Genomic DNA, 192,935 nt, shown 5'->3' with positions numbered 1-192,935 from the left:
AATCTCGTCCTGAAGTGCCTCCAACTGCTGAATATCATCTGTTATATCTATAAGTAAAGGTATCTGTCTTTCTCTGACAAATCCCTTGGAATTCTCTGCTTCTTCACCAGTATGAGTATCATCATTTACAAAAGCCTCGAATGCCTTCATAAGAGAGTCTGACATAGAAAGAAATCTCTCGTAGTGCACTCGGCATGCCTCAAAATACTCCTTTACTTTACTGGTATTCCATTCAATATTTCCCATATTTATAATCCCTACTATCTATAATAAATCGACCATAACTATAACATCAAAAAAAGAACCAGGTAAAGTGAAACCTGGCTCTTTTTGAAACATTCTACAATTATCGTGTTTTACGTTAAAACGTGTGTGTATTATTTGTAAAGTTGCACAATTACAATCTGATACTTATTCTACATGTTCTCAGGTATTGGTAAATTGAAATGCTCATATGCAACCTTTGTGGCCACTCGCCCCTTTGGAGTACGAATAATAAGACCATGCTGCAAAAGGTATGGCTCATAAACATCTTCGATTGTACCAGAATCTTCTCCAACAGTGGCTGCAAGATTATCCAAACCTACCGGACCACCATTAAAACGCTCTATGATAGCAAGCAAAATATTTCTATCATTATTATCAAGTCCTAAAGTATCTACCTCAAGTGAATCAAGAGTAGCTGAAGCTACCTCCTTTGTAATCTCTCCATCATAACGAACCTCAGCATAATCTCGTACACGCTTAAGATATCTATTAGCAAGACGAGGGGTTCCTCTTGAACGAAGGGCTATCTGATAAGCTCCCTCGTAATCAATAGGTGCATTAAGCTTAGTAGCAGATGCTGTAACGATTGTAGATAGCTCCTCCGGAGTGTAGTAATCCATATGTCCGATGATTCCAAAACGATCCCTGAGGGGTGCTGAAAGCAGACCTGGTCTGGTGGTAGCACCAATAAGAGTGAATCGCGGAAGCTTGGTATGGATTGAACGAGCGGTAGTGTCTTTACCCATAACAATATCTACAGCAAAATCCTCCATAGCTGAGTAAAGTGTCTCCTCTACTGGCTTTGAAAGACGATGAATCTCATCTATGAATAAGATATCTCCATCTTTAAGTGTCATGAGCACAGCAACAATTTCACCTGGAATGGTAATAGCTGGACCAGATGTCACCTTTATATTTGACCCCATCTCTCCTGCTACAATACCAGCAAGTGTAGTCTTTCCAAGACCTGGAGGGCCATATAAAAGCACATGATCCAAGGCATCACCACGATTCTTTGCTGCCTCAATATAAATTTTCATATTTTCCTTAACCTTAGTCTGCCCAATGTAGCCATCAAAAGACTTAGGTCTAAGGGCATTATCATTAACAAGATCTTCGTGACTTGCTATTGTTGATGTGATTTGTTTGTTTGATAACATTGTAAACTCCCTGAATTATAAGAATGACATCTGTTTTAAGGTGTCACCTAAAAGCTGCTCTGTAGTGGTAGATTCGGTGATTGTCATCTTATCAAGAGCACGAGCAGCATTACTTGCGGAATAACCAAGAGATACTAGCGCTTCAAGTACTTCTTCCTTAACAGAAATCGCAGGAGCTGCTTTCTTCTTGCCCGATAAATCTGAAGTAATCTTAGCTTCAAACGCACCAATTATATCAACCTTATCCTTAAGATCGATAATTGCACGCTCTGCAGTCTTTTTACCAATTCCAGGACATGCCGCAAAAGCCTTTGCATCTTCCCCTGCTACAGCAAACTGAATATCACTGACAGTCATGTTGCTAAGGATAGCAAGAGCTCCCTTAGGACCAATTCCACTAACTGAAAGAAGAAGCTCAAACATCTTAAGCTCCTCCTTATCATAAAATCCATATAAAGTAAGAGAATCTTCCTTTGGAATGAGCTTTGTATTAAGCTTTATTTCTGAGCCAATATTAGGTAGCTGTCTAATTGTACTCATAGAAGAGCTAATAGCATAGCCCACTCCATTGTTCTCTATTATTACAATATTCTCATCAATATCTGAAAGTGTGCCGCGAACGTAAGCAAACATACACTCTCCCCCTTGTTGTTTATTCTGAGATTTCTCCAATGAAGTAGAATCCCTTACAACAGTTTAACCTAACATTGACGATTTTTCCAATCATAGATTCATCTCCAGGGAAATGAACTGTTACATTGTTAGCAAGCTTACCTGAAACAAGTGAAGCGTCCTGCTCATTAACCTCTTCAACGAGAACCTCCTGAACAGTTCCTTCAAGAGACTGAACCTTATCATGTCCGTGCTTCTGTACGAGAGCAAGAAGTCTGTCGAAACGATCCTTTACAACATCCTCAGGTACCTGATTCTCCATAGCCGCTGCAGGTGTGCCTGTTCTCTTTGAGTAGATGAATGTAAATGCTGAATCATAATGAACCTTATCTACTACATCCATAGTATCAAGGAAATCTTCCTCTGTCTCACCAGGGAAACCAACGATGATATCAGTAGTAATAGCTACATCTGGAATACGAGCGCGAAGCTTCTCAACCAAACCAAGATAGTGCTCCTTTGTGTAGCGACGATTCATCTTCTTAAGAATTTCTGTGCTACCTGACTGAAGAGGAAGATGCATGTGATGACAAACCTTATCACATGTAGCCATAGCCTCGATTAATTCATCAGATAAATCCTTTGGATGAGGAGTCATGAAACGAATACGCTTCAATCCCTCGATATCATTTACCATGCGAAGCAGATCTGCGAAAGTAACCTTTTCCTCGAGACCTACACCGTAAGAGTTAACATTTTGTCCTAGAAGCATAACCTCTACAACGCCATCAGCTACAAGTCCCTTAATCTCCTCAACAATATCCTCAGGCTTTCTAGAACGCTCACGTCCACGAACATAAGGAACGATACAGTATGAGCAGAAGTTGTTGCAGCCAAAGCTAATATTTACACCAGACTTAAATGGGTATTTACGAGAAATTGGAAGGTTCTCTACGATTTTGTCTGTGTCCTTCCAGATATCAATAATCATGCCCTTTTTATTGAGAAGTGCTGTAGTAAATAACTCTGCAAACTTATAGAGATTGTGTGTACCAAAAATAAGATCTACGAACTTGTAATTAGCTTTAAGGTGCTCGATAACTGTAGGCTCCTGCATCATGCAACCGCAAAGACCAATCATCATATCCCTATTCTTTTTCTTATAACCGTGAAGGATACCAAGATGACCATAAACCTTATTATTAGCGTTCTCACGAACAGTACAGGTATTGTAGATAACAAAATCAGCATTCTCATCTTCTGTCTCCACGTAACCTATCTGCTTTAAAATACCAAGAAGCTTTTCAGAATCTCTGGCATTCATCTGGCAGCCAAAAGTAGTAACGCAGCAAGTAAGCTTACGGCCCTTTTCCTGCTCCTTCTTTGCTACAATCTTCTTTGCTTCCTCAATAAAATAATATTGACGCTCTGGCTCCTGATCTGGAGCATTGTTTAATAAATCTGTAATACTCATTTAAAAATCCTATCTTACTTTCTAATCTGACCATCACCATAGATGGTGTATTTATAACTTGTTAATGCTAAAAGTCCCATTGGACCTCTAGCGTGAAGCTTCTGAGTGCTTATTCCAATCTCAGCACCAAAGCCAAATTCGAATCCATCAGTAAATCTGGTGGAAGCATTTACATAAACACAGGCTGCGTCGATTCCACTTAAGAATTTTTCTGCATTTTCCTTATCATTTGTGATTATAGATTCAGAATGACCTGTATTATATTTATTGATATGGGCGATTGCCTCATCAACATTGGAAACTGTTTTTACAGAGATGATGTAATCTAAATACTCTGTAGCAAAATCCTTTTCTGTGGCTGCATCTGAGCCCTCCATGAAAGATCTGGATTTCTCATCAGCAAAAATCTGCACACCGTGTTCTCTAAGCTTAGAATTCAATGCTGGAAGAAGCGATGCCGCTATCTGTTCATTAATTACAAGAGACTCACACGCATTGCAAACTCCAATACGCTGTGTCTTGGCATTTTCGATAATGCTAATAGCCATATCAATATCTGCATCATAATCTACGTAAATATGGCAGTTGCCCGAACCTGTTTCAATAACTGGAACAGATGCATTTTCTACAACTGATTTGATAAGACCAGCTCCACCTCTTGGAATGAGCACATCAATGTAATCATTCATGCGCATCATCTGGTTAGTGGACTCTCTTGTAGTATCTTCTATAAGTGTAATGGCATCTACTGGAAGTCCATTTTCCTGTAAAGAAGCCTTTATTACCTTAACAATTGCGTTGTTTGATTCAAGTGCATCACTGCCTCCCTTAAGGATAACAGCATTTCCTGTCTTAAAGCAAAGTCCAAATACATCTGCTGTAACATTAGGTCTGGCCTCGTATATTACACCTACAACACCAATTGGAACAAGTCTCTTTTTAATCTTCAATCCATTAGGTCTGTCAAATTCCTCTGTAATCTTTCCGATTGGATCTTCAAGCTCTACAACTACTCTAAGTCCATCAGCCATACCCTTGATACGACCTTCATCAAGCTTTAAGCGATCCAAAAGTCCCTGATTAAGCCCTTTTTTCTCACCGTTTGCCATATCAATAGCGTTGGCCCTGATAATTTCAGCACTGTTTTTCTCCAGTGCATCTGCCGCTGCTAAAATAGCTTTGTTTTTAACCTCAGTGGAAAGTAGTGCAATCTCGTATTTGGCTTCTTTAGCCTTTGTTGCAAGTTCAATTAATGTCATAGCCTTTTCTCCTTAAGATGCGCCTGTCAGTAACTATAATATCCATTGGAACATCATGCTCCTCTGGGATTATTTCATTATTAATCTGAGAGTTGAAGCAAAGACCGATTTTAATTACATCACTATTCTGATGGAAAAATCTGTCATAATATCCTGCTCCATACCCCAGACGATTAAGGTTAGTATCAAAAACCAGTCCCGGTGTAAATACAACGGCATCACCATCATTATTATAAACCGGAAGATCATCATTAGGCTCCATAATATCATATGCACCCAGGTGAAAATCTGTAGAAAGATTAGAAACTCTTCTAAAAATCAATTGATGATTTTCTTTGTCAGATACTGGGAAATAAAGCTCTTTCCCTTTATCCAAAAGATGCTTATATAATAGAAGTACATCCACCTCTGAGCCAAATGGATAAAAGCATAAAAAAATATTAGCTCTTTCAAAATCAGATTCCAAAAGAGCTTTTAAACTAATAACGATTTGCTGAGATAGAAACTGCCTGTCCTGTAGCTCAATACTATCTCTCATCAATTTGTTTTGTTTTCTAAGATTAGCGTTATTTTGACTTCTTTCCATATTTTTCGCCAAGGTTCTCTACCTTGCCATTTTCATCTACAATGTCAATATTATCTAGCTGAGCACGGACATTTCCCTTGATAGCATCGATATATGCTCTTCTAAGCTTTGCCTGCTCTTCCTTTTCTGCGTCAGTAAGGCCTTCTGCCTTGCTCTTGTGATATAATTCGTTGATTCTTGCAATATCTTTCTCTGTAATCATTTTAATCCTCTAATAAATCTAAGACTCGGACATCATCACGCTTGTTTGCAACAAATAATGTGCCCTTATCCTTGTTTTCAAAAATACGGTGTATATTACCGATGTGTGCGCCATTTGTAATAACCATATCAGCGCCACTGTACGTAGCAATCTGTGCTGCGCGAAGCTTTGCAGTCATGCCACCGGTGCCAACATTAGATGTGCTTTCCTCTGAGGCCATATCCATTACAGCATCCAAATCCTCTACAATAGGAACAAACTCCGCATCTGGATTTGTATTAGGATTATCTGTATAAAGACCATCTATATCTGAAAGCAATACAAGAGCATCAGCCTTAACAAGAGCGGTAACAATAGCTGAAAGGGAATCGTTATCACCAAACTGAATCTCGTGTGTGGCAACTGTATCATTTTCATTTACAACAGGAATAACGCCAAGTGCAAAGAGCTGCTCGAAGGTGTTACGTGCATTTTCTCTGGACTCTGGGTCAGTCATAGTCTTCTTAGTCATAAGAATCTGACCAGCTCGTTGATTATACTCAGAAAAAAGCTTCTGATAAACCGACATCAAATAAGCCTGCCCGATAGAGGCACAAGCCTGCTTTGTAGCCAGGTCCTTAGGACGTTCCTTAAGGCCAATGGCATAACGACCAACTGCGATGGCACCAGATGAAACAAGACATACGTCCTTGCCCTGAGCTCGCAAATCACAAAGCTGTCGTACTAAACGCTCCAGCTTAGTGTAATCAATGTTACCTGTAGCATCATGTGTAATAGTAGATGAACCAACCTTAACTACAACACGCTTCTTCTTAGTAAAATCATGTCCGTACATAGCGCTTCTCCTATTTATATTCCCCGATATCATACCACTTACCACCGCGTTTAGGCAAGAGAAATCAGCGCCATTCTAGTATAACATGCTCCCGCAAGCCAAGTTTATTTTGGGCGCAAAAAACCCTTAGCTTAATTTGCTAAGGGTTTTACGATTTATAAAATTATATGTCTTGGGCAAACTTCTGCACATTTACCACAAGATGTGCATTTGCTCTGGTCGATGTGAGCAAAGAATCCATCTACTGTGATTGCACCGAATTCACAAGTCTTCTCGCACTTGTGACATCCAATACAACCAACCTTGCAGACAGCCATAACGTCCTTGCCCTTATCATTGTTGTGACAACGAACTGCATGACCAGCTTCGTAAGGGATAAGCTCAATAAGATGATTTGGACAAGTGTCAACACACTTACCACATGCCTTACAGGCTTCCTTATCTACTACTGCAACTCCATCTATTATGTGAATTGCATCAAATGGACAAGCCTTAACGCAGGAACCGAATCCCATACATCCATAAGAGCAAGCCTTAGGGCCGCCTCCTGGAACAAAAGCCATCGCCTTACAATCTTCTACACCAGTGTAATCATAAAGCTGAGCAGCGTGGTCACATGTACCGTGACACATTACAAAAGCAACCTTACGTCCACCTTCCTCTGCTTCGACACCCATGATTTCTGAAACGAGTGCAGCCACTGGAGCCCCACCGACAGGACATCCATTAACAGGTGCCTCTCCTTTGGCAATTGCAGCAGCAAGACCTGAACATCCAGCGTATCCACAACCACCACAGTTATTACCAGGAAGAACTGCAAGTACAGCCTCCTCCTTAGGATCAACTGCTACTTTAAATTTCTCAGAAGCGAAACAAAGGAAAAATCCAATAATACAACCGGTAGCGCCAACAATGACTGCTGCCAGTAAAATTCCCGCAATACTCATACGTCAGCCCTCCTTATATTACTCCTGAGAATCCAAGGAATGCCATTGCCATAAGTCCTGCTGTGACAAGAACTATAGCTGAGCCCTTGAAAGTCTCTGGAATATCGTTGTATTCAATTTTCTCACGAATACCAGCCATGATTACAATAGCAATTGTGAAACCAACTGCAACACCGAAACCATTGATAACTGATTCGAGAATATCATAGTTGTTAGTTACGTTATTAATTGCTGTACCAAGAACAGCGCAGTTTGTTGTAATCAAAGGAAGATATACACCAAGTGAATTGTAAAGTGATGGCACATTCTTCTTTAAAACCATCTCAACAAACTGAACAAGGGCTGCGATAACAAGAATGAATACAATTGTCTGCATGTATTCAAATCCTGTAGGTGCAAGGATAAATTTGTAAATAAGTGAAGCAACAAAAGATGCTATCGTAATTACGAATATTACCGCACCGCCCATACCAGCTGCTGTCTCTACTCTCTTGGAAACTCCAAGGAAAGGACATAAGCCAAGGAACTGAGAAAGAACAACGTTATTTACGATTGCAGAAGCAACCAATAAAAGAACTAATCCTGTAAAATAACTCATTACTTATCTTCCCCCTTTCCTTCAATATCATCAGCATAAGAAGAATCAGATCCAGATTTTTCTACATCCTCTACATTCTTAGCATTAGCTGTGTGCTTAACCTCCTGTGCAACCATCTGTGGCTTTGCAACATCCTTAGGATTTACTGGAGGAAGCTCTTCTACATGATGTACTAAAGACTTACCAGTACATGCACTTGAAAGTGAACATCCTGAACAATCTCCACCGAGACATCCCTGAACTGCTGGAAGTGGTTTCCCTTTAGCTTCCATGTTCCTTCTAATAATATTCATGATTGCTACAAGGAACCCAAGTACAAAGAATGCACCAGGTGCAAGTCCAAATAAAGTAATGTGATAATCATTCAATGCAGCAATGTTGTTACCAAAGAATGAACCATTACCTAAGATTTCACGAACCATACCAATAAGTGTAAGGCCAACCGTGAAACCAAGTCCCATTCCAATACCATCAAACATAGATGGAATAACTGGATTCTTAGATGCGTAGCTCTCTGCACGTCCTAAGATGATACAGTTAACTACGATAAGTGGAATGTATATTCCAAGTGACTCATATAATGATGGAGTAAAGCCTTCCATTAAGAACTGTACGATTGTAACGAATGATGCAACGACTACGATGAACGCTGGCATTCTTACTCTGTCTGGGATGAGATTTCTAAGAGCAGAAATCATCATATTAGATAGTACAAGTACAACTGTAGTAGAAAGACCCATACCAATACCATTGATAGCTGATGTGGTAACAGCAAGTGTCGGACACATACCAAGCATCAATACGAAGGTAGGATTTTCCTTCCAAAGGCCGTTATATAATCTTTCAAGATATTTATTCATTTGCTGCACCTCCTACTAAAGAATTAAAGTAGGTAACACCTGCATTTACGCCATTAGTAACAGCTTTTGATGTAATTGTAGCTGCAGAAATGGCATCAATTTCAGAGGATTTAGATGCACCATTTTTTGTAACTGTAAATATCTCTGCTTTTCTGTTTTCAAACTGAGATGAAAACGTTCCAGCGCCAGTATCTCTTGCCTTCATTCCAAGACCCGCTGTCTCTGAAATACTGGTAATAGAATAACCATTAATTACACTGTCATTGGTGATACCCATTGAAAATGTAATCTTTCCACCGTATCCGGCTGATGAAGTAACAGTGATAATATATCCAACCTGATTGCCATCAGCATCCCAGGCTGTAACGCAATTATCAATTGTGTCGTCAGTATAGCCAGCTTCCTGTACTAAAGCAGTAGCCTTTTCTGAATCGAATCCCTCTAAAGGCTCATATGCTTCCGCGGTAGAATAAACTGTCTGATAGGCTTTAACCAAGGCATCATCCTGTGCTTTTGCAATAGGTGCCTTTGTGATTTCGTATACCAAACCAAGGGCAAAACCTGCAACAACAGTAATACCCGTAAGAACCAAAGCGTCTTTAACTAATTTATTCATTAGCCTTCACCTCCTTTGGTTTTCTCTCACGTTCAATACCAAATGCTCTAGGAACAGTTACTCTTTCAATAAGAGGAACAAGAAGGTTGCTAAAGATAATTGCGAAGCTGACACCCTCTGCACTGTTTCCAAAAATTCTAAATAAACCTGTAAGAACGCCAAGGCATATTCCAAATATAATCTTTCCCATAGGTGTAATTGGTGATGTTACATAGTCTGTAGCCATGAAGAATGCACCAAGCATAAGTCCACCACCACAAAGGTGAGCAACGATATATGTAGTGTCAAATCCATGTCCACCAAATAAAACGATGAATACAACAAAGCTCAAAATATAAACACCAGGAATTGTTAAATCAATTACTCCTAAAAGAATAAGAATGATAGCTCCAATTAGAATGCAAAGAGCACTTGTCTCACCGATGGTACCGCCTGTACGACCAATAAGCATATCAAGTGTATTTACTAATTCGCCATTTTTAAGACAAGCAAGAGGTGTTGCACCTGCAACGCCATCATACTCGAAATGAGTCATTGTAGCTGCGAAAGAAATTACAAGGAATGCTCTTCCGCCAAGTGCTGGGTTCATGAAATTCTGTCCCAATCCACCAAAAAGCATCTTTACAACGACTATCGCAAATACGGAACCAATCACTGCCTGCCATACAGGAAGTGTGCTAGGTAAATTAAGTGCAAGCAAAAGACCTGTAACAGCAGCACTTAAATCTTTAATTGTGCTTTTCTTACCAACTGCCTTTTCAAATAAAAACTCTGAAAGTACACATGTTAGAATACAAACTACAACTAGTAATAATGCTCTAAGGCCAAAATTGAAAATACCAAAAATCGTTGTTGGCATAAGGGCAAGGATTACATAAAACATGATACGACTTGTATCGTCCTTGGCTCTAACATGTGGAGATGAAGAAACCTTTAATAAATTGCTCATGTTTTGCCTTTCCTTTCTACTTTTTTCTCTTATCTGCCAGAACCATCTTCTTCATGGTCTTTATTGCCTGAGCCAGAGGCTTGCGAGCAGGACATGCAAAGCTGCAGCTGCCGCACTCAATACACTCAAGTCCGTACCATTTTTCGAACTGTTCCTTATCGCCATGATCAGAAAACTTAGAAAGTCGAGAAGGAATAAGATTTTCAGGACATGCTTCTACACATCTGCCGCAGTTAATACAAGCAGTTGTCTCGTACTTAGAAACCTCATCCTCTGAAAGAGCAACCAGTGCACCTGATGTCTTTGTAGTAGGTACATTCACATCCATAAGTGCAAATCCCATCATAGGACCGCCAGAGATAAGCTTCTGTGGCTCTCTTACATATCCTTCTGCAGCTTCAAGTATTTCCTTGTAGCTTGTACCGATGCAAATACGGAAGTTACGTGGTTCCATAATTGCATCTCCTGTAATGGTGAAAATTCTGTCCATAACAGGCTTGCCCTCTACAACTGCTGTGTAGACAGCATTAATAGTGGCAACATTATCTACGATACAACCTGCATCAGCAGGAAGCTTCTTTGAATTAATTTCTCTACCCGTGCAGGCTTTGATGAGCTGACGCTCACCGCCCTGAGGATACTTTGTCATAAGTGGAACTACCTCGAGACGAGGTTCTTTTTCACAGAGCTTAGACAGAGATTCGATAACATCACTCTTATTATCTTCTATTCCAAGAAGTCCCTTTGCTTTTGGAAACAGCTGAAGAATAATCTTCATTCCAGTAATGAGTTTTTCAGGCTCTTCAACCATTGATCTGTAATCAGATGTAAGATAAGGCTCACACTCTGCACAGTTTGCAATGATGAACTCAATGTTTTCTGGATTGTTTGGTGAAAGCTTAACATGGGTAGGGAATCCGGCTCCACCCATACCAACAATTCCAGCTTCCTGAATCTTTTTAATGAGTTCCTCTTTTGAAAGCTTTGTATAGTCTTCACAACCTTCAAAGCCTTTCTCAATAAATTTCCCATCGCTTTCGATGACGATGGAGTTCACCATGTCTCCCGTAGGTACTCGCCTAGGCTCTATAGCTTTTATAGTGCCTGATACAGAAGAAAAAATAGGTGCAGAAACAAAACCTCCCGCATCAGCAATCTTCTGACCTCTAAGTACAGTATCACCTACAGAAACGCAGGCTACCGCTGGCGCACCAATGTGTTGTGACAATGGATAAACCATTTCCCCCTGTGGTAGTAAATCCTTTATAGGCTTTTCCTTTGAAAGTTCTTTGCCGTCGTAAGGATGAACACCACCTTTGAATGTCTTAAGGCCCATGTACTTTACCCCTCTTTTGAAAATTTGTTTCATAACACTTAAGTAAATTGTATCATTTTGATGGAAACAAAAGATAAATATTATCATTTATTTTGTATATTTTTAAGTACAAAAATGGTAAAGTAGTTGTGTTGTTTGTGCAAATCATAATAAAAAGGACACTTAACATGGAAATTATAGAATATAGCTATGACATAGATAATATCAGCTACTCTTTAGATAAATATTTTGATGAGAACACAGTATTTTTTGATATAGAATGTACTGGTCTTTCACCTAGGAAATCATTTATATATCTTATCGGATATGCGGTAAGACTGGGAAATAAAATCGCCATCACTCAGCTTTTAGCAAAAAATGAAGCTGAAGAGCTTGAAGTTCTTGAGGAATTTGAAAAAGTAATTTGTAAATACGATAATTTACTTGGCTTTAATTCCACCAGATTTGATGAAGCTTTTATTGTAGAAAGATGCAGAAAATATAAGTTTAATACTGCTATTAAAACAAAACATCACATCGATATGTATCTTACGACTACAAAGGCAAAATGTCTTTTAGATTTACCAAATTATAAGCAAAAAACTATCGAGGAATTCTTAGGGTTACACCGCGAAGATAAATATAATGGAGGCGAGCTAATCCCTGTATATCAGCACTATTCTCTTATGGGAGACAATGAATCAAAAGACCTTATTCTCCTTCATAATTATGAGGATATTAAGGGTATGATTTACATCTCTGATATTATGGCATATGCGGATTTACTTAATTCGGATATACGATATTTGAGTCATGAAACAGACGAAAATAAACTTAGATTTGAAATTGAATCATCAATAGATTTGCCTAATTCTATTAATAAAATTCGTGAATACGGAATGTATATTATAAAAGGAAATCGTATTTACGTTACTTTGAATTTATTCAACGGTTCTTTATATACTTTCCTGCCAGATTACAGAAATTACTACTATCTCATTAATGAAGACATGATAGTTCCAAAATCAATTGGTGAAAGTATAGATAAAAGCTGTCGCCGTCCAGCAAGCCGTCAGGATTGTAAAGTATCTGCTGAAGGCTCTTTCGTAGCTCTACCAAAGGGATTTGATGTTGGGAACACACGAGTATTCAAACCTGAGTACAACTCTAAGGAGGCATACGTATCCGTAACAGATATTAAAGAAGATATTTTTATCAAAATTACTAGATATATGTTAAAGCATTAAAAAGAGCTATGGTAGCTATCAATCTCTAAGTGTTGCTCAAGGAGAGCTTTCTTCAGCTCGACGGAGCAATATCTTAGGATTGAGAGCGTAACCATAGCTCGTTGTATATTTTTTTATACTTTCTCGTAATAGAAGGAATATCTTCTCTTATATCCCAGTTCTTTGTAGTCTATTACCTGTTCTGTAGATCCAATGAAAAGGATTCCACCTGTCCTAAGGGATTTGCAGAACTTGTCATATACTTCTGTCTTAGCTTCATCTGTAAAGTAGATTAATACGTTTCTACATACAATCATGTCGTAATTTGAAGGATAAGGATCTCTAAGAAGATTATGTTCCTTAAACTCTACACATCTTTTTACTTCATCACTAATCTGATAAGAGTTACCAACCTGTGTAAAGAATTTCTTCTTAAGATCAGCTGGTACATTGGCAATACTCTTTGCGCTATATAAACCAACCTTTGCAGTAGCGATAACCTGTTTATCCAAATCAGTAGCGAAAATCTTAATCTTATTAAGTGGAATATGCTGTGACAAACACATTACCAAAGAATATGGCTCATCACCTGTGGAACAAGCTGCACTCCAAATCTTAAGATTCTGACCAGATTTCTTCATAAGCTCGGGAATGAATTCCTTGCTCATAAGATCCCATTGTTCAGGATTTCTATAGAATTCAGATACATTAATTGTCAGGAAATTTACAAATTCGTCAAAGACTTCCTTATCATTTTTAAGAAGCATTACATATTCATGATACTCCTTACATTTATGCTTAGTAACAAGAGAATCAATTCGACGACGCATCTGTTTCTCTTTGTAAGAGCTAAGGTCAATCTTTGTAAGGTTGTGAACTTCCTGCTTGAATCCTTCGTAATTATCCATATTACACTCCTTAATAGTATAAAATTCTATCTAAAGATTAGATACCACCACTTTGAATAGATACATTATACTGATTATTTGTGTATTTATTGTTATATTTCTAAGAATAAACAAAAAATAAGACCTAGAAACTAATCTAGGTCTTATAACTAGTCATTTTATTCTTCTGAAGCTGCTACTTCCTCAACATTAACATCAGCAACCTCTGCCTCATCAGCATCAGCTGTCTCTGGCTCAAGAAGAGCCTTCATTGAAAGACTGATCTTCTTCTCGTCATCGTTGAACTCAACAACCTTTGCCTCGATATCCTGTCCGATAGTAAGTACATCAGAAGGCTTCTCAATACGCTCCTTAGAAATCTGAGAAACGTGAAGAAGTGCATCAATACCAGGAGCAAGCTCTACGAAAGCACCGAAGTCCTTCATACGAACAACTTTACCCTTAACAACAGAGCCTACAGCGTACTTATCTGCAGCACCATTCCATGGGTTCTCATTGTCAAACTTGCAAGAAAGAGCAATCTTTCCGTCCTTGATTTCCTTAACAAATACCTTAATTGTATCTCCAACATTAAGAGTCTTTGTAGGATTCTCAACACGACCCCAGCTCATCTCTGAGATGTGGAGAAGACCATCAGCACCACCTAAATCGATGAATGCACCAAAGTCCTTAACGTTCTTAACTGTTCCTTCAAATTCCTGACCAACAGCAATCTTTGACATAAGCTCTTCCTGAGCCTTTGCTCTATCAGCAACAAGAAGTGTCTTTCTGTTACCAATGATTCTACGACGCTTTGGATCAAATTCTGTAATAATAAAGCTGATTTCCTGACCCTGGTACTTTCCAAGATCCTTCTCGTAAACATCTGATACGAATGAAGCTGGGATAAATACTCTTGCTTCATCAACAACAACTGTAAGGCCACCCTTAAGAACCTTATCAACAGTAGCTGTAAGAACTTCACCGTTCTCGAATGCCTCTGCTAATCTCTCATTACCCTTTTCCTGAACAAGTCTCTTATAAGATAAGAGAACCTGGCCCTCGCCATCATTAACCTTTACAACAATAGCAGAAAGTGGGTCGCCAACCTTAACAACAGTAGTAAGATCTACGTTTGACTCGTTGGTGTACTCAGAACGTGTAATAATACCATCTGACTTGTAACCGATATTTAAAACGATTTCATCAGGCTTAACACTGATAACAGTACCGTCTACGACCTCTCCATTGTGTATAGTTTTAAATGATTCCTCTAGCATTTGTTCAAAACTCATTTCTGACATTTCTTTTGAACCTCCTCGATAATATTGTTTGGGGTGGATGCCCCTGCGGTAATACCTACACTTTCAATGGAACTAAGGCCAGAAAGCTGTAAATCATCAGCTGTCTGTATATAGTAAGTATCGTTGCATTTTGTTTTGCATATTTCATACAATTTCTGCGTGTTGGAAGAGTTCTTACTTCCAATGACTATCATAGCATCTACTTTGGAAGCGATTTCATCTGCTTCAACCTGTCGCTTATTAGTCGCATCGCATATTGTATTCAAAACAATAATATGATAACCTTTTTGCTTTATAATTTCAACTAATTCTTGAAATTTATTATGATTAAAGGTGGTTTGAGACACAATACAAATACCCGCGTGAGTATTAACTGAAAAATCCACAGCCGCCTTCTCGTCAGGAATAACTGTGTAATCATTGCCATTAATCCAACCTACTATACCCCTAACTTCTGGATGATCTGGGTTTCCAATAATAACGATATGCTCTCCTGCCTTTGAGTGTTCATCAACTGCTCGATGAATCTTTTTTACAAATGGACAAGTTGCATCAATGATTGTATGTCCCTTTGCCTTTAAATCTTCTTCGACTGCTCTTGTAACACCATGAGAACGAATAATTACTGTACCTGCTGGGTAGGATTCATTTGAATCCTCCTCCATTACCTTTACACCATGTGCCTCGAAGCCTTTAACAACTTCTTCATTATGAATGATTGGGCCATAGGTATATAAAGGTGCAGCTCCTTCGCTGATTTGTTTTTCTACAACATCTACTGCTCGCTGAACACCGAAACAGAAGCCTGCTGACTTGGCTAAAGTAACTTTCATATACACCTCATCAATTTATTTATTACATAAATTAATAATTGCTTCAACAACCTCATCGATAGTCATATCTGAACTATCTACAAGTGTTGCATCCTCAGCCTGCTTAAGTGGGCTGATTTCTCTATGTGAATCGCGGTAGTCACGCTCCTCAATATCCTTTGCAATCTGATCAAAGTCTGCATCCTGACCCTTTGCAACAAGCTCGTCATAACGTCTCTTTGCTCTGCACTCTACTGAAGCTGTAAGGAAAACCTTAACATCAGCATTTGGAAGAACTACTGTACCGATATCACGACCATCCATGATAACATCTGTAGTCTTAGCAAGCTCCTGCTGAAGAGCAACAAGCTTAGATCTAACTGGACCATATACAGAAGTAGCGCTGGCCATATTACCTACCTCTTCTGTACGAATTAGACCTGTAACATCCTCTCCGTTAAGGATTACATGCTGTGCGCCGTCTTCATATTTAATAGAAACATTAATATCATCAACTACTGAAGAAATCTTTGCCTCATCATCTTTTGATATGTTAGAGCGAAGGAAAAATAATGCCATAGCTCTATACATAGCTCCAGTATCTACATATACATATCCTAATTTCTTCGCAATAGCTTTTGCTATTGTAGATTTACCAGCACCAGCTGGTCCGTCGATTGCAACGTTCATTGCCATTTTCAAATATCCTCCAAAATCCTATATTGATAACCCGGCCAGGTAACCTGTAGACCAGGCAATTTGTAAATTGAAGCCCCCTGTAAAGGCATCCAAATCAAGAACCTCTCCAACAAAGGAAAGACCATTTATATTTTTACATTTTAAGGTAGATGGGTCAATATCTTTCACAGAAACTCCACCTTGTGTCACAATGGCTTCATTATAATCGCGAAGCCCTAAAATAGTGAAAGGAAACGCTTTTAACAAATCAAGAAGCTGTCCTCTCTCTTCTTTTGTGACTGAATTAATCTGACGGCTGTCATCAAAATCCATAATCTCTATAAAAACAGGAACCATTGAGCTAGGGAGCAAGCCTCTAAGAACTGAGCTTAAATGCTTGTTCATGTTTTCATTGAAATCTCTTAAAATTCGATTTTCAAGCTCTTCTCTAGAAAGAGCTGGTTTTAAATCAACAACTGCTCTTAGGCTTCCTTTTTTCTGAAGAGTCTTTCCTATTATAGAGCTAGCTGAAAGAACTAGCGGTCCACTAACACCAAAGTGAGTGAATAGCATCTCACCAAAGCTGTCATATAGCTTTTTTTTATCATCATAAATCGTAAGATTTACATTTTTGAGAGCAAGCCCCTGCATTGTAGGGATATACGCTTCTTTTGTATTAAGTGGAACAAGGGCTGGTCTTGTCTCTGTAACATTCAACCCTGCCTTCTTAGCCCATTTTAATCCGTCGCCTGTAGAACCAGTTGTTCTGTATGATAAGCCGCCAGTCGCAACAACAACATGGTCACAGGTCATTTTAGTGCCATCCTTTAAAATGACTCCTGACACATTACCATCCTCGATGATAATATCCTGTACCTCAGTATGGAGCTTTATTTTTACTCCATAGTCCTTAAGTGCCTTTTCCAAAGCCTTCGTAATATCCGATGCATGATCCGAAACCGGGAAAGCTCTGTTACCACGCTCTACTTTTGTAGGAGTACCATTCATTTCTATGAAATCAATCATTGACTCTGGTCCAAAGGTGTATAGGGAGCTATACAAAAACTTAGGATTACTAACTATATTTTTAAAGAAGTCTTCTATATCACAGGCGTTTGTAAAATTACATCTGCCTTTTCCAGTGATATAAATCTTCTTACCTAATTTTTCATTCTTTTCAAGAAGTGTGACTGTATGTCCACACATTCCCGCTGCGTATGACGCCATCATACCTGCTGCGCCACCGCCTATAACAATAACATTTGCCATTAAGATTCTCCTGGATAGAACATTTTAATAGAATCATCAACCATATCAATTTCATCATTCTCATAAAATTGATATTCATTCCAGACATTCTCGACCATATCAAGTGTTTCAGCCACCTGTGCCTGTCTGCGATTGCAAAGCTCTACAATCAGAGCATTTATAACTGAAAGCGGAGCAACTAATGAATCCACAACAGAATGCATATCGCTTTCAGCAATAAGATTGCAAGAGCTGTAAAGATTCATTGGTGAATGGATGGAATCTGTAATAGTAATTACATGGGCTTGTCTGTTATTTGCAAACTCAAGAGCCTTAAGAGTACGCATTGAATATCTAGGGAATGAAATACCTATTATACAATCCTCCTCGCCTATATGAATCATCTGCTCAAAGAGCTCAGATGCAGATGATGTCTGCAAGTTAACTACATTATCAAAGATAAGGTTTAAGTAGAATGATAAAAATGATGCAAGAGGAGCACATGTACGAATACCTACAACATAAATCCTTCTAGCTTTAAGCAATGTTTCGACAGCATTGTAAAAAGCAGCCTCATCCATGTTCTCCATTGTGTTTTTTATTTTTAAAGCATCTGAAGAAAGTACTTCTCTAAGGACACCGTTTTGTTCAATACCACCCTTGGTAATTTCCACCCTGTCACTGGTATTAAGCTTCGTTCTAACCATAGCCTCCAAAGCCTGCTGAAACTCAGGATATCCGCTATATCCAATAAAAGATGCAAATCTTACAACGGTAGATTCAGAGATTCCAATGATTTCTCCAAGCTTAGCCGCAGTAAGAAATACTGCCTTGTCGTAATTATCTATGATGTAATTTGCCAAAAGCTTTTGTCCTTTTGACATTCTTCCATATTTTTCATTAATTTTTGAAATTAAATCTGTTGTTGTAGCCATAAGATCCCTTTACTATTCATCACCCATTCGCAAAATCATGCTTACAGCATTTTACTTTTGCTCATGTGTGGTTCTCACTAAATACTTTATAATAAATAGACTCTTGCAAGCAAGTCATTTTATTATAAAGTATTTAGTTCTGAATAGTAAACAAAAAAAGAGTAATGCAAGAAATCTTGCATTACTCAAAATAGCTTTAATTAAACAGGATAAGCCTTATTTGCCTTGTCAGCCTTTGCAGGGTCAACCTGTGTCTGCTGAGCCTCACGATACTCGAAGAACTCTGTAGCAACCTTAGGGAAAAGAGCATATGTGAGGACATCCTCATCCTGCTGCTTCCACTGCTTGCATTCCTCCTCAAACTTAGCAAGACCTGGCTCAATCAAATCTGCTGGACGGCATGTGATTGCCTTATCCTTATCAGCACCAAGAGCCTTCTCAACAACCTCTGGGTTGAATGGCTTTACAGTCTGACCATACTTTCCAAGAAGAATATCCTTAGTCTGCTCTGTTACAACCTTGTATCTTTCACCCATAAGTACATTGAACACAGCCTGTGTACCTACAATCTGAGATGAAGGTGTAACAAGTGGTGGCTCACCAAGGTCCTTACGTACACGAGGTACTTCCTCAAGAACCTCACGAAGCTTATCTTCCTTACCCTGCTCCTTTAACTGGCTGATAAGGTTTGAAAGCATACCACCTGGTACCTGATAACGAAGTGTGTTGATGTTAACACCAAGTACCTTTGTAGAAAGAAGACCGCTCTCGATGCACTCTTCTCTGTATGGTCTGAAGTAATCAGCGATTTCAGAAAGAAGCTCCTGATCAAAGCCTGTATCGTATGGTGTGCCTTCGAAAGCAGCTGCCATAACTTCTGTAGCTGGCTGTGATGTTCCAAGAGCGAATGGAGACATAGCACAGTCGATGATATCTGCACCAGCCTCAACAGCCTTCATGTATGTCATTGAAGCTACACCTGATGTGTAGTGTGTATGCATTTCGATAGGAAGTGATGTAGACTCCTTTAATGCTGTAACAAGCTCATAAGCCTTAGCTGGAACAAGAAGACCAGCCATATCCTTGATACAGATTGAATCTGCGCCCATATCCTCGATACGCTTTGCAATATCCTTCCAGTAATCAAGTGTATATGCATCACCAAGTGTGTAAGAAAGAGCAACCTGAGCGTGTCCCTTCTCCTTGTTTGTTGCACTTACAGCTGTCTGAAGGTTTCTGATATCGTTGAGGCAGTCGAAAATACGAATGATATCAATACCATTTGCAATTGACTTCTGAACGAAGTACTCAACAACATCATCTGGATACTGGCTGTATCCTAAAATATTCTGGCCTCTGAAAAGCATCTGAAGCTTTGTGTTCTTGAAGCCATCACGAAGCTTTCTAAGTCGCTCCCATGGATCTTCCTTAAGGAAACGAAGTGAAGCATCGAATGTAGCACCACCCCAGCACTCTACTGCGTTGTAACCAACCTTATCCATCTTATCTACGATAGGAAGCATCATAGAGGTTGGCATACGAGTTGCAATAAGAGACTGATGTGCATCTCTAAGTATTGTCTCAGTTATTTTAACTGGCTTTGGACTAATATCTGCCATTTATTTTATCCTCCTAGTTTACTAATTGAAGAAGTGCAATATTACACACCAAATATTGCCATGAATACACCGGCTGCAACGGCAGTTCCGATAACACCAGCAACGTTTGGTCCCATAGCATGCATAAGAAGGAAGTTTGTAGGATCCTCTTCTGCACCGACCTTTTGTGAAACACGCGCTGCCATAGGAACAGCAGAAACACCAGCTGAACCGATAAGCGGATTGATCTTACCACCTGTAACATGGCAAAGAAGCTTTCCGAATAATACACCAGCTGCTGTACCAAATACGAAAGCAACAAGACCAAGAACAACGATCTTGATTGTAGCTGCATTTAAGAATGCCTCAGCAGATGTAGATGCACCTACTGATGTACCAAGAAGAATAACTACGATGTACATAAGGGCATTTGATGCAGTCTCTGTAAGCTGATTTACAACACCAGACTCCTTGAAAAGGTTACCAAGCATAAGCATACCAACAAGTGGAGCTGTTGTAGGTAAGATCAAACATACAATGATAGTAACAACGATTGGGAAGAGAATCTTCTCAAGCTTTGAAACTGGACGAAGCTGAGCCATCTTAATAGAACGCTCTTCCTTTGTTGTAAGCGCCTTCATAATAGGAGGCTGAATAATTGGAACCAATGACATATATGAATATGCAGCAACAGCAATAGGTCCCATAAGTGCTGATTGTCCTAATTTACCAGCAAGGAAAATAGATGTAGGTCCATCTGCACCACCGATGATTGATACTGCAGCAGCTGCCTGATCTGAGAATCCAAGAAGGATTGCAAGAAGGTAAGCTGTGAAAATACCAATCTGTGCAGCAGCACCAAGCCAGAAGCTGATTGGATTTGCAATAAGTGGACCGAAATCTGTCATAGCTCCAACACCCATGAAAATAAGTGATGGAAGAATTGAATACTCATCAAGAGTATAGAAATAATAAAGCAAGCCGCCTACTCCATTGGAGGTTTCCTCTGGAGATGCAATGATGTCAGGATAAATGTTTACCAACAACATACCAAAAGCGATTGGTAATAAAAGAAGTGGTTCGTATCCTTTTTTTATTGCAAGGTAAAGGAAAACACAGGCAACCGCTATCATGACAAAGTTACCCCAGGTCAGATTGAAAAATGCAGTCTGATGAGCCAGGTTTAACAATGTCTCTCCAACGTAACTCATGTGTAATCCTCCTATTAGTTCATAGTTGCAAGAAGTGCGCCTGCCTCAACCTGCTGACCTTCGTTGCAGTTGATTGATGCAACAGTACCATCCTGAGGTGCAACAACAGGTGTTTCCATCTTCATAACCTCAAGAACAACAACAGGGTCACCCTTCTTTACAGAAGCACCTGCAGCAGCTGCAATCTTAACAACCTTACCAGCAGCACCTGCCTCGATCTTAACACCACCAGCAGCACCTGTAGCAACTGGTGCTGGAGCAGCAGCCTTTGGAGCTGCAGCAGGAGTAACTGGAGATACGCCAGAGCCTCCCTTATCTTCTACAGTAACATCGTATACTGTTCCATTAACAGTGATTGTATAATTTTTCATGGATAATTCCTCCTAAGTCTAAAATCTTTTCTTGATGGAACGTACTACAAACGAATCTGTAGAAGCTCCTGTGCTAGCAGCGATTGCTGCAGCAATAACAGCAACAAGCTGTAAATCATCTGTCTCATTTTTAGCGGATGTAGCAACTGGTGTAGCTGCAGGAGCAGCAACAGCCTGTGGCTCTTCCTTCTTTTCCTTAGCTTTCTTCTCAAGCTTAGGAATAATCTCGAAGCACTTGATTACACCAGACATAACAATAAGCATACAGAACACAATAAGGATACCCATTACTGTGTTAAGTGCAGCCTTCTGCATTGTCTCACCTAATGTGTAAACTGGCTCGATATCAACTGCTGTAGGACCAGCATCAACATCATTTGCCTTGTAAACAAATGTTGTCTTTAAATCTCTAACTGTAAAATCAGTAATCATTGTGGCTGTAATTGTCTTACCAGACTTCTCAACCTCAACCTTACCAAAGTCAACAAAATCTCCTACCTTAACATCCTTAATATCTTTGTAGCTATTAAGAAGATCATCAAAGCCTACAAAGCTTGTAGATAAGAACTTAGGAAGACCAGCTTCTTTAACAGCATCGCTATACTGACCAAGACCATTAGCCATGAAATACTCAGTAGCCTGCTCGTATTCAGACTCATCTAAGCTAAGTGCGTAATTCATGTATAGCTTCGCAATAGTGTCGTAAGCTTCTGTATCGTATCCTCCGTAAGTGTTATCTTTCTTGCCACCACAGGCAACAAGACTAAGAGCAAGGATTAAGGTAGTGAAAACTACTAAAATTCTTTTTTTCATAAATTCACCTTCCTGCTCTTAAAAGAACATCTCAAATCCTGCAATAATGTATTTTCTAGCATCTGCTGTAGAAACGATTCTATCAATGTGACCATGTGCTGCAGCTGTAAGTGCACTATCCTGAAGCTGAGCATAATCCTTTTCAATAGCAGCTGCGTCTGTTCCATTTTCGCTTAAGATTCTAGCAGCCTTAGCAGCTTCCATAGCACCAACAGATGCTGTCTCGAAAGCGTATACTAAATCTGCACCAAGAGACTTAGAGTTCATAAGAACATAAGGCGAACCATAAGCCTGCTTAGTAATAAGATTAATCTTAGGAATGCTAGCATCAACAAATCTCTGTGTCATCTGAGCAAGAGCACGTGGTAAACGCTTCTCCTGACATACACAAGACTTGAATGCAGCTACATTAGTAATAGAAAGAACTGGGATTTCGTACATATCGCAAAGATCAACAAAATCAGCTGCTTTCTCGCAACCAGCTGCAGAAAGGAAAGCTTCTCCGTCAACTTCTCTATTACCTACTACACCAATTGTTACTCCATCAAGCTTCATAAGACCTGTAACCATTTCCTTTGCGAAACCAGCCTTAAGCTCGATAAATTCTCTGTTATCAGCAATCTCTGTAGCAACAGCTGCTGCGTCACCCACCTTAGACTCGAGACCTTCTGATGCTCTGTTAAGATCATCTGTAGCCTCTGTAATGTCGTTAGGAATCATAGAGATAACCTGTCTCATAGATGCAACAACCTCAGAAAGAGATCCGTGCATATCTACTGTACCAGCTTCTTCAAACTGGAATGCTGCTGAAGATGAATCGCATTCTTCTGCTCTGTTGCCTTTAATAGCATCTGGAGAGTTATAGAAAAGTGAAGCACCATCAACCATGAATGTGAAATCAGCAAGTGAAGGAAGAACTGAAAGTCCACCACCACAATTACCTGCTACACACATAAGCTGTGGAATAACACCCTTTACATCAGCTGCTCGCTCGATTACAGAACCAAGAGCTTCAAGAGCATCAAAAGACTCCTGAAGACGAACACCACCACAATCGATAAATCCGATGACAGGAGCACCAACTTTAAGTGCCATGTCATAAAGTGACAGAATCTTCTTAGCATGCATCTCACCAATTGTACCGCCCAAAACCTCGGCGTTCTGGCTGAAAACGAACACTAATGTGCCATCCACAAGACCATGACCAATAATAACTCCATCTGATGGTTCTTTCTTTGCATCAAGGTTAAAATCTGTGTTGCGTGACATTACTAATGACTGAAGCTCAACAAAGCTGTTGTCATCAAGCAATGCATTAATTCTAGCCTGAGCTTGACTTAAATCATTACCCATCTCATACCTCCATTTATATAAAATATTTCAAATTTCTCGCAAGTCTAATAATAGTGTATTTTAATTCTGTTTTCAACGTAAATGCGCTGAAAAATTGTCATAAAAAACCACCCAAAAATTTGGGTGGTTTTTTGTTTAAATTTACTTGATTTTTTAAATTATTTTATATCGTAACTTCAACGTTATTTGCTTCGTTTTCTGCCTCGATTTTAAACTCCTCAATCTGAGTCTGTGAAAGTTCTGGAAGTTCTTCGATAGAGCTTACACCAAATGAACGTAAAAACTCTTCTGTAGTGCCAAAAAGCATTGGTCTTCCTGGTGCATCAAGGCGTCCAAGCTCAGCACATAAGCCAAGTTCAACAAGCTTTGAAACAGCGAAATCACAGGAAACTCCTCTAATTTTTTCAATCTCAGATTTTGTAATAGGCTGCTTATATGCAATAATTGAAAGAGTCTCAAGAAGAACATCTGTCAATACGTATTTACGTGGCTGCTTTGCAATCCTGATGAGATATTCATAAATTTCTGGATTGGTACACATCTGGTATGCACCATCTATCTCAGTAATTGTGATGCCGCGATTGTTTGCTGCATAAGATTCTTTAAGTGAATTAATAGCTGCAACAACCTGTTTTTCTTCTATTTCAAGTGCCTTTGCAATCTTTGAAGCCTCAACTGTGCCTCCCATTGCAAATAAGATGCCCTCTACTATATTTTCAATCTCTTTTAATTCCATAATTATTTACTCCGTCGATATTAGGCTGCGATTCTGGATTCAATCAAAATATCAGTGAAGGTATCCTCCTGTGTGATATTAATCTGACCAGCCTTCATCATCTCTAAAATACAAAGGAATGTAACAATAACCTCTGTCTTTGAATGTGCTGCCTCAAGAAGATTTCTAAAACTGAATGTGTTATGAGCCTTAGCAAATGCGATAGTCCATTCCATCTTCTGCTCAAGGGAAACTTCTTCCTTTTTAATCTTTCCGAATGTGGAACGAATTGGATCCCTTCTATTATCCTGACGCTTAAGCACCTGCTGGAAAATATCATTAAGCTTATTTAATGTAAGGTCTGCCATAAGCTCTTCCAAATCAACTGGCTGCTGGTACTTTAAAACTTCCTCTGGAATGGTAGGCTCCTTGTAGAAAACAAGGCTAGCATCAAGCTGTCTGTCTCTAAGCTGATAAGAAATAGTCTTATACATCTTATATTCCAACAACTGCTGAACAAGCTCTGCACGTGGATCCTCAGGTTCCTCGCCCTCTTCTGTCTTCTCTTCCTGTGGTAATAACATACGGCTCTTGATATCAAGAAGTGTGGTAGCCATAAGAAGGAACTCAGACATGACATCCAGGTCGCTATTATCCATAGCACGAACATAATCCATATACTGATCAGTAATCTCAACAATAGGGATGTCGTAAATATCAACTTTGTTCTTATCAATCAAATGTAATAGTAAATCTAAAGGCCCTTCGAAAACCTGTAGTTTAACATTCATTTCCATACATTTTCTCCTAATAAAGGCAAAAAATAATCTCATGCCTATAACATGAGATTATTATAATAGACTATATAGTACAAGTCAATAAACGAAACCACAAGATTTAGTGTTTTCAGACTATTTTAGAGAGATTCGAGAGTTTTACGAATTTCGATGATGAAATCCCTTGAATTAAGGACTGTTGGGTTCTCAATAGATGTAATGAGAGCCAAATCCTTTGTCATCTTTCCCTCCTCAATTGTCTTGATGCAAGCCTTCTCAAGCTTGTCTGCGAAAGCTGAAAGCTCAGGAATATTATCAAGTTCTCCACGCTTTCTAAGAGCTCCAGTCCAGGCAAAGATTGTAGCTACTGAGTTTGTAGATGTCTCCTCACCCTTTAAGTGCTTGTAGTAGTGACGCTGAACAGTTCCGTGAGCAGCCTCGTACTCATAATATCCAGCAGGGCTAACAAGTACTGATGTCATCATGGCAAGTGAACCAAAAGCAGATGAAATCATATCTGACATAACATCACCATCATAATTCTTGCATGCCCAAATAAATCCACCCTCAGACTTCATAACACGAGCAACTGCATCATCGATAAGTGTATAGAAATATTCGATACCAGCCTTATCAAAAGCATCCTTGTATTCCTTATCAAATATTTCCTGGAATACATCCTTAAATGTATGGTCATACTTCTTAGAAATTGTATCCTTTGTAGCAAACCATAAATCCTGCTTAGTATCTAAAGCATATTTAAAACAGCTATGAGCAAAGCTTTCGATTGAATCGTTAAGATTGTGCTGTCCCTGAACCACACCTGGTCCATTAAATGTATGAACAAGAGCACGCTCTTCCTTACCATCCTCAGATGTGTAAACAAGCTCTACCTTACCAGCTGCTGGAATAACCATCTCAGTATTCTTGTAAACATCACCATAAGCATGACGAGCAATAGTAATAGGCTTCTTCCAAGATTTAACATTTGGCTCAATGCCCTTTACAACGATTGGCGCACGGAATACTGTACCATCAAGGATTGCACGGATAGTTCCATTAGGGCTCTTCCACATCTCCTTAAGATTGTACTCTGTCATACGAGCTGCGTTAGGAGTGATTGTGGCGCACTTTACAGCAACTCCATATTTCTTTGTAGCCTCTGCAGACTCTACTGTTACCTTGTCATCTGTCTCATTTCTGTGCTCAAGACCAAGGTCATAATACTCAGTCTTTAAATCGATGAAAGGAAGAAGAAGTTCATCCTTAATCATCTGCCAGAGGATGCGTGTCATCTCATCGCCGTCCATCTCTACGAGTGGGGTTGTCATTTGAATTTTGCTCATAACGTATTCTCCTTATCTTATAACTTTTATAGAATAAGCCTGCCGCAATGGCAGGCTTAAGTCTTATTTAACTACAAGGTTAACAATCTTGTTTGGAACATAGATTTCTTTAACGAGATTCTTGCCCTCGATTGCGCCAGCAACAGAAGCGTCAGCCTTTGCAATTGAAAGCGCCTCATCCTTCTCACAACCGTTAGGAATCTTGATAGTAGCCTTAAGCTTACCATTTACCTGAACAGCGATTTCGATTGTAGACTCAACAATCTTTGCTGGGTCAAACTCTGGCCAAGCTGAAAGTGATACATAACCCTCTCCGCCAAGCTCAGCATACATTTCCTCACAAAGATGTGGAGCAAATGGAGCTAAAATCTTAACGAGAAGTACAAGATTATCCTTTGTAATATGTCCCTCTGCAATGATATCGTTAAGAAGTCCCATCATAGCTGCAATAGCAGTGTTGTACTTCATAGCTTCGATATCCTCAGAAACCTTTTTAATTGTCTTATGGATACCTGTCTCGATTGATTCGCTGTTAGCCTCATCAGTAACGATATCTGTAAGACCTGCGAATCTCTCAAGGAATCTCTTACATCCACGAACAGATGCATCTGACCAAGGAGCAGCTGCGCCGTAATCACCCATGAATAATACGTAAGTACGAAGTGTGTCTGCACCGTAAGCATCTACAATATCAAGTGGATCAATAACGTTTCCACGAGACTTAGACATCTTCTGTCCGTCCTCGCCAAGAATCATACCCTGTGCACTTCTCTTCTTATATGGCTCTGGAGTATTAACTACACCAAGGTCATAAAGGAAGTGATGCCAGAAACGTGAATAAATCAAGTGGCGTGTAACGTGCTCCATACCACCGTTGTACCAGTCAACTGGCATCCAGTAGTTGAGCTTGTCCATTGCGGCAAACTCGTTATCATTATGTGGATCAATGTAACGAAGGAAGTACCAAGATGAACCAGCCCACTGTGGCATAGTATCTGTCTCACGCTTTGCAGCACCTCCACACTTAGGACATTTGCAGTTAACGAAGCTCTCAACTCTAGCAAGTGGTGACTCACCATCTGTACCTGGCTCAAACTTATCCATTACAGGAAGCTTAAGTGGAAGCTCCTCAAATGGAACTGCTACATCGCCACATGTTGGACAGTGAACGATTGGAATAGGCTCACCCCAGTAACGCTGTCTGTTAAATGCCCAATCCTTCATCTTGAACTGAACACCAGCCTTACCACAACCAAGCTTCTCTAATTCCTGAATCATTCTATCGATTGAGTCCTTTTTATTATTAAGACCGTTAAGGAACTCAGAATTAATCATGTTACCTTCGCCTGTGTAAGCTTCCTTAGTAACATCTCCACCCTCAATAACAGGGATAATATCAATACCGAACTTAGTAGCGAAGTCCCAGTCACGCTGATCATGTGCAGGAACAGCCATAATAGCACCTGTTCCATAACCCATCATTACGTAATCTGAAATAAATACAGGGATTTTCTTTCCTGTGATAGGGTTGATTGCATCAAAGCCTTCAACTCTAACGCCTGTCTTATCCTTTGAAACAAGCTGTGTACGCTCAAACTCAGACTTCTTCTGGCACTCAGCTCTGTAAGCCATAATAGCGTCCATGTTAGAAATCTTATCAGCATACTTATCAATATATGGATGCTCTGGAGCAATTACCATAAATGTAACACCGCAAAGTGTATCGGGACGAGTTGTGTAAATCTCAAGCTTATCTTCGATTCCATCAAGTGTGAAGTTTACGAAAGCACCCTTTGACTTACCAATCCAGTTAACCTGCTGCTGCTTGATATTCTCAGGGAAATCAAGTCCCTCAAGTCCCTCAAGGAGCTTATCAGCATACTCTGTAATGCGAAGATACCAAACATCCTTTTCCTTCTGGATTACGTCTGTGTCACAGATATCACACTTACCGCCCTGTGAATCCTCGTTTGAAAGAACCACCTTACAATGTGGGCAATAATTTACAAGAGTCTTATCTCTGAAAACAAGGCCCTTCTCGAACATCTTAAGGAAAATCCACTGAGTCCACTTATAGTAGTCCTCCTGAGTAGTGTCGATTGTACGACTGTAATCAAATGAGAAGCCTACACTCTTAAGCTGAGTAGTGAACTTTTTAATATTGTCATCTGTGATTTTTCTAGGATGTGTATTAGTTTTTACGGCATAATTTTCTGTAGGAAGACCAAATGCATCAAATCCGATAGGGAATAATACATTATAGCCCTGCATTCTACGCTTTCTTGAAACTACTTCAACAGAAGAATAAGCCTTGATATGTCCAACGTGCATTCCGGCACCAGATGGATATGGAAATTCTACAAGACCATAGAATTTAGGCTTATCTGAACCATCTACAGCTTTGAAAATTTCATCTTTTTCCCAAGCTGCTTGCCACTTTTTTTCAATTGCTTTGAAATTATGTTTCATTGTATTTATACCTCGCTCTATATCTAACTAAACAAAAATTATAATAAACCCATGATATTTTTGCAACGAATAACCTAGATTTAATTTATCTTCTAATTTAATTCAAGTGAATCTGACACATATATATGATATCCGTAGGAATTAGCCAGCTTAATTGCTTGTTTCTTTATATCCTCATCATTTGTATATTCAAGAGCATACCCATCCTTTCCATCATCCATAACAAGAACAAGATAAGAAAGGAAGTAATCTCTTTCATTCTCTTCGTTTACAGTAAATTTATCATTCTGCCAATCAATTGCTGTATATACGGTTTCTTGATTAACACCATCTAAAATAGCATCTAAGGAATCATATCGATTATAGTATTCAGTGACAAAATAATCTCCACCATTTATTAATACATAGGTATCCCTTCCATTTAGCTTTCTTAAAATTGCAGAAACACCATCAAAAATTTCATCAGTAGGATAATTATAATAAACATCACAATTATCAATAAAAAATCCATCTACCCCTTTATCTAACAGATCATCAGCCATTTCTAAAACGAAATCCTGCCATTTAGCTTGTGAAACATCAACCCACTGCTCATCATCCCAATTTTCATAAGCACCAAGGGTTATATCTTCATAGTCATTGTAGTAGTCTCTGAAGCTCTCAATAGAGCCTAAATTAAGATACGTATATACGATATGACCATCTTCCTTTAATTTGCCGATTTCTTTTGAAGTATAATACTGAGCATCAATTACAATAGTCTTAGGTAAATCTTTTTCTAACAAATCCTCTGGGTTCGCACCTATATACACCCCATATTCCTCAGATCTAATTTTTTCCCATATGTCATTATCATTGTAAATATGAATAAATAAACCTACAAAGACTATTCCCATAGCAAGTGCAAAAAATCTTCCTATTATTTTCATATGATAATAATCCTTCTATATTTTCGTTTAGGTAGTAGATTAATACTAATAAATCACATAGTCAACATTGACACCTGTAAGCTTATTTCCTTTAAAGTAAAAAACAGGCTGCCATTACTGACAGCCTGTAAATATATTTATGTAGTTATTCTTCGTCTACATCCTTAATCTTATTAGCGCGTCTCTCAACCTCCTTAGCCTGAACATCAGATGGAACCTGCTCGTAACGAGCCAACTCATAAGAGAATGTTCCATAACCACCAGTCATAGAACGAAGTGTTGTGTCATAGCCATAAAGCTCAGCCATAGGAACTTCTGCCATAACCTCAGTCTTTCCACCAGTTTCTGTAGGGTTCATACCAAGAACACGTCCACGTCTCTTGTTCAAATCACCCATTACATCACCAGTGTAGCTATCTGGAACTACAACCTTAAGTGTCTCGATAGGCTCAAGAAGAATTGGATTAGCCTTCATGATACCATCCTTGAATGCACCCTTAGCTGCAACCTTGAATGCCATTTCTGAAGAATCAACTGGATGATAGCTTCCATCATAAAGATTAGCATGTACACCAACTACAGGATAAGCTGCAAGAGGTCCTGCAAGTACTGCCTCTGATAAGCCCTTCTCAACAGCTGGGAAGTAGTTCTTAGGAACTGCACCACCAACTACAGACTCTGTAAAGTTGTAATGCTCCTCCATATTTCCAGAAGGCTCAAAGGTCATCTTAACATGGCCATACTGTCCGTGACCACCGGTCTGCTTCTTATACTTGTACTCAACATCAGCCTTTCCTCTGATTGTTTCCTTGAAAGCAATCTTTGGCTGGCTAAGCTCGATGTCTACTTTGTACTTCTCATTAAGCTTCTGAACAAGCATATCAATATGTCTGTCGCCGATACCATAGAGAAGTGACTGGTTATTCTCGCCATCATTAACAGCCTTGATTGTTAAGTCTTCAGCACAAAGCTTAGAAAGTGCCTGTGCAATTTTATCTTCATCTCCCTTGTTTTTAGCCTTATATCTCTTGTATGTATAAGGAACTGAAAGTGGTGTTCTGATGTAAAGGATTGGATTAGCCTTTGTAGAAAGGGAATCTGTTGTAGCAACCTTCTGAAGCTTAGAAAGTGCACAGATATCTCCAGCATGTACCTCGGGAACTTCCTCAGCCTTGCTTCCTGTTAAGATGTAAAGCTTACCAATCTTCTCCTCAGACTCTTTATGTTTGTTATAAAGCAAATCATCTGTCTTAAGAACACCTGAATTAACCTTGATAAGAGAATACTTACCAACGAATGGATCAACGATTGTCTTAAATACATAAGCACTCTTTGGCTTAGAGAAGTCATAGTTTGCTTCATATACTTCATTCGTATTTGCATTAATTCCTGTAATCTTGCAATCTGCTGGTGATGGAAGATACTTAACAACGTCGGTAAGCATTGTATACTGACCTCTGTTAGTAAGATTTGATCCCATCATGACAGGAACAATATCACCTGAAGCTACGTTTACACGAAGTGCCTGACGAATTTCATCCTCAGAGAACTCTTCGCCACCAAAATATCTATCCATGAATTCCTCTGATGTTTCAGCAACTGATTCCATCAAAGCTTCACGATATTTCTCCAAATATTCCTGACTGTAATCAGGTACATCACTATGCTCAACTGTACCATCAGCCTTCCAGCGCTTGCCCATCTGCTGAATGACATTTACATAGCCAACAAACTCTCCATTTTCTCTTATTGGAAGATGGAAAGGAGCAATCTTCTTTCCGTACAAACTCTGAAGCTCCTCAACGATTTCTCTATAGCTGGCATCATCTATATCCATGTCAGTTACAAATACCATTCTAGGAAGATTAAATTTGTCGCACATCTCCCAAGCTCTCTTTGTACCAACTTCAATTCCGCTTTTACCTGAAATAACAATAATAGCCGCATCTGCTGCTGAAACTGCCTCCTCAGCTTCTCCGACGAAATCAAAATAACCTGGTGTGTCTAGGAAATTAATCTTAGTATCGCCCCAAATGATTGGAACTAAAGAAGTGTAGATAGAAAATTTGTTTTTTGTCTCCAGTTTGTCGTAGTCACTAATGGTATTACCAGCCTCGATAGTGCCTGGCTTGCTGATCTGACCAGCTAGAAAAGCCATCGATTCGATGAGACTGGTTTTGCCCGCCCCGCTGTGACCAAGTAACACAACGTTTCTAATTTTGTCCGTAGTAAATACCTTCATGTGTCTTACCTCCCAATAAGTTATTCGACGCCTTAACCCCGCCGCGCCGTGATGTTATAAAACTTATATATATTATATTTAATATTCAGACTATTTACAACGGATAAATGTGATATTATATAAATATATTCTCGCTTTAAAGTATTAAAGCATCAAATATTTTGGGAGATAAAATTATGAAGACAAAAACCATAGGATTTGTAGGACTAGGATTAATTGGCGGTAGTATCGCAAAAGCGATATTAAACGTATATCCGAATACAAGAATATTAGCAACAGCTTCAAGAGAATCTACAATCGAAGCTGCCTTTGAAGAGCGCCTTATAGACAACAATGGACTTCTGAAGATTCACCAGTTTGGCCAGTGTGACATCATCTTTCTTTGCAGTCCTGTAAAGATTAATTGCGACTACCTGAAGATGCTTAAAGATGTTGTTAAACCAGACTGTATTATTACTGATGTAGGTTCTACAAAAGGAGATATTACTGCTGTTGCAAGAGAACTTGGTATGACTAATCAGTTTATCGGTGGTCATCCTATGACTGGTTCAGAGCTTACAGGACTTGAGCATTCAAATGCTCTTCTTCTTGAGAATGCATATTATATCCTTACAGCTGATTCTGAAATGAATCGAGAAACCTACGATGAATTTGCTTCATATATTGAAAGCTTAGGTGCTATTCCTATCATGCTTACACCTGAGGAACATGATGATGCCACAGCTGCTGTATCACATTTACCACACGTCATTGCAGCATCACTTGTTAATCTTGTTCAGGATACAGATGATGAGCGTTCTATTTGCAAGACTATTGCAGCAGGTGGATTCAAGGACATCACAAGAATAGCATCAGGTTCTCCTACTATGTGGCAGCATGTTTTCCTTAGCAATAGAGATGCTTTAATTAAACTTATAGATATCTACAAAGACGAGCTGGAGGACTTTAGAACAGCTATATTAAAATCCGATGCAGATGAAATTTTAAGACTTTGGACTAAGGCAAAGGATTACAGAGATTCCATTACTATTCCAGATAATGCTTTACTTCGTTTTTACGAATTATATTGCGACATTGATGATAAACCAGGTACACTTGTAGGAGTTCTTCAGCTGCTTGCTGATGCTGATATCAGTGTAAAGAATATTGATATCATCCATAACAGAGAGTTCGAGCCTGGTGTTCTTAGAATCGAATTCTATACAGATGAGGCCATGAAAAAAGCCCAGACTATTTTGGTACATAATAACTACTACGTAAGACAAAGGACAAACTAATATGCCAATTAATAAAGCAAAAAGTTTAAAAGGTGAAATTAAGGTTCCAGGAGATAAGTCAATCAGCCACCGTGGCGTTATGTTTGGTGCAATTTCCGAGGATATCACAGAATTAACAGGATTCCTGGATGGTGCTGACTGTCGCTCCACAATTGGCTGTTTCAAAGCCATGGGAATTGATATAACTCAAGAACATGACCACGTTGTGATTCATGGAAAAGGTCTCCACGGACTAAGTGAGCCACAGCAGGTTCTTGATGTAGGAAACAGTGGTACTACTACCCGACTTATATCAGGTATTCTTGCGGGGCAGCCATTTGTCAGCACATTAAATGGTGATGAATCCATTCAGAAGCGTCCAATGGGAAGAATCATTACACCTCTTACACAGATGGGTGCATATATCAGATCATTAAAGAATAATAACTGCGCCCCTCTTGAGGTAGGTGGCGTTCCACTTGCTCCACTTCGCTATGATTCACCTGTTGCCAGTGCTCAGGTAAAATCCTGCGTACTTCTTGCTGGACTTTATGCAGACGGAATCACTTCTGTCACAGAGCCAGTTGTATCACGTAATCATACAGAGCTTATGCTTTCAGGCTTTGGAGCTAATATCAAATCAGAAGGTCTAACTGCTACTGTTGTAGGCGGACCAAAGCTTGTAGGTCAAAAAATAGAAGTTCCAGGTGATATTTCATCAGCTGCATTCTTTATTGTTGCTGGTTTAATCTGTCCTAATGCAGATTTATTAATTAAAAACGTAAATACGAATCCAACCAGAGCAGGTATTATAAAAGTTGCTCAAGATATGGGTGGAAATATTGAGCTTCTCAATGAACGAGTTGTAAGTGGTGAACCAGTAGCTGATATCCATGTAACTACAAGTGAGCTCCACGGATGTGAGATTTCAGGGGATATTATTCCTACCCTCATAGATGAGCTTCCAGTAATTGCAGTAATGGCAGCCTGTGCATCAGGTACTACCGTAATTAAAGATGCGTCAGAATTAAAGGTAAAAGAAAGCGATAGAATCGCTACAGTTACAGAAAATCTTACTAATATGGGATGTGACATCACTCCTACTGAAGACGGAATGATTATTAGCGGTGGCATGCCATTAAAGGGAACACTTATTAAAACATATCTTGACCATCGAATCGCCATGGCCTTTGCAATAGCAGGACTTGTAGCTGATGGAGAAACAACTTTTGACAACGAAGATTGTTGTTGTATTTCATATCCAGATTTCTTTAAAACATTAAATAACCTCACTAACCAATAAAGTTAGTGAGGTACTTTTTTACCAATGAGTCTTATGCTCATCAATTATTTTATTCGTCTCAAGATTAATAAGATAAAAACCTTTAAGGCTTGCCTCCGCCTGTCCCAAAGAATTTCCATTTTCATCAAGAGGCTCTGCTTCAAGAACAATCTCTAAGCAATCATTTCCATTTTCATCTTTTTTCATGCCATTATCATAGAGGTTATATTCGTAATCTTCATCCCTATAAACAGTTCCTCTGACATTTCCTTTTGCAGTATAGCTTAAACTGATATTTGAATAATAATCCTCAATCATCCCCTGCTCCTTAAGATATCCCGCTAAAACAATCATCATATTCATGATATCTAAATCATCATAAGGCTCTGAGGATGCATCAATAGAATAAGAATCGTCAAAACTGTAATCATAGTCACCATAGTCTTCTGAGCTATAGTCATCATAATCATAGGAATCAATCAGTTCCTCATCAGCATCACTCCATCTAGGTTCATATCTTTCAAAACAGCTTACCAATTCACTCTTATAAATAAGACAGCCTAAAAGAGAGAATATACAAAACAATATAAAGAATGCTTTCTTATTTTGCTTGCCTTTTTTATGTATGGCAACAATAAGAGATACACCAAACGCATATATCAATGAAACTGATATGATAGAATCCAAAAGTGACAATCCAGTCAAAAACCTTTGAAAATATCTACCACAGGAAAGGTAATTTAAATCCATACCTAAGAAAAATACACCATAGGATAATAGTAAAGCAAAAACAATAATGACAAAGGGATTAGCTGCCTTTTGCTTGGCAAGTTTACTCTCATCAAAGTCTTGTTCCTCAGAATTAATCCATTCTTTTACAAGCTCTAAATCATCATTCTTAAAAGATGCCGGAATTAAATCTACAGCCTGTCTACATTTTTCCTTATCGCCCATCTTTGCATCAGCTACAGCCATTGATTTTAAGAAGAGAGCCTTATTAGCTGGCAATTTACAAAGGACATGTCTGTGATATAAATATAAGGCATAATCATGTACTTCACTAGCTTCTAATGATAATAGCTTCTTTTTTGTCATATTTGCATAAGCTGAAAGAAGCCCCGCATAAAGTATCAAAATCGATGCAAATAATGCAATATTAAAAGTACCATCAATATATACTCCCAAATAATCCTTTAGATAATAATATCCAAGGAACAAAAGCAATCCGAAGTATAATAAAGATATTTTATGAACCAAAAGCACTCTCTTGGCAATCTTCACTCCAACACTTTCTTCATCAAGTGATGTGACATCAAACTCGCCTTGTTTATAGCAATTCATTTATTTAGTGTCCTCTATTCGCTAAAATTTAGATTTCGAAAATCAACGACACCACCAAGATTCTTAGTACCATACGAGAATACGCCTATACGATATCCAACAAAAACATCTAATGTAAACTCCATATCAAGTGGTTCTCCGAACTCAATAAAGTCCTTGCCATCTACAGAATAATAGAAATAGGCCTTATCATCATTTTCGAAATCAAAAATTATTCTAATCCAAAAATGATTACAATTGAAGCCTTGAATTTCTGAAACATTTTGTTTTATCTCTACTTTTTCTTTATGAATTGAAACAATGTAAAATTCACCATCAGATTTTGTTAATCCTATAGTTCCATATTTTCCCATAAAGGCTGCAAGTCCAGCATAATCTCCATCCTTCATTAATGAGAAATCACCTTCTATCGTAAATACGGATTTAGGTGTGACAGTTCTCTCTGTCAGAGTGTTTCTTGCATCCATTATTGATGAAGCCATCTGCATATTTCTAAGGCGCAAATATCCAGGTCGATCTGTAAATGACCAGCCTTCTTTTATAGGATTGTGATTCCACTGGAACTGCAAAGGAAGGCAATTATCCTCATGTTCAAATGAATCACTAATAACTAAAGGCGCCGTAGCGACTTCAGTTATATCAATATCAAAAGCTGAAGGAGCCTTACCTTCTATACCAATAACTGGCCAGCCATTTTCCCATTTCATGGGAATTAAATATGGAATTCGTCCAACAGCTCCATGATCCTGAAAAAGCATTGAAAACCATTTTCCATCATCAGCTTCGATGAATGCTCCCTGGGCAATTCCTCTATTACAATATCCCATATCATCATCGAAAATGACTTTTCTTTCAAAAGATTCATTTAAGTTCTTCGAGCGATAACAAATCTGTCGTCTTCTAAAATTACCAAAGCCTTCTTTAGGCCATTCTATAAAGGTAAGATATATATATCCGTCTTTCACATAAGCCCTACAGCCCTCGCATCTAAGCATAATACCGTCATCAGAACTAGGAGTAGAAAATAATAATTTATTAAGTCCGTCTTTACGAATTCCTGTCAGATTATCATTAAGCTCAGTTATATGAATATCACCATTACCATAGACCAGATATATCTTATCATCAAAAAAAAGAAAACTCATATCATGATAAATACCATCAATATCAAATCTTTTCCAGTATGATTTTTCTATATCATCACTATGGAAGATATAAGTCTTTTTCATATCGTTACACACAAAGGCTGCGTAAAACTTACCTTTATGATACGCCAGTGAAGTAGCCCACTGGCAGGCGCCATAAGCATTCTTGCCATTCTTTAACTCGTATATATCATTATCTTCAATCTTTTCGAAAATATAGGAAACAATCTCCCAATTCTTTAAATCCTTAGAACGCAAAATTGGTGCTCCGGGTGTAAAAAACATTGTGGTACTTACCATGTAATAAACGTCATTTACCTTTATTACATCCACATCTGGCATATCCATTTTTAAAACTGGGTTTATAACTTTCAATATTATTTCTCCTATAAGCTCTTCTATCTAGTAAATTTCGAAATAAACTTCCAAGCCTCCTCAATGGAATGCTCGCGACATTCGTGAATCTGGCCACTAACACTGCCAAAGGCTGTTCTACATACACCATCTTCGCTATTGTAATAGTTTACAGTTAAAACACTTCCTCTGGAAGGATCTAAAATCTTTTCTACTCTGTCTCCTGGAACGCCATAAATAGAATCTTTCCAGTTGCCCTTATTGGCATAATCCACATCAAAATTAACTGTGAGCTTATTTACCTTCGCTGCGTATTTGATTCTATCAAGAGATGTTTCATCTTGGAATGGGAGCTCTGGAAGTACAGATTCCTCACCACCTGAATAAAACACTGGAACAGATATAGTCATATTCATACGTGGATCTCCAAGAGATAAACCAAAAGGATTATCCTTTATAGGGAATAATGCACTGGTAGGCGCAAGTCCAGCAAACACTTCTGGATACTCCTGGAACATATCCCAAGTTTTTGCACTTCCCATTGAGAATCCAGTAGCGTAAATTCTATGTTCATCAATATCGTATTTACGTTTTAAATCTTCAATAACTTCTATGGCCTCTGTTGGAGTTACATTCTGGTGATTTTCAATACCTACATAGAGGAAGTTAAACTTATGGCAAACCTCCCACCATCCTGAAACAAAAGTAAGATACATAGAAGAATCGCCGCCACCATGAAAGCCTACGACAAGTGGAACCGGGCCATTATCAAAAAGTCCCTTGTTGTAATAAACAAAATATCCAACCTTATGCGTTGGCACGTCTTTATACTTTGCTTTATGGTCAGGTGATGTTTTTACTTCTGTGTAATCTCTTTTTTCTACCATGTTAAGGGCATCAAAATCTGGCTCAAATTCAATCTGACCACACCACATTTTGAACTTTCTTACAAAGCTATAAAAATCAGCCTTATAATCGGCTTTTTCCTTAATAAGAAGATTCTCGCAGCCATCAAAGAACTTATTGATTTCATCAGGATTATCTACAGATAAAACAGCTATATCCGTTCGCTTCACATCAGGAACAACTGAGAGACCTTCCATAGAAATCATAGCTGGTGTAATCTCACCTGGTCCCCAAAGATATTCGCCATTGATTGTTTTTAATAAATGCTTTGCACAATAATCTGCCGACTGTCCAAAGCTATAGATATCAGCTCTAAAAATAGCGCCGCGAATAAAATACCCCTTAAATTCTTTATCAAAGAAATTAGTGTATTCAACAATACCATCTGAATATATAGGGTCTATTTTTGTCTCTGCTATAAGCTCCTGATAAAGAGACACATCTGCTCTGTCCCAGCCGCCTTCACAGGTTGGATAAACAAATAAAACAGTTGAATCGTTAGCAGAAGCAATCGATGCCAAGCCTGAAGTTTCTGCAAATTCTATTGCTTTTTCTTCTGTTAATCTTTCTTCTTCGAAAACTAAAAGTAATGGAGCTCTAAAGCCATAATTATGAACCTCGCCATCAATATCTGTCGTAGGCACATATGCTTTTAAATGAAAATTATTATATGTATGCTCCCAGAACTTACCACCGTTGTCCAACGTTTTTACAACTGGTCTTGTAAAAATTCCCATAAAAAATCCCCCTTACTAAAATAGATGTTGAATCTATTCTAGCATCCGGGGGATACTATAAACACCGATAAACTATTAATAATAGGGTGTCAAATCTTATTTCTTCTTAAGGCAGCACTGCTTATACTTCTTTCCAGAACCGCATGGACACGGATCATTACGTCCAACCTTCTTTTCTGTACGGATGATTGTGTGCATGTTCTTAGCTTCCTTTGTAAGGTTCTTAAGAGTATCTGCATCAAAAATCTTCTCCCACTGTGGAAGACCGTAAAGCCAATCAGCCTTAGCATCAATCATGTTCTTATAAAGCTTTTCCTTATCAAACTTAAGAGAAACTACTGTATCCTCTTCCATTGTATCGATAGGGTTTGGCTCTACAAGTGAATCGTTGATTCCATCAAGGAAACCAACCATTGGCATAACCTCAATCTTATATTTCTCAGCAAGCTCTTTAACTGTACCCTTAACCTCTGTGTCAGGATCGTCAAGAAGCTGCTCGTAAATGCCCTTCTCTAAAAGAAAATAATTCTGCCAGAATCTCTGTAAATCAGCCTGAGACTGGTTCTGATTGTAGGCAATCTTTTGCCACTGTTCAAGTAAACTCATTTTATATTCCTCTCCAATAAAAAATCAAAATATGTGGTAAAAACCACCTTTTTTATTCTAACATAAAAATAAACTATAAGGTAGATAAAAATCCACAAAAACGGGAAAACTCACACCATGCAAATTGCCTCCGGCAATGGTGTGAGTTGTGGCAAACAGGCAACTCCCTTAAAGGGAACCCTCCTGTTTGCTAATCGTAAATAACACGAACACACTTGATAGGTGTACGGTACATGTAATTTGAAATCTTGATTCCATCACGTTTGTTAGAAGCATGAACAATCTGTCCACCACCAATGTAAATAGCAACATGATTGATACGACTACCCTTGCCGTAGAAAATCAAATCACCAGGCTTTAAATCTGATGTGCTAATCTTTGTACCTTCATTAGCCTGCGCTCTTGATGAGTGGCTGAGATAAACACCGTACTGTCTCATAATCTGCATAGTGAAACCAGAACAGTCAACACCATTTGTAAGGGATGTACCACCCCAAACATAACGATTACCAACATACTGAAGTGCATTTTCACAAATTGCCATACGAACATCAGAAACGCCAGCACCATATCTTGCCTCAGTAAGTGTCATGGCAGTTCGAAGAGAAAGATCTACATCTACGTATTCTGCGCAAACATAACCCTCATCACCATCGACATCTACCTTAATCCACTCATCATCCTGAGTGTTATCAAGGATAGCTATTTCTTCGCCCTCAGCAAGCTGATAGATAATCTCTGATTCAGTGTTGCCTTCGGCACGAACTCTAAGGCCACCAGTCTTTGAAGTAGCAACATACTCTGCAAGCTCGATAGCCTTGTCCCAAGCCTCATCACCTGTAATAAGGTATTCAGAGCTTACATAACCCTCTACCTCGCCAGACTTAATGTGGCTCCATTCTCCATCAGTATCAAGAATCTCGCAGGCAGCCTCTGCTGGGAATTTACCAACAAGCTTAGCATCACCAGAAGCAGACTCTCTAATATTAAGATTTCCTTCTGATACATTACAGATACCGATGTTATCGTAGCCATAAATATCACCAAGTGATTTGGCTGTAGCGATAGCATTAGAATCACTAACTGAAAGCTTTTCTATTGCAGACAAATCAACAGCGGCAACAGAAACTGCACCTGCTACTGCTGAAGCATTGTCATTAGTGTTGTTTTTATCTATGTATGTACGTGTATCAACGCAATAATCAAACAAAATCGCTGTACAACATACTAGCGTGAATGCTGAAACAATACGTTTCTTCATAAATCCTCCAATAACAAAAACAAAAAATACGAAACTTTAGAAAGTATAGCAAGAATTAGAAAATTTGTCAATCAAACGTAACATTTTTGTAATATTCTACTTCTTGTTAAAGAAATTTTTAGCCTTTGTTTTATCAATGTTCATCTGATTTGTAAGCTCCTCAATAGAACCAAATTTCATTTCCGGTCTAAGGAAGCTTTGGAATGTAACTTTGACGAATTTTCCGTATAAATCACCGTTATAATCAAGAATGTGAGTCTCGATACCAACAATGTTCTTATCAGAAACAGATGGTTTGGTGCCGACATTTGTGACACCGTGATATATTCTTCCGTCAAAGTCGATTGTAGTAACGTATACACCGAACTTTGGAACCAGCTTAATCTTCTCTGGCATAATGTTGATTGTAGGAATACCGATTGTATGACCAAGATGAGCTCCGTGAACCACCTCTCCCCATACAAAATATTCGTATCCAAGCATTTCATTTACAGAGTCGATATGGCCTTCCTTTAGCTCTTCTCTGATGTAAGTACTACTGATATCTCTATTATTCTGTTTCATCTTTTCGATGACTTTATATTCGAATCCCAGCTCCTTTGAAAGCTCTGTAAGAAGCTGAACATTTCCAGCGCCCTTGTGGCCGAAAGTAAAATCAGGACCAGAAATAATATACTGCATATTAAGATTAGACACCAAAAACTCAATAAAGCTTCTGGCATCCGTCTGCATTAAGCGCTCATCAAAAGGACACTCGATAAGATAATCGAGGCCATTATTATCAAGCATAAACATACGCTCTTTATTTGTAATTAAACAAGGAGTCTGATCTTCCTGTAATAAAAAACGTGGTGAGTTTGTGAAAGTAATGAGGCAGGATTTAAGACCCTGGCTCTTTTTTGAGATAATATCAGAGGTCAAAAGATTATGACCTCTGTGAATACCATCGAATTTTCCAACAGTCACCGCTGTAGGCTCTGAAATTTTCGTGTCAAATAAAGAATGTAAATACTCCATAATTATTCCAAAAACATTTTCTCCAAAATAAACTGAGATTCCTCATAAACGTATATCCCAAGGAATCTATTGTCTGGTAAGAAGATACGATATCTCTCACCATCTTCAAAGTTACTAACTGCCTCTGCAAATACATTGGCAGCTGGTATCTTTCCGCCGTTAATAGCCTGCTTAAGCGCTTCCTCAGTTGGAATAACAAAAACAGTACCTAAGCCATCAAAAACTGAGGCTATTGGCAACATTATACCATCTAATTTGCCATTTTTAACTATTCTTTCAATTTCATCTAAAGTTTTTGCATCTGAAATATCAAACTGACTGACTCTGGTGCGCACAAGAGATTTCATCGCACAGCCACAGCCAAGCTTTTCACCTACATCATGACAAAGGGATCTGATATATGTTCCCTTGCTACAATGTATCCTGATTGAAACCTCAGGAAGCTTCATAGAAAGAATATCAATGCTAAAAATTGTAACGGGACGAGGCTTACGCTCTACCTCTTTTCCCTCTCTTGCCAGCTCATAGAGCTTTTTACCATTGATTTTTAAAGCCGAATACATAGGTGGAACCTGCATGATATCACCTACAAAAGCTGATAAAGCTTCCTGAACCTGAGCTTCTGTAACATCAACAGACTTTTTCTCAAGAATTCTTCCGCTCATATCGTAAGTGTCTGTCTCTACTCCAAGGAGCATCACGCATTCATAAACCTTATCCTTATCTGTGAGCATATCGCAAAGCTTTGTAGCTTTACCTATACAAACAGGAAGCACACCTGTCGCATCAGGATCAAGTGTGCCAGTATGACCTATTTTCTTTATTTTTAAAATGCCTCGAAGCTTAGCCACAACATCAAATGAAGTGAAACCAGCCTCTTTATAGACATTGATAATGCCACTATTCATTAGTTAATTCCTAACTCATCAAATTGTTTTTTAACCATATCAACTATCTCTTCGACAATCTTCCATGGCTCTTTTGTTGCAACTGAAAATCCTGCAGCCTTTTTATGGCCACCGCCACCGTAGGTACCAGTGATAACTGTAAGGTCTACATCTCCTGTAGCTCTTGTGCTGCCTTTATAATCGCCATCTTCAAGCTCATAAAGGAAAACAGCTACCTCTACACCAGTAGTATCTCTAAGCTGCTGAACAATACCTTCCAAATGCTTGCTCTGAGCACCATATTCTGCCATATCCTCTGCTGTAATAACTGCAGCGATAATCTTACCATCTTCGTAAGTCTTACAATTCAACAATGCTTTTCCAAGCATTCTGTTTTGAATCATAGTCTTGGCATAATATGTCTCCGTACAAATCTTAGGGTAATCAATGCCCTTTGTCATAAGGAAGCCTGCAGCATCCATGGTAGACTCTGTTGTGCAGGAATACTGAAATACACCTGTATCATGAATAATACCTGTATAAAGACATTCTGCAATATCTTTAGTGATTTTATCCTTACCAAACTGATTATAGACAAGCTCACAGGTAGAGCTGTCATCAGGGATAATATAACTAAATTCAGCAAACCCACCGTTTGTCATATGATGATCTATACAAACAGTGTGTGTTGCCTTGTCAAAGAATGGGAAAACATCCCCCAGTCTTGCACCATCACTACAATCAAGAGCGATAAATAAATCAAAATGCTTATCTTCTGGGACTGTATGAATGTCTTCTATCTTGTCAGCATTTTTAAAGAACTTAAAAATGTTTGGAATCGGATCAAGATAGACATGAACTTCTATCTGAGGATAGTAGGTGACAATGTAATTGTACATGGCCATAGTAGAGCCTACACAGTCTCCATCTGGTCTGATGTGGCCGCTGATACCTACCACCTTTGATTCAGATAAAAGTTCGTTAAAGTTGTCTATCATAGTATGTCTCCTTTTCCACCTCATCAGTCAGCAAAGCTGACAGCTTCCCTTCGCCAGGGTGGCAGATGATGCTTTTTAGCATCATCTCAGCCCCTCAAGGGGAAGCCTAATTACTCTTCTTCCTTAGCGTGAAGAGGTGCATTAACCTCATCAATAAGCTTGCTCATCTTTGCAGCGTAAGCGATTGACTGATCGCTTACAAATGTAATCTCAGGTGTGTTTCTAAGATTGATTCTGTGAGCAAGCTCACGGCGGATGAAGCCAGCAGAGCTCTTAAGACCTTCGATAGTCTTCTTAACTGCCTCATCATCCCCGAGAACTGAAATATAAGCCTTGCAAGTCTTTAAATCTGGGGCAACCTCCACAGATACCACCGATGTAACTGGTGATATACGTGGATCTTTTACCTCGAGACGAATAATATTGCTAAGCTCGCGCATAACTTCTTCGTTAATGCGTGTATTTTTAACTGAATTTTTTCTCATTATCTAGGTACCTCAACCATAATGTAGGCCTCGATGATATCCATCTCCTGAACATCATTGAAGTCTTCAATAACAAGACCACACTCGAAGTTTGTCTTAACTTCCTTAACGTCATCCTTGAATCTCTTAAGAGAACCAAGCTTTCCTTCGTGAATAAGATTTCCTTCACGTGTGACACGAACCATACAATCTCTCTGGAAGTAACCATCTGTCACGTATGAACCAGCGATGTTACCAACACCAGAAGCCTTGAAGATCTGACGTACCTCTGCATGACCGATAACCTTCTCCTCAAAGATTGGATCAAGCATACCCTTCATAGCAGACTCAACATCATTGATTGCATCGTAGATTACCTTGTAAAGACGAAGGTCTACACCTTCTCTATCAGCTGTCATCTTAGCCTGTGGATCAACACGAACGTTGAAACCGATGATGATAGCGTTTGAAGCAGATGCAAGAACTACATCGGACTCGTTGATTGTACCAACACCGCCGTGGATAGTCTTAACAACAACTTCCTCGTTAGAAAGCTTCTCAAGTGACTGCTTTACAGCCTCAACAGAACCCTGAACGTCAGCCTTAACGATGATATCAAGTTCCTTAAGGTTACCTGACTCAATCTCGCTGAAGAGTGCGTCAAGAGACATCTTAGACTTAGTCTGCTCAACGAGCTTGTTCTTGTGCTCTGCAACGAATGTATCAGCGAATGAGTGAGCTTCCTTCTCAGAATCAAATGACATTAATACTTCACCAGCGTTTGGAACCTCAGAAAGACCAAGAATCTCAACTGGAACTGAAGGACCAGCACTCTTAACACGAGCTCCTGTATCATCAAGCATAGCTCTAACCTTACCGTAGCAGCTACCGCAGGCAACAGGATCGCCAACGTGAAGTGTACCCTTCTGAACGAGAACTGTTGCTACAGCACCACGTCCCTTATCAAGCTGTGCCTCAATAACAAGACCACGAGCCTTACGATTTGGATTAGCCTTAAGCTCAAGTACTTCTGCTGTAAGAAGAATCATCTCAAGGAGGTTATCGATACCTTCTTTTGTATGAGCTGATACTGGACAGAATACTGTGCTTCCACCCCAATCCTCAGGAATGAGCTGGTACTCAGAAAGCTCCTGCTTAACTCTGTCGATGTTTGCATTTGGCTTATCAATCTTGTTGATAGCAACGATAATTTCGATACCAGCAGCCTTAGCATGGTTGATAGCTTCTACTGTCTGAGGCATAACACCATCATCAGCAGCAACTACAAGGATAGCGATATCTGTTGAGTTGGCACCACGCATACGCATTGCTGTGAAGGCCTCATGACCTGGAGTATCAAGGAATGTAATATCCTGATTGTTAATTGAAACTGTATAAGCACCGATGTGCTGTGTGATACCACCAGCCTCACGGTCTGTAACCTTTGTATCACGGATAGCATCAAGGAGTGATGTTTTACCGTGGTCAACGTGACCCATTACGCAGACAACAGGTGGACGAGATGGGAAGCTTGATGTATCTTCTTCATCTTCCTTAAGAAGCTCAGCGATTACATCTACCTTTTCTTCCTCTTCACAGATACAGTTGAACTCAAGAGCGATTTCAGAAGCCTCTTCGAAATCAACCTCCTGGTTAACAGTAACCATCTTACCCTTTAAGAAAAGAGTCTTAACTACTGCAGATGACTGAACCTTCATCTTGTCAGCAAGATCCTTGATTGTAATTCTATCTGGAATTGTGATTGTAAGTACTTCATCCATATTACGTTCTGGAGCCTTAGGAGCATTGTTCTTTTTCTTCTTTCCACCATTCTTCTCAAGATTGATGTAACGCTCCTGCTTCTTGCCGCCTAAGTTGTTATCTCTATCGTTATTTCCGTTCTTCTTTTTCTTGTCGTCACGACGTCCGCCCTTAGCATTTGAAGAAGGTGCCATATCTGGAGCAGCGTTCTGTGATGGACGAGAATTTCTGTCACCACGGTTATCTGGTCTAGCTGGTCTGTCACCTCTGTCGTTTCTATCATTTCTCTCTGGGCGCTTTCCAGCTGGTCTATCGCCTCTAGCTGGTCTGTCACCATTGTCTCTGTTTGGACGGTCCTGTCTATTGTTGTCACGTCTTTCATTTCTCTCTGGACGTTCGTTTCTATCCTGACGCTCTGGACGTTCCTTTCTTGCTGGACGCTCCTGTGTCTCCTCAGCTGAATTCTTCTTTGATACGAACTCTGTATCCTGAGATTGTGCACTTGCTCTCTGTGATGGACGAACACCATCTGCAAATGTACGTGGACGGATTGGTCCTCTTGGCTGAACTGGCTGTGCAGCTGCCTTCTTCTGTCCGTTGTTATCTCTGTTCTCATTTCTAGAAGAATCTGAGCCTGGGCGTCTTCTTCTATCATCACGATCACGAGTAACTACGAATACGTTCTTCTTTTTCTTAACAGGATTTCCATCCTTATCTACTGATGGACGTGGCTTCTTAACAGGATTTCCATCCTTGTCTACGGCGTGAGCCTGCTTTGGCGCAGCCTTCTTTTCGTCCTTTGGTGTAAACTTAGCTCTAACCTTAGCAGCCATATCATCTTCAATGCCGCTCTGAGCTTTTGCTTCTATACCATTAGCTTCGAGAAAAGCAATGACGTCCTTGCTTTCCTTACCAAGCTCCTTGGCTAATTCATGTACTTTAATTTTTGCCATCTAATATCCTCCTCATCTACTTCAGTATCTTATCTAGAATGCTTAAGGATAAATTTTCATCGCACACTACAATGGATGCCCGATATTCTTTACCAATTGCATGACCTAAAGATTCTTTGGTTCCATATTCTACGTATTTAACATCGTAGAACTCACAGGAATTTGAAAATGATTTCTTAGTATTGTCTGAAGCATCAGTAGCAACAATACATAGTTCTCCGACACCATCTTTGATGGCCTGCTCGCATGCGAATTCTCCACTAACAAGACGGCCAGCCTTCATGGCCATACTAATCATATTAAGACCTTTATCTACTGCCATTTTCCAACTCCATTTTTATGCTGTTAATTACCTCTTCAGAAACAGGTGTTTTAAATGCTCTGTTGAATGATTTTTTCTTTTCAGCAAGTGCAACACACTGGGGATTCTTACATACCCAGGCACCTCTGCCCTGAGCCTTTTGGCTCAAATCGAGCTGAACTTTGCCATCAACACGAACCACTCTAAAAAGCTGATCCTTTGGAATCATCTGTCCGCAGGCAACACATTTTCTAAGAGGTAACACTTTACCAGTCATTTACTCTTCCTCTGAAGACTCTTCTGACTCAGACTCCTCGTACTCCTCTTCGTACTCAGCATCCTCATCATACTCGCCATCCTCATCGTAGTACTCTTCATCATCATAGTACTCTTCATCATCATAATCCTCTTCGTAATCAAGGAAGTCACCAGCTTCTTTAGCCTGTGTCTCACTCTTGATATCGATTTTGAAGCCTGTAAGACGAGCTGCAAGACGAGCATTCTGACCTTCTTTACCGATAGCAAGTGAAAGCTGATAATCAGGAACAACTACACGAGCTGTCTTCTCATCTGCATCAGCGATAACTGCAACAACCTTTGCAGGTGAAAGCGCATTCTCGATGAGGTAAGCTGGGTTCTCATCCCACTCAACGATATCAATCTTCTCACCACGAAGCTCATTAACGATAGCATTTACACGCGCACCGTTCTGACCAACGCAAGCACCTACTGGATCAACATCCTCGTCGTTTGACCAAACAGCAATCTTTGTACGGCTGCCAGCCTCACGAGAGATTGACTTAATCTCAACGATACCATCTCTAACCTCTGAAACCTCTTCCTCGAAAAGCTTCTTAACAAGCTCTGGATGAGTACGAGAAACAAGGATACGTGGTCCCTTGTTAGATGTCTTAACCTCAACAATGTATACCTTAATGCGGTCCTGTGGCTTGTAGTACTCGCCCTTAACCTGCTCAGACTCTGAAAGGAATCCTTCAAGCTTACCAAGGTTAACGTGGATATTGTTTCCTGAGAAACGTGTAACAACACCAGTAACAACCTTGTGCTGAAGCTCATAGTACTCCTCATAAAGTACCTTGCGCTCTTCCTCACGAATCTTCTGTGTGATTGTATTCTTAGCTGCTGTAGCTGCGATACGACCAAAGTCCTTAGACTTAACTTCGATCTGGATGATATCACCAATCTGATGCTTTCCACTGATATCCTGAGCATCTGCAAGTGAAATCTCCTCAACTGGATCCATAACCTCATCAACTACTGTCTTAGCAAGATATACGTGATACTCGCCAGTAGCTCTATCGATTTCAACTGATGCATTATCAGCCTTTCCGTAATTGTTCTTACATGCAATGAGAAGCGAATTCTCGATTGTCTCGATTAAAACATCCATGCTGATGTTCTTCTCTTTTGCAAGATCTGTAAGAGCTTCCCAAAAATCATTTGTATTTGCTGCCATATTTCCTCCTATATTCACTAAAAATCTATTGATAATCTGACTTGTGCAACGTCTGCTCTATTGAATACTTCTGTGCCATCCTCAAACTCAATTGTAAGAGTATCCTTATCGAAGGCCTTAAGAGCTCCTGTAAATTCCTTAGCGCCGTTAACTGGCTTGTAGGTTTTAATATCTACATCAAGTCCTATAGCTTTTTCAAAATGCTTGTCTTTTTTAAGAATGCGGCCAAGACCTGGTGAGCTAACTTCGAAAATGTAGCCTTCATTACCGCCAATCTGTGGCTCTGCATCAAGTAACTCGTTCATGCGACGACTAACGTCTACGCAGTCATCAATTGTGATTCCACCTTCCTTATCGATGTAGGCTCTAAGATAATAATCTGCGCCCTCCTTAACGTATTCTACGTCGTAGAGCTCAAAGCCTAGTTCGTCAAGAATAGGAGTAATCAATTCTTCCGTACGTTTTTCGTAATCGGTGTGTTTTGACATAATGTCCTCCTTATTCAGTTGTAAGTGTTAAAAGAACATAAACAAAGAGAGAGCAAAATTGCTCTCTCTTAAGTCGCTCTCTTCAATAACAATGCTATTATATCAGAAAATCCAATATTTGCAAGCATTTTGGACATTTTTAATGATTAGTGGTGGAAAAGTCTAAGACCTGTAAATGACATAACCATATTATATTTATTACATGTCTCGATAACATTATCATCTCTTACAGACCCACCTGGCTGAGCAACATACTGAACACCTGACTTATGTGCACGCTCAATGTTGTCACCAAATGGGAAGAATGCATCACTACCTACAGAAACACCTGTAAGTTTATCCAGCCATGCGCGCTTCTCGGCTCTTGTAAACTCAGATGGGCGTGTCTTGAATGTCTTCTGCCATACATCATCACCGATAACATCCTCAAACTCATCACCAATGTAAAGGTCGATTGCATTATCTCTGTCGGCTCTCTTGATGCCATCAACAAAATCAAGATTAAGCACCTTTGGAGACTGACGGAGCCACCAGTTATCAGCCTTCTGACCTGCAAGTCTTGTACAGTGAATACGTGACTGCTGACCAGCACCGATTCCGATTGCCTGTCCATCCTTTACATAACATACTGAGTTTGACTGTGTATACTTAAGAGTAATCATAGCGATAGCTAAATCTATCTTTGCCTGTTCAGTAAGTTCCTTATTATCAGTAACAATATTAGAGAAGAAATCATCATTAATCACCAATTCGTTTCTGCCCTGCTCAAAAGTGATACCAAATACTTCCTTGCGTTCAAGCTGCTTTGGAACATAATTTGGATCAATCTTGATAACTGCATAGTTTCCGTTTTTCTTAGCCTTTAAGATTTCAAGTGCCTCTGGCTCATATCCTGGAGCGATAACACCATCAGAAACCTCTCTCTTAATAAGCTTTGCTGTTGCAACATCGCATACATCTGAAAGAGAAATGAAATCACCAAAAGATGACATTCTGTCAGCGCCTCTTGCTCTTGCGTATGCGTTTGCAAGTGGAGTGAACTCCATATCTAAATCATCACACCAATAGATTTTTCTTTCTACGTCTGAAAGAGGAAGTCCTACAGCAGCACCAGCTGGACTTACGTGCTTAAATGAAGTAGCAGCAGCAAGACCTGTTGCCTTCTTAAGCTCAGAAACAAGCTGCCAACCATTGAAAGCATCAAGGAAATTAATATAACCTGGCTTTCCGCTTAAAACTTCAATAGGAAGCTCTCCTTCTTCCATATAGATTCTGGAAGGCTTCTGGTTTGGGTTACAACCATACTTTAATTCCAATTCTTTCATAGCATTATTCTCCTATTTTCTAATATTCTTATTAATGATACGGGTTTCCTTTGCACCTGTTGCAATATCGATGTAACGTACGAAAAGAGAAACCTTATTATCAGCATTAAGGTTAGACCAAATCATATCGGTAAACTCATCGATATTTCCTGAAATTTCAATTGGTGTAGGCTCGCCTTCATATGAAGGAAGTGGATTTCCATCGCCCATATAAGTGTGAATAAAACGACCTGAGCCGGCCTTAGGATTAGAATAATCAAAGGTGTATCTATTACATGAATCAGAATCACCCATGTTAGATTTAAGAATTGACATCAAATAAGAAAACTGTCCGTCTTCGATATGAAGAAGACCCGAAATACGAGGTGTGAAATTAGGGCCATCTGGCTCAAATTCTCTTCTGCGAAGGGTCTGCTCAAATGTCTCGCCAGACTTCATATACTCATAGATGGTGTCAGTCTGATCTCCGTTTGTAACAATGGTGTCGCAACCAAGTACTCTAACTGGTGCATAGATAATGAGACTTGGGTCAGTAAGCTTTGAAGGGTCGAATGCCTCTGTGCGAATGCCTTCGCCTTCCTCAACAAATACTCTGTTTCTAGAATTCTCAGAACGTCCCATAATAAAATAGGCAGTGACAGCCTTGGTTCCATCTGACGATCTACCAATGACAATGCCTCTGCCTGGGTAACTGGTTTCTGATAATTCTCTTGCTAAAGATTTAACTACCATGGGTTCCTCCTTAAAATGCAATTTCCGCTCAAAATTATAACCGAACCCATGGCATATGTCTATGTTGTTTTATCAAATTTACTTATAATATCATCTGCAGACAATGAATAAGATCCACTACTTGTATATGACTTCTTACCAGTGATATCTGCAAGGGATGTGCTTGCGTATGAATTAGTCATAGACGCTTTTGTTGCTATCTGGTATGCGTAGCTCCCTGTACCGCTGAATAAGTCTTTGACATAGGTCATTGTAGCCTTATTCTTTAAGAAGTCTTCATCTACATTAAGATGATTTTTACTATCAATAGTAATACCAGCTTTACCTAAAGTAGATGCAGCTTTCTGTGATGTGGTAACCATGGCAGCCACCTGAGTAAGGACGCCCATACTCTCAGCTTCCTGTCCACTATCAACTAAATCATTGTAAGCTTTTGCAAAATTATTTATCGCATTATAGATTTTATCTCGGTCGTAATCCTTCGTAACATTGCCATCAGCATCTTCAGTCTCGACCTGCTCCCAGATTGAATTCTTTCCCTTAGCTAAAAGTGGGTCTGTAGCCTTGTTGAGGTTAGATGCATCATTTCTGATACCGCTGAGATCAGATATCTTCTCCTTTGACTTCGCGCTGGAATCAGATTTCAGGTTTCCTTCTGAATCGTATTTGGCATAGTACGACTTAACCAGCTTTGCATATGAACCTGATCTAATCTGTGCGAGATTATTTATAGATGCTTCCAAGCCACCAAAAACAGAGCTTGAGCTGTTCGAAGAACCGCCAAACAATGAATAAATAGATTCACTTCCAAAAGAATTAACAGTTAAAGACATAAACATCACTCCTTTGAATTAAAACCTGAACATCCTGTTCCCATCATGTCTATAGTTATCATTATAATACAATAATAATGTGTAAAAACTGTTAATTCTATAACCTCACTGGGATGTTATTGTCCCTTAAATACCTCTTAAGGTCCAAAATCTCCATTTCTTTATAATGAAATAATGATGCTGCAAGGGCAGCTTCTGCTCCACCTACAGTGAGCGCCTCTTTAAAATGCTCCATTGTTCCTGCACCACCAGATGCGATAACAGGAATATTTACTGCTGAAGAAATAGCTTTTGTAAGCTCAATGTCAAAGCCCGCTTTTGTTCCATCCTGATCCATGGAAGTAAGAAGAATCTCTCCAGCTCCTAATTTCTCCACCTTTGTAGCCCACTCAACTGCATCAATACCACAATCAAGACGGCCACCATGCTTATAAATATTAAATCCACTGCCATCTTCTCTTCTTTTTGCATCGATGGCAACAACAACACACTGGCTTCCAAATTTGTCGGCAGCATCAGCAACAAGCTGTGGATTGTCAATTGCAGCAGAATTGACTGCGATTTTGTCAGCACCCTCTCTGAGAAGAGCTTTGAAATCATCTACAGTACGGATACCACCACCTACTGTAAACGGAATGAAAACCTGTTCAGCAACACGGCGAACCATATCAACTACTGTGTTTCTATGATCCGATGAAGCTGTAATATCCAAAAACACAACTTCATCTGCACCAGCCTTATCGTAGGCTGCAGCGATTTCTACTGGATCTCCTGCATCTCGTAGATTTACGAAGTTAACACCTTTAACAACACGCCCATCTTTTACATCTAAACAAGGAATAATTCTCTTAGTAAACATTTTAACACCTCATCCGCCCCTGCGGGGCACCTTCCCTTCGCCAGGATGGCAGATAATGCTAAAGCATCATCTCAGCCCCTCAAGGGGAAGGCTATAATCTAGCAAAGTTTTTAAGTATCTGAAGTCCCACTGTTGATGACTTTTCTGGGTGGAACTGGCATGCAAAAATATTATCTTTTTCAACTGAAGCATGAATATGACAGCCGTAATCTGTTGTTGCTTTAACAATAGATGGGTCTGCTGCTTCAAGATAATATGAATGAACAAAATATACGAAGCTTCCCTCGTCTATTCCCTCAAAAAGCTTACCCTTATTAGGAAAATCCAAAGAATTCCAGCCGATATGAGGAACCTTCACTCCTGGTCCATCAGGAATTCTCTTAACTACGCCATCAAGAAGATGTAACCCTTCTACCCCTGGCGACTCCTCGCTTGATTCGAATAAAAGCTGAAGACCTAGACAAATGCCAATAAATGGCTTGCCACTTTTAACATAGTCCTTAATAGCCTTATCCAATTCATATTTTTTTAGATGCGACATGGCGTCAGCAAAAGAGCCGACTCCTGGTAATACCAGGCGGTCGGCCTTTTCAATCACTCTAAAATCCCTGGTGAGAATAGTCTCCTCACCAAGGATTCCAAATGCTTTTTCTACACTTTTAATATTTCCTGCATCGTAATCAAGTATTGCTATCATGTGTCCGGTAACCCTAGCTTTCTAAGCACTTTTCTAAGTTCGATTGTATAATAGTGTCGGTTCGGTTGCTTATAAATAGCCATGGCCTCGTCCACAGAAAGACCAAATTCCTGCTCCAGTTCGATAATAATACTATTACCGAAAGCATCATACTCATCTGCGATACCATATTCAACAGCATCATCCTTATATTTTTCGTATCTACCAATTCCCTTTAACAATGAGTCTAACGCGTAGTTATACATCTTGTAGTTCATAAAAGTAGTATACTCATTCTGGCACTGCTGTAAGTCTGCCAGAGTTCTGGACTGATTTCGAAGAAGCTCAACCTTTTCATCGGTTCTAAAATCATAACCATTCAGCTTCTCGTAAGCAGCGATATAATCACCCTGATCAAACAGCTCTCTCGCCTGAGCCATATGACGCTTCAAACCTGTGAAGGTCATTCCAACCAATACAACACCAATTATTGATATAGATAATACCAAAAATGTTGCAATAATGGAAATAGGAATTTTAGGAGAATTATCCGGTTCTTTTTCTTTCTTAGGCTTCTTAGGCTTTGGTTCCTTCTTTGGTTTGTCTTTCTTTGCTGCGTCTTTCTCTTTCTTGGCTGCCTCTTTTTCCTTTTTAGCAGCTTCCTTGGCAGCTTTCTTCTCTTCCTTTTCTCGTTTCTTCTTTTCCTTAGGATCCTCAGGTACACCGCCCTCAGGAATTATAGGATTACCTTCTTCATCATAGGTGATTTCAACTGTAGCCGCAGCAACTGCAGCTGCCTCAGCCTCGGCAATCTCATCTTCATCCGGCGCTCCAAAAATAATAAGGGCCAGTTTTTGTAAAAATGGATTAGGCTTCTTTTCGCCTTTTTCCTTTTTCTTCTTCTCTTTTTTCTTCTTTTTATCTTTCTTGCCACCGTCGCCTGCCGGTTGTTCAGAAGCAGCCTCCGCTGATTCATCTATATCTCCAGCTTCAGGTGCACCTTCCTCGTCACCGCTAAGTAGTGACTGTATATCCATAAGGTCTTCATCTTCGCCCTCAAGGATATTATCCAAATCCAAATCTCCTTCACCTGAGAGATCTGGCTCTTCGCCATCTCCATATTCTGCCTCATCCAAGGCATCCATATCATCTGGCATAAATTCCCTCAGAGATTCATCTAGAGGCTCCTCCTCGCCAGAGTCATCAATTGCATCATCAAGTGAGAAACCAAAGTCATCATCATCCGATTCATCTGATTCTTTGCCCGACTCATCAGCATCATCTGATTCTTCTATAAACTGAGATAAATCAATGTCGTCATCATCAGGAAGCTTTAATTCTTCACCATCATCATCTTCCTGAGTATCTTCAGAATCGGTCCCACTAGAAACATCTGTATCCTCTGTTAGCTCAGGGAACGCATCGAGTTTTTCTTCACCAGTCTCTTCTGGTGGCTCCTCACTTTCTAGAGCTTCATCAGCTTCCTCGAGCTTCTTTGCCTCGGTATTTACAACATCATCAATATCATTAATAAGTTTATCTACAACATCTTCGTTATCAAGACCACTTCCCGTATTTTCAAATAGCTGTTCCTCGTTGTCTATTTCCTGTTCAAACTCTGACAAGAATAAATCAACATCCTCTTGCTCTATCTCTTCTTCAAATTGGCGCAAAAAATCCTCCTCAGAAAGAATTTTCCTGAGGTAAGGATGTGAGCTTTTACCTTTTGTTTGCCGAACATCAATTCCTGTAGCTGTAAAGAAATCTTCATCAGGGGCCACCTGCTGTCTGTTCTCTACAAATTCCTGCTGTTTTCTCTCAGCGTTTTCCTTGACCTGTTCAGCATCAGTCTTAGCCTTGTTTATTGAATTTAATAGTCCATCTAAGTAGTCCTCAGCCTGAGACATCTTAAATCCTCCCAATATATTTAAAATAAGGGGTATGCTTGGCATACCCCTAAGATTTTAAATTCTAATGACTGTTACGAGCATCCTCGTACTTAGCAACCAGCTCATCTACTACAGCGATAAGCTTACCAATCTCTGGCTTTGTAAGCTGAGCGTCAGCGCCAAGGCTTTCACCCTTACGTCTAATTTCGTCATTAATCAGAGATGAGAAGATGATAAGTGGAATATTCTTCATTGTCTCATTCTCTTTAACCAGCTTACAGAGTCTGTGACCATCCATAAGAGGCATCTCAATATCAGTAATGATAAGATGAACATCCTGGAGTACTGTTCCTCTCTTGTGCATCTCAACAAGCTTATCCCAACCTTCCTGTCCATTCATATTAACATTAAGGTTAGTGTAACCGGCTTTCTTCAAGCACTCAACAATAAGCTTTGAAAGAAGTGGAGAGTCCTCGCAAAGAAGAATTGGAGATTTACTTCTGTCGCGAGTCTCATAATCATCCATTTCTGAAACCTTAAGACCAGTCTCTGGATTAATATCAGTAACAATCTTCTCGAAATCGAGAATAACTACTAATCTGTCATCAAGTTTAATAACACCAGTTGATACACCTGATTCGTCAGAAGAAATTGTAGCATCTGGTTTAATAATATCTTCCCAAGATACACGATGGATACCAAGTACTTCGTCTACATGGAACGCAGTATTTAAACTGTTAAAGTTTGTGATGATGAAAAGACCATCATTCTCTGCTTCATCCTGAATGTTAAGACACTTGCGAAGAGAAATAACAGAAATCATAATATCTCTTGGCATGAATATTCCTTCAATACAAGGATGTGCATTAGGAAGTGGCGTAACCTGCTGGTATAACAAAATTTCCCTAATCTTGGCAACGTTAATTCCATAGAAATTCTTGCCAACCTTGAACTCAAGGACTTCTAGTTCATTAGTACCTGATTCCAATAAAATATTAGTATCCATAAAATCTCCTCTCATTTAAATCAAAAAAATGATTTATAATGGTTTTACTTCTGCCCCTCTGGTTGAACCTTCGTTGGTTACAAATAACTCAACCGATGATATATTCTCAACCGCCGAATTGCTAAAGGAAAATACAATCACGAATGATTTCTTTTCTTTACCAGCCATCGTTCCTTTATAGGAAGATAAATCGTTCGGTAGCAAAGTAACTTGAGCCTTCGATTTTTCCCCACCGTTTAGGGATAAACTATAAGTTCTTCCGGAATACTCTTTAAAATCAATGGTCCCGTCTGTAGTATTCTCAGCATCAATATATAAAACCAAATACTTCTTTCCACTTGCTGGTTTCATATAGAAAGAAGAAGTTTTATAATCGCTTGAAACATCAAATTTCGAACAGGTAAAATCAACACCGGCTATATCCACCGCATTTGTAAAGGAATAGCCGCCTTCAACAGATGTATCCTCCTGAGTCTGTTCTTGAGCACCTTCTTCGCTCTGTGCTTCTACATTCTCTTCTGATTCGCTCTGTGGAGGAATCACCTCACCAGTTTCAGAATCAATTGTCTCACCTGTGTTCTCTTCCCCTACTGCCTCGTCATCAGTTTGGTCTTCTTCATCAGGTACATAATCCTCATCCAGCTCTCCCTTTTTCACGCGGGCATTTGCGATACCCACAACCTGATTTTCGTTAAATTTCGCAACCGCTTTCGAAGCATATAAGCTTATTATATCCTCTTCCTCACTGGTCAATTCATATAGCGGTTCTCCACAACCAGTGGCTAATAGAGAAAAACACAACACAGAAATTGCTAAAATAATTCTGTTAGTTTTCATGCCTTCTCCTAAAAAATACACTAATCATTAATGGTATATTAGCATTAAAATGTGTATTCTTCAATGTGAAAAATCAGAAAATTCTATGAATTTTCTTTGATTTTTGTGTCTTTTGCCAAAGATAACTCAAACCAAAATTCAACTCCATCTGGAACATTTTCTACGCCAAATTTTTCATGCAATAATTCCATGGTCGCCTTAACAACAGAAAGTCCGATTCCGCTGCCTCCGTACTCACGACTTCTGGCTTTATCTGCCTTGTAGAACTTCTCCCAAATATGCTTAATATCCCTTTTCCCGATATTATTTCCTGAATTGAATACAATAATGCGAACTTTTCCTCTTTTTACAAAATCGTAACGAACAGTAACGATGTTTTCATTGAGAACATAATGGATTGCATTGCTAACAAAATTAGTAACAACCTGCTCCACAAGGAATTCATCAGCGTGAACGTAACAATCCTGCTTATCAATAAATGTGAAACTTATATTCTGAGCCTCGAAATTGATACGGTTACTATCAATTACACTATCAATCATCTCAGTAACATTGAAATCAACCATATCCAGATTCATCTGACCTGCCTCCAGCTGGTTAAGAACAAGCATTTCTCTTACCAGTCTGTTCATCTTATTGGCCTCATCGATGATGATATCCAGATAAATCTGTCTGCTGACTTCATCATCCATAATGCCTTCCTGAAGACCTTCGGCATAACCCTGAATAAGAGCTATAGGAGTTTTCAACTCGTGAGAAACATTTGATACGAATTCTTTTCGCATGTTCTCGGTCTCTTCTTTCAACTCCAGGTCGTGTTTCAGGTTTTCGTTAGCGAGACGAAGCTGTTCAATAGCTCTCTTAAGAGTCGTAGACATTTCATTAACGTGCTCACCAAGATCATCCATCTCGTTATACATTTTCTGTGGATGATAAGTAACCTCAAAATCAAAGTTTGAGATTCTCTTTGTAATATTTATAAGCTCAAATAAAGGCTTTGTTAGTTTCGAAATAAAATATCTGCCTGCAATAACACTGACAATTGAATCAAGTATTACCATCATCAGGAAAAACTTATTGGTGATAGCTGCAGTCTGCTCCAACGCAGAAGCTGTAGCCTTGATGAAGACAATGTTGCCATCAGGCAACACTCCAATAAGCACAAGAAAAGTATCCTCAAACTCTGGGAATTTCTGTTTGAAGATTTTGTAGTTTTCTGTAGTTTTAATTAGTTCATTGTTGGCATCATTCGAAAGCAATGAATAATTAAGTTGATTTATCAATAAATCCGAATCAACTGAAGATGTTATATAAGATTGTCCATCAGCCCCTGTTATCACCACAGCTACATTAAATTGTTCAAATAATGCAAGATTAGCCGGGAGGTAATCACTGCCATATAGCTCTCCTGCCTCACATTTTTCAGTGAGAATCGAAAAGAGCTCCTTCATATCTTTTCTTTTCTCATAAATATAATAATCGCCTAAAAAGCAGGATGTTATGATGCTAACTAGTATCAATGAAACTAGTACTATAGCACCTAACAATCCTACAATTTGGCGATTAATTTTACTAGGCCTTTGCGTCAACTTCAAATTTATACCCCATGCCCCAAATAGTCTTGATGTAATTTCCCTTATCGTCTAACTTGCTACGAAGCTTTTTAACGTGAGTATCGATGGTTCTTGCGTCTCCGAAATAATCATAATCCCATACGTGATTAAGAATCTTTTCTCTAGAAAGCGCAATACCTTCATTATTGATGAAATAATAAAGGAGCTCAAATTCCTTAACCGATAACTCAACAGGGTTACCATCATTTGTAGCGACATGAGCATCTACATCTAACTGGATTCCGCCTGCCTCAACAACTTTCTTGCCAAGAGAATCATCTGTACTTCTACGAAGAACAGCATTAACTCTTGCCATAAGAATCTTTGGTGAAAATGGCTTATTAATGTATTCATCAGCACCAAGCTCGAAGTCATTAAGCACATCATTCTCCTCACCCTTAGCTGTGAGCATCAAAACAGGAATAGATGAGGTTTCTCTGATTTCTTTCAAAACAGCAAAACCGTCAACCTTAGGCATCATGACATCCAAAATGATAAGCGAAATTTCACTATCCATATAGAACATATCAAGAGCCTGTTCACCGTTTTCAGCTTCTACAACTTCGTAATCCTCTCTTACCAAATAGTCTCTGATAAGTTTTCTCATTCGGCTTTCATCATCAGCCACAAGAATTTTGTTTTTTGACATAACACCCAACCCCATCCTTGAATTATATTATTAGTTACCTTCTATGCCACTGACTGCAGACTCCCTGGCATCAAGCTCAGCTTCACGTTCGTTAAGCTCACGCTCACGTTCATCAAGCTGCTGTTTCCAAGAAGAGTACTCGTCAGTAATAGCCTCTTTGTAATTCAGTATAGTCGGACTGTTAATAGTTGAATTTACAAAAAACATGCCCAACACACAAATCAGTAAGGTAAAAACACATACAATCAAAAAGCTATTCACCAACCTTAACTTTTTGATTACCCCAGCATCATCTTCTGATATAGGCGTACTATTTTTATCGGCCTTTTCTTTTCTGAGTTTAGTGAGTTTTCTGGCTTTTTTCTCTTTTGGAGGCTTCTCCTCAGCTGACTTTACTTCAGCAGGCTGAGTAACACCTTTTGCTTCCTTTTCAACCGGTTTTGCGTCTGGAATCGCTTCGACTGGCTTTTTCTCAGGCTTAGGTGGCTCATCAACACTGTACACAGGAGGAATCTGGCTCTCCTCAAACACCCCTGTCGCAACCAGATTCTGCCTAAGCTGATTAAGAAATCCCAAACCTATCTGAGTAGAAAAAAGCTTCTGGTTAATAACCTTCTTGTATATCTTGAAAACTTCCTGCTCATCAGCAGTTTTCATCTGCCCAAGAATATACTCAACAGCCTTCAGCTCCTTAGCAGCTTTCTTAGCACTATTCTCATCGTTAAAGATATATCCACCAATGTTATACTTAGCCATATCTTTCTCTCACTATATGTATATAGTTATTTTAGCAATTTGTAACCAAAAAATCTATCTTAAATAATTAATTTTGTTCATTTATTCTGACAAGTCCTAAAATTGCTACAACAACTCCTACAAAAGTAACAAATGTAGCAAAATATAAAGTAGCCGAAACTCCAAGTATATTAATTATAATTCCACCTAAAATACTACCTATCAAACTGCTAATTGACATAGCAATTGTAACAAAGGCCTGACCCTTCACAGCATCCTTCTCCGGCATAATCTCATCTACGAAGTGAACTGATGCTGGAATGAAAAGGGCAAATGCCAATGACTGGAAAAGCATACTGAAGTAAAGCATTCCAATTGAAGAAGCAATTGCAGTAAAAAATATCTTAATAAAGTAAAATACTCCTGATGTAGCAAGTAATAGCTTTGAGCCAAATTTGTCTCGAAGTACTGAGAAGAATATCATAGCAGGAAGCTCCACAATAGCCTGAACTGCAAGAAGTCCTCCGTTAGTAGCCTCATTTCCTCCTACATTAACTGCAATCTGATAGAGGAAATTGTTTACTATGATATGGCCAAAGAACACACAAACTACGCCAATAAGATAAACAAAGAACATTTTATATTTGTTTACAAAAGCAGATATCCCCTTATAATCAAAGCTTTCACTCTTGTTTTCATCTAAAGGATCTACCTGCTTATCTGTGCTGATATCTGCTGCTTTTAACTCACTATAAATCCATGAAATACAACCAACAAACAAAACAGACACTATAAAACCAAGCATTGGAGCAGCTTTAGCGGATACAGTTTTCATGAAGAAACCTGCAAGCAAGCTCATGAGAAAGAAGAAAAATGAACCCGCAGCTCTTGCCACTCCATAATTCATATTTATACCCTGTCTTTGAATATGGAAATTCAACGCATTTAAAAATGGCTGAATAATAGTGGCAATCATTGCACCAATTAAAAATGTAAAACTTATTACGAATCCTTTTTCATTGCCTGTTATAGCAATAAGTAAATCAAGGATAATCAAACCACCTAAAATTATTAAAACATCTAAAACATTAAAACGTGTTGAGCTGTCGGTAGCTGTAGAAACCACCTGCTGAATAACTGCAGCAAATAAATAGGCAAAAGCAAAAAGTGCACCGATAGAAAATGTTGTATATCCGCGATTGGACAAATATGCACTACCCATGCTTACGGTGCAGCATACAATCATCCAATATGCGCCCTGCGCAAAGGTGTACAAGGTATTCAATCTAAATTCTCTGGACTTCTCAAACGTTTCTATCATTTATGTCACTCCTTTCAAGCCTTTATCTTTGTGCTGGAACTGGTTCCGCATAATTTATCAACGGATTTAATAATTTCCTGTATCTCAGGCAGATAATGCTCATGTCTGGTCATCAGCCTGTCAATTTCATCACGTTCTTCCTGAACGATTTTGCGATGGTCTTCCAACCTATCTCTAATCTTCTTTCTACGTACAACTAATCTATGTCTGCAATCTGACATATCCTGCTTATTAATCAAAGCATTAACCTGATTCAGCCAGATCTTATCATCAGCAAGACCTATGCTACCAAGAATCCTCTCGAGCTTGTCATTGTAGAATTCCAAATCGTCATTATTTTCAATATATCGCTGCTGGTCTCTAACTTTATCCTGATACTGCTCCCAAATATATTGAAGCTCAGCTGCTGTTTTGACATAGTATTTATCTTTTGAATACTCAATACTGTTGGTCACATTAACATATTTCATGCGCTCCACATTGAGCATACTGATAGCCTGATTAAGGTGGATTAATGACATACGGGATTCTCTAGTAATGGTGTTCTGACGTAAGAAAATCATGAATCCGCTAACTGCGCAAATAAATAATACAAGGTAAATCCATAAAGAAATATCTACTGTAGCAACGTTGTTCATAACATACAACAAAATTAATAATGTGGTAAATGAAGTAAGTACGGCGATAGCCATACGTCTAAAGATTTTCCCTTGAGCAAGGAGCTCTTCCCTTTCAATCTCCCATCTGCTCTTTTCACCCTCAAGGTAAGCAAGACTCTTTTTAAGCTTGGCCTGATAAATTTCATCAGAAGCAAACCTGTTAATTATCTCAGGCATATCATCCTCTTCATCAGCTATAACTGAAAACTGTTCATCAGAAATATTTCTTGTGATGTTTCGTGATTCAAGAATATTCTGCTCCAATTCGCATATACGTGTTGCAGTGGTACGCAAATCCTTTGCAATATCCTTAGGAAGATTTTCTATCGCTTTAATATCATTGAGATATCTGGTAACAATTCTGTATTCCATCTTCTGGCGTTCCATAGCTTTAGTGGATGCTATAATCTGCTCGCAAGAATCAAGAATATAGTGCTCGAGTTTCTTAGGGTCCTCCCAACTGTCAATATCATCAATTTGAGAATAGACTCTGTTGAAAGCGTCGTCGATTTTGGCTGCCCTAATTTCTTTTTTTGTTTTGCGTTTTGTAAAAAATCCCATAGTAAAATCTCCCCAATGAATTACTAATTATATTTTACAATACTTAATATACTCGTCTTTCCAATTGTTTACTACACTACTAACAGCATTAACTGTTCCTTCTCTCTTATAATCATCATTTATGAGCTCATTTATAGCATGATCGAACTCAAGAATATTTTCATTGGCTGTGGCTGTAGATACAGCGCTTAAAACCTGATCCACATCCTCCTTAGTAACCAAGTATTTGGTAACGTACTGGTCGAAAGATAATTTGTCCTTTGCACATCTGGCTGCATATAAAAGACAGTAAAGACTCTGCTTTTTCTGGTTGCGCTTGTATGCCTCATCGAAACACTGCATAGCCTCTTTGAAAAAGAATAATCTCGAAAATGCACATCCTAAATTATGATAAACGTCCCCTTCTACAACCTTAGGCATGTTCTTGGCTACGTCATCTGCTAAAAGTGTCTCGTACTCGTATATGGCATCCACCAGCTTGTCCTTCGCCATAAGTCTGTCTGCTCTAAGCTTCTTTCTCTCGGCCTCTGATTTGTTCTCGAAGGTGGCAATGATAGCTAAAATATCTTTTATCTCTTTGTTGGATGCATAGCCATTGGAACCAAGTATATGTCCCACAAAGATATGAAGAGGAGCGTTGTTCTGAACCAAGCCTTGAAGCTCAGATGCAAGCTTTGGTTCTTTGAGCTCTCGCCCCACCCAGTTGCAAAGCTCAGGACTCATCAGCTTCGAAGAAAGCAAATAAACGTTATTAAGAATATAATAACTTAGCTCCTCCAAAGAATAAACATTAAGAGCAGCCTCTTCGATATAATATGGCGTTGCCGATAACGCATTTTTACAATAGATTAATGTGCTCATATATACCTACTCAGTCGTAATTGTGTGTTCCCAGCTTTTACCTGATGCTGGTGATATTTCTCCAAATCCCAAATCCGTAATAATAATTGAAACTGCCACATCAGAAACAGGTCTCGCTTCAATGCGTAGACGTGTAGTTCTGTTTTCACGCTTTGGCATGTCAGTGAGCTCCAGAACTTCCGAGTGTGCTTCTCTTGAATCTGGACGCTGAATAAAAAATTCTATTTCAGGCTCACCATCAAGGATTACCTCACATTCACCTTTAACGTCATACCAGCTTTCTCCGGCATCAATTAAAGTGAAGAACTTCATAACATTGTTTTCTAAAATCTTGATGGAAAGATTTAGCTTTAGGTCATTGTCTCCAATGTAGATAAATGGCCAATCTCTTTTGCCGTCCTTTATGAAGCCCCCGTAGCAGGCGCCCTTAGAGTAGAGATTCTTTCCAAGGAAAACCTTTCTACCCTTACATAAATGAGAAAGGCTGACCTTCATCCATTCTCCATCAAAGCCGTCTCCCACAAGATATACTGAAGAAAACAGGGAGCTTCCAAAGGTATCAGTGATAACCTCATCAAAAAGCTCGTCTTTATTATCTGTAATCTCCCCGTGATTAGTAACGTTGAGATTGATTAGCTGCGGACGTGTGGTCTGATTGCGATGAAGTGTGCAGGACACCATATTAGTGCCGCTGTAATCAAATAATGCCACGTTATATAAAAACAGCTCTGGCTTCTGTGACAGTGCATAGTAATAGAAGCATTCACTTCTGTCTATAAGCATCACATGGTTTTGATCAATACCAAGCTTTGAAGCCACATGATTCATCAGCTCCATCACTTCAAGATTAATCTGCTCCACACAGATAACAAGCTTCTCCACCTCGTGCAAAGCGGCCATAGGCCCTGGAATGGAAAACAGCTTCTTGAAGAAAATAGTAAGCAAATCTCTGGCATTGTATGTATCAGAATCGATCACTATCTGCCCGTCACGTAAAGCAAGATTAAAAAGCTCCTCCACAAGAACAGCTTCTTTAAGCCTGCTCATTTTGATGGCTTCCTCACCGAAGAACCACTGGCCCATACCTATTCTCTTGGCAAGCACAGTTGGGATGGAATAGTTTTCCTCGCCAAGAATAGTGCTTATCGTAGCAGGCTCATCCATATTCGAATTGTAAATGCTAAGAACTGTATTCCTTGAACTAATATCAATTCCTACATATGTGCCTTCTGTAGTTCCCATAAAACTCCTTAAATAATAGAAAATAAATCTCTTGTAACGGTGTCAAGACCCTGATAAATCTTTACATCCTCAGCCAACTCGTAGACTTCGTTGTAAAGACTGTGTCGTGTTATACGATTCATCAGCGCATATCTGCCTTCGGTCTGTTCCAACTCGTTGCTTAATACAAATGTGTCTGTCTTAAGCGGTTCGTCCGAAACATCATCTCTGTAAATTTCGTATTTCAATTCATCGCCGTAGAACAGGATAAACTGCTTCACGTAAAGACCGTCATACATTTCAATCATATCTTCTTTGACAGCTGGTGCCCCGTTGACAGAATAAACAATATCAACCGCCTTACGTTTGTCTGTATTAAACTCGATGAAATACTTGTCATAAAGATGATATTTAATCTTAAGTCTTTCATCACACTTGGCAAAAAATCCAAAGTACTGATTTCTGAGAATAGCATCAGCCAAAAGAATATCCAGTATAGAATAATCTTCCTCATCCAAATCTGTACCAGTACATAAATATTTCAAAAGGGCAATTCTCATGCTTTCTGATACATTGAGCCCCTTCTTGAATCGGTTGTAAATGTAGGCAAAAATCTTCTCAGGAACCTCTGCTTGGTTAGCAAGATAATCGTGTGCTTCGTAATTTAAGAAGGCTTCCACAATCATCTTGTTATTTTTGCGGGATACGTAAGTATCAAACACATCTATAATCTTAGGACAAAGGAAATCTCTATAAAGAGCCTGTGTGATAATTCGCTCTCCGAATTCCACAACATCTTCGCCCTTTTCAAAAGCACTTTCGTAGATTGCCAGCATTAAATCTGTAGGACCTACGAAGAACTTTACAAGATAACGAATCATATCCGAATGAATATATCCCTGTGAAATAAGCCCTGCTGTAAACAGGATCAGGAAGTCATCGGATTTCTCCGGCTCTTTGTTAATCATAAACTGGCAAAGCTTTGTGGCTGGCGCCGGCTTAAGCAATGAGGAATTGGTGTGCTTTAACATATAAAAAGCTTCCTCGTATTTGCTTCTGACAATAAACACCTCCAGCACTGCTGCTATAACCTCAGCACTGAGAGACTTTAAATCAGCCTCCTGCATAAAGTGTTTCTCTAAGACAGCCTCGTTATTATTAAATCTAAGAATCTCAATAAGCTGAGGATATATCTTCTCAAGGTAATCGGCAGAAATCTGTTTTGATTCCATGATAAGCTCAGCTGCCTCAGCATCTGCAGATGAATAATCCTTTGTATTCTGGCTGTGAGAAAATCTCATCAACGCATATGGCAGATTAAGTGTAGACAGCTCCTTCAGCTTTTCTGTGAAGCCCTCGGTATTGATGATGTCCTCTGTAAAATAAGCATCATCATCAACAAACAGATATCCATTGTTATCCTCAAAGAGAACAACTCCAGTGCTGCCAATGTAATTAATGTAAGCCTTGTGGTCGGAAATGTTGGCGATGGTAGGTGCCTTAAATTCCTCCTGATACAGGAATACTCTTCTGATATCTGGATTAATAACCGCAAGCTTCTTCTTGAAGGAGAGCTCGGAAATAAGGCGAGCCATCTCTTTATCGAAAATACCAAGCTCCATAAGGCGCTGGTAACAAACTGCAAGATTGTCATCGAGACGACCAAGCTTTAACTGCTCAAGTGCAAATGATTCTATAGCACTCTCGTAGTGTTCGTATGTATCGTAATCCTCATCCTTGTGAAGGATAATGTTCGCGTAAAGCAATGCCTTTTTATCGTAGGACAGATTGCTATTGTATTTGAAGAACATGGTAAGAAGCTGTGGCAATTTATCAACTGAATAAGCTGGCAAAGCTTCCATGTATGCCTCGAAAATACCAGATACATGAAGATTAGCTTCGATGGCCATACCAAACCACTTCAGAAAATCACTCTCAATATACGGTGCTCTCAAAAGGTATGTAACAATAGCCAACAGGAGCTTCATATCAGGATAAACCTCGTAGCACTCTTCGAGGATTGGTAGAACCTTTGGATTGTAATTACGTTCTGTCTCCAAAAGATGAATCATCTGGATGGCCATGTCTTTAGTGATGGCTTTTTTCTTTTTGGCCCAATTTAACACCTTGATTGTAAGCTCATCAAAGGATGAAATAAGATATGGGTCCTGAAGGAAAATGTAGTAAGCCTCTATGTATAAAAGAGGTGTGTCCCATCCATTATCAACCCACTTGGAAATCTCTCTAAGCTTAGCTGTAGGATTCTTAATGTATTCTTTTCTGAGGAACAATAGAAACCAGAAAATATGAACATCGTCACGGTGCTCCCTAAAGATGCCCTCAATATTTTCTGTGAGGCGATCTACGTAATCCTCTTCACGCTCTATAAGTGTGCAGATGTAAAGTAGGAATGCCCACTCGCTGCTGCCCTTATCTTCTATGCTTCGTTTTAAATCCTGAATAATCCAAAGAGCTTCCTGCTTTTGATTATTGGTAACATATAAAAATGCTTTTATAAGAAGAATGAAATTGCTATTTCCAACTTCATCAGAAAGACTATTTATAATCTCCAGAGACTCGGCACACCACTGGCTGGTGGTAACTCGGCGAAGTCTGTAATCTTCGTATAAACGAAATGCCTTAAGAATCTTTTTATTGTGACTAAACTCTTCTGACTCTAATGTGATGCCTTCTTTGTCGGCTGTAGCAAGAATAGTAATCTCTTTATGGATGTCTCTGTAGTCGAAGGAAATTTTTGCATAATTGATTCCGGCATGCATCTTATCCTTGTGGATGTAGTAGCTCATGTTAAAAATTGAGCCAAGGAAAAAGTCGCCAGTAATGTGTTCCTTTTCAACTGAGACAAAATCAGCATCACAGGAAACTGTGATATCGATGAATCCCCATGTAGAACGGCTGATTTCTATTTCGCCTCTAATATTCTCATCAACCTCGTAATATGAATCCTGTCTCTCCTCCAAATCGAAGGTCATTTTAGCCTTATGGCCGCAGGAAACAAGAAATTCATCTACATTGACAGCTGAAATAGGTGCTGCTTTGAAGCCTCTGTAAAGAAGCTTAGTGCGCTTATCCTGATCTGAGATGAATTCAGCGAATCTGTCTGAGTAGAACAATGATACAGCTTCTGCAAAATGACTCTGTGCAAACTCTGCATACTCGTGAAGTGAATTAATCTGGCCAACGCTACATAGAAGTGGACGCTTAACATAGGTGATAGAAAAAGGCAGTTTCTTTTCCATGCCTACAGTGACAATGATAAAATTGCCCTTAAGACATTCTGAAGCCTTGTAATTGTAATCATCAACCAGATAATCAATGCGAACACTAACCCCGTCAAACCATGGATTAGAAATTTTCACGTAAGGATTATCACAGTAAACTACACCTCTAGCCTTAACGCCATTAGTGCTTTTGAAATATATACTGCCCGAAAAGGCATCATTAATAAAGCAGGTCTCTTCAATCTGCTCTGAATCAAACTCAATATTTGGTTTTAAGTCGTCGAATTTATCTTCGGAAATACGATAGATTCTTTTTCTCAAAACATTCTCCTCTTTTTCCTTGGGAGTAATACTAACCCAAGCATATTATTTATTAGTATAGCACAACATATAGTGTTTTCAAACGAATTCAACAACAAAAATATGGATAAAATATAGGCCTAGTGCTATTATATAAGGCAAGAAAATTTTACCCTTTAAGGAGGCTTTCCATGATAAAACATAAAGATCATTTTCACGGAAGTGATTTAGAAAAAATAGAGCAGATTTACGGCATAAAAAAAGAGGACATCATTAGCTTTTCTGCCAATGTTAATCCCCTGGGAATCTCTCCTAAACTTAAGGATGGAATTGCAGCAAATATCGACTGCATCACATCTTATCCAGACAGAGATTATGTAGAGCTTAGAAAATGCATCGCTGAATACTGCAACACTGAGACCGAGAACATCATCGTGGGAAATGGTTCCACAGAGCTTATCTCACTTTTTATTCAGATTGAAAAGCCTTCTAAGGCTTTGATTTTGGGTCCTACTTATTCAGAATATGAAAGAGAAATTGCTTTAGGTGGAGGAAAGAGCATCTACTATCCTCTTCGCGAAGAAAATGATTTTGTTTTAGATGTAGATCATTTCATCAGTAAGCTTACTGAAGATATCGATATGCTTGTTATCTGCAATCCTAACAATCCTACAGGAACAGCCATCAATAATCACGATATGCGAAAGATTCTTGATGCCTGCAAGGAATGCGATATCTTTGTAATGGTTGATGAGACTTACGTGGAGTTTGCTGAGAATATTAATGAGGTTTCTTCAGTAGTCCTTACACGCACTTATTCAAACATTGCAATCCTTAGAGGCACTTCAAAGTTCTTTGCTGCACCTGGTCTTCGTCTTGGTTATGCTATCTGTTCAAACACAGATTTGATGCAGACTATAAACCAGCGAAAAGACCCTTGGACCATTAATTCAATTGCAGTTGTTGCTGGAAAACTAATGTTTTCAGATAAAGAATATATCGAGAAGACACGTAATCTTATCGCTTCTGAAAGAAATCGTTTATACGATATTTTTGATAAGAGTTCTCGTTTCAAGGCATATTGGCCACATGGCAATTTCATGCTCCTTCGCATTTTGGAAGATGGCCTTACCAGCCAGGAGCTCTTCGACCGATGCATCAAAGAAGGACTCATGATTCGCGATTGTTCTACTTTCCCATATCTGGGTGAGAATTACATTCGCTTCTGCTTCATGAATCCTGAAGATAATGATAGACTTGCTGCTCTTCTTTTGAAGTAGATATTATTTGAGCCTGCGGTGCCGCAGGCTCTTTTTAATCATATGTAATCTTTATTTCCCATCAGAGAAACTTGTAAATGAGCCTCTCTCAACCTCAGGCTCGCCATACTTATCCTTAGCATCAGAAAATGCCTTAATCATAAATGCCATATTTCTAGCAAGATTTCTCATAGTCTGAAGCCCCTCAAGATCTTTCTTTACATCGTCAGCAGTAAATCCATGTACCTGATTCCAGTATGTACTAGTAGCAATAGGCATACCACTAATTGAAAAATACTTGTTTAACACATCGAATGTTGCAGTATTTCCACCACGGCGAGCACTTACAACAGCTGCTCCCACTTTCAAATGCTTTGAGAAAGAAGTGCTGTAGAACAATCTATCCATAAATGAAAGGATTGTACCGTTTGGTGAAGCATAATAAACAGGGCTGCCAACAACAATTCCATCAGCTTCCTCAAACTTTGGTGCAACTTCATTTACTAAATCATCAAAGACACACTTTCCAAGCTCCTGGCACTTTCCGCAAGCTATACAACCTCTGATATCCTTATTTCCTACATTAATAATTTCAGCATCTACGCCCTCAGCTTCAAAAACTTTTACCATTTCCTGTAATGCTGTAGCTGTGCATCCATTTGCCTTTGGGCTACCATTTAATAGAATCACCTTTGCCATGTCTAACTTTCTCCTTTTACATTATATAAAGAATTCATCTAGTCTTCTTATTGCGATTAGTTTAGCATTAGTGATTTACTTTTTAAAGTCACTAAAACTAAACATAGCATCATACCCCTTTCATTTATTGGATATGATGCTATCTTATGTCTGACCACTTTAAAAGCGTCAGTATTATGAACAGCTCCTTATATAATCACAGAACACTGTTTTTTAACTATTTGTTCATATTTTATGCCATGAGCATACGGAACATGTCAATTACCTGCTCCTTTGTAGCCTCACGTGGATTTCCTGGATAGCATGCATCATTAAGAGCATCTGTTGCAAGCTGGTCTAAATCCTCTTCCTTGATCTTATCAAGAGTCTTTGGAATACCTACATCCTCAGAAAGCTTCTTAACAGCTGCGATAGCTGCATCACGGTACTCATCCTGTGACATGTTATCAACACCTTCTACTCCCATAGCTCGAGCAACCTCGCGAAGTCTCTCCCCAGTATACTCGCGATTGAATTCCATAGAAATTGGAAGGAACATAGCACATGCTACGCCGTGTGGTGTGTCATAGTGTGCTGAAAGTGTGTGAGCCATTGCATGATCAATACCAAGACCAACATTTGAGAAGCCCATACCTGCAATGTATTGGCCAAGTGCCATACCCTCACGGCCTTCCTTTTTGTTTTCAACAGCATCGCGAAGATTCTTTGAAATAAGACGAATAGCCTCGAGATGGAACATATCTGTCATCTCCCAAGCTGCCTTTGTTGTATATCCTTCAATTGCATGTGTAAGAGCATCCATGCCTGTAGCCGCTGTAAGCCCCTTTGGCATTGATGACATCATCTCTGGGTCAACTACTGCAACGATTGGCATATCATTTGTATCTACACATACAAATTTTCTTTCCTTTTCAACGTCAGTAATAACGTAATTGATTGTAACCTCTGCTGCTGTACCTGCTGTTGTTGGAACTGCGATAATAGGTACGCATGGGTTCTTTGTAGGTGCAACACCTTCAAGTGAACGAACATCTGCAAACTCTGGATTTGTAATGATGATACCAATTGCCTTTGATGTATCCATTGATGATCCGCCACCGATAGCAACGATGCAATCTGCACCAGAAGCCTTAAATGCTTCAACACCATTCTTTACATTTTCGATTGTTGGATTTGGTTTGATATCTGAATATACACCGTAAGGAATACCTGCTTCATCAAGTAAATCTGTAACCTTAGCTGTAACTCCAAATTTAATAAGATCTGGATCTGAAGCAACAAATGCTTTCTTGAAGCCATGAGCCTTAATCTCATTTACTACTTCCTGAATTGCACCAGCACCATGATAAGATGTTGGATTTAAAGAAATTCTGTTAGCCATAACAATACACTCCTTTTTTGTAACAAACATTGTGTTAAAAAATAACACACCCTACAATTGATATTTTATCATCATAGAGTGTGTCAATATAAGTTACAGATATACGTATGTGTAACATTTTTATAAAAATCACAAATCGCTAAAACAAAGGCTTTCTAGGCCAATTCTATTTCTTTAAACAGCTTGTGTAACATATCTGGCATGGCATCAATCATCAAATCAGCCAGCTCTTCCTCCGACTCTTTCATGCCCTTCATAAGCCACTGAACGGTCATATAAATAGATGCTTGGCAATACATCTCAAGAAGCTTTCTCATATGCTTATCCAGATTCTCACCAGTCTTTTTTCTAATCAAATCACAATAGAACTCGTAAATCATAATGAAGTCATGATCCTTGAGATTGTTCTGGTCGTCCCCCTTAAAGCCTGCTGAAAAGAATAATCTCTCCTGCTTTATGTATGCAAACTTTTTAATAAGGCCTTCACGAATGGTTTCACCCTGGCCCATCTCCTTAAAAGACTGTTCTAGGAGCCTGTCAAAGTACCAATTTATCAGGTCGTATTTGTCGATAAAGTTGCGATAAAAGCTTTGTCTCGAAACTCCACATACATCAACTATCTGTTTGACTGTGATGTTTTCCACTGATGTATTTTTCATGCAGGTTTTCATAGATTCTGCCAGCTTGTATTTGATGTCTGATTTCATTTAAAATGCCCCAATGCAATATAGTAAAAAGATGAGCTAAATCACCTTTTCCACAACCATATTACCATCATTCGCAGTTATCGTGCACTCATTTTCTGTAATTCGAACGATTGCCTGCGCTCGGCCATAATAGGTAGTGTATTCTCCAGAAGTAAAATCCTCTTTCGTACATGGATTTGCACTTCCAAAACCTAGAAGCTCACCGCCTTCAACAGAAACCTCTATTTTTTCATCTGAATTCGATTCTACAATCCCTTCGTTATCCTGGATATTAATATTGATATAGGCAATATCACCTACTTCATATTTATCTTTTTCCGGACATATGCAAACCATACTTTCATCTGCAGATTTAAGGGAACTCCTTGAAAGCATATTTCCATTTATATCATAAGCTATAGCAGTCAACTCACCAGGCTGATACTTTGTTTTAAATATGGCTTTATAATCTTTTATTTTTTTTCGTCCTAATGATTTACCATTTAATAACAATTCAACCTGATATGCATCAGCAAACACTTCAACTTCTGCCTTGTTCCCTTCGCAGCCCTTCCATGACCAACTTTCTATGGCATTAGTTCCGCGCCATACTGATTTTGATACTCTTACTCCTGGATGATTTACGGGACGTACTCCAATTACAGGCTTATCTGTAATGTGCCAAACAACCTTCGCGTAACCTGCGCTGGCATCAGGATTTCCTAAAATATCAATAACACCTGCACCACCAAGCACCCATGGATATGGTCTATTAAAAGGCATACCTCCAGTATATGACCATGCACCAAGACCTGCTTCACCTATATAATCCCATGCAGTCCACATAAAATCGCCTATAAGATATGGATATTTCTTTACCATATCCCAGTTTTTTCCAATCTCATAAGGGAATGTTTCACTACCTACCACCACTCTGTCAGGATGTTTTTCGCCATCTAGCGGATAACGACCATTGGCATAGTTGTAGCCTGTTATATCAAGTGCATCCAAAATAGGTGAAGTAAGCTTATCAACCTTGTCAGAGTTTCCGGCCTTATTCATGCCAGGTCCAATAAAAGATGCCATCATATTGAAAAATAGGCTTGCGTTTTTTGCCTTACCGTCATCAGCTTCTGATGCACTTTGCTCCTTATCTACATTATCATATTGCCCCTTGCCATTGGCATACTGGCTCATAATCATTAAATTCATTCCGCCTGTAATAGCACGACTACTATCTATAGATTTGATAAATGAAACAATTTCTTTACCCTGCTCAACTCCTTCTGGTTTTCCTGGTTCCGACACCTCATTTCCAATGGAATACATTATGACTGATGGATGGTTATAGTCTCTTTCTACCATGGTTCTTACATCTGATTTCCAGCATTCTTTAAAATCCATTCCGTAGTCATACTTAGTCTTCCGAACATACCACATATCAAATGCTTCATCCATAACGTATATACCATAATAATCACATGCTTCAAGCATTGCTGTGGATGCCGGATTGTGAGAGCTTCTTATAGCATTAAAGCCCTGTTCTTTCAGAATGCAAACACGTCTCCATTCACTTTCAGGAAGGCTTGCTGCACCAATAATACCATTATCATGATGCACACAGCCGCCCCTAAGCAGAGTTTCCTTACCATTTACAAATAGGCCGTTGTTACTCCATGCGATTTTACGGATACCAAACTTTTCAGTTGTTTCATCTACTAAAGTCCCATTTTCATAAAGCATTACATGCGCTTCATACAATTCCGGTGTCTCATCTGACCAAAGCAAAGCATCATTTATCAAAACCTCAGAATCAGCACCTACCGTATTTGCGATAACATTACCATCCTTTATAATATCCACTTTTATATCACCGCAATTTGCAGCCACCTGAACTCTTACTTTGGCAGGATCAATATCCAGTGTAGTAACTTTCACGCCCTGAAAAGTGATATGTTTTCTATTACCAATCAATAAGTATACAGGTCTGTATATGCCGCCACCTGTATACCATCTAGAGTTTGGCAACTTTGAATTATCCACTGTAACCTGTAAAATGTTTTCCCTACCATATTCAAGTGCATTGTCTAAATCGAATGTAAACTGAGTATATCCATATCTATGGTCTCCCAGCTTCTTTCCATTAAGTCTCACTTCGCAATTACGATATACGCCCCCAAACAAAATCTCTACATGCTGATTTTTCCATTCATCTGGGGCAGCAAAGCGTTTTTCATACTCATATACATTTCCCACGAAATACCCATGTCCACTACCACCTGCAGAATCAGCTCTTCTCCCATCTAAAAGCTGCGCATCATGTGGTAAAGTAATGTTATTAATCTTCTTCTCTTTCGTCTCAAAATCCCAATTCGAGTTAAATTCTAACCTTTTCATTAAACCCTCCAAATACTTCAAGCGGTAGAGTTTTCCCCACCGCTATATATTTATTAAGCAATATTCTGCTCTTTTTCTATTTCTGGAAGCAACTCATCAACCTTATATACAATCATTAAAAGCGCAACAATTGCAAAAGTAATAATAGGTACACATCCCATTAAGAATTTAATCATAAAAATAGCTGAATCCGGTTGAGTACTCATTGTTCCATCATAGTTTCCTAGCTGTAAAAGCCAGCCAACCAAACCAAGTCCAAGAGCACCTCCGACTTTTCCAAGAAATCCCTTTACCGCGCCGATTGTTCCGTCCATTCGTTTACCACTAATATGAGCATTATAGGTTCCACAATCTAGCATCATTAAATCAGTTAAATATGTAATTGGTAATGCCGCAATACCACCTAAAATACCGCCTACTAACAGTATAGTAAAATTATGACCAAAGAAGAAATAAATTATTCCTGAAATAATGTATGCAATACATCCAAGCTGAACCATTCTTCCTTTAGAAATCTTCTTCATCAATGTTGGAAATACAATCAATAACGGTAACACAAAAACGGCCAGACCACTGAATATACTCAACTTCTTAACATCACCTACAATCCATTTAAAATAGTATGTGTTTATTCCCATTCCAGATACAAGCATATATCCAAAATACATAAATCCAACAATCCATACATAAGGATTACACTTTAATAGCTTTAATACATCTGAGAATCTTACCTCCTCAGTTTCAGAAGCATCCTTAACCTCTACTGTTTCTTTCACAAAGAAGAATCTCATCATTCCAATAACCCCTGATGGTAAGGCAATCAGAAGAATTATCTTGCTCCAACCTGCTGGTGTAGTAGCAATATTTGCCATTAAAATAGGGAAAATAATATTTATTAACAGTGAAGCAGCCATTATTACTATTCCACCAAAGCTAGCCAACTTAATTCGCTGTTGATTTGTTCCAAATGCCCTTATCATATATGGATTTTGAGATGCTGATAAAAGAGTGGTACAAACACTATTAATTAATATTCTGCAAACTAGTAACCATGCTGCTTTCACAAATAAAGTAGCTGTAGACGGAATTGAGAACATGAGAAAAGTAAGAATCCACTCTGCAAGAATAGCCCACTCATAAGGACGTCCTTTTCCCCAACGTGTATTGGTCTTATCTACTAAATAGCCGGCAAACAAATCCGTAATTGCATCAACTATACTGCTCATGGCAAGAAGTGTTCCTACCAATGCAGGTGGCATTCCTAGTGCATCAGAACAATAAACCGCTACGAAACTTACTACAATAAAATTAATTGCCCCTGAGGCTCCGCGGCTCTGCCACGCCCAAAACTTTCCAATTCCGATTTTGTCTGGATTTTCTTTTTTCATTTTCATCTTCTCCTTAATTATTCAACCATATTTGGTTTATGATTCTCAGAGCACATTTTTGTAATTCAGCTCTAGATATCACACCATTATTTAACCCTTCTAAAATAAGGTCTACATCCTCTTGTGAACCTGGCATTATTAAATCATTTCCTGCCTTAATACATAACGCCGAATCAGAAAATCCGTATTTATTATCCATGGCTGGATTCATATCTCCACCGCCAGTAGTGCCCCAATCTGTCATTACCAATCCATCAAATCCCCACTCATCTCTAAGAATTGATGTAAGCAAATCATATGAATTAGCTGTATGAATTCCATTAAGCAAGTTATATGATGTCATCACTGAAACTGGTTTTGCTTCTTTTATTGCTATTTCAAAACCTTTCAAATAGATTTCTCTTATTGTTTGTTCTGAAGCATGTGAATTATTGTGAGAGCGATTATCTTCCAAATTATTCATTGCAAAATGTTTAATACAGGTTCCACGTCCTTTATGTTTTTGAACACCACGAACATCTGCAGCTGCGCACATTCCTGATAGGAAAGGATCTTCTGAATAATATTCAAAGTTTCTTCCACATAATGGATTTCTTTGAATGTTCATTCCTGGTGCCAACCATACATCAACACTAAATTCCTCCATTTCCTCTCCAACAATATCTCCTGCTTCCTCAATCGCATCCACATCCCAGCTTTGTGCTAATGCTGTAGCAATTGGGATAGCGGTGCAATACTGATAGTAGTCAATGGCATCCTCAGGTCTTTGTGGCACAGGCATTCCAAGTAGTTGCTCAATTCCCCCCATTGCTGATTCTCCTAAGCTAGGAATTATATTCCCTTGGGAATCTGTAACAAATGACTTCGATAAACGTAATCCTGCTGGTCCATCTGCTAAAACCATATTTCTGATTCCATATTTTTCAATAAGTAGAGATGTAGTATCACCTGCTGCACCTGGACACGCAGTGGATGCTGCACCAATAACTGACTGTTGTCCAAAACCACCTCTAGCACTACCAACGCAAAGCGTTGCCAACTCCTCGTTAGACAGCTGTGCAACCAATCCTGTTTTTATCTCCGCCGGGTTATTTGAATATTCAACTATATCTGTTTTAATCTCAAGATTTGAAATATTGATTCTCTTAGCGCTTGAATACTCCTTGACCTGACTCTCATAACTGTAAAACTTTGATTTATCAGCAACCACTTCTTTGATATCGCAGTCTAAAGCTAACTTGTTTTGACATTTCTCAATTACGATATTTCTATCAAGCTCAAGAACAGCACAAATAGCAGTATTGCGAGAGTGAGTTCCAACTCTAAGTAAATACTCGCCTTTTTCTAACACCCAGCAGGCATTCTTCACATCATAAGATGCCAAATCCCTAATTCGAACTTTAATCGATAGTGTTTCTGACTCTTTAGGACGAAGCTCTTTGGTCTTTGCAAAGCCTGCTAAAATTTGATATGGCTTATTGCAGACACCTTGCGGTTGAGACACATAAGTTTGAATTATCTCCTGGCCAGCATATTTATCTCCAGTATTTGTAACCTTTACACATATCAACAACTGCTCGTCCTTTAGCGAAACATCTTGAACAGAAGAATCAAATTTCGTATAAGACAAGCCATATCCAAATGGGTATGCAGGCTTTATTCCAAAACTATCAAACCACCTATAGCCTACAAAAATGCCTTCTGTATAATATTCATCAGCAACATCACCATTTATGCGACCAAAAGTTTCAGCTGATGGATAATCTGAATAATTTTCAGCCCAAGTAGCTGTAAGCTTACCGGATGGTGTAACGTTTCCTACCAGTACATCTGCCAACACATTCCCGCTGATATTTCCTAACTGGCTCATCAATAAGATGGCTCCTATTTCAGACTTACTGCGTAGATATTTTGTATCAATAACACCACCGACGTTTAATACAACAATTACCTTTTCGAAGCTATCACATAATTTATCTAAGTTTTTTATCTCTACCTCACTAAGCTCATAATCCCCCGGCTTAACTCTTCTATCTGAGCCCTCTCCGGAAGTTCTTGCTATAACATAGATAGCAAGCTTTTTATCAAGTCCTTTAATATCTTCATCTGTAATACTAGGAACATCAGGATCACGATATGGATTTTCAAGTGCATACAGCACTCCCCCCTGTCCTTTTTCTTTAATAGCTTTCATGAAGGCTTCCATGTACTCATTCAAGGCCTGCGCACAAAGTTGGTCATATAAATCCAACCATTCAGAGGTTCCTATTTCGAATCCAGCTTCTTGTAATCCCTGCTCTATAGTGCACACTGTTCTAGAATTAACATCTCCCGAGCCTGTACCACCTTTTACTGTACGACGAACTCCACTTCCAAAGATAGCTAATGTTTTTTTATCTTTAGTAAGTGGCAATAGTCCTTCATTTTTTAAAAGCACCATTCCCTTTGCTGCAATTTTCTTTGCACGATCCATATTTCTTTTTTCTCGTGAGCTTATTTCATTGCTTCTTGAAGCATATATTTTTGGCATTAATACTCCCTCCACTTGCCTTATTCTGTTTTTGTAATATAATCATACACATGCATAACTGATACATAAATGACACATTTAACTATAAATAGGGTTATTTCTAACATATACGCATATTTATCTTGGAGTAGGGAAATGTATAATCTAACAAATGGAAAACTTATAGAGAATCTGGAAAATTATAATGACATGGTTTACCCTGAAATGAATTTTTTAAAAGGTAGCGTTCCTAAACAATACCGCTTATTGGAGCCATACAGACTCATTTTTAGCACTCAAAACTCTGATAAAGAAAACGGCTTCTTTTCCACTTGTTTTGTCTCCCCAAAAGAAACCCTTTATTCAGTACTAAGCAACGAAGAATTTTCATATTTTAAAACATCGTTAACGCTACATAATCATGATTTTTTTGAGATTATGTTTGTGTTAGATGGCTCTATTTACGTAAACGTAGAAAACGAAAGACATCTGTATACTAAAGGAAGCTGTTGTATTCTAAACAGAACCATTATGCACGCTGAAGAATATTCCTCAGATTATTCAATTGTGTTCTTGCAAATATCTCACCACCTTATGGAATCAATTTATAATGATATGCATTTAGATTTTTTCGATTGCGAGAAAAAACCAATATCTTCGGACATGGAAGACTTTTTAAAAACAAACCTATCTAATTCTAATAGGAAAAAGGATTATGTGGATTTTATTCCAGAAAAAAACTTAGATTACCTTGAAAGAACAATGCATATGAACTTCGACCGAATTACAAGAGAAACATTAGAGCCTTCACCAGGCTCTTCGGTAAAAATCAAAACCATGATGATTGAGCTAATTTATTTCCTCTTATCACCAGATAATTTCAGCACAACACCTCTTAAAATAGGGACCGATTCTGAATCCGCATTGTTCAACAATATTTTTCTGGCTATGACTGAATCTGATGGAAGAATCACAAGAAGTGAGCTTGCAGAAAAACTAAATTATTCTGGCTCATATTTGAATGAAATTTGTAAAAAGTTCTCTGGTTTATCATTATTTGATTATGGAATGACTTTTACAATGAAAAAAGCCTCAGAGCTCCTTACCACTACTAACTTAAATATAAGTGATATAGAAGCTCAACTAGGCTTTTCAAATCATACACATTTTTATAAAATCTTTAAAAATACTTACGGCGTTACACCTGCAGCATATAGAAAAACTAAACCTTAAATATCAGACATTAATATATTTCTAAATTCTTTTAGCCCAGCCACTTCACCTGCCGCCATCATCTGGGCACCGATGTTGCCAAGGGCTGTAGCCTCTGAAGGACCTGCAATTACAGTTTTTCCGGTGGTTTCAGCTGTGAGCTTATTCAAATATCCAGCCTTTGAACCGCCGCCAACTACGTTGATAATATTAAAATACTTGCCTGTAATCTTTTCTACCTCGTAGCAGGCCATCTTATAGCAGACAGCCAGTGACTGATAAATAACCTTTGCCAGCTCTCCTGGTGTTTCAGGAACCTTTTGTCCCTGATTTTTGCAGTAATCCTTTACTGCATCAATCATAGAAGCAGGTGCCAAGAAAACTTCAGCATTTGCATCCACTATAGAATCTATATCTGCCTGCTCGGCTAAATTGCAAAGCTCAGCAAAAGAATACTCCTGTCCTGCTGCAATCAGCTCATTTCTAACAGACTGAATCATCCAAAGTCCCATGATGTTTTTAAGGAAACGGAAGTGTCCTTCATAACCACCTTCGTTGGTGAAGTTGGCTTCCATTGCCTCTTTTGTGCAGATGGCCTTCATGTTCTCACTACCTAAAAGTGACCATGTACCTGATGAAATATAAAGTACATTGTCAGCTGTGTTTGGGACTGCAAATACAGCTGATGCTGTGTCATGAGTAGGTGGAAGCACAACCTTGCAGTCGAATCCCACTTCTGCCTTAACTGAATCAGAAAATGTGCCAATGCATGCTCCTGGCTGCTTAATCTCACCAAATAAACTCTTATTAAAACCAAACATCTCAATAAGCTCATAGTCCCACTCTTTTGTATCAGGATTAAGGAGCTGGGTTGTAGAACAATTGGTGTATTCATTGGATTTAACGCTTGTTAATAAATAATGCAAATAATCCGGCACCATCAAAAAGCTTTTTGCCCTATCCAAATAACCATCCTTTTTATCTGCCATAAGCTGATATATGGTATTGAAAATAGCCTTTTGAATTCCAGTGCGCTCATATAGCTTATCCTCAGGAATGATTTTATAAACCTCTTCATCCATTCCAGCTGTTCTGCTATCACGATATCCAAAACATGGGCGAACTACATTATCATTTTCATCTAAAAGAACATAGTCTACTGCCCAGGTGTCAATGCCCATTGAGGTCGGGATTTTTCCAATCCCCTTACATTTCTTTAAGCCAATAATTATCTGTCTAAAGAGCTCCTCAATGTCCCATCTCTTATGACCATCCACCTCAATCATTCCATTGGAAAATCGATGGATTTCCTCTAATACAACTTTGCCATCTTCAAGATGAGCAAGCATATGCCTTCCCGAAGATGCCCCAATATCTACCGCTAAATAGTAATTTACCATTATCTTTCTCCAATAATATCGCTCTTCTTTTCGTATAAGCATTCTTCATTAATCTGAACACCGAATGGTGCATTTAAAGCTCTAAACTCATCTGGCTGGATTGTCTGGCGCTTTTTGTTTGTCATAGAAAGAACCTTTACAAGAACCTCTGCAGCCTTTTCTACTGTGTGCATAAGACCGAATGCAATATCAAAATCAGTACCACATACAAACATTCCGTGATGAGCCCATACTGCTACATCCTTTGTTGCCATGATTTCAGATGTGGCAACTGCAATATCTCTTCCGCCTGGAACCATCCATGGTACTACGCCGATTCCCTTAGAGAATACGATTGGGCACTCTGTAGCCATCTCCCAGATTTCTCTTGTGAAGATTTCATCCTCAAGCGGAAGAACATATGTAAGAGCAATAACATTTGTTGGATGACAGTGATATACAACGCGAATCTCAGCATCTCTCTTCTTGCAAACCTCAAGGTTCATAAGGTGAGATGGAAGCTCTGATGTTGGTCTGCCACCATTTACGAATCCCCATACGATTCTGTATTTGCTACCAGTCTCATCCACTTCAATGATTCCGATAGAATCAGTTGGATCGATAATTACATTTCTGAAATACTTTCCAGAACCTGTTACAAGGAAATACTCTCCTGCTAAATCCTTAACTTCTGTTCCGATTTCTCTCCAATCTCCTGCTACAAACTCTTCCTTTACGCTGTCTACTTCCTCTGGCTTAATTCTATAAGAAAGGTTTCCGCCATTGCGCTCATGCCAGCCCTGCTCCCAGCCGTCATTTGCCATTCTCATAAAACCTTCTACAAACTTTGCTTCTAATACTTTCATTTCTATTTCTCCTTTATCTAACTACTACTTCAACTGGTACGTTAAATACCTTTGCAACTTTTTTGATTGTTTCAATATGGTGACCAACTGCTGCACCAAAATGATGTGTAGGGCCTGTCTCGCTCCATCTGGTTACAAACTCTGCAGCACTACAACTGAATCTTGTGCGCATCATTGTGTCACCGTTCTGAAGAATCTTTCCTTCCTCGTTAACACCCTCAGCAACAACAAATTTGAAATGGCCCTCGCCATCCTGTGTGATGCCAAGATAAGTGATAGGACCTGTAGGTGGATAAAACTGTGTAAGATATCCGCCGCCAGCCTTGCCATGGAACACATCCATCATCTTCATAGTAGGCTTTTTAGCCTGAGAGATGGCTGCATCACCAGATCCTGAATGTCCAATAAGAGTTACGTCATCGTTGAAATCGATGGTGTACATTTCAGCCAACTGACCTGTACCTGAGATTGTCTTCAAAATACTCATTGCCATAGCAACCTTCATATCACCTTCAACAGCACAAGCTGTTCCCTGCTTTATAAGCATAGAGAAGGCTGGGATAAGAAGGCTGTCCACCTTGCCAGCGATTCCCTTTGCAAATCCGTCATAGTGAGATGCTACGAGACCAAGCTGCTCGTCCTTAACCCACTGTTCAAAGGCAACAACATACTTTGCCATTTCCCATACTTTATCTACATCGCCACCACCAACAATGTCGAATGTATCTAAGATGTCCTCAGCCTTTGCTTTAATATTGGCCTCATCTGTAATGTCATCTGCAATAGCCCAAATCTTTTCCCAGTCAAACTGCTTTGTGTAAAGCCCCATTCTTCTGTAAAGATTTGACTCATCGATATATAAATCCATCATGCCTGGATATGGTCTGCCAATCTGGGCAATATTTGTATCTCTAAAACGACGTCGACAATTTGCTGCAAGACACCACTCATTTATTTCTCTTGCGACATTTTCATCTCCACCTTCTACAACACCTGTGATTACAGCGCTACGCTTTCCATAGCGATTAAGATCGGCCACCATTTCTCCAACTGCACCGCAGGCATAGGCTTCTCCAAGCCACTCTGCTGTACCAGCTGTATCGAAATCAAGTGCCTTAAGCTTCTGTACATTTACAAGGACTACAGGAACATCCAAATCCTTTACTGCTGGAAGCATGTTGTAACTTGTGGCATAGGTTAGAAGCTGCATAAATACTAAATCTACATCTGCTGCTCTAAACTTATCCCCTGCAGCCTGAGACTGCTCCTTTGTTGTAACAACACCGCCATCGATTATTTCTACAGTGTCCGGAATTGACTTTTTAAAATCCTCAAACTGCTTTTCAAATTCTGGTACCAACGATGGAAACTGTGGTAAATATGCGCCAAGGGCGATAGAAAACACACCCACTCTTGCTTTTGTTTCTACTAACATTTCACTCCTCCTAGAACTTTATTTGCTCTTTATTTAAGCCTATAATATAATGATTTTATTGATGTAACTAGAACAGCAGATTATATATTTTGGAACCTTATTTGACATTATGAGAAATGATATTTATGAACTTCTAAACCGAATAACAGACGAGGAGAAAATTATTCTTGAAGGGGATACCAGCATCAGGAAAGAGCTGTATACCTCTGAGGATGAATTTGTAATAGATTCGGGAAAGCTTTTGGCACAAGGCAAGCTAATCGATATTCGCCCTCACACTAGATTTGCATATTTCCCTACACACAGACACAACTATATAGAAATGGTTTGTATGCTAAAGGGCCATTTAACAACTCATTTTGTGGATGGTGAAACTTTAACTCTACATGAGGGTGATATATTACTTTTGAACAGACACGCAAGACATGATATAGAGCCATGTGGCAAAGATGATATTGCTATTAACTTTATTATCTTGCCTGAATTCTTTTCCCGCACTCAAATATTCTATGATAGAAATGATATATTGAGAGACTTTATCGTAGCCTCCCTTTCTGACAGAAAAAATTATAACGACTATCTACTGTACCATGCCGTTGGAATCCTTCCAGTAGAGAATCTAATTGAAAATCTGATTTGGACTCTCACATATCACAAAAATGATATGAACACTATCGCTATGTCCACAATGGATTTGCTTCTAATGAATCTTTGTACCCTCTCATCAGACACATTGACCGATATGAGCCGGGGTAGTAACTCAATCACAATTCAAGCCCTTGAATACATTGATACCCATTTTGACAATGGCACACTGGATGAACTGGCTCAGCTAACTGGCTATTCAACCGCCTACCTTAGCCGCCTACTAAAGCAAAATACTGGCTTGAATTTTAAGCAGCTTCTTCAGCAACGTCGCCTTCAGGAAGCTGCATACTTACTAGAAAACACTACTCTTACAACAGAAAAAATCATAAAAAAAATTGGCTACGAAAACTCTGCATATTTTTACAGAATCTTCGAAGCCAAATATGGTATGTCTCCTAAGGATTATCGACTTATACTAAATCGATAATTTCCTTAATTGAAGAATACCGGCAGCCTTAATGAAAACCTCTGGATTAGGCTTTGGTTGAACGATAGTCACTATTCTTCCAAGAACTTCTTTCAATTTCATTATTTTCTGATTACTGCCCTACTCTTTTCAAAAATCTTTTGTTTGAGATATATTTCCTACTGAATCGGGTGCAGAAATTCTTAAATCAGTCGTGATGTTTGACATGACTAACTTCCTATGGTAAATTTCTTTCACATTGTTAGTTGATTCTAACTTTAGATAGATAAGATATGGAGGATTATTTTTAATGAAAAAGCCATTACTAGCTTTATTGTTATCTACTTCGATTTTTGCATCATTTATTGGTTGCGGTTCTACATCACAGAAAGCAGAAACAGCTACTTCTGAGACAACAGCAGAAGCTGATACTCAGTTTCCACTTACTATTAAACACGCTTTTGGTGAAACAGTTATTGAAAGTAAGCCTGAACGAATTGTAAACCTTGGATGGGCTAATCAAGATACAACACTTGCACTTGGTGTAGTTCCAGTTGGTGTGTCTGCAGCAAATTATGGTCTTATGACTGAAAATAAACTTCATCCTTGGACTGATGATGCTTTCAAAAATTTAGGTGAAACTTCTCCAAATGTTTTCAATGATGAAACTGGTTGGGATTACGAAGCCATTGCTGTCTGTGAACCAGATGTTATCATTGCTTCTTACTCTGGATTCACCGAAGAGGAATATAATCTTCTTTCTGAAATCGCTCCTGTTGTTCCTTTCTTGGAAATTGCATGGAAGACAAACTGGCGTGAACAAACTATTACAAACGCTACTGCAATGGGACTTAAAGAAGATGGTGAAAAGCTTGTAGAACAGACTGATGCATTGATTGCAGAAAAGCTTGCTGAATACCCTGACCTTGAAGGAAAAACTGCTGGTTACTTCTGGATATCACAAGATGATATGAGTACATTTTATGCATATCTTCCAAATGACCCACGAGCTTCTTATCTTAATGATTTAGGCTTGGCTACTCCAGAAAGCATTCTTTCTTTAGCAGAGACTTCTGATGATTTCTCGGTAACTATTTCACGAGAAAAAACAGATATGTTAAATGACGTAGATATTATGGTTGTGTATGGTGATAAAGGACTTTTGGAAGCACTTCAGGCCGACCCACTTATGAGCCAGATTCCTGCTGTAAAAAATGGTGCAGTTGTATTAATTGATTCAACAACAGCCTTGGCAGTAGCAACAACTCCATCAATTCTCTCTATACCATATGCAGTTGATGATTATCTTAAAGTATTAAATGAGGCAGCACAAAAAATTGAAGCAAAATAATAAGATTAAAACAATAACTTTAATAGGAATATTATTACTGTTTATATCAGTTATCTTGTCAATAACCTACGGAGCAAAATCCGTAGGTTTATCTGATGTTATAGATGCATTACTTGGCAGAAATCTTGAAGACTACAATGTGAATGTAGTTCAGGCACGACTACCTCGCACACTCTTTGGAATTATAGCTGGTGCGTCTCTTAGCATTTCTGGTGTATTGATGCAATCTATTACTAGAAACCCAATAGCTGATCCAAGTATACTCGGGGTTAACACTGGTGCCTCCCTTTTTATAGTATTTGGAATATCATTTTTTAATATTCAATCCAAGCTATCATATATTGGACTTGCCTTTGTAGGGGCGCTCCTCACTTCCATATTTGTTTATCGTCTGGCAAGTCTTGGTTATAGTGGGGCCACGCCAATTAAGCTTGCTATTTCTGGGGCAGCTATTAGCACCGCTCTATCCAGTCTTATAAGCATAATTGTTATGCCAGATTCCAGTGTAATGACATCCTTCAGATTTTGGCAGATAGGCAGTATTGGCGGCACATCTACTGATGACATCTTATTGCTTCTCCCATTCACTGTTTTGGCTATCGTGGTGAGTTTTCTTCTAGCAGACAATCTGGACACAATGCTTCTTTCAGAAGAAACTGCAATAGCTCTAGGACTAAACATTGGTCGTACTAGAATTTTGGCAGCTCTTTGTGGCGTATTATTATGTGCTTGCACCACAGCACTAGCAGGACCAATTAGCTTTATCGGTCTTATGATTCCTCATCTTATCCGCTCTTCTATTGGATCCAGCCACAAACCACTTATTATTCTAAGTGGAATATATGGTGGTGCTATTCTTATTATCTCAGATGTGCTTGGACGAATCCTTGGCGCTCCAGGTGAATTGGAGTCTGGAATAATGACAGCACTTATTGGAGCTCCAGTATTTATTTACATTATTAGAAAGGCGAAGCTTCAGAGCTTATGATAAAAAACGAAATCATTTTTCACGGAATAAAAAAAAGACAGAAACACTACCATATTGCAATCTTTATAATGTTTGTTATCCTTGCAATACTTGTTTGTCTCAATGTTACAATTGGCGAGAAAAACTATACTCTTGCCGAAGTAGTAAGCATCATTTTAAATGGTGAAAACAACTATATCATAATGAAGCTTAGGTTACCTCGAACTATAGCAGGTATTTTTTGCGGAATTGCCTTTGCCATTGCAGGAAACACATTTCAGACCCTTCTTGGCAATCCACTGGCAAGCCCTGATATTATCGGAGTTTCCTCTGGATCAACAGTAGCTGCAGTTTTCTGTATTTTATTTTTGAATCTAAACAGAGGGATTGTCTCTATCATCTCCGTTGTTGCCGGATTACTTGCAGCGTTTACAATCTACAAGCTATCCTGTAAAAATGGATTTTCTAACAGCAGGCTTATTCTCACAGGTATTGGGGCCCAGGCATTCTTTACAGCCCTTATAAACTGGATGGTAATGCGAGCTGCAGAATATGATGTTCCAACAGCCATGAGATGGATGGCAGGCAATCTCAACGGAATCACAACAGATACACTACCTCTCCTTGTGATTGTGGTAATCCTTGCTTTTGCGATAATGATTTATTGTAATCAAAGTATCCGGTCTCTGGAATTAGGCGAACGATATGCCACAATCCTAGGAGTAAATGTTAGTGTAGTTAGAACACTCCTCATGTTTTGCTCTGTTGTGTTGATTGCATTTGCTACCTCAATCTCTGGTCCAATTGCTTCAATTGCTTTTTTATCTGGACCAATTGCGACCCGTATATGTTCAAACAACCAAACCAACTACACGTCCTCAGCATTAATTGGAGCAATTCTTGTAATAGCAGGAGACTTTATTGGACAAAATCTTCTTCCAACTAGATATCCAGTTGGAATTGTTACTGGACTTCTAGGAGCTCCATACCTTGTATATCTTCTAATCAGACAAAATAAAGGAGGCGTAATTTAGTGAAAGCCCATTCTCTTAAAGCTGAAAATTTAGTTGCCGGATATGGCGACGATATCATATTAAACTCTGTGAATATGAAAATTCCAGAAAATAAAATCAGTGTCATTCTCGGTTCAAATGGAAGTGGCAAGTCTACTATGCTTAAAACCTTCTGCAGACTTTTGGCTCCAAAATCCGGCTCGATTCTCCTAGACGACAAGTCTATCAATTGCATTAGAAGCAAGGACATTGCCAAGTCCATAGGATTACTTCCACAGGATTCTATAGCACCAGCCGGAATCTCTGTAGCTGAGCTTGTTGCCAGAGGACGCTTCCCTTACAGGAAATTTATGGCACCTCTTACAAAAGAAGATTACATCGCAATTGAGGAAGCTATGGAAGCAATGAATATATGTATGCTTGCAGACAAAAGTGTAGATGAATTATCAGGCGGGCAACGTCAACGTGTCTTTATTGCCCTAGCACTTGCCCAACAGACAGATATCCTGTTTTTAGACGAACCTACAACTTACCTAGACATTGCTTACCAAATAGAAATACTTGATCTTTTAAAGGATTTAAACAAAAAGAAAAAGACCACCATTGTGATGGTCTTGCATGATATAAATCTTTCCAGCAAATATGCTGATTATATTTTCGCCATGAAAAATGGTCATCTTATCAAAGAAGGCGAACCAGCTGATATTATTACCCCTGAAACTATCAGGGAAATCTATGGACTTGAAAGTGTTGTTGTGACAGACCCTGTCTCCAACAGTCCTATGATTATCCCTATAAGCTCTCACGATGAGATTTCTGGAGTTTCTTAAAGGCTCCTGGGGATAAACCACACCATTTTTTAAATGCATTATAGAAAGCAGTTTGGCTATGATAGCCGACTGCTTTTGATATTTCTTCAAAGGTATCCGAATCGTTTAAAATGAGCCATGCCGCTCTACTCATCCTAATATTATTTTGAAAATCCCAAATAGTCTGTTTGTAATAATCTAAAAAACCATACTTCAGCTTTTGCTCACTTATACCCACTTCCTGCGCCAACATGGGAATAGTTTTAAATTCATATGCCGAAGACATAATTATCTCATGAACCTGATTTATCTTGCGCAAATCTTCTGAATTAATCTTTATGTCTCTAGCCCCAGCTTTGATAGTGCGCAGGCTTTTATCCCCTTCTGCGCTGAAAAGCTTTCGTGATGGTGGACTAAGAAGTAGTTCTACAAGCTCCACAGCCGCTGCCTGGGCTATATGCTCTGTCATAATCCTATTTTGCATATACCCTTCCAGTTTGGACAAAACGGCAGTAATCTCTGGTATCAAGATTGTATATCTGGTATTAATTCTAAAAAAATTAAACTCGGAAATGCTCCTGCCAATAGAAGGTAAAAGACTATTCACCAAATAATCGTAGTTAATAGAAAATTCTATTCCTTTAAAATGTTGCTTTGCCCTCCATGCACCTATTCCTCTATCCATTTTTTCTAAGGACATAAATGACGATGGAATTGACTGAGCTATTATATCCCCATCTTTAACAGAATACGTCACTCCTGCATAAATAATTCCAAAATGCAAAAACTGAGTGTCATACTGATATTCAATAGAAAAATCATCCTCTATTAAATAGTCACCAATCCCGCATTGGATTGTATCAGGATTTCCATAGCTTACTATCGTTCCCAATGAATCGTTTTTATAGATTGTAAAGCCATCTTCCTCGTTCACATATTTAATCCTTGCGAGCTTATGAAACAACTTCTGATATTCAGTTGATGAATGTGCGATTTCACTTTTCATATAAATAATTTTACATCAAAACAAATGAACTTAAAATAAAGAATATTTAGTTGTTGATGTAATTTTAACAGCACCCATAATCATCATTTAGGATTATTTCAATATCACAACACTTCTAAAAACATCAGCTTGCTATATGAAAAATGTATAGTATATTTGACAAAATTCACACTTTGTATTATCCTCAATTCAAGTAATTATTAATTTAACTAGTTGGAGGATATGAAATGAATTTATTTATGATTATTTTATTCTTGGTAGTATTTTCAGTTTGCGCTCTATTCTCATTTGGCGCATGGAAGTATAATCAAGGTCATTATGATGAAAGACAGGAAATGCTTAGAGGAAAGGCTAACAAATACAGTTGTTCTGCGATGTTAATATTTCTTGGAGTCTATTTTTGTTATGACATACTCTTTGGGGATTATTTGATTAGACTTTCTGCTTCAATGCTTGCACTACTAACAATATGTCTTGGTGTGATTGTATTTACATCGTATAGTATTTGGAACGAAGCATATAATTACGTCAATACCAACCAGAAATCTTCTTTTTGTTTCGTTTTATTTGCTTTTTTATCATTATTAAACATAGGAACTTTTATCCTTGGTTTCAGTGATATGAATAGGTATGAAATTGTAGTCGACAAGATAATAGAGTTTAAACAGCCATTTTCACAGTTATTCGTTGGTATTACATTTGGTTCAATGGCATTAATATATTTTATAAAAGGAATTGTTAACAAGTTTCAGGAGGATTAAAGGTGAAAAATCTTAAGCTAAAATCAGCACGTGCCGCCAAGGATTTGTCTCAAGAAGAACTTGCCAGAAAATGTGATGTCTCCAGGCAGACAATTAGTGCCATTGAAAAAGGTGATTATAATCCTACTATCAAATTATGTATAGCTATTTGTAAAGCATTGGATAAAACTCTTGATGAGTTATTCTGGAATGAATAGAAACTAAATAAAGAGAAATTCACGGAATTATATAATCAAAACGAGCTGAACAATGGATATTTAACCACCATTCAGCTCGTAATTATCTTAGGGTATCACTAATAGTATTTCCATTAGCAACCTTTTCTTCCACTCTTGTGATCTTCTATTGAACAAGCATTAGCAGTGCCATATTCAATCAAGCCTGCATCGGCAGGATCAATTGAAACTCTACCATCCTCGAATACAAAAGCAGGGATACCTACATCGCCTATTTCTTTACAGTGATCAAAAACAGAATTGGTATCACGTAGTCTAGTGAACGCTCCCATATTTCTGATGTTCTCACCTATATTGATAAAGTCTAAGTCACCTTTTGTAATCCGCTGATACATCAAAAAACGTCCGTACCCCTGAGATGTAATCGTCATAAGCTGTTTCTGCATCTTTTCCATGAAATACTTTACAAAGCCCACACATATCGCAATCTGCAATACATGGAAATCTTTGCTTTATATAATCGCGCCGTTCTTGTTCTGTTGAATTTATAATATCTGGAGCTTCTTTCATAAATATACCTATTTTATCTGCCTATCCTGACGGTATATAGACATATAATCCTTATTAATATCACTAATTTCACGTTTTCCATCTATATAGTCCTGGTAAATATCCCAAGGACTACCTCCACCAAGCCAACAAGACGAACAGTTTTCACATCCGCCTCCACAATCAAGAGATGCTTTTATAATCTCTTCGCGCTCTTCTCGTGTTGTTTCTTTAAATATGAAAAGGATCTTTATTATACTTCTTTAATAGTTCAAATGCTTCGTCTCTTGTAATCATCGTAGTATCCCCCTACTTTTACTTTTTTTAAGGCATACTCTTTTAGTAGGTTAATCGCAAGGAGTCAATAGGATAAATGTATTTATACATTTTTAAAAACCTTCTTTAGCATACCGATTTAACAACTCATCTATTTTAAGATTAGTGCTTTCTATTCCTGAAATCTCAGTTTCCAATAGTCTAATCCATAAATCTAAATCCACGTATTTCTTTCTTGTTCTGGATTTTAGAGTATTATCAGCAACAACCATCTTTACCTGAGCTTTCTTTTGCTCAAGCAGCGGAATGATTACGTAGTAAAGCCTGTCATCTTTAAAGCTGAGATAACCAATAATCTCTCCACCTTTGTTTCTCAGATACAGTCTATGATTAGATATTCCTGCAGGATAAAGTGTGCTTCCCACCTTTGGGGTGTCGACATTGATATCCAGCTCCACCATTGCATCAATCTTATAAGCATCTACATCTAAAACACCAAGCTCTTTCAAAGTCAACGAACTATCTATAAACTGTCCTGTCAGCAAATAAGTGATATCTGCTAGATATTTTTGCTTTATAACATCCGGTACCTCAAAGAAAAGTGATGGTCTGGCATTATCTATAAGTTCCTTACTGGTTTCATACAAGCTCTTTAGAAATAAAGAAAACTCCTCGTCTTTTGACCAAATATATTTCCCTCTGGCAATCTCAATAGTCCCTATACTATTCCCATCGAAATCTTCAACCTCATGAAAAATAGGTCTAACACAATAAGCATTCTTATTCTCCTTGGCATTCCATGTCTTAGCCTTAGGCTTTCTTTTAGCCGTGGTTTTCTTCTTTTCCACACCACCAAAGCTTTTCATAATCAGCTCATAGGCTGTATTTATCTTTGCTGCTGCCTCACTGTCATCAGTGCCACTGCTGTCAGGATGATTTTCATGCATCAGCTTTCTATATTTCTTTTTTACTTCCTTTTCATCTTCCGTTCCATCCAATCCCAGGATTTTACGGGCCTGACTTTTATTCATTGATATTTAAAGCTCCATAGATTCGCTTAACGCTTTGTTCTCCTGTCGAGTCTGTTAATCGGTCCAATGTTTGTGTCGAGTATTGTTTCATTTTCCAAGGACAATTCTCTAACATTCCTACCATTTATCGGAACGGGGAAATTGAAGACTATATTCTTTACCCAGCAGCCATTAGCAGGCTTTTCCGGATAGATGTCTATCCTGTCAATGAACGCTCTCATGAATTCCTTCTGCTCAGCTTCGGTAAAGTCCTTATAGAGTTTATTGAACGCAAGCAGGAGATTGTAGACACTTGTTCCAGACAGATTTTCCTGCACGATACTGTCTATCTGCTTCTGTACTTCATCAATCTGGTTCTCTATATCCTCTATAATATCATACTGCTCATCATAACGGCTCTGCAGATCTGAAACTTTCCTGTCATAGTGCGGATCATCAACATCGAGGCAATCCATCTGCTTTGCCAGTCGATTCTTTGTGCCAACAGCCTGCTTAAGCTGCCCCCTGAGAACATCTTTCTCATTCTCAAGTTCCTCTGTATCCACAGCATTTCCAATCTTTTCCTTGATAGCACTCTTGAATTGATCATCCTTTACCATTGCTGATATGATGGATGCGACTAGATTATTCATTTCATTCTGCTCAATGTTCAGCCTGAAAGTACACTTGTGTCCTGTTGCACCAAGAGTATTCTTACAATAGTAATAATACCTAGTCTTGTTATCCTTGCTATGAGCCTTGGCTATATTTCCATAGAGGCTTTTGCCACAACACGGGCATTTCAATATACCTGATAGGATGTGAGCATGATCAATGTCATGAACCTTCTGCCGTACATATGCATTTTCCTTTCTCTTAGCCTGAGCAAGATTCCAGTCCTCTTCAGAAATAATGGCTTCGTGAGCACCCTCGTAGATAGGGAACTCTGACTGCTCCACCACATGCATCTCGTTACGTGTGCCTATCTTCTTCTCTGTCTTGCGTCTTCCATATGCAATTTTCCCCATATAAACCGGATTATCCAAAACATCCTTTACAAAACTGGATGAAAAGCCTGATATGGTGTTGTTCTGACGAAGTTTCTTCGTGTATCCATGACTGTTAAGATAGCTTGCCACACCATTGATACCGGAATTAGTGTGAATATAACGATCATAGATCAGCTTAATGATCTCCACCTCATCATCTGCTATCTCAAGCCCGCCTTCAACAAGCTTGTAGCCATAAGGGGCAAAACCTCCGTTCCATTTGCCTTCACGAGCCTTCTGCTCACGACCTGCCATTGTCTGAACTCTTATATTCTCACGCTCCATCTCAGCTACAGCAGCAAGGATTGATATAAGAAGCTTTCCGGCCTCCTTCGAGCTGTCGATGCTATCTTCTACACAGATAAGATTTACACCAAAGTCCTGCATAAGCTGCAATGAATTAAGAATATCCGCAGCATTTCTTCCAAATCTCGACAACTTGAAAACAAGGACGTATTTTACCCCGTCCTTGCAATCTTCGATATCATTAAGCATTCTCTGAAATTCATGCCTGCCCTTTATGTTCTTGCCGGAGAATCCTTCATCAGAATACTCGCCTGCAATTTCCATATCCTGGTATTCCGCATACTTTCTGATTTTCTCTTTCTGAGCTTCCAGAGAGTATCCATCAACCTGAATAGCGGTGGATACTCTTGTATATATGTAACACTTAGTTTTCTTAGTCTTTGTCATAAATTGTCATCTCCCTCCATTTTTCTGTTGACAACTGTAACAAACCTATTTAAGATAAGAATCAAGAAATGGGTTTTTCACCGGGTAGGGCTTCGGCCTGACAGGACTTGCTCGTTTCTTTTTTTATTTCCATAACATCATATAGATATTTCTTCCCACTGCCTGCATGTCTTATCAATAGTCTGGCGTGAAAAATATTGTATCCAGTGATTTCATCATCTTCACCATAGATTGGTAATCCAAAACGAGTATCATACCTATACCATCCATTCTTAGCATCACGGCCATGCTTTTTCTTCCTGTTTTCTTCGAACACCCCATTCGTAGCTATTTCAATCATTTCCGGTATTCCCTGTGCAGCATTTGCCTTAGCTTTAGCAACCGCACCTTTCAGCTTCTTGGTATAAACAGATCCGGCATATTCCCCTGGAAGAGTTGTCCCAATATATATGATTTCTCCATCCTCTGCTATTGAGTAAAACTCTCCCACATAATCTTTAAGATACTGTTCGACATCTTCCCAGTTCAGGCTTCGCTTACCCTTAAAGATAATGTCATTTATCATGACAATGCTGTTTCCATCTGCATCCTTAATTACAGATACATTTCTTGATTTGTTTCCTTTTTCCATATTGCTCCTCACTTCTTTTAACCCCCTCGAATTCGAGGGGGTTAGGATCATTCAGATTATAAACAGGTCGATTTCGACCTGTTTAAACATACTGATTCCAAGACAATTATTTCTTCTCATCATCCTTTTTCAGCAGTTTTTCCATCCTTATGTAATACTCCAAAAGCCTCACAACATAATCAGGTGCATGCCTCATATCACGCTCCCACTCAGTAACAGTCCTGTAAGGAATATTAAAATACTCGCAGAATTCCTTGCGGTTCATACCAGTACTTTCGCGTAGTTCTTTTATTTTTTTCGCTTTATCATCCATGAGATGCCCCTTTCTCAATTACACGTTGTGTATAAGTTTACCATAAATAATTCTTGTACACAACGTGTAATTCGTTGTTGTCAGGCAGCACTTACTACATAAGAATAGCCAAGTACAACATCACGATCATTTGTGAAAGAATCTGATTCTGCCCCATCCGTGCAGAACTCGTAATCTATCATATACAAGACAATGTTTTCCTTCTCCAACCTCTTAAGCAACCCTGGGCCGTACTTCACCATCAGTCTTGCAGTAACATCTACCCATCTCTCAAAAGCAATGTTATCTTCCCTGTTATCATAGTACTTTTTCATCATTCCTCCTTTCCCAGGCTGGCAAGTTCCAATACTGCACCTGCCATGCCTGTAAATAATATGATTTCTTCTGTGACACTACAGTGACATGCCCTTATCTTTATCCTTTTCCTTGACCTTTCTGGGCGTTCTTGCTGCAAGCTCCTTATCTGCCCTAAGATCAGCTACAAGAGATCTCCTCTTGTGCTCCATCTCAGGCATTACAGATGGCTCAATTTCTGAAAGCTCTGCATTTACTTCTTTGGTAGTCTTATTAAAAAGATCCTTATCAAATGATGCCTTTAGGCTATCCTTCAGTAGCTGCCTTGATTCATCCTCATATTCAGAATGCACTTTTGTTCTTTCCTCAGAAATCTGAGCAAACATATCTGAGCTGAGAGCGTGAATCTCATCCTTATATTTTTCAAGAGTATCTTCTTTGGACTTTTTGATTTCAGGTATCTGCCCACCAAGCTTATCTACTATGCCTTCAGCTTCCTTAATTGCCTTTCGAATGTCCGTGATCCTTGTACCCTCAGGCATGCCATATCTGGAAAGTGCGGCAGCCCTTTCACTTTTGAATTCCTCAATTTCTTCTGTGAGTACAGTCACATGACTTGTGTATTTGATAAACTTAACCTTCTGATATGGCTTAAGATTCTTGAGCATTGCATTGGTTTCCTTCCGGTCTTTGGCACGTGAGCTTATATTTGAGGTACAGTCTTCGTAGATAGTCTTTAGTTCTTTCAGTTCACCAAGCCTTTTCTCGGCTGCCTTTTTCTGTTTCGTCTTCAAGTGTAGCTGAAAAGTGTAAACGACAAGGCTTTTAAAGAACTTTTCAAGCTTTGAAGCAATTGCCGGGATATTGTCAGCTGCAGCTTTTGAGTATGCCTTTACTTCTTTCTGAAGTTTTCGAAGAAGGCTGTTATCTGCTTTTATCTGGCGGTTGATCTCACATCTGTCGGATACAAGGCCTTCTTTTTCCATGTTCCTCGCATAATAACCTTCGTGTATAGTCGGCTGTTCCTTGATGCCCCTTGCTGCATGGCTCTTGCAGCTAACCCGCTCGGCTATTCCGTATCTTTCCTGGTAACTGTTTATGGTCCCTTCCCATGACTCTCTCCAGGTCTGCAGCTGTTTGTCGCTATTCCATTCCTCGCATATAGGATTCTGTCTTCCATATTTGGAGCTCTTGGGATACTTGGATGTTCTCTTTGAGCCTTCAATGGTTGCAGCCTGAGCCGGAGTAAGATATATCTTCTTTTTCTTACCCGGGATACTGTAGAGATACTGCTTCTCCCATCCAAGATCCTTCGCAGCTCTAAATTCTTCAGCAGTAAAGCCTTTTTCAACTCCATCCTTATAACAGATGTATTCCTTCTGAGTCTTTGCCTGCCATGAGCCGTCATCGTTAAGAGGACGCATGGTCAGCATTATGTGAGCGTGCGGATTGTACTTATTCACATCATGAATGCTGAAATCTGCACACATCCCTTTTGATATACATTCTTCATTAAGATATTTCTCAAGCATCTCTACCCAGACCGCAGAATCCAGCTCCCTTGGAAGGGCTACGACAAGTTCTCTTGACAGTCGGCTGTCTCTTGTTTTCTCAACTTTTTCAACTGCATTCCACAGTTTTTCTCTGTCTGCCCATTCTGCAGGGGCCATTGGCGGTAACATGACTTCACTATGAACAAGTCCGGTTTTATTGCGGTAGTCATGTGTCACGCCGTCATAATCGTTATAAAGCTCGCTGCAGGATGCATAGGCCGATGATGCTACAGCAGAACGCCCAGCTCCGCGGCTTATCACTTTTGCTTCAAGATGAAAATAGTTCATTGTGTCAATCTCCTGATATAAATGAAAAAGCCAGGAAAGGAGTTCTTTCCTGGCCGTAAAGCTTTTGACCTCGTAGAGCGCACGCCACCACCTGCCGAAGGCAGGTGGTGAGTAAGTGCGCCCTTCTTTTCGAAGGGAAGCTTTTAGTTGGTTGTTATGCTCTTATGATGCAAGCTTAAAGAGTTCTGTAAGGTATTCCTCAAGCTCTTCCATTGTCATATGCTGGGATGCAGGAAACGCTTTTTCCAGTATCCTGCCCATATCAATATGGCGCTTTACCTTTGCTTTGTTCTCGCTTGCTCTGTCTCTGTTCTCAGCCTGTTCCATGCGGTGTCTTGCCTGAATGGCTGCTTTTTCTTCCGGTGTCATTACATTGTTTTCGTTATCACTCATGATTTTGGTCCTTTCTAAATTGTTGAAGCAGTACCGGTTTGATACCACTTTGCTGTTTTTTGTCATTAAAAAAGCACCAATACGCTCTGACTGGATTCGTAGCTTGGAAAGCTGGTGTGAAAATCCTATTATTTCAGTCAGTATTGGTACCAAAATGCTTTTGTATTGGTGTTTATGATTTTGTATTGCAATCATGATCATCCATCAAGATAATCCCACGGGATGTCTTCAGGATTTACTTCAATATCTGCCTCATCAGTCCCGCTGTTATCTGCGCTGTCCTCAGCAGCTATTCCTGCCGTACTTTTTGGAATGACCATCGTTCCATCCGGTGCTGCTGTGCATAAGGCAGCAACATAGCCAGATAAAAACAGCGGCAGAACATTCCCTAAGGTATGCTCCACCGCTTCCACGATCTTTTGTACAAATCTTTCTTCTTTTTCTCTGGTTTCCAGATAAGGATCATCCTTTGACTGATAGTATCTGTCAAAGAAATAATTGACGCTCGTAGCAACAGCATGGCTGTATGAGCGGAATTCTTCTTTATCCATTGTCTGCAGATACTCCCAGGCCTTTCTATCAGCAGCCTTATCAAGATTAAAGCGAAGACTTGTGCTCTTTACATTTTCGCTCATGCACATTCCTTCTTTCTGTTAAGACTAAGATATGCCAGCAGTTCATAACCCTTGGCCGTTGCGCAGATATCATCGATGATCGTCACCCTGGAAGTATCATAATTTCCAAAGTTCTTGATAATACATCCTCCACCACCTACGATATAGAGCCTCATAAGATCAGGGTTATACTCATGTTCTCTCAAGGCAGTGAATACCTTCGCCGCATATTCCCTGGCGGTATTTCTAATCACCTCAAGATATGCCTCCGAAATATCAGCTTCGTTTTTCCTTAAAACCTGCTGGATCACGCGCTCATCAATTGTGGTCTGGAATTCTTTAGATACAGCATCTCTTACAGCTATGACACACTGGTTTACTCCAAGTTTTTCGGTGAAACTCCGCTTTTCATCTGGCTTTTTTCCATTAAGGAAAATGAGATTCATGGTTCCGTTCCCAATATCAGCAAGAAGATTCAGTCCCAGGCTGTCATTAATCTTTCCTATAATAGCAGGGTATCCCTGGGGATATACAGAGCAGCCTGTGATATGGATTTTGTACAGCTCACTGTTCCATTTAAACTCAGCATACTCATTCTTAAGCATGTACTGTCTGAAGTCTTCCTTCTGCCTGTATATCCATGTAAGTGGCAGTCCTACAGCCAGATGCACTGTAGCTTCATGCACGTGCGCTGTATACAGTTCACGAGCTATTGCCATTAGTGTCAAAAGATAGTAGTCTTCATCAGATACCTTATTGTCAACAAATTCTTTATGGGTGTCACCGATGCGATAGTATACGCCTTTGTATTCCAGAATGTTTTCTGAAAATATCGGTTCAGTATCATATGCCGTGATACCAGTGGGAGTGCATGTTGATGCTGTTTTGATGTTTCCATAGCCATGGTCAATGCCGATGACTACAATTTCTCCATGCTCCTTCATTTCGCAGTTACCTCCTTTCCTTCAGTATTGCCGGACCATACGAAAAAAGAGACCAGGAAATCTGCATTCCCAATCTCTTTGCCGTAAGCTCCAAAATATTTAGTTGTAAATATACCGGTCATCTTTTGACCACCTTTCCGGATCAAGCAGATTTGGTATCAATGTGGAACTCTTTTGATACCACTCGATCCATTATAAGGATAAAACACATAGAATCGCTATGCATTGACCAACAATTGACCGACAATTGACTTTTTGGCATTTTTTCTGAAAACAAATTTATCCCAGCTTTTTATCACAAAGACTTCTTGCATTATCCAATAACGAAAACCTTGCTTCATCCGGCTTCGGAAAGTAAGTGCATAGTCTTTCGCATATCCTGCACAGGCATTCAGGATCATATTCGTATATTTCAGCATAAGCCTTTAGAACATTTCTAAACTGGTCTATTGCATCCCTTGTTTTCCCGGCAGATGCTAGGATGCTTCCAATGGTCTCTTCTATGTTTGCATAGTCTGTTGAGTATACGGAAATTTCTCTTGCTACGACTTTCCCTGCCTTTTTTAAGATGCTAAGCGCTGCATCTACATTGCCATATGCTGCCTGCAGCTGTGCAAACAGGCAGGTCTGTGGTATTGCGTCATGCATATACAGAAGATCAAACTCCTGCAATATTCTGATACCTTCTTCTATGTGCGGACGTGCATTATCAAGTTCGCCCCTCATAAAATAAAGTGTTCCAAGATTGGCATGTACATTTGAATACAGCAGCGCATTATCCGCAGTAACTTCCGTTATAAGAGATGCCGCTTCGTTCTCATATTTCAGGGCTTCTTCATTATCATCATCGTCCCTTGCCTGGGATGCTTTATAATCCAGTAGGAGAATCCTGTCCCTGACATCACCGATGCCTTCTTTTTCTATCATGCTTTCCATGAAAGAAAGCCAGAATGACATATCAACATAAGTGTTCGGTCTGTCAAAATATGCATATGCATCTTCCACAACCCTGAGTAGGAGCATGGGCTCATCGCAAGTAAGACTCAATATAGCCTTGTCGATCACCTCAGGAATAGCATCATAATAATCAGGTTCATCATTTCCATGAAGAGTGCAGTCATACTGGATATTTTCCAAAAAGTTTTTACAACCGCTTATGCTTGGCTTAAGCTCAGCTATAATGAGTTTCTGTATTATCCCATGGATACTTATCCGGTGACCTTCACCTTCATGGATCAGCCCTATTTCAATAAGCTCGGACACAGGATTAAGATTGGTAATTCCCATCCATCTTGCAAAATATTTCTTAGATGCCCCTTTTTCAGGCATGAGAGTCATACAACGCAGTATATCATGATATTCCGGTGCCAGTTTGTATAGGCCAAACAGTGTCCTGATATGATCTGCATAGGTGGCTTTTTCAGTCTCGCCGTCCTTGGACACCTTTATCTTATCAGATGATGACATATCCACCGGTGCAAAGAACAACCTCTCACTGAGTTCTTCAGGTGTCATTATCCCTTTCTGCAGCATCCTTGCAGCAAGTTCTATTGCAAAGGTATGATTTTGCACGTTAAATATGATACTCGAGATTGCATGCTCATGATCTGCAGCATCTTTATAAAGGTTCTGCATAAGTGCTTCCTGGGCACCAAGATCCAGCTCATCCAGATAGATGCTTTCTCTGCCACTTATAAGATTTCTTGTTGTTAAAAGAACATGGCATGAATATTTCATTACAACTGCCAGGATGGGATCGGGATCTGATTCGATATTAAAATTGTCAATGATGAGCAGGGTATCTTCCTTAAGAGTTCTGAGGAACCTGTTATGCTGCCTGAACAGCTCATCTTCTGTTGCATCAAAAGGATCATTAACAAATTCAAGTGATGCAATGTCTTTTTGAAGACTGCCTGAATAGAATATATAGATCTGATTTGTGTATTCTTTTCTGTAGGTCTTTGCATAAGCCTTCGCCGTCTCACTCTTGCCCATGCCTGCTATACCATGCAGGAAAACCTTCCCTGAACCAGTCAGGACATCCCTGATATTCTTGATCTCTGATTTCCTTCCGACAAAGTACTTACATGGTAAAGGCGGATTACTGCCTATAATATATGTGGAAACAGCAGGAGAAAGCTTCCCCTCTGCAATTGAAAGCATTGTATCATCCGTGTGTTTTACAAAATTCCGCTGAAGTGTGAAGTAAAGAGTTCTGCCGATGAGTCTTGCTATCCCTTCAGGATCAGAGCATGGAAACTGTTCTGTAATATGCGCCTTCATGGTTCCTGAGATCGTATCATCAAGCATAAGAAGATCGTATATCTTCTCTGCACACATGGCCGCATCATAAAATAACGGAACAACATTTTCTCTGATATCACTTATAAGAACATCTTCCATTTGACGTTCCTGATAATACCTGGATATCTTAGGTGTCAGAGCCTTCTGGCCGTTAAACCATTTACATACAAGAGCTATATCAAAGTCATAGCCTGAGTTCTCTTCATCGTTTATAAATGTTGCAAACACTTCATAAAGAAGATCCGTCTGGCTAAGTTCCCTTGAATCACTGATATACTCTTTTATTGTCTGCATTACAGAACTAAAATCACAAAGTCCCAAAAAACATACCTCACAAAAAAAGATTGGCATCAGAACATGTTTTGTACCATAAATTGCTGATATCTGATGCATCCAAAAGAGTATATCATTTATTCATTTCATTTTAAATCTGCATCTAACAAGATTTGTGAACTATTAGATGCAGAGAAATTCTGCTCGGTTAGGATACACAATAACTCAAGCATATTTAATCAGCCATATAATTATACTCGAGGCCATAGGTGCTATCGTTTTCTTCATTACTAAGGTAGTCATAGCCTTTTTCTGAAACAATCTTAAAACCACATTTCTCATGTGTTTTCAAAGATGCTATGTTTTTCTTACTTATGCAGACACATAACTTAAAACTTCCATCGTTCTTCATGTCTTCCAAAACATCATTGATAAGACGACATGCATACCCTTTCCGTCTGCTGTCTGGAGGTGTCTCAAGTGCTTCAAGATAAAACAATCCAGGCTTAATCATATTAGTTCTCAATGCGCAAAGCCATTTTCCATCTTCCTCATATATCCAATAAATGCTGTCATCAAGGTTATAAAAATCATTCTTTAAATAGTTGCAAAAGCCTGCCTCTACAAGTTTGACCGCTTTATTTTTATCCGTCTCGTCTGGGTAAAAGTATTCTGTATTCTCAAAATTACTTTCTGTATATATATCCATCAGTTTTCTTTCATCCAAATCACTATACTTCATTATTTTTCTAAGCATAACAACACCTTCACTCTTTCATAATCTTTATCATGCTATGAACCGTCTTCAAAGGCTAACATAAAGAACACTTTCTTTACCGGATGGTGTCTCCTTGATAATCTTGCCTTCCTCAAAAAAAGCAGCTCCGCCTCTGGCTATTTCGTGTTCGTCCCTATCAAGGCATACAGAATTGACATAAAGGACCTTATTTCCACAGTTTGCAGCTTGCTCTGCATACTCATACTTTACTGTCGTATTCCATTCATCAAAATTGAAATCTGTGTAAACTGGCCATATAACCATGTCTGCATCAAGTGCTTTCATATGTGACGCATATTCTTCATCCCAGAAATCTCCGCATAGCCCAATACTAATCTTAGTATTCAAATATTCAAATGTATGAAAACTGTCTCCCTCTTTGTAATGAGCATCTGCACAAGACTCTTTCCAACCTTCCGATACTCTTCGGAAAACATCAACAATGTCGCCATTTGCACCTATCGTCAGCTGACTACTGTAAAGGCTGTCTTTATCTTTTTCGACTAATCCAAAACAAATCGCTGTATGCTTCTCCTTTGCCAGCTTTCTTATGTCCTCAATAATTGGTGATTCTAATTCAATGGCAATGCTCTTGTCTTTTTCATAATTCCATGAGAGTGCATCAAAGCCCTGTAAGAATGTCTCTCCAAATACGATAATATCTGCCTTGTCATTACATTCGCTTATAATCTTACATATTTTTTCTTTGTTGTATTTTATGTCGCCATTTTTAAAACCAACAGCTGCTAAAACAATATTCATTTGTCCCTCCAAATCCTCCAATATATTGCGATAATTTACACTATCTGCAATCATCAGCGCCTATACCAGCTGCTTTTTAAGCATTATTATCTCTTCTGTCCTATATTCTTCCGTAAAGCCACATTCCTTAAAAAGCCTGACCGCAGTATTATCGATTGCAATATTATCATATATGCTATCCATACCATTGTCCTTAGCCTGTTCGCAAAGGAGCAGCAACCCTGCCTTTCCATATCCTCTTCCACGATACTTTGAAGCAATAATCACATCTGCCATACACATATTGTGTTTACTATCAATATGGTATGCCACCTCGCCGACAAACTCACCATCGGTATTCTTCAAGTAACGATAAAAGCATTTTCCATCATCATTTACAACCCAGTCATTATACCAGCCTTCCCACTTTTCTTTTGGAAATGGGATTGTGCCACCCCAGGCATGATTATATTCCATTGTGGCAGGATCAGCCATAAACTCCTCACGGAACTATAAGTCCTCAAGTTTTGGAATGTACAGGCTGACACATATATCGTTTACCTTTTTTATCTCAATTACACCGGAGCAATAGGATTTAGGATAGAATTCCGCCCCGGGAAATGCCTCTCTAAGTTCATCCAAAACAAAATAGATTTCATCCTCATCCCAGTCATCAGCGGCTTCTTCCCTGCACTTTTCCAATTCTGCCCTCGTTTCAAATGCAACATCACCAATAAGAAGCTTTCCCCCTTCATTAAGCCTGTCTGTTAGCGACTTGAAAAATGAAATCTTCTGCTCATCTGTCAGGTGGTGTAAGGAGTATGTTCCAATGATGTAATCATATTTTAAATCCACAAGTTCTTTAACTAAGCCTTTGGAAAAATCCCCCTGGTAAAGATGTGCCTTTTCCATCTTCTGCTGAGCAAGCTCTATCATTCTCTGAGAAAAGTCCTGTCCATAAACATCACATTCATTCTCATAGAGTTTTGTAGTAAGCGTCCCTGTTCCAAATCCAATATCAAGGACCTTAGCGTTTTTCTTTGCCATTACCTCCCGGAATATCATTCCCAGTACATCCTTATATCCTGCAAACGGATAACTATTTTCTTCATCTGAAAGGCCAACGGCTGCATCATAGCCATCTGCCCATAAATCAAATCCTTTATTATCTAACATACTGTCTCCTTATTCTTCATTCAAAAGGCACATCGAGATGCCTTATTTTTCTGCAATCACATATCCCTGCAGCTTAAGATTCTTTCCGGAATCTGTTACTGTTTCCTCAAGATCACACTCGATAATATCATAATCTGTCCCGAACCTACTTAGTAGCTTCATGCTACCTTCGTTTCGTATATCTGCCTCATAATAGAATTTTTTCTTGTCATATGTCCTTGCAGCATACTTAAGCAGTTTCTTTAAAGCAGCATACGCAAATCCTTTTCTTTGTTCATTCTCAATGATCCAGACTCCCAGTTCAGGACAATCACTTGTCATTCCATGCATTTCCACACTCCCGATGAATTTATCATCATCTGAGATTACAGAATAAAACAGGGTTTCTCCTTTCTCCATCTCATCCATAAACTCCTGCAGCATATCTTTGGAAGCCTCAATGTTTTCAAACGGCTCCGGCCACTGATATTTTGTTATTTCTTCATTAAATCCATTAAAGTAATCGTTAAGATATTTCATATCAAAAGGTTCAATATGCATTATTTCAATCCTTCCTCTGTTAGTATATAGGTCTTGGTACAGACCTCATCGATGTACTTTCTGTCGTGAGAGATACTTATCACTGCTCCGGGAAATGAAGCTATCATCTCCCTAATGACCGGTCCCGACAGTGGTGAAAAGTTTCTTGTTGGCTCATCAAGGATAAGAACATTAGCATCAGACATGCTCATCTTTAAAAGAAGCACCTTGGCTTTCTGACCACCTGACAGTTCTCTTATCGGATGGTCCATCTCATCAGGAGTATACTTAAGGGAGCCAAGATATGTTCTGATACGTGTTCGAATCACCTTATCCCCTGTATCATCGAGAAATTCAACCGGCGTGGCAGCAAGATCAAGCATATCCTCATAGTTCTGCGGCATATACTGTGCTCTTATGTCCTTTCTTGAAAGAAGCTCATCTGCCATTTTCTTAAGAAGTGTTGTTTTTCCAACTCCATTAGTACCCACAATGCAGATTTTCTCAGGACCTCTTACCCTTAAAAAGATATTTCGGGAAAGGATTTTGCTCCCATCAGGCGTTCTAAGTTCATCCTGAGAATACTCAATAACCGTCTTTCCAGCAGGCACTATTGCATCTTTATTACCAAGTTTAAAAAAGATTGCCTCCTCCTGCTCCGGCATTTCAGTCATGTTTTCATCCATTTTTTCAAAGCGCTTCCCCATAGCCTTAACGGTATGCATCTTATCCTTCAGGTTCTTTCCCGGCGCATCTCTGGCGCCTTTTGATATATACGTAAGCGCATGATCAACGCTGTCATAAACTCGCCTGAACTTTTCATCACGAATTTTCTTTTCCCTGCGATCATTAAGTGCCTGCTGCTCCTGACGCTGGAAGTTATCAGCCCTTCTTTTTATGTAGTTCTCGTAATTGTCTTTTACAATCGTATATCTTGACTTGCTTTTCCGCATTATCTGTTCCAAATGGATGATAACGTTGGCCGTATTCTCAATAAGTGTTTCATCATGTGAAATAAAGAGAACAATATGCTTCCAGTCCTTTATCAGCTTTTCCAAGAGTTCTAACGTACTTATATCAATATCGTTTGAAGGCTCGTCCAGCAAAAGAACTGTCGGCTCATCCATAAGAAGTCTCATAAGCTGCGCCTTTACCTTCTCACCACCGGACAGGCTCCCCATTATCTGGTCACTATAAAAGAACTCTGATGGAACCTGAAACTGACTAGCCATTTCGGATAGTTCCTTTGGTGTCTTATCAAAAAACAACGTTCCTTCTGAAAAAAACTCGTACAAGGTTTTGACTCTGTCGCATTCATTAAGTTCCTGAGGTAAATACCCCAAAGACTCCCCTCCTGTTATCCTTTCACCACTGCACTCTGTATATGCCTCTGCAAGATTTGGATCATATATCCACTTCATAAGCGTAGACTTTCCATTTCCCTCTTCTCCTATGATCACAGCTTTGTCCCCATCATTTAATACCATATTGAATTTATCCAGAATAATTCTCAGATCTTTGAGATGCGTTATAGTAAGGTCTTTTATCTGTAACATTTTTCCTCCTGCATACATTTCCATAAGCTGCGCATGAAAAAAGCCTATTCCGCATACGCAAAATAGACTCACACAAATAGACCTACTATAAGTATATAGAAATAAAATAGGCTAAGAATGTATGATAATCCAGTTTAAGCGTACACAAAATAGCTGCCTTGGCAGCATTGTCATTACTGACAGTGTTCACTCAAGCTAAATTATCTAATAATCATTCCTTCACCTATGCGATTAACGCTCTTTCTTTTTTATTGACAAAAACTATGCTATCACCAAAAGATTTTTGATGCAAGCCCAAAATGAATTTTTGCAGACAACTAAACTCTTTCTCGCAATAAAAAAAGAGGCATCCATTTTGTGAATGCCTCCTATTACTCATATCATATTAAAATGTTTCAGCGCCTCAGTAATAGCCTTCTCCTTTTCTGGTGTTGTTCCCGGCTGTCTGCTATCTTCGGACTTCGGCTTATTATAATTCTCCCTCTCAATAATGCCATTCTTTCTCTTTACCTGAGCTATATTAAGATTCGTAACATGTAAATCATATTTCTCCTGTACCCAATCTCTTATCTCATCGTAGGTAGCTCCGTCCTTGAAACCATCAGTATCCATACCCTCTAATGAGAACTCAACCTTAACCTTCTTACTGGGTATCTCGCCCTTGGAAAGCAAGACAACCGTCTCCTCTGTACTTGTATAAGGGTATTGTACTTCTTTTCAAAAAAGAAAGCACCAATCAATAATGGTTGATTCTTTTTGAAAAATCTACAATAGTACATGTCACAATTACAACAATAGTGAGGATTGCCATTATTTTGATATCTATATGTGCCTATATCTTATGTTGTATATGCAAATATGATATTACATATATATTTACGGCAATATAAACCAGATATTCAACATATGAAATGCTGTTTTATATTGCCGAATATGTTATAATTATTCCATAAAGATAATTAATGAACTTTCGGAGAAGCATATGATTTATATTGATGTTACAGAAGCCGCAAATAAATGGAATATATCAGAACGTAGTGTAAGAAATTATTGTAATGCTGGGAGAATCCCTGGAGCAGTAATACAAAATGGTTCGTGGGCTATCCCTTCAAATGCTGAAAAACCAGCGAGAAAGCAAAGAGCTGGAAAACTTCCTACGGATCTTCTTTCTCGTTTAAAAATAGAAAAGGACGCAGGAATCACGGGTGGAATATATCACAAAATTCAGATTGAATTAACATATAATTCCAACCATATAGAAGGAAGTCGCCTTACACACGATGAAACAAGATACATATACGAGACAAACACAATAGGCGTAGAGAAAGATACTATTAATGTCGATGATATTGTGGAAACAGTCAATCATTTCCGCTGTATAGATCTTGCTATTGAACAGGCAAATTATGCACTTAGCGAGAGCTTTATTAAGCAATTACATCTTGTTCTCAAATCAGGCACTTCTGACAGTAGAAAACCTTGGTTTGCTGTAGGCGATTACAAAAGACTCGCCAACGAGGTTGGAGGATTAGAAACTGTTTCTCCTGAAAATGTTCCAAATTCCATGAAAGAACTTATTAAGACATATAATAAAGACAAGATAAAATCCATAAATGACATAATCGAATTTCACTATCAGTTTGAAAAAATCCATCCATTTCAAGATGGAAATGGACGAATTGGACGACTTATCATGTTCAAAGAATGTCTTAGAAATGGAATCACTCCATTTATAATTGAAGATGATATAAAAGAATATTACTACAGAGGTCTAAAAGAATGGAATAATGAAAAAGGATATCTCACTGATACCATTCTCTCATGCCAAGATCGATTTAAGAAGTATATGGATTATTATGGTTTAAAATATAATGACTAAATAACTGCAGTTACAAAGGACAGGTATAATGTAAATCCCTGTCCTTTTTGGCACCACAAATTCCCTATCTTATAAAAACTCAGAGAAAATATGATTTTATGTGAGTAATGCAAAAAATCCCCTGCCATTTAGCAGGGGAAGCACTAGGTACTCATAGACCTTAGCTAAATAATATATAGCAAGGGATTTTTCTCAATGCGCAAGTCTTTTTTGTGAATTACTATATGATAAGCTCTAATAGCAATTCTTTGTAGCGCTGTGATTTGGTTTTAATGTCCTCCTCGGATACTCCGTAGTAAAGATAGGTATTCTTCATTATTTTTTTCCATTCGCGTATAAATCTTTTACTTCCACCTGCACCGCCACCAATATATTCGTGAGTGCGCTCTATAATGATATGCATTTCGTCGTTTTGTGATTTTCCGCGTCTTATATACTTATGAAAGTCAATATCATACACTTCTGAAGGAATGGATTCCGCTAACATGCGCTCTTGCTGTAGTTTTAATTCAAGATTCTTTATGATTGTCCCAACATCATCACTTGTTGACGATAGATAAGAACTATCCGCAGCTAACTCAGGCATGTCCTCAAGAAGAAAAGTTGTCCGCATCTGCTGATACTCTTCCATAAATTCAACACCTGATACATCTACTTCAGTAAAACCATATTTTGTTGAAAGTAACTCTTCAACTTCCTCTAAGCTATGAGTACCTGGAACTATACGTCTCGCCCAATATCTTCTTTTTAGATTGTTTATAGTTATCTGTATTCTTTGCGATATTGAAAGCTTATGAGAATTATTATAAAACACTATAGAAGTCGGGCCATCAGCTCCACCTATAAATTTATTTGAATCTGCTTCCATAATCATATTATTAATTTATAGAGCTTGTTCTCAATGAGCAAGCCCTTTTTGTTGCCAATTTCTAGCCGATAATCAATCCACACTCTAAACGAGGTTCTCTAGCGTATCATTTACAGGATTAAGCATCTTCTATTTTGGTCCAAAAAAATTTTGTGCTCCACGCATCCTTAATTCAGCGTCACAAGATTCCTTGTATCCTGTCTGTACATTTACATCAAAAGAATTGTCTGACGCACTGTCCGCTGGAGGAATCTTCCCATGAAATGTTCTTTCTGGAATTTTTCCTTCAACCTGTCTTTTGTAATCAATGTCTTGAATTATTTTAAGAACTGATTTGAAAATAATCGGCACTAAAACAATAGCCCCCAATACGATAAATAACGCAATAGCTGATGAATTCATAAGCAAAATTCCCCCTTCTCTTTTATTATAAAGTACCACAATAATAAATGATATGTCTATAAATTTAGGTGAGTTTCTCACTCTCAATATACTTCTTCAAAGTATTCCTTGAAATGCTATACTTCTTCATCAAATCCACCTGCTTAATCGAGCGGTCATGCAGGTACGCTTGAATATCTGCTTTGAGCTCAGGTGTCAGCTTGTCAAACTGCCCCTGCTTTCTTCCGCTGCGCTTATTACTTGCAGCGATACCGTCCTTGATTGCCTTAGAAATATATAAGCGCTGCTGCTCTGCTCTATCTAGCTCTACAATAAGAAGTAACTTTATTACGCCTTCCATAGCTGTTCATGTGACTAGATCCTGCACTTGGGCTACGTCCATCATCTGCTTGATGTACTCGCTGGACACAGTTGGATTATCAATGAACACAACATTGATACCCCGATTAAGCAATTCCATATATTTCTTATAGCCGTTCTCAGCTTCACGAGTGAATCTGGAAATGTCCTTAAAGACAACGGTATCATCTTTCTGCAAAATCTTATCCAGCTTCTGGAACTGAGGTCTCTCAGTAAAATTTTTTGCAGACTTCTCTTCTGTAAACTCAACCAGATATTCTATGCCATGCTCTTTTGCATAGCGACTCAGACTTTTAATCTGTCTGTTGAAGTTTTTGCTTCTCTTGATCTGTAGATATTCTCATATAGCTGTAATAATTTCCCATCTAGAACCTCCAAAACCATCAAATTAACTATTGTTAGTTTGCTCAAAGAAAAATAGTATCAGAATAACTATTATTAATGATTATTCTGATACTATTTTAAGAATGTGTTCATACAAACGTTAATTTGATACATATTAAATAATATGTGTTCAATTAATCAGCTATTGTCTCTACCCCAGTTTCCTGCATCTCGGGGAGCTCTTTTAAATAGAAATTGTCATTAATCGCAGCTACAGAATCCAAATAAAGTCTAACAGCATATCCTCTCTTCCTCGCATCCATAGCACTACGAGCCACACAACATCTGCCATCTACTCCAACCATATTGATGGTATCTACTTTCAAGCGTTCTATGAACTGCGCAAACTCTTCCGAGGAAAAAGCACTTGGCCATCTTTTGGCAAATACATACTCCGATACTACATCAAGGCCTTCAGCTAACACATACTTATCCTCATTCTCAATCTTGCCTACATTTCTCACATAGACTACAGGAATGTCCGCAGCCACAGCTTCTTGAATACGCATATTAACACGTTCAAGTAGATCTGACTCATAGCTATCCATGTACTTTTGCTGCATATCAATCACTAATAATATTTCCATTAGCAACCTTTTCTTCCGCTCTTGTGGTCTTCTATAGAGCAAGCATCAACTGTACCATACTCAATCAAGCCTGCATCGGCAGGATCAATTGAAACTCTACCATCCTCGAATACAAAAGCAGGGATACCTACATCGCCTATTTCTTTACAGTGATCAAAAACAGAATTGGTATCACGTAGTCTAGTGAATGCTCCCATATTTCTGATGTTCTCACCTATATTGATATATTCAAATTCTGACTCTCTACCCTTAATCTGCTCATGAATATAATCGCAATATGGACAAGTTGGCATTCCGTATATCTTAATCATAGGCTTTCCCCTCCATTTCCTATAATCTTCTTACCACAACCCGATTAAAAATAACCTCTCCTCTAGAAATTCTTTTTCAAATTGATTTCTGTAGGTATGATTGGCCAAAGTATTATAGCCATAGAAAGAATTGATGTCCTTTGGACCATGTTTCCACAAAAGCCATCCAAACAAAATCATAATACCTGGTATAAGCAATCCATTTTATTTATCTAAAAAGGAATCCAAGTGGATCTATATCAAAAAACATACAGGCAAAGACTAGCAACCAACAAATGGCAATGGTTCCAATAATCACTTTTATCAGTATGTCATTCCTAAGATGGTAAAACGGAATCTTTCCTAATCCTATAAGAAGAAACCAAGCACCAACTATGATGTGAATCCAAGGAAATAGATTAATAAATAAGTTTCCAGTACCTAGTGAGCCTATAAAAATAAAGGTACCAACAAACAATAGTAATGCACCTACTAATCGTAAGTAATAACCTTGTCTCCAACCTATATAAGCATGGTTCCATACACCTGGTCGATAGGAAAACCCTTTATCTATCAAATAATGCTCTATTATTGAAAAAAGCTTTTGCTCGTCGTGGTCAATAGTAGACCATTCTTTAACATCCACCTTTTTCCTCCACTTCAAATTTTCATTGGCAGTAACAGAATACACCCCTCTAGACTCTGCTGACATAGGTGGCTTGTACTCATCACAGTGGACTGTCATTTCCCCGCCATAAAATGTTCCGTCTGCACGGAGCTTATATTCTACAGAAAAGGGACGATATCTTTTTGAATTAGCACTTCCAGGAATCTCCTGAGTCTTCCATCTTCCAACAATAGTGTTTCCTTTAACCTCTATAACAAAAGGATATTCCTCTGCATTTAGATCTCTAAGAATGGCTTCTTTTAACTCATCACGTTCCATAACATTATTCACCTATTTCAAAATAGTCTTTTACATTAAAAGTCTCTCCAGTAGGCTCCTCCTCATCAGTAATACCTGAAACATATTCGGTTATGTATGTTTCTCCTGTGGCTGAATCTATGTAAAAACGAACTATCGCTGCCGTATAAGATCTAAATGCAACAACTATCTGCTTGTCAACACTAGACTCAACATTCCAGTAAACCTCATATTCTCCAGACTCTTCTAATTCTTTTACATCAGGATAATTCTCATAGCAGTAGTTTTTTATAGCATTTAAAGCCTCATCATCAGTAATTGAATCTGCACTGCTCTCATCATCTTTTGTTGAATCCGATTCTAAAATAATACTTGTAGGCTCATCTGCCCCACCAATTATCTCATCACTCTGCTTATTTCCACAGCCCACAAGCATACAAGCCAATAATAATGTAACTAACGTCTTTTTCATAAATAATCCCTTTGCTATATTTTTTCTTTCTAATATATCACAGAAGGGTATTTGATTATATTATTTACTTAGGATTCTTTATTTTATCCGGTACAATCCAGTAGTCGCAGATTGCCCCACCTATAACCAATGTATAATCTCTATGTAAAACTCCATGTTTTACTTCCGTCATCCTTGTAGTCATTTTCAAAATTACTTACCATTCAAACACAGCAAGTCGATTGATGATATTCTTACCGACGATAGCAAATATTTTTAAAAGGACTTTTTAAGTCTATAGTCGCAACAATCATCACCTTCTGCGACTGATTTAGTCCTCTTGTAATCAACTCCTCTAAATCCATTCATATATTCCTTATCCATGCAACAAATCATCTGAATAGCGTTTGGTGTGCCTAGTTCAAGAGCCTTATCATAGAGGGGGCAACTGACTACATCCATGAAACATTTGTCTTCAGTAACTAAAAGATTCTCTATTTCATATCCATCGCTCATTTTTGCAGCAATTCGGTCCATCTTTCTCCACATAAGCGTTGGAATGCCAGGCAAAGCAGTAAGCGTCCTAAAGATACCTTTTAGCATAAGTCCCATTTTTGTTCCAAAAGCTCTAGTAACAGTCAGTGCCTCTTCTGGATAAAAATGTTCAATTGAACGATACAATGCTACCGCAGGAAATACATATGATACAGTAGCCTTATCAGCCGATGGTTCTGCATCCTGTAGTTTGACAAATTCGGATTCAGCATTATTCCACATTTCTTTTGCCATGGCAGACCCATAGTTATCCTCTAATTCCTTATAGAAATTCCTGAAAATAAAAGATTTGTTCAAATTATTGCCCATTCCTCTAATTCCCCACTCTCTTCTAGTTTCATACTACCACCTCTCGTTAAATGCGTCTAACTTTATTTAAAAAATATAGAAGCTCTCACACTCGAAAGCTCCTAAATATAAGATAGCAACATTGCATGGCATTTTATTGGACGCCCTACTCCATTGATTTTAAAGGCAATTTTTTTATAAAAAAAGACTACTGTTTTTTTTCAGTAGTCTTTTCCATATTCATTATTCTATCCACACTATTTCATAGGTACAACAGCTAGAGTCTTGCCCAAGGCTGCCAACAACTTAATTATTGTTTCAAGCTGCGGATTGCTGGTTCCATTTTCGATTCTTGCTATAACAGGCTGCTTAACACCGCTTAGTTCTTCTAATTTACGCTGAGATATTCCTTGTTCCTTACGAGCTTTAATTAACTCACCCATAAGAGCAACCCTTAAATCACTTTCCGCAATTTCTTCAGGTGTGAACAATTCACTTCTTACTTCATTCCATGTTTTACTCATATCTGTTCATTCCTTTCCAAATAATCCGCCAGCTCTCGCTTTGCTTGCTCTATCTCGCGCTTTGGTGTCTTTTGTGTTTTCTTAGGAAACTGGTGTAATAAAATAAACTTGCCATTTTTTCGTACAATATTTATTCCTCTTCCTAATGATAACTTATTCGTTATCTAAGGTTATGATAACTTATAGATTATCAATTGTCAATTGGAATATTCGCAAATCGTTCGCAAATCACCTTTTATAATCCGCTGAGACTTCTAAAAATGTCCGTACTCCTATGATATAATCGTCATAAGCTGTTTCTGCGTCTTTTCCATGAAACACTTTGCAAAGCCCACACATATCGCAATCTGCAATACATGGAAATCTTTGCTTTATATAATCACGCCGTTCTTGTTCTGTTGATTTTATAATATCTGGAGCTTCTTTCATAAATATACCTATTTTATCTGCCTATCCTGACGGTATATAGACATATAATCCTTATTAATATCACTAATTTCCCGTTTACCATCTATATAGTCCTGATAAATATCCCACGGACTACCGCCACCAAGCCAACAAGAAGAACAGTTTTCACATCCGCCACCACAATCAAGAGATGCTTTTATAATCTCTTCGCGCTCTTCTCGTGTTGTATCTTTAATAAGGATTGATTTCATAGGCCTTTACCCCGCTAACATTTCCTCGTTAATTGTATCCTCACTAGCTGCCATTGCTTGCAAAGTTTTATCTAACAAATCGTTAAGCTCCCAGCCAAGCTGATTTGCGCCACGTTCTATAACCTCTCGTGAACATCCTGCAGCAAATCCCTTGCTTTTATATTTCTTCTTAAGAGATTTTAGTTCCATATCTTTAGTACTCTTAGATGGTCGCATCAGAGCTGCCGCCCAAATAAGTCCTGTCAACTCATCAGCTGCAAAGAGTACTTTTTCCATTTCTCTAATTGGTTCGACATCTATAGTTTCTCCGCAACCAACAGTAATACCGTATCCGTGTGAACATACTGCATGAATAATATCATCACTCACACCGCCCTCTTTTAATAATTCTGGAGCTTTTAAACAATGTTCATCTGGATACAATTCAAAATCTATATCATGTAAAAGTCCAACAATTCCCCAATATTCCTTTTCATCTGCATAACCAAGTTCATTTGCATACCATTTCATAACAGCTTCAACGGTTAATGCGTGTTGAATATGAAAAGAATCCTTGTTGTACTTTTTCAATAAGTCGAAGGCCTCTTCTCTTGAAATCATTTTTTCTATCCCCCTTCTCTTCTTTTCTAAAAGCATACTCTTTTAGTAGGTAAATGGCAATCTCTATATTACATAATACTGGAGGCAGTGTGCGTATTGATGGGAAGCAACCAGTGCACTTGATAATAAAAGTGAGCGATATATTCAGGAGAGCTTAGATAAGCTTGCAGCTAGGTGCAATTTAAGAGGTCGTTCACGTTGTACACTACACTGTGGCATAAAATACGCTCAAGTAAAACACAATTGTGCCAAATTTATATGCTATCATCAATATTGTCATTGTATATTTTAACCGATTTTTGCTTTTCTAAAAGTAGCAAAAACTATGTTGAATGGAGGTTTACGATGGGGATGAAGGAAAATACTACAGGATTTGCTAGTGGTGCTTCACCTAAAGCCATTAGCAAAAAATTGGCGATGCTTTTTGGTGTGTTACTGATATGCAGTACCCTTTTGGCAGAGTGTCTTATTCTAGGCTTTGGGTACAGAATGATGAAGAATTTGATTGACAGTTCGCTAAATAACGAAGTTGTAGCGGATGCAGGTCAGATTAACAAAGCATTAAACTCCATATTTTATTATTTGAATGGAATTGCAGATTCCACCGAAAAACTCCACTTTGAAGACAATGCTGAGATTATAGATTATTTGGCACAATCAGTAGGTAGATATGACCTTATTCCTACAGGAGCATATATTGGTACCAATACTGATGAATTTTTAGACCCATCTGGCTGGGTGCCTGGCGAAGATTATGTTGTAACAGAAAAGAAATGGTATCAGCAGGGTATTGGATATGATAATACATGGTTTTACTACTATGATTAACCATATTTTGATGCGGCAACGGGAGATTTGTGTGCTACCGTTATTCGCCATATTCATCTAAAGGATGGTAGAGAGGGTGTATTTGCAACTGATTTGATTTTGACTGCGTTACAGGAACAGTTAAATGAGGTAACTCTTTATAAAACGGGTGGCTGTATTATGGTTACAAGTGCAGGCCAAATCCTTTCTTATAAAGATACAAACCTTTGTGGTACAAATATCGCTGATAATTCATCAGACCCATTTTGGAAGGCAGTAGGAGAAAGTCTTGTTTCCGAAGATAATGTGGTTTCAACAGTAAAAACTGAGGGCGCAAGCTATTATATGGTTTCATCTACTGTAAGTGGTACCGACTGGAAGGTAATAGCATACGCAAAGAGAACAGAAGTATTGGCAGAACTTATCAAATTAGTTTATATACTTTCTGTTGCAACAATAGTAGTTGTAGTTTTGGTTGTAGCACTTGTATTAAGAGTTCTTTCTAATATGATTAAAAAGCCTGTTACAATGCTTACAGAAAATATTGAGAAAATCGCAAGTGGTGACTTCACAGTTGAAATATCATCTAGCGGAAATGATGAGATAGCATTTATGAATACTGCCATGGGCAAATTCATAAATGGTATGCGAGACAGTCTGAGTGAGATTAAATCTGTTTCAACAAAACTGATAGGAGATGCTCAAGACTCAAAGGATACTGCAGATAATCTGAAGTTGGCAGCAAATGAGCAGTCCGTTTCCATGAATCAGATTAGAAATAATATTGATGATATGGCAGAGGCAGTTAACGAAATAGCCGAAAATGCAACATTGCTAGCTCAAACAATTTCTGAGGTTACTACAGAAGAAGAGCAGATAGAAGATATCATGAACCAGTTGGTTAAAAAGGCTGATGTGGGACAAAATGATATGAAGTCAGTTGCTGAAGGAATGGATCATATCGTTTCATCTATGAAGGATATGTCTAATGCTGTTCAAAGTGTTGATGATGCTGCACAGCAAATCACACAGATAGTGGATATGATTAATTCTATTTCATCTCAGACTAATTTGCTATCTTTGAATGCTTCTATTGAAGCCGCCAGAGCGGGCGAGGCTGGAAAGGGATTTGCAGTTGTTGCAACCGAAATCGGAGCACTTGCCAACAATTCTGCCGAGGCAACTAATCAGATAGTAGATATTATCAAAGAAATGTCTGATAGAGTAAAAGACCTTTCAGAGAAATCAGAGACTAACTCACAGCTTATTGATGAAAGCTCAGGCTCTATTAATGCTGCAGCTGAAACCTTCCTTCAGATTACTACAGAGCTTAACAATGCTTCATCTACATTAGATGACATGGCTGAACAAATGAGAAAGGTAAATGATGTAGCTACAAATATGGCATCTGTATCAGAGCAGCAGTCTGCATCTACTCAAATGATTGCAGCAAATGTTGAAAAGGTAACAATGGCTTCTCAGGATGTAGCAGATTCCAGTGACCAAGTAGCAACAGCGGCAACAAATGTCTCTAATGCTGTAGATACTATCAATAGTAATCTTGTTAAATTTACGATTGAAGCATCTAACGAGATAAAAAAACAAATGTAAATCAATCTATAGTCGATATAACTATAAATTTACTGCCATTGTCAGGTTCACACTTCACTGTTATAGTGCTGTAGTGAGCCTGGACGATGGCTTTTGTTATTCTTGGGTGGCAAAGTAGTTATTGGTTGGCAACCATATCACAAAAATATTTATGAATATGTAGCGAGTCATTAAGCTCAGGATGAAATGCAGTTACCAGTTGATTTCCTTGTCTTGCTGCAACTATGTGACCATCAACTGTGGCAAGAGGTCTTGCTTTTTCCGAAACAGCTTTGATATAAGGCGCACGAATAAATGTCATAGGAACAGTACCAATTCCCTTAAAATCAGCCTCAGTGTAAAAGCTTCCAAGCTGTCTACCATAGGCATTTCTTTCAGCTACGATATCCATAGTCTGTAAGTAACTGCTGTCATCATTATTTATTTTATCTGCTAAAAGTAGCAATCCTGCGCAGGTACCAAATACAGGAAGTCCGTTTTCAATCATTTTCTTAAATGGCTCAAAAAGTCCTAGTTCCTTAAGAAGCTTTCCCTGTACGGTGCTTTCTCCACCTGGAATAATTAAGCCATCCTCAAACCTAGTAGACTTGATACAATTTGCCTTATCAGACACCGTTGCAGAACCTGTAAATTAGCATTCCTTTTTTAAGCAGTCTCGTTAATTTTGATAGAAACTTCTAGTTGAATAGTTGTGTGCGATATATTCTTATTTCTAATTTCTAATAACAATCTATACATGGCTTCGATGCCCAAAGAATATTTCTTAAGTTTTCTTAATACTTTACACTAAATCGCTTCTCATCATTATCAATCGTTATTTTCTGCTTTTTCAAATCATAGATATCTAGTCTGAAGCCAGCGATTTTAGAAATCTGTATATCTCCTCCTCTGTACCTTGGACTTCCACCGTTACCGCCCCATCGAATTCGTTTCTTACAAACCCAGTAAGTCGATATTGGTCCGCAATATAATTAGCCTTATATCTAAAGCCTACACCTTGCACACGACCAGAAAAGACCATGTGATATCTCACTAATTCTTTCATTATAATGTTCTTCCCTATTTACTGGCACTAAATAAATTTTATAATTTGTTCGGGTTTACAAAAAATCGTGTTCGGGTGTATTATCTATTTACAAAAAGCAAACATATTTTCGGAATGTATGTTCGCAATTTATAAAGGAGGTAAGACAACTGGATATGTCTAAGCATTTACTAATCCCCAAATGTTACATAGCTATAGATATGAAGTCGTTCTATGCATCTGTTGAATGTGTTGCCAGAGGTCTAGATCCTCTTAAAGCTAATCTTCTAGTCGCTGATGGAAGTAGAACCGACCAAACCATCTGCTTAGCAGTCTCTCCTGCCCTTAAAGCTATAGGGGTTCCAAGTAGACCTAGACTATTTGAGGCAAAACAGGCCATAGAGAAGTACGAGCGAATCCACCATACTAAGGTTCTTTATATTACTGCAGTCCCTCGTATGCTTGAATATGAAAAAGTATCAGCCAAGATTTACGGTATTTTTCTTAAATATGTAGCCCCAGAAGACATCCATGTTTACAGCATCGATGAGAGTTTCATCGATTGCACACCCTACTTGCATCTTTATGAAACTGCCGCTATAAAATCTGACCAGACTCCTGCTCACGTCATGGCTATGACAATGATTAGAGATGTACTCAAGCAAACTGGCATTACAGCCACAGTCGGAGTTGGAACTAATCTATATCTTGCAAAAGTAGCTATGGATATCGTAGCTAAAAAAGCCCCTGCCGATAAAGATGGCGTCCGCATAGCTGCTCTTACTGAAGATTCATATAAATCTTTATTATGGCCACATAGGCCTCTCACAGACTTTTGGCAAATAGGAAATGGTAAAGCTCGTCGCTTGGAACGAAATATGATGTACACCATGGGCGATGTTGCCGAACGCTCTCAAATAGATGAAGAATGGTTTTATAAATCCTTTGGCATCGATGCTGAGATATTAATAGATCATGCCTGGGGAATCGAACCTGTTACAATGCATGATATTAAAAACTACAAATCCGATAACCACTCTCTTTCCAATGGACAAGTATTGCCTAGACCATATAAGTACGAAGAGGCATGTATTGTCCTAAAAGAGATGATTGATATCCTATGTTGTGACATGTACAAGAAGAATCTGGTATCTTCAAAATTCACTTGGTGGGTAAGCTACGACTACAAAAGTCTTGAATACTGCCCTCACTACGATGGCCCACTTGCAATAGATTGGTATGGCAGACTCCATCCAGCACATTCTAATGGCACAGTAAACCTACGTAATGCGACAAACACTTCTAAGCTTGTAATTGAAGCAATCATGAATGATGTGATAAAGAAAACTGACCATAGAATACTATTTCGCAGACTTGGCATATGTGCTTGTAATGTCCAAAATGATGGCGGCTATTTTCAAATGGATCTATTCACTGACTATGAAGCGCTTAACAAAGAACAGCTCATTCATTCTGCACTTTTAGAGGTAAGGACTAGGTACGGAGCAAATGCAATATTAAAAGGCATTAATCTTCTAGAAGGTGCTACCACAAGAGAGCGAAATGTTCAAATCGGCGGACATAAAGCTTAATTTAATAACATTTATTTTATAAGATTGGATGAAATGATATGATTAATGATAGATACAAAAAAGTGTACGAAAGAGGCAAACCAAAGCACTCTCCTTTTGATGATTTTTCAATCAAACATCCGGCTATGGATTTATCCAGACGTGCCAAAATATTCAGCCCTTTCGATGCACTGAAAGGATTTAACGAAGAAATCGCAAGTACAGAGCAATCTTTTGAAGCCAACTACTCTGATTTAGAGCATGTACCTGCAGAGGAATATCCATAGGAGATTCACTATGTGTACTAGATATGCACTTGATATAACTCAACCTGAATTGAAAGAAATCATAGATATTGCAAAGAACTCACGTCTCACTACTAAATTTGTAGACACTCATGCAAGACCACTTGTCACTGATGGCGAAGTCCGCCCTACAGATATAGTCCCAGTAATCGCTCCTAATTCTAAAGGAGAAAAATGTGTATTCCCGATGCAATGGGGATTCACTGCAAGAGATAATAAAAGATCTTTATTTAATGCCAGACTTGAAACAGCCAGTGAAAAGCCAACATTTAAAGATGCCTGGCAATCACATAGATGTATAATTCCAGCATCCTACTACTTTGAATGGGAACACTTTAAAAGTCCTGACGGTAAGGTAAAAACTGGTGATAAATATGCCATTCAGCCAGCTGGTTGCACTGCCACCTGGCTCTGTGGCCTATATCGTATTGAAGAAGGTTATCCTGTATTTGTAATTCTTACAAAAGAACCTACCATAGAGCTTGGTAAAATTCATGACAGGATGCCTATGATGCTGCCAAAGGATAAAATTGAAGACTGGATTAATCCTTCCAAAAATCCCGAAGAATTGATACCATATGCCTTACTTGATATGGTTACAGAAAGGTTTTATTGATGTCTTATCCTTTAATAATTTTTTAATCTCATGTTTTTAAATCATATCTATGGCTATTTTTATAAAAATCAATCCAACCAGAACAGAAAATACTCCAAGTATCAAAATATCTAAAACCCCTAGTCTTTCACTAGTCCTGAGATGATGAGGCTTTTTCGGATCTATGTAAACTGATATTTCCTCACCACTTTTATATCTAATTGCTTTTAAGGATGATATCACATTCATTTGGTGTACATTATATTCGCGCCCAGCATACATATATGAAAAACTTATCAAATTATAAGATTTAGTAGATTCTACCTTTTCAACTTTTGCTGTAATCTTTTCTGTACACTTATGAAGAGAATACAAAAACCATGGTCCTATAAAGGTGACGATTACTCCTAGTATCAATATAAAAAAATTACCTACTCTCATTTCCAATTAGAATGCCCCCGTAATAGTTTTAATTTGTTCATCGGCTATTGCTTTACATTAAAGCTTCTGACACAATCTTTGAAGCTTCTTTGTATACTTCTAAGTTCTTGTATCCTTTAGTAAGAGCAACATCTAACCCCAATGCAGCTGACTTTAATTGATATTTTGTGCGCGCTCTCTCTTCTATTCTTGCTATTTCTTTCTCGCCTAAAAAAATACTGCATGGTGTAATAGGTCCAAATCCATAATCACAAATGCAGCTTACATATTCCTTGCACTTGGGACAAAGATATATAGCATTTCCAGCAATAGCACCAGAAAATTCACACCCACAATTTTTACAATGCAATTGTTCCATATCTATTTCTCCAATAAAAATATGAGGCGGACAAAAAGCCAGCCTCATCTCTAGTATTATTTACAAAGTTCAGCAACAATCATATTGATAGCTTTACCATCAGCCTTTCCCTTAAGAGCATGCATAACTTCTTTCATGATTGCGCCCTTATTCTTAGTTGCTATAACGTCAGCGAATTTCTCCTGAAGGAATGCTCGAATCTCATCATCGCTCATCATTGCAGGCGCATATTCTTTAATAACATCATATCTAAACTGGTACTCTTCCTTTAAATCTGTTCTCTCAGCTGGACATGTATCAAGCTGCTCCTTGGCTGTCTTTAAAGACTTAAGAATAACCTGATCTACCAAATCATCCGCAATGTTATCTCTGGTTCCAGCATCGATAGCAGCCTTCTTAACATCAGATACAAGTGAAGAAATAGCATCTTTTCTTGCCTTGTCTCTGGCTTTCATTGCCGCAACCATGTCTTTTTGTAATGTTTCAAATTGCATTTTTCCATATCCTCCTCTTATTGTAACCAAAGGTCTAAATCTACATTACCTTTGATTCCCTTAACTGAACCTTTTTCTGAATACTGCCAAAGCTGATATTCATATGGCCAGTAGAATTCTTTATTATATCCCGCAAACCACTTTGGATAATCTGTAAGCTGTGTCAAATCGATAAGCATAGCGCCCATCTCTGTGTTGTGATAAATCATTCCATCATATCCAGCCTTTTTAATTGCATCAAGGAAGGAAATGGTGAGATTTGTTCTATCTTCAACGGAAAGTGTATTTGTGCGGGCTTCGCTGTCGCTAACCTTCTCAACATCAAAAACGATAGGAAGCTGAAGCTCATAGCCTTCTAAAAGACTAAGTACAGTAGAAGCCTCTTCCAAAACCTCAGCCTGTGAAATAGCCTGTGAGAATACGTAAACACCTACATCGATACCAGCTGCCTGTGCACCTTCGATGTTCTCGATGCACTTCTCATCTACAACAAGCTTTCCTGTACCATAACCACGGTAAACAGCACGAATAAAAGCAAACTCTACGCCGTCATCCTTAACAGCCTGCCAATCAATATCACCCTGGTGCGAAGATACATCAATACCAAATCTAGAAGTAACATTGCCATCTTCTACATAGCTGTATCTACCGGTAGTCTCGTCTTCCACAAGATTATCGATGTTGAATGCACTCTTTGTAAGCTCCTCGTTGATAGGAACAAAGTTGTACTTCTGATTAGCCGCTACAACAATGTATTCCGGATAGAATGATTTTAAAACAGAAATTATCGTATTTCCGTTTTCGAGAGATTCACGTATTGAATCCAATACAGATATACGTCCCTCTTCCTTGGCTTCAACTACCATAGCCTCCACTTCTTCGCTGGAATAGGTCTGTCCCTCTTCCACCTGAATGCGGCCCTTAGTATCAATCACTATGTAAATAACACCCACCGCTATAAGTGTCACTATTATCGAAATAATAGATATTAAAAAATATCTGATTGCTTTTCTCATCTTATATTCTAAGTGTCATATCATCAAGCGAACCAATCTGCTTGCGATACCACACTATTCCCTTCCATTTTCCAAATTTGTAACCGATATCTTTGAAATGCCCAACCTCTTCAAAGCCAAGTGCTTTGTGTAAGGCTATGCTAGGTTCATTATCGTCAGTAATAACACCGTACATGAATTTGTAGCCCATTGCGGAGAGTCTTTCCTCAAGAGCTGTATATAATTTGCTGCCGATTCCCTGACGCTTTGGAGCGTCATTTGCAACATAGATAGTAGTCTCAACAGAGAACTTATAAGCATCATGATGTCTAACCTGGCCGCCATAAGCCATTCCCAGAATCTTTCCGGTCTCATCACAAGCCACAATATAAGGATACGCCTTCTTTGTATCGATAATACTCTGTCTGTATACCTCTATAGAAGGATTCTTCTCTGTAAAAGTAACCGATGTATTCTCAGCATAATAGCCATAAATATCATGAATGGCGCTGGCATCACTTTCCACAGCGTCACGAATTTCTATATCCATAGTCAATCTCCTCAAAGCTAGTATAGATAAAATGATAACAAAGCCCTATATTTATTTCAAATAAAATAGACATATTTTAGATTGTTTTATATTTAACTTTACAAATCCCGTTATTTCATCTATAACAATGACTTAGATTTTTATTTTGGACACAGGAGATTTATTCATGAAATACGAAGCAATACTTTTCGACTTAGATGGAACACTTTTATACACTCTTGAAGATTTAACCGACAGCATCAACTACATGCTGGATAAATACGGTTTTCCAACTCATTCAATAGATGACGTTCGCAGATTTGTAGGCAATGGACTTCGAAAGCTTGTTGAGCGAGCTCTCCCTGAGGGACCTGATTACAAACATTTCGAAGAATTTTTAAAGGAGTTCATCGAATACTACAACTGTCACAATCTAATCAAAACAAAACCATATGATGGTGTTATTGAGACCACTGAAAAGCTTGCTGCCCTTGGCATGAAAATGGCTATCGTAACCAATAAAGGTCAGACAGCCAGTGATTCTCTTATAGATGATTTTTTTGCTCCACACATCACTATCGTAATTGGTGATGATGGCATTCACAAAAGAAAGCCTGATCCAGAGCCAATCGAAATCGCATTACAGAAGCTTGGCATAGCCGATAAATCAAAGGTGCTATATATAGGCGATTCTGAAGTAGATGCAACAACAGCTGAAAATGCAGGGCTCGATTATATCCTTTGCACCTACGGCTTCCGCGATATGGATGTTCTTCAGCAGTTCCATCCAATAGCGTACGTAGATAGCTTTGATAAGATTCTTGGTATTATTTAGCGTAAGATTTATAAATATCTACATGATCATAGATACATCTCCATGAGGAACTTGAATGAGCGGTGCAGCATATATATTCTGTGCCGCTTTCTGATATCATGGAGCTTACTGCACAGCTTCCAGATTCATCTACATATCCTGTCTTGGCGCCTTCAATCTCGCCGCCAAATTCCTTATCCTCTATCCTTCGTAAGAACCAGTTAGAAATAGTGATTCCTTCTGGATTTACGTTTGTAGCTGTAGAATTATAAACCTTTGTAGTAAGAACTTCCTTACAAAGCTCATTATCAAGGGCCGCCATCATAATGACAGCAATGTCATATGGTGTGCTGTAGTGCTCTTTGCTATGGAATCCAACTGGATTTGTAAAATGTGTTGTTCCATTTATTCCAAGAGTTGCACACTCTTCATTCATCATTTTTACGAAGCTATCTATATCTCCTGCTACATAAATGGCAAGCTGAGCTGCAGCATCTCCACCTGAAGGTAAAATTGTTCCGTAGAATAAATCCCTAACTGTAACCTCTTCATCCTCCACAAAACCAGATGTGGAGCCGCCACCTGCATAAGAATAATCTATTGCCTCATGGCTCATAACAATCTTATCATCCAGTTTTTCTGCTGGAATATGATTAGCTGCCACAAGAACTGTCATAACCTTTGTCATGGATGCTGGAACAATCTTTTCTGTAGCATTTCTTGTTGCAACTATATTTTTTGTTTTATTATTGATAAGCACTGCGGATTCGCTGACAACATCTCCTCCGATCTGAACTGTTTCCTCGGTTTCTTTTGCAGAATAATTGCCTGATTTAGGTGCTTCTTCCTCTTCTATCTCCTGAGTTTCTTCTTCCTCTTTTTCTTCCTCTACAGCTTTTGCAGACACTTTCAGACCTGAAGTCTTTTCTTCCTGCACCTCAGCCTCAGCAACAGTCTTTTCCTCAGTTGCTACCTTAAGAGAACCATCTTCTTTACCTTTTATATGGGAAATTATAAGACAGGCTGTAACTAATATTGCTATAGCTATCAAGCCCATTTCAGAATAAACCTGGATTTTGCGAATCAATTTCTTGCGTCTGCGATATGCTCTGCGCTCATCATCAGACATATTTCTATTTCTAAAATTATTACTCATAACAATATACTCCATCTCCCCAATACCGATACAAAAAGTTTAGCAAACATACATGCCATAAACAATTCAGAACAAACATTTCGTGACTATTGTCCAAATAAAAAATCCAACTGAAGCAAATCGCTCCAATTGGATTTAAATTAGTGGACTAGACGGGAGTCGAACCCGTGTCCAAAAGCCAATTCCCGGCCCTTCTACGAGTGTAGTTTGTATTTTTACATTCCCTCCACATAACACCCACAAACAGGTTTTATGCTTTAGTAGCTTCATGATACGCCCGCCATCTCAAAGCTTTGATAACGTCGTTTCCTACAAAGTCGAAGTCTGGGTCCTAAAGTGTAGGTGCTCTAGGTCAGACTGCCGCAACTAGGCAGCGTATGCTAAATTATCGTTAGCGTTTAATTTTAAGTTTGGCCATTTAACCCATCGCCGTGGGACTCGCTTCTTCCGCTGCATGACCCCTGTCGAAACCATGACTAGCCCAAAAACTAAATAAATGACTATACAGGTTTCTGATATTAAAAGCATTCATTTCATTCTGCTTTTAACATCACTATGTCGAAACCATGACTAGCCCTTAAAGCATTACACATTATATAGTACTCTGTATACTTTAGCAAGAGGCAATCCTACAACATTATTGTAATCACCTTCAATTCCCTTAACCAACACTGCCCCCAGGCCCTGGATGCCGTAAGCACCAGCCTTATCTATAGGCTCTTTTGATGCAATATAGCTTCTGATAGCCTCTGGTGAGTTTTCATACATTGTTACTTCTGTACACTCAGAGAAAGTCTTAACCTCTCCACCTGCATCTACAATAGTAACACCTGTATAAACCTGATGTGCTCTTCCTGAAAGCTCTGTAAGCATTCTAAAGGCATCCTCTTCATCCTTTGGCTTACCAAGGATTTTGTCGTCAAAAGCAACAACTGTATCTGCAGCAAGGACTATCTCGCCCTTATGCTTTCCTGCTACTGCAAGAGCTTTCTGGCGGCTCAAATCCTCTACAACCTTTGCAGGAAATGTTTCTGAGGTAACCTCATCAATATCAGCTGGATCGACAATAAATTCTATTCCAGCCTGTGCTAATAATTCTTTTCTACGTGGTGAGTTCGATGCAAGTACAATTTTCATTATCCTAAATTCCTTATCTTAAAGTCTCTTTCTGCTTCGCGCTTCATATCCTTCTTCTGAATATCAGCTCTCTTGTCATAAAGTTTTTTACCTTTCGCCAAGGCAATCTTAACCTTTACAAGTCCGTTGTTAAGATAAACCTCCAACGGAACAATTGTGTAACCGCTTTCCTTTATCTTACTGAGAAGTCTGTTTATCTCAGACTTGTGAAGAAGAAGCTTTCTTGGTCGAAGTGGGTCTCTGTTGAAGATGTTCCCCTTTTCATAAGGATTAACATGCATCTGGTAAATGAACATCTCTCCGTTGTCGATTCTGACAAAAGCTTCTTTGATAGAGCACTGACCCATTCTCATGGATTTTACCTCAGTGCCGTGAAGCTCGATACCTGCTTCATATTCCTCTTCCATGAAGTACTCATGATAAGCCTTCTTATTATTAGCAATTAACTTTCTGCCTTCTTTATTCATGTTTAAAACCTCTGAAATTCTTCTAGTATAAAATCTATCGTACGGGCCTGCTCGTCCACACTGTCTAATACTACAGTGACTGGCTGACCAAGCTTAAAGATACGGCCTGTACACTCGCCCACAAGTGTGAGATTCTCTTCGATGAATTCATAGTGATCATCATAGAGCGTAGATACATGAACAAGTCCCTCCACCGTGTTCTCGAGCTCAACATACATTCCCCAACCTGTAATTGAAGAAATACTGCCTTGGAATGTCTGTCCAATGAATTCCTTCATGTATTGAACCATCTTAAGCTTATCTACCTCACGCTCACAATCCTCAGCTCGACGCTCAAGCTTACTAGTGTCGAGAGCCACCTGTGGAAGGATTGACTCGTAGTGAGAAATCTTACGCTCATTCATACGACCACGCAGGTGATCCTTAATGATTCTATGAATCTGCAAATCAGGATATCTTCGTATAGGCGAAGTAAAGTGACAATAATACTTAGCTGCAAGGCCGAAATGTCCCTTGCACTCTGTATCATATCTGGCTTGTTGCATACTGCGAAGCGTCATCTTTGTGATGACTGCCTCATCCTCATGACCCTTCAAAGAATCTAACATCTTCTGGATTTCCTTTGGATGAATGCTTTCCTTATTACCCTTAAGTGAATAACCGCAGGCTCCAAGGAACTTACCTAAAGATTGAATCTTCTCTGGTTCTGGTGCCCCGTGGACACGATATACAAATGGTGATTCCATAAGATTGAAATGCTCTGCAACTGTCTCATTAGCTGCAAGCATGAAATCCTCAATAAGCTTATGGGCATCATTTCTCTCGTATGGTGCAAGACCTATTACCTTTCCATTTTCATCAATAAGAATGTGAGTCTCTGGGAAATCAAAATCTATAGAACCTCTCTTTTTACGCTTAGCACGAAGAATCTTTGAAAGCTCTGCCATGTTATCAATCATCTCGGCCACATCAGCGTACTTTTCACGCTCCTCAGCGTCACCAGTCATTATGGCATAAACGCTTGTATATGTCATGCGGTGATTGCTGTGGATTACTGATTCGCAAATCTCATGATCTACAAGATTACCCTTCTTATCAAATGTCATGATACATGAAAGAGCAAGTCGGTCCTCGCCCTCGTTAAGTGAACACATGCCATTTGATAATGTGTGAGGAAGCATCGGAATAACTCGGTCTGCAAGATATACGGAAGTGCCTCGCTTCAGTGCCTCCACATCAAGTGCCGATGACTCCTGAACATAATTAGTAACGTCTGCAATATGAACGCCAAGGACATAATTGTCACCATCCATAACAAGTGAAACGCCATCATCAATATCTTTTGTATCCTCACCGTCAATAGTAACAACACACAAATCTCTTATGTCATTTCTTCCAGCCATATCAGCTTCAGAAACTGGCTTAGCTACAGTGGATGCCTGCTTGATAACCTTATCAGGGAACTCAGTTGTAATGCCAAATGCCTTTACGATTGAAAGGATATCTACTCCTGGATCATTCTTATGACCAAGAATCTCTGTAATATGCCCCTCTGGCTTGTGGTCATCATCGCCGTAATCATCAATGTGACATACCACCTTATGTCCGGAAACAGCACCCATGCTTTTTCCAGATGGAATAAAAATATCCCTAAGCATCTTCTGGCTATCTGCGACAACAAAGCCAAATGTACCGCTATCTTCGTAAGTACCTACAACATCAGAAAAACCGTGAGTAATGATCCTTATTACACGTGCCTCCTGGCGCTTACCTGACGCACCAAATGTAAGTACAGCAGCAACGATATCGTCCTGCATAGCAAAACCGGTATTATCTCTTCCAACGAAGTAATCTTCTTCCTGGCCTTCGACCTCTATGAAACCGAAACCATCCTTATGTGAAATAAATCTTCCAATGATATCTGGCTCGATATTATCATTTGATGGTCTGTTAGCACGCTTTGCCACCTGATTAAGGGACTGCTTCTTTGTTGCAGTCTCAGCTTTTGTAGCCTTCTTTGACCTATGATCCTTAGTCTTGATAAACTTAGGACGATTCTCAGGAATCTGATACTTACCACGCTTTGTAATCTCTACCTGACCATCATCAACTAAATCCTGTAAAACCTCTGCGAATTCAGCCCTTTTGTCCTTCTCAACATCTAAAAGAATCTCAAGGTCTTTCTTCTTCATCGGTATATATGCTGGACTTTTAAAAACGTCCATTAAAAAGTGTCTCTGCTTATCGAAATCTTTCATATTCCTCCTAAATAAAACTCTTATAAATACGAAAAGCCACCCATACGGGTGGCAATTAAAAACTTAATCCTAGAAGCTACCAATATTAAGAACAGCAGAAAGCACGAAGAAAAGGATTACACATACGCTTGTAAGCTTAACTAATAAGCCCTCGCGTGAACGTCCCTTATTACGGCTCCAGTATGAATCGAACTGCTGGCCTGATAAAGAACCAAGTCCGTTCTGCTTGCCCTCCTGGAAAAGAATGATAACTGTAAGTGCCACACAAATGACGATTAATAATATAATAAGAACATACTTTAATGCTTGCATAATTTCCTCCTAATAGAAAAAGTGTTACGCTTCACGCAACAAATGAAGTATATCACAGGAACCCTATTATTTTCAATAGTTAATACACACTTTTATAAAAAAAGACTCCCATTAAACCTCTGCGTCGAAATTCATTCCTGCAAGCAATCCGCCATCTGCATTTTTCCTGTTTTTCTGATATGGATTCTCCTCATTTGGATACTTAATTTGAGTATGTGTTGTTCCACCGGAAACATATGTCCTGCCACACTCTGGACATACGGCAGTATGAATGGATACAGTGGCATTAAGCACCTTTCCACCCTTCTCTTTTGCCTTATCATATGCATTACTAACGTGTTCAGCCTCGTGACCTCTTACCCTGGCAGCTGCTGCTCTTGGTGAAATATGCTGGGCAGACTTAAAAGAAACCTGCTCATCACTGCCATCCTGATATTTACGGCTGGCACAGGTCTCACATTCAATAACCCCCGCTCTTTTAGCTGCACGTTCAGAAGCATAATTCTTTGCTAAATCAGTACTTTTACCTTCGGCCTTTAATTCGTCTGCAACTTTTGAGGAACCATAATTAGATAAATCCATAGATGGGCTATTAACGTATGGATTTTGCCCAATAGAATTAATACCTAACATAAAAACCACCACCCAAAAAACTACATACTTTCGGCTAGTTTAAATATATCATTAAAATCGTAAATAACTATGAACAATCCCTGTTATTCTTTAATTTTCACCTCACTTATTTTATACTAAAGTATCGGAGGGACAGAATAATGATTATCTGCAGATATTTTCTATATTTCATTATATACAGTTTTCTGGGCTGGATATACGAGACATGCTACTGTACTATTCACGAAAAGACATGGGAAAATCGAGGATTTCTTTATGGTCCATGCATTCCACTATACGGAGTCGGTGCCACTCTGGCGCAGATACTTTTCATAGATTTACCTATCTATTGCACCTCGTGCGAACCATCATATCTCACAGTTTTTATAGGCTGTGCCGTTGGTTCATTTTTCCTAGAATATGGGACTTCATATGTTTTGGAAAAAAGATTCCACGCCAGATGGTGGGATTATTCGGATTTTCCATTAAATATTAACGGAAGAGTTTGCCTTATTTTCACACTTTGTTTTGGGTTTGCTGGAATCCTGGTTACACAAATCATAATTCCACCAATAGTTGAGCTTATAGCACTATTTCCTTCTTTTGTAATTGAGCTATTAGCCCTAATATTCATGTTTCTCTTTGGCATGGATATGGCACTTACAATATCAGCTCTTACAACATTTGCTAAGGATTTCGAAAGAATAAACGAGCAGATTAACAATCAGATGGCTGAAAGAGTCGCTGCACTACAGACTAACTTAGAAGAATCAAAAATTGCCAGAATTGAAAAAGCTGCAGTAAAGAAAGAAGCAGCTCTTATGAAAAAGGAATTAAATGCAGAAAAGCTTGCTGAAATAAAAGAACAGCTTTCTACTGAAGCTGTTAAGCAATGGGTATTAAATGCCACAGAGACTCAGCGTGGACAGTTTAGACATATTGCAAAATTCACACACCCTGTAGCCTCAACCAAGGCTTTGCTTGAGAAGGGTTCAGAATTCTTAAGACATAAAAAGAAAGAATAAAAAATAGGGATTTGGTCAAAAGCCAAATCCCTATTTTAAAATCATTTTAATTATTTCTCTGTAGTCTTAACAGCATCCTCAGGCTTCTCAACCTGTGCAATAGCGTTCTTTGTCATAGGGATGCGGCAGTTCTTGTTGCTTCCGAACTCTACGATAACTGTAGAATCATCAGGAATAGCAATAATAACACCATAAAAACCGCTTGTTGTAAGAATTGTATCTCCTACTGAAAGAGATGACATCATTGCAGTCTTTTCTTTCTGCTCCTTCTGCTGTGGGCGAATCATGAAGAAATACATGAATACGAAAAGTACTACTACCCAAATAATTAAGCTAATTGAACTATTCATTAAGTTATCCTCCTACTACGTGGCCGAACCACAAATCACTGAAATTAATTTTATCTAAATTTCTCAACTTAGGCAAGAAAAAAAGGCTAATTAATAAATATTTAAGATTAATCCTGTCCCTGAGCCATTGAATCTAATTTGCGCTTCTTATAAGCTGCAAACTCTCCAGCATCAAGTGCATCTCTAATCTCTTCCATCATTGTGTTATAGAAATAAAGATTATGTAATACACAAAGTCTCATTCCAAGCATTTCCTTTGCCTTAAGCAAGTGACGTACGTATGCTCTAGAGTATGAACGGCATGTAGGACATCCACAGCCTTCCTCAATTGGACGCATATCCTTCTCAAATTTCTGATTGAAAAGATTAAGCTTTCCATGGTTTGTATATACGTGACCGTGACGACCATTACGGCTAGGATATACACAGTCGAAGAAATCTACACCTCGATCAACTGCTTCCAAAATGTTTGCTGGTGTACCAACGCCCATCAGGTAAGTAGGCTTGTTCTGTGGAAGATAAGGAACTACATGATCCAAAACGTCATACATCTGTTCATGGCTCTCACCTACAGCAAGACCTCCTACTGCATATCCAGGTAAATCAAGCTCAGAAATAATCTTTGCATGTTCTATTCTGATATCATTGAAAACAGCACCCTGGTTAATACCGAAAAGAAGCTGTTCCTTATTGATTGTTTTTTCAAGGCTATTTAGACGAGCCATCTCTTCCTTACAGCGATAAAGCCATCTTGTAGTACGTGCTACAGAATCCTCTACGTATTTACGTTCTGCAAGTGCTGGTGGACATTCATCAAATGCCATGGCGATTGTAGATCCAAGATTTGACTGAATCTGCATAGACTCCTCTGGTCCCATAAAAATCTTGCGACCATCAATATGAGAATTAAAGGTAACGCCCTCTTCCTTAATCTTTCTGATACCAGCTAAAGAAAATACCTGAAATCCGCCTGAATCTGTAAGGATTGGTCTGTCCCAATTCATAAATTTATGAAGACCGCCAAGCTCCTTAATAAGCTTATCACCTGTTCTAACATGAAGATGATAAGTATTAGAAAGCTCAACCTGACATTTAATCTCACGTAAATCATCAGTAGAAACAGCCCCCTTAATGGCAGCAACTGTTCCAACATTCATAAATACAGGTGTCTCAATAACACCGTGTACTGTGTGAAAACGTCCCCTTTTTGCTCTTCCCTCTGTCTTTAATAACTCGTATTTCAATTCTTATAAAACTCCTTAATATACTCAACTCTGTCAGTCATATGACCAAGCAAAGCATCACAAACTGTAATCGCACACATAGCCTCCACAACAACTACTGCTCTAGGAACAATTATAGGATCGTGACGACCATGTATTTCTATATCAACCTCTTCTCCAGCCTCGTTAACTGTGTGCTGCATCTTTGAAATGGATGGAGTAGGCTTTATTGCAGCTCTGAGAATAATGTCATCACCATCAGAGATACCGCCTAAGATGCCACCACTATGGTTAGTAGCCTTTACTACCTTTTCACAGTTCATTTCAAACTCATCATTATTCAAGCTTCCTACATTTTTGGAAGCCTTAAAACCATCGCCGATTTCTACACCCTTAACAGCTCCGATAGAAACAACCGCCTGTGCAAGCTTTGCATCCAGCTTATCAAATACAGGATCACCTATTCCAGCAGGAACACCTGTAATTACACATTCAATAACACCACCTGCACTGTCGTTATTAAGCATACACGCAGCTAAATATTCAGCAGCATCATCTGCAGCCTTTGAATCTGGCATAGCAAGAGGATTCTGATCTCTGTAGCCTAATTCGAAATCAGATATAGTGATATCACCAATTGATTTCGTATATGCGAACACTTCAATGCCAAGTTCTCTTAAAAGCTTTGCACAAATTGCGCCAGCGGCTACACGTCCGATAGTCTCTCTACCTGAAGAGCGGCCACCTCCTCGGTAATCTCTAAATCCAAATTTCTCATGGAAGCCAAAATCAGCATGACCAGGTCTATAGGTAGTAGCTATATCGCCATAATCCTTTGAGTGCTGATCATTATTTCTAACCATAAGAGAAATTGGAGTGCCTGTAGTACGTCCTTCGAATACTCCCGAAAGAATCTCAACCTCATCGCCCTCTGCTCGGGCTGTAGTAAATTTTGACTGTCCTGGCTTTCTTCTGTCCAAATACATCTGAATATCTGCAGCACAAAGCTTAAGACCAGCTGGAAAACCATCTATAACAACCCCAAGAGCTGCCCCGTGGGATTCTCCCCAAGTAGTGATTGAAATTCTATTACCAAATGTTGAACCTGCCATAATGATGCCCTCCTAAAAAAGAAACCCTATATAGTAAAGAAAGGGGCTGACATTAACAGCCCCTGAACCACTCCTATTTAATCTTTACAATTACAATACTGTTTGGCTTAGCAATTTTGATTGGTGGATTCTGCATAAGAGAATGACCAGTCTTCTTATCAATTGTAAAGCTTCGGATTTCATTTGTATCATGGTTAAGTGATACAAAATACTTATCCTTTGGAAGAACTGCAAAGCTCTTTGGATAATCGCCGCTTATAAAATTGTGTGAGAAGTATTCAATCTTTCCAGATCTAACATTTCTCTCATACATACAAACAGCATTAAGGCCATCTACACTTGCGTATAAATATTTATCATCATCACCAAACTTAATATTAGTTCCTGTAGAGATTTCCTCATCAACACCTACAAGTAATGAAACTGTCTGGATGTTCTCGAAATCAGGACGATCTCCAATGATATGATAATCATAAACGAGAATCTCGTTTGACATCTCTGTAATAACATATGCATACTGTCCGTCGTGAGAGAACTTCATCTTAAGTGGAGCTGAACCCATTGGACATCTGATGATGTCTGCAAGGTGAAGCTTTCCAGCCTCGTAATCTACCTCGTAGATTTTAATCTGATGAAGACCATTCTCTACAACACAAAGATACTTCTCCTCTGGAGTAAGCTCAACGCATGTACAATGTGGATATAAAGGTCTGTCAGCAACTGACTTTCCAATACCCTGGTGGAAGATACCGTCAGCGATACCATTAATACTTCCATCTTCATTAAGCTTCATCATAGTAACTCGGCCATCGTGATAGCCAGCTACGAATAAATATCTATTCTGAGAATCAACGCAGAGATTGCAACCACGCATGCCTCCAACCCACTCCTGATTCATCTTCTCAAGATCACCGTTTTCAAGAATCTTGAAAGCTGCAACACCTTCATCAGCAATTGAATAAAGGAATTTGTTATCGTGAGAATTAATAATATCCGAAGGATTATTAATTGGAGCAACGCTCTGCTCAGTAAGTAGTCCTGTGTCAGGATTAACATCATAAACATAGATACCAACGCTTGTCTCGTGTGTATAGGTACCCACATAAGCAACATATTTTTCTGCCATTGTATTCTCCTTGTTTTAACTTATGCTTCTTCTTCTTTTCTTCTAAGAATGTCGAACTCTTCTGGTGTAGTGCTAAGCTTAATGAAAAGCTTCTGCTTTGGATGTGGACAACTCTCCATATCCTCACCATCTTCATTCTTTATTCCTAATACTTCTACCTCTACATTATCTCCGTTTGGCTTCATAATTTCAATAGTTTCGCCAACTGAAAATTTATTTCTCTGTTCAATCTCCACAAAGCCCTCGCTATTAGGAGCCCCGCAGATGCCAAGGTATGTATAGCCAATATTGTATGTATTATTGTCATAAATCTGAGATTCCTCAGATGGCTTTCCATAATAGAAGCCAGTTGTAAACTGACGATATGTACATGCAGAAATCTGCTCCTTGTACCAATCAAGGTTTGCCTCGTATTTCTCAGGCGACTCTTTGTAATCATCAATTGCCTTACGATATGTACGGGCAACTGTTGCTACATAAAGAGCAGTCTTCATGCGGCCTTCAATCTTAAAGCTGTCGATACCAGCGTCAATTAAGTCAGGAATATGTTCAATCATACATAAGTCCTTAGAATTGAAGATGTATGTCCCTCTCTCGTTCTCATATACAGGGAAATACTCTCCTGGACGCTGCTCTTCAACAACAGCATACTTCCATCTGCATGGATGTGTGCAAGCACCCTGATTCGCATCTCTACCTGTAAAATAATTTGAAAGAAGACATCTTCCTGAATAAGAAATGCACATTGCACCATGAATGAATGACTCTATCTCTAAATCGTCAGGGATGTTCGCTCTAATCTCTTTGATTTCCGCCAATGAAAGCTCTCTTGCAGAAACAACTCTTGATGCACCTAAATCATACCAGAACTTATATGTACCATAGTTTGTATTATTTGCCTGAGTACTTACATGACGCTCGATTTCAGGACAAATCTCTTTAGCCATCATAAAGATTGCAGGGTCTGCAATAATAAGAGCATCCGGACCAATTTCCTTCAGTTCCTTTAAATACTCTCTAACGCCCTCGAGGTCATTATTATGAGCTAAAATATTAACAGTAACGTGAACCTTTACACCGTGATCATGGGCAAACTTTACACCCTCAATCATATCTTCTTTAGAAAAATTCTTTGCCTTAGCTCTAAGACCAAAAACTTCTCCACCAATAAAAACTGCATCTGCTCCATAAATAACAGCAACCTTAAGTACCTCAAGACTGCTTGCAGGAACTAATAATTCTGTATTTCTCATTTCTTTCCTTTCACGCTGATACTAACGCCATCTCCCAGAGGAAGAATCGTAGTAGTAAAACCTTCATCGTGAGTCAGCTCGTAGAGATAATCTCTCATTCGCTTGTGAATAGTACGATTACGTCTTGTAATAGCGTACCTGGACTCAATTATATCCCCATCCTGTAATACATTATCAGTAACAATTAAACCATCATCAGCAATAAGCCTCTTTATTTCAGGCCAGAAATTAATGTACTGACCTTTTGCCGCATCCATGAAAATGAAATCGTATGGACCTTCAAGAGTAGGTAAGATTTCCATGGCATCTCCCTCTAAAAGAGTGATTTGCTTATCTCTGCCTGTTCTCTTGAAATTCGCATTTGCGATAGGAATGCGAGGCTCATAATTTTCGATGGTGGTAATAGTAACATCATCTCCTGCCGCTTCCGCAATTACATTTGCAGAAAAACCAACGGCAGCTCCAACTTCCAATATTCGTTTTGGTCTGTTCATCTTGACAAGAAGCTGAAGTAAATTAACTGTCTCCGGTCTTATTATTGGAACGAAGGATTCTATTGCTTCTTTTTGAATCTCCTTTAACACAGGGCTAAGCTCTGGATAAAGGCTATTCAAATAAGTGGTATATCTCTCATCAACTATCATTTTATACTTCCATGATGATTGGAATAATCATTGGACGTCTCTGAGTCTCATGCCATACGAAATCAGAAAGATTGTCTCTGATGTCTGACTTAATCTTGTTCCAATCTGTAATATTCTTTTCCTCAAGAACCTCCATTGTCTCTGTAAGGACTGCACGAGCGCTTTCCATAAGGTCCTCAGAATCTCTAACATAAACGAAACCGCGGGATACAATATCAGGACCAGCAAGAACTGTACCTGATGCGCTGTCTAATGTAAGCACAACGATGATGATTCCATCCTCAGCAAGCTTCTGTCTATCACGAAGTACGATGTTTCCAACATCACCTACGCCGATACCATCAACCATGATAGCTCCAGTGTGAACATGACCTGTAACCTTAGAGTAATTATCTCCAAGCTCAAGCACATCACCTGAACGGATAATCTTAATATGGTCGTGATCCCAGCCAAGTGACTCTGCGATACGAGCTTGAGCTGTAAGATGCTTGAACTCGCCATGAACAGGAATAGAAAACTGTGGACGTACAAGAGAGTAAATAAGCTTAATCTCTTCTGCGCAGGCATGACCTGAAACGTGAACATCCTGCATAACAATCTGTGCGCCACGCATTGTTAAATCGTTAATAACATTTGATACAGCCTTCTCATTTCCTGGAATTGGGTGAGATGAAAATACAATCATATCACCAAGCTTAATCTGCACCTTTTTGTGAGTACCATTTGCCATACGAGAAAGAGCTGCCATAGACTCACCCTGAGAACCTGTTGTAACAAGTACAATCTTCTCATCTGGGTATGCCTTAAGTGACTCGATATCGATAAGTGTATTGTCAGGAATGTGAAGATATCCAAGCTTCTGTGCTGTATCAATAGTGTTAACCATTGAACGGCCTTCCACACAAACCTTACGTCCATATTTATCAGCTGAATTAATAATCTGCTGAACACGGTCAACGTTTGACGCGAAGGTAGCGATGATAATTCTGCTGGTAGTATTATCAGCAAAGATAGAATCGATAGTCTTACCTACTGTCTTTTCTGACGCAGTAAAGCCTGGGCGCTCTGCATTTGTAGAATCACACATAAGAGCAAGTACGCCCTTCTTACCGATCTCGCCAAGACGCTGTAAGTCGATTGGATCACCGTAAACTGGTGTGTAATCAACCTTGAAATCGCCTGTATGTACAACGATACCTGCTGGCGAATAAATCGCAAGTGCAGCCGCATCCTGAATACTGTGATTTGTACGGATAAACTCTACTCTAAATTCACCTGCATTAATATGTGTGCCATACTTAACAACCTTACGCTTAACCTTAGTGAGCATCTTGTGCTCCTCAAGCTTATGCTCAATAAGACCATTAGTAAGCTTTGTAGAGTAAATAGGGCATACGTTAAGCTCCTTAAAGACATAAGGAATCGCCCCAATGTGGTCCTCGTGACCATGGGTAATAAAGAATCCCTTTAGCTTATCCTGATTGTCTTTCAGATATGATATATCTGGAATAACCAGATCCACGCCCAACATATCATCCTCAGGAAATGAAAGTCCGCAATCCACAACAATAATACTGTCTCCATACTCGAAAGCAGTAATATTCATGCCGATTTGCTCAAGACCGCCAAGTGGAATAATCTTCAGCCTTTCAGCTGTCTGTTCAGTTTTCTTCTTCAAAAAAATAACCTCCTATTTCAATTCAAAAATAATCTTTTATTACATTTCAATGTCAGCTTCGTCGCCAACTAATTCATCAAAAAGCTTAGCTACAGCATCAAACTCAACGTCGTCCTCGACAAACTCATAGACTACGTCATCGCCTTCTACTGAAACCTCTTTTAAAATTGTTGCGTCAGCATCTTCATTTTCATCTTCACTGTCACATACAAGAAGATATTTATTTCCAGATACCAATGTTTCCTCTAATACAAAAAACTCGATATCTTCTCCATCATCACCAGATAAAATGATTTTTTCCATTTTTAACTCCTATAATTATCCAAATAATCCTGTAATATTATAGCCGCAGCAATCTGATCGATAACCTTCTTTCGATCCTTCTTCGCTACGCCTGATTCCTCTAAAATCTCATCCGCATATACGGTAGTAAGTCGCTCATCAACAAGCTCAATTGGTATAGTAACTCTTTTTTCTAATAATTTTTTAAACTCAAGTGTGTCTTCACAACGAAAGCCCTCGCTATCGTCCATGTTGCGAGGATATCCTAAAACAATCTTTTCTACCTGATACTCTTCGCAGATTTCCTTGATTCTAACTAAGGTGTGTCGAAGCGCACTGGCTCTTTCACGGGTGATTGTCTCAAATTCCTGCGCAGTCAAAAGTAAAGGGTCACTAATAGCGACCCCAACTGTTTTCGTCCCATAATCAAGACCAAGAATCCTGCTCATTATTTACTCCAGCTTTCACTAGCTATATATTCCTTAAGAAGCTCCTCTACGAGCTCATCACGTTCTACTTTCATAATAAGGCTACGTGCATTATTGTGACTGGTAATATACGTAGGGTCTCCTGACATAATGTATCCTACTATCTGATTCACAGGATTATAACCCTTTTCCGAAAGGGCGCTATAAACCTGTTCGAGGACCTCTTTTACCCCTACAGGATTATCCTTTTGAACCTTAAAGTATTGTGTGTTACTTAACTCTGCCATATCTACCTCGTCTCTTAAAACCGTACCACAATAAAAACTAAATCAAGATAATTGTAATATACAAACCTTTAAATTTCAACAATCAAGTATTGCTTATCCTTTGATAAAACAGTACCCTTTGCCACTAAAATCTGATTTGTATAATCCTTAGAATCCTCTGCTAAAATGGCACATTTAATGTACTCGCGAGAGAATCCAATAAAGTATTCCTTGCCATCAATTACAGCCTTCTCTTCAAAAAGAATATCTAAATCTTTACCGATAAATGAAGTTCTGTAAGCCTCTGTTGTTTCGTTTCCAATAGAGATAAGCTTTGCACTTCTCTCCTTCTTTACTGCATTTGTAAGCTGGCCAGGCATAGTAGCCGCCTTAGTGCCTTTACGCTTTGAATACGCAAACACGTGAAGCTCGTAAAAGGCAATCTCTTTTACGTAATTCGCAGTAATATCAAATTCCTCTTCTGTTTCTCCAGGGAAACCTACGATTATGTCAGTTGTAATTGCTGGATTTTCGAAATACTTTCTAAGAATTTCTACTCCTCTAGTATACTCTTCAATTGTGTATTTTCTGTTCATTCGAACTAAAACAGTGTCACAACCTGACTGAAGAGAAAGGTGGAAATGAGGACACATTTTTGAAAGAGCGGAAACTCTCTTTGCAAAATCCTCTGTAACAATTTGTGGCTCAAGAGACCCAAGACGAATACGTTCCACACCATCAATCTTCTGAATAGCCTCAAGCAAATCTGCAAGATTGTAATCTGTGCCATTGCCATAAGAACTAAGGTGGATACCTGTGATAACAACTTCCTTATAGCCGTTTGCTGCAAGGCCTGTTACCTCTTCTACAACATCATCGATATCACGGCTTCTGATACGACCACGTGCAAATGGAATGATGCAGTAGCTACAGAACTGATTGCAACCATCCTGAACCTTAACAAAAGCTCTTGTGTGCTCAGAATCCTTTTCTATGTGCATGTTCTCGTAAGAAACATTGCCATCATTAATATCGATCCAATCCATGATAGGGCCATCATTGGAATCTAAATTTCCAAAGTAATCATGAATTCTATCAACTAATTCATTCTTTTTATTGTTACCAAGAATGATATCAGCACCAAGCTCATCTGCCACTTCGTTACCGAAGTTCTGAACGTAGCAACCTGCAGCAACTACGCATGCTGTAGGGTTGAGCTTTTTACATTTATGAATCATCTGACGAGATTTTCTGTCAGCTATATTAGTAACTGAGCATGTATTGATAACATACACATCAGCGATTTCGTCAAATTCTACTATTGTAAACCCGTCTTTCTTAAGAAGCTCTTCCATAGCTTCTGTCTCGTATGCGTTTACCTTACATCCAAGGTTGTGTAAAGCAGCTTTTTTCATTGTATAAAAAACCTTTCTGAATCTTGTAAAAATCTAAGAGTTTATTGACTTTTAGGTACCATTGCATTAGTATAAAAGCTGTATTCAAACATATTTTCACGGAGGAGGCACATAAGGAAATGAAAACAGTTCAAATTTCTCTTAATTCAATCGACAAGGTAAAGTCATTTGTTAATACTATTAGCCAGTTCGATTATGACTTTGATCTTGTTAGCGGACGTTATGTGATTGATGCTAAGTCTATCATGGGAATTTTCTCTCTTGATCTTTCTAAGCCAATCGATCTTACTGTTCACGCTGATGGCGATGCAGAAGATGTAATGTCTACATTAAAGGATTATATTGTTTAATCCTTTTTTACCTTAAAAAAGTAATTCTAAAGACCAGACTTATGTCTGGCCTTTTTTATTGCTTTATTTTACTTTGATAATCTCAACTGACTCGATAGCCTGTTTCATAAGCTCGTCAATCTTCTCGTCAAGATTGTGCTCATGCTTTTCAATAGCCTCAAGCTTTGGCTTTGTAACAGGATGCTTTGCCACGAAAATAGTACAGCAATCCTCGTATGGTAAGATTGAAGTCTCGTATGTATCAATCTTCTCAGAAATATCTACGATATCCTGCTTATCAAAAGCGATAAGTGGACGGTAAACTGGAAGTGAGCAAACTGCGTTTGTGCAGTTAAGTGACTGCATAGTCTGTGATGCTACCTGGCCGATAGACTCACCTGTAACAAGACCAAGACAGTCGTTCTCCTTAGCAAAATGCTCTGCTATTCTCATCATGTAACGACGCATGATAATAGTAAGCTCATCATGAGCACACTGCTGATAGATATAAAGCTGAATATCTGTAAAGTTTACAATATGTAAATCGATAGGACCTGAATACTTTGCAACAAGCTTTGCAAGGTCAACTACCTTCTGCTTTGCCTGCTCTGATGTGTAAGGTGGTGCATGGAAATATGTAGCTGAAAGTGTAACACCACGCTTAGAAATCATGTAACCTGCAACTGGTGAGTCAATACCACCAGAAAGAAGAAGCATAGCCTTTCCAGCTGTACCTACAGGCATACCGCATGGTCCAGGAATCTCTGTAGAGTAAATAGCGATATTCTCACGAACCTCTACATAAATAATCTTATCTGGGTTATGTACATCTACATGCATCTCAGGGAATGCATCAAGAAGACGTGCACCTACCTCTGCAGCGACCTCCATAGAAGTCATTGGGTACTGCTTGTTAGCACGACGTCCCATAACCTTGAAACTGAAATTCTTATCTTCAAACTCTTCATCAACATACTTAACAACAGCATCTGCAAGAGCATCGAAGCCCTCATCTGGAACAACTACTGTTGGACAGATTGCGCTGATACCGAATACGTGCTGAAGTGCCTTAACAGCTTCATCATAATCATAATCGCCCTCAACAGAGATGAAGATACGGCCACTCTGCTTCTTAACGATAAATTTGCCATCAACCTCGTAAAGTGATCTCTTAATCTGGCGTACAAGGGCATCCTCAAAGATGTAACGATTCTTTCCCTTAACACCAATTTCTGAATACTTAATTAAAAATGCTTGATATGTCATATTAACCTTTCTGTTATACCATCAACTATAACTGCATCATTGGAACTAATTCTGTAAGCGCTTTTATTGCAGTCTCAACTTCTTCCATTGTGTTTTCTGGACAGAAGCTGAAACGAATAGTACGCTCTAATAAATCCTTCTCAAGTCCGATTGATTTTAATGTCTCGCTAATAGCAGGCTTGTTAGATGAACATGCTGAACCTGCTGATACGTAAATACCATAATTATCCTGAAGAGCATTTAAAATAACCTGGGCTCTTGTACGATTTCCTTTTATGGAAACGCTGACAATCTGTGGAGCACTGTTCTCATCAAGGTGACCATTTACAGATACGCCCTCGATTTCAGAAACTCCTTCAATCAAACGATGTCTCATAGCATACAATCGTTTTTGATTCTCGTCAAGGTTTTCGTAGGCTTTTTTAGCAGCCACACCAAGTGCTGCGATAGCTGGAACATTCTCTGTTCCTGAACGCATACCACGCTCATGTCCGCCACCGAGAATCTGAGGCACCATGATATTATAGATTGCCTCGTTAATATATATAAATCCAGAACCCTTTGGTCCGTGAATCTTATGTCCGCTGACTGTAAGAAGATCGATTCCCATCTTCTTTGGCTGAATTGTAAGCTTTCCAAAAGCCTGAATTGCATCAACATGGAAAAGAATTTCTTTATTGAAGCTCTTAATAATCTTCGAAGCTTCCTCTATTGGCTGAAGGGCGCCAATCTCGTTGTTAACCATCATGATAGAAACAAAAATGGTATCCTCACGAAGAGATGCCTTTAATTCATCAAGGCTGATAACCCCAAATTCATCTGTTCCAAGATAAGTAACCTCGAAACCTTCTTTCTTTTCAAGGTATTTGATTGGATTAAGTACTGAAGCATGCTCAATCTTTGTAGTGATAATATGATTACCACGACGCTTTTTTGCAGCAACACCGCCCTTTATAGCTAAGTTATTGCTTTCTGTACCGCCTGAAGTAAAATAAATTTCCTTTGGCTGCGCCTTTAAAATACCAGCGATTATCTCTCTGGATTCCTTTAAATAATCCTTGCCCTTTGCTCCCATTCCATGAAGTGATGATGGGTTTCCAAAATCCTCCAAAAGGCATTTATTCATTAAAGCAACTGCGTCTTCATCGCATTTAGTAGTAGCTGAGTTGTCAAAATATATCATTTCTAAAATTCCTCGCATTTAAGCATCAACATACTAAGTGAGCATATTGCTGCTGTGTCAGTTCTAAGTATTCGGTGTCCAAGTGAAATAAGCTTAACACTGTCTTCCACCATTTCTATTTCGTTTGGAGCAAATCCACCTTCAGGTCCAATAAACACGCCGATACTCTGGCCTGCTTTAAGTTCTGAAAGGCAATCATACGTATCCTTCATTCCATTCTTGCTTTCAAACGGAAGTAAAAGAACATCAAACTCCTTTGCATATTCAAAGGCTTCCTTGAAAGTCATAACCGAATGAATATTAGGTATGATAGAACGCTTTGACTGCTCTGCAGCAGATTTGGCAATTGCCTGATAACGCTCTACCTTGGATTTCTTCTTTTTATCATCCAGCTTCACAATACAGTTTTTCATTTCCACTGGGATGATTTCGTACGCTCCAAGCTCCACGCATTTTTCAATGATAGTCTCCATTCTATCACCCTTTGGCAAAGCCTGAAACAGATAAATCTTATTTGGAAGCTCAGTAGATGGAACCCCCTCCACTATAGTGGCAACCAAGTCCTTATCTACGTAGTCTGATACTTCACAAATATAATTTGTTCCATCAGCTACTGATACGCGAATACGTTCTCCCGGACGAAGTCTCACTACCTTTGTAAGGTGATGAGCATCCTGCCCTGTTATATTAAATTTGCCGTCTACCGGTTGTTCATTAACAAATACCTGTTGCATAATCTCTCTTATTTCTGAGCAGTAATATTAACCCACTCACCCTGGTGATTAATCTCTAAAATCTTAAGCCCAACAGCCTCAAGAGCATCCTTTACCTCGTTCTCCTTGAAATTGATAATTCCAGAAGTAATGAAATATGCTCCATCTTTCATAGCAGGTGGAATTGCAGGTGCCATAGCAATGATGATGTCTGCTAAAATGTTTGCTACAACGACATCATATTTTTCGTAACCAACCTTATCCTGCAAATCCTTATCATCAATAAGATTTCCTACATAGAAATCTCCTGCAGATTTATCAATATGATTTACTTCGAAATTCTCGTAAGTAGATGAGATACAATCTTCATCAATATCAGTACCTACAAGATGGCAATTTCCATCTAACAACTTATTAGCAATAATTGAAAGGATTCCAGAACCACAACCTACATCAAGAATCTCATCGCCAGCCTTCAAATATTTCTTAAGCTGACGAATGCAAAGCTGTGTAGTCTCGTGCTTTCCTGTACCAAAAGATACACCTGGATCAATCTCAACAAATATCTTGCCCTTATCCTCAGGATCAATCTCCTCCCATGTAGGCTTTATGAGAATATCATCGATATAGAAGGATTTAAAGAACTGCTTCCAGTTATTAATCCAGTCTTCCTGCTTTGTAACAGAAGTATCGATTGTCCCCTGGCCGATATCCATAGTATCTCTAAGCTCATCAAGAGCTGCCTTAACCTGAAGAATGAGTGATTCGTGATCCTCATCCTCGCCTAAATAAAAGCTTACCCTTGATAAGCCTTCATCCTCTGGAAGATCTGGCTGAAGCTCTTCAAAAACTCCGCCCTGTCTATCTCCGTCATCAACTGGAATATTGTTTTCAATTTCAATTGAAACAATACCAAGTTCCATAAGAGTAGCACCAACGATATCCTCTGCCTCTGTAGTTGTGTTGATGGAATATTTAATCCAATTCATAGTCTACCTCTATACATTTTAAGACCACATATCGAAATGATATGTGGTCCATAAGTCTTTATTTTATAATTATTTATTTTCTGCCGCCGCTGCTTTTTCAGCCGCAACCTTTGCGGTAATCTCGTCTTTAAGATCAACACATTTGTCTTTAAGCTTACGGGATGTGCTAGGTGACTGGATAAGTCTTGCAACAAGCTTCATGGCTGCATCATATTTCTTGTAATACATAGACATATTAGCAAGCATGAAATCTACTGCCTCAGAAGCCATTCCGCAATATGGTGGTGTTTCAGAAGAAATAGCTTTCATGAATCCCTCATAGGCCTGACTGTAAAAGCCTTCATATTCCTTCTTTACCATCTCAACAACCTTTGGATCAGCATCCTTATCCTGCTCTAACTCTTTAAGCTGCGCACGTCTTAACCAGGCAATCTTAAGACAAACATAAGCCTTTTCAGACATCTTTGCCTTTTTCTTCATGGTACAGATAAGTGCAAGCTTGAATTTCTCTACTGAATATTCGTATGAATATAACTCTGGAAGCGGTTCGTTTGGCTGCGGTTTGAAGCTTGGACAAAAATCCGCACGAATCAGCTTAACACGAGCAGTATCAATTTTAGAGAATGTGGTATCAAGCGCTGAAAAACCACAGTTAGGGCATGACAAAAAATCATATTTAATCTTGTCAACATGCTCGTAATTAGGTCTCAAATCAAAATCTGGCTCAAGTCGTTTAAGCTTTGTGGCAAGAACTGCTTTAATAGGAAAATCCTTGTCACATACAGGACAACGGACCTTCTTATCAATAACAAAGTCCTTTTCCTGCTTTACAACTGGCGCTGCAGTTTTGGCTCCAGCATTCTCCCCTGCTTTTGGCTTCTCATCCGCCAAAATATCCAGTTCCCCATCCATTGAGAAACCGAACTTTTCCATTCCAGAAAGTAAATTCATAACTCGTCCTCTTCTTTGTGAGTAAACAATTAGTTATTTGTAGGTAACTTAAAAGAACTCTTTAAAGACACGATTCTGTTAAATACTAAAGCATCTTCCTTAGAATCCTTAGCATCTACACAGAAGAATCCCTGTCTTACAAATTGGAAACTGTCGTAGGCTTTTGCATCTTTTAAAGATGGCTCCACAAGACAGTTTTTAAGAACTGTAAGTGAGTTTGGATTGAGATTCAAACTACCATCTTCATTATACACTCCTTTTTCCTCGTCTACAATATTTTCGTAGAGACGAACCTCTGCATTGAGAGCAGTCTTTGCTGCAACCCAGTGGATTGTACCCTTAACCTTGCGGCCATCTGGAGCATCTCCACCCTTTGTAGCAGGGTCATATGTACAGTGAATGCATGTAACATTGCCATTTTCATCTGTCTCGTATGAAGTACATGTAACAAAATAAGCATTCATGAGACGTACTTCATTTCCTGGATAAAGTCTAAAGTATTTCTTAGGAGGCTCAATCATGAAATCCTCTCTGTCGATATAAAGTTCCTTACCAAATGGAACCTTACGGCTACCAAGCTCAGGGTTCTCAAGGTTGTTTGGAGCCTCAAGCCACTCTACTTCGTCACTCTCGTAGTTATCAATAACAAGCTTAACTGGATCAAGGACTGCCATTACACGGCTACGGCTAGTCTTAAGATCCTCACGGATACAGTACTCAAGCATAGCGTAGTCAGATGATGAATTAGCCTTTGAAACGCCAGAAAGCTCAACAAACTTTCTTAATGACTCTGGTGTGAAGCCACGACGACGAAGAGCTGCGATTGAAACAAGACGTGGATCGTCCCATCCATCAACAATTCCGTCCTCAACAAGCTTCTTAATGTATCTCTTACCTGTAACAACGTTTGTAAGGTACATCTTAGCGAACTCAATCTGACGAGGTGGATTAGCAAAGCCTGCTGACTTAACTACCCAGTCATAAAGAGGTCTGTGATCCTCAAACTCTAGTGTACAGATAGAATGTGTAATATTTTCGAAGGCATCCTCAAGTGGATGAGCAAAATCGTACATTGGATAGATGCACCACTTGTCACCAGTGTTGTGATGTGTCATGTGTGCTACTCTGTAAAGGATTGGATCACGCATGTTGATGTTAGGTGATGCCATATCAATCTTTGCACGAAGTGTGTGGCTACCATCCTCGTATTTACCGTTCTTCATATCCTCGAACATCTGAAGATTCTCTTCTACTGAACGGTTTCTGTTTGGATCTTCCTTACCTGGGTGCTCGAAATCACCACGGTACTCTCTCATTTCCTCTGCTGTAAGGTCAGAAACATAAGCGAGACCTTTCTTGATAAGATCAACAGCAACCTCATACATTTTATCGAAATAATTTGATGCAAAATAAAGGTGCTCGCCCCAATCTGCACCAAGCCACTGAATATCGGCCTTGATAGAATCAACAAACTCTACCTTTTCCTTTGTAGGGTTTGTATCATCGAATCTCATGTGGAACTCGCCATTGTACTTCTTAGCAAGACCATAGTTTAAGATGATAGATTTTGCATGTCCTATATGTAAATATCCATTAGGCTCTGGAGGGAAGCGTGTACAAACATGGTCGTAAACCCCTTCCCTTAAGTCCTTTTCGATTTCAAGCTCGATAAAATTTTTGCTTACTACTTCTTCACTCATTATTTATGTATATCCCTTCATTATTTTTTAATATGTTGATGAGTAAACAGATGCTCACTGCAATACTCATAATTTCCATTACACTTGCTACAAAATCTGAACTCAAGCTCTGGATTTGAAATCTCTGTGCGTCCACATACTGCACATTTATGTCTTGCGATAGGTGTGCCATCTCTGTACTGTGTGCGAGGTGGTGTAGCCTGACGTCTAAACTCCGCTCTGCGGTGAATATCCTTTGGATTGTATCGCTGTAGGTTTCTTGTCATCATAAAGAAGATGAGCCAATTTAAAAGCGATGCAATAATAGGCATGGCTGCAAACAAATAGCCTGCCATGAGGTAATTGACGATTGAATATCCTACAATAATCAGATAGAAAATCGACATCCATTTCATCTTTACTGGAATGATGAAATATAAAAGCACCTGCATATCTGGGAAACATGTAGAAAATGCAAGGAATATTGATAAGTTAATGTAATATGTGCTGATAAACTGGCCAATTGGAACTGTTGGTCCATAAATAGCGTAAGTAATAAAAGCTCCGATTATTGTAAAGAGCATACCTCCGAAAATGTAAACATTGAAGCGGAATGAGCCCCAAGTGTTTTCAAGGCTGGAACCAAGCTGATAGTAAAGCATGAACATGATAATAGCCCAAATAAAGCTGGTGTCAGGTGGAATTATTATCCATGAGATAAGTCTCCAAACCTGTCCCTTAAATATGTAATATGGCTCCAATGTTAAGTAACTGAGATATGGAACCCCTGTATATTTCTGACCGAACTGAAGCAAATACCCAATAACATAGCCAATTAGAAGGTAAACTATAAGATTAGGTACTGCATATCTTCCGAATTTTTTCTCTAATTTATCTAGCAATTTAAACCTCCACAAGTCAATATAGACATAATAATAGACTTTAAAGATTATAACCCTTTAAAGCCTATGTTAGCAACATTATTTTTAGTTACTGTGAATAGTAACTATTTCTATCTACTTTTCTATATGGGACATAATAATACTTGTTGTTGTAGAGGGAAATATCTGCTGGAACTTTTCCATATACACCAAGACCTACCGCCATTTTCGCAATAATATGTCCCTTTTCAGCGGAATCGTTTAGTACGGTGCCCTCCATAAGACCATCCTGAATCATATCAATAGCTTCTTCCTGGCCATTTACTCCAACAATCATTGGCAGTGTCTGTACTCCATAGCTTGTAAGCGCATCAAGAGCCCCAAGCGCCATATTATCATCATTTGCAAGAATCAACTCGATATGTCGAGGGTAGCCAGCCAAAAGAGAAGTTACTTTAGTCTGGGCCTGCTGTCTGTCCCAGTTTGCAATTTCATCTCCCAGACGTTCAAGCTGAATTCCAGCTCCCGTTATGGTATCCACTGAAACTCTGCTTCGAACTATGGCGTCTTGATGTCCCGGCTCCCCCTCCAGCATCACATACTGAATTACTCCATCGTGATTCAAATCCACCTCATCCATCCTGTCATTAACTGCTTCAATGACAATCTGTCCCTGGATTTTACCACTCTCCTCTGGGTGGGCTCCAACATAATAAAGCTTATTAAAGCGTTTTAAATCATCTTCTACAAGCTCTCTGTTAAAGAAAATGATAGGAATATCTGCAGCCTTTGCTGCTTCAATAATCACTGATGGATCAGTGCGGTCTACAAGATTTACACAAATCACATCATAGCCCTTATCAATAAAATCCTGAACCTGATCATTCTGAAGGAACTGGCTCTTTCCTGCATAAGACACAGTCGATGTGATTTCTACACCGTATTCCTCCTGATATTTTATTAAATTTTCCTCGATGTTATGTCTGATATCCTCAGTAAATGGGTCAAACTCATTATACATGGTTATTCCCACCTTGATGCTATCCTTCTTCTCGCTATCATCAGAGTTTCTGCACCCCATCAAGCCTGCAAGTATCACTGTTGATATCAGCATTATTAAAATTCTTTTCATGTAAATCACCAACTATTTAACAAACGGAAACAATACCTTTTCCAACTTATCTGAATGAATCGTCTCCTTATCAGAAATGTAATAAAGCTTTTCATCTGACTCAGACTGCTTTCGTAAATTTCCTGCCAGCGCATCCTTAACTGCCAAAAAGCCCATTGAATAATCATCCTTAAAAGCAAGGGCATTTATCAGATTTGAATCAAGATAATAAACAGCCTCCTTACTATTATCAACAGAGTAAACTTCCACTGACTTTTTAAGCTTGGATTGAGCCTTTGCTGCCGCTTCCAATGTCTCATAATCAAGAGTTATAAAGCCGTCAAAAAATCCTGACTGGCCAAGATTATACATACTCTGATTAATTGTGCCAGTGGTTGCAGACAGTAATCTGTATTCAAGTATTATATCAGAACCCTCAAGAGCATTTTCAATTTCAGTTCTCAGAGTTTTTGTATTAATATCCTCCTTAGTTGAAACCAATAGAAGTTTTGATGCCTTAGATTTTTCAATAATATAGTTTGCAAAATCTCCTGCAAGCTCCTTGTCATCAACCATAATCGAATTTTTCAAGTCACCATAAATTCCATTTTCAACAAAAAGAACCTTACCAGATACATTCGCTTTATTTACGTATTCCTTCATGGCTTCATAATCACTTGAGACTGTCACAATGTAATCAGCACCATCAGTTAACTGACGCTCTAACAGCTCTATCTCCCCTTCAATTCCATATTCCGTTGGAGAGTTTATGAAATCTACAAAACAGTCCTCATCCATGGCCGCAGTCTCCGCCCCGGCTATCATATTCTCATAATTATCAAAATTATCCCCTGTAACCACGAAGGTTATCTTGGTATGATTCTTCTGTTGCCTATTGTTATTAATATAAATATATGACTCAACCACAAGGAGAAGTACAACAGCCACTATAAATCCTGTAATAAGCTTTTTATTTTTCATTGCCCTCACCTCCCAGATATTCTTCCATGGTAAGCTTTGGCAAACGAATGACAGCTCTGGTGCCTTCATCAAGTTCGCTATACAGCTTCAGACCATAATCCTCCTTGAAGTAAAGATTGATACGCTGATTAATATTCCATAATCCGATTCCAGAGCCTTTGCCCTTGGATTCAGTTTTCTCAGTAAGTAAATTATCTAAAACATCCTGTGGAATACCCATTCCATTATCTATAACCTCAATGTAAATATCTCCATCCTTCTCATAACCCTTTATATCGATTAAGCCATCATCCTCCATTTCACCTACAGCATGATAAATAGCGTTCTCTATAAGTGGCTGAATGATTAGCTTTATGGTTACACAGTTTTCAATTTCAGGGTCAATTTCGATATTTGCCTCGAATCGATTTTTATATCGTACCTTCTGTATAGCAAGATAGTTCCTAGCGTGAGTAATCTCGTCCTTAATAGTGATAATATTATTGCCCTTACTAAGACTTATTCTGAATAATGAAGCAAGGCTCTTAATCATAGAAATAGCCTCAGGATATTTTTCCGCTTCAATCATCCAGATGACAGAATCCAAAGTGTTGTAAAGGAAATGCGGATTAATCTGAGCCTGAAGTGCATTCAATTCGGATTTACGTTTTTCTTTCTGCTCCTTTACTCTCTCATCCATCAGCTTGTGCATCTGTCCAACAAGAGATTTTATGGTACGTCCTAGATGTCTAATTTCGTGGGAGCCACCAATATAAATATCTGACTCATCAAATTTTCCATGTTCAATGTAATTAAGAGAATCCTCCAATCTTCTGATTGGATCAGTTACAATTTTAGAAATAAAAATATTTCCATATACGATAAGAAAAATTGTAACAGTGATGATAATCAGCATAAAGGCTCTCAGCTGATTATATGGCGCAGCCAAATCCTTACTCGGTACAACAGAAACAATTTTCCATCCTGTATAGCCTACCGTCTTTACGATAATTGAACGTTCTTTTCCCTCAAATCTCTCAATATGATTTCCATCCTCGTAGGTTGCAGCCAGGGTATTGTTTTCATTTACCAGGCCTGTATAAATGGCCTTCTGTTTTGGGTGATAGATAATCTCTCCCTCAGAATCTATTAAATATACGTATCCTGTACCGCCTTTATTTACTCTTGAAAACATCTGCTCTATGGCAGAATAGTTCATGTCGACAAGAAGTATTCCTCGTCTGTTGTACCCCATGTAATTTAAATCTACACTTCGGGTCAACGACACTACCCAATAATATCGGTAGTTACTACTTTCAAACATGTTTTGTACGTGGGGAGATGAAAAATGAAAATTTTCGATACGCTCTTCTGTACTTGAAAACCATGACTGGTCTGTAAAATCCACGCCCGCTTTACGGGTAGCAATAGGAGCAGCAGAAATAAGGGCACCATCCTGAGAAATGCAGGCAATACTGATAAGGTTATCCTTGTTTGCCTCATAAAGAAGATCCATTTCTTTATTCATGGTGTCGCTGGTCAGGTCGAGGTTCTTAATTACGTTGTAATACATACTATCTGAAATTCTCATCATATTCTTAAGATATGAATTGAGATTCCAGCTAATCTGCTCTATAACCTGCTTGTTATTTTCAATAGCCGTAGCTTTTGCGGTGTTGATGTAGTTTGTGTAAAAGGCAAAGGTCATAAAGGCCATACTCAAGATGGAAACAATTGTAAATGAAAAAGAAATAATCAACTGAATGCTTCTTCTCTTAGACGCTCTTTTAACACGAGACAGTTGCCTTTTAACGTCCAGTTCCTTCATTTATTGTTCCTTTTTTAGTCTGTACTTTGATGGTGAAATTCCATATGCCTTTTTGAACACGTAGCTGAAATAATTAGGCTCATCATAACCAATCAAGCCGGCAATAATATAAGCCTTCTCATCAGTGTTATCTAGTAACCACTTAGCCTTTTCCATTCTAAGATTTGTAAGATATGATACAAAAGTTAATCCCGTCTTCTTTCTAAACAAAGTAGAAAAATAATTAGGAGTAACATTTAGATACGATGAAAGTTTATCTACTGACAAATCGCACTCATTATAGTGCTCAGCAATATAAACCTTGGCTTTTTCAACAAGGTCATAGTTATTTATATCTTTAAATTGTAAAAAAGTTTCCTGATAATATTTCTCCAGATTTTCAAGATTACGTCTCTGTTCTGATTCATCATCAAGACGCACCTTAAGACGTGAAAAAAGCTGATACAGCTCATCAGAATTAACAGGCTTAAGAATGTACTCCACAACAGCAATCTCAATTGCTTCTTTAGCGTACTCAAACTCATCATAGCCTGAAAGAATAACAAATTTTGTAGAAGGAAGTTCAGCCTTAAGCTGCTTGGAAAATTCCAAGCCATTCATAAAAGGCATGTTGATGTCAGTCAGCACTACATCAGGATGACGCTCCAATGCCATATCAAGAGCCTCATAACCATTCTCTGCTGTACCAACTACCTTAAAACCCAATTCTTCCCAATTAATTTTCTTTTCAATGGCGAGACGGATTTCCTCCTCGTCATCTACTAACATAACATTATACATACCATATTCTCCCTATAAAACCCTAGACCTAGTATAACAAAAAGCCGGTCACAGCTACAAGCCTTAGTGTTTCTTCATTCAGCTTAGAATGCTTCATTCAGAAACCTAAGAGCTTGTTGCCTACCGGCTTTACCCTAGTCTATGAAATAGGGACTTAATTCTTCTTACGTTTAGACATTACATCCACTGTTACGGCACCGAGAAGTACAGCACCCTTTACAATTTTCTGGATATCTGTAGACCATCCAAAAAGTGACATACCATTGTTAAGTACACCCATTACGAAGGCACCGACAACAGCTCCAAGAATTGTACCAGAACCACCGGCTACAGCAGCACCACCAATGTAGCATGATGCAATGGCATCCATCTCGAAACCATCACCAGCTTTTGGTGTAGATGAACCGTTTCTTGCTGAAAGTACGATACCAGCGATAGCTGATAAAACACCCATGTTAGTGTATACCCAGAAGAAAACCTTATTAGTATCAATACCTGAAAGGTTTGCTGCTTTTCTGTTACCACCAAGTGCGTAAATCTGACGACCAGCTACAGTCTTTGTTGTAACAAAAGCATAAATTGCAATGAGAACAACCATGATAAGAAGTACAAATGGAAGTCCGTTGTAACGAGCAAGCTTGTAAAGGAAGAACCAAAGAATGAAAAGCTCGATTGCAACCTTTAATACTGTCTGCCAAGCTGGAGCAAGTGCAAAGTTGTACTTTTTCTTTGTCTTGATTTCTCGAAGCTCTGACCAGATAAGTGCTGCGGAAGCAATAATAGCAACTGCAATTGAAACCAAATCAAGAATTCCATCACCGAAGAAAATCTTGTAGGTTGGAAGGAAACCTGCTCCAATGAAGTTGTATTCTGTAGGAAGAGGTCCCTTTGTCTGAGCCTGTAAAAGTGTATAAGTAAGACCGCGGCCCATAAGCATTGTAGCAAGTGTTACTACGAATGGTGGAATGCTTAGGTAAGCAATGAAGAAACCTGCAAACATACCAACCAAAAGACCAATTACGAGAGCAGCTAAAATTGCCACCCACATATTCATTTTCAGATCCATCATCATGATACCAGCTGTGGCACCACAAAGAGCTACTACAGAACCAACACCAAGGTCGACGTTACCAGTTAATACGCAAAGCAACATACCAATTGCAAGAATGACTACATAACCGTTTTGCATAACAAGGTTGTTAATGTTCATTGGTGTAAGGTTTTTGCCCCCTGTAAGAAGGGCGAATATTAAATAAATAACAATAAGAGCAATGAACATGCCATATTGTTTCATGTCTAAATTAACTCTCTTATTTTCCATTTCCATCATCCTTTCTATTGTGGGCCATTACGCATTGCATAATCTTCTCCTGAGATACCTCTGCGCTTGAAAGCTCGCCCGCAATCTCTCCCTCATTAATGACATAAATTCTATCGCAGGTACCAATAATTTCAGGCATTTCTGATGAAATTACGATTACCGCTTTTCCCTGCTTTGCAAGTTCATTAATGACGCAGTAAATTTCATATTTAGCACCTACATCGATGCCTCGTGTTGGCTCATCCAAAATCAAAACATCTGGCTGAGTAAGCATCCACTTTGCAAGAACAACCTTCTGCTGGTTACCACCTGAAAGTGAACCAACCACCTGATTGATGGAATTCGCTTTTACGTTAATTTTCTTTTTATATTCTTCTGCAGCTAAAATCTCTTCGTTACCATTGATTACACCGCGCTTAGCGAAGAACTTTGGACGAGCTGCAATAGTCATGTTTTCCTTGATATCACCTATCAGGATAAGACCATTTGTCTTTCTATCCTCTGTAACATAAGCAAGCTTATTATCAATAGCATCTTTAACAGTATGAAGATTAACTTCTTTTCCATTAATCTTAACTGTACCTGAGATTTTCTGTCCGTAGCTGTGCCCGAAAACACTCATGGCAAATTCTGTACGACCAGCGCCCATAAGTCCTGCCAGACCAACTACCTCTCCTGCCTTAACTTCGATGTTAATATCTTTAAGAACCTGACGATTTGCATCATCTGGATGATAAACATTCCAGTTCTTAACCTCAAAAATAGTATCACCTATGGTAACACCCTCTCGAACAGGATATCTGTTAGTAAGCTCACGACCAACCATGGCTTTGATAACTCTGTCCTCTGAGAAATCATCAACTCCCTTTACAAGAGTCTCGATTGTTTTACCATCACGAATTACAGTAACCGCATCTGCAACATAGCTTATCTCATTTAACTTATGAGAGATGATGATGCAGGTAATTCCATGGTTCTTAAGCTCCAGCATAATATCAAGAAGCTTTCTGGACTCCTCATCATTAAGGGCTGCTGTCGGCTCGTCCAAAATGAGAAGCTCTACCTTTTTAGCCATTGCCTTTGCAATTTCAATGAGCTGCTGTTTTCCAACACCCAATGAATTTACAGGGGCATTTACATTTTCATTTTCCAGGCCAACCTTAGCAAGCATTTCCTGGGCACGCTGTCTTGTCTTAGTCCAATCTATAACACCCTTCATAGAAAGCTGTTCGTTACCTAAGAATACGTTTTCTGCAATGGAAAGAAGAGGACTTAATGCAAGCTCCTGATGAATAATAACAATACCCTTGGCTTCTGAATCCCTAAGGTTATGGAATTTACAAACCTCACCATGATACTCAACGTCACCCTCATAGGTACCGTAAGGATACACTCCCGAAAGAACATTCATCAGTGTAGACTTACCAGCTCCATTTTCTCCACAAAGAGCATGGATTTCTCCCTTTTTCACCTGCAGATTTACATCATCAAGAGCCTTCACCCCGGAGAACTCTTTAGTGATATGTTTCATTTCCAAGATGTAATCTGACATATTAACTTCTCCTTCTTATAAAAACACCCCATCAGGCTTCCCCTTGAGGGGAAGCTGTCAGCGGAGCTGACTGATGAGGTGTAAATGATTTACTAATTAGTCTGCTAACTGCTCTTCTGTATAGTAACCACCATCTACAATGATTTCTTTGTAGTTGTCCTTATCAACTGCAACAGGTGTGCAGAGGTATGAAGGAACTACAAGCTTTCCATTGTCATACTGCTCTTTATCGTTGATTTCTGGCTCTGTGCCTTCAAGAACTGCCTGAACCATTGTTACGCACTTGTCAGCAAGGAGACGTGTATCCTTGTAGATAGACATTGTCTGAGAACCAGCAATGATGTTCTTTGTAGCCATAAGCTCAGCATCCTGGCCTGTGATAAGTGGCCAATCCTCGCCTACCTTGTAGCCTGCTCCCTCAAGAGCTGCCTTACATCCATAAGCGAAACCATCAAAAGCTGTAGCGCAGATATCTAACTTGTCGTTAGCATAGAAACCTGTAAGATAATCTTCACAGTTCTTCTGAGCACCTTCCTGAGACCATCTAAGAATACATGTATCCTCGAAAGATGTTCTGCCTGACTTACATACCAATGTTCCATTATCAAGATATGGCTGAAGAACTTCCATAAGTCCGTTGTAAAGCATTACAGCGTTGTTATCATCTGGAGAGCCCATGAAGAACTCGATTGTATAAGAATCTGTTGCATTTGCAAGATCCTTAGACTCCTCAATGTACTTACCAATTGCTGTACCAACACCCTTGTTATCGAATGTTGCATAGTAGCTAACAGCATCTGTGTCCATAAGAAGACGATCATAAGCGATAATAGGAATACCAGCTTCCTTTGCCTGTGCCTCTACGTTTACAAGAGCTGATGAATCAACAGCTGCGATAACTAAGCAATCAGCACCTGCAGCAATCATGTTTTCAATCTGAGAAACCTGAGCCTGTACATCATCCTCAGCGTACTGAAGGTCTACTTCATAGCCAAGAGCCTCAAGCTTTTCCTTCATGTTGCTACCATCATTAATCCATCTCTCAGAAGACTGTGTAGGCATTGCTACTGCGACCTTCTTTCCTGTAGAAGCTGCTGAGCCACCTTCATCTGTTGTCTCTGTAGCAGCATCTGCTGCTGTGTCGGCTGGAGCACCTGTATCAGCAGGTCCACATCCAACTGCTAATCCCATAGCCATCACCGCAGTGAGCATTAAACTAAGAACTCTTTTTTTCATTTCCTTCTCCTCCTAAAATTTGTGTTTACAGCCCAAACCCCTTGGGCATTTTTACTATATTTAGATATTATCAGCTCTCATATTTGTTTAAAATATAAAATTCTATGTTAAATCTTTGAAATTCTACACACAGAATTTTCACATATTCTTTTTCCAGTAATATAAAAATATCTGGATTTTCAATATATGGATGATATCTTATTCTGTTGAAAATAAATTCCCTAGATTTTCAATATAGCCACTTTTTCTTTCCCTATTGAAAATATATCTCCTGGATTTTCAATAGAGGCACTTTTTCTTCCTCTATTGAAAATATATCTCTTGGATTTTCAATATAGGAACTTTTTCTTCCTCTGTTGAAAATAATTTGCTCATTTTTTCAATATAAGAACATTTCTTTTCTCTGTTGAAAATTTCCACCCACATTTTTTCAATATACAAACAAATCTACTCTATATTGAAAATATCCTCTTATTTTTTTCAATATAGAAAATATACTCTTCTATATTGAAAATCCCCTCTATTTTTTTTCAATACAGAACCTAAACTCCCATATATTGAAAATCCAAAAAAGGTCCAGCCTTAAAAGCTGGACCTAAGATTTTCTTAACATAAAACTAATTCACTTATAAACACTACTGCACAGCAGATACAGGCTACCTTGAATAAACTCTGATTCAGCAGGGCTGCTATGGTGCCGCAGACAAGTGCAAATATTCCTGATATTTTACTTTGTGTGGCATCAATGATGGCTGGAAAAGTCATGACTGCAAGTGTCACATATGGCACATAATAAAGAAATGACCTTACAAAGCGATTCTTTATAGGTTTTCTAAATACTGTTACTGGGAGCACTCTGATAATGGTACTAACTATACCTGCTACCAATATATAAATGTATGTTTTAGTCATCGTCCTCTTCCTCCGGATGTGGAAATGCTATAGCAGCAATAGATGCAATAACTACTGTAAGAATAATAGTTTTAGTTCCAGAAGAAATGCCTGCAAATAGCGATACTCTCGATGCAATATAACTTAGAACAAAACTAATGATAATCAATACTGCTACAATTCTGTGCTTTCTAGCCTCAGGCATGATGCAGGCCAAAAACATTCCATACAATGCAACTGAAAATGCACTGACAAGTCTCAATGGCATCAGTTCTCCTGCAATGATTCCGCAGGAGGTTCCAAAACACCAGCCAAGAGCAGCTATAATAAAAGCTCCGTAATTATAGAAGGGCTCAATATGACCCGGTCGTTTTATCGTAATTGCGAATAATTCATCAGTCACAGTGAAGCCTACACACATTCTGTGAAGCATGGATGTCTTAGAATCAAATTTCTGGCTGAGAGCTGTGGACATAAGCAGGTATCTTGCATTTACAACTAAAGTCATAATGGCCATTTCCACATAGCTGGCCCCGGCAGCCACAACAGTGTAAACTGCATACTCTCCTGCGCTGGCATGATTCAAAAATGAATTGATAAATCCCTGCAGCGGAGTGAAATTTGCATTTCTCGCAAGAATGCCAAGAGAAAAGGCCACAGCGAAATATCCCAGTGCTATTGGAACACCGTCTTTGGTACCCTCTCTATAAGCTAATGTTTTGGTGCTAATCATAGAATTATTCATAGTTTTTTAATACTTTCATTTTCTCAAAAGTGTACAATAATAATTAAGAACACGGGGAGGCAAACAATATGAAGCCTGGAGTTTATCAAGCAACACGTAAGAATGGCACTACCTATTATCGAGGTAACATAACCTACAATGGTAAGCACATCAGCATCGGAAGCTTTAACACCGAGGCTCAATGTAATCGCGCCTATAAAGAAGCGTGGAAAATTCTAAAGGATAAAAAAATCACTTTACTTTCCTATCAGAATTCAATAAAAGAATTACCATTTGAAAAATGTGTAACTCTTATTAATTACAGGGACAATAACATTTACATTAAAAACCCTGTTTACCTTCATCGAAATTACTTTGTTTATTATTTGGACCCATCTACAGTCCTTAAATTTGATAATGATGACTTGTTCTACTACTCGACTCACAAGATACAGAACCGTGGAGGCCACATGTTTGTGAGCGATTACGGAATGCAGTACAACATTCTCAGTAGATATGGAATCAAGCCATATAGTGTAAAGGATCGTGATTATAAATTTGCCAATGGAGATGATACGGATTTACGATATTCCAATATCATTCTTGTTAACAAATATCACGGTGTCTCAAAAGAAGAAAAAAAAGGCAAGGTAAAATACGTTGCCAAAATACATCTCAATGGAGACTTTATAGTGGGAAGATATTCTTCCGAAGCAAAGGCTGCCATCGCGTACAATAAAGCCGTAGACCTTTGTAAATCACGTGGAATGACTCGCAAATTCCCTACGAATTTCGTAAGCGAATATTCACCAAGGGAATACGCAGACATTTACACAGAAATAAAAATATCTTCACATCTATACAAGTTTTTCAGAAACAAAAACTTTAGAGAAGCATAAAGATATAAAAAAAGCCACCGGTAACAAAAGCGTATCAGTGGCTTTCTTAGACTTTAGTTATTGATAAACTTCTCTTCTTCGTTGTTCCAGCTGTAAAGCTTTCTAACTTCCTCTCCAACCTTCTCTGATGGATGCTCTGATGCAAGCTTACGCATAGCATTGAAGTGTACCTGACGTCCTGCTGGTGACATATCAAGTAAGAATTCCTTAGCAAATGTTCCATCCTGAATATCTGAAAGAATCTTCTTCATAGCCTTCTTTGTGTCTTCTGTGATGATCTTTGGTCCAGTAACATAGTCACCGTACTCAGCTGTATTTGAAATAGAATATCTCATTCCTGCAAAGCCTGACTGATAGATAAGGTCAACGATAAGCTTCATCTCGTGGATACACTCGAAGTATGCATTTCTTGGATCGTAGCCTGCCTCAACAAGTGTCTCAAAACCAGCCTGCATAAGAGCACAAACACCACCACAAAGAACTGCCTGCTCACCAAAGAGGTCTGTCTCTGTCTCTGTTCTAAATGTTGTCTCAAGAACACCAGCTCTAGCTCCACCAATTCCAAGTGCGTAAGCAAGTGCAAGATCAAGAGCCTTTCCTGTAGCATCCTGCTCTACAGCAACAAGACAAGGAACACCCTTACCTGCCTGGTACTCAGAACGTACTGTGTGTCCTGGTCCCTTAGGAGCAATCATAGTAACATCAACATCTGCTGGTGGCTTGATGCAACCAAAGTGAATGTTGAAACCGTGTGCAAACATAAGCATGTTACCAGCCTCAAGGTTTGGCTCGATGTCCTTCTTGTACATATCAGCCTGCTTCTCATCATTGATAAGAATCATGATGATATCAGCCTTCTTTGCTGCTTCTGCTGCTGTGTATACTGTAAGTCCCTGCTTCTCAGCCTTAGCCCATGACTTTGAGCCCTCATAAAGACCGATAATGACATCGCATCCACTCTCCTTAAGGTTAAGTGCATGTGCATGACCCTGGCTACCATAACCAATAATAGCTATTGTCTTACCTTTCAATAATGAAAGATTGCAATCTTCTTGATAGTAAATCTTTGCTTCCTGTGACATTCTTATTATCCTCCTGTAAAAATTATATCTATAGAATTACAACATCATCGCTACCACGTGTAAGTCCTGTAAGACCTGTTCTGGCAAGCTCTAAAATATCGTAATCTCCAAGCATATCAAGGAAAGCCTCTAGCTTTCTCTGTCCACCTGTAATCTCAAGAACCATTGAGTCATGAGTTACATCAACAACCTTACCATGGAAAATCTCAACAATTGTAAGCACATCCTGTCTGTCTGTGCTTCTTGCAGAAATCTTAACAAGCATAAGCTCTCTGGTAACAGATGTACCGTGCTCAAGCACCTTTAAATCAACAACATCTGTAAGCTTTGAAACCTGCTTCTCAATCTGCTCCAAAACCATCTCATCACCATGAGTAGCAATAGTAACCCTTGTATATCTTGGGTCTGCAGTAACGCCAGCTGAAAAGCTGTCTATATTGTACCCTCTTCGTGAAAATAAGCCTGAAATACGGCTTGTGAGACCTGGTGTATTCTCAACTAAAATAGAAAGAACTTTTGTAGACTCCATAAATTATACTCCTTTTCCACTTCACTACTGTGAAGCATGAAACTAAATAGAATTCTATCACAAACAACGTATATGTCAATAATTATTTGAAATCTTATTTAAATCATATTTAAATAAAAAGGAAGTACTAGTTCTTTAGTAGTACTTCCCATCATACGGATTGTACAAGCCCATCTGAATAGGCTGTCTCTTGTCCTCATAACAAAGTGTAATGTAATAATCTCTGAACTCGAAGCCCTGCTTGGTCCATTCCACGTTGCCTTTTTCGCAATCACAGTATTCACTGTAATCCACCCACTGCAGTACCTGCATCAGCGGGCGATCCATCATCTTGCAGGTGGCTTCCTTGAAGGTCCAAACCTCAGTAAACTTCTTGTTTACCTCGCTTCTTTTTACCGATTCTAAAAGTTCTAAATCATATTTTGTAAAAAATCTCTTAACCAAATCCGGATCATATGGCCTGATTCTTTCCACATCAATACCTACCGGCTTATCTGAAATAGCTGCCACAGCAAAAAAATCTGCATGACTGATACTAAAATCAACATTCTTTGGCTGTATGAAAATTGGTTTTCCCTGAGAAGTGTTTGCATAAACGTAAGGTCTTTGAATATGATTCTCCCATAAAAGCTTTTCCAAAAGATGAGAGGCACCAAGTCGCTCACACTTTCCTTTAAGTGTCTTAGCTTCATCAACGTGCGCCCTACGCTGAGGACTAATCATGTCATACACTTCATCAAAGATAAATGGATTCTGTAGTGGTTCGCAATTGTATGCAGCCGCTTTAATCATAGATTCCCCTTTCTCTCTTTATACAAAGTATAACATAGTGGGTATAAAGTATGTTAAACTTTAAAGTAAATATGGGGAACAAATTATGAACAATTGGTGAGGTTTTTAGCTATGAACTTTCTTATCTTTGAAATGAAAACAGTATGCTACAACTCTTATCTATATTTTGGAGACTCTCTGGGCAATGCTCTTACTAGCCTTGGTCACTCAGTAGAATACTTTAAAGTCGATGAAAATCAATTGGATGATTTAGAGCAATATGTTGGTAAGCATTTTGACGCAATGATTGATTTTAATTCTGATTTACCAAGAGCTCTGATGGATGATGATTCTTATTTCTTAGATCATGTAGATGCCCCATTTTTTGATTTCATTTTGGATCATCCTTTATATCATCATGATTCCCTAAAGCATAAGCTTAAAAATTTTCATGTAGTATGTCTTGATGATAATCACAAAAAATATATCGAGAAATATTATCCTCACATTAAATCCGTTACAGTCACCCCTATGACAGGCGAACTTGCCTTTGGCAAAGAAAAAATAGACTGGGATGAATTTAATAACCGTAAATACGATATTCTGTTTTCTGGAACATATACTGCTCCAGAAAGACTTGAAACTGCTATTAATAAAATGCCAGTGCCTGTTGCTAAGACAGTCTATGAGCTGATAGAAATGCTTAAATCTGACAGCGACCTTACTATAGAAGAGGCCGTTGATACGCTATCTGAAACGGAAATCTATGATTATATAAATCTCGATAAGCCTCTGCATACTCAAACCTTCTATTTAGCTGACGCCTATGTTCGTTGTCTAAATAGAAAGAAACTTGTAGAAGCCCTGGATAAATGTGAACATGAACTGCACCTTTTTGGAGCCCTTTGGGAGGAGCTTCCACTTAAGCATGCCACCATTCACAGAGAGATTCCTTTCAATCTCACATTTACCGTATTTACGAAAGCAAAAATCTCTGTAAATATCATGCCAAATTTCAAAGCCGGAAGCCACGACAGAGTCTTCTCTTCCCAGCTAAATGGCGCCGTCACTCTCACCGACCCTACCACTTTGCTTAGAAATGAATATAAACATGGGGACAATATACTGTTCTACGACCTGAAAGATATAGATGAATCTACATTTATAGTAGACGAGAATTTAAAAGACCTGGATAAGCTCAAAAAAATAGCCCAGGCCGGTTTTGAAGTAGCATCAAAAAACCACACCTGGACTGAAATAGCAAAAAAGCTATTAAGCGCACTATAAATTATTAATCTAAATTCAGCATCTCCTGGTAGAAAGCAAAGTAATCCTTTCTGCCCTGCTTAGTAAACTCTATAGCAGTCCTTGGATGTTGATTCAAAAGACCAGTTGTAAGGTACTGCATATCGTAGCCCCATACAACTCCCTGCTCTTTTAGAGGAAGCATAAAGTCCTCTACAAACTTGATGGCATATCTTTCTTTATACTTAGGATTCTTTAAAAATCCTAAAAGAAGCTCCATTGCACAGTTTCCTGCACCACGTCCCATGCTGCAATATGTAGCATCAAGATAATCAACATTATCTCCAACTGCCTCTATGGTATTAGCGAATGCAAGCTTTTGATTATCATGAGCATGCATTCCCACACGCTTACCATATTTTGATGCGATTTCGTAGTACATATCAGCTATACGCTCTGTCTGTTCTGGATAAAGTGAACCATAACTATCTACTATATAAATACATGAAATTGGTGTCTGACAAACAATATCAAGGGCTGATTTGATATCTTCCATAGAAGCTGTAGAAATAGCCATAATATTACAGGTAGTCTCGTAGCCCTTATTATATGCGTCCTCTATCATTTGAACAGCTCCTGGAAGCTGATGAAGATATGTAGCAACTCTAATTAAATCCACAGGACTTTCAGCCTTTGGACGAATATCTTCCTTGTAATTACATCTTCCTACATCAGCCATAATAGCAAGCTTTAAATCTGTATCGTTATCACCAACGATTTTTCTAATATAATCATCAGATGAAAACTTCCAAGGACCAAATTTATCCTCATCAAACTGCTCTTTATCGGCTCTGTAGCCCATTTCCATATAGTCAACTCCAGCCTTTACATTTGTAAGATAAAGAGCCTTTGCAAATTCATCTGTAAAATAAAAATCATTTACAAGACCTCCATCACGTAAAGTTGCATCAACAACTCTGACGCTCTCTCTTACCTCTAAAAGCTTAGATATTTCTTTTTTCATTTATGTGGTCCTCCGGTTGCTTTAGTGCTTAAAAGTATTAAAGTACCTCCTAGTATAAACATACCAGGAGGCACTGTCAACAATAATATTATTAAGTTCTAAAGGGATTATACTATCTCAAACTTCTGAGTGCTAGCATTCAATTGCTTGGTTACATCATTATTCTGATCCATCGCTTCATTAATGCCCTGGATTTCACCAACGATTTCTGTTGCTGAGGCTGCTGACATACCAATAGCACTAGAGCTTTCTTCAACCGAACGAGAAATAGTTTCAATCTGTCCAGCCATCTCATTCATCACAGCATTTAGATTGTCAGCTTTTTCAGTAAAAGTAGCAAGCATATCCTCAATCATAGAAGCTGTATCTTCATATTTAGAACCAGTTTCTACAAAGGCATCATAATCAGCAAGTACATTTTCATTGATAAATTCAATAACCTGAATAGCATTATCTGAAAGTGTCTTAACAGCAGCTGTAACCTTACCAGAAATCTCCTGAATATTACCAGCTGTATCTCTAGAATTTGCTGCAAGCTTACTGATTTCATCCGCAACAACAGCAAAGCCCTTTCCAGCTTCACCAGCACGAGCTGCTTCAATAGAAGCATTTAATGCAAGTAAGTTTGTCTGACTAGCAATATCTAAAATCTCATTAGTCAAATCACTAATCTGGTTAACCTGTTCTGACTCCTTAACAGAAGCTTCAAGGACTTTAGAAAGCTCTTCCATCTTAGCTCCAGTGTTGTCCTTCTTCTCTGTAGCCTCTCTCTTGATTGCGTTAGCTGCCTCTTTAATCTCGTTGGCCTTATCAGCCCCTGCCTTTGCCTCAGTATCAATAGCGTCAGAAGCATCTCTAACCTCAAGAACCTTATCATTTAGCTCTGATGTAGTAGCCGATACATTTTGCATTGATGCTGCAAGCTCTTCCATAGCAGCAGATGTATTTGTTACATTATCAGAAGCACTCTGGATTTTAACAACCATGCTGTCTGCAGATGAGCTAAGTACTGTTGCACCATCCTTAACATCCTTAATAACACCCTGCAATGTTCCTAAAAACTGATTGATACAATCAGATATAAGTGCAAGTTCTGTTTTTGTTTTTGTGTTTATTCGGGCAGTTAAATCGCCCTTGCCCTTATTGATATTATTAATGATAGCTTGTAATTCATTTGAAATACCAAGTATAGTCTTATTAATTCTAAAAAATGAAAGTACAAAGCTAAGTATAATCAAGACAACAACCAATGCCATGACTATATATCCCTTTACAGAAACCTGAGCAATGTAACCATCCAAATAAGCGCTAAAGCCCACGCTTAGAGAATTAATTCCCTCATCAATAGCATCTAAAGCATCATTTGTTGCAACAAGGTTTGCTCCGTAATCACCAGATACACAGCCAATTGCTCCCGTAAAATCACCTGATATGATAAAGTTTTCCATAGCACCAGCTGCAGCAACAAATGCCTCTGCGCTAGCTCTGAGATTATCAACTCTCTCCTGCCCATCTGGTAGGTTTCCAACCAGTATACTAGAATCCATATAATCAAGATGAGAGCCAATATCATTCATATAACCTTCCATATCCGCAAATTCATCAGCTGGCATTTCCTTGCCTGCCTCAAATTGTCCTAATGTACGATTAATTTCAGCTGAAATACGAACTACATCTTGACGTAATGCGGCCGATTCCTGTGCGCAAATAAGTTCATTTTCACTTGCTACTTGAGCCAGTGACTTTACGCTTTGCATAGCTGATTTGGAAATCAGTGCATAAATTATAAATGCCACAAGTATAACAACATTTAAAATTATGTTTTGAAAAGTAATTGATTGGAAAAAAATGCCTTTATTTTTTGCCATTGTGCACCCCCATTTAAATTAATGCCCAATAATTCCGTTTAAAGAAATTATATACCCATACTTTTCAATTGGTTAAGAGGTGTCACAAAAAATACATATAATGTTTAAAGAATGTACAAATTCTAAGGATTTTTATGAGATAAAACATTTGATTAATCTCATTTTAAGAACTAAAAGAGCCCTTAGCAAACTAAGAGCTCCATTAACTAATATTATATTTTTTTAAATATAGCCGTTTTTTCTTCAAGTTCTTCAGCTATTCTCATATTTTCATCCATACGCTTTGTAATATTATCCATATCATATACAAGATTCTGCGTACTTTCAGCAGCTGAAGATACACCTCTTACACCATCTTCAATAGCAGAAGTAATGCTACTTATTGACTCAGCAATTTCTGTGAAGGTATCTTTAAATCCTTCCGTCTTATTTGTAAAATCTGCCATTACAGATTCTATATAATTAGCATTATCCTTATATTTTTCGCCGTCTTCTACAAATCGTTCAAATTCAGGAAGAATAGAATTTTGCATATAATCTACTAATTCATTAGCATTATCAGCAAGATTATGAACCGCATTAACTACTACAGAGTTAATCTCCTGAATATTCGCTGCTGTTTGACGGCTATTTTCAGCAAGACCTCCAATTTCATCAGCAACAACTGCAAAACCTTTTCCTGCTTCTCCTGCTCTTGCAGCCTCTATTGAAGCATTTAGTGAAAGCAGATTTGTTTGGCTTGCGATACTCATAATATCATCAGTGAGGGAATTAACCTGATCAACACTCTGGCTATCAGTTATTGCCTGATTAAGAGCTGCAAGGATATCATCAACCTTTTTATTAGTCTCATCCATATTTTCTCTTGCATTCTGCTCCATAACATCAGCATGTTCCTTCATTGTCTTTGAATATTCGTTGATTTCGCGGCTCTTGTCAGCCATCTCATCAACTTCAATTCTTACCTGTTCAGTGTTATTATTAATAGCGCCCGCACTGTTTGCAACCTCCTGCATTGTAGCAGAAAGCTCTTCAGTTAACGCCGACAAATCCGAAGCACTGTCATTGGATGTTTTAACGCTTCCCAAAACATCGTTAACAACCTTATCCATGGCTGTCGAGTTATCAGTTATCATCATAAATATACTTTGAAGACGTTCTATAAAGTCATTTATTCCCTGACTAAGCATTCCTATTTCATCGTGAGACTCGATAGTCAATCTTCTGGTCAAATCGCCTTCTCTATTATTTATTCCTTCAATAATTTCATGAAGTTCAGATTCTGCCTTAGTAACAGGCTTTAAAATTTTTCTTGCTACAACAATAACAGCGGCAATTACTGCTATCAAACTAATAATTACAATTATTAAACTCGCAAAGCTTGCAACCATATTTGCTGTAGATAAAGCCTGTCTTTGTGCATCAGACTGGGTATGAATCGCAGCTATAACATTATCTATATCCTGATTAAGCTTCTGAGCATTCTCAGCTACCTGACCATTAGCTGTGGCATAGGCATCCTTAGTTCTTTGATTAGCACTCTGAGCAAGAAGAATCATAATAGAATCCTTGAAGCTTTGAAAATCAGCTTTCATAGTCTCAAAATTTGCATCTTCATTAGCAAATTGATTTCCATACTCACTCATGACGCTGTCCAAAACCGCTTCCTCTTCTTCTATTTTCAATACCACAGACGTCATAGTCTCAAAATCTGTTGCAACAATGTGTGATAATGCAAGAGAATGAATATCCTTAGCTGTCTGGCCAATTGTATCAAGCTCTGTTATTGCCACCATATATTCATCCGCAATCTTTGTTGCTGTATGATTTACCTTGCTTAAATTAAACAGAGCCATTACATTAGAAAAAATTGATAATATTCCCAATAAAAGGACTGGGATTAAAATATATAATCTGATACTTGTTTTCTTATTCATCCTAGAGTCCTCCTATTGCTTATTTTCCTCTGAATTTTCTGTTGTAGTTTCTTCTATAATTTCCTCTGTTGTTTCTTCTGTTGTCTCTTCTGTAGCTTCTTCTACAACATCTTCAGTTGCTTCTTCTTTATTTTCTTCTGGAGCAGCTTCACCTTCTTCTGTTACCAGGTCACCAGTAGATTCCTCTCCAGTAATTTCTGTTACCATTTCATTTAAAAGAACCTGAACATCTTTACCCGAAGGATTACCCTGGCTCATAAGCGTTCCAAAGTTAGCTGCCGGATCCCAATAGGTTCCGCCAACTCTCTGCAAGCTTGAATATTCTGCCTGCTGTTGTAATGCCTGAATAGCTTTAGATTCTGCAACAGCACCTGAGCCTGACGCATTTGTATTAGATGGTCCCTGACCTCTCATTTCAAATCTTAAAGTTTGATTTTGCTCATTAGTCATCCAATCTGCAAATTTCGCTGCCCAAGCCTGATTTTTAGAATAAGAATTAACGCCTACAAGCTTATATCCTGCATAGCTGGACATCTGAACCTGCTGTCCTGCTACTGTATATGTAGGAAGCTTACATGCTGCATAATTATCACCCCAAGCTTCCTTTATTCCATTTTCATCCCAAATACCACTAACACCAGCTGCAAAGGTGCCATCAGCTGCCCCACCTACAAATCCATCATTACTCTCACATGTAAATGCTGGATTTCTACCAATTGCAGCCATAGCCTCTGCAACATCTCGACCAGTTATATTTGTGTATTTTGCATTCCAATTGCAGTAGGTAGAAATTCCGTCATCATTAAGACCAATCTCCATGTCTGTGTTTCCAAAAAACGCATACATGTACCAACCAGAATTCATCTCCATAAATACCTTTTGTCCTGCCGCACCTGCAGCTGCCAAAAGACTATCCATAGACTGAACTGCTTCATCACTTATAACAGCTTTATTATAAAAAAGGAAATATCCATTATCTGCAGTAAGAGGATAAGCATATAATGTTCCATTTACGGAAGCAGCGTCACTTGCAGCTGCTAAATTTCTACCTGAAATCTCACTGTCATTTTCAACTTTTTTAAGGACACCAGAAGCAACTAAAGCCATGAGCTGATCATCAGCAAAAGTGAATACATCTGGAGCATTTAACACATCTCCAAGTATTTCATCCTTAGCACTGGATTCACTATGAGCCTCAAAGGTAATATTGAAATTTGCCATACTACCATATTCTTTAATGAAGCCACTAATTATTTGATTAACCAGCTCTTCATCTTCATCGGCTCCCCAAACTCTTAGAGAAACATCACCCGATGGCAATCCAGTCTCTTCCTCAGGAGCTTCGGCTGTTGCTGCAGTCTCCTCCTTGGAACCACATCCTGCGAAAAGAGCTGTGATTAACAATAGAGAAACAAAAAAACTAAAAAACCTTTTGCTCATAGAAAAACCTCCTACATGCATAAATCAATTGATAACAATACAATAGCATATAAATGTTACAGAATTGTCAACAAGGGCAATAAAAAAGAGCCCTCAGGAAGCCTGAGAGCTCTTTAATAATTTAAGTATAATTAGAACTTACCAGCTGTAGCAGCTTCCTCAACTGAAACTGCAACTGCAACTGTAGCACCAACCATTGGGTTGTTACCCATACCGATAAGACCCATCATCTCAACGTGTGCAGGAACTGAAGATGAACCAGCGAACTGAGCATCTGAGTGCATACGTCCAAGAGTATCTGTCATACCATATGAAGCAGGACCTGCTGCCATGTTATCTGGGTGAAGTGTACGTCCTGTACCACCACCTGAAGCAACTGAGAAGTACTTCTTACCAAGGTCTACGCACTCCTTCTTGTATGTACCAGCTACTGGATGCTGGAAACGTGTAGGGTTTGTAGAGTTACCTGTGATAGAAACACCAACGTTCTCGTGGTGCATGATAGCAACACCTTCCTGAACATCATCAGCGCCGTAGCACTTAACTGTTGCACGAAGACCATTTGAGTATGCCTTCTCAGAAACGATGTTAAGCTTTGCTTCCTTATAATCGTACTTTGTCTCAACAAATGTGAAACCGTTGATACGTGAGATAATCTGTGCAGCGTCCTTACCAAGACCGTTAAGGATAACACGAAGAGGCTTCTGACGAACCTTGTTAGCCTTCTCAGCGATACCGATAGCACCCTCAGCTGCAGCGAATGACTCGTGACCTGCGAGGAAGCAGAAGCACTCTGTCTCCTCCTCAAGGAGCATCTTACCAAGGTTACCATGGCCAAGACCTACCTTACGGTGATCAGCTACAGAACCAGGGATACAGAAAGCCTGAAGACCCTCTCCGATTGCAGCAGCTGCATCAGCAGCCTTACGGCAATCCTTCTTAATTGCGATTGCAGCACCTACAGTGTAAGCCCAGCAAGCGTTCTCGAAGCAGATAGGCTGAATCTTCTTAACCTGCTCGTATACATCAAGACCAGCGTCCTTTGTAATCTTCTCAGCTTCTTCGATTGAGCTGATACCATACTTATTAAGAACAGCATTGATCTGATCAATTCTTCTCTCATATGATTCAAATAAAGACATTATTGTTTCTCCTTTCTATAATTATTCCTGACGTGGATCGATAATCTTAACAGCATCGTCAACACGACCGTACTGGCCCTTTGCCTTCTCCCATGCTGTGTTAGGATCATCACCCTTCTTAATGAAGTCTGTCATCTTTCCAAGAGAAACAAACTGGTAACCGATAACTTCGTTATCAGCATCAAGTGCGATACCTGTTACATAGCCTTCAGCCATCTCAAGGTAACGAACACCCTTTTCCTTTGTTGCGTACATTGTACCAACCTGTGAACGAAGACCCTTTCCAAGATCCTCAAGACCAGCACCAACTGCAAGTCCGTCATCAGAGAATGCAGACTGTGTACGTCCGTAAACGATCTGAAGGAAAAGCTCTCTCATAGCTGTATTGATAGCATCACAAACAAGGTCTGTATTAAGAGCCTCAAGGATTGTCTTTCCCTGAAGGATCTCTGCTGCCATAGCAGCTGAATGTGTCATACCTGAGCAACCAATTGTCTCAACAAGAGCTTCCTCAATAACACCATTCTTAACATTTAAAGATAATTTGCAGGCACCCTGCTGTGGAGCACACCAGCCTACACCGTGTGTGAAACCGCTAATATCAGAAATCTGCTTAGCGTGTACCCATTTTCCCTCTTCAGGGATAGGAGCTGGTTCATGCTTTGCGCCCTTAGCTACAGGACACATGTTTTCTACTTCTTTTGTGTAAATCATTGTAGAACTCCTTTCTTCGTTCGATTAATGACCATTAAAATGTAATTGCTACTTACATTAATGACATAATTTAAAACGTGCTTATAAACATAAGCGCGCTATCGAGAATATTTTCTCATTTTTTGTTTATTTAGTAAAGTATTCTTTTGAACTTTTTGTTAAAAATTTGACTAAGAGTTATGCATAGAACCTAACTCATCATTCTATTCATAAATTCTAATGTCCGTAATGGCACATTGGTCACCTGTAATAGAAAAATATAGTTTTTCTGGCATAAGAAGAAACATAGTTTTATTCTTGATTTTAAAATCAGAATTTTCAATGGCCATCTCCAGAGTGTCGCCAGATATTCTAAATGAAATATGGCATTCCATTCCCTTTTTATTTTTCTCTTTCCAAGTATCCCAATTCTTAAATTCCCTAGTTTTTTTAACTGTAGGATCATTGGTAGCAAGTGTTGAATCACTCTTTAGTTCACCATTCATTTGAATAAGAGCATATTCCAAATAATTTTCCCCATCAACCTTGCCATCATCTGAAGAGTACACGACTATAAAAGGGCAATTCCAAATGAAATTTGCCATTGGAAGGCTCATTGTATGGAATTCACAATTCAATCCATCCGTTATAAGAGTACCAACAGACGATGCCGAACGGAAACGATCAATCTGAAGATTAGGTAAATCTCCTTCAAGTCTGTTAATGTAATTGTTGGCTGGAGCAATTCGTGTGAACTGATCATCTGTAAATATCTCTTCTGTACGTTCTATATTTATGTTACTAATATTACAATATTCACCTGTGATGCCTATATAGGCGTACTTTGAATTCTCAGGTAAAGCCATAATAACATCTATAACTTCAGAATCACTTGATATGCTTATCTTTAGATGATCCCCACATTTAGCTGCAGTCATCTCATAGGCAGCACCGTAAAACTCCGAAATGCTTCCACCTTTTTGAGAAATTGTAACTTCCATGTTCTTAGCCTTAGTGGAATTATAGTGCCCATTAAACCAAATCTCCCCAAATTCTAAATACCCAAACGCGCTTATACTCTTCTCATCAGAATGGATTCTTCCATCGTAAGCATCAAAAACAATAATTGATGGTGCCGAAAATCCCGTTGGCGAATCGCTATTAAGGCTCCATTCAAAACCGATTTTTGTAAACTTATCATCAATAAGAATTCCCTTTGTAACATTACTTCTATATTCATTAACAGAGAAGTATTCATCAGGCTTATTATCTATATCTTCCACATTTTCACGTAACTTATAGTCCTTATCGCTGTCAATAAGACTAATCATAATAGCTGCAAAACGTGGATCAAATGTTGTTCCTGATTTTTTTAGAAATTCTTCTCTAACAATCACTTGAGGATACGCATCCCTGTCACTTTTTCTTGAAGTCATATTGTCATAATAATCTGCAACAGCAATTATTCTGGCTATCTCTGGAATCTCATCACCTTTTAAATGGTCAGGATACCCACTTCCATCATATCTTTCATGATGATAATGTGCTCCATCCTTTAAGAAAGGATATTCAGTAATATTAGAAAGAATATCTGCACCAATAACCGTCTTTCTTCGATAGATTTTTAATTCTTCATCATTTAAATCCTTGCCCTTACTAACAATGGATTCTGGAAGTCCAACCTTTCCAATATCATGTAACAGTGCAGCATAATATATTTCATCACATTCTTTGTCACTTTTACCGCAGGTTTTAGCAATAGCTTTTGCATAATTTGCAACACGATCCGAATGACCTAATGTATATACATCCTTAGCCTCAATAGCCCCCATGAAAGCAGATGATGTCTGATAGAAAAGACGTTGCATACTCTCCTGCTCTTTTTTCAAAAAGTCAATCTCGCTACGCTTGCCCTCCTCCATTTCTCGATTAAGCTTAAATAAAGCTACTATGTAAATAAATATGCAAGTAATAATAATTCCTATATTGGTCATTGATGTTCCCGCTATAAATAATTGAGCAATTGAGCAGATTAAAGGAACAACAATAAAAAGCGTATTTGAAAGATTAATTATCCAATCTAAATATCTTTTATATTTTATAATTGCAGTCAATTGAATCAAAGGCACGAAGAATGGGAAAATATAACTTATAATATATCCCGGTCCTCTGCTGTAAATATTATTTGAATCAAATGTATAATATATTCCTGATAAGCCACAGAAAATACAAAGTATAATTCCAATAATCATAAATATCGTGCAAAAATCCAGTCGTAGCGGAGTCTTCTTCATCTTTCCTTCATTCTTATATAAATCAATAAGATATAGATTGAATGCCAATACAATAACATCAGTAAATAGGTAATCCATGAAAATAGAAAGACGATGCATGAAAAAACCTAATTGGGATATATCACCATTGTAGAAGTATGAAAGTCTATCAGAATAAAGCAAAGTCATTGCGCTTAATTCCAGAAACAGCAGCACAATTCTTCTGCTTAATGGCAAAGCTCTAGCTACAACAACAAAAATTGCTATTGTTCCGCATATACTGCTTAGAGCCAGCATCAGATCCAATTGATGTTTGATAAAAAATTCTAACATCCTTCTTTCATCCTCTCTACAATGAGTGTAATTTTGTAAGCTTGGTATATAGACTTCTACATTCAGATAGGAAACTGTCTGTATTATCTGCTATATAATCTAAATCATTACGATTTCCTGCAGCCTCCAAAGACTCTGCAACTGCCACCAAATCATTAGCGCCTACAATTGAACAGGAGGTTCTTAAACTATGCATTTTAATAGTGTATAACTTGATATCTAAATTCTTATATGCATCATCAATACCGTTAACATATTTATTTATGGCATCCATAAATGCAAGCAATGATGCCAGATATTGACCAGCCCCACCATTATCTCTAATTCCATCTCGTACATTAAGTTCCTTAATGTTATAAAGCCATTCTTTATCTTTTGGAAGTTCAGAATCCTCTTCATAACCTTCCGTATCAGATAGCTTCATGTAAATTTTTGTAGGAATGTGCTTTAAAATTGTTTTTTCCAACAATTTGCTATCAACAGGTTTTAACAATACACCATTAAAACCTTTAGACTGATAGAATTCTTCATCCTCCATTGGTATGGAAGAAATAGCATAAACAGGAATATCGGGAACAATATCACGTACACGAATTAAAAGTTCTGAAGCAGTTATGTCAGGCATATGATAATCCATCAATACAAGGTTATAGCTTCCAAATTTTATTTTCTCAAGGCATTCTTCACCTGTTATGGCTGTTCCTACAAACATCTTTGTTTCTTTCAGAATGTTCTTGACAATATTCAAGCTTTTCATATTGTTATCTACAACAAGAACTTCCGCCTCTGGAGCAACAAAACTAGGAATATAAAGTCCCTGGGTTACCCTGTCCTCTTTTTCCTTAAATACACTAACTGGTGTTGAATTAACTATTTTTTGTCTAACCTTAAAAGTGAAGGTTGCCCCCTGCCCCTCTTCACTGGAAACCTCGATTGTTCCATTCATTAGATTAGCGAACATTCTAGATAAAGTAAGTCCCAATCCAAATTCATAAGGAAGACCTACCGTCATATATCCAATAGTTTCAAAGGAGTTAAATATAACATCCTTGAATTCATCACTAATTCCTGGTCCTGTATCCTTTACAGAAATGTTCAAATCACAATAATTATTCTCTATTGAATCAACTGTTGCCCGTATAGTCACACCGCCATCAGAAGTATACTTAACCCCATTATTAATCAATGTCCAAATAATCTGGCTTAATTTATCAACATCTCCAAAAAGGCGGACTGGCATCTTTTCATCCACTTCGAACTCAAAAGATAGGCCTTTTTCATTGCAAAGATGTCTCGTTATTGATATTGCGCTTTGCATAGCCTCCACAGTATCGTATTCCTTTTCACTAACTGTAGCCTTTCCTGATTCTATATTGGATATATATATTAACGAATCAATTAACTCCAATAGATTTTCAGATTCATTTTTTATTTCCATAGCATCATTAATAACTGAGAAGAAATATTCATTAGAAGAAACTGTAGGATCTCTTCTAAGAATCATTTCATCGGCACCCATAATCGTAATCAATGGGGTCCTAAGGAAATTTGAAATATTAGCAAGGAATCGTTCTTTTACGCTATTTGCTCTTGCCAGTTCATCAGTGGTTTCCTGTAATTTTTCATACTGTTTACTTATAGTTGTTTTATACAATATTCTCCATGCCAAAACACCACCTATAATTAGGAACAATAATAAAATAACAGCCTGAACAAAAGCCATTTCATAAAGTAATGGTTTCTTTTCAATGAGAAACTTTTTTTCCCGAAGAATTTCGTTTCCACTTTGATTCAGCATTTGAAGATGTAGATTGTATGTTCCATATCTAAGACCGGTAAATTCCAACGGTCTAAGTTTATTAAGAAGCTCAGTTGCCCCCTGATCCTTCACTCCCTCTAGACATATATGTATCTTAGGATTAGTTTCAGAATAATCCAAAATAGCTGGAACAAAAGTAATTCGATTAGCCCCTGCTGGAATGATATATTTTCCATTTTTATCGGGATAAATGAATTTGCCGTCACATATAACCGAACGTAATTCAAAATTTAAATCAACATATTCTTCCACAAACTTTTCTATGTTAAATTTACAAACACCCTTACGACTTGATACATATAAATTTGAATTCTCATCTAAAGAACTGTAACTATTTCCCGTAGGAATACTTGGCAAGCCATTCAAAAGATTATAATGTTTATATTCATTAACATTATCATCAATCATGCTCTGAGCATTTACGCAATAAATACCATCAGAAGCAAGAACCCATAAATCCTTACCATTTTCTTTAAAATATACATCATAACAATTGTTGTAAGGGAAAGATGTTACATTAACAATAATGTCATTTTTAATATATTGTATGGAGTTTGAAGTAATTACCCAAAATACTTCCCTTGTTTTGTCCCAGATAATTCGCATAACAATATCAGAGGTCAAACCATTGTTGATACTATAATGTCTTAGACCTCTTTCGTTCAAAATATATATTCCGTTTCCATTTGTGCCTATATATAAATCTTTATCTTTTTCATAAAGAGACAAAATACTGTCATCTATTCTTAAGCTTTCAATATTCTTCTTCGATTGGACTTTAAAATCCTTAATATAACTTATTCCTTTATTACCACCAACTACTATTGTGCCATCGGATAACTCTAATGAGCAGCGAGCCTGCACACTAGGTAATCCCTCTTTCGTAGTAAAGTTTATAATTTCACCACTTTTTTTCTGACATACAAGGCCTAATCCATTGTTGTATACGCATAACCATAAATTATCCTGTGAATCACTCATTATATGCCGAACACAAGATTTTCCTATATACTCTGTTAGTTTATTTGTAACTTGATTTCCATAAATATCTAATATATAAAGGCCTTCCTCTGTTCCCATATAAAGGTAACCTTTATTTATATAATTTGCGTAAACCACAAGATTATTAAAATCATAACGACTGGTAACGCTGGTAAAATTGCAGGTAACTATTTTCATAACACCTGCTGTAGATGAAGCAATCCAAAGATTCCCCTGGTAATCAGACGTGAGCATTTCTATATCCGTATTCAGCGGAAGATCTTTTATTTCCTTGAAATTTTTATGTTCATCTATATAACCAATAGAAGTGTGTGATGCTGCCCATACCCTGTCGCAATCAATACTAACCCAATAAATGTAATCTAGTGGCTTGGCATTAATTTTTCGTAAATCCGAATAGGAATCACCAAAATTTCCGTAGTAGATTAATCCCGATTCTGTACCTATATATACCTTTCCAACATCATTAGGATCAGCAATAATTGTGGTAATAAAATCCAAATCTAAATCTGAAGCTCTAAGAATTCGTTCTACTTTTCCATCTATAAGTTTGAATATATTACCATTATCGCAATATCCATATATATCGCCATAATAATCTCGTGTAAGTCTGACTATCCTTCCAGAATCTAATCTACTGTCATCAATATATTTAATATTGTCATCTTTATCGATAACAGCAATACCTTTTGAGGTTCCAATAATAAAGTTTTCTCTACCATCCTCAATTATGGACATAATGCATCGGGAAGGCAGGCCGTCTTCATCTGTAATATGTCTTCTATTCCTCTGTTCATCAAGAATAACCAAGCCATTATCATTTGTACCCACCCACATACGGCCATTTCTGTCCTGATACAGGGTTCTACTATTAGTAAGTCCATCGTATGAATCGAGCCTTTCAAAATCAGCTCCGTCATATCTTATTATTCCACTATATCCTCCTATCCAAATATAACCAGAATCAGAACACAAAATATAATTAGCATCTGAAGTAGGTAGACCATTTGTAGAATCATATACTTTTGCCGTATATCCAAAACCGTTGAGCTGATTAGAGGCAGCATATCCACCGCCGCCTTTTTTCTCCGTTTTCTCCTGCTTTATCTCAGTATCTTTTCCATAGACATAAGGTTTATTTTCGAAAGAAACCATCAAAGCAAAAATCAATATTAATAATGGCAATACTTTTATTCTTCGACTCATACTATAAATTGCCCCCATCAATATCTTCTAAAATTACTGTTGTTTATAACTGTTTTAACATCACTGATACATTCCAATAATGCATCAACACATTTAGGATCAAACTTTTTTCCCGACTCAGATTTAATAATCTCTATAGCTTCATCCAATGTGCAGGAGATTTTAAAGCCTCTAGGTGAGATTAATTCATCAAGCTCATTAGCCAGTCCCATAACTCTTGCTGACAGTGGTATAACTTCTCCGTGAAGTCCCTCAGGAAAGCCCTTTCCATCCCATCTTTCATGGTGATAAGCTGCCATATTTCTGGCTTCTTTCAGATACGTATCATCATTTACTATTGTTATAGCCTTTTCCATAATACGTCTTCCGTAAACCGTATGTAATTTGTATATCTCCTCTTCCTCATTAGTAAGTTCATCTCGCTTATTTATAATAGAATCTGAAATCTGAATCTTTCCTATATCATGAAGAGGCGCAGACATTTCAACCTCCTCCATATACTCATCAGAAAGCTTTTCAGAATAATAGCCCTTTTTCTTTAAACCATTTAATATAATTCGAACATATGCTGCTGTATTATGAACATGAGAAGTAGAATTGATGTCTCTACTCTCAACAATACCTGCCAAAGTAATAATAAGCCCCGTCTGAGTTTTTCTTGTTGTATTCGCAAAATGCCGTAAATCTCTAACATATTCAGCCATTTCTGATTCCATTTGACATATAGTTCTATAAAGCTGTTCTACCTCATCCCCTGTGCAAATGCCTATTGAACGTGTCTTTCGAACATTTTCATCTAATGCATTTTGATCACCATGGCTATCCAGGAACTCACATGCAGCATTTGTAATACAATTAATAGGAATAACAAGCTCATATCCTGCCAGAGTAAAAGCAAAAATCATAATCATAACAACAAATCCGGAAAAACATAGGAAAATTTTCATCAAATAATCCCTGGCATATTCGGAAAGAAATGACATATACACGTCAGAAATAGCATAACAAACTATTTCCCCATTGGAATTTCTTACAGGGTAAGAAGCAAACATAACGGATTTATCACTATTAAACATAATCTCATGGATTACTTCTTTATTTTTAAAATAATCATTGTACTTAGAAAACTCATCATAATAAGGAATGATTATTCCATTATCTGAAAGAGTAACCCCTTCTTTTCCTACCTGAAATAGGTATAAAAAACCATTCTGTTCAGGAATAAAAAATGAAAGTTTTACAACACCCTGTGTGTTGTTTAACAGCATTTTCATTTGATTTTCTACATCATGATACCCTTTGGCTTTGTCACCCCACTTTACATATTCATATATTTCATCACCATCTAAGATTGATGCAGCGTTTTCTACTATTGCAAAAGCCTCATCTGAATACTCTTCTTTACAATCTTCATAATAGAAAGTAATACTAATCCAAATCATAATAACGCTTAGTAAACAAATTGTTGTAGAAAGCATAACACTTATTTTTTTATGAATAGCTTTATTGGTACTTATATTTCTGGCTTCTCTGATTTCCTGTAATGTTAATGGTTTTTGTTTCCATCCATAATTTGCAATATAGTCTCTCGTTCTTTCTGGAATAAGATGGAAAAATAAGGTAGCCAATCCAATAGCAATACCTTTATCAACGATATTTAGTAAAAAAACAGCAAAAATAACAACAAGCATATAGCTAAATTCATTTTTCACATTTACATACTGGAATATTTCTTCAACATATTCTTCAAAAGGAAGGCCAGAAATGTAGTTCTGAATAAAAACTCCGAAAACAGAACATACCAGTGCTGCCGTTAGAACAGAATATAGAAATTTTAGAATTTTTGAAGACTTTGAGTAACGGAAAAACCAGCCTGCTAAAATAGCGATAATGACTGTAATTAAAGAATAATATAGATATCCAGGAGAAAAAATATTTAAAAGCATGCTTGTTATTAAACTAACAATAATGCCAGGCAAAACGCCTCCAAGAAATGTGACAAAAATGGTTCCTACAATATCTAAGTACATAGGAAGATCCATTTTTAAAGCAAGATAATTTAAGCAGACATTCAATAATATACCTGCAACACTAAAGATAATAAGATAATATTTGCTATAGTTTCTTTTAGTATAGTGAAAGCTCAAAACCACACCCCCGCAAAAACCTAGAGTACACAGTACATAAATATCTTATAACAATAATATGTTTATTTTGTTTATTAAATATTAAAAAAGCCTGTCCAAGAGATTGGTATCCTTCTCCTAATTTATTAGTGGAAGGATTCAATCACCTGAGCAGGCGTATTAATATATTAATATTGATTTAGTTTAATTCTTTTTTACAATATTATCCTGTGACTTAAAAATACTGTCAGATTCGATGACTCCACGAACTGGTGAAAGAGGATAAATATTAGAACGAGGACAAACAACTGTGCCAGGGTTAAGTACAGAATTGCAACCAACCTCTACATTGTCTCCAAGCATAGCTCCAAATTTCTTAAGACCAGTCTCAATCTGCTCTCCATCACGAGCCTTTACTACAACTAATGTCTTATCAGACTTAACATTTGAAGTAATAGAGCCAGCTCCCATGTGAGATTTGTAGCCTAATATTGAATCACCTACGTAATTGTAGTGAGGAACCTGAACATTATTGAAAAGAACAACATTCTTAAGCTCTGTAGAATTTCCTACTACGCAGTTCTTACCAACAATTGCTGAACCTCTAACAAAAGCACACTGACGAACCTCAGCATCCTCATCAATAATAAGTGGTCCATTAAGATATGCTGAATCAAAAACCTTTGCAGACTTTGCAACCCAGATATCCTCTCCACGCTGTTCAAACTTCTCTGGATCAAGAGTAGGTCCTAACTTCTTAATGAAATCAGAAATCTCTGGAAGAACCTCCCAAGGATAATCCTTGTCCTCGAATAAGTCTGCAGCAATAGTTTCATTTAAATTATACATAGATTTAATTTTAGCTTGTTCCATTGTAAACTCCTATCTTAATTAGTTTTGACCATTAAAGTTCTCAAAATCAAACTCTGTTCTAAACTCATCATTAAGTTTTAATCTCGCATCAAAGAATAAACCTTTTTTGCTCAAAAATCCAGTAATAACATCAGTACGTTTTTCCTTGATTAATTTTGTAAACTGATCTTCTGGAATATCTACACCTGCTACCTTACCTACAAAGAAGCTGCAGCTGTCCACGTTTCCCTGAATATTATTCTTACATTTATATCCAAAATGATTTTTTATAATTGGACCACCGCATTTAGGACATGCTAATCCTGGCATCTCCTTTGTTTCATCTTCAAACACAAATCCTATTCCAGTTACCTTGCCGTTTTCATCTTTTGAAAGGGTAAGCTTCGCATCAAATTTAGTGCCCTTTTTGGATTTAAAGCCTGATATGGTATCTGTTATACCATTAGAAAGAAGTTCTTTAACCTGAGCTTCCTTAAGCTTCACTCCAGCCACCTGGCCAATATTAAATTTGCAGGAATTATCTGGGTCGTCTTTATTGTAATTGCTGCATCCATATCCAAATGGAGTAACCACAATCTTACCACCACAGATTGGGCAGGCAACATCCTTTATTTCTTTTGCCTCCACGTTGTCAAAGTCAAAGGTGATTTCGTGCTTTCCTGATTCTTCATTCTTCTTTAAAACAAGGCAGGCATCAAACTTTTTACCAGACTTTCCCTTAAATCCTCTGACTGTCTTTGTACTTCCTGTTGAAAGCAACTCCTTAACATCAGCATCTGTAAGCTTTTTAGATGCAATTTCACCAATTACAAAATCACATTTGTTCTCTTTATCAAAATACTTTTCACATGCAAATCCAAAATTAGTCTTTACTATTTTGCTTCCACAATCAGGACAAACAATATCAGGAACAAAATTAGGCTCAGCATTATCAAAGTCAAACACAACCTCAGTCCTACCAGACTCTTCATTCTTTTTAAGAATTAGTACCGCATCAAATTTCTTTCCAGATTTTCCTTTAAAGCCTCGTAAAGTATCTGTTTTGCCTTCTGTCAAAAGCTGTGTAGCAACCTGTGGGCTAATATTCTTTCCTGCAATAGTCTTTCCAATGTAGAATTTGCAGGAATTTTCATCTGAAGAGCTGTAGTTTACACAGCCATAGCCTGACATTTTTACAGCAATATCTCCGCCACAGTCTGGACACTTGCAGCCTTCTAGCTTGGTAGCTTCAATTCCATCAAAATCGAAGGAAATTACCTTTTTCCCTTCTTCGTTAGTTTTAATTCTAAGCTTTGCATCAAATTTTTGATTAGTCTTTGATTTAAAACCACTAAGTACAGGAGTAACCCCTTCTTTAATAAGAGCACTGAACTCATCTACAGTAAGCTTTCTTCCTGCAACCTCTCCGATTGAGAAATAACATTGATTTTCCTCCTGGAATCTATGCTCACAGGCAAAACCATAAGCCGTCTGGAAAATTCTTCCACCGCAGGCAGGGCATTTTAAGCCTTCTATGAATTCTGTAGGTGTCTCAGAAAAATCAAATGAAGTAACAAATTCTCCATCTTCGTTCTTTTCCATTTTAAGGACTGATTTAAAAGGCTTACCTGATTTACTCTTAAAGCCTTCTATTAAATCTGTCTTACCTTCAGTGACTAATTTCTTAAATTGTTCTTCTGGAACATCAACTCCAGCAACCTGTCCTAAATTAAATTTACATTTTATATTATCATTAAAGTAGTTTGTACAGCCATATCCGAAGGATGTAGTTGTAAGTTCTCCTCCACATTTAGGACACTTGATTCCAAGAGGCTTTCTAGTAGCCACTCCCTTAGAATCCTTGCCAGTAAACTGATTAATGTTCATGGCAATGTTCTGTGTCAAATCCTGATCAATCATATTCTTTGTTTCATTTCGAATATAATCTTCCAGCTGACTGCGATAATCTGTAAATTCAACAGAACCATTTATAATTCCTTCCAATCCCTTTTCCCAGTTTGCTGTCTGCTCTGGCTTTAAAAGTGATGGTGTTGTAAGAAGAACAACCTCGTAAATCATTTCACCAAGCTTTTCTGGTGTAATGACCTGGGTCTTATTATTTTGATTAAGGTATCCAATACGTACTAATTTTTCGAGGATTTCACCTCTTGTAGCTGAAGTACCAATACCTGTAGTCTTTATCTGCTCTCTAAGTTCTTCATCCTCTATAAGCTTTCCTGCATTTTCCATTGCAAGAATAAGTGAACCCGAAGTATATCTCTTAGGTGGTGAAGTTTTGCCTTCTTTTAGATCAAAACCATTGACAGAAACTTCATCTCCGATATTTGCAGATTCTACAAATTTAACGAAATCTTCCTTAGAAAAGCTGTCTTCACTTTCCTCAGAATCCTCTCCATCATTATCTGCGGAATCCTTCGCCTTTGGAATACCTGTAATTTCTAAATAGCCAGGTTTAACAAGTACCTTTGCTCCGGCAAAGAACTTTTCATCTCCCACCTGAACAGTAACCTTTACGTTCTTGTACTCTGCAGGAGGATAAAAGATAGATAAGAAACGACGTACTATCAAATCATATACTCTCTGGCTAAGTGGAGATAGTTTATCAATGCCATTACACTGACCAGTAGGTATAATAGCGTAGTGATCAGTAACCTTGCTGTCATCAGTATATGAAGTCTTTTCTATACCAACAAACTTTTGATTACCTATAATGTCTTTAACAAAATTTGCTGTAGGGCCATAATTCTGAAGGCCATATAGATTCTTTCTGATTTCCTTTGCTACAGCTGTAGTAAGTACTCTGGCATCAGTTCTAGGATATGTAGTATATTTCTTTTCGTATAATTCCTGAATAATATCAAGAGTCTGTGCAGGAGAAATCTTGAATCTCTTGGAACACTCAGACTGAAGCTCCGCAAGGTTAAATAAAAGAGGAGCTTTTTTCTTTGAAATACCAGTATCTTTATCTACTAATTTAGCAGGAAGATTTGTTAATTCTGCAATTAATTTCTCTGCACTTTCCTTTTCTTTAAAGCCATTTCCTTTGTCTCCGTATAACAATGGTGACTCGAAATATTTAGATCCATCTACTGCCTTCCACTCCGCTGGGAAAGCACCTTCTGAAAACTTTCCAATAACCTTAAAGAATGAATCTTCATTGAAATTACGGATTTCTCGCTCACGTTCTACTACCATGCCAAGAACACATGTCATAACGCGGCCAATAGCAATAGCTGAATAACCTGAAGTAGCAGCTGCATCATTTATTAATCTTCCATATTTAACTGAAAGAGCTCTGGAAAAGTTAATACCAAGACTATAATCCTCTATAGTACGCATAATTCCAGAAGCTCCAAGCCTTGCATAATCGCTCATAGGCTTTGCTTCGCGAATTCCTCTAAGGATTTCGTCATCAGTCTGAGAATCAATCCATACACGAAGCTCTGTCATTCCTTCACGAACGCCACCATAATTACGGATATTTTCCTCAATAGTCTGTCCTTCTTTTCCCGAGTCACCTGCCCAATAAACAGTATCTATATCTTCTCTATGTAAAAGGGAATTAACTACCTTGTACTGCTCTTTTGCAGATTCAACAACGCCATATTTATAATCCTGAGGAAGAAAAGGCAAATCCTCAAGATTCCATTTTTTATATTTAATGTCGTATTCCTCTGGATAAACCATCTGGACTAAATGTCCATAGCACCAGCTAACGACATACTCACCATTTTCAATATAACCATTATTATTACCGCTGACCTTAAGCACTCTGGCAAAATCTCTGGCAACTGATGGTTTCTCTGTGATGATAAGCTTTTTTCCCAAAACATAACTCCCTAAAAATTATTTCTAGATTCAACAAAATCGAAGCCTCTGCAAATCAGATTTGCAAAGGCTTCTACCTGTAAAATTCCTATTAATTATATCAATTATAGCTCTGTCATGTCTACCAGAACTACAGATTTATTTTCCTTAGAAAGTTCTATGAGCTTATCATCAAACTTTGTAGCTGAGAAGAGATAAATGGTGTTTGCTGTGATGCGGGCCTTCTTCATAGACTCAAGCAATTCCTCGTATCTCTTATAGCTCATCTGCTTTTCAGCCCAGTTACAAATACCAACAACATTCTCGCGATTTGAGCTCTGACCGATAACATCGATATTGCCCTCTTTACCTACCCATGTACCAATCTTTACAAGCTTAATTGGAAGCTGGTCTACAACATTGAGCAGATGTAAGTACTCACGACATACATCGATGAAGTATGTCTGTAAATATCTATCAAGATAAGGATAGATGAACTCGTTGTAGAAAGACTCTGGTGTGCGGGAAATCAGCTCTGACAAATGTGGATAAACAAATGTAAACCAGAAATTAATGTATGGATCTACTATTCTGTAAACACCCTTTTTAGTGTTGTCCCAGCCACCTGTCTCAAATGAAACAACCTTATCTACCACATCAAAAGCAGCAAGATTCTTCATGTAAACAGAAATCTTTGCACGGGAATATCCTGTATCTTCGAATAAATCATTAAGTTTTTCATTTCCACTGGCTATGGAACCAAGGATTGTGTTATAGCATGAAAGTTCGCGAAGCTCCGACGAAATATATCCTTCTGCCTCCTTATACAGGAAACCTGTAGGGCTAAGGATATGCTCGCAGACATTTGCCTTGATATTCTTGCGGCCATCCCATCTTTCCACATAGTCAGCCACACCACCAATAATACCGTAGGTGCTGACACACTGTGCTACTGAATAGCTTGGAAATGCTCTAACCACATCAAGGAATGAAAGATTTTCAAGCTTAATAGTCTCATCCACTGATGACTTGAGAGAACCTACTACCTCTGGGAAAGTGTTCTCTGCCCATACGATAGATGAACTGACAACAATTATCATAACCTTACCAGGGTAAAGCTTACGGTTCTTAAGAGAACAAAGTGAATAGAACAATTCTGTATTTTTCCTAATGGCAAACTGAGCCTCATCAATAATGACAACGAGCTTTGAACCATCCTTTGAGCGGAAGTTCTTAAAACTCTCCTCGAAGCTTTGGCTTGCCTTGAGAAAATTATATGTTTCGCGCATCTGCTTATCTAAATAGAAAAGCTGTTTAGCGTCTGAACACTGTCTGCTTCTGTAATAGAAATAAGACTTGCCTGTTGTAAAGGAATCCAAAAGGGCTTCCTTCGCGCTACCGGTTCTACCATACATAAGAACCAGATTATTAGTATTACTTTGGTAAATAGCATCTAACTTCTTGAGTTCGTTTGTTCTAGTAACCATAACAATTCTCCCTAGCAATTTTCTTCAATATATTAGTACGGCTACTATAATAACACATTTCACTTTAGCAGACTACACCAAAAAAGAATTTTATTCAAATTTAATAATTTGTAGATTTTTAATAACTCTTTGCCTTCTCCTTCTCAAAGAATTCATTAATGGACTTAAGGACTTCCATAGGTTTCATTGTCTTTAATAAGTACTTTTCTGGCTTTAAATCAACTGCTGCTATAACAGATTCCCTGTCACTTTTATTAGTAAGGAACATAACTGGAATATGTGATGTAGCAGGATCTGACCTAAGCATCTCTAGAACCTGTGGTCCTGGTGTTACTGGCATTTCATAATCCAGCAAAATCAAATCGACTTTATTCTTTGCCAAAAATGTAATGGCTGCCATTCCAGAATTAACCATAAACACCTGATAGTATCCTTCCAACCAGCTCTTAATGGTTCTAAGCATGGTTCCGTCATCATCAACAACAAGAATTTTCTTATTTTGAAGACGCTCATCCTCAGCCTGTAATACTTTTTCCATGGCCACCGCCATATCTTTTACGTTAATTGGACGTAAGAAAGATGCAGCAAGAGGAGTATTTGGCATAAGATTCTTAACACTGTCTATATCATTTTGGGAACCAATAACAGACAGTGATATGTCTCCTTCTAGGGTGCTGTCCTTCAAATAAACAAACAAATCCTTTATTTCTCCAAAGTCATCGATATAAACAAGAAATACCGAAGGACGATTGGCTATCTGACTCAAAGCATCCACGTTATAGGATGCCTTAATGACATCAAAGCCATTGTCTGTCAGCTCCTTTGCAATTGATGAAACCATAAAGCTTTTTGAATCACCAACCAGAACAAGTCTCTTTTCCATAGTCAAATCCTCTTAAGAAAACAATAGTTACAACAACTCTAAAATTCTATCTCTATCTACCGCAACTGTTAATTGTTTGATTTTATTATAGGTATCCTTATAATCCTCAGGAATACTGTATTCTCCAAGCATTGAAAGAATATAATCTATAGCGTCATAATTATATGCTTCAGCCAATTCTTTAATATCCTTAAATGCTCGCTTCAAATCATCCTCTGGAATCAGTGGTTTGTCTGTATTATTCTCATCTTCCATAGCAGCCTTTAAATGTTCTTTATAGCTTCTGTATTTTTCAAGTAAAGCAGGTGTCCTTTCATGAAGAGCGATAAAATTACCTTCATTTCCTTCTGCCTCTAAATCTGCAGCCATCTTTGAAAGCTCCATAGCTCCGATTAATCTTGCCGAGCTCTTTAGGGCATGGACATAAACTGTATAATTTCTTAAATCACCATCATTCAAATATTTTCCAATAGCATCCGCTTTATTATCCAGAGAAACAAGGAAGTCTTTAACAACATTTTCAAGCACCTCTGCCCCACCGCAATTATTGATAGCTTCCTTCAAATCAATTTCTTTAAGGTTAGCAAGGAAGCTTCCTTCCGGAATATCTAATTTTCCATCAGAATACTTTTCAAAACCATTGTCGATAGCTACGGATTCTATCTTTTCTGGAGGTAAATAGAACTCCATCATCTTTTCCAGCTCTACGGAGTTAACAGGTTTTGCCAGATAGTCATTAAAGCCTATATTCTGATACTCCTGCTTTGCACCTGATACAGCATTTGCGGTAAGGGCAATTACAGGTGTTGCCTTATTAATATTTCCATTTAAAACCTTCATCTTTTCAAAGGTTTCGATACCATCCATTTCCGGCATTCGATGATCCAGGAAGATGATATCGTATTTCTTTTCTTTAACCTTATCTAAGGTTTCAAATCCACTAATAGCTGTATCTACATTTACAAGGGTCTTCTTTAAAAGACTCTTTATAACAGTAAGGTTCATTTCAGTATCATCTACCACAAGAATATTGGCAGTAGGTGCCTGGAATCTCTGATGATATTTTTCTGCTGAATTAATAAATTCCTTGTATTTGTCTTTGAAATCACCGATTTCATTCCAGGAAACAACCTCCTGTTTAACGAAAAATCTAAAGGATGAACCTTTACCGTACTCACTTTCAACAATAAGCTTTGTATCCATCAAAGCTAAAAGCTTACGAACAATACTCATACCAAGGCCAGTGCCTTCGATTGTTCTATTTCTAATCTCTTCAATTCGCTCGAATGGGGAATAAAGCTTTGCTATATCACTTTCTTTAATACCTATACCTGTATCACTTACCTCGAAATGAAGAATTATATTGTTCTCATCACTCTTTTCATAAGAAACGCTTAAAGCTACAATTCCTTTTTCTGTATATTTGACAGCATTAGTAAGCAGATTTGTAACAACCTGCTTTAGTCTAATTTCATCTCCAATGAGAAGTGAAGGTATAGAACTATCTACATTTATTTCTAAATCAAGGCCCTTTTCTTCCGCTCTTGCCGCAATAAGATTTACCAAATCATTTACCATGGAAGCAAGATCGTACTGAACTGGTAAAATCTCCATTTTGCCAGCCTCAATTTTTGAAAAGTCCAAAATATCATTTACAAGAGAAAGAAGCGAGTTTCCAGCTGATTTGGCATTATTGGCATACTCCAGTATCTGTTCATCAGTACATTCCCTGATAATCATCTCATTCATACCGATGATAGCATTAATAGGAGTACGTATTTCATGGGACATATTTGATAGGAAGCTTGATTTAGCTTCACTAGCCTGTTTTGTAATTTCAAGCTCTGTCTCCAGCTTTTGCTGTTTCTCATATCTTTCAATATAATCGGCCATTTCCAGAAGTGTAGACTTTGCATAATCCGACAACACCTCTATCTCATCGCCTGTTTTTATTTCCATATTGCTAATCTGTCTTATGACCTTCAGCTTGTCCTCATCCTTGGTAAGAACAAAAGAATGCATAAAGTCAGACATAAGCCCCAATGGTCCACCTATAGATGTCTTTGTATAGTAATTTGCAATGGCTGCCAGAGGAACACCAACACACATCATCAAAAGGCTCATCTTTATATCAAATATGATAGCCATATCATTCATTTTGTAATTGGCATCTGATATATATGAGTAAACATCACCATTTATATTATCTATAGTTTCACTTTTGTTTTGGACATCAATGGTATCAATCATCATTGCCTTCAAATCCGGAAATAAAATCGGTATAAAGAAGGCTACTGATATGCTCAATACTAACTCAACTGCAATAATAATTGTTGTTATTTTAATACTTACTTTTGTTTTTCTGTTGTATCTATGATAAAACTCATTTCTTTGATACTCCTTTGTATATCCATAAGCTAATGGAAAAAGAGTTTTAGAAGTATCTGATCCAAAATTTAAATAAATAGCTAATATAAGAGTTGCAGTAGATACTAATATAAAGGTTCCACAAAAATAGCCTAAAATAACCATCCAAAATGGATCTGATAAATCATCTCTAATTACAACCGGAAAACAGAGTATTGCTATAATTGTTGTCATAGTGGATGTTATCAGTACCGCTAAAACAGATTTGACAGCACTTTTAAACCAAAAATATTGAGAAAAAAGAGAATAACCAAACATAGCTATTAGGAAAACGGCCATAGAATATGCTTGTTCACTATTAAAAATCAAGGAAACAAGAAAACATACTATAAAAGAAAACATGCTTATAAGATATCCATATAAGCCTGCAATAAGCAAAAAAGGAAAAAGAAAAATTATTATATATATATACCCCAATTTGTACACAGGATGGGAATGAAAAACAATAGAAAGCACACAAATAAGAGTAAAAAAAGCCCATATAGTCGAACTAATTATTGTTAAATTTTTGTTAGCTACATATTTGCTTTTAATTGTCCCCATAAAAACCTCTTAAACCGCAGTCAAAAATACCCCTTCTTATATTAGCATAAGAAGGGGTAATAACTTGTGAATTAGCTGTTAAATAAATGTCAACAAAAACCGCTAATTTCCTTATTTTTTTGTAATATAGCCCTGTGCCTTAAGAAGCTCTGCACAAAGTACAGCACCGCCTGCAGCACCACGAACTGTGTTGTGTGAAAGTCCAACGAACTTCCAATCATAGATGCTATCCTCACGGATACGTCCTACTGAAACGCCCATACCGTTCTCATAATCAACATCAAGAGCTACCTGAGGGCGATTGTCCTCTTCCATATAGCGGATGAACTGCTTTGGTGCACTAGGAAGCTTAAGTTCCTGTGGAACACCTGAGAAATTGTTGATTGCATCAATAAGCTGCTGCTTTGTAGGGTTCTTTTTAAACTTAACGAAAACTGCAGCTGTATGTCCATTAAGAACAGGTACACGGATACACTGACATGTAATCTTTACATCATCAGCTGGAACGATTACGCCATCCTCAATGTGTCCCCAGATTCTAAGTGGCTCCTTCTCTGACTTCTCTTCCTCACCTGAGATAAATGGGATGATGTTTCCTTCCATCTCTGGCCAATCCTTAAATGT

183 protein-coding genes and 1 other RNA gene (1 of these 184 cut by a window edge) are annotated in these 192,935 nt (G+C 38.4%); 23 read left to right on the top strand and 161 right to left on the bottom strand.

Annotated features, from left to right (window positions below):
• The 14 genes from BUA88_RS03175 to rsxC form a co-directional block, all read right to left on the bottom strand.
• Window positions 1-246, bottom strand: a 246-nt coding sequence (locus tag BUA88_RS03175) for a hypothetical protein (RefSeq protein ID WP_143151392.1), incomplete at its 3' end; no start/stop codon positions are given.
• Window positions 247-416: 170 nt separating this feature from the next.
• Complete coding sequence (ruvB, locus tag BUA88_RS03170) at window positions 417-1,427, bottom strand: Holliday junction branch migration DNA helicase RuvB (protein WP_072912591.1); 1,011 nt, start codon at window positions 1,425-1,427, stop codon at window positions 417-419.
• 15 nt (window positions 1,428-1,442) lie between these two features.
• Entirely contained in the window at window positions 1,443-2,060 is a 618-nt protein-coding gene (gene ruvA / locus BUA88_RS03165; RefSeq protein WP_072912588.1) for a Holliday junction branch migration protein RuvA, read from the bottom strand.
• A gap of 19 nt (window positions 2,061-2,079) precedes the next feature.
• A complete protein-coding gene (miaB, locus tag BUA88_RS03160; RefSeq protein ID WP_072912585.1) occupies window positions 2,080-3,513 on the bottom strand; it encodes a tRNA (N6-isopentenyl adenosine(37)-C2)-methylthiotransferase MiaB in 1,434 nt (477 codons plus the stop codon).
• Between the two features lie 14 nt (window positions 3,514-3,527).
• Window positions 3,528-4,772, bottom strand: coding sequence for a glutamate-5-semialdehyde dehydrogenase (locus BUA88_RS03155; protein ID WP_072912582.1), 1,245 nt, complete (start codon window positions 4,770-4,772; stop codon window positions 3,528-3,530).
• On the bottom strand, window positions 4,759-5,358 hold the full coding sequence (locus BUA88_RS03150) for a 5-formyltetrahydrofolate cyclo-ligase (RefSeq protein WP_072912579.1): 600 nt from the start codon (window positions 5,356-5,358) through the stop codon (window positions 4,759-4,761). The genes BUA88_RS03155 and BUA88_RS03150 overlap by 14 nt, the downstream gene beginning before the upstream one ends.
• On the bottom strand, window positions 5,339-5,560 hold the full coding sequence (locus BUA88_RS03145; protein ID WP_330365440.1) for a DUF896 domain-containing protein: 222 nt from the start codon (window positions 5,558-5,560) through the stop codon (window positions 5,339-5,341). Before BUA88_RS03145 ends, BUA88_RS03150 begins: the two co-directional genes overlap by 20 nt.
• 1 nt (window position 5,561) lies before the next feature.
• Window positions 5,562-6,395: a glutamate 5-kinase gene (gene proB / locus BUA88_RS03140; RefSeq protein WP_072912576.1), complete on the bottom strand. Its 834-nt coding sequence runs from the start codon at window positions 6,393-6,395 to the stop codon at window positions 5,562-5,564.
• A 155-nt stretch (window positions 6,396-6,550) separates the two neighbouring features.
• Complete coding sequence (locus BUA88_RS03135) at window positions 6,551-7,342, bottom strand: RnfABCDGE type electron transport complex subunit B (protein ID WP_072912573.1); 792 nt, start codon at window positions 7,340-7,342, stop codon at window positions 6,551-6,553.
• A 13-nt stretch (window positions 7,343-7,355) separates the two neighbouring features.
• Window positions 7,356-7,940 (bottom strand): electron transport complex subunit RsxA, encoded by a 585-nt coding sequence (rsxA, locus tag BUA88_RS03130; RefSeq protein WP_072912570.1) that lies wholly within the window; start codon window positions 7,938-7,940, stop codon window positions 7,356-7,358.
• Complete coding sequence (gene rsxE / locus BUA88_RS03125) at window positions 7,940-8,800, bottom strand: electron transport complex subunit RsxE (RefSeq protein ID WP_072912567.1); 861 nt, start codon at window positions 8,798-8,800, stop codon at window positions 7,940-7,942. Before rsxE ends, rsxA begins: the two co-directional genes overlap by 1 nt.
• Window positions 8,793-9,416 (bottom strand): RnfABCDGE type electron transport complex subunit G, encoded by a 624-nt coding sequence (locus BUA88_RS03120; protein ID WP_072912564.1) that lies wholly within the window; start codon window positions 9,414-9,416, stop codon window positions 8,793-8,795. Before BUA88_RS03120 ends, rsxE begins: the two co-directional genes overlap by 8 nt.
• Complete coding sequence (locus BUA88_RS03115; protein ID WP_072912561.1) at window positions 9,409-10,365, bottom strand: RnfABCDGE type electron transport complex subunit D; 957 nt, start codon at window positions 10,363-10,365, stop codon at window positions 9,409-9,411. The genes BUA88_RS03120 and BUA88_RS03115 overlap by 8 nt, the downstream gene beginning before the upstream one ends.
• Before the next feature lie 16 nt (window positions 10,366-10,381).
• The gene (gene rsxC / locus BUA88_RS03110) at window positions 10,382-11,701 is read right to left on the bottom strand and encodes an electron transport complex subunit RsxC (RefSeq protein WP_072912559.1); all 1,320 of its coding nucleotides are present in this window, start codon (window positions 11,699-11,701) and stop codon (window positions 10,382-10,384) included.
• Window positions 11,702-11,868: 167 nt separating this feature from the next.
• Between rsxC and BUA88_RS03105 the strand changes: the two genes are divergently transcribed.
• Window positions 11,869-12,927, top strand: a complete 1,059-nt coding sequence (locus tag BUA88_RS03105; RefSeq protein ID WP_072912557.1) for a ribonuclease H-like domain-containing protein — start codon at window positions 11,869-11,871, stop codon at window positions 12,925-12,927.
• Window positions 12,928-13,040: 113 nt separating this feature from the next.
• On the opposite strand, the gene BUA88_RS03100 is transcribed toward BUA88_RS03105, so the two are convergent.
• The 17 genes from BUA88_RS03100 to BUA88_RS03020 form a co-directional block, all read right to left on the bottom strand.
• The gene (locus BUA88_RS03100) at window positions 13,041-13,814 is read right to left on the bottom strand and encodes a CheR family methyltransferase (RefSeq protein ID WP_072912555.1); all 774 of its coding nucleotides are present in this window, start codon (window positions 13,812-13,814) and stop codon (window positions 13,041-13,043) included.
• A 158-nt stretch (window positions 13,815-13,972) separates the two neighbouring features.
• On the bottom strand, window positions 13,973-15,097 hold the full coding sequence (gene rpsA / locus BUA88_RS03095; RefSeq protein ID WP_072912552.1) for a 30S ribosomal protein S1: 1,125 nt from the start codon (window positions 15,095-15,097) through the stop codon (window positions 13,973-13,975).
• Window positions 15,085-15,930 carry a 4-hydroxy-3-methylbut-2-enyl diphosphate reductase gene (gene ispH, locus BUA88_RS03090; protein WP_072912550.1) on the bottom strand — a complete coding sequence of 282 codons (846 nt, stop codon included), beginning with the start codon at window positions 15,928-15,930 and terminating at the stop codon, window positions 15,085-15,087. The genes rpsA and ispH overlap by 13 nt, the downstream gene beginning before the upstream one ends.
• A 15-nt stretch (window positions 15,931-15,945) precedes the next feature.
• The gene (gene cmk / locus BUA88_RS03085; protein WP_072912547.1) at window positions 15,946-16,605 is read right to left on the bottom strand and encodes a (d)CMP kinase; all 660 of its coding nucleotides are present in this window, start codon (window positions 16,603-16,605) and stop codon (window positions 15,946-15,948) included.
• 21 nt (window positions 16,606-16,626) lie between these two features.
• Window positions 16,627-17,856, bottom strand: a complete 1,230-nt coding sequence (locus BUA88_RS03080; RefSeq protein ID WP_072912545.1) for a BaiN/RdsA family NAD(P)/FAD-dependent oxidoreductase — start codon at window positions 17,854-17,856, stop codon at window positions 16,627-16,629.
• A complete protein-coding gene (locus BUA88_RS03075) occupies window positions 17,856-18,770 on the bottom strand; it encodes a MurR/RpiR family transcriptional regulator (RefSeq protein ID WP_072912543.1) in 915 nt (304 codons plus the stop codon). The genes BUA88_RS03080 and BUA88_RS03075 overlap by 1 nt, the downstream gene beginning before the upstream one ends.
• Window positions 18,771-18,970: 200 nt before the next feature.
• Window positions 18,971-20,389: an oxaloacetate decarboxylase subunit alpha gene (locus tag BUA88_RS03070; RefSeq protein ID WP_072912541.1), complete on the bottom strand. Its 1,419-nt coding sequence runs from the start codon at window positions 20,387-20,389 to the stop codon at window positions 18,971-18,973.
• A 41-nt stretch (window positions 20,390-20,430) separates the two neighbouring features.
• Window positions 20,431-21,579, bottom strand: a complete 1,149-nt coding sequence (locus BUA88_RS03065) for a sodium ion-translocating decarboxylase subunit beta (RefSeq protein WP_072912538.1) — start codon at window positions 21,577-21,579, stop codon at window positions 20,431-20,433.
• 14 nt (window positions 21,580-21,593) lie between these two features.
• Window positions 21,594-21,950, bottom strand: a complete 357-nt coding sequence (locus BUA88_RS03060) for a biotin/lipoyl-containing protein (RefSeq protein ID WP_072912535.1) — start codon at window positions 21,948-21,950, stop codon at window positions 21,594-21,596.
• 18 nt (window positions 21,951-21,968) lie between these two features.
• Window positions 21,969-22,763, bottom strand: coding sequence for an OadG family protein (locus tag BUA88_RS03055; RefSeq protein WP_072912531.1), 795 nt, complete (start codon window positions 22,761-22,763; stop codon window positions 21,969-21,971).
• 18 nt (window positions 22,764-22,781) lie between these two features.
• Window positions 22,782-24,116, bottom strand: coding sequence for a carboxyl transferase domain-containing protein (locus BUA88_RS03050; RefSeq protein WP_028247837.1), 1,335 nt, complete (start codon window positions 24,114-24,116; stop codon window positions 22,782-22,784).
• 163 nt (window positions 24,117-24,279) lie between these two features.
• Window positions 24,280-24,852, bottom strand: a complete 573-nt coding sequence (scpB, locus tag BUA88_RS03045; RefSeq protein ID WP_072912528.1) for an SMC-Scp complex subunit ScpB — start codon at window positions 24,850-24,852, stop codon at window positions 24,280-24,282.
• Window positions 24,853-24,872: 20 nt separating this feature from the next.
• Window positions 24,873-25,628, bottom strand: a complete 756-nt coding sequence (locus tag BUA88_RS03040) for a segregation and condensation protein A (protein WP_072912525.1) — start codon at window positions 25,626-25,628, stop codon at window positions 24,873-24,875.
• Between the two features lie 119 nt (window positions 25,629-25,747).
• Window positions 25,748-26,953: an NADP-dependent isocitrate dehydrogenase gene (locus BUA88_RS03035; protein ID WP_072912522.1), complete on the bottom strand. Its 1,206-nt coding sequence runs from the start codon at window positions 26,951-26,953 to the stop codon at window positions 25,748-25,750.
• Window positions 26,954-27,016: 63 nt separating this feature from the next.
• Entirely contained in the window at window positions 27,017-29,422 is a 2,406-nt protein-coding gene (leuS, locus tag BUA88_RS03030; protein WP_072912519.1) for a leucine--tRNA ligase, read from the bottom strand.
• A gap of 92 nt (window positions 29,423-29,514) precedes the next feature.
• Entirely contained in the window at window positions 29,515-30,351 is an 837-nt protein-coding gene (locus BUA88_RS03025; RefSeq protein WP_083572362.1) for a glycoside hydrolase family 191 protein, read from the bottom strand.
• Between the two features lie 145 nt (window positions 30,352-30,496).
• Entirely contained in the window at window positions 30,497-32,593 is a 2,097-nt protein-coding gene (locus tag BUA88_RS03020) for an elongation factor G (protein ID WP_072912516.1), read from the bottom strand.
• Between the two features lie 176 nt (window positions 32,594-32,769).
• Between BUA88_RS03020 and BUA88_RS03015 the strand changes: the two genes are divergently transcribed.
• Window positions 32,770-33,870, top strand: a complete 1,101-nt coding sequence (locus BUA88_RS03015; RefSeq protein WP_072912514.1) for a prephenate dehydrogenase — start codon at window positions 32,770-32,772, stop codon at window positions 33,868-33,870.
• Between the two features lies 1 nt (window position 33,871).
• Window positions 33,872-35,152: a 3-phosphoshikimate 1-carboxyvinyltransferase gene (gene aroA / locus BUA88_RS03010; protein ID WP_072912511.1), complete on the top strand. Its 1,281-nt coding sequence runs from the start codon at window positions 33,872-33,874 to the stop codon at window positions 35,150-35,152.
• 18 nt (window positions 35,153-35,170) lie between these two features.
• Here the strand turns inward: aroA and BUA88_RS03005 are convergent, their stop codons facing one another.
• From BUA88_RS03005 to BUA88_RS02860, 30 genes are all read right to left on the bottom strand, one after another.
• Window positions 35,171-36,472, bottom strand: coding sequence for a hypothetical protein (locus BUA88_RS03005; protein WP_072912507.1), 1,302 nt, complete (start codon window positions 36,470-36,472; stop codon window positions 35,171-35,173).
• A gap of 14 nt (window positions 36,473-36,486) precedes the next feature.
• The gene (locus BUA88_RS03000) at window positions 36,487-37,992 is read right to left on the bottom strand and encodes a glycoside hydrolase family 43 protein (RefSeq protein WP_072912504.1); all 1,506 of its coding nucleotides are present in this window, start codon (window positions 37,990-37,992) and stop codon (window positions 36,487-36,489) included.
• A 23-nt stretch (window positions 37,993-38,015) separates the two neighbouring features.
• On the bottom strand, window positions 38,016-39,614 hold the full coding sequence (locus BUA88_RS02995) for an alpha/beta hydrolase family protein (RefSeq protein ID WP_072912502.1): 1,599 nt from the start codon (window positions 39,612-39,614) through the stop codon (window positions 38,016-38,018).
• Window positions 39,615-39,710: 96 nt separating this feature from the next.
• Window positions 39,711-40,220: an SEC-C metal-binding domain-containing protein gene (locus BUA88_RS02990; protein WP_072912499.1), complete on the bottom strand. Its 510-nt coding sequence runs from the start codon at window positions 40,218-40,220 to the stop codon at window positions 39,711-39,713.
• Window positions 40,221-40,410: 190 nt separating this feature from the next.
• Window positions 40,411-41,481 (bottom strand): C40 family peptidase, encoded by a 1,071-nt coding sequence (locus tag BUA88_RS02985; RefSeq protein WP_072912496.1) that lies wholly within the window; start codon window positions 41,479-41,481, stop codon window positions 40,411-40,413.
• A gap of 96 nt (window positions 41,482-41,577) precedes the next feature.
• Complete coding sequence (locus BUA88_RS02980) at window positions 41,578-42,498, bottom strand: bifunctional riboflavin kinase/FAD synthetase (protein ID WP_072912493.1); 921 nt, start codon at window positions 42,496-42,498, stop codon at window positions 41,578-41,580.
• Between the two features lie 2 nt (window positions 42,499-42,500).
• On the bottom strand, window positions 42,501-43,406 hold the full coding sequence (truB, locus tag BUA88_RS02975; protein WP_072912491.1) for a tRNA pseudouridine(55) synthase TruB: 906 nt from the start codon (window positions 43,404-43,406) through the stop codon (window positions 42,501-42,503).
• On the bottom strand, window positions 43,406-44,383 hold the full coding sequence (locus BUA88_RS02970; protein ID WP_072912488.1) for a DHH family phosphoesterase: 978 nt from the start codon (window positions 44,381-44,383) through the stop codon (window positions 43,406-43,408). Before BUA88_RS02970 ends, truB begins: the two co-directional genes overlap by 1 nt.
• A gap of 110 nt (window positions 44,384-44,493) precedes the next feature.
• Window positions 44,494-44,868 carry a 30S ribosome-binding factor RbfA gene (rbfA, locus tag BUA88_RS02965; RefSeq protein WP_072912484.1) on the bottom strand — a complete coding sequence of 125 codons (375 nt, stop codon included), beginning with the start codon at window positions 44,866-44,868 and terminating at the stop codon, window positions 44,494-44,496.
• Window positions 44,868-47,561, bottom strand: coding sequence for a translation initiation factor IF-2 (gene infB, locus BUA88_RS02960; RefSeq protein ID WP_072912481.1), 2,694 nt, complete (start codon window positions 47,559-47,561; stop codon window positions 44,868-44,870). Before infB ends, rbfA begins: the two co-directional genes overlap by 1 nt.
• 16 nt (window positions 47,562-47,577) lie before the next feature.
• Window positions 47,578-47,883: a L7Ae/L30e/S12e/Gadd45 family ribosomal protein gene (locus BUA88_RS02955; RefSeq protein ID WP_072912478.1), complete on the bottom strand. Its 306-nt coding sequence runs from the start codon at window positions 47,881-47,883 to the stop codon at window positions 47,578-47,580.
• Window positions 47,870-48,139, bottom strand: coding sequence for an RNase P modulator RnpM (gene rnpM / locus BUA88_RS02950; protein WP_072912475.1), 270 nt, complete (start codon window positions 48,137-48,139; stop codon window positions 47,870-47,872). The genes BUA88_RS02955 and rnpM overlap by 14 nt, the downstream gene beginning before the upstream one ends.
• Window positions 48,140-49,339: a transcription termination factor NusA gene (gene nusA, locus BUA88_RS02945; protein WP_072912472.1), complete on the bottom strand. Its 1,200-nt coding sequence runs from the start codon at window positions 49,337-49,339 to the stop codon at window positions 48,140-48,142.
• Window positions 49,340-49,356: 17 nt separating this feature from the next.
• Window positions 49,357-49,827 (bottom strand): ribosome maturation factor RimP, encoded by a 471-nt coding sequence (locus BUA88_RS02940; protein WP_072912469.1) that lies wholly within the window; start codon window positions 49,825-49,827, stop codon window positions 49,357-49,359.
• Window positions 49,828-49,973: 146 nt separating this feature from the next.
• A complete protein-coding gene (locus tag BUA88_RS02935) occupies window positions 49,974-51,152 on the bottom strand; it encodes a phosphoribosylaminoimidazolecarboxamide formyltransferase (protein ID WP_072912466.1) in 1,179 nt (392 codons plus the stop codon).
• A 12-nt stretch (window positions 51,153-51,164) separates the two neighbouring features.
• Window positions 51,165-51,884: an IMP cyclohydrolase gene (locus tag BUA88_RS02930; protein ID WP_072912463.1), complete on the bottom strand. Its 720-nt coding sequence runs from the start codon at window positions 51,882-51,884 to the stop codon at window positions 51,165-51,167.
• Window positions 51,885-51,943: 59 nt separating this feature from the next.
• Window positions 51,944-52,717: a hypothetical protein gene (locus BUA88_RS02925; protein WP_072912460.1), complete on the bottom strand. Its 774-nt coding sequence runs from the start codon at window positions 52,715-52,717 to the stop codon at window positions 51,944-51,946.
• Window positions 52,718-52,814: 97 nt separating this feature from the next.
• Window positions 52,815-53,576, bottom strand: coding sequence for an imidazole glycerol phosphate synthase subunit HisF (hisF, locus tag BUA88_RS02920; RefSeq protein ID WP_072912457.1), 762 nt, complete (start codon window positions 53,574-53,576; stop codon window positions 52,815-52,817).
• Window positions 53,577-53,667: 91 nt separating this feature from the next.
• Window positions 53,668-54,273, bottom strand: coding sequence for an imidazole glycerol phosphate synthase subunit HisH (gene hisH, locus BUA88_RS02915; protein WP_072912455.1), 606 nt, complete (start codon window positions 54,271-54,273; stop codon window positions 53,668-53,670).
• Window positions 54,270-56,159: a hypothetical protein gene (locus BUA88_RS02910; RefSeq protein ID WP_072912453.1), complete on the bottom strand. Its 1,890-nt coding sequence runs from the start codon at window positions 56,157-56,159 to the stop codon at window positions 54,270-54,272. The genes hisH and BUA88_RS02910 overlap by 4 nt, the downstream gene beginning before the upstream one ends.
• Before the next feature lie 64 nt (window positions 56,160-56,223).
• Window positions 56,224-57,147, bottom strand: a complete 924-nt coding sequence (locus tag BUA88_RS02905) for a chemotaxis protein (RefSeq protein ID WP_072912451.1) — start codon at window positions 57,145-57,147, stop codon at window positions 56,224-56,226.
• 33 nt (window positions 57,148-57,180) lie between these two features.
• Window positions 57,181-57,984 (bottom strand): hypothetical protein, encoded by an 804-nt coding sequence (locus BUA88_RS02900; protein ID WP_072912449.1) that lies wholly within the window; start codon window positions 57,982-57,984, stop codon window positions 57,181-57,183.
• A gap of 83 nt (window positions 57,985-58,067) precedes the next feature.
• Window positions 58,068-59,435, bottom strand: coding sequence for a sensor histidine kinase (locus BUA88_RS02895; protein WP_083572361.1), 1,368 nt, complete (start codon window positions 59,433-59,435; stop codon window positions 58,068-58,070).
• Window positions 59,436-59,556: 121 nt separating this feature from the next.
• Window positions 59,557-60,246 (bottom strand): response regulator transcription factor, encoded by a 690-nt coding sequence (locus BUA88_RS02890; RefSeq protein WP_072912447.1) that lies wholly within the window; start codon window positions 60,244-60,246, stop codon window positions 59,557-59,559.
• A gap of 30 nt (window positions 60,247-60,276) precedes the next feature.
• A complete protein-coding gene (locus BUA88_RS02885; RefSeq protein WP_072912445.1) occupies window positions 60,277-61,002 on the bottom strand; it encodes a hypothetical protein in 726 nt (241 codons plus the stop codon).
• A 67-nt stretch (window positions 61,003-61,069) separates the two neighbouring features.
• Window positions 61,070-62,302 carry an MFS transporter gene (locus BUA88_RS02880; RefSeq protein ID WP_072912443.1) on the bottom strand — a complete coding sequence of 411 codons (1,233 nt, stop codon included), beginning with the start codon at window positions 62,300-62,302 and terminating at the stop codon, window positions 61,070-61,072.
• A 14-nt stretch (window positions 62,303-62,316) separates the two neighbouring features.
• On the bottom strand, window positions 62,317-63,522 hold the full coding sequence (locus BUA88_RS02875; RefSeq protein WP_072912441.1) for a hypothetical protein: 1,206 nt from the start codon (window positions 63,520-63,522) through the stop codon (window positions 62,317-62,319).
• Window positions 63,523-63,549: 27 nt separating this feature from the next.
• The gene (locus tag BUA88_RS02870; RefSeq protein ID WP_072912439.1) at window positions 63,550-64,383 is read right to left on the bottom strand and encodes a hypothetical protein; all 834 of its coding nucleotides are present in this window, start codon (window positions 64,381-64,383) and stop codon (window positions 63,550-63,552) included.
• A 6-nt stretch (window positions 64,384-64,389) separates the two neighbouring features.
• A complete protein-coding gene (locus BUA88_RS02865) occupies window positions 64,390-65,625 on the bottom strand; it encodes a DUF5716 family protein (RefSeq protein ID WP_072912437.1) in 1,236 nt (411 codons plus the stop codon).
• 8 nt (window positions 65,626-65,633) lie between these two features.
• Complete coding sequence (locus tag BUA88_RS02860) at window positions 65,634-69,167, bottom strand: DUF5717 family protein (RefSeq protein WP_072912434.1); 3,534 nt, start codon at window positions 69,165-69,167, stop codon at window positions 65,634-65,636.
• A 170-nt stretch (window positions 69,168-69,337) separates the two neighbouring features.
• Here BUA88_RS02860 and BUA88_RS02855 point away from each other — a divergent pair, with 170 nt between their 5' ends.
• Window positions 69,338-70,426, top strand: a complete 1,089-nt coding sequence (locus BUA88_RS02855; protein WP_072912431.1) for a pyridoxal phosphate-dependent aminotransferase — start codon at window positions 69,338-69,340, stop codon at window positions 70,424-70,426.
• Between the two features lie 51 nt (window positions 70,427-70,477).
• On the opposite strand, the gene BUA88_RS02850 is transcribed toward BUA88_RS02855, so the two are convergent.
• The 6 genes from BUA88_RS02850 to BUA88_RS02825 form a co-directional block, all read right to left on the bottom strand.
• Window positions 70,478-71,104: a flavodoxin family protein gene (locus tag BUA88_RS02850; protein WP_072912428.1), complete on the bottom strand. Its 627-nt coding sequence runs from the start codon at window positions 71,102-71,104 to the stop codon at window positions 70,478-70,480.
• 232 nt (window positions 71,105-71,336) lie between these two features.
• Entirely contained in the window at window positions 71,337-72,485 is a 1,149-nt protein-coding gene (gene fucO, locus BUA88_RS02845; protein WP_072912424.1) for a lactaldehyde reductase, read from the bottom strand.
• A gap of 155 nt (window positions 72,486-72,640) precedes the next feature.
• Window positions 72,641-73,192: a TetR/AcrR family transcriptional regulator gene (locus BUA88_RS02840; RefSeq protein WP_072912421.1), complete on the bottom strand. Its 552-nt coding sequence runs from the start codon at window positions 73,190-73,192 to the stop codon at window positions 72,641-72,643.
• A gap of 36 nt (window positions 73,193-73,228) precedes the next feature.
• On the bottom strand, window positions 73,229-75,568 hold the full coding sequence (locus BUA88_RS02835; protein WP_072912418.1) for a glycoside hydrolase family 2 TIM barrel-domain containing protein: 2,340 nt from the start codon (window positions 75,566-75,568) through the stop codon (window positions 73,229-73,231).
• 53 nt (window positions 75,569-75,621) lie between these two features.
• Window positions 75,622-76,956 carry an MFS transporter gene (locus tag BUA88_RS02830; RefSeq protein ID WP_159430874.1) on the bottom strand — a complete coding sequence of 445 codons (1,335 nt, stop codon included), beginning with the start codon at window positions 76,954-76,956 and terminating at the stop codon, window positions 75,622-75,624.
• Between the two features lie 13 nt (window positions 76,957-76,969).
• Complete coding sequence (locus BUA88_RS02825) at window positions 76,970-79,486, bottom strand: glycoside hydrolase family 3 protein (protein ID WP_072912412.1); 2,517 nt, start codon at window positions 79,484-79,486, stop codon at window positions 76,970-76,972.
• A 135-nt stretch (window positions 79,487-79,621) separates the two neighbouring features.
• Here BUA88_RS02825 and BUA88_RS02820 point away from each other — a divergent pair, with 135 nt between their 5' ends.
• Window positions 79,622-80,698 carry an AraC family transcriptional regulator gene (locus BUA88_RS02820; RefSeq protein ID WP_072912409.1) on the top strand — a complete coding sequence of 359 codons (1,077 nt, stop codon included), beginning with the start codon at window positions 79,622-79,624 and terminating at the stop codon, window positions 80,696-80,698.
• On the opposite strand, the gene rhaB is transcribed toward BUA88_RS02820, so the two are convergent.
• Genes rhaB through BUA88_RS02805 form a run of 3 tightly spaced genes read right to left on the bottom strand, consistent with a single transcriptional unit; the run spans window position 80,695 to window position 84,357 of the window.
• Window positions 80,695-82,077 carry a rhamnulokinase gene (gene rhaB, locus BUA88_RS02815; protein WP_072912406.1) on the bottom strand — a complete coding sequence of 461 codons (1,383 nt, stop codon included), beginning with the start codon at window positions 82,075-82,077 and terminating at the stop codon, window positions 80,695-80,697. The genes BUA88_RS02820 and rhaB overlap by 4 nt on opposite strands.
• Window positions 82,077-82,922 (bottom strand): rhamnulose-1-phosphate aldolase, encoded by an 846-nt coding sequence (gene rhaD / locus BUA88_RS02810; protein WP_072912402.1) that lies wholly within the window; start codon window positions 82,920-82,922, stop codon window positions 82,077-82,079. The genes rhaB and rhaD overlap by 1 nt, the downstream gene beginning before the upstream one ends.
• Before the next feature lie 13 nt (window positions 82,923-82,935).
• Window positions 82,936-84,357: an arabinose isomerase gene (locus BUA88_RS02805; RefSeq protein ID WP_072912399.1), complete on the bottom strand. Its 1,422-nt coding sequence runs from the start codon at window positions 84,355-84,357 to the stop codon at window positions 82,936-82,938.
• Between the two features lie 109 nt (window positions 84,358-84,466).
• Here BUA88_RS02805 and BUA88_RS02800 point away from each other — a divergent pair, with 109 nt between their 5' ends.
• The 5 genes from BUA88_RS02800 (at window position 84,467) to BUA88_RS02780 (ending at window position 89,572) form a co-directional block, all read left to right on the top strand.
• Window positions 84,467-85,432 (top strand): AraC family transcriptional regulator, encoded by a 966-nt coding sequence (locus BUA88_RS02800; protein WP_072912395.1) that lies wholly within the window; start codon window positions 84,467-84,469, stop codon window positions 85,430-85,432.
• Between the two features lie 289 nt (window positions 85,433-85,721).
• Complete coding sequence (locus BUA88_RS02795; protein ID WP_072912390.1) at window positions 85,722-86,762, top strand: iron-siderophore ABC transporter substrate-binding protein; 1,041 nt, start codon at window positions 85,722-85,724, stop codon at window positions 86,760-86,762.
• Window positions 86,749-87,750, top strand: a complete 1,002-nt coding sequence (locus tag BUA88_RS02790; RefSeq protein WP_242939564.1) for a FecCD family ABC transporter permease — start codon at window positions 86,749-86,751, stop codon at window positions 87,748-87,750. The genes BUA88_RS02795 and BUA88_RS02790 overlap by 14 nt, the downstream gene beginning before the upstream one ends.
• Entirely contained in the window at window positions 87,747-88,763 is a 1,017-nt protein-coding gene (locus tag BUA88_RS02785; protein ID WP_028247883.1) for a FecCD family ABC transporter permease, read from the top strand. Before BUA88_RS02790 ends, BUA88_RS02785 begins: the two co-directional genes overlap by 4 nt.
• Window positions 88,763-89,572: an ABC transporter ATP-binding protein gene (locus tag BUA88_RS02780; RefSeq protein WP_028247884.1), complete on the top strand. Its 810-nt coding sequence runs from the start codon at window positions 88,763-88,765 to the stop codon at window positions 89,570-89,572. The genes BUA88_RS02785 and BUA88_RS02780 overlap by 1 nt, the downstream gene beginning before the upstream one ends.
• On the opposite strand, the gene BUA88_RS02775 is transcribed toward BUA88_RS02780, so the two are convergent.
• Window positions 89,535-90,485, bottom strand: coding sequence for a helix-turn-helix domain-containing protein (locus tag BUA88_RS02775; RefSeq protein ID WP_159430873.1), 951 nt, complete (start codon window positions 90,483-90,485; stop codon window positions 89,535-89,537). The genes BUA88_RS02780 and BUA88_RS02775 overlap by 38 nt on opposite strands.
• Before the next feature lie 299 nt (window positions 90,486-90,784).
• Here BUA88_RS02775 and BUA88_RS02770 point away from each other — a divergent pair, with 299 nt between their 5' ends.
• Entirely contained in the window at window positions 90,785-91,318 is a 534-nt protein-coding gene (locus BUA88_RS02770) for a hypothetical protein (RefSeq protein WP_072912383.1), read from the top strand.
• A 2-nt stretch (window positions 91,319-91,320) separates the two neighbouring features.
• Window positions 91,321-91,515, top strand: coding sequence for a helix-turn-helix transcriptional regulator (locus BUA88_RS02765; protein WP_072912379.1), 195 nt, complete (start codon window positions 91,321-91,323; stop codon window positions 91,513-91,515).
• 113 nt (window positions 91,516-91,628) lie between these two features.
• On the opposite strand, the gene BUA88_RS02760 is transcribed toward BUA88_RS02765, so the two are convergent.
• The 18 genes from BUA88_RS02760 to BUA88_RS02665 all read right to left on the bottom strand — a co-directional run bounded on the left by BUA88_RS02760 (window position 91,629) and on the right by BUA88_RS02665 (window position 108,120).
• The gene (locus BUA88_RS02760) at window positions 91,629-91,970 is read right to left on the bottom strand and encodes a glutaredoxin-related protein (RefSeq protein WP_159430872.1); all 342 of its coding nucleotides are present in this window, start codon (window positions 91,968-91,970) and stop codon (window positions 91,629-91,631) included.
• Window positions 91,971-92,432: 462 nt separating this feature from the next.
• The gene (locus BUA88_RS02745) at window positions 92,433-93,350 is read right to left on the bottom strand and encodes a J domain-containing protein (RefSeq protein ID WP_072912371.1); all 918 of its coding nucleotides are present in this window, start codon (window positions 93,348-93,350) and stop codon (window positions 92,433-92,435) included.
• Between the two features lie 26 nt (window positions 93,351-93,376).
• The gene (locus BUA88_RS02740) at window positions 93,377-95,071 is read right to left on the bottom strand and encodes a recombinase family protein (protein ID WP_072912368.1); all 1,695 of its coding nucleotides are present in this window, start codon (window positions 95,069-95,071) and stop codon (window positions 93,377-93,379) included.
• Window positions 95,072-95,132: 61 nt separating this feature from the next.
• Entirely contained in the window at window positions 95,133-95,702 is a 570-nt protein-coding gene (locus BUA88_RS02735) for a hypothetical protein (RefSeq protein WP_035773491.1), read from the bottom strand.
• A gap of 106 nt (window positions 95,703-95,808) precedes the next feature.
• Window positions 95,809-96,015 (bottom strand): helix-turn-helix domain-containing protein, encoded by a 207-nt coding sequence (locus BUA88_RS02730; protein ID WP_072912365.1) that lies wholly within the window; start codon window positions 96,013-96,015, stop codon window positions 95,809-95,811.
• An 80-nt stretch (window positions 96,016-96,095) separates the two neighbouring features.
• On the bottom strand, window positions 96,096-96,329 hold the full coding sequence (locus BUA88_RS02725; protein WP_072912362.1) for a hypothetical protein: 234 nt from the start codon (window positions 96,327-96,329) through the stop codon (window positions 96,096-96,098).
• A 78-nt stretch (window positions 96,330-96,407) separates the two neighbouring features.
• Entirely contained in the window at window positions 96,408-98,150 is a 1,743-nt protein-coding gene (gene mobQ / locus BUA88_RS02720) for a MobQ family relaxase (protein WP_072912359.1), read from the bottom strand.
• Window positions 98,151-98,312: 162 nt separating this feature from the next.
• Window positions 98,313-98,543 (bottom strand): DUF3847 domain-containing protein, encoded by a 231-nt coding sequence (locus BUA88_RS02715; RefSeq protein WP_242939563.1) that lies wholly within the window; start codon window positions 98,541-98,543, stop codon window positions 98,313-98,315.
• 197 nt (window positions 98,544-98,740) lie between these two features.
• Window positions 98,741-99,178 (bottom strand): hypothetical protein, encoded by a 438-nt coding sequence (locus BUA88_RS02710; RefSeq protein WP_072912356.1) that lies wholly within the window; start codon window positions 99,176-99,178, stop codon window positions 98,741-98,743.
• Window positions 99,175-100,101, bottom strand: coding sequence for a ParM/StbA family protein (locus BUA88_RS02705; RefSeq protein ID WP_072912353.1), 927 nt, complete (start codon window positions 100,099-100,101; stop codon window positions 99,175-99,177). The genes BUA88_RS02710 and BUA88_RS02705 overlap by 4 nt, the downstream gene beginning before the upstream one ends.
• A 279-nt stretch (window positions 100,102-100,380) precedes the next feature.
• Window positions 100,381-102,726, bottom strand: a complete 2,346-nt coding sequence (locus BUA88_RS02700) for a tetratricopeptide repeat protein (protein ID WP_072912350.1) — start codon at window positions 102,724-102,726, stop codon at window positions 100,381-100,383.
• A gap of 187 nt (window positions 102,727-102,913) precedes the next feature.
• Entirely contained in the window at window positions 102,914-103,435 is a 522-nt protein-coding gene (locus BUA88_RS02695) for a GNAT family N-acetyltransferase (RefSeq protein WP_072912347.1), read from the bottom strand.
• Between the two features lie 48 nt (window positions 103,436-103,483).
• Window positions 103,484-104,218 (bottom strand): carbon-nitrogen hydrolase family protein, encoded by a 735-nt coding sequence (locus tag BUA88_RS02690; protein WP_072912344.1) that lies wholly within the window; start codon window positions 104,216-104,218, stop codon window positions 103,484-103,486.
• A 60-nt stretch (window positions 104,219-104,278) separates the two neighbouring features.
• The gene (locus tag BUA88_RS02685) at window positions 104,279-104,692 is read right to left on the bottom strand and encodes a GNAT family N-acetyltransferase (RefSeq protein WP_072912342.1); all 414 of its coding nucleotides are present in this window, start codon (window positions 104,690-104,692) and stop codon (window positions 104,279-104,281) included.
• Between the two features lie 15 nt (window positions 104,693-104,707).
• On the bottom strand, window positions 104,708-105,373 hold the full coding sequence (locus tag BUA88_RS02680; protein WP_072912340.1) for a class I SAM-dependent methyltransferase: 666 nt from the start codon (window positions 105,371-105,373) through the stop codon (window positions 104,708-104,710).
• A gap of 42 nt (window positions 105,374-105,415) precedes the next feature.
• Window positions 105,416-105,913: a GNAT family N-acetyltransferase gene (locus tag BUA88_RS02675; protein WP_072912337.1), complete on the bottom strand. Its 498-nt coding sequence runs from the start codon at window positions 105,911-105,913 to the stop codon at window positions 105,416-105,418.
• Window positions 105,913-107,448: an ATP-binding cassette domain-containing protein gene (locus BUA88_RS02670; RefSeq protein WP_072912335.1), complete on the bottom strand. Its 1,536-nt coding sequence runs from the start codon at window positions 107,446-107,448 to the stop codon at window positions 105,913-105,915. Before BUA88_RS02670 ends, BUA88_RS02675 begins: the two co-directional genes overlap by 1 nt.
• A 375-nt stretch (window positions 107,449-107,823) precedes the next feature.
• Window positions 107,824-108,120, bottom strand: a complete 297-nt coding sequence (locus BUA88_RS02665; RefSeq protein ID WP_072912333.1) for a hypothetical protein — start codon at window positions 108,118-108,120, stop codon at window positions 107,824-107,826.
• Window positions 108,121-108,430: 310 nt separating this feature from the next.
• On the opposite strand from BUA88_RS02665, the gene BUA88_RS02660 reads away from it, so the two are divergent.
• A complete protein-coding gene (locus tag BUA88_RS02660; RefSeq protein WP_072912331.1) occupies window positions 108,431-109,327 on the top strand; it encodes a Fic family protein in 897 nt (298 codons plus the stop codon).
• A gap of 220 nt (window positions 109,328-109,547) precedes the next feature.
• On the opposite strand, the gene BUA88_RS02655 is transcribed toward BUA88_RS02660, so the two are convergent.
• The 13 genes from BUA88_RS02655 to BUA88_RS02595 form a co-directional block, all read right to left on the bottom strand.
• The gene (locus BUA88_RS02655) at window positions 109,548-110,195 is read right to left on the bottom strand and encodes a hypothetical protein (protein WP_143151389.1); all 648 of its coding nucleotides are present in this window, start codon (window positions 110,193-110,195) and stop codon (window positions 109,548-109,550) included.
• A gap of 129 nt (window positions 110,196-110,324) precedes the next feature.
• Entirely contained in the window at window positions 110,325-110,597 is a 273-nt protein-coding gene (locus BUA88_RS02650; RefSeq protein WP_072912326.1) for a hypothetical protein, read from the bottom strand.
• A 64-nt stretch (window positions 110,598-110,661) separates the two neighbouring features.
• Complete coding sequence (locus tag BUA88_RS16450; RefSeq protein WP_242939562.1) at window positions 110,662-110,937, bottom strand: hypothetical protein; 276 nt, start codon at window positions 110,935-110,937, stop codon at window positions 110,662-110,664.
• 6 nt (window positions 110,938-110,943) lie between these two features.
• Complete coding sequence (locus tag BUA88_RS16700; RefSeq protein WP_408633796.1) at window positions 110,944-111,210, bottom strand: recombinase family protein; 267 nt, start codon at window positions 111,208-111,210, stop codon at window positions 110,944-110,946.
• A gap of 265 nt (window positions 111,211-111,475) precedes the next feature.
• Window positions 111,476-111,928 (bottom strand): isochorismatase family protein, encoded by a 453-nt coding sequence (locus BUA88_RS02640; protein WP_072912324.1) that lies wholly within the window; start codon window positions 111,926-111,928, stop codon window positions 111,476-111,478.
• Window positions 111,928-112,239: a glutaredoxin-related protein gene (locus BUA88_RS02635; RefSeq protein ID WP_072912320.1), complete on the bottom strand. Its 312-nt coding sequence runs from the start codon at window positions 112,237-112,239 to the stop codon at window positions 111,928-111,930. Before BUA88_RS02635 ends, BUA88_RS02640 begins: the two co-directional genes overlap by 1 nt.
• Before the next feature lie 208 nt (window positions 112,240-112,447).
• A complete protein-coding gene (locus BUA88_RS02630) occupies window positions 112,448-113,164 on the bottom strand; it encodes a hypothetical protein (RefSeq protein WP_072912317.1) in 717 nt (238 codons plus the stop codon).
• Between the two features lie 4 nt (window positions 113,165-113,168).
• Window positions 113,169-113,615, bottom strand: coding sequence for a hypothetical protein (locus BUA88_RS02625; RefSeq protein WP_072912314.1), 447 nt, complete (start codon window positions 113,613-113,615; stop codon window positions 113,169-113,171).
• 255 nt (window positions 113,616-113,870) lie between these two features.
• Window positions 113,871-114,458, bottom strand: a complete 588-nt coding sequence (locus tag BUA88_RS02620) for an L-2-amino-thiazoline-4-carboxylic acid hydrolase (protein WP_072912311.1) — start codon at window positions 114,456-114,458, stop codon at window positions 113,871-113,873.
• 236 nt (window positions 114,459-114,694) lie between these two features.
• On the bottom strand, window positions 114,695-114,961 hold the full coding sequence (locus tag BUA88_RS02615) for a helix-turn-helix domain-containing protein (protein WP_072912308.1): 267 nt from the start codon (window positions 114,959-114,961) through the stop codon (window positions 114,695-114,697).
• Window positions 114,958-115,095 (bottom strand): type II toxin-antitoxin system RelE/ParE family toxin, encoded by a 138-nt coding sequence (locus BUA88_RS16695; protein WP_334292447.1) that lies wholly within the window; start codon window positions 115,093-115,095, stop codon window positions 114,958-114,960. The genes BUA88_RS02615 and BUA88_RS16695 overlap by 4 nt, the downstream gene beginning before the upstream one ends.
• A gap of 303 nt (window positions 115,096-115,398) precedes the next feature.
• Window positions 115,399-115,620 carry a hypothetical protein gene (locus BUA88_RS02600; protein WP_072912303.1) on the bottom strand — a complete coding sequence of 74 codons (222 nt, stop codon included), beginning with the start codon at window positions 115,618-115,620 and terminating at the stop codon, window positions 115,399-115,401.
• Between the two features lie 6 nt (window positions 115,621-115,626).
• Window positions 115,627-116,220, bottom strand: a complete 594-nt coding sequence (locus BUA88_RS02595; RefSeq protein ID WP_072912300.1) for an HD domain-containing protein — start codon at window positions 116,218-116,220, stop codon at window positions 115,627-115,629.
• Between the two features lie 345 nt (window positions 116,221-116,565).
• Between BUA88_RS02595 and BUA88_RS16440 the strand changes: the two genes are divergently transcribed.
• Together BUA88_RS16440 and BUA88_RS02590 are read left to right on the top strand one after the other, a co-directional pair.
• Window positions 116,566-117,048 (top strand): hypothetical protein, encoded by a 483-nt coding sequence (locus BUA88_RS16440; protein ID WP_242939561.1) that lies wholly within the window; start codon window positions 116,566-116,568, stop codon window positions 117,046-117,048.
• 27 nt (window positions 117,049-117,075) lie between these two features.
• Complete coding sequence (locus tag BUA88_RS02590; RefSeq protein ID WP_242939560.1) at window positions 117,076-118,638, top strand: methyl-accepting chemotaxis protein; 1,563 nt, start codon at window positions 117,076-117,078, stop codon at window positions 118,636-118,638.
• A 118-nt stretch (window positions 118,639-118,756) separates the two neighbouring features.
• Here BUA88_RS02590 and pdxT read toward each other — a convergent pair whose 3' ends face one another.
• Together pdxT and BUA88_RS16690 are read right to left on the bottom strand one after the other, a co-directional pair.
• Window positions 118,757-119,251 (bottom strand): pyridoxal 5'-phosphate synthase glutaminase subunit PdxT, encoded by a 495-nt coding sequence (gene pdxT / locus BUA88_RS02585; RefSeq protein ID WP_072912298.1) that lies wholly within the window; start codon window positions 119,249-119,251, stop codon window positions 118,757-118,759.
• A 231-nt stretch (window positions 119,252-119,482) separates the two neighbouring features.
• Window positions 119,483-119,659, bottom strand: coding sequence for an acylphosphatase (locus BUA88_RS16690; protein ID WP_242939566.1), 177 nt, complete (start codon window positions 119,657-119,659; stop codon window positions 119,483-119,485).
• A gap of 179 nt (window positions 119,660-119,838) precedes the next feature.
• Here BUA88_RS16690 and BUA88_RS02575 point away from each other — a divergent pair, with 179 nt between their 5' ends.
• Genes BUA88_RS02575 through BUA88_RS02565 form a run of 3 tightly spaced genes read left to right on the top strand, consistent with a single transcriptional unit; the run spans window position 119,839 to window position 122,154 of the window.
• Window positions 119,839-121,254, top strand: a complete 1,416-nt coding sequence (locus tag BUA88_RS02575) for a Y-family DNA polymerase (protein ID WP_072912296.1) — start codon at window positions 119,839-119,841, stop codon at window positions 121,252-121,254.
• Window positions 121,255-121,292: 38 nt separating this feature from the next.
• The gene (locus BUA88_RS02570) at window positions 121,293-121,520 is read left to right on the top strand and encodes a hypothetical protein (protein ID WP_072912294.1); all 228 of its coding nucleotides are present in this window, start codon (window positions 121,293-121,295) and stop codon (window positions 121,518-121,520) included.
• A 10-nt stretch (window positions 121,521-121,530) separates the two neighbouring features.
• A complete protein-coding gene (locus BUA88_RS02565; protein WP_072912292.1) occupies window positions 121,531-122,154 on the top strand; it encodes an SOS response-associated peptidase in 624 nt (207 codons plus the stop codon).
• Window positions 122,155-122,190: 36 nt separating this feature from the next.
• Here the strand turns inward: BUA88_RS02565 and BUA88_RS02560 are convergent, their stop codons facing one another.
• The 5 genes from BUA88_RS02560 to BUA88_RS02540 are packed head-to-tail and all read right to left on the bottom strand — an operon-like array spanning window position 122,191 to window position 124,971.
• A complete protein-coding gene (locus BUA88_RS02560) occupies window positions 122,191-122,580 on the bottom strand; it encodes a DUF3592 domain-containing protein (RefSeq protein WP_072912289.1) in 390 nt (129 codons plus the stop codon).
• A 46-nt stretch (window positions 122,581-122,626) separates the two neighbouring features.
• A complete protein-coding gene (locus tag BUA88_RS02555; protein WP_072912287.1) occupies window positions 122,627-122,932 on the bottom strand; it encodes a hypothetical protein in 306 nt (101 codons plus the stop codon).
• A 56-nt stretch (window positions 122,933-122,988) separates the two neighbouring features.
• Window positions 122,989-123,426: a GatB/YqeY domain-containing protein gene (locus BUA88_RS02550; protein WP_072912284.1), complete on the bottom strand. Its 438-nt coding sequence runs from the start codon at window positions 123,424-123,426 to the stop codon at window positions 122,989-122,991.
• A gap of 17 nt (window positions 123,427-123,443) precedes the next feature.
• Complete coding sequence (locus BUA88_RS02545; RefSeq protein WP_072912281.1) at window positions 123,444-124,442, bottom strand: glycoside hydrolase family 25 protein; 999 nt, start codon at window positions 124,440-124,442, stop codon at window positions 123,444-123,446.
• A gap of 1 nt (window position 124,443) precedes the next feature.
• On the bottom strand, window positions 124,444-124,971 hold the full coding sequence (locus BUA88_RS02540; RefSeq protein ID WP_083572356.1) for a GNAT family N-acetyltransferase: 528 nt from the start codon (window positions 124,969-124,971) through the stop codon (window positions 124,444-124,446).
• Between the two features lie 166 nt (window positions 124,972-125,137).
• On the opposite strand from BUA88_RS02540, the gene BUA88_RS02535 reads away from it, so the two are divergent.
• Window positions 125,138-125,785 carry an HAD family hydrolase gene (locus BUA88_RS02535; protein WP_072912278.1) on the top strand — a complete coding sequence of 216 codons (648 nt, stop codon included), beginning with the start codon at window positions 125,138-125,140 and terminating at the stop codon, window positions 125,783-125,785.
• Here BUA88_RS02535 and BUA88_RS02530 read toward each other — a convergent pair.
• The 7 genes from BUA88_RS02530 to BUA88_RS02500 all read right to left on the bottom strand — a co-directional run bounded on the left by BUA88_RS02530 (window position 125,778) and on the right by BUA88_RS02500 (window position 131,727).
• Complete coding sequence (locus tag BUA88_RS02530) at window positions 125,778-126,920, bottom strand: D-alanyl-D-alanine carboxypeptidase family protein (protein ID WP_072912274.1); 1,143 nt, start codon at window positions 126,918-126,920, stop codon at window positions 125,778-125,780. The two genes, BUA88_RS02535 and BUA88_RS02530, sit on opposite strands and share 8 nt — an antisense overlap.
• Before the next feature lie 141 nt (window positions 126,921-127,061).
• Window positions 127,062-127,403, bottom strand: a transfer-messenger RNA (tmRNA) gene (ssrA, locus tag BUA88_RS02525).
• Between the two features lie 102 nt (window positions 127,404-127,505).
• Window positions 127,506-128,060, bottom strand: a complete 555-nt coding sequence (locus tag BUA88_RS02520) for a Maf family protein (protein ID WP_072912271.1) — start codon at window positions 128,058-128,060, stop codon at window positions 127,506-127,508.
• Window positions 128,057-128,524 (bottom strand): SsrA-binding protein SmpB, encoded by a 468-nt coding sequence (gene smpB / locus BUA88_RS02515; protein WP_028247901.1) that lies wholly within the window; start codon window positions 128,522-128,524, stop codon window positions 128,057-128,059. The genes BUA88_RS02520 and smpB overlap by 4 nt, the downstream gene beginning before the upstream one ends.
• A gap of 2 nt (window positions 128,525-128,526) precedes the next feature.
• A complete protein-coding gene (gene rnr, locus BUA88_RS02510) occupies window positions 128,527-130,782 on the bottom strand; it encodes a ribonuclease R (protein WP_072912267.1) in 2,256 nt (751 codons plus the stop codon).
• Between the two features lie 69 nt (window positions 130,783-130,851).
• Entirely contained in the window at window positions 130,852-131,094 is a 243-nt protein-coding gene (secG, locus tag BUA88_RS02505; RefSeq protein WP_015549579.1) for a preprotein translocase subunit SecG, read from the bottom strand.
• A 111-nt stretch (window positions 131,095-131,205) separates the two neighbouring features.
• Window positions 131,206-131,727: a hypothetical protein gene (locus BUA88_RS02500; RefSeq protein ID WP_072912264.1), complete on the bottom strand. Its 522-nt coding sequence runs from the start codon at window positions 131,725-131,727 to the stop codon at window positions 131,206-131,208.
• A gap of 140 nt (window positions 131,728-131,867) precedes the next feature.
• On the opposite strand from BUA88_RS02500, the gene BUA88_RS02495 reads away from it, so the two are divergent.
• Window positions 131,868-132,731 (top strand): putative ABC transporter permease, encoded by an 864-nt coding sequence (locus BUA88_RS02495; RefSeq protein ID WP_072912261.1) that lies wholly within the window; start codon window positions 131,868-131,870, stop codon window positions 132,729-132,731.
• A 50-nt stretch (window positions 132,732-132,781) separates the two neighbouring features.
• On the opposite strand, the gene yajC is transcribed toward BUA88_RS02495, so the two are convergent.
• The 11 genes from yajC to mtaB form a co-directional block, all read right to left on the bottom strand.
• Complete coding sequence (gene yajC, locus BUA88_RS02490; RefSeq protein ID WP_072912257.1) at window positions 132,782-133,081, bottom strand: preprotein translocase subunit YajC; 300 nt, start codon at window positions 133,079-133,081, stop codon at window positions 132,782-132,784.
• A gap of 107 nt (window positions 133,082-133,188) precedes the next feature.
• Complete coding sequence (tgt, locus tag BUA88_RS02485) at window positions 133,189-134,325, bottom strand: tRNA guanosine(34) transglycosylase Tgt (protein ID WP_072912254.1); 1,137 nt, start codon at window positions 134,323-134,325, stop codon at window positions 133,189-133,191.
• Window positions 134,322-135,416: a chorismate synthase gene (aroC, locus tag BUA88_RS02480; protein ID WP_072912250.1), complete on the bottom strand. Its 1,095-nt coding sequence runs from the start codon at window positions 135,414-135,416 to the stop codon at window positions 134,322-134,324. The genes tgt and aroC overlap by 4 nt, the downstream gene beginning before the upstream one ends.
• Window positions 135,417-135,489: 73 nt before the next feature.
• Window positions 135,490-136,542: a lactonase family protein gene (locus BUA88_RS02475; protein WP_072912245.1), complete on the bottom strand. Its 1,053-nt coding sequence runs from the start codon at window positions 136,540-136,542 to the stop codon at window positions 135,490-135,492.
• A 20-nt stretch (window positions 136,543-136,562) separates the two neighbouring features.
• Entirely contained in the window at window positions 136,563-137,795 is a 1,233-nt protein-coding gene (locus BUA88_RS02470; protein WP_028247908.1) for a peptidase U32 family protein, read from the bottom strand.
• Window positions 137,792-138,439 (bottom strand): O-methyltransferase, encoded by a 648-nt coding sequence (locus tag BUA88_RS02465; protein WP_028247909.1) that lies wholly within the window; start codon window positions 138,437-138,439, stop codon window positions 137,792-137,794. The genes BUA88_RS02470 and BUA88_RS02465 overlap by 4 nt, the downstream gene beginning before the upstream one ends.
• Window position 138,440: 1 nt before the next feature.
• Window positions 138,441-140,117 (bottom strand): ribonuclease J, encoded by a 1,677-nt coding sequence (locus BUA88_RS02460; RefSeq protein WP_072912242.1) that lies wholly within the window; start codon window positions 140,115-140,117, stop codon window positions 138,441-138,443.
• A 39-nt stretch (window positions 140,118-140,156) separates the two neighbouring features.
• Window positions 140,157-140,420 (bottom strand): DUF1292 domain-containing protein, encoded by a 264-nt coding sequence (locus BUA88_RS02455; protein WP_028247911.1) that lies wholly within the window; start codon window positions 140,418-140,420, stop codon window positions 140,157-140,159.
• A 2-nt stretch (window positions 140,421-140,422) separates the two neighbouring features.
• On the bottom strand, window positions 140,423-140,848 hold the full coding sequence (gene ruvX / locus BUA88_RS02450) for a Holliday junction resolvase RuvX (RefSeq protein WP_072912239.1): 426 nt from the start codon (window positions 140,846-140,848) through the stop codon (window positions 140,423-140,425).
• Window positions 140,848-141,114: an IreB family regulatory phosphoprotein gene (locus BUA88_RS02445; protein WP_072912234.1), complete on the bottom strand. Its 267-nt coding sequence runs from the start codon at window positions 141,112-141,114 to the stop codon at window positions 140,848-140,850. The genes ruvX and BUA88_RS02445 overlap by 1 nt, the downstream gene beginning before the upstream one ends.
• 68 nt (window positions 141,115-141,182) lie before the next feature.
• Window positions 141,183-142,508: a tRNA (N(6)-L-threonylcarbamoyladenosine(37)-C(2))-methylthiotransferase MtaB gene (gene mtaB, locus BUA88_RS02440; protein WP_072912231.1), complete on the bottom strand. Its 1,326-nt coding sequence runs from the start codon at window positions 142,506-142,508 to the stop codon at window positions 141,183-141,185.
• Window positions 142,509-142,627: 119 nt separating this feature from the next.
• Here mtaB and BUA88_RS02435 point away from each other — a divergent pair, with 119 nt between their 5' ends.
• Window positions 142,628-142,858 (top strand): HPr family phosphocarrier protein, encoded by a 231-nt coding sequence (locus tag BUA88_RS02435; RefSeq protein ID WP_015549566.1) that lies wholly within the window; start codon window positions 142,628-142,630, stop codon window positions 142,856-142,858.
• 63 nt (window positions 142,859-142,921) lie between these two features.
• On the opposite strand, the gene thiI is transcribed toward BUA88_RS02435, so the two are convergent.
• From thiI to BUA88_RS02355, 16 genes are all read right to left on the bottom strand, one after another.
• On the bottom strand, window positions 142,922-144,103 hold the full coding sequence (thiI, locus tag BUA88_RS02430) for a tRNA uracil 4-sulfurtransferase ThiI (protein WP_072912226.1): 1,182 nt from the start codon (window positions 144,101-144,103) through the stop codon (window positions 142,922-142,924).
• A gap of 25 nt (window positions 144,104-144,128) precedes the next feature.
• Window positions 144,129-145,286 (bottom strand): cysteine desulfurase family protein, encoded by a 1,158-nt coding sequence (locus BUA88_RS02425; RefSeq protein ID WP_072912223.1) that lies wholly within the window; start codon window positions 145,284-145,286, stop codon window positions 144,129-144,131.
• Window positions 145,287-145,288: 2 nt separating this feature from the next.
• Window positions 145,289-146,020, bottom strand: a complete 732-nt coding sequence (locus tag BUA88_RS02420; protein ID WP_072912219.1) for an RsmE family RNA methyltransferase — start codon at window positions 146,018-146,020, stop codon at window positions 145,289-145,291.
• 8 nt (window positions 146,021-146,028) lie between these two features.
• Complete coding sequence (prmA, locus tag BUA88_RS02415; RefSeq protein WP_072912215.1) at window positions 146,029-146,988, bottom strand: 50S ribosomal protein L11 methyltransferase; 960 nt, start codon at window positions 146,986-146,988, stop codon at window positions 146,029-146,031.
• Between the two features lie 69 nt (window positions 146,989-147,057).
• Window positions 147,058-147,939: a DUF2225 domain-containing protein gene (locus BUA88_RS02410; RefSeq protein WP_072912210.1), complete on the bottom strand. Its 882-nt coding sequence runs from the start codon at window positions 147,937-147,939 to the stop codon at window positions 147,058-147,060.
• A gap of 29 nt (window positions 147,940-147,968) precedes the next feature.
• Complete coding sequence (locus BUA88_RS02405; protein ID WP_072912206.1) at window positions 147,969-149,639, bottom strand: glutamine--tRNA ligase/YqeY domain fusion protein; 1,671 nt, start codon at window positions 149,637-149,639, stop codon at window positions 147,969-147,971.
• A gap of 20 nt (window positions 149,640-149,659) precedes the next feature.
• Entirely contained in the window at window positions 149,660-150,520 is an 861-nt protein-coding gene (locus BUA88_RS02400; RefSeq protein ID WP_072912203.1) for a cation-translocating P-type ATPase, read from the bottom strand.
• 88 nt (window positions 150,521-150,608) lie between these two features.
• Complete coding sequence (locus BUA88_RS02395) at window positions 150,609-151,631, bottom strand: galactose ABC transporter substrate-binding protein (protein ID WP_072912200.1); 1,023 nt, start codon at window positions 151,629-151,631, stop codon at window positions 150,609-150,611.
• A 12-nt stretch (window positions 151,632-151,643) separates the two neighbouring features.
• A complete protein-coding gene (locus BUA88_RS02390) occupies window positions 151,644-152,591 on the bottom strand; it encodes a substrate-binding domain-containing protein (RefSeq protein ID WP_072912197.1) in 948 nt (315 codons plus the stop codon).
• Complete coding sequence (locus BUA88_RS02385; RefSeq protein WP_072912193.1) at window positions 152,581-154,398, bottom strand: sensor histidine kinase; 1,818 nt, start codon at window positions 154,396-154,398, stop codon at window positions 152,581-152,583. The genes BUA88_RS02390 and BUA88_RS02385 overlap by 11 nt, the downstream gene beginning before the upstream one ends.
• Complete coding sequence (locus BUA88_RS02380; RefSeq protein ID WP_072912189.1) at window positions 154,399-155,178, bottom strand: response regulator transcription factor; 780 nt, start codon at window positions 155,176-155,178, stop codon at window positions 154,399-154,401. It abuts the gene before it with no gap.
• Window positions 155,179-155,332: 154 nt separating this feature from the next.
• Window positions 155,333-156,499, bottom strand: coding sequence for a multiple monosaccharide ABC transporter permease (gene mmsB / locus BUA88_RS02375; RefSeq protein WP_072912609.1), 1,167 nt, complete (start codon window positions 156,497-156,499; stop codon window positions 155,333-155,335).
• Window positions 156,489-158,051: a multiple monosaccharide ABC transporter ATP-binding protein gene (gene mmsA / locus BUA88_RS02370; protein ID WP_072912186.1), complete on the bottom strand. Its 1,563-nt coding sequence runs from the start codon at window positions 158,049-158,051 to the stop codon at window positions 156,489-156,491. Before mmsA ends, mmsB begins: the two co-directional genes overlap by 11 nt.
• Before the next feature lie 96 nt (window positions 158,052-158,147).
• Window positions 158,148-159,287 carry a multiple monosaccharide ABC transporter substrate-binding protein gene (chvE, locus tag BUA88_RS02365; RefSeq protein WP_072912182.1) on the bottom strand — a complete coding sequence of 380 codons (1,140 nt, stop codon included), beginning with the start codon at window positions 159,285-159,287 and terminating at the stop codon, window positions 158,148-158,150.
• A 606-nt stretch (window positions 159,288-159,893) separates the two neighbouring features.
• A complete protein-coding gene (locus tag BUA88_RS02360) occupies window positions 159,894-160,199 on the bottom strand; it encodes an AzlD domain-containing protein (RefSeq protein WP_072912178.1) in 306 nt (101 codons plus the stop codon).
• The gene (locus BUA88_RS02355; protein WP_242939559.1) at window positions 160,192-160,911 is read right to left on the bottom strand and encodes an AzlC family ABC transporter permease; all 720 of its coding nucleotides are present in this window, start codon (window positions 160,909-160,911) and stop codon (window positions 160,192-160,194) included. The genes BUA88_RS02360 and BUA88_RS02355 overlap by 8 nt, the downstream gene beginning before the upstream one ends.
• Window positions 160,912-160,991: 80 nt before the next feature.
• Here BUA88_RS02355 and BUA88_RS02350 point away from each other — a divergent pair, with 80 nt between their 5' ends.
• The gene (locus BUA88_RS02350) at window positions 160,992-161,801 is read left to right on the top strand and encodes a hypothetical protein (protein WP_072912171.1); all 810 of its coding nucleotides are present in this window, start codon (window positions 160,992-160,994) and stop codon (window positions 161,799-161,801) included.
• Window positions 161,802-161,854: 53 nt separating this feature from the next.
• Here BUA88_RS02350 and ilvC read toward each other — a convergent pair whose 3' ends face one another.
• The 3 genes from ilvC to BUA88_RS02335 form a co-directional block, all read right to left on the bottom strand.
• Window positions 161,855-162,889, bottom strand: coding sequence for a ketol-acid reductoisomerase (gene ilvC, locus BUA88_RS02345; protein WP_278335513.1), 1,035 nt, complete (start codon window positions 162,887-162,889; stop codon window positions 161,855-161,857).
• A gap of 22 nt (window positions 162,890-162,911) precedes the next feature.
• On the bottom strand, window positions 162,912-163,412 hold the full coding sequence (gene ilvN / locus BUA88_RS02340) for an acetolactate synthase small subunit (RefSeq protein ID WP_072912164.1): 501 nt from the start codon (window positions 163,410-163,412) through the stop codon (window positions 162,912-162,914).
• A gap of 135 nt (window positions 163,413-163,547) precedes the next feature.
• Window positions 163,548-164,204: a 4'-phosphopantetheinyl transferase family protein gene (locus BUA88_RS02335; RefSeq protein ID WP_072912161.1), complete on the bottom strand. Its 657-nt coding sequence runs from the start codon at window positions 164,202-164,204 to the stop codon at window positions 163,548-163,550.
• A 111-nt stretch (window positions 164,205-164,315) separates the two neighbouring features.
• Between BUA88_RS02335 and BUA88_RS02330 the strand changes: the two genes are divergently transcribed.
• Window positions 164,316-165,470, top strand: coding sequence for a glycosyltransferase (locus BUA88_RS02330; RefSeq protein ID WP_072912158.1), 1,155 nt, complete (start codon window positions 164,316-164,318; stop codon window positions 165,468-165,470).
• Between the two features lie 4 nt (window positions 165,471-165,474).
• Here the strand turns inward: BUA88_RS02330 and BUA88_RS02325 are convergent, their stop codons facing one another.
• The 15 genes from BUA88_RS02325 to asd form a co-directional block, all read right to left on the bottom strand.
• Complete coding sequence (locus BUA88_RS02325) at window positions 165,475-166,452, bottom strand: aldolase catalytic domain-containing protein (protein WP_072912156.1); 978 nt, start codon at window positions 166,450-166,452, stop codon at window positions 165,475-165,477.
• A 107-nt stretch (window positions 166,453-166,559) separates the two neighbouring features.
• Entirely contained in the window at window positions 166,560-168,320 is a 1,761-nt protein-coding gene (locus BUA88_RS02320) for a methyl-accepting chemotaxis protein (RefSeq protein WP_072912153.1), read from the bottom strand.
• Between the two features lie 212 nt (window positions 168,321-168,532).
• On the bottom strand, window positions 168,533-170,257 hold the full coding sequence (locus tag BUA88_RS02315) for a methyl-accepting chemotaxis protein (protein ID WP_072912150.1): 1,725 nt from the start codon (window positions 170,255-170,257) through the stop codon (window positions 168,533-168,535).
• 12 nt (window positions 170,258-170,269) lie between these two features.
• Window positions 170,270-171,697 carry an extracellular solute-binding protein gene (locus tag BUA88_RS02310; RefSeq protein WP_072912145.1) on the bottom strand — a complete coding sequence of 476 codons (1,428 nt, stop codon included), beginning with the start codon at window positions 171,695-171,697 and terminating at the stop codon, window positions 170,270-170,272.
• A 131-nt stretch (window positions 171,698-171,828) separates the two neighbouring features.
• Complete coding sequence (locus BUA88_RS02305) at window positions 171,829-172,839, bottom strand: GGGtGRT protein (RefSeq protein ID WP_015549538.1); 1,011 nt, start codon at window positions 172,837-172,839, stop codon at window positions 171,829-171,831.
• Between the two features lie 21 nt (window positions 172,840-172,860).
• Window positions 172,861-173,553 carry an iron-sulfur cluster assembly scaffold protein gene (locus tag BUA88_RS02300; protein ID WP_015549537.1) on the bottom strand — a complete coding sequence of 231 codons (693 nt, stop codon included), beginning with the start codon at window positions 173,551-173,553 and terminating at the stop codon, window positions 172,861-172,863.
• Between the two features lie 203 nt (window positions 173,554-173,756).
• Window positions 173,757-176,138, bottom strand: coding sequence for an HD-GYP domain-containing protein (locus BUA88_RS02295; RefSeq protein ID WP_072912142.1), 2,382 nt, complete (start codon window positions 176,136-176,138; stop codon window positions 173,757-173,759).
• A gap of 16 nt (window positions 176,139-176,154) precedes the next feature.
• Window positions 176,155-180,165: an ATP-binding protein gene (locus BUA88_RS02290; RefSeq protein ID WP_159430871.1), complete on the bottom strand. Its 4,011-nt coding sequence runs from the start codon at window positions 180,163-180,165 to the stop codon at window positions 176,155-176,157.
• Between the two features lie 17 nt (window positions 180,166-180,182).
• Window positions 180,183-182,312, bottom strand: a complete 2,130-nt coding sequence (locus BUA88_RS02285; protein WP_072912134.1) for an HD domain-containing phosphohydrolase — start codon at window positions 182,310-182,312, stop codon at window positions 180,183-180,185.
• Window positions 182,313-182,495: 183 nt separating this feature from the next.
• Complete coding sequence (locus BUA88_RS02280) at window positions 182,496-183,164, bottom strand: acyltransferase (RefSeq protein WP_072912131.1); 669 nt, start codon at window positions 183,162-183,164, stop codon at window positions 182,496-182,498.
• An 18-nt stretch (window positions 183,165-183,182) separates the two neighbouring features.
• A complete protein-coding gene (locus tag BUA88_RS02275) occupies window positions 183,183-186,992 on the bottom strand; it encodes a DNA topoisomerase III (protein ID WP_072912128.1) in 3,810 nt (1,269 codons plus the stop codon).
• A gap of 104 nt (window positions 186,993-187,096) precedes the next feature.
• Window positions 187,097-188,458, bottom strand: a complete 1,362-nt coding sequence (locus BUA88_RS02270) for an ATP-binding protein (protein WP_072912125.1) — start codon at window positions 188,456-188,458, stop codon at window positions 187,097-187,099.
• A gap of 118 nt (window positions 188,459-188,576) precedes the next feature.
• Window positions 188,577-189,341, bottom strand: a complete 765-nt coding sequence (locus BUA88_RS02265) for a response regulator (RefSeq protein ID WP_072912123.1) — start codon at window positions 189,339-189,341, stop codon at window positions 188,577-188,579.
• 27 nt (window positions 189,342-189,368) lie between these two features.
• Complete coding sequence (locus BUA88_RS02260; protein ID WP_072912607.1) at window positions 189,369-191,942, bottom strand: ATP-binding protein; 2,574 nt, start codon at window positions 191,940-191,942, stop codon at window positions 189,369-189,371.
• A 480-nt stretch (window positions 191,943-192,422) separates the two neighbouring features.
• A protein-coding gene (asd, locus tag BUA88_RS02255) for an aspartate-semialdehyde dehydrogenase (RefSeq protein WP_072912120.1) crosses the window boundary here: on the bottom strand, window positions 192,423-192,935 show its 3' portion. 573 nt of this gene lie beyond the right edge of the window; 513 of the gene's 1,086 nt are visible here — the last part of the coding sequence; its start codon lies beyond the right edge, outside the window; its stop codon occupies window positions 192,423-192,425.

The sequence above is a fragment of the Pseudobutyrivibrio xylanivorans DSM 14809 genome (genome assembly GCF_900141825.1).
GTDB classification, from domain to species: domain Bacteria; phylum Bacillota; class Clostridia; order Lachnospirales; family Lachnospiraceae; genus Pseudobutyrivibrio; species Pseudobutyrivibrio xylanivorans.
This window is presented reverse-complemented; position numbering and strand designations above follow the sequence as displayed.

Coding starts and splice junctions, on each gene's coding strand:
- ruvB (WP_072912591.1), bottom strand. CDS start 1,427: ATGTTATCAAACAAACAAATCACATCAACAATAGCAAGTCACGAAGAT.
- ruvA (WP_072912588.1), bottom strand. CDS start 2,060: ATGTTTGCTTACGTTCGCGGCACACTTTCAGATATTGATGAGAATATT.
- miaB (WP_072912585.1), bottom strand. CDS start 3,513: ATGAGTATTACAGATTTATTAAACAATGCTCCAGATCAGGAGCCAGAG.
- BUA88_RS03155 (WP_072912582.1), bottom strand. CDS start 4,772: ATGACATTAATTGAACTTGCAACAAAGGCTAAAGAAGCCAAATACGAG.
- BUA88_RS03150 (WP_072912579.1), bottom strand. CDS start 5,358: ATGGAAAGAAGTCAAAATAACGCTAATCTTAGAAAACAAAACAAATTG.
- BUA88_RS03145 (WP_330365440.1), bottom strand. CDS start 5,560: ATGATTACAGAGAAAGATATTGCAAGAATCAACGAATTATATCACAAG.
- proB (WP_072912576.1), bottom strand. CDS start 6,395: ATGTACGGACATGATTTTACTAAGAAGAAGCGTGTTGTAGTTAAGGTT.
- BUA88_RS03135 (WP_072912573.1), bottom strand. CDS start 7,342: ATGAGTATTGCGGGAATTTTACTGGCAGCAGTCATTGTTGGCGCTACC.
- rsxA (WP_072912570.1), bottom strand. CDS start 7,940: ATGAGTTATTTTACAGGATTAGTTCTTTTATTGGTTGCTTCTGCAATC.
- rsxE (WP_072912567.1), bottom strand. CDS start 8,800: ATGAATAAATATCTTGAAAGATTATATAACGGCCTTTGGAAGGAAAAT.
- BUA88_RS03120 (WP_072912564.1), bottom strand. CDS start 9,416: ATGAATAAATTAGTTAAAGACGCTTTGGTTCTTACGGGTATTACTGTT.
- BUA88_RS03115 (WP_072912561.1), bottom strand. CDS start 10,365: ATGAGCAATTTATTAAAGGTTTCTTCATCTCCACATGTTAGAGCCAAG.
- rsxC (WP_072912559.1), bottom strand. CDS start 11,701: ATGGGCCTTAAGACATTCAAAGGTGGTGTTCATCCTTACGACGGCAAA.
- BUA88_RS03105 (WP_072912557.1), top strand. CDS start 11,869: ATGGAAATTATAGAATATAGCTATGACATAGATAATATCAGCTACTCT.
- BUA88_RS03100 (WP_072912555.1), bottom strand. CDS start 13,814: ATGGATAATTACGAAGGATTCAAGCAGGAAGTTCACAACCTTACAAAG.
- rpsA (WP_072912552.1), bottom strand. CDS start 15,097: ATGTCAGAAATGAGTTTTGAACAAATGCTAGAGGAATCATTTAAAACT.
- ispH (WP_072912550.1), bottom strand. CDS start 15,930: ATGAAAGTTACTTTAGCCAAGTCAGCAGGCTTCTGTTTCGGTGTTCAG.
- cmk (WP_072912547.1), bottom strand. CDS start 16,605: ATGGCAATGAACGTTGCAATCGACGGACCAGCTGGTGCTGGTAAATCT.
- BUA88_RS03080 (WP_072912545.1), bottom strand. CDS start 17,856: ATGGCAAATGTTATTGTTATAGGCGGTGGCGCAGCAGGTATGATGGCG.
- BUA88_RS03075 (WP_072912543.1), bottom strand. CDS start 18,770: ATGGCTACAACAACAGATTTAATTTCAAAAATTAATGAAAAATATGGA.
- BUA88_RS03070 (WP_072912541.1), bottom strand. CDS start 20,389: ATGGCAGATATTAGTCCAAAGCCAGTTAAAATAACTGAGACAATACTT.
- BUA88_RS03065 (WP_072912538.1), bottom strand. CDS start 21,579: ATGAGTTACGTTGGAGAGACATTGTTAAACCTGGCTCATCAGACTGCA.
- BUA88_RS03060 (WP_072912535.1), bottom strand. CDS start 21,950: ATGAAAAATTATACAATCACTGTTAATGGAACAGTATACGATGTTACT.
- BUA88_RS03055 (WP_072912531.1), bottom strand. CDS start 22,763: ATGAAAAAAAGAATTTTAGTAGTTTTCACTACCTTAATCCTTGCTCTT.
- BUA88_RS03050 (WP_028247837.1), bottom strand. CDS start 24,116: ATGGGTAATGATTTAAGTCAAGCTCAGGCTAGAATTAATGCATTGCTT.
- scpB (WP_072912528.1), bottom strand. CDS start 24,852: ATGGAATTAAAAGAGATTGAAAATATAGTAGAGGGCATCTTATTTGCA.
- BUA88_RS03040 (WP_072912525.1), bottom strand. CDS start 25,628: ATGGAAATGAATGTTAAACTACAGGTTTTCGAAGGGCCTTTAGATTTA.
- BUA88_RS03035 (WP_072912522.1), bottom strand. CDS start 26,953: ATGAGCAAAATTCAAATGACAACCCCACTCGTAGAGATGGACGGCGAT.
- leuS (WP_072912519.1), bottom strand. CDS start 29,422: ATGAAACATAATTTCAAAGCAATTGAAAAAAAGTGGCAAGCAGCTTGG.
- BUA88_RS03025 (WP_083572362.1), bottom strand. CDS start 30,351: ATGAAAATAATAGGAAGATTTTTTGCACTTGCTATGGGAATAGTCTTT.
- BUA88_RS03020 (WP_072912516.1), bottom strand. CDS start 32,593: ATGAAGGTATTTACTACGGACAAAATTAGAAACGTTGTGTTACTTGGT.
- BUA88_RS03015 (WP_072912514.1), top strand. CDS start 32,770: ATGAAGACAAAAACCATAGGATTTGTAGGACTAGGATTAATTGGCGGT.
- aroA (WP_072912511.1), top strand. CDS start 33,872: ATGCCAATTAATAAAGCAAAAAGTTTAAAAGGTGAAATTAAGGTTCCA.
- BUA88_RS03005 (WP_072912507.1), bottom strand. CDS start 36,472: ATGAATTGCTATAAACAAGGCGAGTTTGATGTCACATCACTTGATGAA.
- BUA88_RS02995 (WP_072912502.1), bottom strand. CDS start 39,614: ATGGGAATTTTTACAAGACCAGTTGTAAAAACGTTGGACAACGGTGGT.
- BUA88_RS02990 (WP_072912499.1), bottom strand. CDS start 40,220: ATGAGTTTACTTGAACAGTGGCAAAAGATTGCCTACAATCAGAACCAG.
- BUA88_RS02985 (WP_072912496.1), bottom strand. CDS start 41,481: ATGAAGAAACGTATTGTTTCAGCATTCACGCTAGTATGTTGTACAGCG.
- BUA88_RS02980 (WP_072912493.1), bottom strand. CDS start 42,498: ATGGAGTATTTACATTCTTTATTTGACACGAAAATTTCAGAGCCTACA.
- truB (WP_072912491.1), bottom strand. CDS start 43,406: ATGAATAGTGGCATTATCAATGTCTATAAAGAGGCTGGTTTCACTTCA.
- BUA88_RS02970 (WP_072912488.1), bottom strand. CDS start 44,383: ATGATAGACAACTTTAACGAACTTTTATCTGAATCAAAGGTGGTAGGT.
- rbfA (WP_072912484.1), bottom strand. CDS start 44,868: ATGAGAAAAAATTCAGTTAAAAATACACGCATTAACGAAGAAGTTATG.
- infB (WP_072912481.1), bottom strand. CDS start 47,561: ATGGCAAAAATTAAAGTACATGAATTAGCCAAGGAGCTTGGTAAGGAA.
- BUA88_RS02955 (WP_072912478.1), bottom strand. CDS start 47,883: ATGGCAGTAGATAAAGGTCTTAATATGATTAGTATGGCCATGAAGGCT.
- rnpM (WP_072912475.1), bottom strand. CDS start 48,139: ATGACTGGTAAAGTGTTACCTCTTAGAAAATGTGTTGCCTGCGGACAG.
- nusA (WP_072912472.1), bottom strand. CDS start 49,339: ATGGCAGCAAATACAAATGATTTTTGGGAAGCTCTTACAGATCTTGCA.
- BUA88_RS02940 (WP_072912469.1), bottom strand. CDS start 49,827: ATGTCAAAACACACCGATTACGAAAAACGTACGGAAGAATTGATTACT.
- BUA88_RS02935 (WP_072912466.1), bottom strand. CDS start 51,152: ATGAAAGAATTGGAATTAAAGTATGGTTGTAACCCAAACCAGAAGCCT.
- BUA88_RS02930 (WP_072912463.1), bottom strand. CDS start 51,884: ATGGTAGTTAAATCTTTAGCAAGAGAATTATCAGAAACCAGTTACCCA.
- BUA88_RS02925 (WP_072912460.1), bottom strand. CDS start 52,717: ATGTCTTTAACTGTTAATTCTTTTGGAAGTGAATCTATTTATTCATTG.
- hisF (WP_072912457.1), bottom strand. CDS start 53,576: ATGTTTACTAAGAGAATTATTCCTTGTTTAGATGTAAAAGATGGGCGT.
- hisH (WP_072912455.1), bottom strand. CDS start 54,273: ATGATAGCAATACTTGATTACGATGCAGGAAATATTAAAAGTGTAGAA.
- BUA88_RS02910 (WP_072912453.1), bottom strand. CDS start 56,159: ATGTCTCAGGCTGAGGACTACTTAGATGGACTATTAAATTCAATAAAC.
- BUA88_RS02905 (WP_072912451.1), bottom strand. CDS start 57,147: ATGGATACTAATATTTTATTGGAATCAGGTACTAATGAACTAGAAGTC.
- BUA88_RS02900 (WP_072912449.1), bottom strand. CDS start 57,984: ATGAAAACTAACAGAATTATTTTAGCAATTTCTGTGTTGTGTTTTTCT.
- BUA88_RS02895 (WP_083572361.1), bottom strand. CDS start 59,435: ATGAAGGAGCTCTTTTCGATTCTCACTGAAAAATGTGAGGCAGGAGAG.
- BUA88_RS02890 (WP_072912447.1), bottom strand. CDS start 60,246: ATGTCAAAAAACAAAATTCTTGTGGCTGATGATGAAAGCCGAATGAGA.
- BUA88_RS02885 (WP_072912445.1), bottom strand. CDS start 61,002: ATGGCTAAGTATAACATTGGTGGATATATCTTTAACGATGAGAATAGT.
- BUA88_RS02880 (WP_072912443.1), bottom strand. CDS start 62,302: ATGATAGAAACGTTTGAGAAGTCCAGAGAATTTAGATTGAATACCTTG.
- BUA88_RS02875 (WP_072912441.1), bottom strand. CDS start 63,522: ATGGGATTTTTTACAAAACGCAAAACAAAAAAAGAAATTAGGGCAGCC.
- BUA88_RS02870 (WP_072912439.1), bottom strand. CDS start 64,383: ATGAGCACATTAATCTATTGTAAAAATGCGTTATCGGCAACGCCATAT.
- BUA88_RS02865 (WP_072912437.1), bottom strand. CDS start 65,625: ATGGGAACTACAGAAGGCACATATGTAGGAATTGATATTAGTTCAAGG.
- BUA88_RS02855 (WP_072912431.1), top strand. CDS start 69,338: ATGATAAAACATAAAGATCATTTTCACGGAAGTGATTTAGAAAAAATA.
- BUA88_RS02850 (WP_072912428.1), bottom strand. CDS start 71,104: ATGGCAAAGGTGATTCTATTAAATGGTAGCCCAAAGGCAAATGGATGC.
- fucO (WP_072912424.1), bottom strand. CDS start 72,485: ATGGCTAACAGAATTTCTTTAAATCCAACATCTTATCATGGTGCTGGT.
- BUA88_RS02840 (WP_072912421.1), bottom strand. CDS start 73,192: ATGAAATCAGACATCAAATACAAGCTGGCAGAATCTATGAAAACCTGC.
- BUA88_RS02835 (WP_072912418.1), bottom strand. CDS start 75,568: ATGAAAAGGTTAGAATTTAACTCGAATTGGGATTTTGAGACGAAAGAG.
- BUA88_RS02830 (WP_159430874.1), bottom strand. CDS start 76,956: ATGAAAAAAGAAAATCCAGACAAAATCGGAATTGGAAAGTTTTGGGCG.
- BUA88_RS02825 (WP_072912412.1), bottom strand. CDS start 79,486: ATGCCAAAAATATATGCTTCAAGAAGCAATGAAATAAGCTCACGAGAA.
- BUA88_RS02820 (WP_072912409.1), top strand. CDS start 79,622: ATGTATAATCTAACAAATGGAAAACTTATAGAGAATCTGGAAAATTAT.
- rhaB (WP_072912406.1), bottom strand. CDS start 82,077: ATGGTAAATTACTATTTAGCGGTAGATATTGGGGCATCTTCGGGAAGG.
- rhaD (WP_072912402.1), bottom strand. CDS start 82,922: ATGAAAGTATTAGAAGCAAAGTTTGTAGAAGGTTTTATGAGAATGGCA.
- BUA88_RS02805 (WP_072912399.1), bottom strand. CDS start 84,357: ATGTTAGTAGAAACAAAAGCAAGAGTGGGTGTGTTTTCTATCGCCCTT.
- BUA88_RS02800 (WP_072912395.1), top strand. CDS start 84,467: ATGAGAAATGATATTTATGAACTTCTAAACCGAATAACAGACGAGGAG.
- BUA88_RS02795 (WP_072912390.1), top strand. CDS start 85,722: ATGAAAAAGCCATTACTAGCTTTATTGTTATCTACTTCGATTTTTGCA.
- BUA88_RS02785 (WP_028247883.1), top strand. CDS start 87,747: ATGATAAAAAACGAAATCATTTTTCACGGAATAAAAAAAAGACAGAAA.
- BUA88_RS02770 (WP_072912383.1), top strand. CDS start 90,785: ATGAATTTATTTATGATTATTTTATTCTTGGTAGTATTTTCAGTTTGC.
- BUA88_RS02745 (WP_072912371.1), bottom strand. CDS start 93,350: ATGAATAAAAGTCAGGCCCGTAAAATCCTGGGATTGGATGGAACGGAA.
- BUA88_RS02740 (WP_072912368.1), bottom strand. CDS start 95,071: ATGACAAAGACTAAGAAAACTAAGTGTTACATATATACAAGAGTATCC.
- BUA88_RS02735 (WP_035773491.1), bottom strand. CDS start 95,702: ATGGAAAAAGGAAACAAATCAAGAAATGTATCTGTAATTAAGGATGCA.
- BUA88_RS02730 (WP_072912365.1), bottom strand. CDS start 96,015: ATGGATGATAAAGCGAAAAAAATAAAAGAACTACGCGAAAGTACTGGT.
- BUA88_RS02725 (WP_072912362.1), bottom strand. CDS start 96,329: ATGAAAAAGTACTATGATAACAGGGAAGATAACATTGCTTTTGAGAGA.
- mobQ (WP_072912359.1), bottom strand. CDS start 98,150: ATGAACTATTTTCATCTTGAAGCAAAAGTGATAAGCCGCGGAGCTGGG.
- BUA88_RS02715 (WP_242939563.1), bottom strand. CDS start 98,543: ATGAGTGATAACGAAAACAATGTAATGACACCGGAAGAAAAAGCAGCC.
- BUA88_RS02710 (WP_072912356.1), bottom strand. CDS start 99,178: ATGAGCGAAAATGTAAAGAGCACAAGTCTTCGCTTTAATCTTGATAAG.
- BUA88_RS02705 (WP_072912353.1), bottom strand. CDS start 100,101: ATGAAGGAGCATGGAGAAATTGTAGTCATCGGCATTGACCATGGCTAT.
- BUA88_RS02695 (WP_072912347.1), bottom strand. CDS start 103,435: ATGCTTAGAAAAATAATGAAGTATAGTGATTTGGATGAAAGAAAACTG.
- BUA88_RS02690 (WP_072912344.1), bottom strand. CDS start 104,218: ATGAATATTGTTTTAGCAGCTGTTGGTTTTAAAAATGGCGACATAAAA.
- BUA88_RS02685 (WP_072912342.1), bottom strand. CDS start 104,692: ATGGCTGATCCTGCCACAATGGAATATAATCATGCCTGGGGTGGCACA.
- BUA88_RS02680 (WP_072912340.1), bottom strand. CDS start 105,373: ATGTTAGATAATAAAGGATTTGATTTATGGGCAGATGGCTATGATGCA.
- BUA88_RS02675 (WP_072912337.1), bottom strand. CDS start 105,913: ATGCATATTGAACCTTTTGATATGAAATATCTTAACGATTACTTTAAT.
- BUA88_RS02670 (WP_072912335.1), bottom strand. CDS start 107,448: ATGTTACAGATAAAAGACCTTACTATAACGCATCTCAAAGATCTGAGA.
- BUA88_RS02660 (WP_072912331.1), top strand. CDS start 108,431: ATGATTTATATTGATGTTACAGAAGCCGCAAATAAATGGAATATATCA.
- BUA88_RS02655 (WP_143151389.1), bottom strand. CDS start 110,195: ATGGAAGCAGATTCAAATAAATTTATAGGTGGAGCTGATGGCCCGACT.
- BUA88_RS02650 (WP_072912326.1), bottom strand. CDS start 110,597: ATGAATTCATCAGCTATTGCGTTATTTATCGTATTGGGGGCTATTGTT.
- BUA88_RS16450 (WP_242939562.1), bottom strand. CDS start 110,937: ATGGAAGGCGTAATAAAGTTACTTCTTATTGTAGAGCTAGATAGAGCA.
- BUA88_RS02640 (WP_072912324.1), bottom strand. CDS start 111,928: ATGGAAATATTATTAGTGATTGATATGCAGCAAAAGTACATGGATAGC.
- BUA88_RS02635 (WP_072912320.1), bottom strand. CDS start 112,239: ATGATTAAGATATACGGAATGCCAACTTGTCCATATTGCGATTATATT.
- BUA88_RS02630 (WP_072912317.1), bottom strand. CDS start 113,164: ATGGAACGTGATGAGTTAAAAGAAGCCATTCTTAGAGATCTAAATGCA.
- BUA88_RS02625 (WP_072912314.1), bottom strand. CDS start 113,615: ATGAAAAAGACGTTAGTTACATTATTATTGGCTTGTATGCTTGTGGGC.
- BUA88_RS02620 (WP_072912311.1), bottom strand. CDS start 114,458: ATGGGCAATAATTTGAACAAATCTTTTATTTTCAGGAATTTCTATAAG.
- BUA88_RS02615 (WP_072912308.1), bottom strand. CDS start 114,961: ATGAGTAAAACATGGAATGAAGTAAGAAGTGAATTGTTCACACCTGAA.
- BUA88_RS02600 (WP_072912303.1), bottom strand. CDS start 115,620: ATGAAATCAATCCTTATTAAAGATACAACACGAGAAGAGCGCGAAGAG.
- BUA88_RS02595 (WP_072912300.1), bottom strand. CDS start 116,220: ATGATTTCAAGAGAAGAGGCCTTCGACTTATTGAAAAAGTACAACAAG.
- BUA88_RS16440 (WP_242939561.1), top strand. CDS start 116,566: ATGGGGATGAAGGAAAATACTACAGGATTTGCTAGTGGTGCTTCACCT.
- BUA88_RS16690 (WP_242939566.1), bottom strand. CDS start 119,659: ATGGTCTTTTCTGGTCGTGTGCAAGGTGTAGGCTTTAGATATAAGGCT.
- BUA88_RS02575 (WP_072912296.1), top strand. CDS start 119,839: ATGTCTAAGCATTTACTAATCCCCAAATGTTACATAGCTATAGATATG.
- BUA88_RS02570 (WP_072912294.1), top strand. CDS start 121,293: ATGATTAATGATAGATACAAAAAAGTGTACGAAAGAGGCAAACCAAAG.
- BUA88_RS02565 (WP_072912292.1), top strand. CDS start 121,531: ATGTGTACTAGATATGCACTTGATATAACTCAACCTGAATTGAAAGAA.
- BUA88_RS02555 (WP_072912287.1), bottom strand. CDS start 122,932: ATGGAACAATTGCATTGTAAAAATTGTGGGTGTGAATTTTCTGGTGCT.
- BUA88_RS02550 (WP_072912284.1), bottom strand. CDS start 123,426: ATGCAATTTGAAACATTACAAAAAGACATGGTTGCGGCAATGAAAGCC.
- BUA88_RS02545 (WP_072912281.1), bottom strand. CDS start 124,442: ATGAGAAAAGCAATCAGATATTTTTTAATATCTATTATTTCGATAATA.
- BUA88_RS02540 (WP_083572356.1), bottom strand. CDS start 124,971: ATGGATATAGAAATTCGTGACGCTGTGGAAAGTGATGCCAGCGCCATT.
- BUA88_RS02535 (WP_072912278.1), top strand. CDS start 125,138: ATGAAATACGAAGCAATACTTTTCGACTTAGATGGAACACTTTTATAC.
- BUA88_RS02530 (WP_072912274.1), bottom strand. CDS start 126,920: ATGAGTAATAATTTTAGAAATAGAAATATGTCTGATGATGAGCGCAGA.
- smpB (WP_028247901.1), bottom strand. CDS start 128,524: ATGAATAAAGAAGGCAGAAAGTTAATTGCTAATAATAAGAAGGCTTAT.
- rnr (WP_072912267.1), bottom strand. CDS start 130,782: ATGAAAGATTTCGATAAGCAGAGACACTTTTTAATGGACGTTTTTAAA.
- secG (WP_015549579.1), bottom strand. CDS start 131,094: ATGCAAGCATTAAAGTATGTTCTTATTATATTATTAATCGTCATTTGT.
- BUA88_RS02500 (WP_072912264.1), bottom strand. CDS start 131,727: ATGTTAGGTATTAATTCTATTGGGCAAAATCCATACGTTAATAGCCCA.
- BUA88_RS02495 (WP_072912261.1), top strand. CDS start 131,868: ATGATTATCTGCAGATATTTTCTATATTTCATTATATACAGTTTTCTG.
- yajC (WP_072912257.1), bottom strand. CDS start 133,081: ATGAATAGTTCAATTAGCTTAATTATTTGGGTAGTAGTACTTTTCGTA.
- aroC (WP_072912250.1), bottom strand. CDS start 135,416: ATGGCAGGTTCAACATTTGGTAATAGAATTTCAATCACTACTTGGGGA.
- BUA88_RS02475 (WP_072912245.1), bottom strand. CDS start 136,542: ATGGCAGAAAAATATGTTGCTTATGTGGGTACCTATACACACGAGACA.
- BUA88_RS02470 (WP_028247908.1), bottom strand. CDS start 137,795: ATGAGAAATACAGAATTATTAGTTCCTGCAAGCAGTCTTGAGGTACTT.
- BUA88_RS02465 (WP_028247909.1), bottom strand. CDS start 138,439: ATGATAGTTGATGAGAGATATACCACTTATTTGAATAGCCTTTATCCA.
- BUA88_RS02455 (WP_028247911.1), bottom strand. CDS start 140,420: ATGGAAAAAATCATTTTATCTGGTGATGATGGAGAAGATATCGAGTTT.
- ruvX (WP_072912239.1), bottom strand. CDS start 140,848: ATGAGCAGGATTCTTGGTCTTGATTATGGGACGAAAACAGTTGGGGTC.
- BUA88_RS02445 (WP_072912234.1), bottom strand. CDS start 141,114: ATGGCAGAGTTAAGTAACACACAATACTTTAAGGTTCAAAAGGATAAT.
- mtaB (WP_072912231.1), bottom strand. CDS start 142,508: ATGAAAAAAGCTGCTTTACACAACCTTGGATGTAAGGTAAACGCATAC.
- BUA88_RS02435 (WP_015549566.1), top strand. CDS start 142,628: ATGAAAACAGTTCAAATTTCTCTTAATTCAATCGACAAGGTAAAGTCA.
- thiI (WP_072912226.1), bottom strand. CDS start 144,103: ATGACATATCAAGCATTTTTAATTAAGTATTCAGAAATTGGTGTTAAG.
- BUA88_RS02425 (WP_072912223.1), bottom strand. CDS start 145,286: ATGATATATTTTGACAACTCAGCTACTACTAAATGCGATGAAGACGCA.
- BUA88_RS02420 (WP_072912219.1), bottom strand. CDS start 146,020: ATGCAACAGGTATTTGTTAATGAACAACCGGTAGACGGCAAATTTAAT.
- prmA (WP_072912215.1), bottom strand. CDS start 146,988: ATGAATTGGATTAAATATTCCATCAACACAACTACAGAGGCAGAGGAT.
- BUA88_RS02410 (WP_072912210.1), bottom strand. CDS start 147,939: ATGAATTTACTTTCTGGAATGGAAAAGTTCGGTTTCTCAATGGATGGG.
- BUA88_RS02405 (WP_072912206.1), bottom strand. CDS start 149,639: ATGAGTGAAGAAGTAGTAAGCAAAAATTTTATCGAGCTTGAAATCGAA.
- BUA88_RS02395 (WP_072912200.1), bottom strand. CDS start 151,631: ATGAAAAGAATTTTAATAATGCTGATATCAACAGTGATACTTGCAGGC.
- BUA88_RS02390 (WP_072912197.1), bottom strand. CDS start 152,591: ATGAAAAATAAAAAGCTTATTACAGGATTTATAGTGGCTGTTGTACTT.
- BUA88_RS02385 (WP_072912193.1), bottom strand. CDS start 154,398: ATGAAGGAACTGGACGTTAAAAGGCAACTGTCTCGTGTTAAAAGAGCG.
- BUA88_RS02380 (WP_072912189.1), bottom strand. CDS start 155,178: ATGTATAATGTTATGTTAGTAGATGACGAGGAGGAAATCCGTCTCGCC.
- mmsB (WP_072912609.1), bottom strand. CDS start 156,499: ATGGAAAATAAGAGAGTTAATTTAGACATGAAACAATATGGCATGTTC.
- mmsA (WP_072912186.1), bottom strand. CDS start 158,051: ATGTCAGATTACATCTTGGAAATGAAACATATCACTAAAGAGTTCTCC.
- chvE (WP_072912182.1), bottom strand. CDS start 159,287: ATGAAAAAAAGAGTTCTTAGTTTAATGCTCACTGCGGTGATGGCTATG.
- BUA88_RS02360 (WP_072912178.1), bottom strand. CDS start 160,199: ATGACTAAAACATACATTTATATATTGGTAGCAGGTATAGTTAGTACC.
- BUA88_RS02355 (WP_242939559.1), bottom strand. CDS start 160,911: ATGATTAGCACCAAAACATTAGCTTATAGAGAGGGTACCAAAGACGGT.
- BUA88_RS02350 (WP_072912171.1), top strand. CDS start 160,992: ATGAAGCCTGGAGTTTATCAAGCAACACGTAAGAATGGCACTACCTAT.
- ilvN (WP_072912164.1), bottom strand. CDS start 163,412: ATGGAGTCTACAAAAGTTCTTTCTATTTTAGTTGAGAATACACCAGGT.
- BUA88_RS02335 (WP_072912161.1), bottom strand. CDS start 164,204: ATGATTAAAGCGGCTGCATACAATTGCGAACCACTACAGAATCCATTT.
- BUA88_RS02330 (WP_072912158.1), top strand. CDS start 164,316: ATGAACTTTCTTATCTTTGAAATGAAAACAGTATGCTACAACTCTTAT.
- BUA88_RS02325 (WP_072912156.1), bottom strand. CDS start 166,452: ATGAAAAAAGAAATATCTAAGCTTTTAGAGGTAAGAGAGAGCGTCAGA.
- BUA88_RS02320 (WP_072912153.1), bottom strand. CDS start 168,320: ATGGCAAAAAATAAAGGCATTTTTTTCCAATCAATTACTTTTCAAAAC.
- BUA88_RS02315 (WP_072912150.1), bottom strand. CDS start 170,257: ATGAATAAGAAAACAAGTATCAGATTATATATTTTAATCCCAGTCCTT.
- BUA88_RS02310 (WP_072912145.1), bottom strand. CDS start 171,697: ATGAGCAAAAGGTTTTTTAGTTTTTTTGTTTCTCTATTGTTAATCACA.
- BUA88_RS02305 (WP_015549538.1), bottom strand. CDS start 172,839: ATGTCTTTATTTGAATCATATGAGAGAAGAATTGATCAGATCAATGCT.
- BUA88_RS02300 (WP_015549537.1), bottom strand. CDS start 173,553: ATGATTTACACAAAAGAAGTAGAAAACATGTGTCCTGTAGCTAAGGGC.
- BUA88_RS02295 (WP_072912142.1), bottom strand. CDS start 176,138: ATGTTAGAATTTTTTATCAAACATCAATTGGATCTGATGCTGGCTCTA.
- BUA88_RS02290 (WP_159430871.1), bottom strand. CDS start 180,165: ATGAGTCGAAGAATAAAAGTATTGCCATTATTAATATTGATTTTTGCT.
- BUA88_RS02280 (WP_072912131.1), bottom strand. CDS start 183,164: ATGGAACAAGCTAAAATTAAATCTATGTATAATTTAAATGAAACTATT.
- BUA88_RS02270 (WP_072912125.1), bottom strand. CDS start 188,458: ATGGTTACTAGAACAAACGAACTCAAGAAGTTAGATGCTATTTACCAA.
- BUA88_RS02265 (WP_072912123.1), bottom strand. CDS start 189,341: ATGGAAAAGAGACTTGTTCTGGTTGGTGATTCAAAAAGCTTTATGGTT.
- BUA88_RS02260 (WP_072912607.1), bottom strand. CDS start 191,942: ATGACAACAATTATAGCAATACTCTGTTTTCCGGTTGTAATTAGAGAT.